This is a genomic window from Corynebacterium nasorum, from assembly GCF_022345765.1.
Classification (GTDB): Bacteria; Actinomycetota; Actinomycetes; order Mycobacteriales; family Mycobacteriaceae; genus Corynebacterium; species Corynebacterium kefirresidentii.
This window is the reverse complement of the sequence record NZ_JAKRDR010000004.1, coordinates 1-174790: the sequence shown is the minus strand read 5'-3', so window position 1 is coordinate 174790 and position 174790 is coordinate 1. Positions and strand designations below refer to the sequence as shown.

Annotated in this window: 169 protein-coding genes, 3 tRNA genes and 2 pseudogenes; 86 read left to right on the top strand and 88 right to left on the bottom strand. The window is 58.4% G+C overall.

The genetic code is table 11. The annotated features are described in order from the left end of the window. The first annotated feature begins 372 nt into the window (after positions 1-372). From MHK04_RS05185 to MHK04_RS05175, 3 genes are all read left to right on the top strand, one after another. Complete coding sequence (locus MHK04_RS05185; protein ID WP_239208046.1) at positions 373-1203, top strand: type IV toxin-antitoxin system AbiEi family antitoxin domain-containing protein; 831 nt, start codon at positions 373-375, stop codon at positions 1201-1203. 84 nt (positions 1204-1287) lie between these two features. Further along, a complete protein-coding gene (locus tag MHK04_RS05180) occupies positions 1288-1497 on the top strand; it encodes a helix-turn-helix transcriptional regulator (protein ID WP_023021845.1) in 210 nt (69 codons plus the stop codon). Continuing rightward, on the top strand, positions 1490-1972 hold the full coding sequence (locus MHK04_RS05175; RefSeq protein ID WP_200287779.1) for a transcriptional regulator: 483 nt from the start codon (positions 1490-1492) through the stop codon (positions 1970-1972). The genes MHK04_RS05180 and MHK04_RS05175 overlap by 8 nt, the downstream gene beginning before the upstream one ends. 188 nt (positions 1973-2160) lie before the next feature. Here MHK04_RS05175 and MHK04_RS05170 read toward each other — a convergent pair whose 3' ends face one another. From MHK04_RS05170 to MHK04_RS05140, 7 genes are read right to left on the bottom strand one after another with little or no spacing between them, the layout of a single operon-like run. Further along, positions 2161-2724 (bottom strand): GtrA family protein, encoded by a 564-nt coding sequence (locus MHK04_RS05170; RefSeq protein WP_200287781.1) that lies wholly within the window; start codon positions 2722-2724, stop codon positions 2161-2163. Between the two features lie 30 nt (positions 2725-2754). After that, the gene (locus tag MHK04_RS05165) at positions 2755-3594 is read right to left on the bottom strand and encodes a pseudouridine synthase (RefSeq protein WP_239208045.1); all 840 of its coding nucleotides are present in this window, start codon (positions 3592-3594) and stop codon (positions 2755-2757) included. Then, positions 3587-4675, bottom strand: a complete 1089-nt coding sequence (dapC, locus tag MHK04_RS05160; RefSeq protein WP_239208044.1) for a succinyldiaminopimelate transaminase — start codon at positions 4673-4675, stop codon at positions 3587-3589. The genes MHK04_RS05165 and dapC overlap by 8 nt, the downstream gene beginning before the upstream one ends. A gap of 3 nt (positions 4676-4678) precedes the next feature. Continuing rightward, complete coding sequence (gene fdxA / locus MHK04_RS05155) at positions 4679-5002, bottom strand: ferredoxin (RefSeq protein ID WP_005327491.1); 324 nt, start codon at positions 5000-5002, stop codon at positions 4679-4681. A gap of 53 nt (positions 5003-5055) precedes the next feature. After that, positions 5056-5433: a hypothetical protein gene (locus MHK04_RS05150; protein ID WP_049361462.1), complete on the bottom strand. Its 378-nt coding sequence runs from the start codon at positions 5431-5433 to the stop codon at positions 5056-5058. Continuing rightward, on the bottom strand, positions 5433-6302 hold the full coding sequence (locus MHK04_RS05145; protein WP_239208043.1) for a PIG-L family deacetylase: 870 nt from the start codon (positions 6300-6302) through the stop codon (positions 5433-5435). The genes MHK04_RS05150 and MHK04_RS05145 overlap by 1 nt, the downstream gene beginning before the upstream one ends. Then, the gene (locus MHK04_RS05140) at positions 6292-7923 is read right to left on the bottom strand and encodes an ABC transporter family substrate-binding protein (protein WP_239208042.1); all 1632 of its coding nucleotides are present in this window, start codon (positions 7921-7923) and stop codon (positions 6292-6294) included. The genes MHK04_RS05145 and MHK04_RS05140 overlap by 11 nt, the downstream gene beginning before the upstream one ends. Positions 7924-8012: 89 nt before the next feature. Here MHK04_RS05140 and MHK04_RS05135 point away from each other — a divergent pair, with 89 nt between their 5' ends. Next, a complete protein-coding gene (locus tag MHK04_RS05135; protein WP_239208041.1) occupies positions 8013-8675 on the top strand; it encodes a GOLPH3/VPS74 family protein in 663 nt (220 codons plus the stop codon). Between the two features lie 11 nt (positions 8676-8686). Here MHK04_RS05135 and typA read toward each other — a convergent pair whose 3' ends face one another. Next, entirely contained in the window at positions 8687-10597 is a 1911-nt protein-coding gene (typA, locus tag MHK04_RS05130) for a translational GTPase TypA (protein WP_086588097.1), read from the bottom strand. Between the two features lie 275 nt (positions 10598-10872). Here typA and MHK04_RS05125 point away from each other — a divergent pair, with 275 nt between their 5' ends. The 3 genes from MHK04_RS05125 to MHK04_RS05115 are packed head-to-tail and all read left to right on the top strand — an operon-like array spanning position 10873 to position 13089. Further along, on the top strand, positions 10873-11601 hold the full coding sequence (locus MHK04_RS05125; RefSeq protein ID WP_239208040.1) for an Rv1157c family protein: 729 nt from the start codon (positions 10873-10875) through the stop codon (positions 11599-11601). Then, a complete protein-coding gene (locus tag MHK04_RS05120; protein ID WP_239208039.1) occupies positions 11602-12138 on the top strand; it encodes a ribonuclease FAU-1 family protein in 537 nt (178 codons plus the stop codon). Positions 12139-12141: 3 nt separating this feature from the next. After that, a complete protein-coding gene (locus MHK04_RS05115; protein WP_239208038.1) occupies positions 12142-13089 on the top strand; it encodes a DUF808 domain-containing protein in 948 nt (315 codons plus the stop codon). Positions 13090-13110: 21 nt separating this feature from the next. Here the strand turns inward: MHK04_RS05115 and zupT are convergent, their stop codons facing one another. Together zupT and MHK04_RS05105 are read right to left on the bottom strand one after the other, a co-directional pair. Further along, complete coding sequence (zupT, locus tag MHK04_RS05110) at positions 13111-13908, bottom strand: zinc transporter ZupT (protein WP_239208037.1); 798 nt, start codon at positions 13906-13908, stop codon at positions 13111-13113. A 34-nt stretch (positions 13909-13942) separates the two neighbouring features. Next, complete coding sequence (locus MHK04_RS05105) at positions 13943-15880, bottom strand: BCCT family transporter (RefSeq protein WP_239208036.1); 1938 nt, start codon at positions 15878-15880, stop codon at positions 13943-13945. A gap of 192 nt (positions 15881-16072) precedes the next feature. Between MHK04_RS05105 and MHK04_RS05100 the strand changes: the two genes are divergently transcribed. Further along, on the top strand, positions 16073-17164 hold the full coding sequence (locus tag MHK04_RS05100; RefSeq protein WP_239208035.1) for a hypothetical protein: 1092 nt from the start codon (positions 16073-16075) through the stop codon (positions 17162-17164). Between the two features lie 26 nt (positions 17165-17190). Here MHK04_RS05100 and selB read toward each other — a convergent pair whose 3' ends face one another. The 3 genes from selB to MHK04_RS05085 all read right to left on the bottom strand — a co-directional run bounded on the left by selB (position 17191) and on the right by MHK04_RS05085 (position 20400). Next, positions 17191-18963, bottom strand: a complete 1773-nt coding sequence (gene selB / locus MHK04_RS05095; protein WP_239208034.1) for a selenocysteine-specific translation elongation factor — start codon at positions 18961-18963, stop codon at positions 17191-17193. Then, entirely contained in the window at positions 18964-20226 is a 1263-nt protein-coding gene (selA, locus tag MHK04_RS05090) for an L-seryl-tRNA(Sec) selenium transferase (RefSeq protein WP_239208057.1), read from the bottom strand. A 79-nt stretch (positions 20227-20305) separates the two neighbouring features. After that, a tRNA-Sec gene (locus tag MHK04_RS05085) sits at positions 20306-20400 on the bottom strand. A 178-nt stretch (positions 20401-20578) separates the two neighbouring features. Here MHK04_RS05085 and selD point away from each other — a divergent pair. Next, complete coding sequence (gene selD, locus MHK04_RS05080; protein ID WP_239208033.1) at positions 20579-21562, top strand: selenide, water dikinase SelD; 984 nt, start codon at positions 20579-20581, stop codon at positions 21560-21562. A 187-nt stretch (positions 21563-21749) separates the two neighbouring features. On the opposite strand, the gene nrfD is transcribed toward selD, so the two are convergent. Genes nrfD through pcp form a run of 4 tightly spaced genes read right to left on the bottom strand, consistent with a single transcriptional unit; the run spans position 21750 to position 27822 of the window. Further along, on the bottom strand, positions 21750-22865 hold the full coding sequence (gene nrfD, locus MHK04_RS05075) for an NrfD/PsrC family molybdoenzyme membrane anchor subunit (RefSeq protein WP_239208032.1): 1116 nt from the start codon (positions 22863-22865) through the stop codon (positions 21750-21752). After that, on the bottom strand, positions 22862-23920 hold the full coding sequence (locus MHK04_RS05070) for a 4Fe-4S dicluster domain-containing protein (RefSeq protein WP_239208031.1): 1059 nt from the start codon (positions 23918-23920) through the stop codon (positions 22862-22864). Before MHK04_RS05070 ends, nrfD begins: the two co-directional genes overlap by 4 nt. Beyond that, the gene (gene fdnG, locus MHK04_RS05065; protein ID WP_239208030.1) at positions 23921-27187 is read right to left on the bottom strand and encodes a formate dehydrogenase-N subunit alpha; all 3267 of its coding nucleotides are present in this window, start codon (positions 27185-27187) and stop codon (positions 23921-23923) included. It lies immediately after the preceding gene. 47 nt (positions 27188-27234) lie between these two features. Next, complete coding sequence (gene pcp, locus MHK04_RS05060) at positions 27235-27822, bottom strand: pyroglutamyl-peptidase I (RefSeq protein ID WP_239208029.1); 588 nt, start codon at positions 27820-27822, stop codon at positions 27235-27237. Positions 27823-28177: 355 nt separating this feature from the next. Between pcp and MHK04_RS05055 the strand changes: the two genes are divergently transcribed. Further along, the gene (locus MHK04_RS05055; protein WP_239208028.1) at positions 28178-29539 is read left to right on the top strand and encodes a dicarboxylate/amino acid:cation symporter; all 1362 of its coding nucleotides are present in this window, start codon (positions 28178-28180) and stop codon (positions 29537-29539) included. Positions 29540-29602: 63 nt separating this feature from the next. Here MHK04_RS05055 and MHK04_RS05050 read toward each other — a convergent pair whose 3' ends face one another. The 4 genes from MHK04_RS05050 to ychF form a co-directional block, all read right to left on the bottom strand. Then, a complete protein-coding gene (locus MHK04_RS05050) occupies positions 29603-30529 on the bottom strand; it encodes a PRC and DUF2382 domain-containing protein (RefSeq protein ID WP_239208027.1) in 927 nt (308 codons plus the stop codon). A gap of 512 nt (positions 30530-31041) precedes the next feature. Continuing rightward, positions 31042-31953: a cation diffusion facilitator family transporter gene (locus MHK04_RS05045; RefSeq protein WP_239208026.1), complete on the bottom strand. Its 912-nt coding sequence runs from the start codon at positions 31951-31953 to the stop codon at positions 31042-31044. 222 nt (positions 31954-32175) lie between these two features. Beyond that, positions 32176-32709, bottom strand: a complete 534-nt coding sequence (locus MHK04_RS05040) for a type 1 glutamine amidotransferase domain-containing protein (RefSeq protein WP_239208025.1) — start codon at positions 32707-32709, stop codon at positions 32176-32178. 128 nt (positions 32710-32837) lie between these two features. Next, positions 32838-33923 carry a redox-regulated ATPase YchF gene (gene ychF / locus MHK04_RS05035; protein WP_239208024.1) on the bottom strand — a complete coding sequence of 362 codons (1086 nt, stop codon included), beginning with the start codon at positions 33921-33923 and terminating at the stop codon, positions 32838-32840. Positions 33924-33970: 47 nt separating this feature from the next. Between ychF and MHK04_RS05030 the strand changes: the two genes are divergently transcribed. The 3 genes from MHK04_RS05030 to MHK04_RS05020 all read left to right on the top strand — a co-directional run bounded on the left by MHK04_RS05030 (position 33971) and on the right by MHK04_RS05020 (position 37413). Further along, positions 33971-35440: an AI-2E family transporter gene (locus MHK04_RS05030; RefSeq protein WP_023021873.1), complete on the top strand. Its 1470-nt coding sequence runs from the start codon at positions 33971-33973 to the stop codon at positions 35438-35440. Positions 35441-35476: 36 nt separating this feature from the next. Further along, positions 35477-36547 (top strand): DNA recombination protein RmuC, encoded by a 1071-nt coding sequence (locus MHK04_RS05025; protein WP_239208056.1) that lies wholly within the window; start codon positions 35477-35479, stop codon positions 36545-36547. 62 nt (positions 36548-36609) lie between these two features. Next, positions 36610-37413, top strand: a complete 804-nt coding sequence (locus MHK04_RS05020; protein ID WP_239208023.1) for a DUF6542 domain-containing protein — start codon at positions 36610-36612, stop codon at positions 37411-37413. A gap of 65 nt (positions 37414-37478) precedes the next feature. On the opposite strand, the gene MHK04_RS05015 is transcribed toward MHK04_RS05020, so the two are convergent. Then, positions 37479-38429, bottom strand: a complete 951-nt coding sequence (locus MHK04_RS05015) for a 4-hydroxy-3-methylbut-2-enyl diphosphate reductase (RefSeq protein WP_239208022.1) — start codon at positions 38427-38429, stop codon at positions 37479-37481. A 141-nt stretch (positions 38430-38570) separates the two neighbouring features. Here MHK04_RS05015 and xseA point away from each other — a divergent pair, with 141 nt between their 5' ends. From xseA to MHK04_RS05000, 3 genes are read left to right on the top strand one after another with little or no spacing between them, the layout of a single operon-like run. After that, positions 38571-39812: an exodeoxyribonuclease VII large subunit gene (gene xseA / locus MHK04_RS05010; protein ID WP_023021877.1), complete on the top strand. Its 1242-nt coding sequence runs from the start codon at positions 38571-38573 to the stop codon at positions 39810-39812. A 21-nt stretch (positions 39813-39833) separates the two neighbouring features. Further along, on the top strand, positions 39834-40103 hold the full coding sequence (locus MHK04_RS05005; RefSeq protein WP_023021878.1) for an exodeoxyribonuclease VII small subunit: 270 nt from the start codon (positions 39834-39836) through the stop codon (positions 40101-40103). Beyond that, on the top strand, positions 40103-40471 hold the full coding sequence (locus MHK04_RS05000; protein WP_023021879.1) for a hypothetical protein: 369 nt from the start codon (positions 40103-40105) through the stop codon (positions 40469-40471). Before MHK04_RS05005 ends, MHK04_RS05000 begins: the two co-directional genes overlap by 1 nt. Here MHK04_RS05000 and MHK04_RS04995 read toward each other — a convergent pair. Further along, a complete protein-coding gene (locus tag MHK04_RS04995) occupies positions 40455-41024 on the bottom strand; it encodes a DUF4245 domain-containing protein (RefSeq protein WP_034656435.1) in 570 nt (189 codons plus the stop codon). The genes MHK04_RS05000 and MHK04_RS04995 overlap by 17 nt on opposite strands. A 188-nt stretch (positions 41025-41212) precedes the next feature. On the opposite strand from MHK04_RS04995, the gene glpX reads away from it, so the two are divergent. The 5 genes from glpX (at position 41213) to MHK04_RS04970 (ending at position 46255) form a co-directional block, all read left to right on the top strand. After that, on the top strand, positions 41213-42226 hold the full coding sequence (glpX, locus tag MHK04_RS04990; RefSeq protein WP_023021881.1) for a class II fructose-bisphosphatase: 1014 nt from the start codon (positions 41213-41215) through the stop codon (positions 42224-42226). A gap of 85 nt (positions 42227-42311) precedes the next feature. Further along, positions 42312-43712 (top strand): class II fumarate hydratase, encoded by a 1401-nt coding sequence (locus tag MHK04_RS04985; protein ID WP_239208021.1) that lies wholly within the window; start codon positions 42312-42314, stop codon positions 43710-43712. 178 nt (positions 43713-43890) lie between these two features. Further along, entirely contained in the window at positions 43891-44514 is a 624-nt protein-coding gene (locus MHK04_RS04980) for a TetR/AcrR family transcriptional regulator (RefSeq protein ID WP_023021883.1), read from the top strand. Next, entirely contained in the window at positions 44508-46076 is a 1569-nt protein-coding gene (locus MHK04_RS04975) for an MDR family MFS transporter (RefSeq protein ID WP_023021884.1), read from the top strand. The genes MHK04_RS04980 and MHK04_RS04975 overlap by 7 nt, the downstream gene beginning before the upstream one ends. Beyond that, the gene (locus tag MHK04_RS04970) at positions 46076-46255 is read left to right on the top strand and encodes a DUF2316 family protein (protein ID WP_239208020.1); all 180 of its coding nucleotides are present in this window, start codon (positions 46076-46078) and stop codon (positions 46253-46255) included. Before MHK04_RS04975 ends, MHK04_RS04970 begins: the two co-directional genes overlap by 1 nt. Before the next feature lie 146 nt (positions 46256-46401). On the opposite strand, the gene MHK04_RS04965 is transcribed toward MHK04_RS04970, so the two are convergent. The 7 genes from MHK04_RS04965 to MHK04_RS04940 all read right to left on the bottom strand — a co-directional run bounded on the left by MHK04_RS04965 (position 46402) and on the right by MHK04_RS04940 (position 51219). Continuing rightward, complete coding sequence (locus MHK04_RS04965) at positions 46402-46869, bottom strand: hypothetical protein (protein ID WP_239208019.1); 468 nt, start codon at positions 46867-46869, stop codon at positions 46402-46404. Positions 46870-46923: 54 nt separating this feature from the next. Further along, a complete protein-coding gene (locus MHK04_RS12195) occupies positions 46924-47058 on the bottom strand; it encodes a hypothetical protein (protein WP_259824423.1) in 135 nt (44 codons plus the stop codon). Between the two features lie 48 nt (positions 47059-47106). Further along, a complete protein-coding gene (locus MHK04_RS04960) occupies positions 47107-47406 on the bottom strand; it encodes an SAUR-like auxin-responsive family protein (RefSeq protein WP_239205326.1) in 300 nt (99 codons plus the stop codon). Positions 47407-47577: 171 nt separating this feature from the next. Then, complete coding sequence (locus MHK04_RS04955) at positions 47578-48156, bottom strand: GNAT family N-acetyltransferase (protein WP_200287829.1); 579 nt, start codon at positions 48154-48156, stop codon at positions 47578-47580. A 69-nt stretch (positions 48157-48225) separates the two neighbouring features. After that, the gene (gene phoH2, locus MHK04_RS04950) at positions 48226-49590 is read right to left on the bottom strand and encodes an RNA 5'-3' helicase PhoH2 (protein ID WP_200287831.1); all 1365 of its coding nucleotides are present in this window, start codon (positions 49588-49590) and stop codon (positions 48226-48228) included. Between the two features lie 183 nt (positions 49591-49773). Beyond that, complete coding sequence (locus MHK04_RS04945) at positions 49774-50400, bottom strand: LGFP repeat-containing protein (protein ID WP_023021889.1); 627 nt, start codon at positions 50398-50400, stop codon at positions 49774-49776. Positions 50401-50544: 144 nt separating this feature from the next. Continuing rightward, a complete protein-coding gene (locus MHK04_RS04940; protein WP_239208018.1) occupies positions 50545-51219 on the bottom strand; it encodes a LysR family transcriptional regulator substrate-binding protein in 675 nt (224 codons plus the stop codon). A 71-nt stretch (positions 51220-51290) separates the two neighbouring features. Here MHK04_RS04940 and MHK04_RS04935 point away from each other — a divergent pair, with 71 nt between their 5' ends. Beyond that, on the top strand, positions 51291-51620 hold the full coding sequence (locus tag MHK04_RS04935) for a DUF5997 family protein (RefSeq protein WP_023021891.1): 330 nt from the start codon (positions 51291-51293) through the stop codon (positions 51618-51620). Here MHK04_RS04935 and glyA read toward each other — a convergent pair. Next, complete coding sequence (glyA, locus tag MHK04_RS04930; protein ID WP_023021892.1) at positions 51617-52900, bottom strand: serine hydroxymethyltransferase; 1284 nt, start codon at positions 52898-52900, stop codon at positions 51617-51619. The two genes, MHK04_RS04935 and glyA, sit on opposite strands and share 4 nt — an antisense overlap. A gap of 117 nt (positions 52901-53017) precedes the next feature. Here glyA and coaA point away from each other — a divergent pair, with 117 nt between their 5' ends. Continuing rightward, positions 53018-53944 (top strand): type I pantothenate kinase, encoded by a 927-nt coding sequence (gene coaA, locus MHK04_RS04925; RefSeq protein WP_023021893.1) that lies wholly within the window; start codon positions 53018-53020, stop codon positions 53942-53944. A 3-nt stretch (positions 53945-53947) separates the two neighbouring features. Here the strand turns inward: coaA and MHK04_RS04920 are convergent, their stop codons facing one another. The 3 genes from MHK04_RS04920 to mca are packed head-to-tail and all read right to left on the bottom strand — an operon-like array spanning position 53948 to position 55942. Further along, the gene (locus tag MHK04_RS04920) at positions 53948-54724 is read right to left on the bottom strand and encodes an isoprenyl transferase (RefSeq protein ID WP_239208017.1); all 777 of its coding nucleotides are present in this window, start codon (positions 54722-54724) and stop codon (positions 53948-53950) included. A gap of 12 nt (positions 54725-54736) precedes the next feature. After that, positions 54737-55048: a hypothetical protein gene (locus MHK04_RS04915; RefSeq protein WP_023021895.1), complete on the bottom strand. Its 312-nt coding sequence runs from the start codon at positions 55046-55048 to the stop codon at positions 54737-54739. Between the two features lie 3 nt (positions 55049-55051). Next, on the bottom strand, positions 55052-55942 hold the full coding sequence (gene mca, locus MHK04_RS04910) for a mycothiol conjugate amidase Mca (RefSeq protein ID WP_239208016.1): 891 nt from the start codon (positions 55940-55942) through the stop codon (positions 55052-55054). A gap of 95 nt (positions 55943-56037) precedes the next feature. On the opposite strand from mca, the gene MHK04_RS04905 reads away from it, so the two are divergent. The 3 genes from MHK04_RS04905 (at position 56038) to MHK04_RS04895 (ending at position 57470) form a co-directional block, all read left to right on the top strand. Continuing rightward, positions 56038-56508, top strand: coding sequence for a DUF4307 domain-containing protein (locus MHK04_RS04905; protein ID WP_239208015.1), 471 nt, complete (start codon positions 56038-56040; stop codon positions 56506-56508). A 120-nt stretch (positions 56509-56628) separates the two neighbouring features. Then, positions 56629-57150, top strand: a complete 522-nt coding sequence (gene greA, locus MHK04_RS04900; protein ID WP_023021898.1) for a transcription elongation factor GreA — start codon at positions 56629-56631, stop codon at positions 57148-57150. 41 nt (positions 57151-57191) lie between these two features. Beyond that, positions 57192-57470: a thiamine biosynthesis protein X gene (locus MHK04_RS04895; protein WP_239208014.1), complete on the top strand. Its 279-nt coding sequence runs from the start codon at positions 57192-57194 to the stop codon at positions 57468-57470. Positions 57471-57512: 42 nt separating this feature from the next. On the opposite strand, the gene MHK04_RS04890 is transcribed toward MHK04_RS04895, so the two are convergent. From MHK04_RS04890 to MHK04_RS04860, 7 genes are all read right to left on the bottom strand, one after another. Next, positions 57513-59156 (bottom strand): hypothetical protein, encoded by a 1644-nt coding sequence (locus MHK04_RS04890; RefSeq protein WP_239208013.1) that lies wholly within the window; start codon positions 59154-59156, stop codon positions 57513-57515. Between the two features lie 200 nt (positions 59157-59356). Continuing rightward, positions 59357-59977 carry a DUF3558 family protein gene (locus tag MHK04_RS04885; RefSeq protein WP_239208012.1) on the bottom strand — a complete coding sequence of 207 codons (621 nt, stop codon included), beginning with the start codon at positions 59975-59977 and terminating at the stop codon, positions 59357-59359. 467 nt (positions 59978-60444) lie between these two features. After that, positions 60445-61212, bottom strand: coding sequence for a Bax inhibitor-1/YccA family protein (locus tag MHK04_RS04880; RefSeq protein WP_023021902.1), 768 nt, complete (start codon positions 61210-61212; stop codon positions 60445-60447). A gap of 189 nt (positions 61213-61401) precedes the next feature. Beyond that, a tRNA-Leu gene (locus tag MHK04_RS04875) sits at positions 61402-61475 on the bottom strand. A 39-nt stretch (positions 61476-61514) separates the two neighbouring features. Then, on the bottom strand, positions 61515-62480 hold the full coding sequence (locus MHK04_RS04870) for a Ppx/GppA phosphatase family protein (protein ID WP_239205316.1): 966 nt from the start codon (positions 62478-62480) through the stop codon (positions 61515-61517). Between the two features lie 10 nt (positions 62481-62490). Next, complete coding sequence (locus tag MHK04_RS04865) at positions 62491-63039, bottom strand: DUF501 domain-containing protein (protein ID WP_239208011.1); 549 nt, start codon at positions 63037-63039, stop codon at positions 62491-62493. Between the two features lie 8 nt (positions 63040-63047). After that, positions 63048-63485 (bottom strand): septum formation initiator family protein, encoded by a 438-nt coding sequence (locus MHK04_RS04860; RefSeq protein WP_239208010.1) that lies wholly within the window; start codon positions 63483-63485, stop codon positions 63048-63050. A gap of 221 nt (positions 63486-63706) precedes the next feature. Here MHK04_RS04860 and MHK04_RS04855 point away from each other — a divergent pair, with 221 nt between their 5' ends. The 3 genes from MHK04_RS04855 to MHK04_RS04845 all read left to right on the top strand — a co-directional run bounded on the left by MHK04_RS04855 (position 63707) and on the right by MHK04_RS04845 (position 66151). Continuing rightward, positions 63707-64234 carry a hypothetical protein gene (locus MHK04_RS04855; RefSeq protein ID WP_023021906.1) on the top strand — a complete coding sequence of 176 codons (528 nt, stop codon included), beginning with the start codon at positions 63707-63709 and terminating at the stop codon, positions 64232-64234. A 268-nt stretch (positions 64235-64502) separates the two neighbouring features. Then, positions 64503-64856 carry a hypothetical protein gene (locus tag MHK04_RS04850; protein ID WP_239208009.1) on the top strand — a complete coding sequence of 118 codons (354 nt, stop codon included), beginning with the start codon at positions 64503-64505 and terminating at the stop codon, positions 64854-64856. 119 nt (positions 64857-64975) lie between these two features. Next, positions 64976-66151: an HNH endonuclease signature motif containing protein gene (locus tag MHK04_RS04845; RefSeq protein WP_239208008.1), complete on the top strand. Its 1176-nt coding sequence runs from the start codon at positions 64976-64978 to the stop codon at positions 66149-66151. Here MHK04_RS04845 and eno read toward each other — a convergent pair. The 3 genes from eno to MHK04_RS04830 form a co-directional block, all read right to left on the bottom strand. Beyond that, positions 66141-67418 (bottom strand): phosphopyruvate hydratase, encoded by a 1278-nt coding sequence (gene eno, locus MHK04_RS04840; protein ID WP_023021909.1) that lies wholly within the window; start codon positions 67416-67418, stop codon positions 66141-66143. The two genes, MHK04_RS04845 and eno, sit on opposite strands and share 11 nt — an antisense overlap. A 90-nt stretch (positions 67419-67508) precedes the next feature. Further along, entirely contained in the window at positions 67509-68270 is a 762-nt protein-coding gene (locus MHK04_RS04835; RefSeq protein WP_239205310.1) for a lytic transglycosylase domain-containing protein, read from the bottom strand. 11 nt (positions 68271-68281) lie between these two features. Continuing rightward, a complete protein-coding gene (locus MHK04_RS04830) occupies positions 68282-68869 on the bottom strand; it encodes a MazG nucleotide pyrophosphohydrolase domain-containing protein (protein WP_239208007.1) in 588 nt (195 codons plus the stop codon). 57 nt (positions 68870-68926) lie between these two features. Between MHK04_RS04830 and MHK04_RS04825 the strand changes: the two genes are divergently transcribed. Continuing rightward, on the top strand, positions 68927-70402 hold the full coding sequence (locus tag MHK04_RS04825) for an amino acid permease (RefSeq protein ID WP_239208006.1): 1476 nt from the start codon (positions 68927-68929) through the stop codon (positions 70400-70402). On the opposite strand, the gene mfd is transcribed toward MHK04_RS04825, so the two are convergent. The 3 genes from mfd to MHK04_RS04810 all read right to left on the bottom strand — a co-directional run bounded on the left by mfd (position 70403) and on the right by MHK04_RS04810 (position 75527). Next, positions 70403-74044: a transcription-repair coupling factor gene (gene mfd, locus MHK04_RS04820; RefSeq protein WP_239208005.1), complete on the bottom strand. Its 3642-nt coding sequence runs from the start codon at positions 74042-74044 to the stop codon at positions 70403-70405. Next, positions 74045-74650 carry a TetR/AcrR family transcriptional regulator gene (locus MHK04_RS04815; RefSeq protein ID WP_239208004.1) on the bottom strand — a complete coding sequence of 202 codons (606 nt, stop codon included), beginning with the start codon at positions 74648-74650 and terminating at the stop codon, positions 74045-74047. A gap of 160 nt (positions 74651-74810) precedes the next feature. After that, entirely contained in the window at positions 74811-75527 is a 717-nt protein-coding gene (locus tag MHK04_RS04810; protein ID WP_239208003.1) for a trimeric intracellular cation channel family protein, read from the bottom strand. Between the two features lie 122 nt (positions 75528-75649). On the opposite strand from MHK04_RS04810, the gene MHK04_RS04805 reads away from it, so the two are divergent. The 18 genes and pseudogenes from MHK04_RS04805 to MHK04_RS04730 all read left to right on the top strand — a co-directional run bounded on the left by MHK04_RS04805 (position 75650) and on the right by MHK04_RS04730 (position 91008). Beyond that, positions 75650-76846, top strand: a complete 1197-nt coding sequence (locus MHK04_RS04805; RefSeq protein ID WP_239208002.1) for an MFS transporter — start codon at positions 75650-75652, stop codon at positions 76844-76846. A gap of 69 nt (positions 76847-76915) precedes the next feature. After that, on the top strand, positions 76916-78361 hold the full coding sequence (glmU, locus tag MHK04_RS04800; protein ID WP_324291887.1) for a bifunctional UDP-N-acetylglucosamine diphosphorylase/glucosamine-1-phosphate N-acetyltransferase GlmU: 1446 nt from the start codon (positions 76916-76918) through the stop codon (positions 78359-78361). A gap of 15 nt (positions 78362-78376) precedes the next feature. Next, complete coding sequence (locus MHK04_RS04795; protein ID WP_005323655.1) at positions 78377-79351, top strand: ribose-phosphate diphosphokinase; 975 nt, start codon at positions 78377-78379, stop codon at positions 79349-79351. A 253-nt stretch (positions 79352-79604) separates the two neighbouring features. Beyond that, positions 79605-80258, top strand: coding sequence for a 50S ribosomal protein L25/general stress protein Ctc (locus tag MHK04_RS04790; RefSeq protein WP_200287862.1), 654 nt, complete (start codon positions 79605-79607; stop codon positions 80256-80258). Between the two features lie 93 nt (positions 80259-80351). After that, entirely contained in the window at positions 80352-80882 is a 531-nt protein-coding gene (gene pth, locus MHK04_RS04785; RefSeq protein ID WP_200287864.1) for an aminoacyl-tRNA hydrolase, read from the top strand. Positions 80883-80887: 5 nt separating this feature from the next. Further along, positions 80888-81748, top strand: coding sequence for a fumarylacetoacetate hydrolase family protein (locus tag MHK04_RS04780; protein ID WP_239208001.1), 861 nt, complete (start codon positions 80888-80890; stop codon positions 81746-81748). 76 nt (positions 81749-81824) lie between these two features. Then, positions 81825-82712: a polyphosphate kinase 2 gene (gene ppk2 / locus MHK04_RS04775; RefSeq protein ID WP_086588148.1), complete on the top strand. Its 888-nt coding sequence runs from the start codon at positions 81825-81827 to the stop codon at positions 82710-82712. Between the two features lie 29 nt (positions 82713-82741). Beyond that, positions 82742-83920, top strand: coding sequence for a sensor histidine kinase (locus MHK04_RS04770; RefSeq protein WP_200287868.1), 1179 nt, complete (start codon positions 82742-82744; stop codon positions 83918-83920). Next, entirely contained in the window at positions 83913-84572 is a 660-nt protein-coding gene (locus MHK04_RS04765) for a response regulator (protein WP_200287870.1), read from the top strand. Before MHK04_RS04770 ends, MHK04_RS04765 begins: the two co-directional genes overlap by 8 nt. An 87-nt stretch (positions 84573-84659) precedes the next feature. Continuing rightward, the gene (locus tag MHK04_RS04760; protein WP_200287872.1) at positions 84660-85373 is read left to right on the top strand and encodes an ATP-binding cassette domain-containing protein; all 714 of its coding nucleotides are present in this window, start codon (positions 84660-84662) and stop codon (positions 85371-85373) included. Positions 85374-85455: 82 nt separating this feature from the next. After that, positions 85456-86847 carry an ABC-2 family transporter permease gene (locus MHK04_RS04755; protein WP_234288111.1) on the top strand — a complete coding sequence of 464 codons (1392 nt, stop codon included), beginning with the start codon at positions 85456-85458 and terminating at the stop codon, positions 86845-86847. An 18-nt stretch (positions 86848-86865) separates the two neighbouring features. After that, positions 86866-86985: pseudogene (locus MHK04_RS12250) on the top strand (HNH endonuclease); the annotation flags it as partial. A gap of 4 nt (positions 86986-86989) precedes the next feature. Then, positions 86990-87550: an SMI1/KNR4 family protein gene (locus MHK04_RS04750; protein WP_200287878.1), complete on the top strand. Its 561-nt coding sequence runs from the start codon at positions 86990-86992 to the stop codon at positions 87548-87550. A 347-nt stretch (positions 87551-87897) separates the two neighbouring features. Further along, positions 87898-88170, top strand: a complete 273-nt coding sequence (locus MHK04_RS12335) for a NucA/NucB deoxyribonuclease domain-containing protein (protein ID WP_441303151.1) — start codon at positions 87898-87900, stop codon at positions 88168-88170. A gap of 10 nt (positions 88171-88180) precedes the next feature. Then, positions 88181-88621 (top strand): hypothetical protein, encoded by a 441-nt coding sequence (locus MHK04_RS04745; protein WP_200287880.1) that lies wholly within the window; start codon positions 88181-88183, stop codon positions 88619-88621. A gap of 177 nt (positions 88622-88798) precedes the next feature. Next, a pseudogene (locus tag MHK04_RS04740) lies at positions 88799-88966 on the top strand (RHS repeat-associated core domain-containing protein); the annotation flags it as partial. Further along, entirely contained in the window at positions 88967-89773 is an 807-nt protein-coding gene (locus MHK04_RS04735; RefSeq protein WP_239208000.1) for an HNH/ENDO VII family nuclease, read from the top strand. Positions 89774-90030: 257 nt separating this feature from the next. Then, complete coding sequence (locus tag MHK04_RS04730) at positions 90031-91008, top strand: Imm51 family immunity protein (protein WP_200287886.1); 978 nt, start codon at positions 90031-90033, stop codon at positions 91006-91008. Positions 91009-91391: 383 nt separating this feature from the next. Here the strand turns inward: MHK04_RS04730 and MHK04_RS04725 are convergent, their stop codons facing one another. Together MHK04_RS04725 and MHK04_RS04720 are read right to left on the bottom strand one after the other, a co-directional pair. Then, the gene (locus MHK04_RS04725; protein WP_375545473.1) at positions 91392-92846 is read right to left on the bottom strand and encodes a glyceraldehyde-3-phosphate dehydrogenase; all 1455 of its coding nucleotides are present in this window, start codon (positions 92844-92846) and stop codon (positions 91392-91394) included. 64 nt (positions 92847-92910) lie between these two features. Continuing rightward, positions 92911-93894 (bottom strand): nitronate monooxygenase, encoded by a 984-nt coding sequence (locus MHK04_RS04720; RefSeq protein ID WP_234288112.1) that lies wholly within the window; start codon positions 93892-93894, stop codon positions 92911-92913. Between the two features lie 35 nt (positions 93895-93929). On the opposite strand from MHK04_RS04720, the gene pth (MHK04_RS04715) reads away from it, so the two are divergent. After that, on the top strand, positions 93930-94577 hold the full coding sequence (pth, locus tag MHK04_RS04715) for an aminoacyl-tRNA hydrolase (RefSeq protein ID WP_239207999.1): 648 nt from the start codon (positions 93930-93932) through the stop codon (positions 94575-94577). A 9-nt stretch (positions 94578-94586) separates the two neighbouring features. Here pth (MHK04_RS04715) and MHK04_RS04710 read toward each other — a convergent pair whose 3' ends face one another. Next, entirely contained in the window at positions 94587-95279 is a 693-nt protein-coding gene (locus MHK04_RS04710; protein ID WP_023021931.1) for a potassium channel family protein, read from the bottom strand. After that, positions 95272-96624 carry a TrkH family potassium uptake protein gene (locus MHK04_RS04705; protein WP_023021932.1) on the bottom strand — a complete coding sequence of 451 codons (1353 nt, stop codon included), beginning with the start codon at positions 96622-96624 and terminating at the stop codon, positions 95272-95274. Before MHK04_RS04705 ends, MHK04_RS04710 begins: the two co-directional genes overlap by 8 nt. Before the next feature lie 80 nt (positions 96625-96704). Here MHK04_RS04705 and MHK04_RS04700 point away from each other — a divergent pair, with 80 nt between their 5' ends. Further along, positions 96705-97541, top strand: coding sequence for an SDR family NAD(P)-dependent oxidoreductase (locus MHK04_RS04700; RefSeq protein ID WP_239207998.1), 837 nt, complete (start codon positions 96705-96707; stop codon positions 97539-97541). Positions 97542-97565: 24 nt separating this feature from the next. Next, positions 97566-99200, top strand: a complete 1635-nt coding sequence (locus tag MHK04_RS04695) for a peptide chain release factor 3 (RefSeq protein WP_239207997.1) — start codon at positions 97566-97568, stop codon at positions 99198-99200. A gap of 82 nt (positions 99201-99282) precedes the next feature. On the opposite strand, the gene MHK04_RS04690 is transcribed toward MHK04_RS04695, so the two are convergent. Both MHK04_RS04690 and MHK04_RS04685 read right to left on the bottom strand, forming a co-directional pair. Further along, a complete protein-coding gene (locus tag MHK04_RS04690; RefSeq protein WP_239207996.1) occupies positions 99283-100848 on the bottom strand; it encodes an aspartate-alanine antiporter-like transporter in 1566 nt (521 codons plus the stop codon). A 152-nt stretch (positions 100849-101000) separates the two neighbouring features. Next, on the bottom strand, positions 101001-101870 hold the full coding sequence (locus tag MHK04_RS04685; RefSeq protein ID WP_239207995.1) for a patatin-like phospholipase family protein: 870 nt from the start codon (positions 101868-101870) through the stop codon (positions 101001-101003). A 25-nt stretch (positions 101871-101895) separates the two neighbouring features. On the opposite strand from MHK04_RS04685, the gene MHK04_RS04680 reads away from it, so the two are divergent. The 3 genes from MHK04_RS04680 to MHK04_RS04670 are packed head-to-tail and all read left to right on the top strand — an operon-like array spanning position 101896 to position 103186. Beyond that, complete coding sequence (locus tag MHK04_RS04680) at positions 101896-102237, top strand: hypothetical protein (RefSeq protein WP_234288113.1); 342 nt, start codon at positions 101896-101898, stop codon at positions 102235-102237. Positions 102238-102248: 11 nt separating this feature from the next. Then, positions 102249-102626 (top strand): hypothetical protein, encoded by a 378-nt coding sequence (locus MHK04_RS04675; RefSeq protein WP_200287902.1) that lies wholly within the window; start codon positions 102249-102251, stop codon positions 102624-102626. A 20-nt stretch (positions 102627-102646) separates the two neighbouring features. Next, on the top strand, positions 102647-103186 hold the full coding sequence (locus tag MHK04_RS04670; protein ID WP_200287904.1) for a gamma carbonic anhydrase family protein: 540 nt from the start codon (positions 102647-102649) through the stop codon (positions 103184-103186). On the opposite strand, the gene MHK04_RS04665 is transcribed toward MHK04_RS04670, so the two are convergent. Further along, on the bottom strand, positions 103183-103836 hold the full coding sequence (locus tag MHK04_RS04665; protein WP_200287906.1) for a hypothetical protein: 654 nt from the start codon (positions 103834-103836) through the stop codon (positions 103183-103185). The genes MHK04_RS04670 and MHK04_RS04665 overlap by 4 nt on opposite strands. 231 nt (positions 103837-104067) lie before the next feature. On the opposite strand from MHK04_RS04665, the gene MHK04_RS04660 reads away from it, so the two are divergent. Genes MHK04_RS04660 through MHK04_RS04650 form a run of 3 tightly spaced genes read left to right on the top strand, consistent with a single transcriptional unit; the run spans position 104068 to position 108256 of the window. Further along, the gene (locus MHK04_RS04660) at positions 104068-106446 is read left to right on the top strand and encodes an MMPL family transporter (protein WP_239207994.1); all 2379 of its coding nucleotides are present in this window, start codon (positions 104068-104070) and stop codon (positions 106444-106446) included. Further along, positions 106439-107038 (top strand): TetR/AcrR family transcriptional regulator, encoded by a 600-nt coding sequence (locus MHK04_RS04655; protein WP_239207993.1) that lies wholly within the window; start codon positions 106439-106441, stop codon positions 107036-107038. The genes MHK04_RS04660 and MHK04_RS04655 overlap by 8 nt, the downstream gene beginning before the upstream one ends. Positions 107039-107080: 42 nt before the next feature. After that, complete coding sequence (locus MHK04_RS04650; protein WP_239207992.1) at positions 107081-108256, top strand: DUF6882 domain-containing protein; 1176 nt, start codon at positions 107081-107083, stop codon at positions 108254-108256. Here the strand turns inward: MHK04_RS04650 and MHK04_RS04645 are convergent. Next, a complete protein-coding gene (locus MHK04_RS04645; protein WP_023021944.1) occupies positions 108233-109276 on the bottom strand; it encodes a 3-hydroxyisobutyryl-CoA hydrolase in 1044 nt (347 codons plus the stop codon). The genes MHK04_RS04650 and MHK04_RS04645 overlap by 24 nt on opposite strands. A 68-nt stretch (positions 109277-109344) precedes the next feature. Here MHK04_RS04645 and MHK04_RS04640 point away from each other — a divergent pair, with 68 nt between their 5' ends. Further along, the gene (locus tag MHK04_RS04640) at positions 109345-110142 is read left to right on the top strand and encodes a Cof-type HAD-IIB family hydrolase (protein WP_023021945.1); all 798 of its coding nucleotides are present in this window, start codon (positions 109345-109347) and stop codon (positions 110140-110142) included. Positions 110143-110262: 120 nt separating this feature from the next. Further along, positions 110263-113955: an acyltransferase family protein gene (locus MHK04_RS04635; protein WP_239207991.1), complete on the top strand. Its 3693-nt coding sequence runs from the start codon at positions 110263-110265 to the stop codon at positions 113953-113955. 185 nt (positions 113956-114140) lie between these two features. Here MHK04_RS04635 and MHK04_RS04630 read toward each other — a convergent pair whose 3' ends face one another. Further along, positions 114141-114464, bottom strand: a complete 324-nt coding sequence (locus MHK04_RS04630) for a putative quinol monooxygenase (protein WP_023021947.1) — start codon at positions 114462-114464, stop codon at positions 114141-114143. An 86-nt stretch (positions 114465-114550) separates the two neighbouring features. Beyond that, complete coding sequence (locus tag MHK04_RS04625) at positions 114551-115141, bottom strand: hypothetical protein (RefSeq protein ID WP_200287916.1); 591 nt, start codon at positions 115139-115141, stop codon at positions 114551-114553. 167 nt (positions 115142-115308) lie between these two features. Between MHK04_RS04625 and MHK04_RS04620 the strand changes: the two genes are divergently transcribed. Then, on the top strand, positions 115309-116223 hold the full coding sequence (locus tag MHK04_RS04620) for an AEC family transporter (protein WP_239207990.1): 915 nt from the start codon (positions 115309-115311) through the stop codon (positions 116221-116223). Between the two features lie 4 nt (positions 116224-116227). Here MHK04_RS04620 and MHK04_RS04615 read toward each other — a convergent pair whose 3' ends face one another. Both MHK04_RS04615 and MHK04_RS04610 read right to left on the bottom strand, forming a co-directional pair. After that, complete coding sequence (locus MHK04_RS04615) at positions 116228-117961, bottom strand: alpha/beta-hydrolase family protein (RefSeq protein WP_239207989.1); 1734 nt, start codon at positions 117959-117961, stop codon at positions 116228-116230. Then, entirely contained in the window at positions 117928-119736 is a 1809-nt protein-coding gene (locus MHK04_RS04610; protein WP_239207988.1) for an ABC-F family ATP-binding cassette domain-containing protein, read from the bottom strand. The genes MHK04_RS04615 and MHK04_RS04610 overlap by 34 nt, the downstream gene beginning before the upstream one ends. Positions 119737-120153: 417 nt before the next feature. On the opposite strand from MHK04_RS04610, the gene MHK04_RS04605 reads away from it, so the two are divergent. After that, a complete protein-coding gene (locus MHK04_RS04605) occupies positions 120154-121173 on the top strand; it encodes a hypothetical protein (protein ID WP_239207987.1) in 1020 nt (339 codons plus the stop codon). On the opposite strand, the gene MHK04_RS04600 is transcribed toward MHK04_RS04605, so the two are convergent. The 4 genes from MHK04_RS04600 to MHK04_RS04585 form a co-directional block, all read right to left on the bottom strand. Beyond that, complete coding sequence (locus MHK04_RS04600; RefSeq protein ID WP_239207986.1) at positions 121174-122154, bottom strand: 4-(cytidine 5'-diphospho)-2-C-methyl-D-erythritol kinase; 981 nt, start codon at positions 122152-122154, stop codon at positions 121174-121176. Then, on the bottom strand, positions 122154-123014 hold the full coding sequence (gene rsmA / locus MHK04_RS04595; protein WP_239207985.1) for a 16S rRNA (adenine(1518)-N(6)/adenine(1519)-N(6))-dimethyltransferase RsmA: 861 nt from the start codon (positions 123012-123014) through the stop codon (positions 122154-122156). Before rsmA ends, MHK04_RS04600 begins: the two co-directional genes overlap by 1 nt. A gap of 71 nt (positions 123015-123085) precedes the next feature. Beyond that, entirely contained in the window at positions 123086-124267 is a 1182-nt protein-coding gene (locus tag MHK04_RS04590) for a resuscitation-promoting factor (RefSeq protein ID WP_023021955.1), read from the bottom strand. Between the two features lie 285 nt (positions 124268-124552). Beyond that, on the bottom strand, positions 124553-125380 hold the full coding sequence (locus MHK04_RS04585) for a TatD family hydrolase (protein ID WP_239207984.1): 828 nt from the start codon (positions 125378-125380) through the stop codon (positions 124553-124555). Between the two features lie 25 nt (positions 125381-125405). Here MHK04_RS04585 and MHK04_RS04580 point away from each other — a divergent pair, with 25 nt between their 5' ends. Both MHK04_RS04580 and MHK04_RS04575 read left to right on the top strand, forming a co-directional pair. After that, the gene (locus tag MHK04_RS04580; RefSeq protein WP_239207983.1) at positions 125406-125900 is read left to right on the top strand and encodes a GNAT family N-acetyltransferase; all 495 of its coding nucleotides are present in this window, start codon (positions 125406-125408) and stop codon (positions 125898-125900) included. A 10-nt stretch (positions 125901-125910) separates the two neighbouring features. Continuing rightward, a complete protein-coding gene (locus MHK04_RS04575; RefSeq protein WP_023021958.1) occupies positions 125911-126411 on the top strand; it encodes a GNAT family N-acetyltransferase in 501 nt (166 codons plus the stop codon). Positions 126412-126524: 113 nt separating this feature from the next. Here the strand turns inward: MHK04_RS04575 and metG are convergent, their stop codons facing one another. The 3 genes from metG to rsmI all read right to left on the bottom strand — a co-directional run bounded on the left by metG (position 126525) and on the right by rsmI (position 131467). Beyond that, the gene (metG, locus tag MHK04_RS04570; protein ID WP_084279147.1) at positions 126525-128357 is read right to left on the bottom strand and encodes a methionine--tRNA ligase; all 1833 of its coding nucleotides are present in this window, start codon (positions 128355-128357) and stop codon (positions 126525-126527) included. A 151-nt stretch (positions 128358-128508) separates the two neighbouring features. Further along, complete coding sequence (locus MHK04_RS04565) at positions 128509-130365, bottom strand: BCCT family transporter (protein WP_023021960.1); 1857 nt, start codon at positions 130363-130365, stop codon at positions 128509-128511. 247 nt (positions 130366-130612) lie between these two features. After that, the gene (gene rsmI, locus MHK04_RS04560; RefSeq protein ID WP_239207982.1) at positions 130613-131467 is read right to left on the bottom strand and encodes a 16S rRNA (cytidine(1402)-2'-O)-methyltransferase; all 855 of its coding nucleotides are present in this window, start codon (positions 131465-131467) and stop codon (positions 130613-130615) included. A 24-nt stretch (positions 131468-131491) separates the two neighbouring features. On the opposite strand from rsmI, the gene pmt reads away from it, so the two are divergent. Next, a complete protein-coding gene (gene pmt / locus MHK04_RS04555; protein ID WP_023021962.1) occupies positions 131492-133111 on the top strand; it encodes a protein O-mannosyltransferase in 1620 nt (539 codons plus the stop codon). Between the two features lie 17 nt (positions 133112-133128). Here pmt and MHK04_RS04550 read toward each other — a convergent pair whose 3' ends face one another. Together MHK04_RS04550 and MHK04_RS04545 are read right to left on the bottom strand one after the other, a co-directional pair. After that, positions 133129-133830: a zf-HC2 domain-containing protein gene (locus tag MHK04_RS04550; protein WP_239207981.1), complete on the bottom strand. Its 702-nt coding sequence runs from the start codon at positions 133828-133830 to the stop codon at positions 133129-133131. Continuing rightward, a complete protein-coding gene (locus MHK04_RS04545) occupies positions 133817-134230 on the bottom strand; it encodes a DoxX family protein (protein ID WP_023021964.1) in 414 nt (137 codons plus the stop codon). Before MHK04_RS04545 ends, MHK04_RS04550 begins: the two co-directional genes overlap by 14 nt. Before the next feature lie 154 nt (positions 134231-134384). Here MHK04_RS04545 and MHK04_RS04540 point away from each other — a divergent pair, with 154 nt between their 5' ends. Further along, positions 134385-135101, top strand: a complete 717-nt coding sequence (locus tag MHK04_RS04540; protein ID WP_023021965.1) for a DNA-3-methyladenine glycosylase I — start codon at positions 134385-134387, stop codon at positions 135099-135101. 14 nt (positions 135102-135115) lie between these two features. On the opposite strand, the gene sepX is transcribed toward MHK04_RS04540, so the two are convergent. From sepX to MHK04_RS04520, 4 genes are all read right to left on the bottom strand, one after another. Then, a complete protein-coding gene (gene sepX / locus MHK04_RS04535; protein ID WP_239207980.1) occupies positions 135116-136513 on the bottom strand; it encodes a divisome protein SepX/GlpR in 1398 nt (465 codons plus the stop codon). A 143-nt stretch (positions 136514-136656) separates the two neighbouring features. Continuing rightward, entirely contained in the window at positions 136657-137367 is a 711-nt protein-coding gene (locus MHK04_RS04530) for a GNAT family N-acetyltransferase (RefSeq protein ID WP_023021967.1), read from the bottom strand. Beyond that, positions 137367-138677 carry a molybdotransferase-like divisome protein Glp gene (gene glp / locus MHK04_RS04525; RefSeq protein WP_023021968.1) on the bottom strand — a complete coding sequence of 437 codons (1311 nt, stop codon included), beginning with the start codon at positions 138675-138677 and terminating at the stop codon, positions 137367-137369. Before glp ends, MHK04_RS04530 begins: the two co-directional genes overlap by 1 nt. 56 nt (positions 138678-138733) lie before the next feature. Next, a complete protein-coding gene (locus MHK04_RS04520; protein ID WP_034656428.1) occupies positions 138734-139660 on the bottom strand; it encodes a UTP--glucose-1-phosphate uridylyltransferase in 927 nt (308 codons plus the stop codon). 67 nt (positions 139661-139727) lie between these two features. Between MHK04_RS04520 and MHK04_RS04515 the strand changes: the two genes are divergently transcribed. The 3 genes from MHK04_RS04515 to mscL all read left to right on the top strand — a co-directional run bounded on the left by MHK04_RS04515 (position 139728) and on the right by mscL (position 141638). Then, entirely contained in the window at positions 139728-140303 is a 576-nt protein-coding gene (locus MHK04_RS04515) for a 5-formyltetrahydrofolate cyclo-ligase (RefSeq protein WP_023021970.1), read from the top strand. Positions 140304-140351: 48 nt separating this feature from the next. Further along, entirely contained in the window at positions 140352-141032 is a 681-nt protein-coding gene (locus MHK04_RS04510; protein WP_239207979.1) for an SAF domain-containing protein, read from the top strand. 111 nt (positions 141033-141143) lie between these two features. After that, on the top strand, positions 141144-141638 hold the full coding sequence (gene mscL / locus MHK04_RS04505; RefSeq protein WP_023021972.1) for a large-conductance mechanosensitive channel protein MscL: 495 nt from the start codon (positions 141144-141146) through the stop codon (positions 141636-141638). A gap of 125 nt (positions 141639-141763) precedes the next feature. On the opposite strand, the gene MHK04_RS04500 is transcribed toward mscL, so the two are convergent. The 7 genes from MHK04_RS04500 to MHK04_RS04470 all read right to left on the bottom strand — a co-directional run bounded on the left by MHK04_RS04500 (position 141764) and on the right by MHK04_RS04470 (position 147111). Beyond that, positions 141764-141985, bottom strand: coding sequence for a hypothetical protein (locus MHK04_RS04500; protein WP_023021973.1), 222 nt, complete (start codon positions 141983-141985; stop codon positions 141764-141766). 16 nt (positions 141986-142001) lie between these two features. Next, a complete protein-coding gene (locus tag MHK04_RS04495; RefSeq protein WP_023021974.1) occupies positions 142002-142610 on the bottom strand; it encodes a MogA/MoaB family molybdenum cofactor biosynthesis protein in 609 nt (202 codons plus the stop codon). Between the two features lie 85 nt (positions 142611-142695). Further along, entirely contained in the window at positions 142696-144144 is a 1449-nt protein-coding gene (locus MHK04_RS04490; protein ID WP_200287938.1) for a S1C family serine protease, read from the bottom strand. 109 nt (positions 144145-144253) lie between these two features. Beyond that, positions 144254-145813 carry a HAMP domain-containing sensor histidine kinase gene (locus MHK04_RS04485; RefSeq protein ID WP_023021976.1) on the bottom strand — a complete coding sequence of 520 codons (1560 nt, stop codon included), beginning with the start codon at positions 145811-145813 and terminating at the stop codon, positions 144254-144256. After that, positions 145810-146508 (bottom strand): response regulator transcription factor, encoded by a 699-nt coding sequence (locus MHK04_RS04480; protein ID WP_023021977.1) that lies wholly within the window; start codon positions 146506-146508, stop codon positions 145810-145812. The genes MHK04_RS04485 and MHK04_RS04480 overlap by 4 nt, the downstream gene beginning before the upstream one ends. A gap of 144 nt (positions 146509-146652) precedes the next feature. Beyond that, on the bottom strand, positions 146653-146826 hold the full coding sequence (rpmF, locus tag MHK04_RS04475; protein WP_005279913.1) for a 50S ribosomal protein L32: 174 nt from the start codon (positions 146824-146826) through the stop codon (positions 146653-146655). A 15-nt stretch (positions 146827-146841) separates the two neighbouring features. Continuing rightward, positions 146842-147111, bottom strand: a complete 270-nt coding sequence (locus tag MHK04_RS04470; RefSeq protein ID WP_005323793.1) for a type B 50S ribosomal protein L31 — start codon at positions 147109-147111, stop codon at positions 146842-146844. 476 nt (positions 147112-147587) lie between these two features. Between MHK04_RS04470 and rpmB the strand changes: the two genes are divergently transcribed. From rpmB to MHK04_RS04440, 6 genes are all read left to right on the top strand, one after another. Beyond that, entirely contained in the window at positions 147588-147824 is a 237-nt protein-coding gene (rpmB, locus tag MHK04_RS04465) for a 50S ribosomal protein L28 (protein ID WP_005279911.1), read from the top strand. A 2-nt stretch (positions 147825-147826) separates the two neighbouring features. Next, positions 147827-147991, top strand: coding sequence for a 50S ribosomal protein L33 (rpmG, locus tag MHK04_RS04460; RefSeq protein ID WP_005279910.1), 165 nt, complete (start codon positions 147827-147829; stop codon positions 147989-147991). A gap of 3 nt (positions 147992-147994) precedes the next feature. After that, positions 147995-148300: a 30S ribosomal protein S14 gene (gene rpsN, locus MHK04_RS04455; protein WP_005279906.1), complete on the top strand. Its 306-nt coding sequence runs from the start codon at positions 147995-147997 to the stop codon at positions 148298-148300. A 15-nt stretch (positions 148301-148315) separates the two neighbouring features. Beyond that, positions 148316-148570 carry a 30S ribosomal protein S18 gene (rpsR, locus tag MHK04_RS04450; protein ID WP_005279904.1) on the top strand — a complete coding sequence of 85 codons (255 nt, stop codon included), beginning with the start codon at positions 148316-148318 and terminating at the stop codon, positions 148568-148570. 242 nt (positions 148571-148812) lie between these two features. Next, entirely contained in the window at positions 148813-149592 is a 780-nt protein-coding gene (locus tag MHK04_RS04445; protein ID WP_239207978.1) for a putative nucleotidyltransferase substrate binding domain-containing protein, read from the top strand. Positions 149593-149693: 101 nt separating this feature from the next. Continuing rightward, a complete protein-coding gene (locus tag MHK04_RS04440; RefSeq protein ID WP_239207977.1) occupies positions 149694-150413 on the top strand; it encodes a TetR/AcrR family transcriptional regulator in 720 nt (239 codons plus the stop codon). Positions 150414-150420: 7 nt separating this feature from the next. On the opposite strand, the gene MHK04_RS04435 is transcribed toward MHK04_RS04440, so the two are convergent. Genes MHK04_RS04435 through MHK04_RS04415 form a run of 5 tightly spaced genes read right to left on the bottom strand, consistent with a single transcriptional unit; the run spans position 150421 to position 155710 of the window. Further along, positions 150421-151053: a hypothetical protein gene (locus MHK04_RS04435; protein ID WP_239207976.1), complete on the bottom strand. Its 633-nt coding sequence runs from the start codon at positions 151051-151053 to the stop codon at positions 150421-150423. Positions 151054-151077: 24 nt separating this feature from the next. Beyond that, a complete protein-coding gene (locus tag MHK04_RS04430; RefSeq protein WP_239207975.1) occupies positions 151078-152025 on the bottom strand; it encodes a serine hydrolase in 948 nt (315 codons plus the stop codon). Positions 152026-152040: 15 nt separating this feature from the next. Beyond that, on the bottom strand, positions 152041-153573 hold the full coding sequence (gene purH, locus MHK04_RS04425) for a bifunctional phosphoribosylaminoimidazolecarboxamide formyltransferase/IMP cyclohydrolase (protein WP_239207974.1): 1533 nt from the start codon (positions 153571-153573) through the stop codon (positions 152041-152043). A 27-nt stretch (positions 153574-153600) separates the two neighbouring features. Continuing rightward, the gene (gene purN, locus MHK04_RS04420; protein WP_023021983.1) at positions 153601-154209 is read right to left on the bottom strand and encodes a phosphoribosylglycinamide formyltransferase; all 609 of its coding nucleotides are present in this window, start codon (positions 154207-154209) and stop codon (positions 153601-153603) included. 22 nt (positions 154210-154231) lie between these two features. Then, a complete protein-coding gene (locus MHK04_RS04415) occupies positions 154232-155710 on the bottom strand; it encodes a cell division protein PerM (protein ID WP_023027763.1) in 1479 nt (492 codons plus the stop codon). Positions 155711-155759: 49 nt separating this feature from the next. Here MHK04_RS04415 and MHK04_RS04410 point away from each other — a divergent pair, with 49 nt between their 5' ends. The 3 genes from MHK04_RS04410 to MHK04_RS04400 all read left to right on the top strand — a co-directional run bounded on the left by MHK04_RS04410 (position 155760) and on the right by MHK04_RS04400 (position 158499). After that, on the top strand, positions 155760-155984 hold the full coding sequence (locus MHK04_RS04410; RefSeq protein WP_167371308.1) for a hypothetical protein: 225 nt from the start codon (positions 155760-155762) through the stop codon (positions 155982-155984). Between the two features lie 373 nt (positions 155985-156357). Next, positions 156358-157107, top strand: coding sequence for a M23 family metallopeptidase (locus tag MHK04_RS04405; RefSeq protein ID WP_023021985.1), 750 nt, complete (start codon positions 156358-156360; stop codon positions 157105-157107). Between the two features lie 633 nt (positions 157108-157740). Continuing rightward, positions 157741-158499, top strand: coding sequence for a M23 family metallopeptidase (locus tag MHK04_RS04400; RefSeq protein ID WP_023021986.1), 759 nt, complete (start codon positions 157741-157743; stop codon positions 158497-158499). Here the strand turns inward: MHK04_RS04400 and pcrA are convergent. After that, positions 158496-161009, bottom strand: coding sequence for a DNA helicase PcrA (gene pcrA / locus MHK04_RS04395; protein WP_239207973.1), 2514 nt, complete (start codon positions 161007-161009; stop codon positions 158496-158498). The two genes, MHK04_RS04400 and pcrA, sit on opposite strands and share 4 nt — an antisense overlap. A 97-nt stretch (positions 161010-161106) precedes the next feature. Between pcrA and MHK04_RS04390 the strand changes: the two genes are divergently transcribed. From MHK04_RS04390 to pgi, 3 genes are all read left to right on the top strand, one after another. After that, positions 161107-161430 carry a chorismate mutase gene (locus tag MHK04_RS04390; RefSeq protein WP_239207972.1) on the top strand — a complete coding sequence of 108 codons (324 nt, stop codon included), beginning with the start codon at positions 161107-161109 and terminating at the stop codon, positions 161428-161430. Between the two features lie 47 nt (positions 161431-161477). Further along, positions 161478-162824 carry a Na+/H+ antiporter family protein gene (locus MHK04_RS04385; protein ID WP_239207971.1) on the top strand — a complete coding sequence of 449 codons (1347 nt, stop codon included), beginning with the start codon at positions 161478-161480 and terminating at the stop codon, positions 162822-162824. An 86-nt stretch (positions 162825-162910) separates the two neighbouring features. Beyond that, positions 162911-164548, top strand: a complete 1638-nt coding sequence (gene pgi / locus MHK04_RS04380; protein WP_239207970.1) for a glucose-6-phosphate isomerase — start codon at positions 162911-162913, stop codon at positions 164546-164548. 164 nt (positions 164549-164712) lie between these two features. On the opposite strand, the gene MHK04_RS04375 is transcribed toward pgi, so the two are convergent. The 3 genes from MHK04_RS04375 to MHK04_RS04365 are packed head-to-tail and all read right to left on the bottom strand — an operon-like array spanning position 164713 to position 170787. Beyond that, positions 164713-165126, bottom strand: coding sequence for a YccF domain-containing protein (locus MHK04_RS04375; protein ID WP_200287948.1), 414 nt, complete (start codon positions 165124-165126; stop codon positions 164713-164715). A gap of 24 nt (positions 165127-165150) precedes the next feature. Further along, positions 165151-165969 (bottom strand): DNA-formamidopyrimidine glycosylase family protein, encoded by an 819-nt coding sequence (locus tag MHK04_RS04370; RefSeq protein ID WP_200287950.1) that lies wholly within the window; start codon positions 165967-165969, stop codon positions 165151-165153. A gap of 18 nt (positions 165970-165987) precedes the next feature. Further along, positions 165988-170787, bottom strand: a complete 4800-nt coding sequence (locus MHK04_RS04365) for an ATP-dependent helicase (RefSeq protein ID WP_239207969.1) — start codon at positions 170785-170787, stop codon at positions 165988-165990. A gap of 35 nt (positions 170788-170822) precedes the next feature. On the opposite strand from MHK04_RS04365, the gene MHK04_RS04360 reads away from it, so the two are divergent. The 6 genes from MHK04_RS04360 to MHK04_RS04335 all read left to right on the top strand — a co-directional run bounded on the left by MHK04_RS04360 (position 170823) and on the right by MHK04_RS04335 (position 174049). After that, a complete protein-coding gene (locus MHK04_RS04360) occupies positions 170823-171581 on the top strand; it encodes a 3'(2'),5'-bisphosphate nucleotidase CysQ (protein ID WP_239207968.1) in 759 nt (252 codons plus the stop codon). A 10-nt stretch (positions 171582-171591) separates the two neighbouring features. Then, entirely contained in the window at positions 171592-172389 is a 798-nt protein-coding gene (locus tag MHK04_RS04355; protein ID WP_239194190.1) for a thymidylate synthase, read from the top strand. Further along, positions 172389-172919 carry a dihydrofolate reductase gene (locus MHK04_RS04350; protein ID WP_239207967.1) on the top strand — a complete coding sequence of 177 codons (531 nt, stop codon included), beginning with the start codon at positions 172389-172391 and terminating at the stop codon, positions 172917-172919. The genes MHK04_RS04355 and MHK04_RS04350 overlap by 1 nt, the downstream gene beginning before the upstream one ends. Continuing rightward, positions 172919-173200 carry a glutaredoxin domain-containing protein gene (locus MHK04_RS04345; RefSeq protein WP_023021997.1) on the top strand — a complete coding sequence of 94 codons (282 nt, stop codon included), beginning with the start codon at positions 172919-172921 and terminating at the stop codon, positions 173198-173200. The genes MHK04_RS04350 and MHK04_RS04345 overlap by 1 nt, the downstream gene beginning before the upstream one ends. A 70-nt stretch (positions 173201-173270) precedes the next feature. Then, a tRNA-Arg gene (locus MHK04_RS04340) sits at positions 173271-173346 on the top strand. Between the two features lie 109 nt (positions 173347-173455). Continuing rightward, positions 173456-174049 carry a Type 1 glutamine amidotransferase-like domain-containing protein gene (locus MHK04_RS04335; protein ID WP_239207966.1) on the top strand — a complete coding sequence of 198 codons (594 nt, stop codon included), beginning with the start codon at positions 173456-173458 and terminating at the stop codon, positions 174047-174049. Positions 174050-174790 lie beyond the last annotated feature (741 nt).

Genomic DNA, 174790 nt, shown 5'->3' with positions numbered 1-174790 from the left:
CTCCCCTCCTCTCCCCGCCTCTCTATGCCCTTCACGCTCACCGGCACGCGGAGGGGCTCCTCTTTTCGTCCCCCAGTGAGCGCGAGGGGGTGAGTTGCCCGATGCTCCGCCCGCCGCGCTCACGGGGAGCGGATGGAGGCGTCGGAAAGCGCTGCCGGTGAGTGCAAAGGGCGACGGCCTTTTCTACCGCTCCCGTCGCGCTCACCGTGAACACGGATCTCTGCCAAAGGGTGGCTGCCGGTGAGCGCGAGGGGCGGTTATCCACAGCGATCCAGGCCACGCGGCGGAAAATCGAGCCCCGTCCCTGAGTTATCCACAGGCTGCAGCGAGAAGCGTAGCCATCACGCACTGCGGCTGTTTACGTTTATTCCCATGGGGGAATGGACAACCGCGGAACTACGCGAGCAAGGTTTGAGCAAAGAGGCGATTCGCCGCAAGGTGCGTGAGGGCAAGCTGTACCGCGTACATCGGGGGATTTATACCGATACGTGGACGCCCCTGGCAGTAGCGCGGGCCTTGGCGCACGGGCTCAGCCGCATCCATTTCACTGGAAAGACCGCGCAGGAGATCTATCTGGGCCGGCCAATAACATTTCCGTTGGAAGCAGAGGGACCCCGCACGTTGAAGGGAAAATGCTTCCGCGTTTCGCACTCGCGCCTCCGGGCCACACACAAGGTCAACGGCCTACCGGTGGTGCAACCGCTATGGGCTGCGCGCAAAATTTCGCGTGCGTGCAGACCGCTATTGGAAGAGCACTACCGCGGAAAGCACGGGCCCGGCCGCCTCGAAGAGGACCGTCGGCGAATGAGGCGCGTTCCGAAGCCTCTTAAAGAGACGATACGACACGCTGCTATAGGCGCGGATAGCTCACCGGAACGCACGCTAAGCAGGCAGCTGCGCGCAGAAGGTATCTTCCCCAAGCACAATGTTCTCATCGCCGGCTATCGCTTTGACCTGAAAATTGGCAAGCTGCTGGTCGAAGTTGACGGCTGGGAATACCACAAGCACAGTGTGGCCTTTCAAGCTGACCGTACCAAGCAGAACGCGGCTGTAGCTCACGATTATACCGTTTTGCGTTTTACTGCCGATGACATCATCCACCACCTCAGCCAAGCCGTTTTGCTCGTCAAGGCCACGTTGGAAGTGCTAAAAGGCGGTAGTCCGCAGCTCCCTACCTCAGCCACTGTGCCCTATTGGCGGTGACATCTGTGCGTATAAACCTTGCCTTGGTGACAAATTTCCTTTACACTCGGTAATGCAAGAACGACAGCCCGTAAAGGAGAACAGGTGGCCGAGCACCCCAACATGGTCCGCAAATGGCGCCGCTGGCTCGAATTATCACAAGCTGAACTCGCCAGAAGAGTTGGCGTCTCCCGCCAAACCATCGCCAATATCGAACGCGGCAACTACTCGCCCTCCGTGCACCTCGCACTGGATATTTGCCACGAACTAGGAAAAACCGTCGAAGAAATTTTTGGAGCTGAACAACATGATTAACGCCATCGCCAATTACTCCCTCAAGGAAATCGATCGCGCGACTCGCGATGAATTCGAACGCGACACTCTTTACAAGGCCTGCGCAATCGGAATGACCCCAATCCCGTTCCTCGAACTCGTCGTCGCCGCAGTTCTCGCCTGGGTCCTTCCTGGCCAAATGTCCATGCTGTGCTTTCTCGCGCTCGTGCCGTCCATCGTGGGCAACTCCATCGGTTCTGCTTGGATGCGCCAGCGCGTGGCCACCCCAATTGTTAGCCGCAATTGGACGGCTATCGCTGTCTACCTCATCCCTCTTATAGTCATGTTCGCCGGCATTGCCTATAACGCCTATGCGCCAGCCGACGGCCACGACCCCGTCTCCTACCTCATCGGTACCGCAGTCGGCGCCATTACCGTGCTCGCCCTGACCCCCTTCATTCGTCGCCGCCAGCACCGCCGCGACCAAGCTCGCCTCGATGCCGAGTTAGAAGACTAGTTTCACTCCGGCACTTCAACCTGCCCTTCGCGCTCACCGCGGACGGCGGGGTTTCTCTGATTTCGTTCCCCGTGAGCGCGACGGGAGGTACTGTCCCCTTCGCGCTCACTGGGAGAAAGAAAAATCCCCGCCAACCTGCGCTGGTGAGCGCGAAGGGCGGCGGGGATGAAAATGAACACGGGACCTAGCTAGGCCGGCTCGGTTTCCTCGACAAGTTGAGGCGTCTTCGGCTGCGAGCGGAAGGTCCACAGCTTGTTCAAGATAAAGTTAATCGGCATAGCGACAATAATAGAAATGGCTGATGCCCAGTACACCTTTGTACGCAAACCGGTCGAATCATCCAGAATGTCTGTGGGCAAGTGCAGCGGCGAAGTCGGATTCATTAACAGTGTCGCCACAACTTGACTTACGATAAAAGCTCCAATTCCAGCGAGAAGGAATGGGAAGAAACCGCGCAGCCAAGACACCTTCGCCACCGATCGGAAAGTCCACATGCGATTCAGCTGGTAGTTCCAAGTGTTGGCGACCAAGAACGCAATGGTCAAAAACACATGGTACCAACGGATATGGAAAACAGAGCCGAAGAGATTGATGAAGGGATCATCCGCCTCGATGCCGCCAGACCACCAAGTAATCTTTCTGCACAAATAGACCACAAAGAGATTAACCGCGGTACCGGAGCCGCCAACAATGCCGAATTTGAGAAACTGCCCAAAATTGGACACAAAGCGCGCGACGCTGAGGTCTGCCATGGGCCGCCTTTCTAGCCAGTGATTTAATAACTACTCGATTGTAGTTCTTAAGTCCTGCGAACTGAAAAATTGACGCTCGGATTGTGATAGAGGATCTATAAAAGAGATAGCCTCATGGAGTAGGGCGAGCGGGGCGCGAAAATCATACAGGTCGAGCTTGCGCGGGGCGGGATACGTGTCGTCCCCGAGAAGCGGGTGCCCCAGATGATTGAGTAGCACGCGCAGTTGGTGCGTATGGCCGGTGCGCGGCCACATGGTCACCTCTCGGCCGGCGGCGCGCACATACGTAGAGGTGGGTGTGCCATCGGAAGCAACGAGCACCTGGCGCGAGCCGCGGGGCTTGTGCATGTGCAGGGTGATTTCCCGGTCCACATAAAGCGGCCGCTTGACGACGCCCCGATACCTCTTCACCGCACTCCCCTCCCCAAAGATGCGCTGGTAAGCGGCGCGAGTGGCGGGATTGCGAGAACAAAGCACAAGGCCGGCGGTCAGACGGTCTAGACGATGGAGAGGCACAATATCGTCTTCACCGAAGTCCACGCGCAGCCGGGTTTGCAGAGTTTCGCGTTGTAATCGGCCATTGGTGGTCGTGGGCAGAAAGTGCGGCTTATCGGCCACGATGAGGTCGCGGTCGGCGTAGATGACTGAGTAGTCGAAAGGAATGGGGCGCTCGGCAGGCACAGTGGGGTGATACCAGGCGGGCACGGGACGCGGCAGCTCGGCCCCAGCCGGCAGCAAAGCCCCAGGCGGATAGGGAGAATCGCCGGCACGGGCAGCGAAGTACTCCCCTTCCTCGGGCACGCGGCCGCGCAGAACCGTTTTGCGCGGCGAAATGCCCTCGCGGGCGGGAGGCCTGCCGGAATTAGGCACCGGCGAGGCGGTCTACTGCAGCATCGATGCGTTCATCGGTGCCGTTGAGACCAATGCGCACGTGCTTTTCGCCTGCTGGGCCATAGAAGTCACCGGGGGCGGCGAGGATGCCCCGATCGGCAAGCCAGTCGATGGTCTCCCGGCAGTTCTCTCCGCGAGTGGCCCAGAGGTACATGCCGGCATCGGAGTGGTCGATGGTAAAGCCGGCGTCGACAAGCGCGTGCATGAGCACCGCGCGACGGGAGGCGTAGCGGTTGCGCTGAAGCGTCTCGGTGTCGTCGTCGTTAAGCGCGGCGACCATGGCGGCCTGAATGGGCCCTGGAACGATGAGGCCGGCGTGCTTGCGCAGCAGTAGCAGCTCGTCGATGAGGTCGTTATCGCCCGCGAAGAAGCCGGCGCGGTAGGAAGCCATATTCGCGGTCTTGGATAGCGAATGCATGGCAATCAGCCCGGTGTTATCTCCATCGGTCACGCGCGGATCGAGGATGGACACCGGCGGATTATCGTCATTCCAGGCCAAGCTCATATAGCACTCATCGGAGGCGATGATGGCGCCGGTCTCGCGCGCCCACGCCACGATGCGACGCAGCTCCTCCACCCCGAGCACACGGCCCGTGGGATTGGAAGGCGAGTTCAAAAAGACTAAAGAGGCGTCTTGGAAATCAGAATCCGCGCGCAGCGGAGTCGCTCCGGCAAGCAGCGCGCCCACCTCGTAGGTGGGATAAGCCACCGAGGGGAAGGCGACGGTCTCGCCGCGCATGCCCAAAAGTGTGGGCAGCCAGGCGATGGCTTCCTTGGTACCAACCACCGGCAGTACGCGATCGACCTGCATATTGTAGCGGCGGGTCAGCGCGGCGGCGATGGCCTCGCGCAGCTCCGGGGTGCCGGCGGTCTGCGGGTAGCCGGAGGCCTGCGCGGCTGCGGTCAACGCAAGCTGCACGCCTGGGGCTACTGGGTCAACGGGGTTGCCCACCGAGAGGTCAACGATTCCACCTGGATGGGCCTGGGCCTTCTTCTTGGCGCCGGCCAGCGAATCCCAGGGGAAGTCTGGAAGCGTCTTTCCTAGCGGTGTGCGTGCCATGTCTTACTCCTGATTCTGTGGTGGAAGCGCGGCAATCATCGGGACGTCAAAGTCCTGTGGCCCAAGGGCCGCCGCTCCGCCTGGGGAGCCCAAGTCATCGAAGAAGGCTGCGTTGGCGTCGTTGTAGTCCAGCCACTCATCGGGAACGTCATCCTCGTAGAAGATGGCCTCGACCGGGCAAGCCGGCTCGCAGGCGCCGCAGTCCACGCACTCATCCGGGTGGATGTAGAGCATGCGCTTGCCCTCATAGATGCAATCAACAGGGCATTCCTCAACGCAGCCGCGGTCCATTACGTCAACGCAAGGCTGTGCGATTGTATAAGTCATGGAGATTCCTTGAAACTTCCTGATGTCTAGGATTTGGGGTGATTAATAGTATGTCACTTCTGCTTAAAAAATGGCCAAACGCCGCCGCCTATCCCCGCCAAAAGCAGGAGCAGACTGAGAATATTATTGGCCAAGAGCATGTCTCCAGTCATTGGCACCATCAACATGAAGGCGAAAAATCCTAAGCACCATACGATGAGCGGGATGGCGCTGACTACCGGCGTGCGGCTCCACAAGCGGGCGGTGCGGGTAAGCACGGAGTTGAACCACCACGCGATCACAATCGTAATGGGAAAGGCTACGCTCGCCCCATTGGATAGCGGGATGCGGGCGGTGAGATAAATGACCTCGAGAAATACCGAAAGCAACGCGCCAATAGCCAACCACACCAGGCCGGTTACCTGCTCGCCGCGGCTAAAATCCGTGCGCATCACAGCCCACCGAGCAAATCATCGGCCGGCTCGCCTTGACCCAGTTGGAAGTATTCGGCAGGCAGCAGCGGCATAACTAGCAGATTGGACAGGCCAAAGGCGCCGGGCACGCGCTCAGGTTCATGGAGCGCGGCCACAGCGGACGCGGGATTGGTGCGGGTGGTGGAGCCATCGGCCAACCAAATTTGGGAGGCGTGAGCGCGCATGGCGCGGCGCTTGGCGTCCAAGGCGGCGTCAGAAAGAGCGACAGTGACATCAGCACCCTCGTTGGTGAAATTGTCCAAGTACTCCTGGCTGGGCTTGGTCCATCCAGCTGGGGCATCGAGGGTTTCCAGGCCGCCGTAGTTAGCGGCGCGGTCAAAAATGCCGTACCAAATGCGCACGCTTGGCGACGCCGCCTTCATCACCACCTTATGCACCGCAATGTGATCCGGGTGGCCATATCCGCCATCGGGCCCGTAGGTCAAAATGGCGTGGGGGTCAATTGCTTCGAGCTCCTCACCGAGGAAATCGGCAGCCTCATCGATACGATTGACCAGCGCGCGCGAATCTTCGTGGGAGGGTGAGCCCGCCATGCCGGAGTCACGGAAGTGACCGAAGCCGCCGAGCTGGATTCCCTTTACTCCAAGAGCCTCCAGTGCGTTAGCCAATTCGCGAGCGCGAAAGCCGCCGAGCTGATCATGATCGGCCAGGCCCTGGTAGGGCTCACCAATAACCTCGCCGTCCTCGCCCACGGTGAGCGTAATAACGGTGACCTCGGCGCCGCGTGCAGCGAGGCTCGCCAGGGTACCGCCCATAAAAAGGGTTTCATCATCCGGGTGGGCGTGGACTGCCACCACGCGATAGCCGGTTAAATCCTTAGTCTTCATCTATCCTCCAGCGGGGCGCGGTGATAAGACCCCCGTCCCAATCATCAATGCTTTGGCCGGGGCCTACAATACCCTTCCCGAGCGCGTGGATACGCGTCTCATCCATCAACGGCACGTAGAGCGCTTCTTTAGAGTTCACTTCTCGAATGCGGCCGAGCGCCTCCTTCGGGCTCATGGCCCCGGACAAGATTTCCTTGCGAATCTCCTCCGCATTCTCCGGACAGATTCCGGACAAATCGCCTGCCAGTGGTTGTTTATTATCGCAGCTAAAGATATTTGCCGCGGCCAACGAGTTCAAGGAGATATCTTCCCAAGTGACCACAGCATCCACATCGCCTTCTGGCAAAAGCTTGGAGGTTATTGTGGTCAGGCGCTCGGAAACCACCTCGGCATCTATCCCGTGGGCTTCCAGGACATCGTAGAGGGTATTTGCCGCGGCCAAGGCAGTGGGGCTAGTAGGGTCTACCGCAAAGCGAACCGGTTTCTTACTGGCGCGTGCGCGCAACGCAGTAAGATCCGTGTCTTTGCTTATAGGGTTATTTCCGGGCTCCAGATTGGAAGCGCGGCCGGTGGCCAAGCGGGCGACCTGATCCGTATCAATCAGTGAGGCCAATCCGCGGCGCTCTGCCCTTTCTTCCAATGCGCCTTCTGCAGTAGACATGTGCAGGCGCAGTTGGCGTGGGCGGGTAAGTGCTTTTTCAGAAACATGCCCTAAAAGGCCCAACGCCTCCTCTGAGGTTTGGTCCGGAGTAAAGTCCGCGAATCCAATCTGTCCGGAGCGCAGCATATTCAGCGCCTGGGTGCTATCGCGTACCTCACTTAGCTGGATGACATCCACTTGGGCAGGATTAGCGCCCCAGAACCTATCGTTTCGGTTCAACGTAATGACTCCGCGTCCCCGGTCCACGCTATCGACAAGGAAGCGTCCGGCCGATGCCGGAATCTTATCCGCTAATGCGGAGCCGAAATTATCATCTTGCAATAAGTGCGAAGGCAGTAGGTTATGGAAGAGCAGGTGCCAGTCCTTAACCTTCTGGGAAAAATCCACCGTGACTACGCGACCACCATCAGAGGTATTCACGGCCGAGATGGCGTGGTAGCCAGCGGGATCTCGTACACCGGCGGTCGTGGTCATCTGCTTCCACAAGTAGCTAAAGTCCGCGCCAGAGATAGGCGTACCATCTGACCACTGCGCAGGTGAAGCAATAACGTAGCGCACTCGCTGCGCTACCCCCTTGGGGGCATTTACCTCGGCGGCGGATTCCAGGATATCGGCGTCCCTCTGACCGCCGTGGAAGGTTGAAGGCAACACCAGTTCCGCAATCTGGTCCACCAGCTCGGAATTATTGGCCACCAAGTGCGGGTTTAATCCCGCGCGCAAGGGATCTACGCCCACTGAGATAGTAGGACGCTTGGCGGAATCGGCGTCTTGGGGTAACTCTTCTTGCTGTTTTGCAGTGGTGGTGGCCTGATCCTCTTGCAGCGCGGAGGCATTATCCTCCACCACCGGTGGAGGGCCAGGGTTAGCCGCGCAAGCGCTTAAAAAAACAAGGCTAGCGGCGCTCAGCACCGCCGCCATTGCCGATGCCGCGCGCCTTGTTGAAGCCGGATTCTTTTTCATCGCGGACTACTTTAGTCCCTCTACCCCGCCGGAACGAAGATATTCGGCGCTAGACTCAGGCTCAGACCGCAACTTTGAGGGAGGCACCAATGCTGATTTGCCAAGAAATGTTCCTGCTATTAACCAAAGACAATGGCAAGAAAGAAGACTGGGTGTCCAATAATGAGGCCGCCCTACGCGCTACCGTCCTCGCGGACCTACTGCTGGGCGGACACGTCGAACTCGCGGAAAAGAAAAAGGTAGTAACTACCACCCAGCGCCCAAAGAACCCAGTTTTGGCCTGGGCATGGGAGGAGTTACAGCAGCACAAGACCGCCAGTACGAAGGAGCTCTTGGAAGCTTCTTGGTTTACCCCACGGGAAATCATCGCCTTGGATTTCCACGCGAATGGCCAGCTCGACATAGAAAAAGCCAAGTGGTGGCAATGGGGCGGCGACCGCTACATCATGACGGACTTGGAATTAGAGCACCAACTGCGCGAGCGGCTGGTCGCGGTGCTGGAAGCACAACGCCCAGCCGAGGTCAATGACGTCATCATCCTCGATATCCTCCGCGAAGTCTCCGGTGCCTATACTCTGCTCAAACACGATGCGGAGGGCATGAAGCGACGGGAAATGCGGGCACGCATTCAGGAGATCAAAAAGGAGGTGGAATATGACAAAACCGCCTCCTCAGCGGTTAAGGCCGTTGTTGAGGAGGCGGCAGCAGTAGCGGCGGTGATTGCAACTTCAGCGGCAATCACCACCACCTAAGGTGGTGCTGACTACTTATTCATCTGCTTCGCGCGAGCCGCAGCACGCTTGCGATCGGTAGCAGAAAGCTCTACCTTGCGCACGCGCAGGACGTCCGGGGCGACCTCGACGCACTCGTCGTTGCCACAGAATTCCAGTGCTTCTTCCAAGGAAAGGGTGTGTGCCTTGGCCAGGGTGACCGTGGCCTCCGCAGTAGCGGAGCGCATATTGGTCAGCTTCTTTTCCTTGGTGATGTTGATGTCAATATCCTCATCACGGTTATTGGCGCCAACGACCATGCCCTCATAAGCCTCGGCGCCCGGCTCGACGAAGAAGTTGCCGCGGTCAGCCAACTGCGTCAGCGCGTACTGGGTTATCTGGCCGGTGCGGTCAGCCACCAGGGAACCGGTCGGGCGGGACTTGATATCGCCGGCCCAGACATCCAGGCCGTCAGAGATGGAGTTAGCGATACCGGCACCGCGGGTCTCGGTCATGAACTGGGTGCGGAAGCCGATGAGGCCACGGGCAGGAACGCGGAAGATCATGCGTACCCAGTCGCCCTCGCGCACATCCATGGCCTGCATCTGGCCCTTGCGGGCGGCCAGCAGCTGGGTGATAGCACCTTGGTGCTCGGACGGGGAGTCAATGGTGAGGATCTCGTATGGCTCGTAGGTCTTGCCGTCGATTTCCTTGGTCACAACCTGCGGCTTGCCAATCGTCAGCTCGAAGCCTTCGCGGCGCATGGACTCAATCAGCACGGACAGCGCCATCTCGCCACGGCCCTGTACCTCCCAAGCGTCGGGGCGCTCGGTGGGCAGCACGCGCAGGGAAACGTTACCGATGAGCTCTTGCTCCAAGCGGGCCTTGACCATACGCGCGGTGAGCTTATCGCCGCCGCCCTGGCCTGCCATCGGGGAGGTGTTCACGCCGATGGTCATGGAGATGGCCGGCTCGTCTACGGTGATGCGCGGCAAAGCCTCAGGGTGCTCCGGATCGGCGATGGTGTCACCAATCATGACGTCAGAAATGCCGGAGATAGCCACGATGTCACCGGCGATGGCTTCCTCGGCCGGCTGACGCTCGAAGCCGACGGTGCGCAGCAGCTCGGCGACCTTCACGGTCTTGGTGTGCTGGTTGCCATCCTCGTCGTAGTGGATCCAGGCCACCTGCTGGCCCTTCTTAATGCGGCCGGCGTAGATACGCAGCAGCGCGATACGGCCTAGGAAGTCGGAGGCGTCCAGGTTGGTCACGTGCGCCTGCAGTGGGGCGTCGACGGTAGCGGAAGGCTCTGGGAGGACGTTATAGATGACGTCGAAAAGCGGCTGCAGATCCTCGCCCGCAGGGACGTTGCCATCGCCTGGGTTCTCGGTGGAGGCAACGCCGGCGCGGCCGGAAGCGTAGAGAACCGGCAGGTCCAGCAGCTCCTCGGCGGCGGCTGCAGCTTCCTCATCCTCCAGGCCGGCGGCGATTTCCAGCAGGAGGTCCTGGGACTCGGAGACAACCTCGTCGATGCGGGCATCCGGGCGGTCAGTCTTGTTCACGCAGATGATAACCGGCAGCTTGGCTTCCAGTGCCTTGGTGAGCACGAAGCGGGTCTGCGGCAGCGGTCCCTCGGAGGCATCGACGAGCAAGACGACGCCATCCACCATGGAAATACCGCGCTCGACCTCGCCACCGAAGTCGGCGTGGCCTGGGGTGTCGATAACGTTGATGATAAGGTCCTGGCCGTCCTTGCCTAGGCCCTTGCGGTGAATGGCCGTGTTCTTGGCCAGAATGGTAATGCCGCGCTCGCGCTCCTGATCATTGGAGTCCATGACGCGGTCCGTGTGTTCACCGTGGTCACCAAAGGCGCCGGACTGCTCCAGCATGCCGTTGACCAGGGTGGTCTTGCCATGGTCAACGTGCGCGACGATGGCAACATTACGGAACTCGGTATTACTCACTAGTGGGGTTCTCCTTCGGAGGATCTACAGCGCTTGCGCGCGCGAATTTGATCTTGAACGAGCTCCCACGATACCCCCTTAAAGGGCCAAGTGCAGCATTGGGGATGGCTTTACCCCGTAACGCACCGTATAGGGAGAGCGAGAATTCTTATAGATTGCCAAAATACTTGACACTGTCCTTGCCATCACTATCGTTACTGTAGGTAATATTGTTACAAATGTGACAACTGGGGTTTAACTCCCTTTCCCGAGACCGCACCCAAGGAATTGATAACGTGAGCCACGCCCGCACCACTTGGCGCCTGTCCGGCCGTACCGGTTATATCGCCGCTGCCACGGCCGCGCTCATCGGCCTCGCCTCTCCGCTCGTCGCCCCTGCGCAGGCATCCGCACCGGATCTTTCTTCCTTAGTGCAGCAGGCATCGACCCATAGCCCGCTGGACGAGCTCGGCCGCCCCAATCAGGAAACCCAGGACCGCATCCGCGCTTTTGCGGCACAACCTTGGATTCCCGAGGATGTTCGCAACGCTATTCTCTCGGGCCTCGCGTTCTTCGCCGGCGGCGGCGATGGCAAGGGCGGCGTGGCTATGCCGGAGGGCAATAACCCGAATTTCCGCCAGTTTTATTGGCCCACCGTCTCCGCACATTGCATCGGCGGCACCAGCGATGCCATGGGCTCGGCCATTGCCGTACCTGGCCCCACGGAAATGCCAGCACCTGGTGCACAACCCGGCGAGACCGTCTTCCTTTTTACCGCTCTTGGCACCCCTCCGGCCGCGCGCGAGCAGGGCGGAATGAATGTGCAGTGGTTCAATCTCGATACCCTGCGCAGCGGCATCACCCCGCTGAATAACAACGGCATCAACCAGGATGGCCCCACTACCTTGTCCGGCACCGCCCAGACCGGCAAAGGCACCGTTATCGCGCTTCTATCCGGCGGCGTTAATACCCAAGAGTCCCACTGCAAATTCGCCCCCACTGCCGCTTTCCTTGAGGTGAAGTAGATGGCGGTGGACCTCCATCCGGTCAAGCGCGAGACCTTTAATACCACCGATTACACCAATACCGACCCCAAAGGTTTCCTGCGCGAGGTCGATACCTACACCGAAACCGAGTTTGGTCTGTACATGGCCCGCGGCGCCGATCACCCACGCTTTGGTTACCTAGAATCGTGGCTGCTACCCGGCCTTAACCTGCGTGCCAATATCTTTCACTTCCGTCCGGGCGTAGACGTCCACCAAGATTTTTATATCGACGTTGCCGAAATCCAGCGCGATGGTGCGCTCTGGACCACCCGCGATCTTTATGTGGACCTTGTCGCAACGCGCGGCGAGCCCATTTCCGTCCTCGATATTGATGAGCTCTCTGCCGCCACCTCCGCTGGCTTGATTACTGCCGAGGAGGCAGAAAAAGCGATCGACACCACCCTAACCGCAGTGGAAGGCATTACTCGCAGCGGTGACGATGCGATGGCTTGGTTGGCACATCAAGGGATAAACTTGACGTGGTCCGATGACATTACCCTAACCCCAGAAGGATAATCTATGGCCGGTGGCCTATTTGCGCTGCTTGACGACGTCGCTTTGATCGCCCGCTCCGCAGCTTCCAGCGTTGACGATGTGGCCGCACTCGCGGGCAAGACCTCGGTGAAAGCCGCTGGTGTTGTAGTCGATGATGCCGCGGTAACCCCGCAATACGTCGAAGGTATTAAGCCGCAGCGCGAGCTGCCGATGATTTGGCGCATCACCAAGGGCTCACTTATCAATAAGCTCGTCATCATCTTGCCCATCGCGATGATCCTTTCTTGGATCGCCCCCTGGGCACTCACGCCTATCTTGATGTGCGGCGGTACCTACCTTTGCTTCGAGGGTGCCGAGAAAATCTTGCACCACCTTCTTCCCCACCGAGAAAAAGAAACCGAGTCAGTCCAGGAAAAGGGTGCAGACGCCGAAGATAGCTTGGTCAAGTCCGCGATTACCACTGACCTCATCTTGTCGTCTGAAATCATGGTCATTTCCTTGAACGAGGTCATCGACCAGCCGTTCTGGATGCGACTCGGGGCCCTCATTTTCGTCGGCATCTTATTGACCTTGGGTGTCTACGGCGCCGTGAGCCTATTGGTCAAGATGGACGATATTGGCATGGCTTTAAATGAGCGCCACAATGGCAAGTCCACGGTGGGCAACGCGCTTGTCAAAGGCATGCCCATTGTGCTCGATATTATCGGCATCATCGGCACCGCCGCGATGCTATGGGTCGGCGGCCATATCGTGGTCAAGGGCCTGCACGAATTCGGCATGAATCAGCCGCACGAATTCATCGCTTCCGTGACCGAAAAGATTTCTAATGGCGCCCTGGCTTGGCTGGCAGAGACCGGCATGTCTATGGTTTGCGGCCTGGTTCTCGGCACGGTCATCGCCACCATCGTCATGGCAGTCAAAGCTTCCTTTGGCAAGTCCTCGAGCACCTCTTCCACGCCGGCAGAGGCTTAGGCTTCAAGCACAGTAGGCCTGCTACATAAATAGCATCAGCGAAACCGCCATTACGGCCATGCCGGCGATCAGGCCATAAATGGCGTGGTGATGCTCGCCGGTTTCTTCGGCGGTGGGCAAAAGCTCATCCAGTGAGATAAAGACCATGATGCCGGCGATGGCGGCGAAGCTGATTCCCATTGTCGCCGGCCCAATCACCGGCATGAGAATGCCGAAACCAATGAGTGCGCCAATCGGCTCCGCCAGCCCAGACAAGGTGGCCCACCAAAAGGCCTTCGTGCGTGATCCGGTTGCCTCCCGCAGCGGGACGGCCACCGCGATGCCTTCCGGGATATTGTGAATGGCGATTGCCACCGCCACCGGCACCGCGATTTCCTTAGACTCTAGGCCGGATAAGAAGGTGGCGAATCCTTCCGGAAAATTGTGCAGCCCCAGCGCGCAGGCGGTAAATACGCCAGTTTTCATCAGCTTTTTGCGGCGGGCCTCTTCGGCCGTCGTAGCCGGCTCATGGGGATTGATCTCTTCCGGCACGAGCCGGTCAATGATGGCGATAACGGCAATGCCAGCAAAGAAGGCACCGACGGCGGCCCAGGTGCCAGGGGTTTCTCCCCCGAGGGCGTCGGAAAGCTGGGAGGTGCCCTCAGGGAGAATCTCCATGAAGGAGACGTAGAGCATCACACCGGCCGAAAGACCTAGAGCTGCAGCCATGAAAGCCGAGCCCGGCTGGCGCTTTCCCACCGCCAAGGCTCCGCCAATCGAGGTCGATAGCCCCGAAAGCAGCACCAAGGCGAAGGCGAAAACAAAGGTACTAAGAGTCATAGCTGGCACCCTACCTGATAATAATTATCAGGTATTAACCCTCATCTTTGTCCTCAGGCACAGGAGAGATAAATTCGCCATTCTTGATAGAAGGATCATTATCCACGTACTCGCCTGTCTCGTAGTCATAGCCCACAGCGTGGCCTTCCTCGTCCGTGCGCGCGTACCAATCGGTCACCTCTGCTGCAGTGGAGTTAAAGTGCGCGCCCGTTGCATAGTCCCCCTCCGTCGGTTCAATGGACAAGGCAAAATTATCGCCATAATCGCGCACGCCACGCACAATCGCATTAGAAACCGCCTCATCCTCGTAGAAGTGACGGATAGAGATTGGATCATGGCGCAGCTCGCGCACCAGCGCGATACACATAAGCACAATGATGACCGCAAATGGCAGAGAGGTAATCGTAATAAGATTCTGCAGGCCCTGCAGCGCATTGCGTCCGCCAGCGAGCAAAATGACCACGGCGATGCCGGCCATGCACACCACCCAAAAGACGGTAACAATAGGGTTTGGCTTGGGGTTACCCCGCTGCGTGAGCTGCGAGTTCACAATGGATGCGGAGTCCGCCGTGGTAATGAAGAAGACAACCAGCATGAGAATGACAATGGGTGCCATCCACTCCGCACCTGGGAAATGGTCCAGGACCTTAAAGAAGATATCTTCTGCCGCCGGCATAGAGTCAATAGTGCCGTCCGGGGCGATATCGCCATCGCGGCGCTGCAGCCAAATGGTGGTACCACCAAGAATGGTAAAGGCAGCAACAATGATGGCCGATGGAATAAACAGCACGCCAAGCACGAATTGGCGGATGGTACGCCCGCGAGAAATCTTGGCTACGAAAACACCCACAAACGGTGACCACGATACCCACCAAGCCCAGTAGAAGGTGGTCCATGAGGAGAGGAATGCCACCATATCTTCGCCCTCGCCCATATTGGCAGAGAGCATCTGCGGCATTTCATCGAGATACTCAATCACCACTGCCGGCAACATGTTGATCAAGAAAGCGGTGGGACCTACCACGAAAAAGAACAGCGCCAGCGCAAGCGCTAGCACCAGGTTGATATTTGAGAGCCAACGAATGCCCTTAGCCACGCCCGAAACGGCCGAAAAAATCGTGCCGATGGACAGCACCACGATAATGACCAGCGCCGCAGTATTGCCGGTGGTGGACCAGCCGCTAACCAATTCCACGCCGCGGCCGATCTGCAGCGCACCAATGCCCAAGGTCGCGGCGGTACCAAAGAGCGTGGCAATAATGGCCAGACCGTCGATGATGCGCGCCGGCAGGGAATCCGTAGAACGATTGCCAAAAAGCGGCATCAAAATGGAACTCATCAGGGGAACGCGGCCGCGGCGGAAAGACACATAGGCCACGCACAAGCCCACGATGGCATAGATTGCCCAAGCATTAAATCCCCAGTGCATTGCGGCCTGAGCCATTGCCCCAAGCACGGCTTTATCGCTAGCTGCCTCGTACGCGCCTGGCCGCGGCGAAAGGTAGTAGCTCAGCGGTTCGAAGGGGCCGAAGAAAATAATGCCGATACCAATGCCAGCACCAAAGAGCATCGCAGCCCAGCTCACCGTGGAAAACTCTGGCTTCTCCCCATCGAGCCCCAGTGGAATCTTTCCGTACTTGGAAAAGGCCAAGATGAGGAGCAAAAACATCAGGAACGTAGCCAAGGCAGTAAAAATCCAACCCAAGTTGCGCATTACCCAATCCAGCGCGGCCGAAGAGGCATCAAAGACTTGCTCGGGCGCAACCACACCCCAAATGACGAAGGCCATGACCAGGCCGCCGACCGCCACAAGGATCGGCTTATCCACTCCATATTTAACCTTCTGATCCTCAATGGAAACGCCCGGCACCAGCGCAGGGTGGATATTATGCGGGTACATAATGTCTTTGAGAATGCGCTTGGCGTTACGGGTGCGTTTTTTACTTTCTTCCGAGCTATTTACCCCGCGCACAGGGCGGGATGAAGAAGACGGTGAAGAAGAGATGGTTCTACTCCTATTCTATTTTCAGGCGTCACCTTGAAAGAGCTGTCTACACATTAATAAAAACTCGCTGGATATAAAGCTGGCATCAGCCTTACCCCCATATGCGTAAAATAGGTCCAGCATTGTTTACCGGCCTTTAAACCTTGGGAGTGACTTTCTATGGCGCTTTACCCGCTCGCGACTAGTTACTTCGGCGTGGAGCATGTCGCAGTCCTTGAGCACCCCGTGCTGGGCACCGCGTTGAGCATCCCCGGCGTGGCCGAGCACGCAGCGCTTGTCGATGTCTCCCTAGAGCCCGATACCTACACCAACGGCTGGCGCATCCGCTCAGACTTCGGCTTTTTAGGTTTTTTGGATGAGGTAGAAGCCGCGGAATATCCCGCCCTAGAGCGTTTGAAAAACTCGTTTGCCCAGCCACAGACTAGTGCCACAGTGGAAGTAGTAGACGGCAAGGTGGAGGTTGCCGTGTCCCTCGGCTTGTGGCCGTGGATGGTTCCGGTCAATGACCAGCCCCAAGGAACCGCGCTGCTAGCCGGTGGACGAGGCGTGCTTATCGACGTCGCCGCCGGCGACATTTCCTCCCCCCAGCTTCAGTGCATGGGTACGCAACAATTCTTCGTTACCCTGGAAGACCTTTCCGGCACGGCTGTAGCTACCTGCGACGATATGGTTCTCGGCCCCTGCGGCGATATCGCCTCGCTGCCTGGTCTGCGTGCCGCATTCGAGGCTGCTAGTGCCTCCGGAGCGGGGCTGTCCGCCCGTGCCTACACGAGCCACGGCATGCTTGCAGTCGATATCCCCGCTGATACGGCCACCACCGAGGAAATCTTCTCCCCCGCCGTCCCACCATTGCGCGTGCCTGCTCCCCAACCTGCAATTCCTGCCGCCGCACCTGCATCCATGCCCACACAGCCCGAAGTCTGGGATCACACAGTATCCGACGAGACCATCGTCACTGCACTTCCCACGGGCTCGCGTCGTCCGCAAGGACCGCACGCGCAGCCAGCCGCACCCGCTGCGCCTTCCCAGACGGCTTCGCCACAACAAACTGCTCACTCGGCCACGCCGCCTAAAGCCAGCGCCAAGCTTGCAGAATTGGTCTCCTCTGTCCCAGGCGAGCAGAGTTTTAGTTGGCGCGTGCTCCCGGTAGCCGAGGAACCAGGCCGTTATTCTTCCGAATCCGCGCGCGTGCGGGCTCGGCGCGTAGCACGCGAGACTTCCCACCACCGCGGAGGAAACCACCGCAAATAGCTACCGGCCCCGCCAAAGTGTCCTTGCTAGCGCAAGGTTCTGCAGCCTCCCTCCCCGCGGCGAGTAATCCGCTGGGCATCTAAATATTCCAGGAGCGGAATGGCTACCCGTCGCGTCGTCCCCAAGGCCCGGCGGGCAGCAGAAAGCGTGAAGGGCTGTTCCAGCTCGGCCAAGTACCGACGCGCTTCCTCTGGTGCCGAGGGCAAAAGCACGATGCTGTGCTGAAGACGCAACAGGCGCCCGGCGCGCTCAGCGGCAGCAAGCTCCTTGGTACCCAGACCCAGCTCCGCTAAATCATCTGCCTCTGGTGCCGCAAAGGGTGACGCTTTAAGTCTCTTCTCGATAACAGCAATGCCCTGCTCAGCCGCGCCGAGATCCACCCGTTGCCCAGGCAGACGAAGCACTCCCTCACTGCTTTCTGCCTTCGCAGCGGCGATCGCAAGCCCTAGCAATCCTTCGTCGCGCATGCCGAGGGCATCCATGGCCGCCTTGCGAGGCATTCCCGGCGCCAAGGGATGTGCGGCAGCGTGGGCATGCAGAGCATCGTTGAGTGCTTCCTTCCACCGTGTTACCTGGGAAGCGGCTATCCACCACTCGCGGAAGGCGATGATGCCTGCGGGTGGCGCGGCAGTATCGAAGCCATCGCGGGCGAGGTCATCCAAGCGGGCGTAGCCGACGCGCCACAGATAGGATGCAGGATCCCTAAATGACTCCTGCGCGCTGAGTTCTTCTGCGCGACGGCGAGCGGCACCGCGACGGATAAGCTCCGGCGGGCGGAGATCTACTGCTTCTACCCCGGCGACGACGTGGCGACCGCCGGGGCTGCGGACGACGAAGCGGTCGAGGAGCTGAAGGGGCAGCGGATGAGCCAAGCTAAGGCGCGCGAACTCGGGCGAAAGGGGCCGCAAGTGGCCCTCTACCCCGGCGGTGCCGGTATGGACGACGAGGTTATCCGGCAGCCCATCGAGCTCGGCGCCAAAGGTGCGGCGAATATCGAGGTGCTCCACCAGTCGCCATGCGCCTGGGCTCAGCACTACGTCGCCGCGATGAATCTCGGCGGCATCTACTCCCCGCAGGTTGACGGCCGCGCGGGTGACAGGGCCAAGGGATTCCTGTGCGCGATTCTCGCTGTGCAGTCCCCGAATCTCCACCGTCTTTTCGCCCTCAGCTGTCACCACCTGCAGGCTATCGCCTACGCGCAAGCTGCCCGCGGCGAGTGTTCCGGTGACCACGGTGCCCGCTCCCTTTACGCTAAACGCACGGTCGACCCACAGGCGCACTGGAGCCTTAGGATCGGGAGCAGGTACCTCGGCTAGCACATCATCCAGCGCCCGCAGCAGCTCTGCAATGCCTTCGCCGGTGGGGGCGGAGACGGGGATAATGGGGGCGTCGGCAAGCGGGGTATCTGCCAGCTCCGCACGGATCTCGGCGGTGCGATCTACGGTGGCGCGGTCGCTGCGGGTAAGAGCGATAATGCCATGCTCTACGCCCAGTGCCCGCAAGGCATCGCGATGATCGGTGGACTGGGCTTGCCACCCCTCATCAGCTGCCACCACGAAAAGGACCACTGGGGCTGGGCCCACGCCGGCAAGCATATTGCCCAAGAATTTTTCATGGCCGGGCACGTCCACGAAAGCCACATCTGCACCAGAGGGCAAGGTGGTCCAGGCAAATCCTAGGTCAATGGTGAGCCCGCGGCGCTTCTCTTCTTCCCACCGGTCCGGGTCCATCTCCGTAAGTGCGCGCACCAAGGTGGACTTGCCATGGTCTACATGGCCGGCGGTAGCAACGACGTACACCTAGCCCACCGCCTTAATCGCAGCAATGACCACGGCGTCTTGGTCTGCGGGAACACAGCGTATATCCACTAAGCAGTTGCCCTGATGCACCCGGGCTACCACCGGTGGTTCGTGGTGGCGAAGCGCGTCCGCAAAGTGTTCTGGCAGGCTAACTGCATAACCGGGTAGCGGGTATTCGGGCGCCCCGCCACCGCCTACGCGGCCATCGTGGGGCACTACGCGCGCACCGACTGCCTCCGCTATCGCTTCCGTGCGCGCGCGATGGGTCTCCCTGTCCAGATGCAATGCATCTTGCACCGCATTCGAAGGCGTGGAAATGGCAGCCTCCAAGGCGTTGAGGCGCAGCTTGTCTATACGCACGGCGCGCGCAAGTGGGTGCTTTTTCACCGCAGCAATCGCCTCCTTGGTACCGAGCAAAATTCCTGCCTGCGGGCCGCCGAGTAGCTTATCGCCGGAGGCAATGACGATATCGGCGCCGGCGCGCAGCTGGGCCTGAATATCTGGTTCCTCTGGCAGCGCGGGATCATGATTTAGTAAACCAGAACCCAGGTCCACAATGAGCCGCGTATGGTGCTGCGCTGCTAGGCGGTGCAGCTCATCCACGCCGACTGCGGAGGTAAAGCCCTCAATGCGGAAGTTAGAAGGGTGCACCTTCAAAATGGCGCCGGTATTTTCCCCCAGCGCGCGCTCATAATCGGCCAGATGCGTGCGATTAGTCGCGCCGACTTCCTTGAGGCGCGTGGCCGTAGACTCGATGAGCTCCGGCAAACGAAAGCCCGCACCGATCTCAATAAGTTCGCCGCGCGAAATGATGACGTCTTTGCCCGGGGCCAGTGCGGCAGTGGCCAAGAGCAAGGCACTGGCGCCGTTATTGACCACGAGGGCATCTTCTGCACCGGGACAGGCCGCAAGCAGCGCAGCCGTGGCGCCAGCTCCGCGGTTTTTCGAGCGCTTGCCAGAATCAAGGTCCATTTCCACGTCGGTATAAGAGGCGGCGTCATGAAGGGCCTCTACTGCGGCTCCCGGAAGAGGGGCGCGCCCTAAGTTGGTATGGATGATGACGCCGGAGGCGTTGATGACCGGCCGCAGGGAATGCACCCTCTGCTGCCCCAGGCGTTGCGCAATTTCTGTGGGGATATCGTTGATAGGCAGCTCGCCGCGGCGTGCTTGGGCAACTGTGCGCTGAACAATTGCACGAATGGTGTGCTCGGCAAGGCGCTGTCGCGCGGTTTCTACTTCTGGCAGCTGGATCAGCTCATCCATGCGGGGAATATTCCGACGGGGATCGGGGCTGGCTGCAGGGGTGGGCGTGGGCACTGTGGCATTCCTCCTTGCGCGCGAATGGCGGAGACGGACAGGAATCGAACCTGCCAGACCGAGATGCTCGGCCTCACCGGTTTTGAAGACCGGGGCGCCCACCAGGACACGTACGCCTCCGTGTGCTCACCTTACACGCGCATTCCCCGGCGCCAATACACCTGTCATCCCTACGTCCACCAAGCCCCTCGAAGGCGAAACCTCGGCGCCCTCTGTCCTATCGCCACACGCCGCCGCAAGCGGGTTCCCGCCCTAGCTTTGCAGCCAGATACTCTCTGGAGATGAGTAAAATGGCGCTATGACCGAAGAAATTAAGCTCACCTCTTTCGCCGCAGGCGGCGGTTGCGCCTGCAAGATTCCCGCTGGCCAGCTTGAGTCTGCCGTCGAGGGCCTGATAGGCAAGGCCGACCCTAATGTACTGGTGGGCCTAGATGATGGCGATGATGCTGCGGCAGTCAAAATCCAGGATGGTCTAGCAGTTATTTCCACCGCGGATTTTTTCACCCCGATGCTCAATGACCCCTACGATTGGGGGCGAGTGGCTGCGGCCAACGCGCTTTCTGATGTCTATGCCATGGGCGGCACCCCCGTTACCGCCATCAACCTCGTAGGCTGGCCCAATGAAAAGCTCGGACTGGACGTACTACGCGAGGTCCTGCGCGGCGGCATGGACGTAGCCACCGAAGCCGGCATCTCTGTTACCGGCGGCCATTCCATTACCGCCCCTGAACCACTCTATGGCATGGCCGCCACCGGTATCGTCGCGCCCGAAAAGCTCATGCGCAACGACGCCGCCGAGCCCGGCCTGCCCATTACCCTCACCAAGCCCATCGGCGTAGGCATCCTCAACAATAAACACAAGGCCACCGGCGAGGTATCCCAAGCCGCAGTCGATTCCATGACCACCGTGAATCGCGAGGCCGCCCGTGCCGCGGTGGAGGCAGGCGTGCGTGCGGCCACCGATGTCACCGGCTTCGGCCTGCTCGGCCACCTTTATAAGATGTGCCGCGCCTCTGGCATCGCCGCGGAGCTCGACTTTTCCGCCGTGCCCACCATCGACGGCGCGAAGGAGGCCTTGGCGGAAGGATTCATCCCCGGTGGCTCCCGCCGCAACCTCGACTGGGTACGCCCACACCTGGAAACCTCCTTGAGCGAGGAAGAGCTGGTGCTGCTTGCCGACGCCCAAACTTCCGGCGGACTCCTCCTCATCGGCGAGGTCCCCGGCTACCCCGTCATCGGCCACACCACCGAGCGCACGGGCGATGCTTATATCAAGGCCTAAAATTTTCTCCTCCCCAGCGCCCCTAGCCGCGCTGGGGTTGATGGGGTGTGCAACCGAGGGGGCATCGCCAAGCGCATGCTCCCCTCCCCTTCGGGTCCACCGACCGGCACTTTTATTGCTCCGCAGCCGAGCAACAACGCAGGGAAGATATCGGCGCGGAACTCGCTCCCGCCCTACAGGAGGTGGACTAGTCCGAGCTCACCACATCGTGATCGAGACCCTGCTCGCGCCGGCGCTTTTCCGCCCGGCGCTTTTGCGGGCCGATGGTAGTCTCCGGATTTTTCACTGCTTCTAGGCCGGCGTTGAGCACACCAAAGCGGGTGCACGCCGATCCTGCCAATAGCGATAGCCCCGCGGCCACCGATACCGCGCGGGACTTTGTGGCCGCAGCCAGCATGCTTCCCACGCCACCGGCCGCAATGAGGTATTCCGAAGCCTTCATCAGCGTGCCCGGCTTTCCCTCGTGCAGAGCCTGGCGCGGTTCAGGTTCCATGCCTTCTTCCAAGACCTTGGTCGCCGCTAGATCGCTGGCCGCGGCGGCCATGCCCGACACGCGGGCAGGACCTGCGTGCTCGACCGGGGTGGTCACCATAGCCATTCCTGATGACGCCGCCGCTGCCGAGGAAACGAAGACATACGGCAGGTGCTTTTTCATGTCATTCCACACCGGATTCGAGGTATTCGACAGCAATACCGCGGTATATCCCGCCAGCGGACCACCGAGCACTCCCGCGACTGCGCCTGCCGGTCCAGCAGCTTTCTGCAGCGCCGTGCGCACGAACTTAGGCAGGGGCAGCTTATGTCCAGTCGCTGCATCCACTTCCGCTGCGGCCGGCAGCGCGGCCGCGCTCGCAAAGCCCGACAGGATCCACGATCCCAGAGACATCGGCGAGGTCACCTTGAAGACGCGGAACATATTCAGCGCGCGCTCCGGGCGGCCCAAATCCAGAATCAAAAAGACTGATCCCGCGGCCGCCGCGCCAAAGGCAGAAAGGCGGGTGGTACGACGCAGCGGTGCATTGCCCACGGCCTGTGCGCCGGCGGCCAAAAGCCCTGATCCGCCACTGACGCCGCCCAAGAAGAGATACGCACCGATTGGCCATTCCCACGGCGGCGCCTTAACCACTGGCCGGCCGTAGTAGGACGAGAACTCGAAATCCTGCGCCATGCGCTCTTCTTTGGAACCATCCTGCGCGCCCGCGCCTGGGCGCTTGCGCTTCTTTTTAGGCTTGGTGCCATCAAATTTCCGGTAGCGGTTACGACGCTCCGGCTGCGGCGGGCGGTACTCATCAAAGTTCCTCATTTACGTCCCCCAATCAGGAAGGAACCGGCCACGGCCAGCGCCATACCGCCGATAGCCTTCACTGCGGTCTTATACATCTGCGGCAAATCCGCCGTCGGCACGCGTGGATCAGGCGGAAGCCCATAGACCTCTGGCGAATCCAAAAGCAAGAAGATGGATCCGGTTCCACCGACACCATCGTCTTGATTAGCACCATAAAGCCGGGCCTCGGTAATCCCCTGCTCGTGCAGTACCCGCACGCGTTCCTTGGCGGCTGCCACCATCTCCTCATAAGGGCCAAACTGGATGGAATCCGTCGGACAGGTCTTAGAACACGCTGGCTGCTCGCCCTGCTTCAGCCGGTCGTAGCACATAGTGCACTTTTGGGCCACGCCCAAGTTCTTGATCGGCATCGCCTCGCCCGGTGTATGGTCCGGGCCTTGCGGGGCAAGTTGCTTGAGCTTTTTCAACACGTTGACGCCGGCATGGGAATTATCCACGTGATCCACCGTGGCGGTCTTGTCATATTTCAGCGCCACACCGCCATCATCGCGGCGTTCAATGACACCGAACGGGCAACCGGCTACGCATGTCCCGCAGCCATTGCACACGTCATCTTGCACTACCACAGTGCCAAATTCGGTGCGAAACAGTGCGCCGGTAGGACAGACATCAAGGCAACCTGCATGCGTGCAGTGCTTGCAGACATCCGAGGACATCAGCCACCGGAAGGTATCGGTATCTGGCGGAGTGGTATCAACTTCTTGCGGCTGCGCCCCGACCGAAGGCATGCCCAAAGAAATGAGCTTCTTTCCCTCCTCGCGGGCGTGCTCGATACGGTCATTATTTTGTTCCACGAAGGCCACGTGCCGCCAAGTATTAGCGCCCAGCGCACCGGTGTTGTCATAGGAATCACCGGTGACGTCATAGCCTTCTACCGGATTGCGGTTCCACTCCTTGCACGCCACCTCGCAGGCCTTACAACCAATACAAATGGAGGTATCGGTAAAAAAGGCCATGCGGCGGTACTTATCGTAGCCGTGCCGGCTCGCGTTCTCGGTCAGTAGATTTGTCATTTACTTACCTTCTTCGCTTTCCTCGCCCTTCTCGCCGGGCGTGTCCGCATCCACGGGCTGCTGCGGCTCTGGGTTATAGGTGAAGGAATCATCCACGGTGAGTAGATCATTGCCGGAATCTAGGTTCAGGTGCGCACGCTTCTGGTATTCCTTGAGCATCTCCACACGGGCCTCACCACGAGGACGACGCCCCGGCTGGATATCGCAGGCACCGATCTTGGAATTCTGAATGAATACGTTCGGCTCTAGCGTGAGCCCCAGCAAATCATTGGCACCATCGCCAGCTACGGCTGTGGAATCGGACTCGCCATAGTGATACGGCAAACCAATTTGGTGGAACTCCTCACCATTGATCTTCATCATCTGCATGCGGTCAGTGACCAAGACCTGCGCCTCAATCACGCCGCGAGGCGAGACGATGGTGGCCCACTTTCCATTTTCTAGCCCACGCTTTTCTGCCAAGGCCTTATCAACCTCGCAGAATAGGCCTGGCTGCAGTTCCGCCAGATACGGCAAACGGCGTGACATCGCACCCGAGGTGTACATCTCCGTGAGGCGATACGTGGAAAAGACGAACGGGTAAACCTCCGCGCCCGGCTCGCCCGGCTCGGGGCGCGACAGGTTATCTGGACGCTTAATGGTCAGACGCGTCGGCGATTGCTGCTGCTTGTACAGCACATTGTGTACCGGGGACTCGTGCGGCTCATAGTGGGTGGGCAAAGGGCCGTCGGAAAGCCCGGTCGGCGCAAAGAGCCAACCGCGGCCATCAGCCTGCATGATGAAGGCATCGGTGCCGTCGAGGGCGTCCGGCCCCACGGCGTCGACCGGAGCCTTGTAGTCAGGGGCCTTAGTAACCGGGAAGTCCGGCACGTCATCGCCAACCCACTTCCCTTGGTCAGCATCCCACCACACATACTTCTTGCGCTCCGACCACGGAGTGCCATCCGGCTTCGCCGAAGCGCGGTTGTAGAGCAGGCGGCGGTTTGCCGGCCACACCCAGCCCCACTCCGGAGCAACCTCATTTTGCTCCGAACCAGGAACCTTGCGCGCGGACTGATTAATACCATCCTTGAACACGCCAGTGTAGATCCAGCAGCCACCCGAGGTGCTGCCATCATTTTTCATCTCCACGAAGGCAGGCAAAAGCTCGCCCTTCTTCGGGCCCTCAAGGTAATAGCCGTTGATTTCCTTGAGGACGTCTTCAGAATTCGGCTCGCCTTCCTCGGTTTCCACGTAATCCCAGGTGACCTTCTGCAAAGGCAGATCCCGCGGATCAGTGGAATCGCGCAGACGCTCCTTAATCTTCTTGCCCAATTGGTAGAAGAACCACAGGTCACTCTTGGCGTCACCTGGCGGCGGTGCCGCCTGGAAACGCCATTGCAACATGCGCTGGGTTTGGGTGAAGGTACCGGCCTTTTCCACGTGGGTTGCCGCCGGCATCAAGAAAACCTCGGTACCGATATCTTCGGTCTTGAGCTCGCCGTTTTTAATCTCCGGCGAATCCTTCCAGAATGAGGCAGTCTCAATCTCCTGGAAATCGCGCACAACCAGCCACTTTAGCGCCGCCAAACCACGGCGCTGCATGCCGCCATTAGACTGCGCCACTGCCGGATTCTGGCCGAAGACAAAATAGCCTTCCACCTGCTCATCCAGCATTGCCATGAGCGTTTCATAGGTCGAATGCGCACCAGAAATACGCGGCATGAGGTCATAACCCCACCCGTTTTCCTTGGTCGCTGCATCGCCCCAGTAGGACTTCATCAGCGAGACCGCATAGTTCTCTCCGATCTGCCAGAAGCCCTTCTGCGACTCATTGCGGATGCCATCTACATACTCAGGCCAGCTTTGCTTGTCGACGCCCGGCATAGGCAAATACCCCGGCAGCGAATGGAACAGCGTCGGAATATCGGTAGACCCCTGAATAGACGCGTGTCCACGCAACGCCATAATGCCCGAGCCTGGTCGGCCCACATTACCGGTCAGCAGCTGCAAAATTGCCGCGGTACGAATGAACTGCGCACCCAGAGTGTGCTGAGTAAAGCCCAAAGCATAAGCAAAGCACGTGGTGCGATCCGGCGTGGAATTCTGCGCAATCGACTCCGCAAGGTAGTAAAAGTCCTTTTGCGCAATACCGCAGGTCTCCTCCACTATCTCAGGCGTATAGCGTGCGTAATGGCGCTTGAGAATCTGGAAAACCGAATTGGGATGCTCCAGCGATTCATCGCGTTCCACATTCCACGACGCACCCTCGGGCTTCTGCACGTACTGCCACGAATCCGTGACGTATTTTCCGGTCTCTGGGTCATAGCCAGAGAACAAACCATCTAGATCCTCGGTGTCTTGGTAGTCCTCCGAGATAATCATCGGCGCATTGGTATACGCCACCACATAGTCATGGAAGTACAGCTCATTTTCCAGCAGATAATTAATCACTGCACCCAATAGCACTACATCCGTGCCGCCGCGAATACCAATATGGCGATTCGCAAACGCGGACGTACGCGTATAGCGCGGATCCACGTGAATAACGCGTGCACCACGCTTTTTGGCCTCCACTACCCACTGGAATCCCACTGGGTGGCACTCGGCCATATTAGAACCCTCAATGACGATGCAGTCCGCATTCGCCATATCCTGCAGCGGTTGGGTTGCGCCGCCGCGGCCAAACGACGTTCCTAGACTAGGAACGGTGGCGGAGTGTCATATGCGAGCCTGGTTCTCAAGCTGTATCGCACCGGCCGCGGTAAACAGCTTCTTAATGAGGTAATTTTCCTCATTATCCAAGGTCGCACCGCCCAAACCGGCGATGCCCATCGTGCGATTGAGGGTGCGGCCCTCATCGTCGACATCCTGCCAACCGTTGCGACGCGCCTCCAAGAAACGATCCGCAATCATCTCCATCGCGGTATCTTCATCAAGGTCCTGCCACTGCGAAGAATAAGGCGCGCGATATTTAATCTTGGTCAGGCGCGTAGCGGAGTTAATGAGCTGCTCCGACGCAGATCCCTTCGGGCACAAGCGCCCACGAGAAATGGGCGAATCCGGATCACCCTCTACCTGGATGACACGGTCATCTTTGACATACACGCGCTGCGAGCAACCGACCGCGCAGTACGGGCACACTGACTGCACCACGCGGTCCGCTTCCACGGTGCGTCCATGTTTATCCTTGCTCTTTTGAGACTGCGTATTGACGTCCCTGCCAAAGGGATCGCCGCTGCGCAGCTGGCGCACAACCGGCCAGTTGAGAGGGCTAAAGCGAGACATATCCATAAATCTATATTTCGCTGGTTCAAAAAGCCACAAAGGCTACCCTAACTAGCCTGCACCGCCCAGAGTGCCCGCTTTATCCCCTCGACTACCTCAGCTAGCGCCATCATGGGCTTATCCGCTTTGTTCTGCTCCTGAATATAGGGAACATGTACAAATCCCGCGCGCACCTCCGTCCCTGCGAAGTGATGCAGGAGACCATACAGGAGCTGATTGCACACGAAAGTCCCCGCCGTATTCGACACCCGCGCCGGACAATCATCCATCGCCGCGACCATTTCCTTTACCGGTAGCGTGGAAAAATACGCCGCTGGGCCACCCTCCACGACCGGTACATCCACTGGCTGATAACCCGCGTTATCAGGAATCTCGGCATCCATCACATTAATGGCGACTCGCTCCGGGGTGATATGTTTCCGGCCGCCTGCCTGTCCCAAGCACACAATTGCATCGACTGATGATTCCTCTGCGAGTGCAATTACTCGGCGCAGGGATTCCCCAAACTTGGTCGGAATCACCGTCTTGACAAGCTCCGCTCCCCCAACCTCCTCTGGTAATAGCTCCAGCGCTTGTTCTGTAGGGTTAATGCTTTCTCCGCCGAAGGCGTCAAATGCAGTCACGAGGATTTTCATGCCGCCAGTATTCCAGAAATCGCAGCCCCTCCTCGCTCTGCACCTCGCGCTCCGCCCTTCCCCCCTCCGCCCTTCGTGCTCACCAGCAGCGTAAAGGTGATGCTTCCACCCCGCTCTGGTGAGCGCCGAGGGCGCACACCGCAATTCCTCCTCCCCCTCGCGCTCAGTGGGAAAAGAACCCCAGGTATTAAGAAGCCACCCGGTGAGCGCGAAGGATGAGGTCGCAGCCACGGGAGAATCCCCACGTCTTGTGCCTAAAGACGTCGAGGGAATAAACTGAGCGAAGTTGAAGTTGAACAGGACAGTATCTGAAAACTAGTCCGATCTGTCCATTTTTATTTTCAAAGGAACCTTTATGTCTCAACAGGAATCTTCGCGCTCTAGGCTCCCAGGCTGGGCCACAGGATTCGGCGCGCAAGTTATTGCCGGCCTTATCATCGGCCTCATCTTGGGTTTCATCGCCTCCGGCATGGATACCGACCCAGACAATCCCGGTTGGTTGACCACCCTGCTCACGGGAGTCGGTAGCGCCTACGTCCAGCTGCTCAAGGTGATGATCCCGCCGCTGATCTTCGCCGCTGTTGTTACCTCTGTCGCCAATTTGCGCAAGGTGGCTAACGCGGCTTCCCTGGCGATTTCCACACTGGTGTGGTTCGCCATTACCGCATTCTTCTCTGTCTTGATGGGCATTTTCGTTGCCGTCATTATGAAGCCGGGCGTCGGCACGAGCGTCGATGCCGCCACTGCGCAGGATCCTTCCCACGTCGGCTCGTGGACCGCGTTCTTTGAGCAGCTTCTGCCACAGAACTTCGTAGGACTTTCTGCCTCGCTTTCCGACGGCGAAGTATCCCTCAGCTTCGGCGCGTTACAACTGCTTGTCATTTCCCTGGCCATTGGTATCGCCGCAGTCAAGACCGGAAAGTCCGCCGAGCCGTTTCTGCGCTTTACCGAGTCCTTCCTCAAGGTCATCCAGGTCATCTTGTGGTGGATCATCCGCCTTGCACCGATTGGCACCGCCGCCCTTATCGGTAAGGCAGTAGCAACCTACGGCTGGGACGCCTTGGGCTCGCTGGGCAAGTTTGTGCTGGCCATGTACGTGGGCCTTGGTCTGGTTTTTGTCGTGGTCTACCCCGCCGTACTGAAGTTCAACAAGATTCCAGTCATGGGCTTTTATAAGCGCGTTTGGCCGGTCACCTCGCTGGGCTTTGTTACCCGTTCTTCCATGGGTGTCATGCCAGCTACCGAGCGCTTTAGCGAAAAGGCCATGGGTGTTCCTTCTGAATACGCTTCCTTTGCCGTTCCGCTAGGAGCAACCACCAAGATGGACGGCTGCGCCTCCGTATACCCGGCCATCGCAGCCATCTTTGTTGCCCAGTTCTACGACATTAACCTCGACTTCACCCAATACCTGCTCATCATCTTTGTTTCCGTCATTGGTTCCGCTGCTACCGCAGGCACCACAGGCGCAACGGTTATGCTCACGCTGACGCTATCTACACTTGGCCTTCCGCTGGCTGGTGTCGGTCTCCTGCTGGCCATTGAGCCGATTATTGACATGGGACGCACTGCACTCAACGTCACCGGACAGGTACTGTGCGCCACCGTCGTTGCTAAACGTGCCGGCATCCAAGACAAGACAACCTGGGACGCAGCAGAAAGCGGCGTCAAAGACATTATGGATTCCGACTCGGCCGCAGCCATCGGTGCCAAGGCTTAAATAAGCCCTCAAACATAATAAACGCCCGCAAGGAAAACCTTGCGGGCGTTTAGCTATGCGCTTTTACTTCTTGAGGCCATCAACACCATCGGTGTCGATCTGCTCCTTGCGCAGCTCCTCGGTGTGAGTCTCGGTGTCGCGAACGGTGTCCTTCTTCAGGTTGATCTTCTCAACCGGAACGGTTTCCTTGTTCACGTTAACCTGCTCCTCGTGCAGGGTGACGGAAGCTTCCTCAGTGTCACCGGAGATGGTGCCGTTGTAGTTCTTGGCATCTTCAGCGCTGATCGGAGTGCGCTCAACGCTGACCTCTTCGCGCTCAACCGGAACCTCAACGGTCTCGGTGTCGGTTACAACGTACTTGCGCAGGCGAGCCTCGCCGGTAGCCACACGCTCCTTATTGACGTTCATCTGCTCCTCAGAACGGATGAGCTCGCCGTCATTGTTGGTGTGCGCAGCTGCGGTGTTCTTGGAAGCAGCGTTATCGGCAACGCCAGCCTTACGCTCAGCAGCCGCATCAGTGGTGTGGGTAGCTTCCTTCTTCTCGTTAGCGTGTGCACCAGCAACGCCTGCACCAGCGCCAGCAACGCCGGCACCTGCGGCCAAGTTGTGGTCCTTGTCAGCGCCAGCCTGAACGTCGCGCTTGGAGTCCAGGTTGGAGTCCTTGTAATCGGTAACGTCCTGTGCATTATCCAGGCCGTAGTGCTTGAAGATATCGGACTGTGCCTCTGGGGTCAGCGGCTTATCGGAATCGAAGTCTGGGGCGTCCTTGATGCGGTCCTTGGAGAAGCCCAGCTTCAGGTCATCGCCGGAGAAGTCGTGGCCGCGCAGCGGAACGAGGCTGGAGTTCATACCGAACAGGCCGTGGTTAACCTCAACGAAGGTAGGCTGGCCGGACTGGTCATCAACGAATACCTCGTTAACGTTGCCCAGCTTCTCGCCGTCCTTGTCGTATGCGGTTGCGTTAAACAGATCCTTGATGTTCTTACCCATTGTCAGTAAATCCTTTCTGCTATTGGTATAGCTCTCTTCAGCCAATCAAAAGGACATATTCTTGCCCCCACATGTGGAATGCGGGGGTGAGAATCGCTATTTGCTTGGTGTGACAACCACCATACGGAGAATTCAAAATTTTTCGACCGCCAGCAAGAAATTTTTGCCGTTTTACTCACCCAGAGAAGGCTTCATGCAGCTCAGAGCAATCAATAACATTTTCATAACGTTAAGAATTCTGCACCATAAATGGCCCGAATCTAAAAAATAGATGTCGTTTCACGACCCCGCAGCGCCGTAGTCAACACCCTCGACTTTCTCCAAATCATTCAAGACTTACCCCACCCCCAAAAGGCGGTGCCACTAAACCCACAGAGCCCTTTCAGAAGGGTGTATGCTTTCTGCGGAAAAGCACAGGTTATGTACAGTCCCTATTCACTCGAACGGGTCTACACACATGTCGGTCTAAAAATCAGCCACAGTGACCGCCCGAAAACTTAGAAAATTAAGGCCTAGCGAAATAGGTACGGGCGGCGGTTTTCCACGCCCGCCGGCTCCACGTGAATGAACGCACTGCAGCCTGGATACAGCTCATCTAGGGCGATTTCCACGACGTCAGCAACCTCGTGGGAATGCATAACGCTCCACTCTCCTGGCACCTCCATGGTCAGGTAGACCAAGCGCTGACGGCCGGAAGCGACAGTACGCCGGTCCGTGAAGGTAACCGATTGCTCCTTTTCCATCCGGGCCAGCAGCTGGCGAATCTGCTGGCGCTCATCCGCGGGAAGTGCTTCAGAAAGCAAACTGCTCACGGAATCGCGCAGGAGGGTGTAACCAGTCCACAAGATATTGATACCCACAGCGAGTGCTACGACAGGGTCTAGCCACATCCAGCCGGTTAGGTAAACGGCGGCGATACCGACAAGGACGCCGACGGAAGTCCAGACGTCGGTAAGCAGGTGATGCCCATCCGCATCCAAGGTGGCAGAACGGTAACGTTTGCCGGCGCGGATGAGCGCGATACCCACCACCAGGTTAAGCACGGACGAAAGCGTCGATAATGCCAATCCCCAGCCTGCCTCCGCAATCGGCTGCGGAATAAAGAAGCGCTGGATGGCCGTATAGATGATCATGCCGGCCGCAATGAAAATCATCGCGCCCTCCACCAAGGCGGAGACGTACTCCGCTTTGCCATGGCCAAACTGGTGGTTATCATCGGCCGGCTTGGCAGCAATCCGGAGGGCATAAAAACCGGCGACGGCCGCCACGAGGTTCACTACGGATTCCAGAGCATCAGATAGGAAGCCCACCGAGCCGGTAAGCCACGCTGCCAAAGCCTTGAGGACGATGGTGGCTAAGGCGGCAGCGATGGAAAGCTGCATAAAGCGCTCAAGAATGCGCTGTTCAGAGGTAATTGAAGACATAGTCTTTCCCTTCGGCGCGGTTGCTGACCGAAGGTCTCGTTCACGCCCGCGTAAATTGCGGACGCTGGCTGGCCGGGCTAAACGCCAGTATGTCGACCAGGCATCTCGGATCATCCGAGGGAACTACTCCCCTTCAGGAAACTAAAACCTTATAGGGGTAGGAACTCTGGCGCAAGATCAAAAAAGCCACGGGTGATACCCGTGGCGTGCAAGCGAGGAGCTTTAGTGCTGTCCCTCTGCAAACTCCTCAACCAGCTTGGCATTAAAGGCTGGCAGGTCATCGGGAGTACGGGAGGACACCAAGCCCTGATCGCAGTGGACTTCCTCATCTACCCACGTAGCGCCCGCATTGCGCAGGTCGGTCTGCAAGGAGGGGAAGGACGTCAAGGTACGACCCTTAAGAGCTTCAGCATCGGCCAAGATCCATGCACCGTGGCAGATAGCACCAAGCGGGAGATCCTTGCTCATGTGGTTGCGCACGATTTCTACTGCGGCCTTGTCCAAGCGCAACAGGTCGGCATTGTCGGTACCGCCAGGCAAGATAATGCCATCGAAAGACTCGCCGGTTGAGTCAGCGGTAACGGCGTCAACGGAAATCTCCGTGTCCTTCTTGCCGGTAATAGTACCGGCCTTAGGGGCGATGACGCGCACGGTAGCACCAGCGTTCTTCACGGCCTCCAACGGGGAAGTCAGCTCGGAGTCTTCGAAACCATCGGTAGCGATGATTGCAATGGTCTTGTTGTCTAGTTCAGCCATAATGTGACCTCCTATTGTTTGGGTACCTCGCCCACAATAACGCGGAAGATTCTCAATCGCTACAATTTCTCCGCCTGCGCGGGCAGTGCCTTCTCCGTTAGGAGGCCCATGACTTAGAAGACGCGGAATTAACCGCCGATCTTAAAATCGCACACGTCGCCGTCTTGCATGATGTAGTCCTTGCCTTCTTGGCGGACCTTGCCGTGCGCGCGAGCTTCGGCCATAGAGCCGGCGGCTACTAGGTCATCGTAGGAAACGATTTCGGCCTTGATGAACTTCTTTTCAAAGTCAGTGTGGATAACGCCGGCGGCTTGCGGGGCGGCAAAGCCCTGCTTGATGGTCCACGCGCGGGCTTCCTTCTCACCGGCGGTGAGATAAGTCTGCAGCCCCAGCGTGGCAAAACCCGCCTTGGCCAAAGTAGCCAACCCCGGCTCATCTTGGCCCACGGACTCAAGCAATTCGCGCGCTTCGTCTTCTTCCAGCTCAAGCAGCTCAGTTTCTGTCTGGGCGTCAAGGAACACGGCTTCGGCCGGGGCGACGAGCTGGCGAAGCTCTTCCTTCTTTGCGTCGTCGGTAAGCACGGCCTCGTCCGAGTTAAAGACATAGAGGAAAGGCTTTGCCGTCATCAGGTGCAGATCGCGCACGAGCGAGAGGTCAATCTCGCCCTCCTTAGCTGCTGCGAAGAGGGTGCGGTCATCTTCTAGAATCTCCTGCGCCTTCTTGGTGGCTTCCACCTCAGCAGCCAGGTCCTTATTCTTGCGCGCATCTTTTTCAAGGCGCGGCAGAGCCTTTTCGATGGTTTGGAGGTCCGCGAGGATGAGCTCGGTATTAATAACGGAGATGTCATTGCGCGGGTCAACTTTGCCATCAACGTGGATGACATTGTCATCGGAAAAAGCGCGCACCACCTGGCAGATGGCATCTGCCTCACGGATATTGGCTAGGAAGGCGTTACCCATGCCTTCACCCTGCGAAGCGCCAGAGACGATACCGGCAATATCCACGAAGGACACGGTAGCGGGCAGGATACGCTCCGAGTTAAACATTTCCGCCAGGTGGGTCAGGCGGGAGTCCGGCAGCTCCACCAGGCCCACGTTGGGCTCGATGGTGGCAAACGGGTAGTTCGCCGCGAGGATCTCGGAACGGGTCAGGGCATTAAACAATGTGGACTTGCCCACGTTGGGCAGGCCGACGATTCCTAGTGTAAGACTCACGGGGCCAATCCTAACTCACCCACCTTCTTTTAAGGCAAGATGGTGGGGTGAGTTCTGATAACCAACCGCTGCCCGAGGCTCCCAAGACGGGCCTGGGCGATAAGTTTGATGAAAGCTTCGATACCAGCAAGCTGGAGGATGTATCGCCACATCCGCCGGGCGATCAGGTAGATCGCTCTGTCATTGCCGGCGAGGTAGTTAAGTCTGCGTCCCTATGGGCGGTCCGCCTGCTCATCATCTGCGTTTTCCTCTACGCCCTCTACCGCTTGCTCGGCAATTTCTGGCAGGGCATCTTGCCAGTGCTTTTGGCCCTCATCATCTGCACCGTCCTAGCCCCAGTGGCTAAGAAGTTGCGCAGCATTGGCCTCCCCGCCGCGTTGGCGGCTGCCGTAACCATTTTGGTTTCTTTCACGGCAGTGGGTGGACTCATTTCCTTCGTTGCCCCGGACTTCATGCGCCAATCCCGCTCTTTGTACTTGCAGACGGTCTCCGGTATCCAAAGCCTGCAGCTCTGGGCACAGGGCCCACCCCTTAACCTCGATAGCGAGGATATGAGCAGCTACATCGATGAAGCGGCTTCCTGGCTACAACAGCGCGCTGGCGCCATCGCCGGTTCCGTCTTTACCGGTATCGGCACCGCTACCTCCATCTTGGTCACCCTCTTCATTGTGTTGGTGCTAACCTTCTTCTTCCTCAAGGACGGCGCCAAGTTCCTCCCCTGGCTGCGCGATGCCACGGGCAAACGCGCCGGCTGGCACCTTACTGAGCTACTCACCCGCGCATGGACCACGCTTGGAGGCTTTATTCGTGCGCAGGCAGTTGTCTCGCTTGTCGACGCCGTCTTTATCGGCATCGGCCTCGCCCTCATCGGCGTCCCCCTGGCCATGGCTTTGGCGATCATCACCTTCATCGCCGGCTTTATCCCCTTCGTCGGCGCAATTGTGGCCGGTGCCCTTTCCGTCACCATCGCATTGGTGTCCCTTGGCATTACCAAGGCCTTGCTCGTTCTTGGACTGGTCCTGCTGGTCCAACAGCTGGAGGGAAATGTCCTTTCCCCTTGGCTGCAGTCCAAGGCCATGGACCTGCACCCCGTCATCGTCTTGGTTTCTGTGACGGTAGGCTCTGCGCTATTTGGCCTGGTAGGAGGTTTCCTCGCGGTTCCGGCAGCCGCGATGTTCGCGGTGGCCTATCGCTACAGCCAAGATATGATGAAGCTCCAGTCGGGAGAAAAGACCGCCGCGGAGCTGGACTTTTCCACCGTAGCTGGCTACCTCATCGGCCGTTATACGGAGGAACAAGGGCGCTATAAGCGCGAGGCGTGGCTTAAAATGCCGGACTACGCAGCCCCAGAGGGCGCAGTGGCGGACGTAGCCGCGGACGGCAATTCCAATTCCCTCGACGCTGCCCTCAACGTGGAATCCACCCCGAAAGAGCATGAGAAGCCCGGCGTGCGCTCCAACCTGCGCCGTGCCCGCGATGCCTTCGAGGGCCTTTTGAACGGAGATTCGAAAAAATAGTGGGCTATGTCGGCTGCACGTGCCATGCTGGGTTCCATGACTTCCACATTGCCCGTGCTGCTACTTTTTATCGGCCTCATCCTCGGCGCGGTAATGGGTTGGTTAGCCCATTCCTACTCCGCTGCTCGTTCGGCGCCAAGTGCCGAACACCGCGCGCTGCAAGAATCGCAGCGTCGCCAAGCTGAGCTCCAGCCGCTGGAAAAGGCCATGGACCGCTTGGGGTTTCAGCTCCAAGAAATTGAGGAAGACCGCACCGCGCTGCTCGCTTCCCTTTCTAGCCAGGTCCAGGCGGTAACCCGTACCTCCTCTCGTCTGACTGAACGCACTGACAAACTTGTTAGTGCCTTGCGCTCGCCCAATACCCGCGGTCGTTGGGGCGAGGTGCAATTGGAGCGGGTGGTTGAAATAGGCGGCATGACCAAACATGTGGACTTTGACTGCCAGGTTTCTGCTCCGCTGGGTGGTCGCATCGTTCGCCCAGACATGGTTATCAAGTTGGCTGGTGGCCGCCATATCATTGTCGATGCCAAGGTGCCTTTTACTTCTTACCTCGACGCGCTGGAGACCGATGACCCAGAAGAACACGCCGGCTTCTTGCGCCGCCACGCACACTTGATGCGTGGCCACGTCCAAGCACTATCGCACAAAGACTATATTGAAGCGTTTCAACCTACACCCGAATTCGTCATCCTGTTTGTCCCTGCAGATCCTTTCCTCGATGCTGCATTGTCAGTGGACCCAGAACTCATCGAGTATGCCTTTGAACGCAATGTAGTAATTGCCACCCCCAGCTCGCTTTTTGCCCTCCTGCGCACGGTGGCTATGGGGTGGCACCAAGAAGACATCTCAGCCAAGGCAAAGGAGGTTCAGCGCCTAGGGCGCGAACTGTACACGCGCCTGAATACACTTTCTGATCACTATGGCAGGGTGGGCCACAACTTGGAAAAGGCAGTCGAAGCCTACAATGCCACACTGTCCTCGCTAGATTCCCGTGTCGGCGTCACCGCCCGCAAATTGCACGAGATGGATATCCCAGGCCGCACGGACCGCACGCCACGGGAGCCCATAGCCATCGATACGTGGCCGCGCGGGCATTCGCCACTATAAATCCGGCGACTTAGTGCGTGGAAATAGCCATGGGCAGGCACGAACCGGTAGGATCTTCCGACGTGTCACAAGCCAAGCAAAGAAAGTCTTCCGCCGCCCAAAGCTCTGGACTCCCCAGCATCACGCTGGGCACGGGCCTTGGGCTGCTCGCGGCAATTTTGCTCACCGGCGCGTTGATTTCCATCCTGATGGGTACCATCGGGTGGGCTTACCTCGCCTTCCTCGTCATCGGCTCGCTGCTGGTGGCGCTCATCGTAGAAGAACGCGGCCTCTTCCTCACGGTGGCTTCCATCCCCATCTTGTATGCCATCACGGTGGTACTGGCCGGATTCTTTATTACCAAGGCCAACTTGCCAGAGGGAGCAGCACCGTTTTCCAAGACGGCTACCGTAACCGCAGCTTTCCCCCTTGTCCAAAGCTTTCTCTGGCTCCTCATCGCTTTAGTAGGCGCAGGAATCATCGGCTGGTTGCGATGGGTCCGCTACCGTAAGACGGCACGTCGCACCGCTAAAATGGAAACTTCCTCCCGCCGTTCCGATGCTGAGCAAGACCGCCGCAATCGCGCTGAGCGTTTATCGGTCGCTGACTTGATGGCGCGCGATAGGCTGGCAAAGGAACCTACTAAAACTCCAGCCACTCCGCAGCGCGCCCGCGCTTCTCACACGTTAAAGAAGTCCCGCCCCACGCCCAAAGATCGCCTGCGTGGGCGCGACCGAGAGGAACGCCGCCGCCTCCAGCAAGAGGAACGCGCAAATCCAATGCGCCCGGATCCAACCCGGCGCGCCGGCGATTCAGTACCGGCGTCTAAGGAGCACAAGCAAGCGCCCAAGCAAGGTTGGGACGATAACCTCTATGACGAGGACTAAAACAAAAGAAAGGCCCGGAAACGGGCCTTTCTTTTGTTTTAGATGTAGTTTAAGCGCGCGCCTGTTTAAGTGCGTGCTGGGCGCAGGTCGCGCGGCAGGGCGAAGGTAATCGTCTCCGTAGAGGTAGTTACCTGCTCTACGTCGCTATAACCACGCGCATCGAGGAATTCCAATACCTCGCGTACAAGCAATTCTGGTACCGATGCACCACATGTGACTCCGACAGTGCGCACGCCTTCCAGCCAAGCATCGTCAATCTCCTTCGCAAAATCTACAAGGTGTGAAGCCTTAGCACCTGCTTCGAGCGCCACTTCGACCAGGCGCACCGAGTTAGAGGAGTTTTTAGACCCCACCACAACCATCAGGTCGCACTTGGGGGCAATGGCTTTGACGGATTCTTGGCGGTTTTGGGTGGCGTAGCAAATATCGTCTGAAGGCGGATTTTCCAGATGCGGAAAACGCTCGCGCAGTTTATTGACGATGGCGATCGTCTCATCCACCGAGAGCGTGGTTTGGGACAGCCAAATAAGCTTCTCGTCCTGCAGGAAATCCGGCAGCTTAGCAACGCCCTCGACGCCATCCACAAGGTGGGTAACCTCCGGTGCTTCGCCGGCGGTTCCTTCCACTTCCTCATGTCCTTCGTGGCCAACCAAGAGGATGTGATAGCCATCGCGCTGGAAACGCTGGGCTTCCTTATGCACCTTGGTTACCAATGGGCACGTGGCGTCCAACGTTAGTTGCTTGCGCTGCGTTGCCTCTGCCCGAACGGCCGGGGAAATACCATGGGCGGAAAAGACTAGGTGGGCACCTTCTGGGGCCTCAGAGGCCTCATCAACAAAAATGACGCCGCGTTCTGCCAAAGACTCTACGACGTAGCGGTTGTGCACGATTTGCTTGCGTACATAAATGGGCGCGCCGTACTTTTCCAGCGCCTTTTCTACGGTTTCAACCGCGCGATCCACGCCTGCGCAGTATCCGCGCGGTGCCGCGAGGAGAACATTTTTACCTTCAGTCATGGCTCCCAGAGTATCGAAACACCACGCAAAACAATAGTGGGGCCCACCGCTACCATTCTAGCTACCCCGAGCGGGGCAATCATCTGAGTTGGCCCCTAAACTAGGCGGAAGAACACGGCAGACTGAAGAAAGGGAGGCTGTGTGAATCAACCGGCAAATACTCCGGATACTCCCTGGCCCGTTGGTAAAGTCAATGACCAAGTCAAGGGCTGGATCGAGCGCCTGGGCTACCTGTGGGTAGAGGGTCAATTAACCCAAATTAATTTCAAACCCACCTGGAAGCTGTCCTATCTCACGCTGCGTGATGTACAGCAGGAAAAGTCCGTGCAGCTGACTTGCCCATCATCAATGTTGCAGTCATTGTCAGCACCGCTAAAGGACGGCGACCGCGTCATTGTCCATGGCAAGCCGGCTTTTTACGCCGGCCGCGGTTCTTTTTCACTGTGGACCACGGAGATTCGTCATGTGGGCATAGGTGATCTACTCGCGCGCATTGAGAAATTGCGCCAGCAGCTTTCGGCAGAGGGACTTTTTGATCCTGCTCGCAAGCGGCCACTGCCTTACCTACCGCACAAAATCGGGCTGATTACCGGCCGCGGTTCGGCCGCGGAGCGAGATGTGATGGCGGTAGCTCATGATCGCTGGCCAGCGGTACAATTCCGAGTTCTCAATACCGCGGTTCAAGGTGCGAATACCGTTCCAGAGGTTATCGATGCCCTCCAGCAGCTAGATGCGGATCCAGAGGTAGACGTCATCATCATCGCCCGCGGTGGTGGCTCTGTAGAAGACCTGCTTCCCTTCTCAGAAGAAGCGCTGCAACGCGCGGTCGCGGCTGCTGGCACTCCGGTGGTCTCCGCCATCGGCCATGAGCCGGATAGCCCGGTGCTCGATAACGTCGCGGATCTGCGCGCTGCCACGCCTACCGACGCCGCAAAGCGCGTCGTCCCCTCCGTGGCCGAGGAGCGTGCCGTTATCGCAGAGGCACGCTCCCGGATGGCTGCCGCCTTGCGCGGCTGGGTGGAAAGGGAGCGACGCGGCCTGGACAATATTCGTTCCCGGCCCGTCATGGCAGACCCCATGACCCCCATTCGTACGCGCCGCGAGGAAATAGAGCGGACTCGTGCCACCATGCGCCGGGAAATTGAGGTCATGGTAGAACGCGAGACCCGCCACGTGGAGTCGCTGCGTGCTCGCGTTTCAGCTTTGGGACCTTCAGCTACTCTCGCCCGCGGGTATTCCATCGTCCAAGTGGTACCCAAAGATGGCTCCGGCCCCGAAGTTGTCACCTCTTATGAGCAATCCCCTCCCGGCGCGCAACTGCGCATCCGCGTGGGCGATGGGTCTATTACCGCTGTTTCTATGGCCTCCCAGGCCGCCGATTAATCACCGAACAAGGAGAAAACAATGTCAGAGGACACCATTGGCACCGGTCAACCAGGCCAGGATGCTTTTACCCCAGTAGAAAAATTGAGTTATGAGCAAGCCCGAGACGAGCTCATTGAAACCGTAAAGATCTTAGAGCTCGGGCAGATGGGCTTGGATGAGTCATTGAAGTATTGGGAGCGCGGCGAGGCCCTTGCCCGAACGTGCGAGGCACATCTAGACGGCGCAGCAAAGCGCGTTGAAGCAGCGCTCGAGAGGGCCGAAAAAGCAGACGCAGAAGGAGACGAGTAGTGCAGATTTATGGGTATCCAGGTGAGCGGGTGGATTTTGTGTCGAGGTCTGCGGCCGCCGGTTCCATCATGGCGGGAGACTCCCGGGAATTCGTAGAGGAATTCTTTGGCCCAGCACATACCCGCGATGATGACGAGGTGAGCTATTTCTCCCAATCCGTGGTGCTGCGCTTTACAGGCGATAAGGTACGCGAAATCGCTATTTATCCGCAGCGTTCCCAGCGTGAGCGCATCGATGTTTTTGTAGGAAAGACGCGCCTTAGCGGCTTAGATGAGGAATCCCTCGCAGAGGTCATTGCCCAAGCCGGCGACGGTCTTAGCGCCACCGCTGCGGCAGAAGGATTGGGCGAGGTTATTTTTCGGCTATAGGTGCGGCGTCGATAAACGCAGCGGTAGCAGCCTCAAAATCGCTATCGTCTGCGGCACCGGAGATAATGAGGCGGGCGTCGCCCAAATCTGTCACCCACAGGCGGCGCACGGAGTCGTCATCACTTTCTAGTACCCGCACTTGGTGCCCTTTGACCTCACGGGCAGATTCGATGCCGCGGTAGTTGGCGTCGTATTCCTTACCCGCATCATCGGCCGCCACCTGTGTCTGAGTAGACTCCACAAACCCTTGGTCAGCGGTCACCCAGCTGACCACGGTGGCGTTTTCTCCTCCCATATCAACGCGGCGGGCAGCATTAGCCTCCCAGCCCTCTGGCATATCAGGATTGCGAATAGCGCCAATTCCTGCGCGAGCTTGGGTTTCAAGGAAGGTTTGTTCATCCACTTCCTGCACCGCTCCCTGTTGAGTTTCGGAATTGATCGAGCATAGGCCGGTCGCTCCTACGGCCAGCAGCATCATGATCACCACGACGGCGAGGGACAGGGAGATATCCTTCGCGCCTTCAAAAATCTTTGGTCTTTCTTCTGCAGCCACGCGCCTTAGTATCGCACGGTGTGCTTCCAAAAAGCCACACGGCCCATTCTCCCCCGAAAGTTTGATGAATCCCCCACAAATGGGGCGCAAAATCAGACCCATTAGAGCAAAAAAGTGCGAGAATGGAAAGGTAGAGCATCAAGGGGAACACCCCTCGATGAGAAAACTATGGAAGGCAACCACTACACATGTCCGAAAATACGTCTTATCTTCCTGACCGCAACCTGGCGATGGAACTGGTCCGTGTCACTGAGGCAGCAGCGCTCGCTTCCGGCCGTTGGGTAGGCCGCGGCCAGAAGAATGAGGGCGATGGCGCGGCGGTCGACGCCATGCGTAAGCTCATCAACTCCGTTGCAATGAACGGCGTCGTTGTCATTGGTGAGGGCGAAAAGGATGAGGCCCCTATGCTATTTAACGGCGAAGAGGTAGGCACCGGCGAGGGCGCCGCCATGGATATCGCCGTGGACCCCGTTGACGGAACTCGTTTGATGGCAGAAGGCCGCCCCAACGCTATCTCCGTCATCGCGGCCGCAGAGCGCGGAACCATGTATGACCCTTCCGCAGTCTTCTACATGGAAAAGATTGCTGTTGGCCCAGAAGCAGTCGGCGCTATCGACATCAACGAGTCAGTGGAGTGGAACATCAACTCCGTGGCCAAGGCGAAGAATATTCGCCCCGAAGATCTGACCGTGGTGGTCCTTGACCGTCCGCGCCACGAGCAGCTCATCTCGGAAATTCGCGCCGCCGGCGCAAAGGTACGCCTCATCATGGATGGCGACGTTGCAGGCGCCATCGCCACCTGCCAGGATTCCAACTCCATCGACATGATGATGGGCATCGGCGGCACCCCAGAAGGCATCATCACCGCCTGCGCTATGCGCTGCATGGGCGGCGAAATCCAAGGCAAGCTGTGGCCAAAGGATGAAGAGGAAGCAGAAAAGGCCCGCGCAGCCGGCCACGATTTGGACCGCGTCCTCAAGACCACTGACTTGGTCTCCTCCGAAAACTGCTACTTCGCTGCCACCGGCGTGACCAATGGTGACATGCTGCGCGGTGTTTCCTACCGCAATTCCGGCGCTACTACCCGCTCACTGGTTATGCGTTCCAAGTCCGGCACCATCCGCTACATCGACTCCATCCATAAGCTATCCAAGCTGCAGGAATATTCCGTAGTGGATTACACCACCCCGACCAAAAACTAGGGGGCACCCCCGAAGGCGGCCCTCCTGGTAGATCTCCGCCATACTGGAAAGCACACACTACCCAATTAACTGAGGTGATCTTCACATGACTGAATACCGCATCGAACATGACACCATGGGCGAAGTAAAGGTTCCTGCAGATGCCCTGTGGCGCGCACAGACCCAGCGCGCAGTGGACAACTTCCCTATCTCCGGCCGTGGCCTGGAAAATGCGCAGATTCGCGCTCTTGGCCTGCTCAAGGCAGCCTGCGCCCAGGTAAATAAGGATTCCGGCAAGTTGGACGCGGACAAGGCCGATGCCATTATCGCCGCCGCTACCGAAATCGCCGAGGGCAAGCACAATGATGCTTTCCCTATCGACGTTTTCCAGACTGGTTCGGGCACCTCGTCCAATATGAATACCAATGAGGTTATCGCCTCCTTGGCACACCAGAATGGCGTGGAGATTCACCCGAATGACCACGTGAATATGGGCCAGTCTTCCAATGACACCTTCCCCACCGCTACGCACCTGGCTGCTACGGAAGCTGCCGTTAATGACCTCATCCCGGGCCTGAAGGTCCTCCACGAATCCTTGAGCAAGAAGGCCAAGGAATTCGCCGACGTGGTCAAGGCCGGCCGCACCCACCTGATGGACGCCACCCCGGTTACCCTGGGCCAGGAATTCGGCGGCTACGCCCGCCAGATCGAGCTGGGCATCGAGCGGATCGAGGCCACCCTGCCACGCTTGGGCGAGCTGGCCATCGGCGGCACCGCCACCGGCACCGGCCTGAATACCTCTGCGGACTTTGGCGCTAAGGTCACCGAAGAGCTCAAGAAGCTCACCGGTGTTGCGGAACTAAAGGAAGCAGAGAACCACTTTGAGGCACAGGCCGCCCGCGATGGCTTGGTAGAGTTCTCCGGCGCCATGCGCGCGGTTGCTGTGTCCCTTAATAAGATTGCTAATGACCTCCGCATGATGGGCTCTGGCCCACTGACCGGCCTGGCAGAGATTCACCTGAAGGACCTGCAACCAGGTTCCTCCATCATGCCGGGTAAGGTCAACCCGGTCATTCCGGAGGCCGTCACCATGGTTGCCGGCCAGGTGGTGGGCAATGACGCCGCAGTCGCCTTCGGCGGTGCCCAGGGCCACTTCGAGCTCAATGTCTTCATCCCGATGATGGCGCGCAACGTGCTCGAGTCCGCTCGCCTGCTGTCCAATGCCTCCCGCGTCTTCGCTGATAAGTGCATCGATCACATCGAGGCCAACGAAGAGCGCATGAAGCACTTTGCGGAATCTTCCACGTCCATCGTGACCCCGCTCAACTCTGCTATTGGTTACGAGAACGCGGCCAAGGCCGCCAAGCACGCCTTGCATGAGAAGATCACTGTTCGCCAGGCCGTCATTGATTTGGGCTTTGTCGATGGCGAAAACCTCACCGAGGAAGAGCTGGATAAGCGCCTCGATGTGCTGAGCATGACTAACCGCGACCGCGATAACTTCTAAGTATCCGCCGCACCGCTACCCCGCCCGGGCAGGACCCGGGCGGGGTTTCGCATGCCTGGGGTAAGGGGGGGGGACGTCGGCAAGAACAATGGCACATCTCACATAAAGAAGGATGCACCTCTAAAATCACCCTTTTTGCACTTGGTGCAAGTTTGCACCGAGTGTAACGTTGCATGGCGTGCAAGAAGAACTATCACTACGCGAGCAGAAACGTCTCGAGACGCGCCTGCGCATAGAGGATGCCGCCACAAAACTGGTGGATGAACAGTCCTTTAGCGCAGTCACCATTGAGCGGATCTGCGAAGTAGCCGGTATTTCTCGGCGCACCTTCTTCAACTACTTCGATTCCAAGGAATCCGCCGTTTTGGGCGCTCCAAGCACCGAGTTTACGGAAGAGATGCGGGAACTCTTCCTTAATGAGCCAACGACCAGCATGGTAGACCTCGTCCTCCAGTTGGTCAGACGGCATATGGAAGGCCACCACATCAACCCGACTATCCGGGATCGCCGCAAACGCATCTCCAATGATCCAGATGCAGCTGCGGCGGCAATAAGCCGGAAGCGAGCAAAATCCATTGAGCTCATCGATCTCATTGAAGAGCGCCTTAACAAAGAACCGGAGCTTCGCGTCCTTGACAGCTGCTCTTCTAGCACCGAGGCGATGCTCATCGCCGGCCTCGTCCGTGAGGCACTTTGGTTGGCGATGGCATCCCCGGATGCAGATTGCAGCCTAGACCTCGGCGCGCGTCTCGATACTTCCCTCACGCTAATAACAGACTTTATGAAAGGAATGCGATGGTAGATACGGCTGCTAAGGCCCCCTCACAGGGCCAGTCCCGCGCCGATAACCTCGGGCTTATTTTCTCGGCCCTAATGCTCACCATGCTGATGAGCTCCTTGGGCCAAATGATCTTCTCTTCTGCTCTTCCAACCATCGTTGGTGAGCTCGGCGGCGTCGACCACATGAGTTGGGTCATCTCCGCCTTCCTTGTCACCATGACCATCGCCATGCCTATCTCCGGCAAGCTGGGTGACATGTTGGGCCGCAAGTGGCTCTACATTGGGGGTATCGCCACCTTCGTCGTGGGATCCACCCTCGGTGGCTTTGCCAACTCCATGTCGCTGCTGATTATCGCCCGCGCCGTGCAAGGCTTTGGCGCTGGATTCATGATGATCTCTTCGCAATCCATCATCGCCGAGGTCACCTCCTCCCGTGAGCGCGGCAAGTTCATGGGCATCATGGGCGGCGTCTTTGGCCTGTCTTCCGTCCTCGGCCCCGTCCTCGGCGGCTGGTTCACCGATGGCCCAGGTTGGCGCTGGGGCATGTGGATGAACATCCCGCTTGGCATCCTCGCCATCATCGTGTGCACCTTGGTGCTACACCTGCGCGTCGGTGAGGCCGACATGAAGCGCTTTGACTGGCTCGGCGCAACCTTCATCGCCATCACCACCGCTTCCCTTATTCTCATGACCACCTGGGGCGGCACCGAGTACGAGTGGGGCTCGTCCATGATCCTCACCTTAGGTGCCATCACCATCATTGGCGCCATCATCACCATCCTGGTGGAGCTGCGCGCCAAGGAACCGCTCATTCCAGTTCGCCTATTCAAAAACCGCAACATGGCCCTTACTACCCTGTCCGGCGTGGTACTGGGCCTGGCAATGTTCGGTGTTCTGGGCTACATGCCTACTTACTTGCAGATGGTGCACACCCTGACCCCAACCAAGGCGGGTCTGATGATGATCCCGATGATGGTGGGTCTTATCGGCACCTCCACTGGCGTGGGCTTCATCATTGCCCGCACCGGCCACTACAAGGTCTACCCCATCATCGGCCTAGCCATTACCGCTGGTGCATTGTTCTGGATGTCTCACCTGACCGTAGAGACTTCCCTGAAGCAGCTGGGCTGCGAGTTCTTGGTCTTCGGCATCGGCCTGGGCATGGTTATCCAGGTCCTCGTGCTCATCGTCCAGAACTCCTTCCCACTGTCCCAGGTGGGTACCGCTACCGCGGCGAATAACTTCTTCCGCCAAATCGGTTCCGCACTGGGTGCTTCCCTGGTTGGCTCCATGTTCATCCACAATATGAAGGATGAGATGGCCACCCGCATGCCAGAAGCCTTCCAAAAGATGGGCCCTGAGGGCGCCGCCTATGCAGAAAAGTTTGGCAATGCCGACGGCGGTGCCAATAGCCTCACCCCAGATTTGGTCGCGTCCTTCCCCAAGCCAATCGAGGAAGCAATCCTCAATTCCTATAATGACGGCCTGACCCCGGTTATCGCTCTGATGGTTCCGTTGGTCATCGTCGCGCTCCTTCTCCTCCTGCCTCTGCGCGAGGAGCGACTGAAGGAAACCATTGACTAATGTCGCTCACACCTGCAGAAACTGAGGCTACAAGCCAAGAGCTGCATGCCTTGCGCGATGCACTCCCGCTTGCCGACGCCCCCATTGAATCCGCCCTCGGCTATGCTCCTGGCGGCCTGCAGGCGGCGTTGGATGTTCATGCAACCCCATCGAGGTATGGCGCACTAGGGACTATCTAGTTTCCTTAGCCCGCGCACACGGTATCCCGATCCCGCGCTTTAGCCGCTTGAGCGATAACATGCGCTCATCGGCGCAGCGCTGGTTCGGCCCCTGGGACGTTCCTACGGTGTAGCGGCCCCCACACCCCGCCCTTGGCGGGGTGTTTTTATTGCCAGAAACCCATCTGCCGCAAAACTTGGGCCCCAATTCCCAAAATGGCAACGATGGCGGCAATGATGCCGATCGCCGCGCCGGCGCTCGATCCTCCGCCACTGCCGCTTATCGCTGGCTTTTTGGTGACCGCTACCGTCTGGTTCAGTGCTTCTCCAGCCGGGCGAGTTTCCTCGTTGCGCAGCAGGTATGGAGTAATACGCACCTCGGCCGTGCCTTCCTGCAAAACCTCATATGTGCCGTCAGAATGCACCGCAAGAACCTCCGGATCGGACGAGGTTAGCGATGACCCCGGCACCCCTAACCGGGCACCGTCCCATCCCGCAATGCTTACGCCAATGCTGCCGGAATCGCCCACATGGGTACCGCCGCTAAAACGTATAGCCGCGCTTGCCAGAGCGGCTTCCGGTACCGCAATGGGAAATGCGTGCCGTCCTTCGAGGCGCTCTGAGGCGCCCGACACCGCGTGCTCGGAATAATGGCCGGCCGTCGTGCTGCCAACCTGTGCCTGGGCAAATTAGTGGTTGGCTGGGTTAAGCAAGCTGTAAATATGCCCCGCACCGCCAGAATAGGAACCGTTAGAGCGAATGAGCTGATTCCACTCGCTGCCAGAACCGCCATCAGTAGACCAGTTAGCAATGGCGCGTTCCATCGGTGAAGAAGTGAGGTTTTCTGCGAAAAAGGCGCCGGACTTTACCGTTCACGGCTCCTCCCCGTCTCCACGGCGATGATCAAAATCGTAGTTTTCCTCCGCAGCGCGCTGCATCGCGGAGTGTTCCAATCCCCTGCTCCAGGATATGCCGTTGATATATGCGGTGCGGTCCGGTGCGACGTCGCGAAGCCTAGCACCAGCAAACGGAAGATTGGCATCCCAGGCCTTGGCGCGCAACTCATGCAACTGGCGGGTCACCGTCTCGATATGGGACTGTAGCTCAGGAGTGGCAAACACATAGGCCACACCACCATCAACCTGGGTGATGTCCAACTGGGCAACAGGCACCGAGCCTGCGGAGGGATAGGACAGCTCCCGCTGTAGGAACAGAAAGCGCCCCTGCCGTCATAGCCGCAACGGTGGACAAAGCAAGGGCACGAGTACGCACAGACATTTAAAAGCCTTAGAGAGATAGCGTACGAATACTCTCTTAACTTTATTCCTGTGCGCTGGGAAAAGCTAACGCTTCTTTTCCTCCGGCTTGGGCAAAAGCAGCTCGTATACATCAGTATCGCGCCACTGGCCCGCAAGCTCGCCGTAGGTCATCTTCGCCATGTGAGAGTAAGTGCCCACCTTCACGAATCCACGGGACTTATGCAGCCCCGCAGAACCGGCGTTTTCAGGGAAGATCCACGAGTGGATAGCCCACTTGTGCAGGTCCTTACATACCTCAATCAAGCGATCCAAAAGTGCGCCGCCGATGCCGCGGCCCTGCGCCTCGGAGCCCAAGTAAATAGAATCCTCCACTACTCCGTGGAAGACGGTGCGGGTAGATACCGGCGCCGCAGACACCCATCCCAAGACCTTCGAATCATCATCGGCTTCAACAGCCACATGCACCGAGGGCATGATTTTGCCGGCTTTGAATTCTTCAAAGGTCAGGGATCGGGTCTCGTAGGTGGCGTGCCCAGTATTGAGTCCCTGTTCATAGATCTCTCGCATCTGGGGATAGTCCGCCGCGGTAAAGGGGCGGATGCGGAAATCTTTCTTCTTTTCGTCCGAAGACGTCTGCTTGGCGTTCTCGCTCATATGCAACATTATTACTGGGCAATGCCCAGCTTCGCCACGCTGTACACATCACGATCGCCATACGCGAACATGCCTGGCCTAATCGCCGCCTTCCAGCAGGTCGGTGACGAGCTCTGCAATGGCGGAACGCTCAGAGCGCTGGAGCGTAATATGCGCAAAAAGCTCGTGCCCCTTGAGCTTTTCAATCACTGCCTGGACGCCATCGTGACGGCCCACGCGCAGGTTATCGCGCTGCGCTACGTCATGGGTGAGCACCACCCGCGAGCCCTTGCCCAGCCGAGAGAGCACGGTGAGCAAGACATTGCGCTCCAAGGACTGTGCCTCGTCCACAATGACGAAGGCATCATGCAGGGAGCGGCCGCGAATATGCGTCAAGGGCAAGACCTCAATCAGGCCGCGCTCATGGATTTCTTCCATGACGTTTTCAGACACCAAGCCTTCCAAGGTGTCATAGACTGCCTGCGCCCATGGGTTCATCTTGTCCGATTCGGTGCCCGGAAGGTATCCCAACGACTGCCCACCTACCGCATACATCGGGCGGAAGACTACGATACGGCGGTGTTCGCCGCGCTCGAGTACAGCTTCCAATCCGGCGCACAGGGCGAGTGCCGATTTACCAGTGCCGGCGCGTCCGCCAATGGAGACGATTCCGATATTTGGATCCATCAGCAAGTCCAAAGCTATGCGCTGCTCCGCGGAGCGTCCTTGCAGGCCGAAGGCATTGCTATCGCCGCGCACGAGCTCCACCACACCTTCCGCGGTGATGCGCCCCAGCGCGGACTGCGCTCCCGCTACTAGGGTAAGTCCGCAATGGACTGGTAGCTCCTCCACGGCAGTGCCCTTTTCAGTGTGAATGCCGTCTAGCATGACTTCCCCATCACGGTAGAGGGCGTCGATGACATCCGAGCTGGTTTGCACGGTTGCCATTCCGGTATAGCCGGTCAGAACCACATCCTGGGCGTGGTACTCATCCGCCTGTACACCCACTGCGCCGGCTTTCACGCGCAGTGGCACGTCCTTGGTGACTAGCACGGTATCTTTACCTTCGTGTGCAAGGTTGAGGGCGCAGGCCAAAATACGGTGGTCCCCCTCTGGGCCACGGAAGGCAGAGGGCAACAAGGATTGGTCTTGATGGTTCAATTCCACGCGCAGGGTGCCGCCATCTACGTTCACGGGGACCGGCTGGTCTAGCGCCTCATAGGTAGCGCGCAGTTCCTCCAAAAAGCGAAGAGCTTGGCGGGCGAACCAGCCAAGCTCTGGGTGATGACGTTTTCCTTCCAGTTCAGAGATAACCACAACGGGAAGGACCACATCGTGCTCTGCGAATTTGCGCAGAGCCCAAGGGTCAGAAAGCAAGACCGAGGTATCCACTACATAAGTCTTGGTAGCGACGGTGTTATCGGTTGTGGCAAGCGGAGTAGAAAGTACAGAGGGACGAGTCATGGTGGCAGGGTTCTCCCTTGAAATGCGGTAGATCAAACTTCTTCCGTATAGCCCCAAATTCCGGGGTTGCCACCCAACGTAGGCACCGAAGGTTGAAATTACATGGGTGCAAGATGAACTTTAAGAAAACGAAAAATCCCTCCGCAGCAGATGCTGCGAAGGGATTACCTCAAAAAGAGCTTTTTACTTCTCTACGGAAGAGGTGAACTTGCCGCTCTCATCCTGGAGCCAGGAGATAACGCCATTGTCGAACTGCTGGGTCCAGCCCTTGCCCTCAGTAGCCTTCTCCTCGGCAGCCTTAGGCAGGCCTACCTCTGCGTCCAGACCGCCCTGCTCCTTCCAGGTTTCAGCGATCTTGCCGACGATTGGCTGAGCCTCATCGCCATCCTTAGCCATAGCCAGCAGGTTGCCGCCATCGAAGGTTGCCAAAGAACCCTTATCGGAGGACTCTACGCTCTGTACGTCGCCCCACTCAGCCTTCTTCTCCTCGATGGCAGACGCCAGAGCTGCCGGAACCTCCTGGTCGCCATTGGCGGTGGAGACGGTCTTGGTGTCGCCGTCCTTGGAATCAGCATCCTCAGACTCGGAACCATCCGCATCCTCAGACTCGGAGGATTCCGCGTCCTTATCCTTTTCGGAGGTAGCTTCATCAACGGCGGAGCCAGCAGCGTCGGAAGCATCAGCTGCTACGGAACCGGCGGTGTCCTTAGCGTCGTTAGCTGCATCCTCGGCATCGGAGCAAGCTACGAGAGCAACGGACAGGGTTGCGGCAGCAAAGCCACCTACGATACGACGAGTCATCTTCTGCATTTCTGCATCATCCTTTCATCAAGAAAGTAAGTTAATTCTAATTTTTATTAAATCGCCCTTCATGACGAACGAAGCCCACCGTAATGACACCACCCAGCGGGCGCCACCCACACGGACAGGAAGCAGACAGCAAATACTAAAGTACTACCTCCGTTTGCGCTGCTTAAAAGCCTTCTTTTTATTTTGTAACGAATTGTTAACGTTTCTTCGCGCTTGCTTAGCCCTCGCCTTTTCCCTGGCGCTTCGCTTCGGTTTCTCCTGCCGTGAGGACCGTGCGGTGCGGCCCTTGGCGACGCCCACGAAGTCCTGAATTGCCTCTCCGTCGTCCTCCTTGCGCCATACCAGCGCAATCTCCGTCACCGGCACGGACTCATCCTTTAGCCCGAGTGGCACCACCTGTTTCTTGCTGAGCACCTTGAGCAGGGGGCGCGGTGCAATCGCGATTCCCACATTGGCTGCCACCACTTGGAGGGCATCGCGGACCGCGGGGACATCAACGAGCCCGGAATCGGCGAGGCGGTAGTTGAGGTGTTCATCTGCGACGTCGGCAAGCGTGAGTTCCTCGCCTACTTCGGCATAGACCGAGTCCTTCGGAACCGCAATTCCTGGAGTCTCTTTATAAAGGCGCACCACATGAAAGGAGTCATCCACGCGGGCATCCGGCAGACGCGCGAGGGCCACATCCACCTCTCCACCTAGCAGCGGAGCTAGCGCATCGTCTGCATCAACGGTGTATAAACCACCATGAGCAGTATTTTCTTCGAATCGGCGGAACCACTTTCCAGGCTCCGTACCGGTGGCAAAAGCTAAGCGCAGCATAGAGGACAGTCTACTGAAAGTGCTACGGTAATTACGTGACTGAAGAACATAAGCAACCATCCGGCACCGCCATGCGTGCCCAGACCGCAGCGAAGAAGCTTGGCATCTACCTGCCCGCTGCGCCGGACGAGTTTCAAAATAGTGCCATTAGCCACGAAGAGCTGCGCGAATTGCAGCATAACCCGCCCGAGTGGCTGCAAACCTTGCGTCGCGAGGGTCCTCACCCCCGCCCGGAAGTCGCCCATAAGCTAGGCATCTCTGTTACCGCGCTCAAGAAAAACGATATGGATAAGCCGCTAACCACAGCGGAAATCAATCAGCTCCTCCAAGAGCAACCAGAATGGCTCCAGCAGGCCCGCGCCACCATGGCGCAGGCCCGTGGACATGAGGTAAAGGACTAGACCAGCTTCCAGTCCTCGAGGCCCTCATACAGCGGGTAGTGCTGGGCAATCTTGTCCACGCGTGCGCGGAGGGCCTCCACATCGGCGTTCTTGCCCTGTACCAAGGCGGTGCCGATGATATCTGCGACCTCGGTAAAGGCCTCAGCATCCAAACCGCGGGTTGCCAGCGCAGAGGTACCAATGCGCAGGCCAGACGTGACCATCGGCGGACGAGGGTCATTCGGGACGGCATTGCGGTTAACAGTGATGCCTACTTCATGCAGCAAATCCTCCGCCTGCTGGCCATCCAACTCGGAATTTCGCAGGTCAGCCAAGACCAAGTGCACGTCGGTGCCGCCGGTGAGCACGTCCACGCCAGCCGCCTTAGCATCCTCCGCGGTAAGGCGCTCCGCCAGAATGCGAGCACCCTCCAAGGTGCGCTCTTGGCGCTCTTTAAACTCCTCGGTCGCGGCAATCTTCATGGCAATGGCCTTCGCAGCGACTACGTGCATCAGCGGTCCGCCCTGCTGCCCTGGGAAGACGTTGGAATTGATCTTCTTGGCATACTCCTGCTTGGCCAAAATCATGCCGGAGCGTGGGCCACCCAGGGTTTTGTGCACGGTGGTGGACACGATATCAGCGTGCGGCACCGGGCTCGGGTGCAGGCCGGCGGCCACGAGGCCAGCGAAGTGAGCCATATCTACCCATAGGTAAGCGCCGACCTCATCAGCAATTTCACGGAAGGCCGCAAAATCCATGGTGCGCGGGTAAGCAGACCAGCCACCAATAATAACCTTTGGCTTCTCTTTCAGCGCTTGCTCCCGCAGCTTATCCATGTCCACGCGCATGGTCTCTGGGTCCACCTCGTAGGCGGCAACATCATAAAGCTTGCCGGAGAAGTTCAACTTCATGCCGTGAGTCAGGTGACCGCCGTGAGCGAGGGACAAGCCCAAAATCTTGTCTCCTGGCTCAGCAATGGTGGACAGCACCGCAGCGTTCGCCTGCGCACCGGAGTGTGGCTGAACATTGGCGAATTCCGCGCCAAAAAGCTCCTTCGCGCGGTTACGAGCCAGGTCCTCCACGACGTCGACATGCTCGCAGCCTCCGTAGTAGCGGCGGCCTGGGTAGCCTTCAGCGTACTTATTGGTGAGCACGGAGCCCTGCGCCTGGAGCACGGCGCGAGGCACAAAGTTCTCAGAAGCGATCATTTCCAGAGTTTCGCGCTGACGGGAAATCTCTCCCTGGATAGCGCCGAATACGTCCGGGTCAAGGTCGCGGAGGTCAGAGGTAAAAGAAGCCATAAAGTGTGGTCCCCTTCTCAATATCAAGCGGTATGGGCTGCTGCATATCTTATCGTGCCCAGCACCCGAAGGGGGCATACTTTTACCCATGGATTAGGCAAGTGCGACAATAGAGCCATGGCGCGCACATTGGATTCGAGTCCCTACCTAGATTTTGACCGCGAGACCTGGCGTGGTTTGCGTAAATCCATGCCCCAGGTGCTCACGGAGACCGAGGTTGAAAAACTTCGCGGCCTAGGAGACCGCATTGACCTAGATGAGGTGGCTGATGTCTACCTCCCTCTCTCCCGCCTTATCCACATGCAGGTCACAGCGCGCCAGCAGCTCACCTCAGCTACTGAATCCTTCTTAGGAAATCCTCCAACGCACGTTCCGTTTGTCATCGGCGTGGCAGGTTCGGTAGCGGTAGGAAAATCCACCACTGCCCGTCTCCTACAGGTGCTTCTGCAGCGTTGGGATTCTCACCCCGAGGTCGCACTAGTTACTACCGACGGCTTCCTCTTCCCCACCAAGACCTTAAAAGAACGCGGTCTCATGCAGCGCAAGGGATTTCCGGAATCCTATGACCGGCGCGCATTGCTCCGCTTTGTCACCGACGTAAAATCAGGAAAGCCACTGGTCAAGGCTCCACTGTATTCGCATATCAGCTATGACATCGTGGACGGAAAATACCAGGAAGTCCATCAACCTGACATCCTGATCCTAGAGGGTCTCAATGTGTTGCAAACAAGCCCTACACTCACCGTGGCGGATCTCTTTGACTTTTCGGTCTACGTTGATGCCCGCACCGATGATATCGAGCAGTGGTATATTAATCGCTTCCTCACCCTGCGCCACACCGCTTTCCGCGAACCTAATGCCCACTTCTCTGCCTTTGCAGATATGGACGATGAGGAAGCGCGCGCCCAAGCCCGTGAAATTTGGCAGTCCATCAACCTGCCCAACCTCGTAGAAAATATCCTGCCCACCCGCATACGAGCCTCCCTCGTACTCAAAAAGGGCTCGCATCACTTGGTGGAACAAGTGCGGATGCGCAAGCTCTAGCGCTTATTTACCAAAGCGGCGCGAACGTTGGGAATAGTCCCGCAGGGCACGGAGAAAATCCACCTTGCGGAATGCCGGCCAGTAGGTATCTGTAAACCAGATCTCCGAGTACGCGGCCTGCCATAGGAGAAAGCCCGAAAGTCGTTGTTCACCAGAGGTACGGATAACCAGGTCTGGGTCCGGAAGCCCCTTAGTGTACAGGTGCTCACCAATAGATTCTGCGGTGACGCGATCCACCATCTCCGCAGCAGAGGTTCCTTTCTCGGCTTCCGCGCGCACCAAGTTCTGCACTGCGTCTACGATTTCTTGGCGTCCGCCATATCCCACTGCCACATTGACGATGACTCCGGTATTGTCCTTAGTTTCCGCTGCCGCCGCCACCATGCGCTGGCGAATATCATCCGGGAGCAGATCAAGGTGGCCGACAAGGCGGACTTGGCAACCGACATCGCTGTGGGATAGGTGCGTAACCACATCCGAGATGATGTCAAAGAGCAGCTCTACTTCTTGTTCGCTGCGCTTTAGATTCTCCGTGGACAGCAAATAGATGGTGACTACTTCGATATCGGTATCGCTGCACCATGAGATCATCTCTCCAATTTTCTTCGCGCCTTGGCGGTGACCGTGGCTGATATCGGTAAAACCAGCCTCGCGCGCCCACCGGCGATTGCCATCGGCCATGATGGCAATGTGTTTGGGCTGCGGCTTGCCTTTAATAAGGCGCGCCAGACGCGCTTCATAAGCCGGGTAAGCCAGCTGTTTGAGAGAACTCACGCTCATTAGTCTATCCGCCTAGAAAATGGACTTTTTGCGGTTATCGTAAATGCCAGCTTCTTTCATCGCCTCATCCACGGCTTCCTCATCAAATGGATCGATACCGTGGTCTTCCGCAAACATCATGCGGCGGCGGAAGCGTGAGTAACGGCGGTGAAAATTCCATCCCGCGATTAACACTGCAACTCCCATTAGGGCCAAGATCAGCAAGCCGATGGGCGAAGCTTTGCCAAATTCAGGACCCATTGGACCGCCTTCGGCGCCCTGGGTGCCTTGAGCAAGTACAAATGCATCATTTGCGGCTAGAACGAAAGAGCCATACACGCTCATGTCTTAAGCCTCCTCTTTTTCTTCGATGCCTGCAAAAAGGTTGGTTTCTGGCAAGGAGGTAGAAACGCGGGTTTTCGCCAGCTCAAACTCCTCGGTGGGCCACAGGCGTTGCTGTACCTCCACTGACGTCGCCAAGAAAGCACCAGCCGGATCAATCTGCGTGGCATGCGCACGCAGAGCCTCCTCGCGATTGCTGAAATAGTCTGCGCATTCCACCTGGGTCGTTACACGCGCCATGATATCTCCAAACGCGGTGTCCCAGCGCGCTAGCATCGGCCCATAGGGGCTAGTTTTGCCCTCCTCCAAGAGCAAATCATGGAATATCTTCATGCGCTGATAGACGAAGCCATGCGAGTAGTACAGCTTTAGCGGCGTCCACGCCTGACCCAACTCTGGGTGATACTCGGCATCGCCGGCCTTTTCCCACGCAATCATCGAGGCCCGATGCACCATCAAATGATCTGGGTGCGGATACCCGCCATTTTCGTCATAGGTGATGATGACGTGTGGGCGAAACTCGCGGATCACCTGGACAAATTCCTGCGCAACGGTGTCGTCTCCCTGCAACGCAAAGCAGCCCTCCGGTAGCAGCTCTTCCATAGACTTGCCTTCAACCGGATCCGGCAAACCGGAGTCGACGTAGCCCAGCCAGCGATGGTGCACGCCTAGCGCACGCGCAGCTTTAGCCATTTCTTCCCGACGAACCTCGCCCATATGTTCCTTGATCCCAGGGCGGTCCATGGCGGGGTTAATCACATCGCCGCGCTCGCCGCCGGTACAGGTCAGCACCAAAACCTCGTTGCCTTCTGCGGCATAGCGCGCGGTGGTTGCAGCCCCCTTGGAAGACTCATCGTCCGGGTGCGCGTGGATAGCTAGTAGGCGAAAATCGCTCACTGAAAATCCATCCCCTTATAAATCTAGGTTCTTTGAACAGATGATTATCCTAGTAGATAATTGGAAAACAGTGGTCCTCGGCTAGAGTGGGAAGCATGACTTCCGCCGGAAAATCTCGCTCAGCCGCCCGCTATGGCTCTCGGGGGCCTTCTGAAAAGAACTCAGGTAGCTGGACTAATAAGGCGCTGGTGCTGATCTTTATCGCCATTTTTATCGCGCTCATCTTCTTTGGCTTCCGGTACTTTCAACAAAAGGAGCGCGTGAACGCGCAGGTTTCCATCGTGACCCAAGAGGTATTGAGCGATGACACCACCCGCGTCTGGGTCGACGTCACCCGTAACCGCACCGATGAGGAGGCTTATTGCATTGTTCAAGCCTTTGATTATTCCAAGTCCGAAGTAGGCCGACGCGAGTTTCCTGTTCCCGCTGGCGGAAATGAAACCCAGCGTATCGCTGTTGACGTCCCGACCAACGCCCGCGCCGTCGCTGGCGGCGCTTATGGTTGCTCTGGCAATATCCCCGAATACTTGGATATGGATAACCCTGACTACGCGGAAAGCCGCTAGCCGCGTGTGCTAGGATTTGTAGCGCCTAGAACTGGGCATTTGCCTAGTTCCACTTTTACTTATGGCCCCAGGGACAACTAGGGGCTTTGACCACAATTCCTATCTACGGAAGGTTGCAGAATGGCTGAGCAGCAAAAGCAGTACATCACCCCAGAAACCAAGGCGAAGCTCGAGGCCGAGCTGCAGGAGCTTATCGATCATCGCCCAGTAGTCGCGGCTGAGATCAACGAGCGCCGTGAGGAAGGCGACCTCAAGGAGAACGCCGGTTACGATGCTGCTCGTGAAATGCAGGACCAGGAAGAGGCCCGCATCAAGCAGATCTCTGAGGTCCTCGCGAATGCCACCACCGAGCGCGGTGCTGTTCAGGAGGGTGTAGCCCACACTGGTTCCGTAGTTCACGTTTACTACAACGGTGACAAGGACGATAAGGAGACCTTCCTCATCGGTACCCGCGCCGCTGCTTCTGACAACAAGGATTTGGAAACCTATTCGGAGCAGTCGCCACTGGGCGCTGCCATCCTCGGCGCGCAGGAAGGTGAGACCCGCGAGTACACCGCTCCGAATGGCAAGACCATTTCGGTCACCATCGAATCCGCTGCGCCGTATGATTCTGCTAAGGCCGCTACTCCGCGCGAGTCCTAAACTTTAAGCCAATTACCACTTTGGAGAAAGAGCATATCCCCATGAAGAAGTTCTCCCGTTACGCTGCCGCTGGTCTCGTCTTCACCGCCGGCCTCTCCCTCGCTGCTTGCCACCCACCCAACCAGCAGGACTCTGATTCCAAGGTAGAAAATGCTTCTACCTTCACTGGTGAGGCCCCAATGCAAAAGGACGCTGACACCAGCTCTTCCGCACCTGAGTCCGTTGTTCAAGAGCAGCAGCCTGCAGTTGAGTCCGGTGTCCCTGAGGAGCCAGCACAGCCGCACCTGAATGGTACCGCCACCGAGCTGCCGCAGCAGTAAAAAGACGGAAGGGCCGAGGGTTTCCTCGGCCCTTTTTTCATGTTATTTTTCCACGTTTACTTCCCGCACCCAGTCCCCGATTACGCCGGGCACTACAGCGGGCGGCTCGCCTAATAGGTCGCGTTTATTGGGGTCCCTTTCGACCTGCGTAGTCACGGACTTTACGCGTTTTTTCTCACTATCCTTACCGCGCATCCCCATCATCGGGCCATAAGCCCGCGCCCCGCCAGTAGAACGACCGGCATTGCCCCCGCGCGTTGCCGCGCTGCTTTCGCCGCTTCCGGTTCCAAGACCAAGGCTGCCGCCCGCACCGGCACGCATACCGGGTCCTCCTACGGTTCCTGTACTGGCGCCAAGACCTGCGCGCGAACCAACTCCAGCGTAGGGAATTGCCGCGCCAGTTCCGCGTCCAAGGCTTTGGCCCAGTTGCGCACCTCTTCCGGCATGCCTTATATCGGCGCTACTGCTTAAGATTCCCGGGCCGGCTCCGAACCCACCACGCAGTGGCTGTTGCTTACCAAGAGCACCGCGACCGGCATCTGCAGGCCTTCCGGATGCCATCATCGGTGCCATACTCCCGCTCGCGGAGTGCGCATTAGCTGGTGGCGCAACCGGGCCGCTACCGTTGAGCGCCCCCGTGCTCACTCCAGCACCAACGGGATGTGCTGTGCCACTAGGAACCTGCCCCATCACCCCATTCGCTGCGACAGCCCCCGGCATCGATGCCCCTTGGGTGGATACTTCGTTGCCCCCAATGGTTACTTGTTCTCCCAGCCCCAGCCCTTCCAGCGCATTTCTGCCACTAGTATGCATCTGCTGGTGAAAATCGCTGATTTCCTGCGGGCTCATCCCCACAGCATCCAACCCGTTCACGTTTCCATTGACAACGTCAAAGTTTCCGGGGGCCAAATCGCCTCGCGCAATCGCCTCAGCAATCTTTTTCGGCCACACCACTGCTTCGGTAGTGTAGCGCTGACCATCACCTTCTACTCCGACGAGTCCCGCATCGACGCCTCCGCCTCCCGACGCCGGCGATTGCTCCATCAATGCATGCTGGTAAGGCATGGCCTCTATGGCGAATCGCTGCAGGTCTGGTTGCAGCATGGCCAATGCGGCCTTTTCCGCAACTTCGCGCTCCACTGGTTCTGGGATTGCCATCACTTCCATAGCCATAGCCATCGCCGCCGGCTGCATCCCCATGAGCTTGGCATGGAATCCGGTTAGCTTCTCCCCCATGACCTTTGCATTTGCCACAAAATGGCTTCCCGACGCCGCCACCTCCCGAATCTTCGCCGCAGCCCGCGACGTAGCCTCGCTGTCATTCTCGCTTTCCAAAGACCCGGCTGCTTCCTCTAAGCCGCTGACAATATCGTCGACTTCCGACGCCAATGAGCTCCACCGCGCATTTGCCTCCGACACATTCCAAATCTGTGTCGACATCAGGTCCGTCGCGAGCTTCACGATGTCTGTACCCACATTCACCACCGGCATAGAAAACCCGAAGGGACTGTACCCTGGCTCCGGCTGGTTCATAATCGGCATCGACTCTACGCCTATGTCCCCACCCGCATCCGCAATCTCCATTCCCCTACTATTCGCGTCCTCCTGCGCCTGAAAGCCCCGCGCTTCCCTCCCCAAAGAATCAAACAGCCACTCGACTTGCTCTGCATAGTTCAATAGCGACACCCTCGCTGATCCTGGATCACTATCCAACACTCGTTGGTGAATCCCACCAACGTGATCTATGCCAGACACTGATGAAAAGCTAGAATTTAACGGGCTATCGGCTTTACTCCTCAATTCCTGCGCTCTGCGAAAAAGATCCCCGATGCTGCTCGTCGTTCTGCGTACGTTTGAAACATTTACGTGCATAATTCCCCCAATTATCAACTAAGCTGCTTTATTAATGAAGCTGTAAGATTGCACCGGTCTTCAGTGGTTGACTGCAGGCCAATGTCATTTACGCTGACTATAAGTGTTCCCCGTTTAGTAGACACGTATCCATCACACTGAGTGTTTTCGAAAATTTCTGATCGATAAATCTGTATTGGATTCTCTTCCTCCCCACCACTTTGTTGCAGTAATTCTTCTTTCAGATTCAAAGCATCTATTGAATTTGAGTCACTGGCCAGCGAAACCAGAACACCGTCCGGTAGAGCTGTCCCATTTGATTCAAAGTTGCAGAACGTGCTCCCCGAATCTCTTCGATAATCAAGTGCCTTCGGTCTCAATCCAATATTTTCTATCTTGTCACCAGAGATCTCTGTACACGGATCGAAAAGTTCAAAGCTCGGATCAGTGGCATCAAATTCCCCCAGTGGCGGTAGGACACCGGATGATGCTCCCGGCCCCGTGGCGCCGGCCTCCCCCGGTTGGCCGGCGCCTTGCACATTTTCCTCGCCGTCGGTGCGTGCCGATTCCCCCCGATTGCTGTCCGCGTCATCCCCCAGGTCCCCGTTGGTTCCCCCTGCACCGTCGGCCGAACTAATGCCGCCAGTTTCGTCCACATTCGTGGTTTCCTCTGACGCGCTCCTCGTACCGATGTCCGCAACGCAGCTACCCAGCACAACGGAGCTACTGACCATCAACGTTGCTACGGTTACCTGACGCTTCACAACAATCCTTCGCGCACTCACTTTCTGACGAGAGGAACAAGATAGTGAAGAAGAGAACTCTTCACTTCGTTTTCCTGTTCCGGTACACAGCATGCACGGAACTCCACGAATTTTCTACGCAACCAAGAAGGTTAACGGCGATTTAACAAAATTATTCGCCCCATATGTCACATCCATAACGCCTAAAAGGCGAAGTTTCCTGCTTATTAGCTGTACTACTCCTGAGACCACCCTTCTAGACCAAATAAAGCCTAAACCCTCACTTTATCCCCCGAACTACCCCACTAATTACACGCTTGTAAGCGTTTTATGGCAGCAAAAAGGCCCGCATCTCAGTGCGGGCCTACGTGAAAAGTTGATTAGTCTCGCTGGAAATAGCTCAAGAGACGAAGAATCTCAGTGTAGAGCCAGACCAAGGTCACAGCGAGGCCGAGAGCTACGCCCCAAGCATTGCTAGCGGGAGCGCCGGCACGGATCATACGGTCAGCCTGATCAAAGTCAGTCAGGAAGGACAGCGCACCAAGAACGATGCAAACAAGCGAGAAGATAATGGCAATCGGGCCGCCATCACGCAAAGGGTTGAAGTCGAAGAAGATTGCGCCCAAGAAGTTAACCAACGCCATGACAGCAACTCCGGCGACCAAGCCGAAGAGGATCTTGGTGAACTTCGGGGTCACCTTAACTGCACCGGTCTTGTACACAATCAACATGCCGATGAATACACCAATGGTTCCAACGATTGCCTGGCCGATGATAGCCATTCCGCCTTCACCTTGGAAGTTCACATTGGCAAACATGAAGGAGAAGCCACCAACGAATAGGCCCTCAAATACGGCGTAAATCAGTGTGACCGCAGCAGAACCCCACTTCTTGCCAAAAGAGGCAACCAGCACAGTAATGAAGCCACCGATGCCACCGACCAGAGTCAAGGCCATGGCAATACCTGGATTTACCATTCCCAGCCCAAAATTGATGGCTGCGGCGACGATAATGACGCCGAGGGTGATGCCTGTCTTGGTGACGACGTCATCCACGGTCATTGGACGAGCAGCTTCGTCCCCGTATCCAGAATTTTGGCGGGTACTATTTTCGGTCAGAGAACTCATTACCGGATTGCTTGAACGCACGGTTGTCCTTTCTAAGAGAGGTGCAATTTAGCTATCTCATCCTGTTCAACGAGACACCGCCCTATAAAGTTCCGCAGTCTTTCCATGTAGCTAAAAGTTTTGCGAACAGTTTCCGCATAAAGGCTGTGGAGACTTACCAAAACAAAATCTCGAGACACCATAGGAACGATGTCTCGAGACTTCACACGGTGCCCCCAGTGGGACTCGAACCCACACTGAATCGATTTTAAGTCGACTGCCTCTGCCGATTGGGCTATGGGGGCAAGGCAAGGAATATTTTAGGCTACCTTCCCCCGCAAGAGTTAACGAGGGGTACCCTCTGCAGCGAGACCTGCAATAATGCCGTCGAGAATGTCCTTTTCACTAATGAAGAAACTACGCGCAGCGCAATTTCGCTCGATTAGTTGCATGATACCTTCCACGGCTACTGCCCCACCGCCGATGACATCGGCACGGCCGGGGTGAATGACGGGGTTGAGGGCGCGGACGTCGGAAGGCAGGGCAATAAGCTGCTGCAAGAGCACGCGCAGGGCACCGAAACGGAGCTCAGAGCCGTGAATGGCATCGGCATCGTAACGCTCGAGGCCTTGCGCCAGTGCGGACAGTGTGGTGAAAGTGCCCGCACAGCCGACGATGGTACGAGCCTTAGAAATAGGTACTATGTCCTCGACCTCGGCTGTTCGCTCACCGACGTACTCCGAAGCGATCTCGATCTCCGATTCGGTAGGTGGATCGGTGCGCATGATGCGCTCGGTCAGCCTGACGCACCCCATGCGCGCCGAATGAGTGCCCAAGATTTCGCCATCCGCCGTTCCTACAACGAACTCAGTCGAGCCGCCGCCCAGATCAATCACGCAAAATGGACCGCGGTCCGGCTCTAAATCGGCCACAGCGCCATTAAAGGACAACAGGGCCTCTTCCTCACCCGAAACAACTTCTGCCTGAGCACCTGGCTGGATTTGGCCGAGCAGATCAGCGGTCATATCGAAGAATTCCTGCTGATTCTTGGCATCGCGAGTAGCAGAGGTAGCGACCATCCGCACCCGGGAGACCTTTTCAAACTTCATTTGGCGAACATAGCCCTCCAGGGCCACGCGTGCACGGTCAAGAGCCGCAGGGGCGATTTCACCTGTGGCGTCCACGCCCTCTCCCAGACGGATGATTTCCATCGTACGAGTAATATCGCGGACCTTGCCATCATCTTGAACTTCAGAGATGAGCAGGCGAATCGAATTTGTTCCGCAATCAATCGCAGCAACGCGAGTCATAGCATTCCTCCTATTCCGCGTTAGAAAAATCGAACTGCGCTAGGTCAATTCCCAAATCTTCTACCGTGGGCCAATCCTGGGGGATAGCGCCTCCTCGAAGCTTGCCATGGTCGGCGGCCATAGCTACCGCTTCAGTTCCCAACCGGAAATGCTGCGGCCCCTCAGCCAGGGCGTAGGCAATGAGCACGTGCAGGCACTTCACGCGATCCGGCATACCTCCACCGGAGAAATCGGTGCCGAGATCTTCGATGTCATTGCGCTTGGACAAAAAGTATTCATGTGCACGCTGGTAATCAGCAGCCAAGTCCTCATCCTCACGCAGTCGGGATTCCATCCACTTCATGACGTGGGCAACTTCCAAGCGTGAAGCTTCGGCCGTAAGCCGTGGGTCAGTGAGGTAATAGAGGGTGGGGAATGGAGTGCCGTCGGCAAGCTTGGGCGCTGTCTTAATCACCGCAGGCCGGCCATCTGGCGTGCGATAAGAAACCTCCAGCACTCCGCGCGGAGTGCGGCCCAATTGCTCAGTTACTACAGCGATGTCTGCATCAGTGACGGTCATGCGGACAATTATCGCACATCCGCTTTCTCTTCCGGTGCCGGCTCAATCGGAAGATGATTTACCTGCTCGGATGGCGCTTCTTCTTTAGGGGGTTCAGCCACGGAATCCCACAAGACCTCATACCAGTCGCGGGAATCTTCTTCCTTCTGACCGTCTGTGGTGAGCTGGTCTTCCGGCTTAATCTGCGGGTCAATGATGCGATAGGCAGTTTCGCCCTCATCAACAACCCCGAATCGGCGCCGCGCCTCCTGCTTGATGTACTCATCGGATTTATATTTATCAATCTTTTCCAGCAAAGCAGCTTTTTCATCTTGCTTGGCAGCGATTGACTCATTCAAACGGGCAATTTCGGACCGGCCATGATAGTAATTGCGCAGGGGAACAGCGATAACCAGCAATACAACCAGCACGATAGCCACGATCACGCCCACTCCGGCAATACTCATCCGGTCTGGTTTTTGCTTCTGCTTTAGTTGTGCGCGTTGAGCTTTACGGACATCTGCAGCACGCGAGGCTACCGGAACCCTAGTGCGGCTCCGGTTTCGCTGCATCTTTCTTTCGCGTGCCATAGGTTTCCAATCCTAGCGTCGTCACTCCTGTAACAGAGACTTGGCACGCGCATTTTGGGTACACTAAAAGAAATTCTCCCTCCCAGTAAGGAATTTTTATGTCCCTCAAGCGCCTCTTACCTGTCCTTACCGCAAGCCTATTCCTCGCCAGCTGCAGCCCCTCCGCCCAAGATGGTGAATATCCCGTCTACGGCGACGATTACGATCTAAGCACCCAAGACGGCATGGCCGACTACCTTAAGGAATATAAGACCCTGCCAGATGATTACATCGACCACGATGCTAAGGAGCTAGACGGGAACGATAAGCCGGAGAGCTTTGAAGCCAACGCGGCGTCCGTCAAAAAGGCCGGCGAAGTTACCTGTAAGAATGACGAACTGCTGCAAATCGCAAAGGACTTCTTCCAAGGCGATACGGACAAGCTAGGTAAAGCTGTAACGTCAGCAGGCGGACCCGATGAAAAATATGGTGACGTTTTTGAGGCCCTCGACATCCCCGATGACGCACCTGATAATGACAAGTATATGGCCGCAGCGATGACCCCGCTGGGTGCTGTTATGTCCTGTGGCGATGAGTTCAGCGATGAAGAACTGGAAAAGGTCGCGGCGTCCATGCACACGAGCTAAAGGCTCGAATCATATTCCCCTCACTTAAGGAATAGACATGCCCCTCTAGCGCCTTCTTCTACTAGTAGCCGTCGGCACTCTACTGAGCGCCTGCAGCATTTCCGACCAAGAGGAAGAATCTACCGCCCAGACTAAATCCTCCACGCCCAACAGCACTACCAGCAGCGAGGTTCCCACCACCACAAGCAGAAGCTCCGATCTCAATACCAAGAGCGGCTTCATCTACCACATCAAAGAGCATGGGACGATTCCGGACTACTATTTGAATGTGTTCGCCTCCGGAGCTTCCGAGGCCGAAGAAGGCCCCACCAGCTACGAGGTCAATGCCACGACCCTGAAGAAGGCGGGTGCTGTTGCTTGCAACAATGATCAGATCCTGGACGACGCCAAGTATTTGCTAACCCATGGCGAAGGTGCACTTGCGGAGCTCGCCGCCAAGCCCGAAGAGTTTGATCAGAAATACGCCCCCGTCTACGAAGCGCTTGATATATCAGCCGATGCCCCTCCTGAAGACAGGCTATTCAGCCTATACATGGCCAGTGTTGGCTCTCTGGCAACATGCGGTGATAAATACACCGATAAAGAACTCGAAGCAGTCGCTGACGCTATCTTCAGCCTCTAGCCCTCCCCTGCAATTTCGCACACAATTTCGCTTTTGGCCTTGCAGGACTCGAATGAGTGTTTTAGACTAAGGGGCGTAAATTCGATTAGGTGTGCGATTTATTTCAGGGGGACTATTTTGTGATAGCTACCGACACACCGTCAAAGAAGGCCTATTTTTCCACCAATAACCTCGACGACACCGTCTGCCTCCTGGCCTTGCTCCAGCGCATTCAATCTTGGCAGTTGTACCAATCTGTGCTTCCACGATTAGAGGACGATGTCGAATGCACCACCGCCGCTCTATCTAAGCGTGTGGGTCTGAGTTACTGGCGAGTTCTATCCGCGCTCCGCTCCCACCTACGCATGCAGGAATTGCCATTGACCACAGCGGTGCAAACCGAACATTGGATCCTAGACCTCCCGCGGCTGCACGTAATTGATGCCGAACTTGCCCCGCTTGGCGACGACGCAGAAAGCATCCAACTAGTCGATGCCGCCCTCGCGGACTTCCTTACCCCAAAGGAACCTGCTCAGCATGTCCCCACAGAATCCGAAATCCGGAGGTTCTTGCGTGACTATATCGACGGGATACTCATGCCAGATATTGAAAAGGAAATCGAGCGACCCGTTTCCATCTCCTATTCCAAAGGCCAAGCCACCATCACATTAAAAACGGATAAAGCCACCGCCAGCGCTATATCCCGCCATATCGACAAAGCAGCGCGAAAGAAAAACATCACCAAACCAGAGGCTTTGGAGGCGTTAATCTTTAACCGAACCCAGACAAAGGTAGTAATTAATACTTATGCATCTGGCGATGATGCATCTCGGGTGTATATCCCTTCGGCGGGGTGGTGCGTACTTACGGAGCAATTAAATAGTTACTCCATGACTCGTGAGCTGTGCCCGCAAGAAACTTCTTCTTACGTTCCCACCGAACAAATCAGAACATGGGTCCACGGTCGCGATGCCACATGTCGCTGGCCAGGGTGCTCAATGCCAGCGCATTATTGCCAGCTCGATCATCGAGTGGAGTATGCCGACGGTGGACCGACGAGCGTCGATAATTTGGTAACGCTGTGTCAGCACCACCACAACGTGAAGACCGATGGAAGAGCGCAGTACATCATGGATCCGATCACTGGGGACGTCGTCTGGCTCTTTTCGGACGGCACCTTCGAGATTGACCGCGCCCAAGGACCTTTGGCACCGCGCACCGTGAACTGGAAGCAAACTTGGCAACAATATCTGGACATGCGAAAGCGCCCCCGCAGTAATACGAGGGCGCTACACAAGGAGGCGATTAAGCCTTAAAGCGTGGGAATGCGGAGCGGCCAGCGTAGACTGCACCGTCGCCCAGCTCCTGCTCGATGCGCAGCAGCTGGTTGTACTTAGCTACGCGCTCGGAGCGGGCTGGAGCACCGGTCTTGATCTGACCACAATTCAGTGCGACAGCCAGATCAGCGATGGTGGTGTCCTCGGTTTCACCGGAGCGGTGGGACATCATGGTGCGGTAGCCATTGCGGTGAGCCAGCTCGACAGCATCAAAGGTCTCGGTCAGGGTACCGATCTGGTTTACCTTCACCAGCAGTGCGTTGGCAGCCTTCTTCTCAATACCTTCCTGCAGACGGGCAGGGTTAGTAACGAAGAAGTCATCGCCAACAATCTGTACCTTTTCGCCAATGGCGGCGGTAAGGGCGGTGTAGCCGTCCCAATCGTCTTCTTGCAGAGGATCCTCGATGGAGACAATCGGGTACTCATCGATGAGTTCCTCATAAACCTTGGACATTTCTTCAGCGGTATGCTCGCCGCCTTCGAAGTGGTACTTACCGTCCTTGAAGAACTCGGAGGAAGCAACATCGAGCGCGAGGGCTACGTCCTTGCCCGGCTCGTAGCCAGCCTTCTTAATGGCGTCAACGATGACGTCCAGAGCAGCCTTGGTGGAATCAACGGAAGGAGCGAAGCCACCCTCGTCACCCAGACCAGTAGACAGGCCCTTGTCCTTCAGCACTGCCTTCAGTGCGTGGTAGACCTCGGCACCCATGCGCAGAGCTTCAGCGAAGGACTCAGCACCAATCGGGGCAATCATGAATTCCTGGACGTCAACGCCGGAGTCAGCGTGTGCGCCACCGTTGAGGATATTCATCATCGGCACTGGCAGTACGTGAGCATTGGGGCCACCGATGTAGCGGTACAGCGGCAGTGCAGCGGACTCTGCGGCGGCCTTGGCTACGGCGATGGAAACGCCCAGGATAGCGTTAGCGCCCAGCTCCGACTTGTTATCGGTACCGTCCAGCCTAATTAATGCTTGGTCAATGAGGCGCTGATCGTCAGCTTCGAAGCCAGCAATCTCATCGGAAATCTTCTCATTGATATTCTCAACAGCCTTCAAAACACCCTTGCCCAGGTAGCGCTCGCCGCCGTCGCGCAGCTCGTGGGCCTCGTGCACGCCGGTAGAGGCACCGGAAGGAACGCCTGCTACGCCGCGGGCGCCATCGTCAAGGAATACCTCTGCCTCAACGGTAGGGTTGCCACGGGAATCGAGAATCTCGCGGGCGAAAGTGTGGATGATATCAGCCATGCTGTTCTTCACTCCTCATCAAAATGTTCGCTCTGGACCAGCCGGCCCAGCCACGTTCTCAATTGTGGCAGAAAACGTAGCCGTGTGACACTACTTGGCACTTTGTGGAACTGAGTAAGCATTGGCGGCGTGCGCAACCTTATGCAAATAGTCGCTGGACTGATTGTAATTTAGGATTGCTTCCTTCCACTGATCTGGGTTAGAGAGATCTCTGTCACCGAAGCACAAAAGTCCGGCCGCCCCAACAGCGGCGTCATCGATTTGGTTGGGATCAGCCTTCCCATCACCATTGGCATCAGCGCCCACCGCTTCCCACGTGGTGGGGATAAATTGCATTGGGCCTACGGCGCGATCGTATTCGGAGTCTCCATCGATTTCGCCGTTATCGGTGTCTGGGGTGTGGGCCGTGTTGTTCAGGCCATCGAGGGCGATGCCGTTGATGGGGGGTTGGGGGTAGCCGGCGTCGTCAAGCTTGGAGTGCTTAAACCAATTGCCGTTATAGGTACCGTGGCGTGTTTCTATGTAGCCCAAGCCGGCAAGGGTATTCCAACGCAGGTGGCAATTGGGCCACTTTTGCTGAGCAATGAGCTCAGCATTGCCATAGGCGCGCAGGGCGGCCGGCGGGATACCAGTGCGATCAGCTAAGTCAGAGGCCCAGTAGGTGAGTTTATCTGCGGTGCGTCCGGGCGCATTGACGTCAATGTGCGCGACCTCTTTGCCTTCAACGGGCGGGATGTTTTCAGGTACGGGCTGCTGAGAAGTACCGTGCCCAGTCAATAGCCATGCTACTAGCGCGATGATCACGACTACGGCTACCCCGCAGCCCCCGAATATCTGCAGCAGCCTCTTCATGGGAAGCTATCCTACATCTCCTTGCCTGCGCGCCACAGCCGCTCTTGCGTGTCAACATCGACTATCTCAGTCGTGCCGTCAAATAGGTACGGGGCGCGGGCGCGCATTTTGGTGACGAAGCTCTGGGCGACGTCGTCAAGCGAAAAGGCAGAGATTTCCGCATGGAAAAGGACCTGCAGGAAGATATCGCCCAGTTCCTTGAGAATCTCGCTTTCCGGCTCACGATTGCGCACGGCCGCGGCGAATTCGGCGGATTCTTCCTCAAGGTAGGGCAAAAGGGAGGCATGGGTTTGCTCACGCTCCCATTCACCAATGCGCCGCGCAGTGGCCATAGTCTGGCGCGCCTGCATGACGGGATCCTCGAGGGATTCGGCCCGAATGACCGTCTCCCCAGTAGCTATGCGAGCACGCGTTTCAGGATCACATTCGTCGGTGCTGACCAAGGTTCCAATGGCATCCTCCCCTACGAGGAGATCGGAAAAATTCCACCGCACGGAAACCGGAACTTCACCGGTGAAGTAAACGGGGCCGCGTAGCTTCCCGTGTGCTTGCATGGGGATCATGGTGGGCCAGCGTTCATCGAGCAACAGCACAGTCATGTGCACAAAGTCTAGCCCGAGTTCCCATTATGGGGCTATTCAAGGTATTTTAGGCCAATGACCTCCAGCCAGAATAAATCCCACTCCGTGACGTTGTGGACCCTCGTCGCGCTCATTATCGGTTCCACCGTTGGCGCGGGTATTTTTTCGCTGCCGCAAAACATTGCCTCCGTTGCCGGCCCAGGCGCGATGCTCATTGGCTGGCTGGTAGCGGGCGTCGGCATGCTCTCTGTGGCTTTTGTGTTCCAGATTTTGGCCCGCCGCAAGCCGCACCTTGATTCTGGCGTCTATTCCTATGTGCGCGCCGGCCTCGGCGATTTTATTGGTTTTACCTCGGGCTGGGGATACTGGCTGGGCTCCGTTATGGCGCAGGTGGGATATGCCACCCTCTTTTTCAATACGCTGGGCCATTACCTGCCGCTTTTCGACGCCGACCATTACTGGTCCTCCGCCATCGCCGTCTCCCTTTTGTCGTGGGGAATTTTCGCGGTACTCGCCCGCGGCATTAAGCAGGCCGCCTTCATGAACCTCGTCACCACGATTGCCAAGATCGTGCCCATCTTGGCTTTCGTGGTGCTCATTGCTTTCCTCGGGTTCAGCTGGGATAAATTCACCGTGGATTTCTGGGGACGCGCTTCCGAGGCCAGCGTCTTCGAGCAAGTCCAAGGAATCATGCTCTTTACCGTGTGGGTCTTCATTGGCGTGGAGGGAGCATCCGTGTATTCCAAGCAAGCCTCCAAGCGCACCGATGTCGGCCGCGCGACCGTGATCGGCTTCTTTTCCGTGTTGGCACTGTTGGTCTCTGTGTCCACCTTGAGCTTTGGCGTCATGAGCAAGGAAGAATTGGCCGCGCTGCCAGATAATTCCATGGCCTCCGTGCTGACCGAAGTCACCGGCCCCTGGGGCGGCGCCCTCATCTCCATCGGACTGTGCTTGTCCGTTCTGGGCGCCTACGTGTCCTGGCAAATGTTGTGCGCCGAGCCCATCGTGATGATGGCCATCGACGGCCTCATTCCCCGGCGCATCGGCACCATCAACGTGGCGGGCGCGCCGTGGGTAGCGCAGCTGATTTCCACGATGTCTATCCAGCTGTTCATCATCGTCTTCTACCTCAACGAGGCGTCCTATAACGCCATGGTGCAGCTAGCGACCATCATGTATCTGCTGCCGTATATCTTTTCTTCCCTGTACCTATTGCTTCTGACGTTGCGTGGCAAGGGGCTGTCTCACCCGCAGGCGGGCATCAAGTTCGATCTTTCCGGACCAGAGGTAAGCCGTAAGGACAATCGCAAGCACTTGATGATCTCTTTGCTCGCGTTCATCTATTCCCTGTGGCTGATTTACGCGGCCGACCCCGTCTACGTCCTGCTCGGCGCGCTGGCCGTAGTACCCGGCCTTATCCCCTATGTCGGTACCCGTTTGTGGAAGAAGGAACGCATTTTTAACACGTTCGAGTGGTGCGTGGTGGCCATTGTCTTGGCCGGTGCCGCCGCCGCCATTTGGGGCTTGAGCACCGGCTGGCTCACGCTCTAGCTACTCCCCTACGCTCACCACGTTCGAGGAAGCGGGCTGGGCGCCGCTGACGTTGACGGGAGCGACGTCGAAAAGCGCGCTTAGGAAATCCGCCGCCCACTGAATGAGCTCGGTATCGCGCAGCTTCGGCGAGGTAACATTGCGCCCCGCCTTGGGGAATGGCACATTGATGGCCTTCGCCGCCGCGCGGAAGCTGGATCCTGGATACAAACGCTTGAGACGCACCTGCTTGGAATCCGGCAGCTCCACCGGGTGGAACTTGATACGGGTGCCCTGCACGGTGATATCCGATACACCGGCGCGGCGCGCTTGGTGACGCAGGCGGGCGACGGACAGTAAGCGTAAGACCTCCTGTGGCAGCGGGCCAAAGCGGTCTTCCATTTCCTCGATGACGGCCTTGAGATCATCGTTATCTTGCGAGGCTGCAAGCTTGCGGTAGACCTCCAGGCGCAGGCGCTCAGAATCGATATAAGCCTCCGGGATATGCGCGTCCACGGGGAGATCGATACGGATTTCTTTCGGTCCCTCATCCGTCACGGTAGGAGCTTCGCCGCGAGCGAGAGATTTGAAGGTTTCTACCGCCTCGCCAACAAGGCGGACGTAAAGGTCGAAGCCAACGCCGGCAATGTGGCCGGACTGCTGTGCACCGAGTACGTTTCCGGCACCGCGCATCTCCAAATCCTTCATGGCTACGGCCATGCCTGCGCCAAGGTCGTTGTTCTGGGCGATGGTGGCTAGGCGGTCATAAGAGGTTTCCGTAAGCGTAGCGCCCTTCGGATACAGGAAGTAGGCATAGCCGCGCTCACGGGAACGACCCACGCGCCCACGCAACTGGTGTAGCTGAGACAGTCCCATATGGTGGGCGTTTTCCACAATGAGGGTATTGGCGTTGGCGATATCCAAGCCGGTTTCCACGATGGTGGTACACACCAGAACGTCATACTCGCGGTCCCAAAAGCCCTGGACGGTCTGCTCCAGCACCTCCTCGTTCATCTGGCCGTGCGCGACGACGACGCGAGCCTCAGGTACCAAGTCACGCAGCTCGCGGGCCTTCTTTTCAATATCAGAGACCTTATTGTGGATGAAGAAGGTTTGACCATCGCGCAGCAGCTCGCGGCGGATGGCCGCGGCGACCTGCTTGTCTTCATAGGCACCGACGTAGGTCAGCACGGGGTGGCGGTCTTCCGGCGGGGTAAGGATGGTAGACATCTCGCGAATGCCCGCCATGGACATCTCCAAGGTGCGCGGAATAGGTGTAGCGGACATGGTGAGCACGTCCACGCTGGCTTTAAGAGCCTTGATATGTTCCTTGTGCTCCACACCAAAGCGCTGCTCCTCGTCTACGACGATGAGACCAAGGTTCTTCCAGTGCACACCGGTCTGCAGGAGGCGATGCGTGCCAACGACGATATCGACGCTGCCATCGGCCAATCCCTTAAAGATGTCTTTGGCTTCTTTCTTCGAGGTAAAGCGCGAGAGCACCTCGATCTTGACAGGGAAGCCGGTCATGCGCTCGCTGAAAGTATCAAAGTGCTGCTGCGCCAACAGCGTGGTAGGCACCAAAACGGCCACCTGCATGCCATCTTGTACGGCCTTGAAAGCAGCGCGGATGGCCACCTCGGTCTTGCCATAACCCACATCGCCGACGACGACGCGATCCATCGGCACCGTGGATTCCATGTCCTGTTTGACGGCGTCGATTGCAAGCATCTGGTCTTCGGTTTCGACGAAGGGGAAATTATCCTCCATCTCCGCCTGCCACGGATTGTCAGGGGCGAATTGGTGGCCGGGTGCTGCTTGTCGCTTGGCATAAAGCTCAACGAGTTCGCCCGCAATTTCGCGTACCGCGGCGCGCGCCTTCTTCTTGGTGTTCTTCCAATCGGAGCCGCCCATCTTAGACAGGTGGGGCGATTCGCCGCCGGTGTACTTGCTCAGCAAATCCAGAGAGTCCATGGGGACCCAGAGCTGGTCGGCGGGCTGGCCACGTTTCGATGGTGCGTATTCGAGCACGATATATTCGCGGCGGCTGGTCTCATCGCCGGACTGGATGGTGCGTTCGGCCATCTTTAAGAATTTGCCAATGCCGTGGGTTTCGTGCACCACAAAATCGCCCTGTTTTAGGGCAAGCGGATCGACCTTATTGCGGCGCTTGGCGGGGCGCCGCTTCGCTTCGGCGATATCGCCTACGCGGTTGCCGGTCAGATCGGTTTCGGTGACAACGACCAACGGGAGGGCCTCGGCGTCCTTGGGCTTTTTCACCTTGGGGAACACCAATCCAGCATGGCTTAGCGCCTGATAGAGGGTGACTTCTCCGGCGGTGGGCTCCCAGCCAGGGGTAGCAACCTTAGTGCGCATGCCCTTTTCCGCGAAGCGATCCACCATGCGCTTGATAGCGCCCTGTGCCGGAGCGATGAAGGCCGCGCGGCCGCCGGCGTTGGTATGCGCGAGGAGTTGGGCCATCATGGCATCGATTTCTTCGATATTGCCGCGCGGGGTGGGCCCTGGCTCGAATTCGAGTGGGAGGGTCTCTTCTTCTGGGGCGGCAAGCATTCCCGGTGGGGAGAAAGTCCACAGCGGCAGGTCGGACTCGCCGATGGAAACCTCGAGCGATTCATAGGAGCGGTAGCTCGAGGCCTCGGTATCGAGGCCTTCGGTGGCCAATGGGCCATCAGCACCCATGGCCGCGGCTTCCCAGCCAGCGGCGAGGAACTCAGCATCGGTCTTTTCTAAATCCGCGACGCGGCGGCGAATCTTCTCCGGGCCGACCATCACCACGTGAGTGGTGGGGCGGAGGAATTCGGGGAGGGTGATCATGGGGGCGTCGGAAAGCACGGGCAAAAGCGCCTCCATGCCTTCGGCCGGAATGTGCTCGCTCACCTTGGTCAAAAGCTCCACCAAGGCGGGATTACCGGGGTGCTTGACGGCAAGGTCGGCCGCGCGTTCAGCGATGGCATCCGTAATAGGAAGCTCGCGGGCCGGGAAAACATCTACGCGGCCGACCTCGATTTCCGGGATGGTGCGCTGGTCAGCTACGGAAAATTGGCGAATATCGGTAATCTCATCGCCCCAGAACTCAACGCGGACCGGATAGTCCAACGTAGTGGGGAAAATATCGATAATGCCGCCTCGGGTGGCGTACTCGCCGCGCTTGGCCACCATGTCTACGTGTTTATAGGCGCGGAACTCAAGCTCACGGACCACCTCATCGAAGTCATACTCATGGTCTTCTTCGAGGTGAATGGGAGCACGACCTTCCACTTCCTTGAGGATAGGCTGGGACAGCCCGCGGGCAGCGGTGACGATGACCTGCGCATTGTCCAAGTTGTGCAAAACCTGGGCGCGGCGGCCGATGATGTCGACGCCAGGGCTCAAACGCTCGTGCGGCAGTGTCTCCCATGCCGGAAACATGGCCACCTTTTCCCCCAGCATCGCCGTAAGCTCTGCGCTAAGGTCTTCCGCCTCGCGGCTGGTGGCGGTCACCACCAGCACCGGGGCGTGATGGGCCAAAGTTCCCAAGGCCCACGGCCGAGACTGATCCAAACCTGTGATGTGGAGGTCTTCCCCCACATGAGAAATCATGCCCTTAAGCTTGGGGTCCGAGGCTGCTACCTTGAGCAAGCCGGCCAGCATTGGGGTCGCCATCTATTTGCCTCCTAGCTTGGGCTTTAGTTCCATACCGGACAAACCATTCCAGCATAGATTGACAATATGCGTGGCGACGACTTCCTTGTCCGGGTTGCGCTCATCTAACCACCATTGCGCCGTGGTAGATACCATTCCTACCAGCGCTTGGCCATAAATATCCGCCAAATCCGGCTGGATACCACGGTGTTCAAACGCTTCTCGCAAAATATAAGACACCTGGCCTACCGCGGAATTTAACAGCGTGGAGAAACTGCGTTCATCGCCCGGCTTGGCATCGCGCACCAGAATGAGAAATCCATCGGTTTCTTCCTCAACATAGGTCAAGATGGCCATCACGGCCTGCTCGATGCGCTCGCGCCAGCTGCCGTTTTCCAAAGAATCAGTAATGACCTTTTCCAGTGCCAACATCTCGCGGTCAACAACGACCGCATAGAGGCCTTCCTTACCCCCAAAGTGCTCATAGACAACGGGCTTGGATACCCCGGCGCGAGCCGCGATCTCTTCGACACTGGCCCCTTCAACCCCTAGTTCCGCAAATGCGGTGCGTCCGATGGAAATGAGTTGTTCGCGCCGTTCTCGGCCGGTCATCCTTTGTCGAGCCATACCTTCTACCCTATCCCTCGCCCCGCAATTTGTGATTTACCCGGGTGCGTCAGGTACGCTATGCCTACAGCAATTTGCTGTGTTTCCCCATGGTGTAATCGGCAACACTACGGTTTTTGGTACCGTCATTCTAGGTTCGAGTCCTGGTGGGGAAGCTTTTTTAGTTTTTCTTCCTGCCGCGTCGAAAGCCTTTGAGCTCGGCTTTCTTCGCAATCGCCGCCACTTGGGCAGCGGTGTAGTTAACGGGGGCTACACCGGCGCGGGGCAACACCCAGCCGCGCCAATAGGACAAGATGGCCATGCCGCTTCCGACGATGGGGGAAATGATCATGCCGAGGGCAAATTGCCCGTTGTGGGCGAAGATCACCATAACGATGCCGGTCAGGATGGACGGCACGGCATAAAGAGGGCTGCCGCCGAAGATAGAGGGGATTAGCCCAGAAGCTACGTCGCGAACCATTCCGCCGCCCACCGCGGTAAGCACGCCAAGGAAAACGCAGGGAATAAGTGGCATGCCGTGCGTGAGTGCTTTGACGCAACCGGTAGTGGACCACACGCCGAGGATGATGGCATCACCATGTTCGCGGAAAAGCTCCCATGCCTTGCCCTTAAGATCGATAAGAAACGCAACGAGGGCTCCTCCACAGGCGAGTCCGAGGTACCACGGATCTGAAATCGCAGCCGCTGCCCCATCTGCGATGAGCATGTCACGAATCATGCCACCGGCCAGCCCAGAAAAGAGGGCGAGGAATACAAAACCCACGATGTCGAATTCGCGTCGGCGGGCAATGGTGCCACCAATGATGCCGTTCAGCACCACGCCAAGGAGGTCAAAGGCTTGATAGAGGGAATTGATGAGGGGATCAACATCATGCATGATTCTTAGGCCTCCTGCCCCACGGGTAGAATTTCGGCGTGACTGCGGCCGTGTTTTAGTCTCCGGCGTGTCAGCATGGCTTTAATTTAACCAACTCATTTCTCTGAAAGATCGAATTTCTCATGTCTCAATCCAATGCCCGGTATTTCATCTGGTCCAATGGCCTGCAAAATTTGGGCGATCAGATTGTGGCGGCCAAGACGGTGCTGCCAGCGCTTTTTAGTGCAGCCGGCGTGCCTGCCTTCTTCGCCGGTTTGCTCACCCCTATTCGCGAATCTGGTTCGATGCTGCCGCAGGCGGCACTGACCCCGTGGGTGACTACGCATAGGGCCCGTAAGCGCCTGTGGATTATCGGTTCGCTGGGCCAAGCGATATCCGCCGCGGTCATCGCGCTAGCAGCATTCTTCCTTCGTGGGACGGCACTGGGAGTAGTAACACTGGTGGCCCTAGCGGCGCTTTCGCTTTTCCGCGCACTGTGCTCGATTGCGGGCAAGGACGTACAGGCGCGCACGATTTCCAAAGGCGCGCGTGGCCGAGTAACCGGCAGCGCGGCAGCACTCGGAGGCGGCGCCACCCTGCTTACCGGAATTATCCTCTATTTTTTGGGTGAGCTCAGTATCCCCATGATGGGCACGGTCCTCGGCGTTGGCGCGGCCACGTGGGCCATTGCCGCGTGGGTATTTTCGGGCGTGGATGAGCCGGTGCCAGAGGAAACCGAAGGGGGCATCGATAAGCAGTGGTGGAAAGATACCTGGCAGCTTTTTACTAGCGACGGACAATTTCGTAACTTCGTCATCGTCCGCGCGCTTCTTTTGGTGTCGGCGCTTTCAACTTCTTTTATCGTGCTGCTCAGCAGCAACCTTTCCGGGCTGTACGGATTCGTGCTTGCCTCGGGCCTGGCCTCGTTGGTGGGCGGACGGATCTCCGGTGTGTATTCGGATAAATCCTCCAAAAACACCATGGCTGTAGGAGCGGCCGTGGCTTCCATCGTGCTGGTGCTCTTGGTCGCCAGCTCACATTGGGCCCCAGATGGGGTCAATGCCTGGGTCATGCCGATTGGTTTCTTCGCCGTGAATCTGGCGCACACGGCCATTCGAGTGGCGCGAAAGACCTACGTGGTGGATATGGCCGGTGGCGATAAGCGCACCCAGTATGTAGGTGCCGCCAATACGATGATGGGCATCATCTTGCTCATCGTCGGTGGCATTTCCTCCGTGGTGGCGCTGGCCGGGCCAGAGGCGGCCCTGCTATTCCTCGCCCTCATCGGCTTTCTCGGGGTGTGGCGCGCCCGCGGCCTGAAAGAGGTTTCTCACACATAAATCGCACTCGGGCTATAGGATGTAGTCCGGATAAGAATCAGACTCGACCCCCCAGGAGCTCAATAACCCGTGGTAGCAACAACCCCGTGTGCCGTAGTCGTCCTTGCGGCTGGTGCCGGCACCCGCATGAAATCCACCAAGCAAAAGACCTTGCACGAGATTGGCGGGCGCAGCTTGCTCGGCCACGCTCTGCATGCCGCGGCCGGGATTAATCCGGAACACATTGTCACGGTGGTAGGCCACCAACGCGACCAGGTCTCCCCCGCTGTGGATGCCATCTCCCAGGAGCTGGACTGCGAGGTGCTGCAGGCAGTACAGGAAGAACAGCTGGGCACCGGCCACGCAGTGGCCTGCGGCTTGGAGCCGATTCCGGAGTTTGAGGGCACCATCATCGTCACTAATGGCGACGTACCGCTACTTACCCCAGAGACCATCGAGGGCCTGCGCGCTACCCACACCGAGCAGGGCAATGCGGTAACGGTGCTATCCATGCGCTTAGAGGATCCCACCGGCTACGGCCGTATCATCCGCGCTGAGGACGGCAGCGTGTCCGCCATCGTCGAGCAAAAGGACGCCTCCGAAGAGCAGCGCCGAGTCGATGAGGTCAACTCCGGCGTCTTCGCTTTTGACGGCCGCGTGCTTGCCGACGCCCTCCAGAAGCTCGACTCCAATAACGCCCAAGGCGAGCTATACATCACCGATGTGCTCGAGATCGCCCGCACCGCTGGACACGGCGTCGGCGCGCATGTGGCAGCGGATCCGGCCGAACTGGCGGGCGTCAATGACCGCGTGCAGCTCGCCGCTGCCGGCCGCGAGCTCAACCGACGCATGGTGGAAAAGGCGATGCGCGGCGGAGCCACCATCGTAGATCCGGAGACCACCTGGATTGGTGTCAATGTCACCGTGGGCTCCGATGTCATCATTCACCCCGGCACCCAGCTGTGGGGAGCGACCAGCATCGCCGATAATGCCGAGATTGGCCCCGATACCACCCTGACCAATATGCAAGTGGGCGAAGGTGCTTCCGTCGTGCGCACTCATGGCAGCGATTCTGTCATCGGCACCAACGCTAAGGTCGGCCCGTTTACCTATATCCGCCCGAAGACCGTGGTGGGCGAGGACGGAAAGCTCGGCGGCTTCGTAGAGGCAAAGAATGCGCAAATTGGTCGCGGCTCCAAGGTGCCGCACCTGACCTATATCGGCGATGCCACCGTGGGCGAGCAGTCCAATATTGGCGCCTCTTCCGTCTTTGTAAACTACGACGGAGTAAACAAGCACCACACCACCATCGGCAGCCACGTGCGCACCGGTTCTGACACAATGTTTATCGCTCCGGTCAATGTCGGTGATGGCGCGTACTCCGGTGCGGGTACAGTAATTAAGGACGATGTTCCTGCGGGAGCACTCGCAGTCTCCGGTGGCAAACAGCGCAACATCGAGGGCTGGGTTCAAAAGAAGCGTCCGGGTACTCCCGCGGCTGAGGCCGCAGCCCGTGCGCAGGACAACGAAAAGTAAGGGGCATATTCTCCCATGACTGGCAAGGTAACTGGTAGCAGCAAAAACATGAAGCTCTTCTCTGGGCGTGCACACCCAGAGCTGGCGGAGGCTGTGGCTAAGGAGCTGAAGACGGATCTGGTTCCTACTACCGCCCGCGATTTCGCTAACGGCGAAATCTTCATCCGCTTTGAAGAGTCCGTGCGTGGTGCAGACTGTTTCGTAATGCAGTCGCACACTCAGCCGCTCAATAAGTGGCTGGTGGAGCAGCTCATCATGATTGACGCTCTCAAGCGCGGCTCCGCGAAGCGCATCACTGCCATCCTGCCCTTCTACCCATATGCACGCCAGGATAAGAAGCACTTGGGCCGCGAGCCGATTTCCGCTCGCCTAGTGGCAGACCTACTGCAGGCAGCCGGCGCGGACCGCATCGTCTCCGTGGACCTGCACACCGATCAGATTCAGGGCTTCTTCGATGGCCCGGTTGATCACATGCATGCTCAGCCCATCCTGACCGATTACATCAAGTCCAAGTACGCCACCGATAACATCACGGTTGTCTCCCCGGATGCCGGCCGCGTAAAGGTTGCGGAAAAGTGGGCCCATGACTTGGGCGATGCCCCGCTGGCCTTCGTGCACAAGACCCGCTCCAATACCGAGGCCAATAAGACGGTATCCAACCGCGTGGTAGGCGATGTTGAGGGCAAGGACTGCGTGCTTCTCGACGACATGATTGATACCGGCGGCACCATTGCTGGCGCCGTGCGCGTGCTGAAGGACGCCGGCGCCAAGAAGGTCATCATTGCCTGCACCCACGGCGTCTTTTCCGATCCCGCCCGCGAGCGTCTGTCTGAATGCGGTGCGGAGGAAGTTATCACCACCGATACCCTGCCGCAGTCCACCGAGGGCTGGTCCAACCTCACGGTGCTGTCCATCGCACCGCTTTTGGCACAGACCATCCACGAGATCTTCGAGAATGGTTCTGTCACCACCTTGTTTGACCGCGCCTAAACATGATCTACTATCACTAGCCGCCGAGAATTTACTTCGGCGGCTTTTGATTTGCTAACGGTACGCGTGCTAATCTAACCCAGTCTCGGCGAGGGCGACCTCAGGATGAGGAAGCCGTTATCGACGCGATTGAAGTTAGAGCACGTTGCTTTTATATACGCCTGCGATGACTCGTCCAAGACGTCCATCGGCAGGCTTTCGTCGTTTTATCGCGTTGGCCGCGCCGCACTACTTTGACTAAGGAGAATGAAGCATGGCACAGCGCCCAGTAATCAAGGCTGAAGCACGTACCGAGTTTGGCAAGGGTGTCGCACGCCGCCTGCGCCGCGACTGGAAGGTCCCAGGCGTCATCTACGGTGCCCACCAGGAGCCGGTTCACTTCGCAGTTCCGCTGCTGGACATCCAGTCCCTCGTCCGCAACAACGGTGTCAACGCCGTTTTGGAGCTGGAGATCGACGGCGAGCAGTACCTGACCATGGTTAAGCACGTTGACCAGAACGTCCTGACCTTCGACATCGACCACGTTGACCTGCTTGCTATTAAGCGTGGCGAGAAGGTTGAGGTTGAGGTTCCGGTTACCCTGACCGGCGAGCCGGCCCCAGGCACCATGCACATCCAGGATGCTGACGTACTGCTGGTTGAGGCAGACGTACTGAACATTCCGGAGGAGCTCGAGGTTTCCATCGAGGGTCTCGAGGAGGGCGCGGTTATCACCGCCGCCGATGTCACCATGCCGGAAGACACCACCCTGGTGGCAGAGGAAGACACCGTTATCGTCTCCATCTCCCTGCCTGAGGTTGATGAGGAGCTCGAGGAAGCAGCCGAGGCTGCTGAGGAAGGCGGCGCTGACGCTGGCGCCGAGTCCGCAGAGGAGAGCGAAGAGTCCTCCGACTCCGACGAGGAGTAATCCCCCTCCCCCTCCTGCACGTAAGCCGCCGTGAGAAGTGCATCTCGCGGCGGTTTCGTCGTTTTTCCTTCGCTGTATGAGACAATTGAGCGCGTGACTCCACTTCTCGTAGTAGGCCTTGGTAACCCTGGCCCCAGGTACGCAGGAACCCGCCACAATATCGGCTTCGATGTAGCTGTAGAACTCGCTGGCGAGCTCAAGAGCAGCTTTTCGGTGCACAAGAAGACCAATACCGAGGTCGCCGAGGGCATGACAGGTGGCCGCAAGATTATCTGTGCTAAGCCACGGTCTTTCATGAACCTCTCCGGCGGGCCGATCAAAGCCCTAAGCCAATATTTTCATCTCTCCGCCGCCGATATCATCGTCGTCCACGATGAACTGGAGCTCGATTTTGGCACCATTAAACTCCGCGACGGCGGCGGCGACCACGGCCATAATGGTTTGCGCTCCACCACCAAGTCCCTGGGAACAAAGGACTATCAACGCCTCTCTATAGGAATTGGGCGCCCACCGGGCCGTATGGATCCGGCATCGTTTGTGCTCAAGCCTTGGGCCAAGCAGGAACGGGCAGAAATCCCCATCATCTGCGCCAACGCGGTGGATGAGATCCTGCGCGTAGGATAGTCGCCATGAAACTGGCTACTCTACGCACTGGCTTTGGCACCTCCGCTATCCGCATTGATGGGGACAATGTGGGTGTCGAACTGGATTATGAAGATGTGGGCCAGCTGCTGTGCAGCGAAGATTGGCATAAGGCCGCGCAGCTTTCCGGCGAACCCGTGGTCTTCGACCACGCCGACTTGGAGGCCGTAGTCCCGAATCCCGGCAAGATTATCTGCGTTGGGCTCAATTACGCCAAGCACATACGCGAAATGGGACGCGAATTCCCCGAACACCCCACCTTGTTCATCAAGTTCGCCGATGCCCTCACCGGCCCCTATGATGATGTCTTCATTCCAGAATTTGCCACACAGAAGCTGGATTATGAAGGCGAGCTGGCGGTCATCATCGGCGAGCGCGCCCACCGCGTGAACCGGAATGAGGCGCTCGACTATGTCGCCGGCTATGCCATCATGAATGACTACACGCTGCGCGATTTCCAGCGTCAGACGAGCCAGTTCCATGCCGGTAAGTCCTTCTATCGCACCGCAGGCTTCGGCCCGTGGCTCACCACCGCGGAGGAATGGGCACCTGGTTCTGGTGCTTTACTTACTACTACCGTGGGCGGCGAAGAAAGGCAGCGCGATAACACCGATGACCTTATCTTTTCAGTTGCTGAGCTGATCGAGTTTTGCTCGCAGCTTTACCCGCTCAATCCGGGAGACGTCATCATTACCGGTACCCCAGAGGGCGTTGGATTTGCACGGGAGCCGCAGCAGTTTATTCAAGATGGTCAAAATGTCACCATTGCTATTGAGGGCTTGGGGCTTATTTCCAATACAACTTTTTTCGGCGAACCAGGCTGCGGTCCAGGCTGTACCTGCTCTTAGACTGTGCCCAGATTCTCACTCCAACGAGGGCGTTGCCGTTTTCTCCCCTGCTATCAACGACAGTTAAGCTGGGGTAATGAGCACAAAGAGCAGTAAAGCCCCTAAGAAACTCAACAAGAAGGCCTACGAGAAGGAACTCGAGCGCCTTCAGGCAGAACTCGTGGACATGCAGCAGTGGGTCGTTGAAACCGGGGCCCGCGTCGTCATCATCATGGAAGGCCGCGACGCCGCCGGCAAAGGCTCTGCTATCAAGCGCATCACCCAGTACCTCAACCCACGTACGTGCCGCGTCGAGGCGCTGCCCGCCCCGAACTCCCGTGAGCAGGGCCAGTGGTACTTCCAGCGCTATGTGGAAAAGCTGCCAACGAAGGGCGAAATTGTCATCTTTGACCGCTCCTGGTACAACCGCGCCGGCGTCGAACGCGTCATGGGCTTTTGCACCGATCAGGAATACGTCCGCTTCCTCCACCAGGCACCTACCTTTGAGCAGATGCTGGTAGAAGACGGCATCATGCTGCGCAAGTACTGGTTCTCTGTCTCCGATGAGGAGCAGATTAAGCGCTTTGAGTCCCGCCGCAATGATCCGCTACGCCGCTGGAAGCTCTCCCCTATGGACCTGCAATCCATTACCCGCTGGGAGGACTATTCCCGCGCGAAGGATGCCATGTTCATTCACACCGATACCCCAACCGCCCCGTGGTACACCGTGGAATCGGAAGACAAGAAGCGCTCGCGTATCAATGTCATCTCGCACCTTCTCAGCACCATTCCCTACGAGAAGATCGAGCGCAAGATGCCTGAAATCCCGCAGCGCCCTGAATCTGATGGCGAGACCTACGAGCGCCCCGCCCGCGAAGAGTTCCGCTATGTGCCTGATGTAGCAGCCAAGCTGGAGCGCAAGTCCGAGCAGAAGACGGCGAAGAAAACCTCAAAGAAGGGCAAGAAGAAGGATAAGAAGAAGTAGCAGCACCGGCCGTATTACTATCTTCAATCATGAGCACTGACACCGTCGCGGAAGCGCGTTTAGGAGATAAAATCCTCACTGCGGTGGCGGTGCTCATTGCGCTATTTTATGTCATTTCTGCCGCGAAGAATCCCAGCATAATTGAGATTATTCAGGCAGGTCTATCGTTACTATTCCTGCCATTTATGTGGGTCTGGCGGAGCCGTCCCGTGCTCAGCGCCACGGGCTTTATCGTGCTTCTCGCGGCTTGGGCGATGGCTTGGATGAGCCAGCTTCCCACTAACCTGGGAATTACCCCGTGGGCGCTTACTGCACCCATGGCGGTGTATGCCACCTCCCGCTATGTCACGCGCCGCGCCATTCCCCGCACGGTACTGGCTCTAACGATTCTTGGCTCCTTCATTTCGCCATTCATGTGGCGCATAGATCCGGAGTCTTTCTTTTTGCATTACCAACTGGACCGCCGCTACTTGGCCATGTTGGTCGTGCACTGGGCGGTTCTAGGCAGCACATATTTTATAGCTGCGCGCTACTTCGATTTAGCACGCCAGCGCGAGCAGCTAGCGCAAGAGCGATTTCGCCAAGCCCAAGAAGAAGAACGCCTGCTCATCGCACGGGAGCTGCATGATGTACTCGCTCATTCCCTCACGTTGATCAAGGTTCAGGCAAACGCCGGGATCATTGCCGCTCGTGCAAACACTGAGGCTGCCCACGATGCGCTGGCCAGTATTCGTGATGGCGCGGATTCTGCTTTGGAAGAGGTCCGCGGCATCGTCACTGCACTGCGAAGCACCGGACCTACCTCACTGGAGCCCACCACGCAGCTAGAGCACATCGAGGGCATTATCGATGGCTTCCGAGCGGCAGGCTTGGACATTAACGCGCATATACCTGAGGCCTACGAGGCTCCAGCACTTACGCAATTGGCGTTGGTGCGCATCATTTCTGAGGGTTTGACCAACGCGTTGCGCCACCAAGGCCCAGGAACCCAGGTGGATGTGGAGCTTGCGCTTGCCGACGTCGCCCGACTCACCCTAATTTCTTCCACGCCCTCCCCGACTCCCAGCGAAGTCCCAGGTAGCGGCGTGGGCCTGATCGGTGTGGAAGAACGTGCCAACGCATTGGGTGGAAAGCTAGAGAGCTGGGGCGATGCCACAAAATTCACCCTGCTCGCCGAACTTCCGTTGCAGAAGGAAAACCGTGTCTAAGATTCGTGTACTGCTTGCCGATGACCAAGCGCTGCTCGTCGCGGCTTTGTCCACGATCCTCAATGCTCAGGAGGATATTGAGGTCGTTACCACCGCGCACACCGGCAACGAAGCCGTTACCGCGGCGATAAGCCACCGCATTGACGTCGCGATTCTAGATATCCGAATGCCCGGAATGGACGGCATTGCCGCGACTCAAGCCATCCTTTCTCGGGTGCCTGACTGCCGAATCATCATGCTCACTACATTTAATGAAGATGATTTGGTGGCTCAATCTATCGCCGCTGGCGCGCATGGGTTTCTCCTCAAAGACGCCGACCCAGATGTACTGGTGGGGGCTGTGCGGGACGTCGCCAAGGGCGAATCGGTCCTAGCTGCTAAGGTAACCGGCCCAGTCTTGCAGACCTACCGCGCCGCAATTGCGCGCGGACAGCTGAGCGCGCGAGAGCGCCAAGGCTTAAGCCTTGTCACCCGTCGCGAACGAGAAGTCTTAGCCCTCATCGCCCGCGGTGCCACCAACGCGGAAATTGCCCGTGAAATGGTCATCGCGGATACGACTGTCAAGACACATATTTCCTCTCTGCTTTCCAAACTGGCTGCACGCGACCGCGTAGCTCTAGTGCTCTTGGCGCAAAAGGCTGGCATCGCCTAAGCCTCCTACCGTGGTAGGAGAACTTCGCGCTAAGGTCCATAGCCTAGGCGGAGGTTATTGCGGCGCTCTGCCGCGAGACTGGGCGGTATGAGTTTTGAGATCTCCTTTGAACACGTCACCAAATCCTTTGGTTCCCACGCGGTGCTGCGGGATGTGGACTTTCGCATTGCCCCTGGCCGCGTCCACGCCTTGCTTGGACGCAACGGGGCCGGAAAATCCACTCTCTTTTCCATCTTCCTTGGCCTGCTGCCGGCAGATTCCGGAATAGTACGCGTGGCTGGTGCCCCGTGGTCACGTGAAGTACTCGACCATGTGGGGGCATCCGTGAATGGACCCGCCTTCTACGGGCATCTTTCCGCCGCTGCCAACCTGCGCGTACATACCCGCTTGCTAGGTCTGCCGGAGTCTGAGGTAGAGCGTGTTTTAGCCATTGCGGGGCTCACCGAGGTCGGTTCCAAGAAGGCCAAGTCCTTTTCCACTGGTATGAAGGCCCGCTTGGCATTGGCGCAGGCTTTGCTAGGTGATCCGGAAATCTTGTTACTGGATGAACCTCAAAATGGTCTTGATCCACAGGGCATAGTGGAGCTGCGTACTTTGCTGCGAGACTTGGCAGCAGCCGGCCACACTGTTGTGGTCAGCTCTCATCAGCTTGGCGAGGTCCTTCATTTGGCCGACGACATCACCATTTTGTCTCAGGGCACCATTCGCTACTCCGGGTCCTTGCAGGAGCTTGCCCCCAGCGGACAATTGGAGTCCGAGTTCTTCCGCCTCACCTCTCCGGGTGGTGAGGCCGATGTTTAAGCGCTACCTTTCGGCAGAGCTGATACGCAGCCGCGGCAGCGCTGTGCAGTGGCTACCTCTTCTCGCCTTACCGCTTGCGCTAATGACCATAGTCTTTTCTGCTTTCGCTTCCCCGGCTAAGGATGCTACCGGTGTTCTCGGCTGGCAATCTATGTTTGTCACCGGCATGTACGCGCCGCTCATTGCGGTATTTGCCGCAGTTACAGAGCGCCGAGAGGTTCTCGCCCGTGGCGGCGGCACCTGGTGGCGCCGCCTCACTACTCGCTACGAACACACTGCACGCTTGGTGGTAGTGCTCGCCAGCTTAGCCGCGTTCCATCTCCTCAACTTTGGGGTGTCCTGGGCAGTAGTGTTCGCACAAGGCCGCGAACAGCACCACCTTGTGGCACTCGCCGGGCTCTATTCTTTCCTCGGTGCTATTGGCATTGCTGGCCTTGCCTCTGCCTGCTCGCGGCGCTATGGCCTTGGCGCGACACTAATACTCAGCGTTATCTGGCAGGTTTTAAGCGTGACTTCCAAGGTCGTCGAAGGCCCTACGTGGTGGGTTTTTCCACCAGCTTGGCCCATGCGGCTCTTGCTTCATTCACTGCATATTCATCAAAATTCCGTGCCCTTGGATCCAGGCGATCCGCTCCTGCAAGAAAGTCCGCTGCCGGCCCTCGCTCTGACGCTACTTCTCGCAGTAATGGGCATCTATGCGGCCATCGTCACTTCGCGCCGCCTGCGCCGCCTCGCCTTACCTCGCCGCGGCCAGACGACCCCTGCCTTTAGCGGCGCCACTGCCACGTGGCGCCCAGCCACAGCACCGCGTGCCACCGCCCGCCCCCGCTTTGCAGGCGCGCTAGTTGGTCTCCACCGGGCGGCGTGCAGCCCAGCGGTTATCGCCTGCGTGGCGTTAAGTGCCTTGGCATTGCTATTTCTTGCCCTTTTCTATCCTCCGACTTATGTCCAGGGTTTCTTTATTTTTCTGCTTCTCCCTGTAGGGGCAGGTGTGCTACCGGTTGTGGTGTGGCCATTACTCGCGCCGGTATGGCCGCTCAGCCACATGGAATCCCGCCATTGTTCCAGCGCCCTCCTCTGGTGGTTTTTCGGGATAGTATCCGCAGTATGCATGGGCGCTTCGCTCGCGCTTAGTGCTTCTGGCAGCCCGGCTTCAACGACGATCATCCAACTGCCTCTAGCCATTGGGGTGGGGTATGTGATTTCGGTATTCTCTCTTCTCATCGTGATTCGTCTGGGCATCATGAGTGGCCTGGCACTGTGCATCGTCTGCACTATCGTCTCCGTGACCCTGGGCGGAGACATCCTCGCTAGAACCCCGCTGTGGTTGATCGCCTTCCCCGCATGGCCCATGAACGCGGATTCCCCTGCCCGCTATTTTCTTGCGGTGGTGCTGACAGGAATCTTCGCCACGGCTGGTACGTGGATGGTCATCCGGCTGCTTAAAACTAAAGCGCTGCGGCCGGCAAACTAAGCCTCGCAAGAGTATCGCTCTGCTGACGGGTTGACCTGGCACCACCATCAGGAGACTGGAAGAATGCAGCTAGTTGAAAAAGGCGCACACAGAGCATCTCACAAAGGTGGATTTAGGCTTTGGGGCAAGAAAGGATAAATAAATGAAACTTCCGTCAGACTTTTTCTCAATTAATGGCGATCCGTTTACTGAGGAGGAAATTTCAGAATTAAAGCGAACCGTAGATTCATCTCTGCCTGAAGACTATCTAGAATTTTTATCCCTTCATGGAGGTGGAGTCATTTCCGAGACCTACTCACATGTACAGCTCAGGACAAACGACTCAACTGCTCTCGAAGTTGAAGCAACCATGATTTTTGGAAACGCGACACCAATCGACATATGGGAAAATGCCATTCAACTGGACCCTACTTGGCTCCATGACTGGGGATTTTACTTTTGCGAAGCAAGCAATCCCCCCGAGGACAAGTTTTTAATTAACCTCTCCAATGAAGAGTTTTCAATCGGAAGCATACTATATGAAGACGAAGGGAAAGTTTTCCAAGTATCAAAAGATTTTACATCCTTCATATCGCTTCTAATCAATAGCCGAGGGAAGGCACCCAAGGCACCGCAAAGGCGATCAGAGAAGTTTGGAAAATTCTTTTTTCCAAGCAAGACTGTCAAAAATATAGAATTTTCAAATGCCAATCTAGAACATTAAAAGTAGTCGCAGCAACTCTATTTCCTATCGATTAATTCCACTAATACATCTTGATCGATACCCTACTTGAAAGAGCGCTTACCGAACCTTTTATCTAGATGCTTATATTGCAACAATAAAGCCTTTTTTAAATCGCAAGAAATTCATCAATTCCCCCAATCTTTCCTACTAGATCGTCTATTTTATCGCATAAGCAGTAGAATTAACCATCAATAGGGCTACCGCCAGGGGCACAACTGCTTTGGGTCCTGACCCCGGAAAGTGGACACGCCAGGGGTTAGGCTCAAGCATCTGAAGTGGCCGGTGCACGAGCCCCCGTTGTTCGCCGGCCAGTATCGGGATACTGAATCCGAGCGGGATTACAACCGCCTCCGTTACTACAACCCCACGCTGGGCGCCTAGAACGCTCAAGACCCACTCGGGCTCGCCCTACGCCTCGCATCAGCACAATGAAGCGCCCCGATGAATTTCCGTACGCACCAAGTAGACAGGGAGGTGCAAGAGCAACCGTAAAAGGAGTGTCACGTTCTGTGCAGAGAAGTAGAGGATCATCGTCCAGTTTCTACCGTTCTAACAAAAATGGCGACGGTGGCTGTTTTAGAGAAAAATTAACTGATTAGGAGTATACGATTGAAATCCTTTCTCATTAAGATCGAGCCAACAAACTACATTTTTGAAGTGTTTGGCGACGAATCTACTGGAACCGAACTTCATTGGTCGGATAATCCGCCGGTCGGTAGAGCCAAGGGCGCATTTGCAGTAGCGCTTCCAGATCTAGAGATAGGCGAGAGATTTTCAGCCACTGTTTGCTTTACCGATACACCCATCGAAGAGCAAAACGCTTTCTCCAAGCATGTCATTGATACTTTTGATGGGAAAATAGAAATATCAGATGTAGTTGAAAGCCAGGTTGCAGGCTCGGAGGGATTTGTCGGAGCTCTTTACTCCTTACCATGGTCCGGCTCCACAGAAATCGCATTAAGTGCCCCGAAAGGTTTCACGAAAAATAGTGAGGGCGAGTTAGTGCCGCTTAGTTTGCACTTAACATTTAGCCCCGCATCAGAGACTTAAGTCTAGTGAGTTTCTAGCAGAGTCAGCGACCGAAGCCTCTTCCTTTCCTACACCTACGACGGACTCGTCCGACGCGTGGCCCAAAGCACCATCAACACCACCACTGGAGTCTTAGAGGTACACACCACCCAAACCCTCTACGGCACACGCACATGATCTGGTCGGTGCACCAGTCCCCTGCTGTTTGCCAGCCAATATGAAGATGCTGAATCAGACTGGGCGTACAACCGGTTCCGCTACTACAGTCCCACCTTGGGTACCTATAACGCCCAAGACCCACTCGGACTTGCACCACGGCTCGCCTCCGCACAGGGGTATGTCGACCACGCAGCACACTGGGTCGACGTGCTGGGACTGCACGGCTGTTGGGCGGCCAAGGAAGTTCAAGGGAAGGTTGTATATCAACAGACTGGTAGACAGGTATTCAATCCGCACAAAGAGGTGTACCTTCCTCGGGAAATTGGTAGTGGAATTGGCACCAATGTCGATTTAATGAGGCATGGGCGCGCCCCAATAGGGGTAGATGGAAACACAGTGAATTTGCACCATATCGGACAAGATGATCGATCAGCCGTGGTAGAAATTACAAAACAGATACACACAGAAAACGCTAAATTTCTCCATATATTCCACGGAATGAATAGGAGCGAGTTTCCAACAGATGTCCCCCTGTCTACCGCGCATTCTTTAGGGAGTGGAGACACACATACTGGAAAGAAAAGGCATTGGACTATTTATGACCGGTCAGAAAAACTCTCAGATAAGCTACTCTCATACTTGTACGGCCACGGTCTAAGTAAAAGTGAACTGTCTCAGCTGAAATCGGTGGCTCCATCTTGGATTCCCGAACAATACTTCCAATTCTGGAAGCATTACACGGCCTTTTCTCCGCCATCGTTAAATTTCTTCACACCTGCCCCATATGGAGTCTATGAAAACGCCTTCGAAGGGTTTCTAGAGGATTTCCGGTCAGCCGATCTTGTCGATTCAAAACGCTTCTTCCCAGTAGCCTATGATGACGGTTTTGTCTGGGGCGTCTTCGAACAGAAGCCCAATGGGTCGGTTATATGTGGAATGTACGATTTTCAAGAAAAGGACTACGTTGAAGGCCCCTTCAAGACATTCGAGCAGTGGGTGTATAGCTACGGATAAACAGGCGGACCTGACCCCTGTTTGGTAGACACCTGATATCCAGCCCGGTTGGGTTGGGAAGAAAGGTAATCTACCAAACAGGGGTCAGGACCCAAACAACTTGACACGCTCGGTGCATGCGCTACAACACGCGCAGACGACACTCCTGATGCAACCTTCTAGCTCCCGATGACTTCGAAGCACTCACATCAGCTATGCTGATCCAAGCAGCATAGCTAACCCCGACGTGTCTACTTTCCGGAGGTCAGGCCCCCTAGATGCTAAAATTCTCTTTAGACAGCCCTAAAGGCAGCCGCCCTAAAGCGGGACAGCTCTACCTGATGAAAACCACCCTCGGTTACATCCCTGTTGGCGTCGCCTCCACCGAAGCATTCTTTGGTGCGGCCGCAATGCTCCACCCTTATCGCGCGCTCATCAGCGATCCATCAGATACAACCTGGTTTCCACTCGTCGAAAAGAACGAACTGCTTATTCCGCCAATTCAGATCGTCAAGAGTGACTTCAGAAAAGGCGGACCTTTTCAGAGAATCCCAGCGAAAAGCCATCCTAATACCATCCCTTTTGACAACTACTTCCACTACACACTCGCGGACTTATGGTCACCAGAGGAGCAAGCATTCGTCCCCACAACAAAAGAAGATGAATGGATGCCAAAGGAAAGACGGATCATCAACTACACGATCCACGACACAAACCCGCCGCAAGGCGGCACCACGGATGAAGCCCCAGAAGGCACCTACTTTATGACCGATGTCCTAGGCGGGCACCGCGAAATCGAATATGCCCTTGAAGACGCACTAGCTTACTACGGTCTAATCGATACCCCGCGCCCCACGCGCCCCGACTTCATTGAAAGCCAGGAACACGACACTATGCAAACCGACTCACAGCAGGAAGACCAGCCACTCTTCCACCTCGCAGAAATCGACGGTATGACCACCCTGTTCGCCGCCATGGACACCATGCCAGAAGAAGCAGCCGGCGTCATAGAACAAGCAGGGCACACACCCAACGGCTACTTCCTCGACAACCTCGCCAAGTACCTACTCCGACAAGCAAACGTAACCACCAACGGCATCGAATTCGACAGCGAAGCAGGCATGTTCAGCCTCATTGGCACCACCAAGATCCTGCAACCACTCCACGACCAACTCACAGAACTCTTCAACAACACAAACGACCTACAACAAAGGCTCAAGCAAGCCGAAGCAGCAGGAATAGACTTCGACGACTAAAAAGAAGCTTTATCCTGACACGTTAAAAACTAGTCAGCTGGCTGGAATGGTGCTGCGCATTATTACTGGTATACCTACGACAGACTTGGCCGACATATAGCCAAAGACACCATCAATACCGGGCCTGACCCCTAGCAGAATCGTTGAATACCACCCTCAAGCGTGGAGTCTTGCGCAATAGGAAAGTCTTTGACAATCCGATCGCCTGAAGGCGGTGAAACCGAGACTTCAGCTACACCGGCTAGGGGTGCCCCAACCATTCAATCAGCATCCAAGAAGGTCAAATCTAGCCCCACCAACACGCCGAGTCACAAACGTATAAGCCCTTAGCCCTTAAAACGACTATAGCCCGCGGGTAACCGCGGGCTTAAAATCATTGAGCCTTAAAGCTCAGCAGGAGAAACGCGCTTCGGCAGAACAACCGGGCGGGTACCCGCCAGCTCTTCTACGATGCGTACTACCTGGTTGGAGTAACCGAACTCGTTGTCGTACCACACATAAAGCACGAGGTGCTTGCCGGAGGCGATGGTGGCAACACCGTCGACAATGCCAGCGTGGGTATTGCCGATGAAGTCAGAGGAAACAACCTCTGGGGAGGCGATATAGGAAATCTGCTGACGCAAGTCAGAGTGCAGCGAAACGTTGCGCAGGAAGTCGTTGACCTCTTCGCGGTCTACTTCCTTTTCCAGTTCAAGGTTAAGCACGGCCATAGACACGTCCGGGGTAGGAACGCGGATGGCGTTGCCGGTGAGCTTGCCTTCGAACTCCGGCAGGGCCTTAGACACAGCCTTAGCTGCACCGGTGGCGGTAAGCACCATGTTCAGGCCCGCGGCGCGGCCACGGCGATCACCCTTGTGGTAGTTATCGATGAGGTTCTGGTCATTGGTAAACGAGTGCGCCGTTTCCACGTGGCCGTGGGTTACGCCGTAGCGGTCATTGATGACCTTGAGTACTGGGGTGATGCCGTTGGTGGTGCAGGACGCGGCGGAGAGGATCTGATCCTCATCGGTGATCTTTTCGTTATTGATGCCGTAGACGATGTTCTTGATATCGCCCTTGCCCGGTGCAGTCAAAAGCACACGAGAGATGCCCTTGGCCTTGAGGTGCTGGGACAAGCCCTCGCGGTCGCGCCACGCGCCAGTGTTATCTACCAAGATGGCATCGTTGATGCCATAAGAGGTGTAGTCAATCTCGGAGGGATCGTTAGCGTAGATCATCTGGATCTTGGTGCCGTTGGCCCAGATGACCTCGTTTTCCTCATCCACGGAGATGGTGCCGTTGAAGGCGCCGTGGACGGAATCGCGGCGCAGCAAGGAGGCGCGCTTGAGGATGTCCCCATCGCCCTTCTTGCGCAGGACGATGCCGCGCAGGCGGACTCCACCATAGGCTGCCTCGCGGGCGACGAGCAGGCGGGCAAGCAGTCGGCCAATGCGACCAAAGCCATAGAGGACGACGTCGGTGGTTTCCAAATCCACGCCTGCACCGACGATCTCGCATAGCTCGCCTTCCAGGTACATGCGGAGGTTTTCCTCGTTGGACTCCTCCCAGCCCAGTACCAAGCGGCCGAGGTCAACGCTGGCGGCGCCTAGGTTCATGTCCGCCAATTCCACCAGGATTGGCAGGGTCTCCGCCGTGGACAGGTGGCGCTGCGCAATGCGGCGGCCGTAGCGGTGGGACTTGATGATGTCGATATCCGTCTGGCCCACCAGCGGGCGGCCGAAGATGGTGGTGACAACGTTATTGTTGCGGTGCAGCTGGTGGATGAGTGGAATCATCTGCTGCGCCAGCTCGAGGCGCTCGTTCCAATCATCATGGCCAACATGTGCGTTCGCAGTCACGAAATTCATTCCTTTTCTGTCACGGGGGTGGCATTAAATCTTCAAACCTAAATATTAGCGCCTACTAGTGTGGGTTTTGGCATAGTCGGTTAAGGATGTCGGCCACAGTACCCCCGTTTATTTTGCCTACCTCTGTACCTACGAGGCAGTAGGATACGGCATCATCGTGCTGCGCACGGCGTTTCTTTAGGACCGGATTCAAAAGTGGGTAGACCGGGGGCAAGTCAGGGTGTCTCCGGGTGTACTCGGTCTCCAAACCGCGGGCGAAGCGGCCTGAGAATGCACGGGTGGACACGGTTTTCCCACCACGGCGAAGAAGCTGCCGGTTATAGTCGCTCGTGCCAGCCTCGGCAGCGAGCAAAAAGGCGGACCCGCAAGAGCAGGCGGCAACTCCGCTCCAGGACATAGCGTTGGCTACATCAGCCGCGGTGCGCAGGCCACCGGCTGCGATAAGGGGAAGTTCTGGAGAAGCGGCGCGCACATCGGCTACTAGCTCTTCTAAGTCCCGGGAATCCGGGGTTGCGGAAAGCTCCCATGTTCCACGGTGTCCACCAGCCGCCGGACCTTGGACGCAGAGCACGTCGACGCCGCCACGTGCGGCCGCAATTGCCTCCGTAGGGGTGGTAACGGTGGTCCACGCCTCTGCGCCCGCAGCGTGGATTCGCTCTATCTGTTCGGGTGTGAAGGTTCCAAACATGGACCACACCACCCGGGCGCCGCCGCGCAGGGCTAGCTCCAGCTTTTCTTCATAGCCAAAGGAATAGTCGGGCTCGGGTAGCGGCTGGTTTTCTGCTTGAGCCAGCTCGCGTGCGGCTGCCAAGTACGGCTCGGTAAGTGGTTCCTGTGGGCAAAAGAGATTCACCCCGAACGGAATTCCGGCGCACTGTTCTATCTGTGTGCGAGCAGAGTCGATGCTGGCAGAGCCCAAACCTAGGGTGCCGAAAGACCCAGCCGCATAAGCTGCGTGCACCAGTTCCGGGGTGGTGGGGCCACCGGCCATTGGCGCGGGAATTACGCTACGGGAAAGGGAGCTAATAACCTGACTCATACCACCCCACCCTACCGAGAGAGGAAGCTAGCGCAGTGGCAGCTTTAGGAGATTTTTTCGCGCGGATCTTTGGCTCGAAGGATAAGCCGCAACTAGGACTCACACCGTCCGAGCTTGAGGCAGACTGGCTTATCGTGGGCTTGGGCAACCCCGGCGCGAAGTATGCCGCTACCCGCCACAATGTGGGCTATATGGCCATCGACGATCTACTGGCTGCAGGCGGAGATGTCCTCGAACCGGTGCGCGGGCTAGATCTGCAGGTAGCTTCACTTAATTGGGAGGGCCACAAAGTACTTGCCGTGCGTTCGGGCACCTTTATGAACCTGTCGGGGGATCCTGTGGCACCGCTAGCGCAGCAATTAGGAATCGCTCCAGACCATGTGATTGTCCTCCACGATGAGCTCGATCTGCCGGCCAATAAGGTCCGGCTCAAGCAGGGTGGCAATGAAAACGGGCACAACGGGCTAAAGTCCCTCACCGAGCGCTTAGGCACGCGCGACTACTTGCGTGTACGAATTGGCATTGCACGGCCGCCCAAGGGCTCGTCGATTCCAGACTATGTATTAGGCCCGGTGGATACCGGCGCGGACTTTGACGACGCCATTGCCACTGCAGCTAAGGCGGCTCGGCTCATCGTGACCGAAGGGCTAAGCAAAGCCCAAAACCAGATCCACTCGCGTTAACCACTCGCGCTAGCACTGGGAGAATTTCTCTAGGGCCTGCGGGCTGCCGGCGGCGACGATGAAATCGGTGGGGGCAAGTTCGGTGGCGTCGGCAAGCGGGGCCCACTGCCCTTCCGCACAACGCACCGAAACCAATTGCACGCGGTGGGTGCGCCAGATGGCGGAAAGGTCGAGCGGTCGGCCCACCAATGAGCTAGGAACGGCCATTTGGGTCACGCCATAGTCGGTGGCAATCTCCGCAAAATCCCGGAAACGCCCGCCCAAAAGGTAGGCCACGCGGCGGCCCGTATCTCGCTCTGGCCGGATGACGTGGTGGGTGCCAATCTGGCTCAAAATGCGCGCATGCGCCTCTGAATCTGCCTTGGCCCAGATATCTTTCACCCCCAGCTCCACCAGGTTAGATGCGGTAAGAATGGAGTCTTCTAGGTGGGAGCCGATAGCAACGATGACGCGCTCGACTTCCTCCACGCCCAGCTGACGTAAGGCTTCCGGGTCAGTAGTATCTGCTGCAATGGTCTCAGTGAGGTAAGGCGCTTCCTCGCGCACGCGCTTTTCGCTGGAGTCGATGCCAAGGACCTCAACGCCATTGGCCATCAACTCATGGGCTAGCGAGGAGCCAAAGCGTCCCAAGCCGATGACGACGACGGGTGGAATATCGATGCCGGCGCGGGTGCGGCCCAGCGCCTTGAGAATATTAGCCAAGGAACGGCCTTTCTTCGGGATAGCTAAAACGCCGACTTACGGTTTTTGCCGCCAGCGCCGCTACCAAGGTGGTTGGGCCAACACGGCCCAGGTACATGATGAGGCACAGCACTATCTGCGAGGGTGCAGATAGGCTGGCGGTAATTCCGGTGGACAAACCCACCGTAGCGAATGCGGAGAGTACTTCGAAAGAGACTTGGTCACCACTGAATTCCGGATCAAAAAAGCGCAGGGCCGCCACGCCGAGTGTGACCACCATGACTCCGGCAAAGCTCAAAGCCAGGGCCTGGCGGGTTACCGAGCGCGGAAGGCTGCGGTGCCCGATGGTCGTGGTTTCGCGCCCAGTGAACTCAGCCGCCATCGCCGCCAAGAGCACGCACGCGGTGGTGACCTTGATGCCGCCGGCGGTACCGGCAGACCCGCCGCCGATGAACATCAAAATATCGGTGCCCATCAGGGTAATGGGGTGAGCCTGCCCGTAATCGATGGCATTAAAGCCGGCCGTGCGCGGAGATGCACTGGCAAAGAAAGAGTTGAGCAATTTTTCTCCCAGCGACATGGACGACAACAGTCCGGTCCATTCCATGCAGGCGAAAAAGACCGCACCCGCTACCAAGAGCACGGTCGTAGCAACCAGAGTCATGCGCGCGGTAATGGAGATGCGGTGGACCACGTAACGGTTGCGGCGCACGAGGCGCACCAGCTCCGCCCATACCGGAAATCCCAAGCCGCCACCGATCAGTGCGGCGGCTAAGGGCAGCAGAATCCAGGCATCTGCAACAAAGGGCACTAGGTTATCGCTGTTGGTGCTAAATCCCGCGTTATTGAATGCAGAAATGGCGTGAAAGATGCCTTCCCATACCGCGCGCGGAAAGGAATGACCATAGCCAATCATCAACCGCGCAGCCACGATGAGAGCGATGATGATCTCTGCCACGGCGGTAAAGGCAAAGGTAAAAATCAGCGTCTTGCGAATTCCGCCAGGAGCAATGGGGCGCCCCTCATAGGCGCCCGTTTTGCGTGCTTTGAAGCTAATCCGGCCGGTAAAAAGCAGGCCGGATAGCGAGGCCAGGGACATGATGCCCAAGCCACCCAGTTGGATGAGTGCCAAGATGATCACTTGGCCGGCCGGGCTCCAAAAACTACCGGTATCCACCACGATAAGTCCGGTTAGCGATACCGCAGACGTAGCGGTAAAAAGCGCAGACAGAAAAGAAGCGCGGGCGGTGCCGGCCTCGGCGAACGGTAGCATGAGCAAAACCGTTCCCAGCAAAATGAGCAAAAGAAAGCCGGCGGCGGTTAAGCGCGCCGGTCCCCACTGCCGTATGGAAAGCAGATGTTTCACGAGCGGAAGTATAGACCTGCTTGGGGTGCAAGGAAACTGCTAGCAGGCACCACCCCCGCCGCGAAGTTAAGATTGGGGCTATGACTTCGCCACATAGCACTGCCAAGACGATTGTGATTACGGGCGCATCGGGCGGGCTGGGCGCCGCGGCCGCACGCCAGTTGCACCGCACCCGCCCGCAAGACAACCTGGTTATTATTGGCCGCAACCCGGAAAAGACTCGCGCGGTGGCACAGGAAGTGGGCGGCCAGTACTTCCTTGCCGATTTCGAGTCTTTGGGGCAGGTGCGCCGCCTGGCTGGAGAGTTGAGCGAGCTGGAGCATATCCATGCGCTAGGCAATAATGCTGGCGGCATTTTCGATGGCCCCTCCACCACTGCTGATGGATTTGAGCGCACCTGGCAGGTCAACGTGGTTGCGCCTTTCCTGTTGACCTCTTTGCTGCGCGAGAAGCTGCGCGCAGATTCTGCCAACGTGGTGCAGACCGCTTCGCTGGCCAATTTTCTCATGTCCTACTTTGAGCCAAACTATCCCGATACTGTGGAGCGCTTTAGCCCCGAGCGTGCTTATGGCAACGCGAAGTTGGGGGATATCCTGCTTACCCGCTATTTCGATGCCCACGGGCTTAATGCAGTCTCTTTCCACCCGGGCGTGCTGGCCACGGACTTCTCCAAGTCCTCGACTGGCATGATGTCCAAAATATATTCCGGACTGATCGGCAAAACCTTTGGCAAGCCTGCCGAAGGCGGCGATAACCTCGCTTACTACCTGACCGGCACGGAAGGCATCCACTTCGAATCCGGCGAATACTACAACGACAAGCGCAAACCCGGCCTGCAGCGTCCCATTGCGAAGAAGCTATCGGTAGCCCGCCGCGTCTTTGATGATTTGGGGCGCCGCCTCAATGTGGAGTGGTAGCGCAAACCCACTAGACTATGCCGCATGAGTTCTGTCGTTTCTGAGGCCTCGCGCCGCCGCACGTTTGCCGTCATCGCCCACCCGGATGCTGGTAAGTCCACGCTGACGGAGGCGCTGGCGCTACACGCACACGTTATTAACGAGGCCGGCGCGGTCCACGGCAAGGGCAACCGCAAGTCCACCGTGTCTGACTGGATGGACATGGAGAAGGACCGCGGTATTTCCGTGGCTTCCTCAGCGCTGCAGTTCGAGTATGCGCCCGAGGGACACGAGGGCGAGCCCTACATGATCAACCTGGTTGATACCCCAGGCCACGCGGACTTTTCGGAAGACACCTACCGCGTGCTCACCGCGGTAGATGCGGCAGTCATGCTTATCGACGCCGCCAAGGGCCTCGAGCCCCAGACCCTCAAGCTCTTCCGCGTCTGCAAGGCCCGCGGCTTGCCCATCGTCACCGTGATCAATAAGTGGGACCGTGTAGGCCGCGAGCCCTTGGAGCTCGTCGATGAGATCGTCAACGAAATCCAGCTGCAGCCCACTCCGCTGTACTGGCCGGTGGGCATAGCCGGTGATTTCCGCGGTCTGGCGCATATCAATGACGACGGCGAGGCCGATGAGTATATCCATTTTATCCGCACCGCTGGCGGTTCCACCATTGCTCCAGAAGAGCACTTCGATCCGGATGCCGCCGGTGAGAAGGAAGCAGATGTATGGGAAACCGCGGTCGAAGAGGCCGAGCTCCTCGCCGCCGATGGTGCCCTGCATGATCAGGAGCTTTTTGAGCAATGCGTGACTTCCCCACTCATTTTTGCCTCTGCGATGCTGAACTTTGGTGTGCACCAAATCCTGGATACGCTGTGTGCCATTGCCCCGGCCCCGCACTCGCGCGAATCTGATCCTAAAGCGGTTGAGGCTGCCACCAGTGCTATCGATGAGGTCCGCGAAGTAAGCGATGATTTCTCCGGCGTCGTCTTTAAGGTTCAGGCAGGCATGGACCAAAAGCACCGCGATAATTTGGCCTTCATGCGCGTGGTCTCCGGCGAGTTTGAGCGCGGCATGCAGGTGCACCACGCCCAGTCTGGCCGCAGCTTTTCCACCAAGTATGCCCTGACCGTCTTCGGCCGCACACGCGATACCGTGGACACCGCCTATCCCGGCGATATCGTGGGTCTGGTCAACGCCGGCTCACTCGCCCCTGGTGACACCATCTATTCCGGCAAAAAGGTCCAGTTCAAGCCGATGCCACAATTCGCCCCGGAGGCTTTCCAGATTCTGCGCGCGAAGTCGCTGGGCAAGTACAAGGCCTTCCGCAAGGGCCTGGATCAGCTAGCAGCCGAGGGCGTGGTTCAGATTCTCAAGAACGAAGCCCGTGGCGATGCCTCGCCGGTCATGGCGGCGGTCGGCCCCATGCAGTTCGAGGTTATGCAGGCCCGCATGGAGTTCGAATACAACGTGGAAACCGTCACCGAGCCTATCCCCTATTCCGTAGCTCGCCGCACCGATGCCGAATCCGCCCCAGAGCTTGGCCGTCAGCGTGGCGTGGAAATTTTCACCCGCCAAGACGGCGAGCTCATCGCGCTCTTTGGTGACAAGTGGAAGCTCGCCTTCATTGAGAAAGAACACCCAGAGCTGACCATGGAAACGCTGGTGGCGGATTAAAGCAGCACTGCTTTCTTTTCTCTACAAGACAAGCAAAAGGCCGCTTCCCATTCTTGGGAAGCGGCCTTGTTCGGTTGCCCGGTTAAAGCATCAACATCACTGGGACAACGGCGATTTTGACCACCTGTGCCACCACAATCGTGGCGGCGTAGCCGATCATAATACGTGAGTCGGAGCTAAGCCCCGTGGCGTAATTGACTACGGCTGGCTGGGCAAAAATGCCGGAGAGTCCGCCGACGGTGCGAGTTTCAGATTGCCCCATGAAGCGATTCGCCACGGCGAAAAACACAGCAGCCACCGAGGTAACAATGGCAGCAAGGATCATGCACTTCAGCCCCATCCAGGAGAATGCGGTGGACAGGAATGCCTCACCAGAAGATAGGCCCACGGATGCCAAGAAGATGACGAGGCCCCACTGCTGGAAGGCGGTATTAATGGAGGCCGGAACCTGCCACGGGATGCGGCGGGTGCGGTGCAGCGCGCCGAGGATCAGGCCGGTAATCAGCGGTCCGAGTGCAAAGCCCAGTTCGAAGGAAGCGCCTCCCGGCATCGGTACTACGACCTGGCCGAGCAGGTAGCCCAAGAAAAGACCGCCGCCTAGTGCCACCCAGTTCAACTCGGAGTAGGACTTAACGGAGTCACCGAAGTAATCCCGGATATCGCCCAAACGGTCAAACTTCACGATGAGCTCCAGCGTATCGCCAGAGGCCAAGTGGGTTTCATTATTGGCTAGGAACTCCTCGTCGCCACGCTGTACGCGCACGATGCGGCCGCCATAGCGAGAAAACAGGTTCAACTCCTCTACGGTGCGACCGGCAATATCCTGGTTAGATACCGCCACGGTTTCGATGACCAGGCGCTTATCCACGAACGGAGTCTGCGGCTGGCGCTTGCCCAGCATTTGGGTGAGCTCACGGGCCTTAGCCTTGGTGACCATCACGCGCAGGATATCGCCCTTGTGCAATTCGGGGCGATCGCCGGCAACCCGGACCTTATTACCGCGGCGAATGGTAGCGATAACAAAGTGATCCTTGAACTGTTCTTCCAAATCATCGTAGTTCACGTCTTTGGTAACGCGAATGGTGCGGGAACGGAAGATCTTGGAGGCAGAATTGTCCTTATCGTGCTTGGCGGGCCAATTCTGCTTGAGCAGGAATGCCACGACCAAAATGGCCACCGCCACGCCCACGGGATAGCCCAGCGAGTAGCCCACGGCGGGTAGCTCTTCACCGGTTTGTTGCTGGGCAACTGCCAGCGACGGCGTCGAGGTCGTGGCGCCGGCAAATACACCAACGGAAGCCAAGGTATCCAGCCCCAGCATGCCACCAAAGAGGAGGGCTGCGCCCGCAGCCACCACAATCGCAATGGCCGCCGTGAGCATGTGCTTCATCTGCTTGGAAAGGCCCTTGAAGAAGCGCTCACCAGCGGAGAGCCCCTGCATATAAATAAAGAGTCCCAAGCCCAGCTCTTGCAGGGAGCTTAGGATGTCTTTGTCCAGGTCAATAAACGAGCCGAGGGCCAAACCCACAAAAAGCGTGCCGGCCGCGCCAAAGCGCAGCGGCCCGAAAGGAATCATGCCAAATAACGTGCCGAGCAGCACTATGAAAAAGATGCTCAGCCATATATTTCCATCAAAAATTGCTAACACGCTGGAATAGTTTAGGCATTTTCCAGCAAAGTGCCACGTGAAAGACACTTTCTTCAAAGCCTGCACTCGGCATCGCTACTGCTTAGACCAGTTTCACCGTCGACCGACCACCCCCAGCAGCGGTACATCTCACAGCAACTATCCAAAGTGAACTAGTCGAGGAGGAATTCCTTCCACCGCGGCCACTCCGTATAGGTCTGGGCTTTGCCCGCCTGATAATTCACGCTCAGCTTGTGCACATTGCGCTCGGTAGAGACGACCTGCATGTCCTCCGGAAAAAATAGCTGGGCCTTGCCTTGGCGTTCCAATTCCACAAGGCGGTCCTTGGCGGCATTGTAGATAGCGGGGCGGGCTATCAGGGCGTCGGCAATAGCGGGGTACCTGCGGAAGATGCGGCGGATTAAGGCCGGGCGCGCCACCTCAGGACGTACATACCCACGCGGCTTAGTACCGATGAAAAGGAACTTCTCGTAGCCGGCCTCCTCCGCTTGCGCGATGGTAATGCCGCCGGAAGAGCCTAAAGCGCCGTCGACATAGGGAGCGCCGTCAATAAAACGCATCGGCATAATCAGCGGGAGCGTGGAAGAGGCTCGCACCCGCACAAAAAGATCCTCTGGGGTGTGGACATCCTCGCGAGTCCAATAAACGGACTCGCCGGTATCCGCCCGCGCTGCCGCCAGCACCATATCGGCCGGGTGCTCGCGGTAAGCCGTCCAATCAAAAGGCAGGTCCTTATCCGCGGCGCGCTCGTAGATATATTCCGCATTAAAATAGCCCGTTCCACGCACCAGCGACCCCACACCGCCAAAACTAGGATTCTTGGCAAAGTCCGTAAACGACTCTTCCGCACGCCGAGCATCGCGCGATAAATAATTAACGGTGTGGGATGCCCCGGCTGAAACACCGCCTACCCAACCAAAGTCCACGCCTTCTTCGATGAGCTTAACCATGCAGGCGGCGGTATAGGAATTGCGCATGCCGCCGCCTTCGATAACGAGTGCGGTGTTCTTAGCGTCAATCATGATGCCCCATACTACGCTGGACCCAATGAAGCGCATTTTCCGGCAATTACTCGCGGACGAGGAAGGCACCTTCGATATCGAAACCGGCCAGCAACCCCGCACCGGGTTTGCCTACGCCCCTACCGCAACGGCGCTACTGAAAGCAGATGAGCCCACTCCGGACGCGATACGCACAGCCCTCGCACGAGCCAGGCGAGAGGGCGCACGCTATTTCAGTACCTGGCGCCACCCAGGCGGCCCTTTAGTATTTTTTGCTACGTCGGTTACCCAAGACGAATCTCTCGCTCGCGAGCACGTTGCCGCCACGGGACAACGCACCTACTTCGATCTAGAGCGCGGCCACACCGTTACCGTGCGCGCTCACTAGGCTAGAGGCTTATGGGATTAAAAGATGCACTTGCTCGGCTCACCGGCACGCAGTCCCCGCGCTTAGCGCACCCCGATTCCACTGCCCCCACTGCCCAGGTGGAAAGGCTGGAAATCCACACCGCCGGCTCATTGATCATAGTGGTCACCAATCAGCCCGGCGCGGAGGTTCTGCGCGAGATAGCCCGCTCCCGCGAGTCGGCCACCCTGGTTTCTCCCACCGCAACGGTTCATTTCCCGGCTGCGAAGAAGGATGCCCTGCCCATCAAGGATCCCCGGCGCGGCTGGGTTATTCCGCTTACGCCCGCGCTTGCCGACGCCCTCTTAGACCACCTTCCCCGCCCCGGCGAATATGAGCTCTCCCCCGCCTTGGCTTTAGTAGTCGAATAACTTTTGAAAGGAATCCGCACATGCTCCTGTTGCCCTTTGCTGGAAAGAAGCCACGCATCCATCGCAGCGCGTGGATTGCCCCTAATGCCACCATCATTGGAGACGTTGAAATCGGCCCGGAATCCTCCGTGTTTTATGGCAGCGTGCTGCGCGGTGATGTTGGGGAAATTCGGATCGGTGCGCGGTGCAATATTCAGGACAACTGTGTCTTCCACGTGGAAGAAGATACCCCCTGCGTACTGGAAGATGATGTCACGGTGGGGCACATGGCAATGGTCCACGCCGCACACGTGGAGGTAGGTTCTTTAGTTGGGATGTCCTCCTCGCTACTTTCGCGCTGCACTATAGGTGCGGGCTCGCTTATCGCCGCCGGTGCCGTGGTACTGGAGGGCACAGAAATCCCGCCGCGCAGCCTCGCCGTCGGCGTGCCGGCCAAGGTCCGCCGCGAACTCAGCCCAGAGGAGTCGGAAGCTTTCATCCCACATGCGGCGCGCTACGTGGAGTGCGCCCAGCGCCAATCTAATGAGGCATTAAGCCTGGATGAAGTCCTCTTTGATTAGAGCGACAATACGCCCATGAGGATAAGAAAGATCGCCACGAGGTAACCACCAAAGAGCGCCACTTGGGTGCTATTGGCACGGGCAGCGGCAAAAAGCCTGCCCGCCGCCGAATCGGGATGTGCGCGCACCACAGCGATAAATAGGCCGCAGATGGTAGGCAAGGATAGAGCTAGGCTGGCATACCACACTAGGCCTCCATATTGTGCTGCTGGAGAGATATCTTCTGTGGCCAAGTGCATGAGCCCGTAATAAAAAGGCACCGAGGTCAGTGATTGCACCACACCCATCACAAAGCCGATGAGTGCCGTAATCAGCGACGGCGTGCGGAGCGGCTCTAGTAGCCGGTTGACCAAGGCGTTGGGTTTCCCTTTGGAGCGCCACGAGCCGATAGCCACGGCGATGCCAACTGCGACCAGCACCCAGCCGGCAATGGGCGAGCTCAAAATGGCCTCAATTTGATCTTTTACCCCAAGCAGCAAAAACATGACCACGGCCGCTGCAACGAGCACCCCGACCCAATCTCCTACCACCACCAATGCGGCGATGCGCCGGTACTTACCGCGGGGCAAGATGATGCCGATGGCCACAAGGATGCCAATAAGCAAGGCATTAACGGAATCCAAAAGGGCGAAACTAACGGCATGGAGCATGCCGGATAGTCTACCGCTCCACGCCGAAATCTCCGACGCTGCAGAGATTGAATGTTTTATCTCTCGAGAGCGTCAATTTATGATGCACCACACGTACCTTTGCGTACACTCAGTAATTTTGCATAGACTGTGCAATGTTTCTTATGAAATGCAATCTTTGCTCGCGGATCGCATATCCGCGCTTATCCGCGCGCATAACATTGCCCGTTCACTCGACTAGAAAGCACGCATATGTCTAAATTTCTCTACCGACTAGGAAGTTGGTCATACCGCAAGGTATGGCCCTTCCTGGCCTTTTGGCTTATCGTCTTGGTGGCCATGGTGGGCCTAACCGCCGGCTTTGCCAAGTCGCCGAACCCCAACTTCTCCATGCCGGAGATGGATTCGACCACCACCCAAGACAAGATGATGGAACGCTTTGGCCAAGACACCGATGCCATGAGCGCTCCCGAGGGCACAGTGGTTATCCAAGCACCGGAGGGCAAAGACCTCACCGATAAGCAGGTGGCCGGCGAGGTGGATAACCTCCTCGGTGACCTCAAGGACACCGGTGCGCTCAAGGACCAAGACAAGCTGGTCAGCCCGGTTATGGCCGCCGCTGGCATGGAAAAGCAAATGGGCGAAAAAATGAAGGCCCAGCACATGCCGGAGGAGCAGGTGAAGAAGAACCTGCAACAGCTCTCCCCTCTCAGCGAGGATAAAACTACCGGTACCGTCACTATTACCTTCAACTCCGACAATGTCATGGACATCCCGGAAGAGGATATGACTGCGGTAACGGATGTGTTGAACAAGTACGACGAGGGCGAGCTCACGGTCAAGTACCAGGGCAATGCTTTTAACTCCGCTGGTCAAGAGATGGGTGGCAGCGCCGAAATTATCGGCCTTATCGTTGCCGCAATCGTGCTGCTGATTACCTTCGGTTCCTTCGTCGCCGCCGGCATGCCGCTTATTTCCGCCATCATCGGTGTGGGCATCGGCATCCTTGGCGTGCAGGTTTCCACCGTATTCACGGATACCATTTCCGATATGACCCCGACCTTGGCCTCCATGATCGGCTTGGCGGTCGGCATCGATTACGCACTATTTATTGTTAACCGTTTCCGCAATGAGCTCATTACCTCCTCTGGCCTCAATGATCTTTCGCCTAAGGAACTAGCCGCAGAGCTCAAGAAGATGGATAAGGCCACCCGTGCTCACGCCATGGGCATGGCGCTGGGTACCGCGGGCGGTTCCGTCGTCTTCGCCGGCACCACCGTGGTCATTGCCTTGGCCGCTCTGACCATCATCGGCATTCCGTTCCTGGGCACCATGGCGATCGCCGCGGCAGCAACGGTCATCATCGCAGTGCTCGTTGCCAATACCTTTATCCCTGCCCTGCTGGGACTTTTGGGCACCAAGATTTTTGCCGGCCGCGTCCCCGGCCCCAAGGTGCCGGACCCAGAGGACGAAAAGCCCACCATGGGTCTGCGTTGGGTGCGCCGTGTGCGCGCCCATCCGTGGCTGCATCTTATCGCCGGCGTCGTCTTGCTGGGCATCCTGGCTGTACCATTCGCCCAGCTGCGCTTGGCCATGCCCACCGATGGCACCGCGAAGCCGGGTACCCCGCAGCGCGAGGCCTATGAGATTACGGCAGATGCCTTTGGCCCAGGCCGCAATGCGCCAATGATCGCCTTCGTTGACGTAGCTAACGTGTCCGAACAGGATCGCATGCCGGCGTTCCAAAACCTGCTGCAGGAATTCAATAGCACTTCGGGTGTAGAAAACGCCCAGATCGTGCAGACCACTGACAACGGTGATGCTGCACAGATCATGATCACGCCAACCACTGGCGCCACCGATGAAGAAACCACCGAGACCCTCAACCACCTGCGCGATTACCAGGGTGAGTTTGAAAAGACCGGCGGCTCTTATGGCATCACCGGCATCACCCCCATCTTCGATGACATTTCTGAGCGCCTCAATAACGTGCTCATTCCTTATGTAGCCATCGTGCTGGGCTTGGCCTTCATCGTCTTGATGCTGGTCTTCCGCTCCATCTGGGTACCGCTTATCGCCGCAGCCGGCTTCGCTTTGTCGATGGCCGCGACCTTCGGCATCACCGTAGCCATTTGGCAGGAGGGTATGTTCGGCATCGTCGATGACCCGCAGCCGCTTCTTTCCTTCCTGCCCATCATGCTCATCGGCCTTACCTTCGGCCTGGCCATGGACTATCAGGTTTTCTTGGTCACCCGCATGCGCGAGGGATTTGTCAATGGCAAAACGGCTGGCAACGCTACCTCCAATGGCTTTAAGCACGGCGCCCGCGTGGTAACCGCTGCGGCCCTGATTATGATTTCGGTCTTCGCCGCCTTCATTTTGATGGACGAGCCGTTTATTAAGACCATGGGCTTTGCCCTGGCTGCTGGCGTGCTTATCGACGCCTTCGTGGTCCGCATGATGATCATCCCAGCCACCATGTTCGTGCTGGATAAGAAGGCATGGTGGTTCCCGCGTTGGTTGGATAAGATCACCCCAAACATGGATATTGAGGGAGAGGCTTTGCACTCAGAGCGCGAGGAGCTCTTGCGCACCCAACGAGAAAAGGTAGGCGAAACACACCGTGACTAGTCTGCGCGAAGAAAAGAAGCGAGCTACTCGTCAGGCCATGGCCGATGCGGCAGCGCGCCTCGTCCTCGAGGGTGGCGCTGAAGCTGCCACGGTTTCAGGCATAACTGCCGCCGTCGGGGTTTCCCCGCGCACCTTCCATAACTACTTCTCCTCGGTTTCTGATGCGTTGTTGTCCTTTGGCACCAATGTGCTTGCCGAGTTTTCTAAGGAAGTGCCCACCGTCTTTCCTAACTCATCCATTTCTGAATTCTTCGAACAGGTAACGCTCGATGCCACCGAAAATGAAGGAAAAGAGTTGCATTCCATCACCTCTCTTTTCACTATCGGCGAGGCTTTAGAAAACTTGAGCCATACCACCGAAGAGCGCCAACAATTCCAGGTCGTATCCGAGCAGGTTTTGGAAGCTTTCCACCAACGCGTTCCGGATAAATCGCGCTTTGAGGTCGCGGTCATCCTCCAGGCCTGTGCGGGCGCCGCCGCGGTGAGCATGAAAGAAATCCACCGCCGCTCCCAGGCCGAAGAATCACTGAGTGCTCACGCCAAGCATGAGATAGTACGCACGGCCTTTGCTGCCGTGCGCGCCATCGACTAGCTAGCCTAATGGGCGCTTTAATCCGTATGCTCGGCAGTAGTTATGGATAAGAAAGCCCCTATATCGAGCACCGCGCATAACGCCCGCTTCATTCAGGCGGGCGTTAATGCCGCATTTCAAGACCGCATTGGGAAGGCGACCGACGTGGAATTTAATTTCCTCGGCCCCTCCACGGATGGTAAAGGCGATTTTGTCACCGATCAGCTAGTGGAGGCGAGGATAAGTTCCACGCAGCAGGTTTCTGATTTCCGTGGCGTGCGGCTAGCCGTCATTTCTGCCGACACCTGGCACTGGACCACCACGGCCACCGAGAATTGTGCTGATTTGCCACAGAGTATCTCGATGACGAGAGACCCTGAAAGCATGATTGCTTTAGCTTCCCTCATCGTGGGCAATATGCCGATACTTCGGGCCCAGCAGGGTGAGCACGTGGCTATCGTTGCGGTAGATTTTCACCCTCGCCTGGAGTTTCGCCAGGCCCTGCTGCACGGCCTGCGGCACAGCAGAGCGGACGAGGATGAAAAGGCCCCTACCCTCACCCTTGCTCGTTACTTGGACATGGACTCCACCGAGGAAGAGCCGTACGTGCATTTTTCCGATGGCACCACGGTGTGTTTCGAACCAGCCGACCACGGCGTGCACAAGATTTCCAGCATCACCCCGGGTTTTAGCGCCACCAGCATCCTCGAGGATGCCTTTTATCTCGGTGTGGAGAACCAACTCTATTTCCAGGGCCGTTTCCCCGCCGCCACAATTGACCTCGATGTAGACAAGGCCACCGCTACCGTGTCCTATCGCGGTGGGCAGTTTGCGGCGAAGGCGGTGCTTATAGCCACCATATCCGCTGAGGAATTCACCTGGGCTTGGGCCGATCCTTCGCTTAAGGACTCTGCGGCCGCCCGGTGGGCAGGCAGTTTGGCACGCTTTGGCATGAACGAGGTCGTCCCCGAGTTGGTTCGCCCACACCTTCCGCTCCAGCTGGCGCGCAGGCAACAACTGCCCCACCTGGCTTTGCCTATCCTTGGCATCTGGACGCTGGCTGGCACTACGCTTTCCGACGGCCGCGTGGGCCTCGTCCTCCTCGATGCGCCGGAGCTGCACTTGCCCAAGCCTACGCCCACCGCCACAGCGGCAACGTTAGAAGTTAGCCCTCCCGATTGGCTCGATGCAGATCGTGCCCGCGCCGCCTACGCGTCATTTCGCGGGGTGGACGTGTAGGGCGCTGCGGATGGCGTCCACGTCGACGTCGTCAAGCGCAGCTGGCTCAAACGCTGCATCGTTGGTTTTGTCTACCAAAACCGCACGCACTCCCTCGGCGAAGTCCGCCCGCCGATACATAAAGGCGCCCAGATTGGTTTCCATGTCCAGCGCCTCCCGCACGCTGCTGCACTCCTGCTCGGCGCGGAATAGCTCCATGGCTGCGACGATAGAGGTGGGGCAGGCCTGCGCAGTCAGCTCCCCTACCAGCTGCTTGAGCTCTGGGTGACTATCCAAGGCCGCGGTGATATCCTGCCAGGTCTCGTGGGAGAAGGCGTCTTCGATGGAATCAATAAGCTCAATCAAAGCGGGCTCACCCGCGGGTTCGGTGGCGTGCTGGGTTAGCGCTGCGGCCATGCCCTGCTCAATTACCGCGTGAGCAAAAGCCTCTGCGTCTGCCACGTAGTGAGTGGCCAACCCACTCCACAGGAGGTCTGCGGCGTACATGCGATACCCGGTAATACCCCAGAACTTCGCTAGCTCGGGCGAGGCCTTTCCGCGCGTTCCCACCGCGCGCTGGGCGGCATAGGCCATGCCTACGTCGGTGACGTAGCCGATATTCATCTCTGGCATAGAAGCAAAGGTCTTATCCGTAACTACTCGATGGGATCCATGGGCGGAGATACCCAGGCCACCTCCCATAGCGATGCCATCGATGAGCGCGATAACTGGCTTGGGATACTCCGCGATATCGCCGTTTAAGGTGTATTCATCCGCAAAGAACGTGTCGACTTCGCCTAATTTTCCTTCCAGGACCCTTTCGCGGGCATAGCGGACGTCACCACCGGCGCAATATGCCTTTGGGCTGGCCGAGAGAAAAAGCACCTGCTCCACCTCATCGTTTTCACGCCACTGCGCTAGCGACGCCGCGATGAGTTCTACCATCTCCGGGGTGAGGGAATTGAGAGCCTTGGGACGGTTGAGTTCAATCACTCCGGTATGGTTACGGATTGAGGACACGATGGGTGAAGCGTTGGTCATACCCCCTAGTGTGACACACAGCTCACCCCCTTAGCCACCATTGATTGATTCACAGATAGGTTCGGATTTTGCTCCCACAGCTCATCGCCCTGGATATGGACGGCACCCTACTGGACGGCAACGGCCAACTTCCACCAGATTTTTCCGCGATCAGCACCCGCGCCCGCCAGCTCGGCGTCACCCTTGTCCCTGCCTCGGGCCGCCAGCTTGCCACCCTGCAAGAAATGTTTCCGCATGAAGATACCTTCATTGCAGAAAATGGCTCCGTCGTCGTGCACGATAATCGGGTCATTAGCGCTACTACCCTGCCCACCGCGGCAGTCCGCGCTGCCGTTGCCGCTCTCCGCACTGTCGACGCCGCGCATACCGTCGTGCTGTGTACCCCAGATACCGCTTTTGTCCACAAGGGCGCCGATGAGCAGGCCCGCGCAGAAATTTCCAAGTACTACAGGTCAGTGGAATGGGTAGATGACCTCGGTGCCCTTCTCGACGCGGACATCATCAAAATCGCGGCTTACTGCGCCGACGGCAGCGAAAAGCACCTCCACCAGCCTCTCCTCGCGGCCGTTCCGGAGCACAATATCGCCATTTCCGGCGCCGTCTGGCTCGACGTCATGGCCGCGGGCGTCAATAAAGGCGAAGCGCTACACACCATGGCCGAGCTCCTCGCGGTTCCCATGTCTCGCACCGCCGCCTTCGGCGATTTCCTGAATGACTACGAGCTCCTCCGCGAGGCCGGCACTGCTATCGCAATGGAAAATGCGCACCCAAAATTGAAAGAAATCGCCGATCTCATAGCCCCACCCAATACCGAATTTGGTGTCATGACAGTCCTGCGTCAGCTTTTTGACAGCGAAGAGTCCTAGAATCGAATTTTCGTCTCCGGCCCGCGTGCCGCTTCTTTACTTCACCCTCATGGGAGAATACCTCGTACGCAGGCTAAAATAGTCCGTTTAGAAAATATACGTAGTGCTTTGGGAGTTTTTGTGAAGCAGATTTTGCGCTCACTGCTGGGCAAGAAGAAACCTGGGCGTTCAGATGAACCACGCCCATCGGTCTATCAGGCAGTAAAGCCCAAAGCTGGCTCCACCAGTACATCTCGCCCTTCTGAGAACAAGGCCTCCGCGCCCCAAAAATCAGACAACACCGAGTCCACCACCGGTGCAAAGCCCACGACGCCGCAAGGCAAGTCCAAGGACCAAGCCAAGGAGAAGCCTACAAAGGCCCCCGAGGCCAAACCCGCGGCTGAGGGCACCCCCCGCCCCAGCACCGCGAAACCGCACGCTTCTCAGACCAATTCCGCTCAACCGCAACAGGTTAAGCGGTCCGCGCAGACACCTGCAGCCAAGGAGCCAAAGGCCAAGCCTGCCACTCAAAAGTCTGCGCCTAAGCCTGCCGGCGCCAAGCAAGACGCGCCAGGGGTTTCTCCTAAAGCAGCTACAAAGAAGCAGGCAGAATCGCGCGCGCCGGAAAAGAAGCCACAGCGCAACGCACATGAGCCGGTTCAGCGTCCACGCCGCGGTGCGAATTTTAGTACCCCGCCTACCCAGGCCGCCTCAAAAGACGACTCTGCCCGTGGTGCTTCCCCTAAACCTGCCGCAAAGCCTTCTCGGCAAGAGACCGGAAGGCCCTCACAGCAGGCTCGGCCTGCCACGCAAAAGCCAGCGCAGCCTCCCAAGCCATCCACTCCGCCTAGCGCAAAAAAGGCTTCCCAGAAAGCGGCGGCACCGCGCTCGTCCGCAACTGAAGCAAAGACGGTTTCTAAACCGGCCGCACAACAAAAATCCCATCCGCAACAGCCCAAGCCTGCCACCACCAAACCGTCCCCAAGTAAACAGCAAACGCACAAGCCAGGCCCACAGAAACGCGTACAGACACACCCGACAAAGGAACAGTCCAAGCCACAGCCATCATCACCTAAGAAGAAGGCTCAGCCTTCTAATCGTTCCCAGCCATCTCAAGGCAAAAGTTCATCGCGCACGCCTACGGCACCACAGCAGAAGTCTGCCCCAGCAGCATCATCGAACGCCCCAGCGCCGAAGAAGGGCACCACTGCCCCAAAGCCACAGGAAAACACCCCAAAGGGCGCAGCGAACGCTCCCCAAAAGCAAACTAAGCCGGCTCAGAATAAATCCGCCGCCAAGGAGGAGAAGGCAGCGCCAGCAAAGCCTCAGCAAGGCAGCCCTTCACAAACCAACCTCCACAAGCAGCAGCCGCAGGGACAGCAGCCACGGCCCAAGGAGTCTATGCCACAGGGCAAGGCCAAGAAGGCTACAAAGCTGCGTCCACAGGTAAAGCCAAACGATATCAGCCGCGGATTGGCCCGAAAGTCACAACAGGTAGGCACTCCCACCCCGGCTCAGCAAAATCCAGCACGCGCTGCCCAGAAGTCAAAGGATAAGCAACAGCCTGAACAGCCTCAGCCGAAGCAGGTAAAGCCCCAAGCTGCTTCTAAGGGAGCATCTGCCAAGGCAGGCAAGTCCGCGGCTGAGGGTGCCATCGCGGGCTCGGGTGCGGTAGCCGCTACCGCCGCAGAGAAGAAGCGCGAAAACGCGCAGTCGCCCCAGTCACAGCAACCAGCGTCCGATAAGAAAAAGGCCCAAGCTGTGGCGACGCAGGCACCAGCGGCTGCGAATAAACCTGCACCTCAGAAGGCTCCGGCTGGGCAGTCAGAAGGCAAGTCCAAATATCCGCTTCAAAAACAGACCAAGGACCCTGAGGCGCTGGCGACACCGCCGGAGAGCAAGGTAGTCAAGAAGAAGCGCCATGCCCGCCTCCGCCAGGTCAAGGGGCTTGACGGACTGCGCGGCCTCGCGGTCATTGCCGTGGTGCTCTATCACTTCTTCCCTGCCCTCCTTCCCGGAGGTTACTTGGGCGTTGACCTCTTTTTCGTCCTTTCCGGATTCCTCATCACCTCGTTGCTGGTGCGTGAATTCCGTACCTCCGGCAGGATTAGCTTGAAGGACTTCTGGGTGCGACGATTCCGGCGTATCCTCCCAGCCGCAGTATCAGTTCTCGTCATGTGCACCGCACTGGTGGCATGGATCGGCGGGGACTTAGCGGTGGGCTTGCGCCAACAGTTCTTGGGCACTTTGTTCTTTGTCAATAACTGGACACAGATTGCGACCTCCCAGTCCTACTTCGCGGACAATGAGATTCAGGTCTTTGCCCACTATTGGTCGCTGGCCGTGGAAGAGCAGTTCTATGTAATTTGGCCGCTCCTTATCACGGGCATTTTCCTCATTTCTCGCCATAAGCCGCGCCGACTTCCTATCCTCGTGTCCACGCTTTTAGCCCTCGGATCCGCCGTGGCCATGGCGCTTATCTTCGTGCCCGGTGAGGACCCGACGCGTGTCTACTACGGCACAGACACCCACGCTTTTGGCCTGCTCACTGGCGCCGTGCTGTCTCTCCTGATGACTTCTACCCAATCGAATCCACAGGCCGATTCTTGGGCCGCGGCGGGCAAGGCTGAATCCCGCATCGCTGGAGTCATCGGCACTTTGGCTCTCATCGGCTACGGTGCGCAGCTATTCCTCATGCCGGATGACGCGGAGTTCACCTACCGCGGTGGGCTCTTCCTCACCAGCGTGCTCGGTGTCCTTATGGTGTGGGGCGTGGTCCGCGAATACGGTCCTATGACCCCGCTATTTAGGACCAAGGTCATGCGCTGGTTTGGTCAGCGGTCCTTTTCGCTATATCTCTGGCATTGGCCGGTCATCATGATGCTCAAGGCGCTTTTCGAGGGCAACCAGAATTCCGATAAATCGTGGATTCTGGGCCTGGTGGCCGTACCTATTTCGCTGCTACTGTCCGAGATTTCCTACCAGTTCATTGAGAATCCTTTCCGCCGCGGCGGCTATAAGAAGACATGGAACACCTACTGGTCGTCCCGCCCAGGTTTTAGCGAATTGCGCGACGGATTTGGCAAAACCATGTGGCCGGTAATCCCGTTCCTCGTCATCGCCTCGGTGGCCGGGGTAGTCTACGGCGTAATTAACTCCAGCGATAAGACCGAGTTGGAGCAGCAATTAGAGCAGCTTCAGCAGCAGAACCAGAGCAGCAACAATGCTCCGGCTCAACCTAATGATGCTGCCCCGCAGCCGCCTGTCGCGGGCGACGCCGACAAGGATGACTCGAAGAATACGAAGACCCGCCCCATGCCGCAGGGCAAGGACATTACCGCCATCGGTGACTCAGTGATGCTGGCTTCTAGCGGCGCCCTCAAACAACGCTTCCCGCAGATTTACGTCGACGCAGACGTATCCCGCCACTACACTGCAGGCATTCAGATTCTGCAGCAGCTCAAGGATTCCGGAAAGCTGCGCGATACCGTCTTCCTCGGGTTCGGTACCAATGGCCCTGCCTTCCCGGATCAGATCAAGGAAGCTCTCGATATCATCGGCAAAGACCGCACCGTTGTCATGGCTGTACCCTATGGTGACCGTGAATGGATGTCCCAGTCCCAGCAGGATGTCCTCGACGCAGCCAAAGAATACGACAATGTATACGTCGCTGACTGGTGCGGACACGCTCAGAGCGACCCCGCAATCCTCTATTCCGATGGTGTTCACCCAATGCCAGAGCGCACCGGCGAGTACTCGGACGCATTCTACGATGCTCTGCAGCAGTACTCGAAATACGACAAGACCGTGTCCTCGCAGTGCGTGCCGCAGTAAGGCAAAGGCAATATGGGGAGGTAACGGCGTCGGCAAGCGCCTAGCCCCTCCCCCGCCCTTCGCGCTCACGGAGGGCTCGTGCTCCACGGATAGCAACGACCACAGTGAGCGCGAAGGGTAGTGAGCTAAAGAGAAAAGGCTCGTCTTCTACCACGTGGTAGAGGACGAGCCTTTTCTCTTTAGGATTAGTCGACGGAAAATTCGCCCATCTTGTCCCAGCCGGTGCGGCCGTCAATATGGACGTTAATGATGTCTGGGGTTTCCACGAGGTACTTCGGGAACTCCTCGGTCGAGCGCTGGAAGTGCTCGCTCTGGACGTGCTCGACATCCTTGCCGTCGGCGTAGGACTCCAGAAGCAAGAAACGCTGACGATCTTCTGGATCGCGGAACCACTTGAAGTCGATGCAGCCCGGCTCTGCATTGCAGGCCTCGGTGTACCAGTTGATTTCATCGAGGAAGGTCTCTGCGTATTCGGGCTTGACGTGGAACTGTACGTTGATCAAAATCATGCCCCGATTCTACCGGCGCCGTGCGGCTTCGTCATCGTTGCAGATGAATGCTAAGAACGCGGCGGAATCGAGGCTTGGGGAAAAGTTTAGTTGAGGAAGAACTCCGCAACATAGATGTAGGTCCCGTCGTAGGCGGTTGCCACGCCAAAGCCGTGCTGGGGAGCAGCGTTGACCGGGACATCGCGGTTGAACCAGTTCAGGCGATCTTGCGCCTGCTGTTCGCTAAGGCGACGAACTGTGCCCTGGCCCTCGTCCTTGTGATTCAAACCGTGAGCAATGCCGCCCTTGTACTCAAGCTTGCCGGCAGCACCTTGATTGGCCCATTCCTGGGCGATAGCCGCTGCACGCGCATCTTTATGGTGCCCAGCCTTTTCGAGGTGGGCGGTGGTGGCGGCGCCTAGCTGGCCGGCAACCTTGGGCGCCTGGCCCACCGGTTTGGCGAGGAATTCTGGCAGCGGGATATTGTACTTCTCAGCCAGCTCATAGGCCTGCGGCGGCAGGGTGAGGCGGAAATCTTCTAAAGCGGCGAAAGGATCAGAAGAAAGCTGCTGAGCCTGCGAAGAAGCCTGCTGGATCTGTGGCGGCAAGGCCGGCTGAGCAGAGGCCACGGTGGAAGTACCGGTGACGACAAGAGCGGTGGATACGGTGGCTACGATTGCGCGGTGAGAAAGCTTCATGCCCTCCACCGTGCCATAAAGCACAAGCAGTGTGGAAGGCGTTTCCGTGGTGCTCAGGCATTTCGATACAACTTTGTTATGGTCCCCCGTGTCTTATGACCGACAGAGATAATGGGACAATTGCCCACAGCGAATTTTTCTTTAGTACTGCGAAAGGTTGTTGACTGTTGCTGGACGTATTGACCGGTTTTGCAATCATTTTCGTAGTCATCGGTGTGGGATTTGTGCTGGCGCACAGGGGCGTTATTGGCAAAGGCGAGGCACGATTGCAATTCAATCGAACGGCCTTTTGGGCGGCCACGCCGGCACTCATTTTCTCCAGCGTGGCTAAATCCGATACCTCTGCCTTCGTGTCCCCAGTGGTGGCTGTTATAGCTGCTGCATCCATCGCCACCATTGCGTTGTATTGGCTGTGTAGCCAGCTATTCTTTTCCCGCAGCGGTGCCGAAACCATGGCCGGTGCCGCAGCGGCAAGCTATTACAACTCAGTCAATATCGGTCTGCCCATCGCTACCTATGTCATTGGTGATGCCACGTATGCTATCCCGGCCTTAGTTCTGCAAATGGCGGTGCTTTCTCCGTTTATCATCGCGGGGCTCAATGCGCAGGGTACAAGCCTGCAATCTATATGGCGCTCCGTAGTCTCAGGGGTTACCGCGCCCGTAGTGTTGGCAGCGGTGGCGGGATTCATAGTCTCCGCGGCAAGGTGGCAGGTACCGGAAGTAATAATGAAGCCACTGGAGATTCTGGGCGGCGCCTCTATCCCCATGATTCTCATGAGCTTTGGTGCCTCTTTAAAGGGCGACGCGCTGCTGGAGGAAGACCGCCTGCCCACCATTACCGCGACGGTATTGAAGTTGGTGGGAATGCCCGCTATCGCGCTGGCCGTTGGTGCAGCGCTAGGTCTTGACGGCGCGGAGTTGTATGCTGCGTTAATTCTGGCTGCCTTGCCCACGGCACAGAACGTGTACAACTATGCCGCCACCTATGAGGTAGGAGAAACCGTAGCCCGGGATACGGTTTTTCTCACGACCTTCCTCTCGCTGCCGGCGATGTTGGCGATCGCGGCCCTGTTTGGCTAAACACCTAGTAAACGCCGACGTCGAGCGCGGCGAATTCGTGCTGTAGCTCATCGGGGTCGATGGCTCCTGCCACGTCTGGACCTGCGATGGCGGCAAAGCCATCAAGTACCGATGCTCCATAGTTGTGACCGTGCCCATCGGAAACGTCTTTTGCACCGGGCAGATCGGCCGCCACTTGGAGAGAGGAGATGATGGGCATCCATCGCATCACGCGCTCGGCAGAATACGGCGTCCGTTCGCGCATCCAATCCGGCTCTTTGAAAGCCATCTGTGGAGACCACCAGGCCACTGGGTCCGAGGGATGTTGGATATAGAGCATGCGGGTGCGTCCCCACTCTTCTTCCGGCACCGGTCCCCACTGGCGTACCTGCGCGTCATCGTTAGCAAAACGCACCACGAGGCCCCCGGCGTATTCGGGGGAAATTTCGGAGGATCCGGGATCACGCCTTTCCACAAATTGCGTGCGCAGGCGATTGAAGTGCGGCGGGCCGGTAAGGAGGATTCCGTCCACAGAATTGGCAATATCACGCACTCCAGAAAACGCTGCTTCGATGCCCGTAGTACCCAAGGATTCGCCGTATAAGTAGAGCTTCGGGCGCTTGCGTTCTGGCAGACCGTTCCACCAGTCCACGATGGGGTTGATGAACTCTTCCCCGGCGCGCTCTACCTGGCCACCGCCCGATAGGAAGTGCAGGGCGGAAGGCATAGCGGAGTATTGGGCAGCCGCAATGGCGGTATCGCCACCGTAGAGTAGTTCGAAGGCTTGAGCAGAATAGGAAGACACCCAGCCCGTACCGGTGGTCATAATGAGAAGCAGGGCTTTGCGGTCTTGGGCGTGGGTGCGCTCGAGTTCGTCGATGAGCAGCTGCGCTCGCTCCTCATTCGAGTCACGATTGCCCAATCCGGCATAGGCGCGGATGGGTTCCTTGGCAGGCTTTCCGCTTACCTTCTCCAATTCCGCGCGGTGCGCACCGGAAGAAAGGAAACGCGAGCCCTGCAGGCCCACGCCGTTCCAGTCCACACGGGACTGCGGGGAACCACTGCGCTCTGCGGACATAGGCCGCTTCATGGCGGGATCGGGGTCGGCGTTTTGAGCGGTAAAGATCCTCTCGCCCACGCCAACGATGGCGCCAGGGATGAGGTTTTCCACGGTATACGTGCCCACTAGGGCAACGATGAGCACCGCACCCACGACGCGGTAGGCGGCGCGAAAGCGGTGGGGAAAGTGGCTGGAGAGCCAACGCACGCAAAAGCGCAGCACGCGCAGAATAAAAAGGAAAGCAGTGAATACTGCAAGAGCGAGCGGAACCACAAGAAGATAGCTGGCAATGGTCGGCGCTGGGGCGGCTAGGGCATCTGCAAGTTGACGCTGCCAGCGCACGGCGAAGACCGCAAAGCCCACCATCCACAGCACAAAAACTCCGGTGGCGATGCGAGAAGCAAGGCGGTAGCGCCGGGGCGGCCACGTGGTGGCATCGAGCCAGGAATACCGTGGTGCCGCATAACGCACTACGAGGCGGTACCACACGTGTTTGAGGGCAACACCCAGCGTATAACCAAGTCCTGCGGCAATGCCGGAGACCAGCCCTTGGTAGAGCCAGTCACGCGGCAGGAGGGATGGGGTAAGGCCTAGGGTAAAAAGCGCCGCAGCGCCGATAATGCCCCACAGGTCAAGGTGGCCGACGATATCGGCGATGCGGGCTTCTACCCTTCGAGCTTCTCCCCCAACTCTAGCCATTCCATCTCCAGTTCCTCGTAGGCGCTACGGTTGTCCTTTAGTTCTCCGTCTAGCTCGGTCAAGGCTTGAGTGTCGACCTTTTCCGCGGCAGTCGCCATCTTCTCATTAATCTGCGCGGCCGCCTTCTCGAGCTTGTGCATCTTGCGCTCCAGCGCGTTCATTTTCTTGGTGATTTCACGTTCTTGCTGGGAAGAGAGCTTCTTTTCCGGCTTAGGAGCAGAGCTGTCTGGCTTCCTTTCGCCCAAGTTGAGCACGCCGGAGTTGTGTTGCGCCTCAAGTGCGGCGCGCTTGCGCAGGTACTCATCGATGCCGCCGGGAAGGTTGGTGAGTTTGCCATCACCAAAGAGCGCATAGGTATTGTCCGCGATGCGCTCAATGAGGTAGCGATCGTGCGAGATAACCACCATCGTGCCCGGCCAAGAGTCAAGGAGAGACTCCAGTTCCTGTAGGGTATCGATGTCGAGGTCGTTGGTGGGCTCATCGAGCAACAGCACATTGGGCTCGGCCATCAGTACGCGGGTGAGCTGCAAGCGGCGGCGCTCGCCGCCGGAGAGATCCCCCACCGGGGTGCGCTGGCGCTTGGCGGAAAACCCTAGGCGCTCAGCAAGTTGGGAGGCAGAAAGTTCCTTTTTGCCGAGCTGGACATAGGTGGCAACGTCCTCGACGGCGTCGATAAGCCGACGCTGCGGATCCAAGTCATCGAGCTCTTGGCGCAACCAGCCAAGGCGCACGGTTTGGCCCTCGATGCGCTTGCCGGCCGCCAGCTCGTATTCGCCGGCCAGGGTGCGCAGCAGCGTGGTCTTACCGGAGCCATTGACGCCTACCAAACCAATGCGCTCGCCGGGGGCTAGGCGCCAGGTAAGGTGATCCGCCAAGGTGCGATCGTCTGGGGACTTCACGGTGGCATCCTCAAGCTCGATGACCACGCGACCTTGGCGCTGCTTAGAAAAGGCCATGAGCTCGACCTTATTGCGCGGCTCCGGCACGTCTGCGATGAGCGCCTCGGCAGCTTCAATCCGGTAGCGCGGCTTGGACGTGCGGGCAGGCGCGCCACGACGCAACCATGCCAGCTCTTTGCGGGCGAGGTTCTTGCGTCGCTGTTCCATGGCATCGGCCTGGCGGGCGCGCTCGGCGCGGGCGAAGGTCCAATCGTTGTAGCCGCCCTCGTAGGTATCAACCACGCCATCGTGGACTTCCCAGGTCCACGTGGCTACGGTGTCGAGGAACCAGCGATCGTGGGTGACCACGACTACGGCCAAGTTGCGCTTAAGGAGGTGATCTGCGAGCCACTGCACTCCCTCCACGTCAAGGTGGTTGGTGGGCTCATCGAGCACCACGAGATCCAAGTCCTGTACCAGCGCGGCGGCTAGGTTCACGCGGCGGCGCTCGCCACCGGAGAGTGAGCCAACTGGGGTATCCAATCCCAAATCCACAATGCCCAGGCCGCCCAAGACATCGCGCACCTTGGCATTGGATGCCCACTCATAGGTTTCCAGTTCGAGGGGTTCGATAATGACTTGGGCGATGGTCAGTTCATCGGGTAGATCGAAGCGCTGGGTGACCACGGCCATGCGTAGATCAGAGGTATGGGATACGCGGCCGGCATCGGGTGGTTCGATGCCGGTAAGTACCTCCAGCAAGGTGGTTTTGCCACCGCCATTAACGCCGACGATGCCGATGCGATCGCCGCTTTGCACACCTAGGGACACCCCGTCTAAAAGGGTTTTTAATCCATAAGTTTTGCTGACTTGCTCGAGGTTAATCAGGTTTGCCATAACGAGTGTCCATCTTAATACCTCCCTGCCTGTACCCCCGCATTTCTGCAACCTATTGCTATTGATTTTCAAGTCCAATACTCTGCCAATGTATGAAACGCTACACACTTTCTCTCTGCGCCGTGCTTTCCACTGCGGCGATAGCCATCGCTTCCTGCTCTGCCCCCCACCGAGGAAGAAAAGGACTCACTGCACTCCCACGACCACGCACATAGCGAAGCCGAGCATGCCCATGAACACGACCATGACCATGACCACGAGCACGGCCATGACCACGCCGGACACTCACACGAAGGCTTTGAAGCCGAAGAGGGAGAAACCGAGGTAGCCCAGCTGCCCACCCGCATCGTTATCTCCCATGCGGATGGTCTAACCGCCTATGACGCCAAAACGGGCAAAGTAATCGGCGAGGACAAGATGAATGCCTTCCTTCGTCTCAGCGATGCCGGCGATAATCGCCACGTCATGGTCACTAAGGGCGATAGCTTCCTCACCTACGACACTGGGCGCATCACCAAGGGCCATGGCGATCACAACCACTACTACACCGCTGAGCCCGCGCTTGGCGACGCCCCCAATAAGGCACCGCATGCCGGCCACGTGGTCCACCACGATGGCTTTACCGCACTATTTTCCGATGGTGATGGCGTGGCAAAGATTTATAAGACCGAAGACATTGGCAAAAAGGACGCCCAGCCAGTCAATACCGTTGGCACCGGGGCCGCACACCACGGCGTGGCCGTACCGCTGAAGGATGGCTCGGTGGTCATCACTAAGGGCACCGAGGACGAGCGCCACACCATCCAGCATCTGGATAAGGAGGGCAAAGTTCTTACTGAGACCACCAAATGCCCTGGTATCCACGGCGAGGCTGCCGCTGGAAACGGCAATATTTTCTTTGGCTGCGAAGACGGCCCGGTGGTCTTTGATGGCAAGGAGTTCCACAAGGTAGACGCCTCTGCTTATGCCGGTGCAGGCGGCTACCAGCGCTCTGGCAATGCCGCCGGTTCGGAGGAATCCGATGTCATCCTGGCCGATAATAAGACCGACAAAGACGCAGAGCTCGAACGCCCTACCTCCGTAACCTTGGTAGATACCAAGGATTTTTCGGCCAAGAAGGTAGACCTCGATGCTTCTTATTGGTTCCGCTCCCTAGCCCGCGGCCCGCTGGGCGAGGCACTTGTGCTGACCACCGACGGCAAACTCAACGTCATCGACCCAGATTCCGGTGAAATCACCAAGCAGATTGATGCCATCTCCCGGTGGAAGGAAAACAAGGAATGGCAGCAACCAGGACCTATCCTTCAGGCTGCCGATGGCTATGCCTTTATCACTGACGCCCAGAAGAAGCAGCTCGTAGTCATTGACCTCCTGCAGGAAAAGGAAGTCAACCGCTTCGACCTCGACATCGAGCCCACCGAAATGACGGTGCTCTAGCTACAGCACCACGGCGCCGCTAGCTGGCCCCTGGGTAGCCACTCCCTTGGTTCCGGGAATCTCCACCGTCACTTGGGACACTACTTCCTGAGCTTCTTCTGCCCCAGCGCAAAGGAAGGCACAGGTCGGACCACTGCCGGAGACAATCCCTGCTAGGGCTCCGGCGGCCACACCGGCCTCCAAGGTCTTGCGCAGGTCTGGGCGCAACGACAGCGCTGCCGGCTGCAAATCGTTATGCAAGTGCTGCGCCACTCGGTGCGGATCGCCCGAGATGAGCGCCTGCGATACCGCTGCGGTGTCCAGGTGTGGCTCACCGCCGCGACCCTTTTCCCGCATCTCATCGAGCTTATGAAAGACCTGCGGGGTAGAAAGCCCACGGTCCGAGGCGATGAGCGCCCAATCGTAGGTACCGCGCGTCATCATCGGGGTCAGCTGCTCGCCGCGCCCCGTGCCGAGCGCGGTGCCTCCCAGCAAGGTGAAGGGAACATCCGAGCCCAATGCCGCGCCCAGCGCGTCTAGGATTGGCTCCCCCACCGAATCGATGCCGTAATAGCCGCCATAGCAGCGCTCGGCCAATCGCAGCGCGGCCGCCGCATCCGCCGAACCACCTGCCATGCCACCGGCGGTAGGAATGGCTTTGTGGATTTCCAGCGCTACCTCCGGCAGCGCCTTCGGCCCATGGGTGCTGTACAGGTACTGCATGATACGGTTTACCGCGGTCCACGCTAGGTTCGTATAGTCTTCTGGCACGCCCTGCGCGTGAGGGCCTGTAACCTTCAGGCCCTGAATGCGTGGCTTATCTACCTCGGGGTTCCCCAAGTCAGTCAGCGTTACTGTGTCATGTAGCTCTAAGGACTGAAAAACACTGGCAAGCTCATGAAACCCATCCTCTCGCGGTTCCTCCACTCCCAGGTGAATATTGACCTTGGAGTGAGCCCGCGCCGTGTAGACGAATGGTTCGTTATCGATGGGGGCGGTCATTAGATTCCTGCCAATCGTACGAAGTCCTCCACGGCGAGCTTTTCGCCGCGTTGCTTCGGATCGATGTCCGCAGCTCGCAATGCTTCCTCGGCGGCTGCTCCCGAACCAAAGTGACCCGACAATGCCGCACGCAGGGTCTTGCGGCGTTGGGCAAAGGCGGCGTCGATAACCGGCCAGACCTTAGCACGCGACTCGTCAGTGACGGGCCACGGAGCAGAGTCGAAGACGTCAATACGCACCAACCCAGACTCAATATTGGGCGCAGGCCAAAAGACGTTCTTACCAATAGTGCCCGCCTTGGAGACCTTGCCATAAAATCCCGCTTTGACCGAAGGCACGCCGTACACCTTGCTGCCCGGCTGCGCAGCTAGGCGGTCCGCCACCTCTAGCTGGACCATAACCAGCACGCGACAAATGGAAGGAAAAGTCTCCAATAGGTGCAGCAGCACCGGGACGGCCACGTTATACGGCAAGTTGGCTACCAGAGCGGTCGGCTCAGTGACGTCAGCTTCTGTTACCCGCAGTGCGTCCTTTTCCACCACCTGAAGACGCTGGGCATATTCCGGGGCGCGCTCAGCCACGGTATCGGGCAGCTGTGCAGCCAGGCGCGAGTCGATTTCTACCGCGGTAACTTTTTCCACAGCCTCTACCAGGCCGAGGGTTAGCGAGCCCAAGCCCGGCCCCACCTCGAGGACGCGGTCTGCGGGATCCAACTCGGCCGCAGCGACGATGCGCCGAATGGTATTCGGATCATGCAGAAAGTTCTGCCCTAGCTTCTTCGTGGGCACAATGTTGAGCTTCTCCGCGAGGGCGCGGATCTCTACGGGGCCCAAAAGCGCGGCGCCGGTGGAATCAGTCATGCCTTCTAACTTAGTAGAAGAGATGAAAAAGCCGCACACCACTTAGGTGTGCGGCGATAAAGCGCTTCAGTCTAGCGCAGGCCCAGCTTGGAAGTACATGCCGGCCAAGCGCCCCAACCCTGCGCCGCCTGCACCTTCTGTGCCACGGCAATCTGTTGCTCGCGGGAAGCCTGCCATGCCTCCGGTGCGTACTCGGTGCCACCGAATGCGGCCCAAGTGGATGGAGTGAACTGCAGGCCACCGGAGAAGCCATTGCCGGTATTGATAGCCCAGTTACCGGTAGCCTCGCACTGTGCGATGGAATCCCAGACGGAGCCATCGGCGACAGCCGGAGCAGCAGCACCAGAGTTACCGCCCTCCTCTGGCTTTTCTTCTTCGGCCTTCTTGGTGCCGCGGGCGATGGTGGCAGCCTTAGGCTCTACGGTCACCTTTTCTTTGATGACGTCATTAGATTCCTTGGCGCCGTCCTTCATCACCAGCTTGCGAGTGATAACGCGCTTGCCCTTAACGCCTTCCTCGCGGACCTCTTCGGTGCCCTCTTCCAGCTCCGGGTCATCAACAAAGTTAGGCTCGGCTTCGAACTCTTCCTCAGAGTCATAGGTCGTAGTGGAAACCTGATCCACCTTGATGGACATGCCATCGGTAACCTTGGTGTCCTTGGACGGGAAGACACGATCATCGTCATCAACGTCGATATTGCGCGCCTTAAGAACGTCCTCGACGGTCTTAGCAGCAATCTTGGTATAAGTTACCTTGCCACCATCATTAATCTTGACGATCTTCGGGGAAACGACCTCTAGGTCCATGCCCTCTTCCAGCTGGGCATCCTGGTCCACGTCAGCGTCACCGGACTTGACGGAAGCGCCCTTGGCCACGCCGCTCAAGTTACCCAATAGGTCAGAAACGGTGAGGTCGGTGGTGGACAACTGCTGCTGCACGCCGTCGATAGTCACGGCCACCGGCTTGGCGGTGCGAACGGAGATCTCATCGCCATCGCCCACAGACTCGGACGGTGCCGGGTAGACGATGTCTTCCTCGCTCACCTGAACGCCAGCTGCCTCCAGCGCGCCGTCAACGTCTTTGGCAAAGGTAGCCAGTTCCACCTTGTCGCCGTTAACGTCGACGGTGACATCCTTTTGTGCCGCAACGGCAACGACGCCGCCCACGGCCAAGGTACCCAAGACGCCACCCGTTGCCAGACGCAGTGGCAGCGAGCGGGAGTTATTGATGCGCTTGATTTGATGAGGTGACATGCTGAATGAATCTCCGATAGTGCAGGTTTCAACAATTATTAGAGTTTAGGCCAGCAAGAATTTCCGCGCAGGCAATTGCATTGCTCAGATCTGCTGCTGCCGCACCGTGGGCGGCGCTGCGGATCCCTAAAACCTAAACGAACGATTAATAACAATACGATAACAGCAACATAAAGTCGAGAACCAATCCGCCACATGCCTCACTGAGCACACAACCGCCACACCAAACACCCACGCCACCCCTGGCCAGCGGGTTTTGAAATTGTGAAAACCATCACCCAGGAGTTAGCCCAGGCCGTAGACGCGGTCAAAGGTTTCGTTAACCTCCGCCGCTAGCGCCTGCACCGTCTGGTGGCGTACACGGGCGATGCATTCATATGTGTGCCCGATAAGAGCCGGTTCATTGCGTTGGCCGCGGAAGGGTTCTGGCGTCATATACGGTGCATCAGTTTCCACCAGCAGCTCGCCGGCCGGCGCCTTGGCAGCCGCCCGCCGCAGCTCGGCGTTGCGCTTAAAGGTTACGTTGCCGGCAAAGGACAACACGTAGCCGCGCTCCAAGGCCTCCTCTGCTACCTTCAGCGGCGAGGAGAAGCAGTGCAGCATGACGGTGTGGGGAGCGGGGGCGTCGGCAAGGATGCGCAGCAAGTCCGCATCCGCTTCGCGGTTGTGGATCATCAGCGTCTTGCCATGGCGCACTGCAAGGTCAATATGCCACCGCAGGGATTCCTCTTGCTGGGCCATGGTCGCGGTGGTCTCTGGCTCATGCTGCACCCAGTACGCATCCAGTCCTGTCTCCCCCACCGCGACGCAGCGCGGATCCGCCACCATCTCTTCCAGCGCTGCCTTGGTCGGCGCATCCAACTCATTAGCGCGCACTGGGTGGATGGCACAGGCAGCATAAACATCCGGGAAGGCATGTGCAGTCGCCAGAGCCGCTGCCGATTCGCGGCGGTCATCACCAACCGTCACCATGCGGCTGATACCGGCGGTGCGTGCGCGATTCACCAGCACTTCATCGGTGTCCTTGTGCGAGAAAAGATGCGTGTGCGCATCAATAAGGCCACTGAGGCCCGGTGCCGGAACGGGAGTGGGTCGTCGCTTCTTTTTAGCCATGCACGCAATTGTAATATTGGCTGCCATGTTGATCAGACCCGCCGGCCTTGCGGATGTGCCCGCCATGACCGAAACCCTCAACTGGGCCATCGCACACACCGACGCCATCTTCCGCGCTACCCCGGCCAGCATCGCAGAGCGCGAAGACTACCTACGCAAGCTGTGGGAAAAGGACTGCCCATGCCTCGTCGCGGAGTCCGATTCTGGCGACTACCTGGGGTGGGCGCTCTACCACCCCTACCGCGATCCGCAGGTATGGACAGGCTGTTATGAAACCACCATCTATCTTTCCCCCACCGCTCAGGGCCAAGGCGTAGGCACTGCTTTACTTGGCGCCTTGGTAAAGGCGGCGCGCGCCGATAAAAAGGTTCATTCGCTGCTCGCCCTCATCGTCTCCACCAATGCGGCATCACTTAAGTTGCATGAAAAGTTTGGGTTTGAAAACGTGGGTATTCTTAAAGAGGTTTGCTACAAGTTCGATCGTTGGCTGAGCCTCACCCACCTACAACTTCTGGTGTAAAGGAATTTCTATGCATATCCGCCCTGCCGAGCTTGCCGACGCCCCCGCGCTCACCGCCATCTACAACGCCGGCTCCGCAGCGAAACCCGCCGCCAACTTGGTCACCTGGCAAGAAGATGTGGCTGACCGTGAAAAGTGGCTCAAGGAGATGTTTGAGGCCGGCTCCCCGGTCTTCGTAGCCGTACACGATGATGAAATCATTGGTTGGGCCGCCTATTTCCAGTTCGTGACCCCTGCCATCTATTACGGCACCGTCGAAGATTCCGTCTACATTGCTCCCTCCGCCCAGGGCAAGGGCGTAGGCTCCGAGCTTCTCGACGCCCTCATGGACTACGCCGCTGATGACAGCTACGTACAGACGATGATCACCTATATCGTCGATACCAACGAAGGCTCTATCGCCTTGCATAAAAAGTTCGGCTTTACCGAGACCGGCCGTATGCCGAATATCCATACCAAAGACGGCGTCCGCCTCGGCCTGGTACACCTCCAGCGCGATTTCCAGCGCTAACCGCCAGGTTTTTCCCCGCCGCTCCGCGCCCCTCAGCACTGGAGCACACAAATAGCCGCGTTATGCCCTTAACTTCCTAAAAATCGGGCGATAACGCGGCTATTTATATGGTGTTACTTGGAGACAGGCGCCCACTCTGGACCGGTTTCACCCAGCTCTGGGTCCAGCTTGGAGACGAGCGGCTTAGGCTTTGTCAAAGCGGTGCCCGGCTCTACTTGGATGCGCTCCCACTTCGCCTGCTGCTGGGTGTAGTCACCCATGATAATCGGATATTCGTGGCCCTCTGGCGGTAAACCAGCGCCCACGAGTTCTACCGGAATATCGTCCTTGACGTCGTGTACCTCCGGCTGGGCGGCCCACACGCCGCTGCGGCCCAAGGTTTCGTGCACCTTCTGCGCGGTAAACGGCAGGTAGGGCGTGAGCATGACATTGCAGTCAGAAACGACTTGGAGGGCGGTCCACAGCACGGTGGCTAGACGCTCGCGCTGAGACTCATCCTTGGCTAGTTTCCATGGCTCCTGGTCTGCAATATAGGCATTGGCCTCGCCGACGACGTGCATGATAGCGGTAATCGCCTGCTTAAATTTGGACTGCTCCAGCAAACCACCGGCAGTGTCGAAGGTCTCCTCCGCCAGCTGCAGGATTTCTTTGTCCTTTTCTTCTAATGCTGCTGGTGCGGGAACCTCTCCGAAGTTCTTAAAGGCCATAGATACGGTGCGGTTGACCAAGTTACCCCAGCCATTTGCCAGCTCATTATTGATACGGCGAACGAACTCATCCCAGGTAAAGTCCGTGTCATTGTTTTCAGGGCCAGCCACGGCAATGAAGTAGCGCAGGGCGTCAGGGCCGAACTCCGCCAAGAAGTCCTTGACATAGATGACAACACCCTTGGACGAGGAGAACTTGGATCCAGACATGGTCAAGTACTCGGAGGAGACGATTTCCGTAGGCAAGTTGAGCTCGCCGTACTTGTGGAGTTCCCCGCCCTTGTTGCCCTTACCGGCATAGCCCAATAGCTCGGCCGGCCAGATCTGGGAGTGGAAGGTGATATTGTCCTTGCCTTGGAAGTAATAGTGGCGGGCGTCTGGGTTCTGCCAAAAGTCCTTCCAGGCCTCGGGCTGACCGGTGCGGTACGCCCATTCGATGGAGGAAGACAGATAGCCGATGACCGCATCGAACCACACGTAGAGTTTCTTGGCGTTATTGTCCTGCCAGCCCTCGACGGGGATAGGAATTCCCCAGTCAATATCGCGCGTCATGGTGCGCGGGCGCATATCTTCAAGCAGGTTCAGGGAAAACTTCAGTACGTTCGGGCGCCAATCTTCGCGGGTAGAAAGCCACTTTTGCAGCTCATCCTTGATGGCTGGCAGATCCAGTAGGAAGTGTTCGGTTTCGATGAATTTCGGGGTCTCACCGTTGATCTTAGATACGGGGTTGATAAGGTCCACGGGGTCGAGCTGATTGCCGCACTCATCGCATTGGTCACCGCGGGCGCCATCCGCACCGCAAATTGGGCAGGTGCCCTCGATATAGCGGTCCGGCAGGGTACGTCCGGTAGACGGCGAAATAGCGCCCTTGGTGGTCTCTTTGAGCATGTAACCGTTGGCATACAGGCCTTTGAACAGCTCCTGCACCACGGAGTAGTGGTTACGGGTGGTGGTGCGAGTAAAGAGATCATAGGACAGGCCAAGGTTGGACAAGTCAGTAACGATCTGACGGTTATAGCGGTCTGCGAGCTCACGAACGGAAACGCCCTCTTTATCCGCCTGTACCAATAGCGGAGTGCCGTGCTCATCCGTACCCGAGACCATGAGTACGTTGCGGCCACGCATTCGCTGGAAACGTGCAAAGACGTCGGAAGGAACACCAAAACCGGCCACGTGTCCGATGTGGCGCGGGCCGTTGGCGTAGGGCCAAGCAACATTAACTACTACAGACTCAGTCATGGGTTCTACTTTATCGAAGCCGACTCCTATACACACGATTAGGGCAGACATTTCTCCCGCAGGTGAACTGCATTTTCAGCAGAAAGCGCCCACCGCTTCCCTACCACTAAGGAAACAATGGGCGCTTTAGAGCAGCCGCGAAGAAAGCGATTTACTTCCGCTTCATCGGGTGCTTCAGGCGTTCGTTGCGGCGCTTCTTCAGAACCTGCGTGCGCTGGTACTCGCGGTGCAGGCGGCGCTCGCGGGCCATCTTGCGCTGGAACTGCTGTGCCTCGCGGTATTCGAGGTAGATAACATCCTCGCTCAACGCCTTGTAGATGGCGAACATCAGTCCAACCACGATGAACAGGAATGGCAGTGCAGCAACGATGGTGACGTTCTGCAGGTTAGACAGTGCATCCTCATTGGCCAAGAGCAGGGTCAGGCCTACCAAGGCAGTCAATCCACCCCACGCGGCGGAAAGCCACGGCTTAGCAGTAGCGGCACCATTTTGGGACATGGAGCCCATCACCGTGGACGCGGAGTCTGCCGAGGTAACGAAGAAGGTAGCCAACAGGATTGCTGCAACGATGCCGGCAACGAAACCGCCAGGCATGGACTGCAGGAGGTTAAACAGCTCTTCCTCGGCAGATTCGCCGGTGATGGATTCGCCGTTTTGCTCCATGTGGATGGCGGTGCCACCGAAGATAGCGAACCACAGGGTGGATACGCCGGCTGGGATGAGCAGGACGCCCAAGCAGAATTCGCGGACGGAACGGCCGCGGGAAATACGAGCCAGGAACATGCCCACGAACGGGGACCAGGAAACCCACCAAGCCCAGTAGAAGATCGTGTAACCGGAAAGCCACTCAGCGGCGGCGCCGTTTTCGGACTCGGCGGTGCGGCCGATCATCTCGGTGAAGTAGTTGAGGTAGTTACCAATGGAGCCAGGAATCTGGTTCAGGATGGTAACGGTCGGGCCCAAGATGAACACGAAGATCGCCAACACTGCGGCGAGGACCATATTCGCATTGGAGATATACTGAATGCCCTTGCCCACGCCGGACATCGCAGACAGGATGAACGCGAGGGTCAGAACCAACACAATGCCGATAACCACGGAGTTGGTGGGATTATCGATGATTCCGGATGCCTTCAGTCCGGCCTGAATCTGCAGGGCACCCAGGCCCAGGGAGCAGGCGGTGCCGAAGACGGTGGCGAAGATAGACAGGATGTCAATGAGCTTGCCCACTGCACCATTAGCATTACGCTCGCCAATCAGCGGCACGAAAGCCTGGCTCAACAACTGCTTACGGCCGATGCGGAAGGTGGAGTATGCAATGGCCAAGCCAACGATGGCATAGACCGCCCAAGGGTGCAGCGTCCAGTGGAACATTGCATAGGCCATGGAAGATCCAACGTTGCCGGTGCCCTCACCTGGGGTGCCGTCACGGTAGTTAGCTAGCGGCTCGGAGGCACCATAGAACATCAGGCCGATGCCCATACCGGCGGCAAACATCATGGCGATCCATGAGGGCGTGGAAAATTCCGGCTCCTCATTAATGCGGCCCAGCTTGATGGAGCCGAACTTGGAGGCGGCAATGAAGACAACGAACACCACAAAGACGGTGCCGAAGAGAATGTATGCCCAACCAAAGTTGTCGACTACCCAGGTCAGGGCCGAAGCGGAGAAGTTGGCAAAGTTATCCGGGGCAGCCAAACCCCAGACGACGATCGCGGCAACAAGCACGCCGGCGATGCCGACGATGGACCAATCGATTGGCATATTGTCACGATCGGCCGCAATTTCTACCTCAGGATCGTCGTAGCGCTCCGGGTGGAAACCGTCGGAGTGAATCATATCCTGCAGCTGGCCGGTGGCAGATTGTGCGTCCAGCTGTTCGTCTACAGTCTGATAATTCTCAATAGGCTGCTCGCTCGAAGAAGCCGAAGCCGGCTGCGCATGTGCGCCGACCGGTTCCTTTCCTTCTTCTGGCACGCCTGTGCCCATATTTTCCGAGTTTGTCATGAACTATACAGTGGTGCGGAACTACTCAATTATCAAACGAAGCACGCATAAACTTCGCTGCTCAACGCCGTTTGCCAGGGATTTTCCACGAAAATCTGAGGGGTTTTTACGCTTCATTTCCCCATGTAGATAGCGCTTTAAGTCGCTCACACGCCCAAAAACTATAACAATTCAGTTACAAAGGGGTCATTAGTGAGGCTGTCTACCGGTGCTACAAGGTGTGTCGTAGTCGAAAAGACACTGCCGGTTAAGACTTGCGGACTTGCAAAGCGGCGTCGTAAAGCTCGCGGTTGGAAACCTCGGTGCCTTTCGCTACCTGCTTACACGCATCCTTAAGCCGCATTCCCCCTGCCGCCAATTCGAGCGCTTGGAAAACCAAATCTGCGGCGGTGGCAGCCGCGGCAGTACCGCCTTCAATTACCACGGTGATCTCTCCCCGGGCTCCTTCTGCCGCCCACTCGGCCAGCTCACCCAAGCTGCCACGGCGAACTTCCTCATAGGTTTTAGTAAGCTCCCTGCACACCGCGGCTGGGCGCTCGGCGCCGAGAACCTCCGCGGCCTCTGCCAGTGTTTCGGCCACGCGGTGAGGCGATTCGAAGAAGACAATGGCGCGCTTTTCATTCTGCAATGACTCCAGCCAGGCTCTGCGGGGGCCGGGCTTGCGGGGAGGAAAGGCGTCGAAGAGGAAATGCCCTACGCCTAGGCCAGACAGTGCCAGGGCTGTCGGCACGGCAGAAGGCCCGGGAAAGCAGGTCACGGGGATATCGCGCTCGGCCGCCGCAGCCACAATGGACAAGCCCGGATCAGAAATAATCGGCATACCGGCATCGGTGACAACAAGGACGGTGCCGGCCGCGGCGGCGTCGATAAGCTGCTGGGCGCGGTCTTTTTCATTGTGATCAAAGTTGGACACCACCCGCCCAGAAATCTCGATGCCCAAAGCTTGCGCCAAGTTCCGCACGCGCCGCGTATCCTCGGCCGCAATGACGTCCGCATGCTGCAAGGCATGCATTAAACGCGCGGAGGCATCTCCCACGTTTCCCAGCGGCGTGGCGGCGAGGATGACCCCGCGCGGTAGTGGATCCAGACCTGAAACAGACATATCTCTAGCATTCCATACTCTCTAATGCGCGGGCGCGGTGCCTTGTCGCCTAGACTCAACCAAGTGACTATTGCTACCGCTGCCCCATCGCGCACCACGCACGACACTGTGGCCCCGCCAGCGCCCCGCACCTATCAGTGGGGCAAGGCTGACTGGATAAGCACTAGCGTCGTTGGCGTACTCGCGCTCATTACCCGCTTTGCCGGATTGACCGCGCCCGTATCAAAGGGCACTCCTGTCTTTGATGAAAAGCACTACGTTCCGCAAGCCTGGGACATGGTGCGAAGCTGGGATAACCTCTTCATCGGAGGTATAGAATCCAACCCCGGTTATGGCCTGGTGGTTCACCCACCGCTGGGCAAGCAGATTGTGGCGCTGTCCGAATGGGTCGCTGGCTATTCCCCACTGGGCTGGCGTTTTATGACTGCCCTCTTCGGCGCAGCCACCGTGCTCTTGACGATGTCCCTGGCCCGCCGCGTCTCTTTATCCTGGCAGGTAGCAACCCTGGCTGGCCTCATCGCCGTCTTTGATGGTGTGCTTTTGGTCTCTTCCAAGTTCGGCATGTTGGACATTTTCCAGGTCTTCTTTGTTGTCTCGGCCGCCTGGGCACTTGCTCGCGATCATAATCAGATGCGCGAGCGCCTCCACAGCGCTTTCCTTAAAAATCGTTTGGGCTCCTCCGCCTTCGGACCACGCTTTGGATTCCGCTGGTGGCGACTCCTCGCGGGCGTCTGTCTTGGCCTTTCCCTGGGGGTGAAGTGGTCCGGCCTGTACTTCATCATGTTCTTTGGCCTCATGTCCGTCTTTAGCGATCTTGCCCTGCGCAAGCGCTATGGCGTACGCCGCTACATAGTGGGCACCCTCGTGCGCGATACTCCTGCTGCCCTAGCCTCCCTCGTACTGGTGCCGGTGCTGCTCTACGCCTGGACCTGGCGAGCGTGGTTTTCCTCCGAAACCGCCGTGTACCGCCACGCCAAAGTAGATGGAACGATCGAGGATGGATCGTGGCTGATGCACCTGCCTGAATCCCTGGCAGGCTGGTTCTACTACCATTCCTCTGTCCTAGAATTCCACGCCAGCCTGACTTCCTCCGGTGGCCACCACCACCCGTGGGATTCTAAGCCTTGGGCGTGGCTGGTAGCCGCCCGGCCCATCTTGTACTACTCCTCCACCGACCTGCAATGCGGTGATGGCAGCAACGAGTGCCGCAAGATGCTCTACCTTTTTGGCACGCCGGCTATCTGGTGGCTGGTCATCCCGGCCGTCCTGTGGGGACTGTGGTCACTTATCATTCGTCGCAATCGCAGCTTCCTCATCCCCTTGGTGGGCTTTGGGGCAGGTTTCTTGCCCTGGCTTGCAGCCTTTGACCGCCAGATGTACTTCTTTTATGCCACTGCGTTTATCCCCTTTGTCATCGTGCTCATTGCCTTAGCACTCGGCCAGCTCATCGGCCATGGCAGGCCAGTGCAGTGGGGATGGCTCAAGAGTTTGGCAGGCGGCCCTGTACGCTGGGGAACAATCGCCGCCGTGTTCTACCTAGCCCTGGTAGTGGCGATGTTCTTCTATTTCTCTCCCATTTTGTACGGCTACAAGATTCCAGATTCTTGGTACCACTCCATGATGTGGCTGCCTAGCTGGACCTAGCCGCACGAAAGCGGGGCTTATTGAGGTTGTGCGTTGAGGGACTTCCACCAGGCGCGCACCAAGTAGCCCTTTTCTGCCGCCCAAGCCCACGCCAAGCTGAAGATCGCCAGCGCGGTAGCGATAAGAAAATATACCTGTTCGATGGTTACGGTGCCCAGCGCAATATCGCGCATGCCGAACCCGAAGAGGAAAGCAAACATCGTGGCCGAGACCGGGAGCAGGCCGGTAAGCGCTGCGGGGCGCCAGGCACTAAAAAATAGGCCACAGGCCATGCCAAAGCGTACGGCTGCGCCTTCCATCAACAGGTTGGCTCGTTCCGGATCCGCCGTGGGATCTAAAACCTTTCCTTCCTCACCCAACGGTACGAGCCCGGAGGAATGGACGATGAGCGCTACTGCCCAGAGTGCAAAGATGGCGCCCATGAGCACCATGGCGGCACGCGCAACCGTCAGGTTGGCCTGGCGAGCGCTCGAGGTGCGCCGCCATTCCGGCTCCACACCGGCCAAAATGACTTCGGAGAGATCCGTTGGCGGCGCCATACCGGATTCCGCAGGCTCCACAAAACGCAATGATCGCGAAAGCGCGGCCGCCTTATCGCGAAAGGCGCGGCATTCGGCGCAGCTTTCCAAGTGTGCATCGATTACGTCCTCTGCCAGATCTGAGTGCTCACCGTCCAGCTGCGCAGAAATCGCCGCTTGGACTTGGCTATGCGTCAACATTGCTGAGCACCCCGTCCATGCTGGCTCGACCGGAGCCAAAAATCACGATCATCAATAAGGACATCAGCAATACCAGTGGGTATTCGATTCCGCCTTCGGCAGCAAAAAGACCATGTCCCAAATGCACAAAGTACAGTGCGCACCCCATCAGCAGGGCAAGCGCGCCGGCCACAAAAGTGGTGAGCAAACCGACGACGAGGAAGGCGCCCCCAACCATCTCCCCGATGGCGGCGATATAGCCGGAAAGCTGTGGCTGCGGCACCCCAAGGGCGGAAAATTGCCCCACGGTTTCGTCCATGCCGGTCATAAACATCTTGTCCACGCCGTGTGCGATAAAGATTAATCCGAGGACCGCTCGAAAAATAAGCAAAGCGGCATCGCGTACGGCAGGTCTATTCATGCTGAACAGATTACCCTGAACCCCTCACCCGATGCGAAGGCAATGGCCTACGCCCATACTGCTGGGAATTTCGCCCTTTGCCGGGGAAGGAACGGCATATAGTCACGCGGACTGTTTCAATGGGAACCAGGCAGAAAGATTAAAGGAGAACACCATGAGCAAACCAGCTACGCAGTCCGCAGAGCGCACCGCCTTAGTCTATGACGATGATGGACTTGGCCGCCCGCCTTGGGCAATGTCCTCGCCGATGTTGAAGGAGTATTACGACACCGAATGGGGCCTGCCTATTTTTGATGAAGCAGCTCTTTACGAGCGTTTGAGCCTCGAGTCTTTCCAGTCCGGGCTTTCCTGGGCGGTGGTTTTGAAAAAGCGCGAGGCCTTCCGTGCGGCTTTTTGCGACTTCGATCCTGAAAAAGTCGCTCAATTTACCGAACCGGATGTTGAGCGATTGCTTGGCGACGCCTCCATTATTCGCAACGAGACCAAAATCCGCGCCGCCATCACAAACGCCAAAGCCACCATCGCCCTACGCGAAGAGGGCGGGCTGGCGGAGTTCATTTGGTCCTTCCAACCGCCGGAGAACCTCTACCCCACCGCAATGGAAGATATTCCGAAAAAGAGCTACGAATCCAAGTTGATGTCACGCGAACTCAAGAAGAAGGGCTTCCGCTTTGTCGGCCCCGTCACCTGTTTCGCACTCATGGAGGCGATCGGCATGATTGATACCCATCTCATCGGCTCTCACCGCCGCGGAACCTCCGGGGTATGGCACGACAGCGGTGTGCCGCATTATGGCCTAGCGCAGGAATACAACGCGCTCACGAACCCGCGGTCAGCGCCTTCCACTGAACTCCGGAACGCGGCCTGCTAAGTCGGCACCAGTTCCTATCCAGCGCGACGGGCTGCTAGGTCATCGCGCCGGCTATAGCCGTCGGGCCCGGCGTGGGGGCCATCAAAATCGCCGTCTTCCCCATCGTTATAGCGCAGCGGAAGGTGCACAAAGTCAGGGCTTTCGTCATCGATCTCCACGATCACAGCGCCTGGGCGGCGCAAGTTGCGCGGAATCTTCAAAGCTTCATCCTCTGCGTTGCGCACGCCCAAACGGGCGCGGCGCAAGTGGCGCACACGGCGGCGCATCAGGGCTCGCTCCTGACGGACCTGAGCGCGAAGAGCCATCAGATAGACAACGGTGAGCGCACCGGCCACCGCAGCCAACCACCAGGTCCAGCCGCCGGCCACGATCCCCAGGGCCACCGTGAGTACCACGGCCACGGCTAGGCCCAGCAGGGTGCGCTGACGGCGCTGGTAACGAGTAACAGACTTTTCCTTTTCTGCTACCGGGTCCCAGCCGCCACGGCCCATGCGACGCTGCGCGAATTCCACCTCATCCTCGGACAGGTTGGTATCCATACCGGCGTCGTCTGCTGCAGCGGTTTCCATGAGTTCCCCAGAGTCCTCGGCCTCTGCCTTGTCCACGGATACCGGCTCAGCGTCAGCCGCAACTTCCGAATCGGCAGAATCCTTCTCAGCGACCTCGGCCTTATCTACGGCACCGGGGTACATAAGGTCCACCGGCGAGGTATAAGTCTCGTCGTAGTCATAGGCATCACTCGCCACGGTAGAGACTGCGGGAGCGCTAAAGACCTCTGACTCGGCGGCAGCAATATCGGTAGAGTCATCTTTTGCGGCCTGGTCTGCGGCGTCTTCCTCGTCCTCAAGAAGTACGTCATCGGCATCATCGAATTCGGTGTCGTCACCAACTGCCGCCGTATCAGCCTGCTGGGAGGCTGGGACCGCGACTGCTTGGGGCTGAACTGCAGAATCGTCGCCTTCTACAGTCGCTTCCTCGACCAGTTCGCCGTCGATAGTATCTGCTTCTGGCTGAGTGTCCTCACCAGCTGCGGAGGAAGACGCCGCAGAAAACGCACGGCTGCCGGTACCGAAAGGCTGGGACTTAGCGCGGCGGGCAGCACCGGCAATAGTCACGGAGCGCGAAGAGGGCTTAGTAGCCTCGGCATCCGACTCATCCACGCCGGTGTCTGCGGCCTCTACTACTTCATAGTCCGCCTCGTCCTGGTCCTCGCGGCGGTGCACATCATCGGCACGCAGGCGTGGACGCCGGCGGCCAGCGACCTTGCCAGAATCTCCTTCAAAAAGGACGCGAGTATCTTCAAAGGCCTCACCAGTATGGCTCATTGGGCGGTTATTCCTACCCAGAATCCATGGTGCGAGGACGAAGAGCCACACCACGATGATCGCGATAACCGGCACAGCTGTCGACACGAAAAGGACCTTCCCCTTGAATACAGATGATTACTCCACTCTAAACGGTGAAACCGCACCATAGCACCCCAAATTCCCACAAATTACAATGTTGTGACTTCTGTGAAAATTGAGGTCGAAATCCCAGCAACTGTGGAGATATTTCACGCCAACCGGCCAGCCTGGCGCAGGCGCTCGACAGCCGTGGAGGCATAGTCTTCTTTAACTAAAGCCACGTAATGGTGGTCCTGCCAGGCACCGTCTATATGCAAATTGCGACGCAAGTATCCCTCGTGTCGAAAGCCATTGGCGGCTAAGACGCGACCAGAGGCAGGATTGCTCTCTAGATAGGTAGCGGTCACCCGGTGTAGGCCCACCCGTCCAAAGGCGTGGTCCACGCCTAAGGCGGTGGCAGCCGTAGCCACCCCGGCGCCGTGGATAGCGGAATAAACCCAGTAACCAATCCAGCAATCGCGAATGCTGCCATGCTGAATATTCCCCAAGGTGATTTGGCCTACGAATTGGCCCTCCACTTCAATGACAAGTGGGACCACCAGTGCCTCACGGGCGGCGGTACGCAGGTACATCAGATGATTCCACCACGCCTGCTGGCTATGCGCCGCCGCCCAAGGTGCCGCTTGGGTCGGCTCGACTGAGCGGAGGAAGCTTTCATCTTCGATACGTTGGCGCCGCCACTCATGCCCATCAGATCGCAGCAGCGGCCGCAGGCGCATCCGCGCCCCCGAAGGGAAGACAGCGGAAGCGGGAAGCCTAACAAAAGGAGTAGATTCCGGCCATCCCGGATGCATGTCATCCGTGGGGCCGGTAGCGGGAAGGCGGAACCTATCCGCCGCAGTGCCGAAGGGATCGAGCATTAGCTACGCTGGGTCAAAAACAACACATCGACCACATCGCCCGGGCGGATTTCCGTTACCTCTTCCGGCACGCGAATCATGGCATTGGCCTCCGAAAGACCGGCCAATAGGTGCGCTGGGGCACCCGCGGCACCGCCCAGCCCTTCCACCAGATAATCCGCGGTTTCCGCATCGCGCATCAAACGAGCGCGGATGAAGCCGCGCCGGCCGGGGCGGGAATCGATGTGGTTCAGCGCGCGGGCACGCACCACACGGCGGTGCGCATTGCGTTTACCCAGTGCCAAGCGAATGAGCGGGCGGATATATACCTCGAAGACCACGAGCGCGGATACTGGATTAGACGGCAGCAAGAAGGTAGGAATGCGTTCCTCGCCCACCAGACCAAACCCCTGGACGGAGCCGGGATGCATGGCAACACGAGAGGTATCGATATCACCGAGGTCATCAAGAATCTCACGGATGGCCTCGGCGCCGGCTCCACCAACCGCACCGGAGATGACCAGGACCTCGCTGCGAGCGATGTGCTTTTCCAGCGCTTCGCGGATGCGGCGCGGCTCCCCCTCGGCAATGCCAACGCGATGCACCTCTGCCCCAGCCTCGCGAGCCGCGGCGGCGAGGGAATAAGAGTTGACGTCAAAGACTTGGCCCAGTGCCGGTTCTTGGTCCAAATCAACCAGTTCGCGGCCAAAGGAGATGATGGTGATGCGCGGGCGCGGATAGACCAATACCTTAGAGCGGCCAACTGCGGCCAGCAGGCCGATCTGGGCGGGGCCCAAAACCGTGCCGGAAGATACAGCCACATCGCCAGGTTGGATATCGTCGCCTACCCGGCGAACAAAGTCACCGGAGCGCACCGGGCGATGGGCGGTGACGCGCTTGCGGCCGCGGTCGGTCCACTCGAGGGGAAGGACGGCGTCGGCAAGCGTGGGCAAAGGCGCACCCGTATACACACGCACGGCTTGCTTGGGCTGCAGGCGCAACGGCTGCTTGGAGCCGGCCGGAACCTCGCCCACCACAGGCAAGGAACGCTCGACCTCCGGTTGCTGGGGTGCCTTCTCTTCTTCCCCCTCCGCAGCCTGCTCCTCCTGCTCCTTGGGACGGCGGAGCCTTAGGCCGCGCTCGCCTCCAATATCAACGGCGCGCACCGCATAGCCGTCGATGGCTGCCTGCGGAAAGCCCGGCAGGGGCTGGTTTGCTTGCACCTCCTCGGCGCACATTAACCCCAACGCGTTGGAAATACCGATGCGCACCGGCTCCGGCGTGTTCGCCGCATCCGTTACCAGCGCCAACTGGTCATCAACTGAACGCATAAGGTCTATGCCAGCCCTTTCTTCGCTTTCATGTCCTCTGCCCTTGGGAAATCTCCCTAGTTTAGGCCGTGCTCATCCTCATACTCGGCCACAATCTGCTTAATCGCTTTATACAGCGTGGGGCCATACTTTTCATCGCGCAGACCAAAATCCACATTGGCGGGGATATACCCACCGGGATTTCCCAAATCATGACGCTTTCCTTGGTGGACTACCACGTGCACGGGCTCGCCTTCCTCGATGAGGAGCTCGATGGCGTCGGTAAGCTGCAGCTCGCCGCCCTTGCCTGGCTTAATACGGCGGAGGGCATCAAAAATCTTGCGATCCAATAGGTAGCGACCGGTGGCCACGAGATTAGACGGGGCATCTTCCACCGCCGGCTTTTCCACCATGCCCACGACCTTCTTAACGCCGGGGGCATTGGTATCTTCTACGTCGAAGACGCCGTAGTTATAGGTCTGCTCGCGCGGGACCTCGAAGGCGCACAGCACGCTACCGCCCAAAGCCGCGCGCACGCGAGCCATGTCTGCCATGACGGTGGCAGGCAGCACGATGTCATCTGGAAGCATGACGGCAAAAGAATCCTCATCTTCGCCGAGTACCTCTTCTGCCAGGCCCACCGCGTGGCCCAAGCCCAGTGGCTTTTCCTGCTCCACCGCAACAGGGTGAATGAGCTGATTAGCGCGCTTAACCTTGGCAACCTGCTCGTCCTTGCCGCGGGATTCAAGGGTGTCTACCAGTTCTGGGAAAGCTTCGAAGTGGCGCATGACTTCTTGCTTATCGGGCGCGGTAATCACCGCAAGGCGGCGGGCGCCTACAGAGGCCGCCTCCTCTGCGATGAGTTCAATGCCGGGAGTATCAACAACGGGAAGCAGTTCTTTGGGAACCGTCTTGGTGGCGGGCAAAAATCGGGTGCCCATACCTGCCGCTGGAACTACAACCGTGGTGATTCCGCGGGCGGAATCTTCGCGTTCTATAGCCATGCGTAATAGCGTACAACGCCACATTATTTTCCCGTGCACCGCTACGCCGCGGGGTTATGATTAATTTATGACCTCTTCCATGACTGCTAAAAACGAGCTGCGGGCCCGCTTGGTCCAGGCCCGCCGCGAACTTTCCGCCGAAGACCACGACGCCTTTACTGCTGGCGTGCGTAAGCATCTCGAGTCCGAACTCACCGAGTCCATGACCGTGGCTGCCTACTGGCCTTTGGGTTCGGAGCCGGGCGGCGCCGATTTTGTGCCGTGGCTCAAGGAGCATGTCTCCCGCGTCCTCTTGCCAATTTCCGGCGAGAATGGCACGTTGACCTTTGCTGAATACCGCGGCAAAGAAGCAATGCACGAAAGCGCGATGGGTTTGAATGAGCCCCAAGGCCCAAGCTTTGATAGCAGCGTCCTGGCCGAGTGCGATCTGGTACTCGCCCCAGCCATGGCCGTAGACGCCAAGGGCAACCGCATGGGCAAAGGCGGCGGATACTATGACCGCGCACTAGAGCCACTTCCCCACGGCAAGCCACCGGTCTTCGCCATGGTCTACCCCACCGAGCTGCTAGATGAGCTACCTACCGAGGACCACGACCGCAAGGTCGATGCCGTCGTCACCGCCCACGGCATCACTCGCTTCTAGTTTCCGGGGTACGGGAACCATGAGCGGTTTTGGACAGTCTAAAAAAGTATGCCCACTTCTCATTTTCCCCGCCTCGTTGATACCCTCCGCACCCCTGGCCACCGCCGCGGCGTACTAGTGCGCCGCGCCATTGCGGTGGCCCTCCTTATTGCCGCGCTAGCCTCGGCCCTTTCGGCGGCCAAGGAGCTACCGCGCGTTCCCGTTTTTAGCCGCGATCTGCCGGCGGGAGCAGAGCTTGCGCTTGCCGACGTCGACCTAGCCCGGCTTCCTGCCTCCTCTATCCCCGATTCTACGCTAACGGAAAAGCCAGAAGAACTAAGTGGCCGCGTTATTACCGCCGCCGCCAACAAGGGCGAAGTGATTACCGGTGCTCGCCTTCTAGGAGAAGATCTTGTCTCCAGCTTGGTGGGTGGCACAGGGGCCGAGGCCGGGCGGATGATTCCGGTCAAACTTGCCGCGCCCGATATCATCCCCCATTTGCATCACGGCGACACCGTGGACGTGGTGACCGCAGTTGAGGCGGGGGCGGCCGCCGCAACCCCTACCGCACGCGTTATCGCCTCAGGCGGACGCGTGGTGTCTACCTCCAGCCCGGAAGGCGAGGCTTCCTCGTCGACCGTTTTACTCGCATTGCCCCAAGATCACGCTAATGATGTTGCCGCGGCGTCGTTAAGCCAGCCGCTCACGGTGGTCATAGTTGGTGATCGCGCTCACCCGCAGCAACACTAGACCTTTTCAGCCACAACAGTTGTGGTCGGTTACCGGCTCCATTAAGGTTTCGCAGTGTCCATGGTTTTTACCTACCGTTAGTTATTCCCAGAAAGGTTGGTGCTTATCACCATGCTCAAGGGCTTCAAAGACTTCATCATGCGTGGCAACGTCATCGAACTTGCCACCGCAGTCATCATCGGTTCTGCCTTTACCGCAATCGTCAAATCCATTACGGATTCTATTATCCAGCCGATCATTAACTCCCTCGGCTCCGCCGAGGTTGGGGCCGTTGGCTTCCAGATCACGGAGGCGAAAAACACCTTTGTGGACTTCGGCGCCGTCATCTCCGCGGCGATCAACTTCCTCATTATCGCCGCAGTAGTCTACTTCCTCATCGTGATGCCGATTAATAAGCTCACCGAGGCCGCTAAGCGCCGCCACGGTGTCGACCCTGAGGCTCCCGCCCCAACCTCCGAGGAGCTCCTGGCAGAAATCCGCGATCTGCTCGAAGCCCAGAATGTCTCCGATACGGACATCCCGGGAACCGGCACTAGCCGTTCCTCCCACGCCGCAGAGGACGCAGACTACGGTTCCACCGGCGGCGGCCGCCACCAGGCCAAGTAGCCTTTCGCTATACGCCTGTCGCTGTTCGCAGCACAAAGCCCGCGGTTTCGCTTCCGAGGAAGTAGGAACCGCGGGCTTTTATCTATCCCTTTACTGAGTGCGTGATTGCACTCTTCTCCTTCGCACTAGCCGCCATAGTGTGGGGGCTGGTTCTCGCGGTAGAACTGCTCATCGCGCTGACCAGACTCCCCTTCTGCTGCGGTGGCCGATTCCGCGTCATCAACGTTAACAATTCGATCCTCATCGACCCCGTGGGCAGCCGATGTGCCGGGCTTATCAGCACTACGGTCATAATCGGCAGCTTCCGATTGACGGAAGACTCTCCGACGATTTTTCCGGAACGTCATAGACTATGCCTTGTGATTACTGAACGCTGGATTGTTGCAGCTGCTCAATGAGGTGGTGCACCAGCGGTGCCAAGGTAGCCATGCCATCGCGAACCGCAGCGCGCGACGAGGCAAGGTTGACCACTACAGTCGAACCAGAAACGCCCGACAAGCCGCGGGACGTGCAAGCATCCACCGCGCCACAGGCTTGACCGGAAGAACGCAGCGCCTGGGCCACGCCCGGAACCATCTTGTCAATGACGGAGCGGGTAGCCTCCGGGGTCTTGTCGCGCGGGCCTACACCGGTGCCGCCTACGGTCAGCACCAAATCCACGCCACCGACCACGGCGGTCTCAATGGCCTGGCGAATCTTGGACTTCTTGGAACGCACCACGATGGCGCCATCGACACGGAAGTTAGCTTCCGCGAGCAACTCACTGACCAACTGAGAGGTGCTATCGGATTGCTCCCCAGGGTGATCAGTGACAATAACGATGAGAGCACGGCGTGGCGCGGCTAGGCTATCCTCCTGCTCGCTCGCTAGCAGGAAGGCATCATCGGGTTCGGCAACATCCATCAAGGAATCGTGCTTGCCTTCGCCTTCCGGTTGCGCGGAGTCGGTCAAGTCCTGCTGCAAATCTGGCATTATTCTCCTTAATTTAAGGCAGTAGGGCCTTTCGGCGGTGTGAGGTACGGTGCATTCAGCACCTAATGAGGTCTTGCACAGTAATTTACTCGCCTGAGAGGGTTACCTCTACCTGACGAGACTCATCCGAGTCTTCGCGTGTAACCTCCAAGGTCACTGTCGCGCCAAAATCTTGCGACCGCGCCGCCGCAATCAGGGCATCGGCATTCTCGATCAAGCGATCATTGACGCGGGTGACGATGTCACCTTCCTTCAGGCCCGCCTTATCTGCTGGGCCACCTGGCTCAACCCCGGCGATACGGGCACCATTGCCGTCGTCACGCGCCAGCACCTTCACGCCTAGGGTCGGGTGAGTGACCTTGCCATCATTAATGAGCTCGTCCGCCATGCGCTTGGCAAAGTTCGACGGGATGGCGAAGCCCAGTCCGATGGATCCGCCCTCCCCGGTGGAATTACTGGACAGCGAAGCAATCATGGAGTTCATGCCCACGATATTTCCGTCCCGGTCCACCAGTGGACCGCCGGAGTTGCCCGGGTTGACCGCGGCATCAGTCTGAATGGCGTCAATCAAGGAAGACTCGCCGCCTTCTTGGGAGGCGCGCACTGGGCGGTTTTTGGCAGAAACGATACCGGAAGTCACGGTCGCATTAAGGCCCAGAGGAGAGCCCACGGCCACAACCTCCTGTCCCACGGCGACGGAATCAGAATCACCGAACTGCAAGAACGGCAGGTCTTTGACATCCTTTATCTTCACAATGGCCACGTCAGTATTCGCATCGGAAGCCACCACGTCAGCATCATGCTTGCTGCCGTCGTTCATGGTCACCTGCATCATGCCGCCGTGCTCAGCGCCTGCAACCACGTGGTAATTGGTCAGCACGTAGCCGTCCGGGGAGATAACGGAACCGGAGCCTTCTGCCCCGCCCGTCCGGGTCATCGTCTGGATAGAAACCACCGCCGGCAAAACCTTGGAGGCTACCTCTTCAACGGAGCCCTTTTCTGGTTCTTTGCCGGTGCTGTTATTGGCCGGCTGGGCCTTGAGCGCCTCATTGACCACTGACGTATCGTTGTTGCCTCCCCCAGAATTCATACCGACCACGGCTCCAGCGATTGAACCCGCGGCGATTGCGGCTACGGCAGCCAAGGCAGTTGCGGCGCCGAGGCCAATCTTTTTCTTTTGTTCCGGTTGCGGGGGCAGCGGGGTGACCATCGGACCTTCCTGGCCCTGAGTATTAAAGCTTTGGGTCTGCGGGCCCTGCGGGTACGGCGCCTGTGAACCTAGCGCGCTGGGATCAGCTCCTTCTGCACCGCCGCGTGGTTGATTCCAGCCTTGTGAATACGAGCCAGTCCCATATTCCTGCGCGTCGGCGTCGCTGCTATAGGGGCCGGCGGTGCCAGCGTTTGGGTTTGGCTGCCCGATGTCTCCAAAGTTCGGACCACCGTGTACCGGCTCGGCCTTACCCGGCCCTTCTTGGGACGCTCCCTCCGGGAAGGAACCATCAAAGCCGCGGTAATCGTCATTCCTCATGTTCATGAGAAAACTATGCCTCACTTCGCTTAGTCAAGACTGTTACTGATCTGCCAACCTACTAGGAATTCCTGAAAGGTAGCTGTATGCGATCACCAGTATAAAAGGCCGCAGCCTACCCTTGGTTAAACCAGCGTTGAGCAAAGATTTCACCGCGATCGCTGGAATCTTCATTGCCGCCCGGCTGCCCCTCATGCGGTTCTGCCAAACCATCGACAAAGATTTCTCCGGACACGGGCTTGCCCGGCAGGACTACTTCCATGCGCGTGCCACCATCATTAGACTCACGGATCTTAATCGTGCCGTCGTGGCGCTCAATCACCGATTTCACGATAGCCAGGCCCAAACCAGAGCCAGGCATAGAACGCGCCTCTGCCGAACGGTAGAAGCGCTCGAAAACCTTCTCCCGCTCCTCCGGCGCAATGCCCGGACCGGAGTCATCAAAGCGCAAGCGCACCTCGTGGGAAGATAGCTGTTCCATGGACACGCGTACCGTGCCAGTAGCCGGCGACCACTTAGCCGCATTGTCCATCAGATTCAACGTAGCGCGGCCCAATGCGAAGGGGTCACCATCCAGCTCCCACGGGATAAAGCGCACCAGAAATTCCACGTCCGGGCGGCGGCGACGGGCACGCTCTAAGGAAGACATCATGACCTCGCACAGGTCCACCGGTTCCGGTTCTCGTTCGTTGCCATCCTCACGCGCCAAGTCAACGAGGTCACCAATCAAGGTGGAGAGTTCGTTCATCTGGGACATGACGTCATCTTCAAGGTCCTTGCGGTCCTCATCGCTCATGCCAAAGCCGCCACCGGCGCGATTAAGCATCATCAAAAGCTCAATATTGGTACGCATTGAGGTCAACGGCGTCTTCAGCTCGTGCCCGGCATCGGCGACGAACTGGGCCTGCTGCGACCGAGACTCTTGCAGAGCTTCCAGCATCTGGTTAAAGGATGTGGTCAGCTGAGCCATCTCGTCATTATTGGATACTTCGATGGGGCGCAGATCATTGGTCTGCGTCACGTAATCCACTGCGCGTTTCAAGCGCGCAATGGGTTGCATGCCGGTTTTGGACACGATGAGACCAGCAAAGATGGCGAGCAAAATGCCAAGCGCAACAATAATCAGCAAAACTGTGCCGAGGATGGCGATGAATTCTTGGGTCGGAGCCAGAGATTGCGCAACGATAACGGTAGAGCCTAGATCGTGGCGTTTGGCCAGAACACGTTCGCCGCCGACCGTACGCACGGAGGTGTCTGTATAGTCTTCCGTCCGATGGAAGTCTCCACCGAGGGGAATAGTATCGCCATAGGACAAGCTCGTTGAGGGCGGCGATAAGGAAACGCGCGTATCAGGGTTATAGGACTTAAATTCTTCAATTTCCTGATCCACGTTGTCGATAAACCGCGGGTCCTGGCTCTTGCGCAACAAGGCATCCGCTTTGGCCTCCAAGCGGTCATCTACGGAGGCAGTCAGGGACATAGATACTACCCAGTACGTTGCCAAGGTCATTACGGCAACGGCTACGGCCACCACAAGGCCAGTAACAGTAGCAAGGCGCCACCGCAGTGGCGCCCGTGAAGCCCAGCTCCCTTGACTTTCAGAGAACTCAGTAAGAGGTGTGGGCTGTGCTTTCCCGGAAGCCACTGCAGGGGAAGCGGGCTTCCTTAAGATCACGGATGAGACTCCCTCAAGACATAACCAACGCCACGGACAGTGTGGATAAGACGCGAGTCGCCGTCTCCCTCCGTCTTCTTACGTAGGTAGCCAATATAGACCTCGAGCGCATTGCCAGAGGTAGGGAAATCATAGCCCCATACCTCCTCCAGAATCTTGCTACGAGAAAGCACCTTGCGGGGATTTTCCATAAGGAGCTGCAGTAGGGAAAATTCGGTACGCGTCAAAGAAATTGAGCGGCCACCGCGGCTTACTTCACGAGTATCAGCGTCGAGTTCTAGGTCTTCGAAGCTAAGCTTGCTCTCCACCGGAGCCTCAGCAGCGATGGAATCTGCGGAAGCGCGGCGAACCAAGGAACGCACGCGCGCCAAGAGCTCTTCCAGTGCGAATGGCTTTGGCAAGTAATCATCGGCGCCAGCATCGAGACCAGCTACGCGGTCCGATACGCCATCGCGCGCGGTCAGCACGAGAATCGGACGGTCCCAGCCTTCGCTACGCAGGGTGCGGCACACCTCAAGTCCATCCATGTTTGGCATCATGACGTCCAGAATCAGCAATTCTGGATTCTCAGAGCGCACCGCCTCCACTGCCTCTAAGCCGTCGCTAGCAGTCAGCACATCGTAGCCGTTGAAACGTAGGGAACGGCGTAGCGATTCACGGACGGGTTGTTCATCATCCACCACAAGGATTTTCATGATCCTAATTATTACTGATGAAACGCAACTTCATGAAGTTATGAGAAATATTTACCCCCATAGCCCCCCAAATAATACTTAAGGTAGCAAAAATCCCCGCTCAACCCTCCTACAGAGAGCGAACGGGGAAAGTGCGAAACGAGCTTAGAACTGCTCTACGTCAACCAGGCCCAGCTTGGCAGCCTTGACCAAGCGGCGCGGGATGCGGACGGTCTGTCCGTCGATGGTGACTTCCTGGAGGGCCACGTTGTCAGCCTTCCACTGGGAACGACGTGCGTGGGTGTTCGCACGGGACTTCTTAAACTTAGGAGTTGCCATTTTCTATTCTCCTCCTTACGCGTTCTTCTTCTTACGGCGAGCCATGCCACCGAAGCGCTGGTTGAAGCGCTCGACGCGGCCGGCGGTATCCATAACGCGCTGTGCACCAGTCCAGAACGGGTGGGACTCAGCGGTAACGTCAACAACGATCAGTGGGTACTCGTTGCCATCTTCCCACTCCACGGTGCGGTCGGAGGAAGCGGTGGACTTAGTCAAAAAGGAGTGACCGGTACCAGCATCACGGAAGACTACCGGGTGGTAATCCGGGTGAATATCTTTCTTCATATATATTCCCTCAGGGTTGGACTACGGGTCGGTTCCACCCACTTATGGAGCGGATCGTGCCCGAGTTGGGACGTACAAATTTCACTCTGCTAACCGCGTGCCGTGCGGCACGGGTCAACAACCTGAATTATCCTACAGTCAACTACCCCAGATGCGAAATCCCCTCCCCGCTCCGACCACTCACTTCACACCAGTTTCTTGTATTACGCATGGCGGCACACCACAGCCAAATGCCACCCCACAACCACTAACAGCCCCACTAACCACAGCAAGGTAGCGATTAGGTAATTCGCGCCCAAGGCTGTAAGATTTTCCCTTGCTGTTGTCAAAATATACGTTTTACGCCCCGTCTACTGGCGTTCGACGATGGCGCCGCACCCGCTCACACCTCACTTTTGAGCACTGCCACCCTCACTCGGCAGTCGGCGTTTCATTGTCCATAGCCATGATGTGGGCGGCTAGGAGAAAGAAGACCCATGTCGGCTATTTGCCAGGTAACGGGCCGCAAGCCGGAATTCGGCAAGCAGGTCTCGCACTCGCACCGCCGCACTTCGCGCCGTTGGAACCCCAACGTGCAGCGTCGTCGCTACTACCTGCCCTCTGAGGGCCGTACCATCACCCTGAATGTTTCCACCAAGGGCATGAAGATCATCGACCGCGATGGCATCGAGTCCGTTGTGGCTAAGATTCGCGCACGTGGGGAGAAGATTTAAGTATGGCACGTAACGATATCCGCCCAATCATTAAGCTGAAGTCCACTGCGGGCACCGGTTACACCTACGTGACCCGTAAGAACAAGCGCAACAACCCGGATCGCATCACCTTGAAGAAGTTCGATCCGATTGCCCGCAAGCACGTCGAATTCCGCGAGGAGCGATAATCAATGGCTAAGAAGTCCAAGATCGCTAAGAACGAGCAGCGCAAGGAAATCGTCGCCCGCTATGCGGAGCGTCGCGCTGAACTCAAGAAGATCATCAAGAACCCGAACACCCCGGATGAGGAGCGCTTGGAGGCTCAGTTCGAGCTGAACCGCCAGCCTCGTGACGCTTCCCCAGCCCGCGTACGTAACCGTGACGCTGCCGATGGCCGCCCACGCGGTTACCTCCGCAAGTTCGGCCTGTCCCGTGTCCGTATGCGCGGCATGGCTCACCGTGGTGAGCTGCCGGGCGTTCGTAAGTCCAGCTGGTAAAGGGGTAATTGCACAATGGCTAATAAGCGCAATAACCAAAAGAAGTTCCGTATGGAGCAGAGCCGTCGCCCGAAGAAGAACCCTTTGAAGGCTGAGGGCATCGAGAAGGTGGACTACAAGGACACCAAGACTCTGCGTCTGTTCATCTCGGATCGTCACAAGATCCGTTCCCGTCGCGTCACCGGTCTGACCCCGCAGCAGCAGCGTCAGGTTGCTACCGCAGTCAAGAACGCACGCGAAATGGCTCTCCTGCCGTTCACCACCCGCTAAACAGTAGCTGGGTATCAACAGCGCACTTTTGCCGCTGGCAAGTGTGACACGGTAAAAGATCCATAGACTTTCGCCGCCTCCCTCCTCGAGGGCAGGCGGCGATAGTCGTTTTCTCCCTCTTACTCCCGCCTTTACACCCACATATTCAGCCCACGCGGCCAAGGTGTTAGATTTAAAGCATTCGTGCGCCCCGCAGCCGCTGGGGGAAGCACCGGCTTCGCACTAGTGAAAGGCAGTGAGCAATGGCCCTACACCAATCCCTACTCGATCTCTCCGAGCTTGCCCCGCACTGCCAGTCCCGCGCTACAGCCCGCGGGCTGCTCGCAGAGGCCCAAGATATCTTGCGCAATGCGGTCGCTCACCAAGACAATGAGATTGAATTGTCTCACTGGTATTCCCACTTGTTGGTAGATATCGTTCGCTCCCCTGGGGTCAACTCACCGGTACGCCTTACCGGTGCTGCCGCTCGGGGCGACCAGCTGCCATCTATGCCCGTGGAGTGGATTGGCCAGGATTCCGATCTCCAGGAAGTCTTTTCTGATGTCGGCCTCCAGGCTCACGAGGCCGCCGATTCGATTGCCGCGCGCGTCGATGCCGGCCTTCCCTTGGGAAACGGCGGAGAACAAGCACTCCTGGAAGAAGCTTTGACCAAGCGCCCGCCTACTCTGAAAATGGTGGACGGCCTGCCGGACCGAGATGCTGCTGTGGACATCAAGGCGACACTGCTCTCCCCCATTGCAGCTATCGCTCGCTGGGCGGCGCCGGGGCCTCGCCCGACGGTAGATCGCCTGGCGATTGGCGTTGAGCGCGCTGTCCTCACCGCCACCGACGCAGAGTCTTTGGATCTAGCGTGGCGTACCGGCTATGCATTAGAGTTGCGCCGTTGGTACGAGCGCGTCAGCGACCGTCCAGCCACGCTGCGGGATCTTCCACCGTTGGACCGCACTGCTTATGGCTCGGCATGCCGTATTGTCTCGGCCGTGTTTGAGTCCATTACCCAGCAGACAGAAGAATATAAATAGTCCCTAAGGTGCGGATTCGGAAGCAGTACCTAGTCGGGCATAAGATTGTACAGTTGGTAATTAAAAGCAATTTCTTTTTGTGAAAGGAGGCGTCCCACCGCATGGCAGGCACCGTCGGTAGGCCGCGTAAACACAGCCCGCGGCGCAGGGGAAATAGCGCCCGAGAGGAGATCTTGGACGCCTCCTCCGAGCTTTTCACTACTCAAGGGTTTGCTACCACATCCACGCACCAGATTGCAGATGCGGTTGGCATCCGCCAGGCCTCTTTGTACTACCACTTTCCGTCCAAGACGGAGATTTTCCTTACGCTGCTCAATTCCACCATCGAGCCTTCCTTGGAGTTGGCCGATGAGCTGGCCGGCACCGATGCGGATCCGGCTCAGCGCCTGTGGTCTTTGGTCGCCGCGGAATCACGTCTACTGCTCACCAGCGGCTGGAACGTGGGACGCCTATATCAGCTGCCGGTGGCTAATTCTCCGGAGTTTTCCGAATACCACGAATCACGCGACCGCCTGCAGAATCATTTCCGCTCTACCGCCGCCGCCATTGTGGGCGAGGAGGATCCCCGCGTGGAGCTTCCCTTCCACATTGCGCTATCCGTCATCGAAATGCGGACCAATAACGGCACCCCGCCGTTCGATGCTTCCCAATCGGTGCCGAAGACGGCCGCTATGCTTGCCGACGCCGCCTTAGCCGTCCTCGGTGCCTCCGTTCCCGATAACGCCGAGGAAACTACCCTCGAGCTATTGAAGAATCGCAACGACTCCATCTCCGCAGCCGCCGCCGCAGCGGCCGACCGCAAAAAGAAGAAGTCGCGCTAACCCCTCATCAGCGCTGCCACGACTCCGTGAACTCTCCCGTGGCGGCCAATCCGCCTCCCTCGCGCACGCTGACGCCACTCGGGGTCACCACGATAATCGAGGGATCCGCATTGACGTAGTAGTTATTCCCGTCCTGGGTAACGTCGTCCGTTTGGAACTGACCATCAAACATCGACGAGCGATAGACCTTGTAGCCGCCGCCGGTTTCACAAATGATGGCCCTGCCGTCGGGACCAGAGCCGGCGAATAAGGCACGCTCAAAGCGCTGACAGTTGGCGTAACCGCCATCCAGCCATCCGTACTCGTTGAAGTTGGAAATATAGTTACCCACACCACTCTTCTGACCTCCGCCGGAAGAGGATGGTGATTCCTGCTTTTCTGTCTGCGTGACCGTAACTACCGGTGGCTCCTCGGGGGTTTCCTCATCTTTCGTTGCGGTCTCTTGCGCAGCCGTGGTTTCCTCGCCACTCTTGTCTTCTTTATCGGCGTTGTCGACCGTGGTCATTCCACTACCCTGGCCTTTAAAGCTAGGGGCAGCTTCATCCTTGGCGTTGCTGCAGCCGCTGAGCGCGAGGCTGGCGGCCACGAGTGGGACGAACCCCGCGGCGATAAGCAGGCGGAGGCGAGAGCGATAAGGCATAAGCTTTCCTTTCTAATGACAGGCCTAGCAGGCGGGGCTGGGCCACTGCGTATCGGCTTGAGCTAGTTCCTCGACCATAGAGGTAAGAACCGCTTGGGTGGAGGCGTACTGCCCATCAGGGGACGAGGCAATTAATGCTACGGCGACGTCATGCCCGCCCAACCGGACGATACCCATCTGGCGCACATCGTAGGAACCGGCAGGGTTCGGTCCCCAGCCGCCCTTCATCAAGGCGCCCGGCTGGGTGCGTAGGCCATAGCTTTGTGCAGGATCGGCGACTCCCATGGCGTCTATAATCGGCTGAGCTCCGTCCACGCAGCGCAACCCAGCCATAAACTTAGCCTGGTTGCCCACGCTCCACATGGTTTGACCAAAGGCCGTAAATTCCGGGCGGGTGACCCGGGATTGGACTTGGGTGGCGGTATCGCCTGCCTCCGCAATAACGCTTTGGGCGGCCTGTGCGGCCACGGTCGGCTCGCCTAATGCTGCCCATGCGGCCTTGGCGGCCTCGTTATCGGAGTAAGTAATTGCAGAGGACACCAGCTGACTATCGGCAACACCGGTACGATGCGCCGCAATAAGCACGGGCACCTTGGAGGTTGACCACGCGGCTTCGGGAGCGGTGCGCCCAGCCTCGACAGTAGAGGTGCCATCGGAGACCGCAATGCCCACATTTCCATGCTGCGCCACAATGCGGTCAAGCACGGCTTGAACGTCATCGGCAGGGGCTGCGGCCGGAGGTTCCGTGGAGTCGGACGGGGCGCGCTCGGCATCAGGGGCTGTGGATGAGGCCGCAGTCGTTGCAGCCGTGGTCTCCCCGTAGAGGGGATCGGCTGTGCCGCGTGCCTCGGTATTGACAAAGGTAGGGGAATTATCCGCCGCATGCTCAGCGCCTGCGCACGCGCCCAGGGAGAGTGCGCAGGCGCTGAGGGCAACTGCCGGACCCCAGGCCCGGCGGATAGGGAACGTCATGAAACCTAGCTTAGGCTAGTGGGCGAAGTGGCGGGTGCCAGTCAGGTACAGCGTAACGCCGGCTTCCTTGGCCGCTGCAATGACTTCCTCGTCACGGATGGAGCCGCCGGGCTGGACTACGGCCTTCACGCCGGCGTCGAGAAGCACCTGCAAACCATCGGCGAATGGGAAGAAGGCGTCGGAAGCTGCGAAGGAGCCCTTGGTGCGGTTGGCACCATCGGCCAGGGTATTGGCACGCTCGACGGCGAGCTTGGCAGAGTCAACGCGGTTGACCTGGCCCATACCCACGCCCACGGTGGCATTGTCCTTAGCCAGCAAGATCGCATTGGATTTCACCGCGCGCACGGTGCGCCATGCGAACTCGAGCTCGGCCATATCGGACTCGTTGAGGGCCTCACCTGCGGCCAGGGTCCAGTTTGCTGGGTCATCGCCCTCGGCCTGGTAGCTATCTGGCTCTTGAGTGAGCACGCCGCCGGAGATGTACTTGCGCTCTTCGTGCTGGTCTTCGTGTTCTGCTTGCAGCACGCGCAGGTTCTTCTTGGCCTTGAGGACCTCGATGGCGCCGTCCTCGTAGGAAGGAGCGACGATGACCTCGGTAAAGATTTCCTTGACCTGCTCGGCCATCTCCACGGTGACCTCGCGGTTGACGGCGATGACGCCGCCGAAGGCGGACATCGGGTCACACGCATGCGCTGCGCGATGGGCGGCGGCGATGGAGTCTTCAGAAACGGCAATGCCACAAGGATTGGTGTGCTTAATAATTGCAACGCAGGGGCGCTCGTGGTCCCAAGCGGCGCGCCAGGCGGCATCCGCATCCTGGTAGTTGTTGTAGCTCATCTCCTTGCCGTTGAACTGGGTGGCATTGGCAAGGCCCGTAGAACCGATGCGGGTGATGGTGGCCTTTTGGTGGGAGTTTTCGCCATAGCGCAGCGGGGTGGTTTGGCCTTCCTCGCTCAGCTGGTCCACAAACCAGGCGGAGACGGCCGCATCATAATCCGCGGTATGCAGGAAGGCGTCGCGGGCCAAGCCGCGGCGCTGCTCTAGAGTAAAGCCCCCGTTGTTGATGGCCTCCACAGCCTCGTCATAACGGGAGGGATCTACTACCACGGCAACAGACGGGTGATTCTTAGCGGCCGCGCGCACCATAGACGGGCCGCCGATATCGATCTGTTCCACGCAGCCATCGAAGTCCGCGCCAGAAGCGACGGTCTCGCGGAAGGGGTACAGGTTGACCACGACGAGCTGGAAAGGCTCTACCTCGAGCTCGGCGAGCTGGTTGAGGTGTTCTTCCTTGCGGGTATCGGCCAGGATGCCGGCGTGAACGCGCGGGTGCAGCGTCTTGACGCGGCCTTCCAAGCACTCTGGGAAGCCGGTGAGCTTTTCTACCGGAGTGACCTCGATGCCTAGGTCCGCGATCTTCTTCGCGGTGGAGCCGGTGGAGACGATTTCTACGCCTGCCTTATCGAGGGCGCGGGCCAGATCCTCCAGCCCGGTCTTGTCGTACACGCTGATAAGAGCGCGCTTTACCTGCTTGCGGTCTTCGCTCATGAGGAGGATTAAGCCTTTCGAAAAGTCTTAGTCTGCGAGTTGAATAATAAGTTCCTCATTGTGGACGTCTGCTGCGCGCAGCACCTCCACGATGAGATCGCGCTCTACTTGTTTGATGCGCTCGTGGAGAGTGGACTCATCATCGTCCGCCATGATGGCTACGGATCGCTGCGCGATGATGGGTCCGGTATCCACTCCCGAATCCACAAAATGGACGGTAGAGCCGGTGATCTTCACGCCATAGTCTAGGGCGTCGCGCACGGCGTGCGCTCCCTTGAAAGCTGGCAGCAGCGCCGGGTGGGTATTGATGGTGCGGCCTTCGAAGCGGTCAAGAAATTCCTTTCCCAGGATCTTCATAAAGCCCGCAGAAACAACAACGTCTGGCTGCGCAGCATCTACTGCGTCAACCAGACGTTGATTCCATTCGGCGCGATCGGCACCTAGCGCCACGACCTCGGTATCGATCCCGTGGTCCTGTGCGCGCGAAATACCGTGGCATTCCTTATCCGCCACCACCTTCACCACTTGGTAGTGCCCTGCTTGGGCATCCACGATGGCTTGCAGCAGTGAACCCGTTCCAGAAACGAGCACCACCACTCGGAGGCGTTCAGGGTCAGCGGTATAGCGCGGAGGCATCGGTGAAGTCACGCGCTATAGCCTAGTCTCTCTCCCCTTCCGCGGAGGAATTTTCGCTCGAGGAAGCCTGCTCGCTCTCCCCCATTTGGTCCTTGAGCTGTTGGCTAACCGGCTTGGCGACGCCCCTTTTCTTCTCCTCAGCGTCCTCAGGTTCGTCCGATTCCTCGTGTTTCTCAGATTCCTCCGGTTCCTCCTGCTGCTTCGCCGCATCCTCAGCTGGGGTGCCTTCTTCCCCATCCGCGGCTGCGTCAGGGGCGGAGTCATCGGGCTCGTTCTCAACTACTTCGGCGTCAACGATCTCTGGATCGGTGATGGGCTCGCGCTCCGGTTCAACTGGGGTCTCGTCGGTTTCAGCGGCGGCCTCAGGGGCGTCGTCTTCAGCGGCATCCGAATCGGGAGTATCAGGGGCCGTGACACGTGCCGTGCGCGCCGCGCGCCATGCCACAAAGGCAAAACCTGCGGCAACGGCGCTGCCGACAACGGCCATCCACAGGGCGGTTAGGCCTGCGGCGGTCCACAGAATCGGACCGGTGGCGCCGTAGTAGCCAAGGTCGCCGCTGACAAGGTAGCAGGCAATAAACATCACTACCGCGGAGGCCACCGTAGCTACTAGTACGTCCTGGAAGCTTGGCCGCTTTTTATATAGGGCGTAGATTGCGGCGCCGAGCGGGACAACTAGAAGCACTACGGCCCAGCTAGGCGCGGAGGCCGGGATTCCACCGGTAATCGGCAGCGGTGGCAACGGCACGAGGTGGGCACTAAAGAGGCTGACCGAACCTTCGCCGATGGAAAACTCTGAGCCCACCACCACCGCAGCGGTGCTGACGATGGCATTGGGAATGTATAGCAGGCTCACTAGCACTAGTCCGGCCACACCTAGACCGGAGACCGTGGGATATTCATCCATCATCTCGCCCTGGCGAGAAATATTGAGGAGGAAAACCACCGCAAAGACTACGGCGGCACCAATGGCTAGGTAGCCGAGGTAGCGAAGGGCGATCTGAGTGGCGTCGACAATCTGGCGCGGCACCCCATAACGCTTGGCCAATGCCCGCCACAAGCGCGAGCCCATGCCGGCTGCCATAGCAGCAAGATGTAGAACAATAACCCGCAGCAAAGCCTGTGCCAGGTTTGGCGGGGAGACATCATAGACCTTGCCCGCGTCCCACAGCATCAGCCAGGCGATGATGGTAAATACCACTGGCACGCCAAGGACGCAGCTAAGAAGAATAAGCAAGTCTTTGACGCTGACCTTGTGCTTAACCGCGTTACGCACGCGGACTGCCACGACCGCAGCCAAGATGAGCGCGGGTAAGGCGGGCAAGAAAGACATGTGCACTTCGGCCGCCGAGACTGGCGCGAGGTTAAAGACCATCCATGACTCCGCCACGATGGTGTACCACCACGCCATGGGTGAGCCGGCCAGCATAAGACCACCGAGGGCAATGGCCATAATGATAAGGACAATGACCACGTTGGGCACTGCCGCCGTGATAAGCATGCGTCGGATGCGGCCGGCCCTAGTCAGCGGCGCAGGAGTACGGCGCGCTTTGGCTTTAGATCCGGCCTTTCGGGCGACACGTTGCGCCGATCCAGAGGGCTGGCGGGCCCCGCTGGGATGGGGCGCGCGTGGGGTGCGCTCCGTGCGCACCGTCCTGCCCCGCGCCTGGCTACGCGGGCGGGGCGTTGACCGAGAATGGGGGCTGGTGTTTTTGTTCATCGGCGTCCACTTTGCCACTTTCCGGCAGCAGATCTGGGGTGGCGCGACGAGGTAGCCATAAAATCACCGGCGACACCCCTGCACCTTGACCACACATATATATTAGGAGTATAAAATCTACCCCGGTTTCACACCTTTAACTCTGGCTACAGTAACATGAATGGAAAGTTATCGGTTTTATACGACCCACACGCAGCCCGAGTGGAATCTTGGTCGCAGTAATAATATGCCATTCGGATTATGTTGCCTGCTCGTGGGCAATTCCCTCGAGCAACGCCTAAAAATTTCTTAATTTGGGTTGCTGTTATCTTTTCGAGACGCTACTGTTACATCTCGTTGGTAACAAGAAGGTCACAATCTCGTAACTAACTCGGTGGGGACGTAACACTCAGATTGCGCAGATTGTGAAAAAGACGAAAGAAGACCTAATGCGAAGCAAAGTTCAGCGTGGCGCCGGTCGCCATCGCAAGATTGTCACCTCGCAGACCGCGAAGGGCCGCATCGCCGTAATGACGGTTGCGGCAGGTGCCGTATCCACCGCCGGCGTAGGTGGCGCAGCCGCTGCAAACATCCAGTCTGATGACGCGGCCACTACCAAGACGCAGTCCGTTGACTTCGAGCTCGCTTCTGATTCCACCCAGGTTGAGGACGCTGCTGAGGCCCCCGTTGATACCACTCCGCAGATCCTCAATGTAGCTGAAGCAAAGCCGGTTGCAGATCTATCCGATCAGCTCAACAAGGCCATCCAGGCTTCCGAGGAGCGCGCCGCCGCTGACGAAGCCGCTCGCGCACCGTCCGTAGCCCGCCCAGCCGAGGGTGCATTCACATCCCCATTCGCTATGCGCTGGGGCACCTTCCACAAGGGCGTCGACATCGCCAACTCTCCCGGCACCCCCATCCTTGCCGTCATGGATGGTACGGTCATCGACTCCGGTCCAGCTTCCGGCTTTGGCCAGTGGATCCGCATCATGCACGACGACGGCACCATGACCGTTTATGGTCACATGCAGACCCTTGACGTGGCCGTTGGCGAGCACGTGCATGCCGGCCAGAAGATCGCCGGCATGGGCTCGATGGGCTTTTCCACCGGCTCCCACCTCCACTTCGAAGTTCACCCGAACGGTGGCGAGGCAATCGATCCGCAGCCTTGGCTGGCTGAGCGAGGCATCGACCTCTAAGGCTCCCACCCAAACACCTTCTTGTTAAGCGCCGCAGTGGCTTTCCTGCGGCGCTTTTTCATGTCCACAATTGCCCCTAAAGACACCAGCGCCGGCTCCCGACCACCGCGGCTGCAGCCAACCTTCCCCAAGACGACTCAAGTGCGTCGCAGCCTTCCCATTGCGCCTCCAACAAATGGCAAGCCCCGTCGAGACAAGCGCTCCACCACCGGACCTAGACACAAATTGCGCCGCACAGGCAAGTCCAGCGCTCAGCCTTGTCGCAGGTAAATACACATTTTCCGCTAATCACTGGGTTTGAACGCAACACGCCATTTCCAGAGCGGCATACCCACCCCCAAAGTCTACCCCCAGTCCCTAAACCAACGCTTCACACACGCCACTCTAGTCACATTCGTAACACGCGCAACAAGCTGGCATGTTCGAATAATTTCGAATTTTTTCCGCCGCTACCAGCGTTTTTTAAGATTGCGCGGGCCGTTCAGGCGGGCTAACTTTTAACTCGTTGCCACGAGCGATTTCGAACGCAAGCATTTCAGCTTTCGGCGTGTCGCGGTTGGCAGTTGCAAGACGCCGCCCTCACTAGGGCGCAAGCGTCCCGAGACCATGCAAGCCATGAAAAGGACTTAAGATATGAAGCGCATGAACCGCGCACGCAAGAACGTGGCGCTGAGCATCGTTACGCTCGGTACCGTACTTGCTACCGGCACCACCGCTTTTGCTGCAGAGCCAGTGGCTAGCGTGGACGTATCGGACGGCTCTTCCGAGCCCACCGCTACGAACGTAGATGACGCCGGTGTGGTCGACGCCCTCGTGGGCTTGGCCACCACTACCGTAGGCGTTCTCAACGGCGAGGCTACCCCGCAGGTAGATGGAAACGAATCCGGCGGAGTAAATATCGTCTTGGATCCGGGTTCTGTACCGGGATTGAAAGAAGCATTCGCTCCCCAGGGAAATCACTCTGGACTCACCACGAAGCGCGGCAAGGACTCCGCGGGCAATACAGTGGTCTTTCCTACCTCCGGCACCCTTACCTCCGGCTTCGGCCAGCGCTGGGGCACCATGCACAACGGCATCGACGTAGCAAACTCCGTGGGCACCCCGATTGTGGCGGTCATGGACGGCACCGTCATCAACTCCGGGCCAGCACAGGGCTTTGGCAACTGGATCCGCATCCAGCACGATGACGGCACCATCTCCGTCTACGGCCACATGTCGGCAGACCAGCTCAAGGTAAATGTGGGCGACCACGTGACCGCGGGTCAAGAGATCGCCGGCATTGGCAACGAGGGCCACTCCACGGGCCCGCACCTCCACTTTGAGATTCACCCAGGTGGTGGAGCACCCGTTGACCCAGTCTCCTGGTTCAACGAGCGCGGCATTTCGGTCTAGAGCTTTTCCATCGGCACTCCGCCGATGAGCATCAGCCGGACCTTACCGGAAGAACCAAAGTCCACGGTGACCGTGGCACGCTTACCGGAGCCCGACGTCTCAATAACGGTACCGAGCCCGTACTTAGCGTGATTGACACGGTCACCCACGGCCAGGTTGAAGTTATTGTTCTTAGGCATTGAGGTTGCCGCCGGCTTGCTAGTGCGTTGCGATGGGGAAGACGCAGCGCACTGGCCACCGCGGGCCCCACCTCTGCCCCACCCAGACCAGTCGCGGCCGTAGGAACGACCATATTGGTAATCGTCCTCACCCCACGCACCGGTTAGGGAACTATCGGAGTCTTCGCGCTGCCAGTTGATGAGGTCTGCAGGGACCTCGCCGAGGAAGCGGCTGGCAGGATTAGTCACCGGGTTGCCCCAAGCCGAGCGCAAGATGGCACGGGTGAGATACAACTGTTCACGGGCACGAGTAATGCCCACATAGGCTAAGCGGCGCTCCTCGCTCAACTCCTTCGGGTCACCGAGAGAGCGCATATGCGGGAATTGGCCATCCTCCCAGCCGGTCAAAAAGACCACGGGGAACTCGAGGCCCTTTGCGGTGTGCAGAGTCATCATGGTGACCACGCCAGTCTCCGAGTCAGGAATCTGATCAGCATCAGCCACCAGCGACACCTTTTCCAAGAAGGCCTGCAGCGAGCCCGGCGCGGCCTCACCCTCCTCCACTAACTCGGAAGGATCCACTGCATCTGCACCCGAAGCAGCCAGCTGGTTCGCGGCCTCTGAGGTAAATTCGCGTGCCACCGATACCAACTCATTCAAGTTATCGAGGCGCGCGCCATCTTGCGGATCGTTCGAGTTTTCCAATTCCGCCTTGTATCCCGTGGCATCCAAAATGGCGGTGAGCAGCTCACCCAAATCCGGCTGGCCAGTAACCTCATCGCGCATGGAAGGGATCTGATTGCGGATGCCCTCCATCATCTCGTTGAATTTGGTGACCGCGTTAATGGCCCGGGTGGCTAGGCCAGGCACTTCGCCACGAGGGACATCGGCAAGCGCCTTGCCAAAGCTAATGCCGTGGTTTTCTGCATGGAGGGCAATGTGCCCTTGTGCTTTATCCCCAATGGCGCGCTTGGGCACATTGATAATGCGGCGCAGGCTCACCGTATCATCCGGGTTATCCAGGATGCGCAGGTAGGCCACCATATCGCGGATTTCACGCCGCTCATAAAAGCGCGTTCCACCGACCACCTTGTAGGGAATTCCGGAGCGGATGAAGATATCTTCCAGCGCACGGGAGGCATTATTGGTGCGGTACATGACCGCGATATCGGAATAGCTGCGCCCCTTATCCGCCAAGGAATCAATCTCGGAGGCGATGAACCGCGCCTCATCGTGCTCGTTATCGGCAACGTAGCCCACGATCTGCTCGCCTTCACCGTGGGCCGTCCACAGGTTCTTCTCGCGTCGGTTCTCATTTTTAGCAATAACGGCGTTGGCCGCATTGAGAATGGTCTGGGTAGAGCGATAATTCTGCTCCAACAGGATGGTATGTGCTTGCGGGTAGTCGCGCTCGAATTCCTGGATATTGCGGATGGTCGCACCACGGAAGGCATAAATGGACTGGTCGGAGTCGCCCACCACGCACAGCTCGGGCGCGTCAGGGCCGAGCTCTCCCCTGCCCACGAGCGCAGCAACCAGCGCATACTGGGCGTGGTTGGTGTCCTGGTACTCGTCAATAAGCACGTGCTTAAAGCGCCGCCGATAAAATTCCACCACCTGCTGGTGCTGGGTGAAGATCCGCACCACCTCACCGATGAGATCATCAAAGTCCACGGCATTGGCCGCGCGCAAGCGGCGCTGGTATTCGGCATAGACCTGGGCCACGGTGGTATCAAAAGGATTCTTGGTCTGTTGCGCCGCCTCCAGCGCGGATTCGGGGCCAATGAGCTCGTTTTTGTGGTTTGAAATCTGATTGGCCAGCACCCGCGGGGTGTATTTTTTCAGATCCAGCTGCATGTCCTTGGCAATCATGGACAAAAGCCGGCGGGCATCATCGCCATCGTAGATGGTGAAGTTGGTATTAAGGCCTGGGACGAGCTGCGCATTTTGACGCAGGATGCGCACGCAGATGGAGTGGAAGGTAGATACCCACATGCGCTCGGCCACAGGGCCAACTAGCCCGCCCACGCGCTCCTTCATTTCCGCGGCGGCCTTATTGGTAAAGGTAATGGCGAGGATCTCCCACGGATTTACCCCACGGTGGCGCATGAGATAAGCAATACGCCGGGTAAGCACGGCGGTCTTACCGGAACCGGCGCCGGCCACAATGAGCAGCGGGCTTCCAGAGTGGGTTACGGCCTCAAGCTGCTGTGGGTTAAGGCCCTCGGTCAAAGCATCAGAGGATTCGGGTTGCGGGCTCGCCCCGCGCGGTGCGCCGAAGCCACCGAAGGGGCTTGGGGCGGGCGCACCACCGCTAGACGGGGAAGGACTAAAAGGAGAGTTTTCGTTCATAATGCCTACCAACCTACTAGCCCCCTCGGACACGTCCCGTATCCGCCGTGCGAGCTGCTATTTCCTTTTGCACGAACGGGTGGCACAATATGGTTTTATGACCGCAGAAGATAATAAGGACATCGTCAATAATGGCTTGGACATCCGCACGCCCTCGGGCACGGATGATCCCCTTTCTGATGCGGAGATCCAACAATATCGCGAAGAAATCAACCGCATGGACCGCATCATTTTGGATGCTGCCAAGCGCCGCACGGAAGTCTCCCAGGCCATCGGCCGCACCCGCATGAGCTCCGGCGGCACCCGTCTCGTTCACACGCGCGAGATTGCAATTTTGAATCAGTTCCGCGATGAACTCGGCGAGGAAGGCCCCACTATTGCCTCGGCGCTGCTGCGCATGGGCCGCGGGCGGTTGGGCTAGCCGAATAATTACTGGCCAGCCGATACTATGCAGTATCCTGGCTAAGCATGAATGCAGTTCTCATCGCCGTCATAGTCATGCTCGTGCTCGCCCTTTTGCGCGTGCATGTGGTGGTGGCTCTCTTCTTGGGTGCCATCGTCGGCGGGCTCATGTCCGGCATGGGACTCGATGCCACCATGGTTGCCTTCCAAGATGGCTTGGGCGGCGGCGCCAAGATTGCGCTGAGCTATGCCCTCTTGGGCGCTTTTGCGATGGGCGTGGCCTCAGCCGGGCTGCCGCAAATCCTGGCGAACTTCCTCATTCGCAAGCTCGGCGGCAGCGGCGAAGCGGATCCCAAGGCGGCCCTAGCCACCAAGTGGATGCTCATCCTCGGCCTCATCGCCATGTCCGTGATGAGCCAAAACCTCATCCCGGTTCACATTGCTTTCATTCCACTTATCGTTCCGCCGCTGCTTAAGGTGATGAATAAGCTGCGCCTAGACCGCCGGCTCATTACCACCTGCCTGACCTTTGGCCTTATTACCACCTACATGTTCATCCCGGTGGGCTTTGGCTCCATCTACTTAAACGACATCCTGTTATTTAATATCCAGCAGGCAGGGTTGGATACCTCGGATATCAATATCATGCAGGTTATGGGTGTGCCGGCGCTCGGTATGCTCGCAGGCCTGCTCATCGCTATTTTCTTTAGCTACCGCAAGCCGCGTAACTATAAGGACCTACCCATCGCCGCTGCGGAGCACCAAGAGACCCCTTCTACCTATAAGGTCTGGGTTTCCGTCGTGGCCATCATTGCCACCTTTGCGGTGCAGATTGTCATGCAGGCGCTCGACTTCGAATCCGATGGCCTCATGGTCGGCGCACTGACCGGCCTGGGTATTTTGCTACTGACCGGCGCGGTGGATTGGAAGCATGCCGATGACGTTTTCACCAATGGCATGAAGATGATGGCACTCATCGGCTTCATCATGATCACCGCCCAGGGCTTTGCCTCGGTCATGACGGCCACCAATGAGGTCGGCCCACTGGTGGATGCCACCGCTAACCTCTTTGGCACCAATAAGGTCCTTTCCGCCGGTGCCATGCTGGTGGTGGGCTTGGTAGTCACCATGGGCATCGGCTCGTCGTTTTCCACGCTGCCCATTATTTCCGTTATCTACGTTCCGCTGTGCATGTCGCTGGACTTTAGTCCCGCGGCCACCGTTGCGCTCATTGGCACTGCAGGCGCGCTTGGCGACGCCGGCTCTCCCGCCTCCGATTCCACCCTCGGCCCCACCGCGGGCCTCGGCGCGGACGGCCAGCACGACCACATCCGCGACTCGGTCATACCCACCTTTATCCACTTCAATATTCCGCTGCTCATCGCCGGCTGGGCAGGCGCACTCATCCTCTAGAAGGGCCCGACGCGGTTGCCCTTTCTGGACTACGGTGGGAGAGGTAAATGTTGCCAATGCGCTAGTTGCCAGAAAGGCCAACCATCATGGATATCACCGCATCTGCCCAGTGGAGCGAGCTCGCGAAGGCATATGAGGACAAAAAGGACCTCAACCTCCGCGAGCTTTTTGCCGCCGATGCAGACCGCGCCCGCAACTTCACTTTCGACGCCGCCGGATTGCACGTTGATCTGTCGAAGAACCTGATCGACGGGGACGTCGTCAAGCAGCTGGTGGAAGTAGCCAAGGCCGCCGACCTTGAGGCCCGCCGCGATGCCATGTTCGCCGGCGAGCACATCAATAACACCGAAGACCGCGCTGTATTGCATACCGCGCTGCGCGTCCCGGTCGAAGATGACTTGACTGTTGACGGCCAGGACGTTGCCGCCGATGTCCACGAGGTCTTAGGCCGCATGCGCGACTTCGCCACCGCGCTGCGCTCCGGCTCCTGGCTGGGACACACCGGCCACACCATCAAAAAGGTAGTCAATATCGGCATCGGCGGCTCCGACCTTGGTCCGGCCATGGCAGCTAAGGCATTGCGCTCCTACGAGGTCGCTGGCATCTCCGCAGAGTTCGTTTCCAACGTGGACCCCGCCGATATGGCCGCCACCCTCGATGGCCTGGATGCAGAATCCACCCTATTTATCATCGCCTCCAAGACCTTCACTACCCAAGAGACGCTGACCAACGCACACGCCGCGCGCCGCTGGCTCATCGAGCAATTCGATGGCGATGAATCCGCCGTAGCAAAGCACTTTGTCGCCGTATCCACCAATGCGGAAAAGGTAGCCGAATTCGGCATCGATACCGAGAATATGTTCCCGTTTTGGAATTGGGTTGGCGGCCGCTACTCCGTGGATTGTGCCATTGGCTTATCCCTTATGTGCACCATTGGTCCGATGGACTTCATGCGCTTCCTCGAGGGCTTCCACGCCATGGACGAGCACTTCCGCACTACCCCACTGGAAGAAAACGTCCCCGCACTTATGGGTCTCCTCGGTGTCTGGTACACCAACTTCTTCGGCGCCCAAACTCACGCCGTGCTGCCCTATTCGCAGGACCTCGGCCGTTTCCCGGCCTACCTGCAGCAGCTGACCATGGAATCTAATGGCAAGTCCGTACGCCGCGACGGCACCGCGGTCACCGTCCCGTCTACCGGCGAAATCTACTGGGGCGAGCCAGGCACCAATGGCCAGCACGCTTTCTTCCAGCTCATGCACCAAGGCACCCGCCTCATCCCGGCGGACTTTATTGGGTTTGCCCGCCCGAAGCAGGACTTCCCCACCGCCGATGGCTCCGGCTCCATGCATGATCTGCTCATGGGCAACTTCTTTGCCCAGACCAAGGTCCTGGCCTTTGGCAAAACCGCGGAAGAAATCGCGGCGGAGGGCGTCGATGAGGCCATCGTGCCGCACAAGGTCATGCCAGGCAACCGCCCGACCACCACCATCCTGGCCGAGGAGCTGACCCCCGCCGTTCTGGGCGCGCTCATCGCCCTCTACGAGCACATCGTGTTTACCCAGGGCGTTATCTGGGATATCAACTCCTTCGACCAGTGGGGCGTAGAGCTGGGCAAGCAGCAGGCCAATAACCTGGCACCGGCAGTCTCCGGCAAGGAAGAAGCCGCATCCGGCGACCAATCCACCGACGAGCTCATCGGTTGGTATCGCTCCAACCGCTAACGCCCACTTTGAGCCGCCTTATCCCCTCCCACCCACTCGGCGGAACGGATAACGCGGCTGCTTTATGGCCTCGCTCGCCCCACGGAGATGTAAAACAAGCACGTTCTGCCCTAAATCAGCGCGAAATTGGGCAGAACGTGCTTGTTTTGTCAGCGGAATGCGGTTTAGAGCTTGACCATCGGCTCCCAGCCGAAGGGAATGTCCTCCGAGTTCACAATTCGGCGGCCAAATGGGAAGCAGGTCACCGGGATCATCTTCAGGTTGGCCAGCGCGGCCGGAATGCCCACGATGGTCACTACCTGCGCCGCTGCGGTAGTGACGTGGCCAATGGCCAGCCACAGGCCGGCGACTACGAACCACACGACATTGGAGAAGGTGGACATGGAGCCGCTGCCCTTCACCGGCTGCACCACCGAGCGGCCAAATGGCCACAGGGCGAAGTTAGCCATGCGGAACGACGCCACGCCCGCGGGGATGGTGACGATGAAGATGCAGGCAATGATGCCAAAGAGGAAATAGGCAAGGGCTAGGAGGAACCCGCCGGTGATAAACCAAACGATGTTAAGAAAGGTACGCATGTCCCCCACACTAGCGCGGGAGTCTTAGTGCGCGGGGTGAAGTGGCTGACAATGTGGGCACCACCAGATGATGCGCTCGAGTTCGCCTTCATCGCCGCCGGCATCCACACCGCCGAGTGCGCCCTTGGTAATGAAGGTGCCGCAGCGGCGGCAGCGCTTGCGATTGCGCCCGAAGACATAGGTGGTCTCCCCGGCGCGGCGCACGCCGGTGGTCACGCGCACCGGGGAGGTGCGGTTGGCCCACATGATGCGCCGAGAGATGTCGAGGATGCGGGCGGTATCCACCTCGGATACTGGTGTGGCCGGGTGCACCCCTGCTAGGAAACAGGCCTCGGCGCGGTATTCATTGCCGATGCCAGCGACGACCTTTTGGTCGAGCAGCGCCGCGCCAATGGCGCGTTGGGGACGGTTATTGAGCCGCCGCAGGGCTTCTTCGCGGTCCCAGTCGGGGTCGAGAATATCCGGTCCGAGGTGGGCGATGCGTTGGTGGTATTGGTCGGCGGGATAGATATCCACGAAGCCTAGCTGGTGACCAACGACCTCAATATCGCGCGGGGCGTTGGCTAGCTGCAGGACGATGCGCGCGGTATGTCCGGGCTTGCGCCAGCGATCGCCTGCGTAGTGGATGGCCCAGGTACCTTCCATCTTGAGGTGGGTGTGCACGATGGTCTGGTCGAATTGCATGAACAGGTGCTTGCCGTAGGGCCAGACGCGCTCGCACACCATGCCGTCTAGGTGCGCGGTGGCGTAGCGCGGCACGCGTACGGAACAGCCGGTGACCTCGCGGCCGGCCATGAACTGCAGGCGGTTGGATAGCTGCAGGACGGAATCGCCTTCGGGCATAACACCTCCAGTGGATCTTTAGCGACGGTACCCGCCGCGCGGGCGGAAGCCACCATTATTGCGCGGAGCGGGTGGTGGGTCATCAAAACTGAGTTCTTCGATGGCCTCGCTCGCGCGGCGTCCTGCACGTGGGGTGCGCGGGGCGGCGGCGCGGGCAGAGATGCGCACGCCCTTAGGCGTTATGCCGGCGCCGGCGTCGCGCAGGTGGGCCGCCGCATCGGTTTTATGAATGGGGCTGCCATTGCACTTTTCGATAACCAACGGGGACAGCACTCCCCTTGCAACCATATCCGTGAGCGCGCCTACCAGGCGGGGATATACCTCCGCCGGGTCGATGCCTCCCGGCAGCGATTCCAGGAAGGTGGTGAGGGTTTTCCCGCCGCGGGTGAGGTGGGCGATGGGTAGGCCGTCGATAAGCACTACCAGCGCGCCGGCCGCACGGGTAGGCCCGCCGGCGGCTTTGCCGTCGGCATCGTCGCGCTGCGGCCACGGCAGGGCCGCACCGTAGGGATTGGCCGGGTCGCAGGCGGCGAGGACAAAGGTTTCGGGCTCGGTGGTTCCAGACGGCCAGCCGGTAACATCCGGGGAATCGGCCAGGCCGCGCAGGCGGTCGATGATGGCGGGGGTAGAAAATTGGGCGGCGCCCAGCCCATCGATGACATAGCCGCGCATGGCCTTGCCGGATTCTTCGAAGCCGGAGAGCACCTTATAGGCCAGCGCAAAGCCACCGAGCACGTCTTCGGCCACGACGGAGCCGCGGGTGAGCACGCCGTAGCGGTCGAGCCAAGCCTCGCCGTGTGCCACAGACCGCGAGGTGGCATCGGTAGCGGCAGACACAGCCAGCGACCATCGGCCCATGACATCGGGCGGGGTCTGCGCGGCCGCAGCATTGTGTGCTTGGGCAAAAGAGGTGCGCCCCATGCGCAGGCGAGAGCGGGTGGGCCGCCGCTTTGAGCGATGCGCGGTGCGGCCTGAGCGCGAACCGCCGGAAGACAACCGGGTACGCAACGGCGCGAAGGAATCGGGGCTTACCAAGCCCATCTCCACCAAACCCCAGAGGGCCTCACGGGTTTCCTCGGTAGTGCCGGGGACCTCGGCGGCGATATCGGCAAAGAGGAAGCCGCCGCCGCGGCCCAAGACATCAAGGATGGCGCGCTGCAGCATGCTCACGCCCTCGCCATCGGTTTCCGGGGCTAGCTGGGCCGCGTAGTCAGAAGGCAGCAGCATGATCCAGGGGTCTGCCGCACCGGCCTTGCCGGCGCCGAGGATGAGCACCTCGCCATTGGAAGTGAGCTCATCGAGCATGGTGGGCGAATAATCTCCCACCCGCGCGGGCAGGATGAGCGATTCCCACGCGGAGGCCGGCAGGCGCACCCCGGCTAGCTGCTCGATGACGGAAAAGACGCCATCGGCCCCGCGCAGGGCCGGGCGCTTTCCGGCCGGTGCGATGCTATGCCACTCCGGCAAAAAGCGGGCAAAAGTGGCACCTGATACCGGCTCGGTAGCAGCACGCGCGGCGGCGAGCGAACGCGAGCGGATGGTCTTGAGCACCGCTGCGGCGCAGTATTCCTGCTCGTCGACGCCCTGGCGGTAGCGGCCTTCTACTACCCCATCAAGCGCGCCGAGGACGGTATGCGCGGCAGAGACGGAAATGCCGAAGGCCGCGGTGAGATCGCGCAACACGAAGGGCCCACGGGTGCGCGCCCAGCGCGAGACCAGCTGCGGCAAGGCATCAGAAATGGTTGCCACTTGGGCGGGGATGCCGGGAGGAATGGGGATACCGAGGGCGTCGCGAAGCAGGGGTGCATCCTGGGACTGGGCCAAGTGCTCGCGCCCGCCAATGCGCACGCGCATAATCCGCGTGCCCAGCTGGTCCAGTGCGGATAGCGGCACGTCGGTGTGCTCGCCCAGCTCGTCTACGGGAATCGGCCCGAGCACGCGCAGCAGGTCCGCCACCTCCTCGGTGGTACGAGCTCGGCGCGAGGGATCGGTGCGTTGGAGCTGGGCGTGGACCTCGGCGATAATCTCTGGATCGAGCAACTCGCGCAGCTCCACCGTGCCGAGCAATTTGGCCAATAGCGCAGGGTCGAGGGCCAGGGCGGCCGCGCGCTTTTCTGCTAATGGGGAATCGCCCTCGTACATGAACGCGCCGGTGTAGTTAAACAGCAGCGAAGAGGCAAATGGCGAGGGCTGTTCGGTGGTGACCTCCGCAATACGGATGCGGCGGTGGCCCAGCTCCCGCATGACTTCCGTAAGAGCTGGGACATCGTAGACGTCCTGGACGCACTCGCGCACCGTCTCCAAGATGATGGGAAAGGACGGGTACTTGCGCGCAACGTCCAAAAGCTGTTCGGCGCGCTGGCGCTGCTGCCACAACGGCGCGCGCTTGCCGGGATTGCGCCGAGGCAATAACAGCGCACGCGCCGCACACTCGCGGAAGCGGGAGGCAAAGAGCGCGGAGTTGCCCACTTGCTCGGCCACGATATCCGCTATCTCATCGGCATCGAAGGCGAAGATGGCCCCATCGGGCTCGGATTCTGCCTCCGGCAGGCGCAGCACGATGCCATCATCGCCAGCCACGGCCTGCGGATCCATGCCGGTGCGTTCGCCCACCCGGGCGCCTACTGCTAGCGCCCATGCGGAGTTGACCGGCCGGCCAAACGGGGTATGCAGCACCACGCGCCAATCGCCCAACTCATCGCGGAAGCGCTCGAGCACCAACGTCCTTTCATCCGGGATGACACCGGTTGCTTCATTTTGCTCCTGCAGATAGGCCACGATATTGGAGCGCGCATTATCATCGGCATCCGCAATGATATCCGGCGAGGAAAAGACCTCGCGGCGATACTCACCTAGCGCCTTGCCCAATTCATAGGGGCGGCCCGTGCCATCGCCATTCCAAAACGGCAGGCGCCCGGTATGCCCCGGCGCGGGCGTGACCAATACCTGGTCGCGCGTAATGTCCTCGATGCGCCAACTGGTAGCGCCCAAGGTAAATACATCACCTACCCGGGACTCATAAACCATCTCCTCGTCCAGCTCGCCTACTCGGCGCGGAGCGCCACCGGAGCCCTCACCCGAACCGGTATAGAGGAATACTCCAAACATGCCCCTATCCGGAATCGTGCCGCCGCTGGTCACGGCCACCCGCTGAGCACCAGGCCGCGCGGTCATCACTCCCGTCACTCGGTCATAGACCACGCGGGGTTTAAGTTCCGCAAAGTCCGTGGACGGATACACACCGCTTACCAGGTCCAGTACGGAGTCATAGACCTCCCGCGCCAGATCGCGGTAGGGCCAAGCGCGGCGGACCATCTCGTACCACTCATCGGCATCGAGCCCGTCCTCGCCGGCCGCAGCCACGGCCGCCACCGTCTGCTGTGCTAGCACATCCAACGGGTTGCGCGGGGTATGCATTTCCTCAATGAGCCCGGCGCGCATCCGCGATACCGTCAGCGTGGACTGCACCAGATCCGCGCGGTGCTTGGGATAGAAGGACCCGTGCGAGACCGCGCCCACAAAGTGCCCGGCGCGGCCCACGCGCTGCAAGCCGGAGGCCACGGAAGGCGGCGATTCCACCTGCACGACTAGCTCCACTGCACCCATATCGATGCCCAGTTCCAACGAGCTCGTGGCCACCACGGCCTTGAGCGTGCCTTCTTTCAGCATGGTTTCAGTCATCGCGCGCTCATCCTTAGACACCGAGCCGTGGTGGGCGCGGGCGATAACCGCCGGGGCCTTGCCGGCGACGTCGACCTGCTTCATCAGCTGGGCTGGGTCCCGGCGGGTTTCGGGCGACAGCGAATCCGGATCATGCTCTTGCGCATAGAGCTCATTGAGCCGGCTGGTCAGCCGCTCGGCCGTGCGCCGAGAGTTGACAAATACCAGTGTGGAGCGATGCGCCATGATTTCCGCATAGAGGTCATCTTCAATAAACGGCCAGATGGACTTGGCCGTGGGCAGCGCGGACTCATCCACGGAAGGAGAGCTGATGCCAATCGCATCATCCACCGTCATCTCCCCGATGGTGGAGCCTTGCTCCGGTGTGGGCAAATCGGACATATCCTCTACCGGCACATGCACGTCCAGCTGCCACTTCTTCTCCGCGGCCGGCGCGACAATTTCTACTGGGCGGTTGCCGCCTAAGAAATTCGATACCGCAGACAGCGGACGCACGGTGGCGGAAAGTCCAATGCGCTGGAAGTCCCCTGCCACCTGCTGTAGGCGCTCCAAGGTCAGCGCCAGGTGCACGCCGCGCTTGGTGCCAGCCAGGGCATGAATCTCATCGATAATGACGGTATCCACCGTCTTTAAAATCCCCGCTGCCTTAGAGGTAAGCATCAAATAGGCTGACTCCGGGGTGGTAATCAAGATATCCGGCGGCTTGCGCACCTGCCGCGCACGCTCCGCGGAGGGCGTATCGCCCGAGCGCACGCCCACCGAAATATCCGGGACATCCAGGCCTAGGTTCTCCGCGGTGCGCGCGATACCTGTCAGCGGGGCGCGCAGGTTATTTTCCACGTCCACACCCAGCGCCTTAAGCGGGGAAATATACAGCACCTTCACTCCAGCGGCGGATCCCGATGCACCAGAGCCCACCGGCAGCGCCAGCTGGCCTTCGCGCTCAACCAAATTATTCAGCGCCCACAAGAACGCAGCGAGCGTCTTACCGGAACCGGTAGGGGCCACTACAAGGGCGTGCTCACCGCGGGAAATCTTCTCCCAGGCCTGCGCCTGCACGGCGGTGGGGGCGGCAAATACATCCCGAAACCACTGCGCTACTTGGGGCCGGAAGCGGTCGAGGATGTTTTCTGGCATGCCCACACTCTAGTCCGCGTTGTAATGTGGGCACCATGACCGTCGAGATTTCTGATTCCCGCCTGACCAATTCCCTCGCCCAGGGCTGCGGTGAGATCCTTAAAGGCGTGCGCAACGGGGGCCTGCTACGGGGCCTTTCGCTTGGCGACGCCGGCGATGAAGCCGCCCAAGAATGGATCGCCCGCGTGCTTGAACAGCACCGCCCCCAGGACGGCATGCTCTCTGAGGAAGCCTCCGATGACCTCACTCGCCTCAAGAAGGACCGCGTGTGGATCGTGGATCCGCTCGACGGCACTAAGGAATTTGCCACCGGCCGCCAAGACTGGGCCGTGCACATCGCCCTGGTAGAAAATGGTATTCCTATCCACGCGGCGGTGGGCCTGCCGGATCTCGGCGTTACCTTCAAGTCCTCGGACGTTCGGGCGGTCACCGGCCCGCTATCTAAGAAGTTCGTCGTCTCCCGCAATCGCCCGCCCAAGGTAGCCGACTATATTGCGGAGAAAATGGGCTATGAAATCGTGGGCGTCGGCTCCGCGGGTGCCAAGGCCATGCACGTGCTGCTCGGCGATTATGACGGTTATATCCACGCCGGTGGCCAGTACGAGTGGGATCAGGCCGCCCCGGTGGGCGTCGCACAAGCTTCCGGTCTGCACTGCTGCCGCCTCGACGGCTCCGAAATCCGGTTCAATAATGAGGACACCTTCATCCCGGATATCCTCATCTGCCGCCCCGAGCTCAAGGATGAAATCCTGGAGCACGCCCAGGCCTTTGCCGAGGAGCACGGCGGATTCTAAACTAGTGCGCATGATTGAGACCCCGTATGAGGATCTGCTGAAGAAGGTCCTAGAGACCGGCACGCCCAAAGGCGACCGCACCGGCACCGGCACGCGCTCCATCTTTGGCGCGCAGCTGCGTTATAACCTGGCCGAGTCTTTCCCGCTGCTGACCACCAAGAAGGTCTATTTCCACGCGGTATTGGGCGAGCTTTTGTGGTTCCTCAAAGGCGAATCCAATATCAAGTTCCTGCAGGACAATAAGGTCCGCATCTGGAATGAGTGGGCGGATGACAATGGCGAGCTAGGGCCGGTCTACGGCGTGCAGTGGCGCTCCTGGCCTACCCCGGATGGCCAGCACATTGACCAGATCCAGCAAGCGCTGGATACCCTCAAGAACAACCCGGACTCGCGCCGCAACTTGGTCTCCGCGTGGAACGTCGCGGAGCTAGACAAGATGGCGCTGATGCCCTGCCACCTGCTCTTCCAGCTCTACGTGGCCGATGGCACCTTGTCCATGCAGGTCTACCAGCGCTCGGCCGATATGTTCTTAGGTGTTCCGTTCAATATCGCCTCCTACGCGGCGCTGACCCACATGTTTGCCCAGCAGGCCGGTCTCAAGGTGGGCGAGCTCATCTGGACCGGCGGCGATTGCCATATCTATAACGACCACGTGGAGCAGGTCAAAGAGCAGCTCTCCCGCGAGCCGCGCCCGTACCCGCAGCTCAACCTGCACAAGGCGGAAGACATGTTCTCCTATGACTTCGCCGACTTTGAGATTGAGGGCTATGACCCCCACCCCACCATCAAGGCGCAGGTATCCGTTTAATGTTGGGCGCAATCTGGGCACAGTCCCTCGATGGAATCATTGGCGATGGCGCACAAATGCCCTGGCACGTGCCGGAAGACCTCAAGCACTTTAAGGACGTGACCATGGGCGCGCCGGTCATCATGGGGCGGAAGACCTGGGAGTCGCTCAATCCTAAATTCCGCCCCCTTCCTGGCCGGGAGAATTACGTGCTCTCCTCCCGCACGCCCGGCCAGTGGTCCGCCGGCGCCCAGGTCATCACCGCTATGCCCCCACTTTCCGACGCCTGGGTCATCGGCGGCGGCCAAATCTACACCGCCACCCTGGATCAGGTTGACCGCATTGAGGTCACCCTCATGGGCGTCAATATCGGGGATGCTTATGGCGATAGGTCCATCTACGCCCCCGAAATCCCCGAGGAATTCGGCCTCGCCCACAGCACCGACTGGCTCACCTCCGACAACGGTCACCTAGAGCTTCCGGACCAAGAGGCCAGCGATCTCCCCATCAAATACCGCTTTTTAACCTACGACCGAAAGGATGCAGCCTAATGTCTGTTACTACCCCAGAAACCAACTCCGACGTCACCATCTTCTACGCCGACTGGTGCCCCTTCTGCGCCAAGCTCATCAAAAACCTAGACCGCACCGAAACCCCGTACGAGCTTGTCGACGTCGAGGCCGACAACACCGAGGACATCAACGCCTGGATTGAATCCGTCAACGACGGCAACCGCATCATTCCCACCGTCCTTTACTCCGACGGCACCCACGAAACCAACCCACCAGCTTCCTCCGTGCGCAATAAGCAGAAGGAATTGGCCGAGAGCTAAGCCAAGCCCCAGCCATTTCGGGGCACCCCTGCCCCACTGCTATGATTAGCCAAGTTGCACACGCAACCCCGCCCCAGTAGCTCAGGGGATAGAGCACGGCTCTCCTAAAGCCGGTGTCGGTGGTTCGAATCCACTCTGGGGCACCATGTGAAGTCTCGAGACATCGTTCCGATCGGCGTCTCGAGACTTTTCCGATTATTCAATACTCCGATATTGCTGCCCCAAGCATATAAGGCGCTCACGTAGACTAAACCTATGCACTTACTCCTCGCCTCATACCTACACCCAGAAATCAGCAAATACATTTCGGGGCGAGTGCTGTACATCGATGATGCTGCCGCGGGAATGAGCCAAACCCCGTTCGCCCAAACAGAGTTGACAACCATTCGCAATGCGGCAGAGGAACTAATCCCCTTAACCGTGGCGCAGGCGCAACCGAGCGACATACGCAATGAAATCAACTTAGCCGACTGCATCTATGTTGCGAGCGGCGAGGCATTCCGTCTCCTTGATGCGCTGAGACTCACTGGTACCGACCACCTGCTAGTTGAAGCGGTCCAGAACGGCACGCTTTACGCTGGAAGTTCTGCCGGCGCAATGGTTGCAGGACCTTCAATCGAACCGGCATCAATCATGGACGATCCGCGGACGGCACCGCAGCTCACCGACCACACAGGACTAAATCTCACTCCGTATGTCATTATTCCCCACGCCCAAGGAACAACTGGTCCTTATTCTATAAACGTCATCAGTGAAACTGTTGCGCAGTACGGACAAGATTGGAATCTCCTACTGCTGAGGGATGGGCAAGCCCTCGTAGTTGAAGGTGGAAAAACTATGCTCATCTAATCCGCCCAGGAAAACAACAGACTTACACTAACTTTCTGGCAATAAATCAGTTCGGTTGCTCCATGAAACTGCTTTCGTTCGCAGCATGGCGAACCCGCATCGCACTAATAAAGCCCAGCACCAGGAATGCCGTTGCAGCAAGAATCGAGTATCGAACGGCTTCGGTCATGCCATCGCTAAGCGCCTGCACCACAACGCTGGTCTGCTCGCCAAAGGGGGGCTATGCCCACCTTGAGCGCGCAGTCCTGCAATAGCGGAACCGGCTGATGGACGCGTTGGTTCTGCTATGCCATCGTCCCCCCAGCCCCATGATGCCGGCCGACTCGAGCGTCTTCGGCAACGTTAACCCAAGGGCCCTGAAATATACCGACCCAGAAACCGCGGTACCCAGCGCGGAACCGACCTGGTGGACCGTACTCTGGGTAGCCGAAGCCTGACCGGAACTTTTCACCGGAGTCTCGCTGAGCAGCGTGCCCGTTAACTGCACAGGCACAAAGCCCAAGCCGTAGAGCGTCAATGGCAAGGCAATGATCCAACCGCAGCCACGCCAGAAATGAACGTTTGCGACCCCAGCTATCGGTAATCTTTCCTGAGGCCTACAACAGCGCTGCAGGCAGGACGGCGGAATCAAGCGGTGGATGCGCCACGCTTGAATAGTTCGTTAAGTATTTCACGTGGGGTTGCGCCGCCGAGGATTTGTCGGGGTGTTTCGTTGAGCTCATTTTGCACCCACGCGACATG

Coding starts and splice junctions, on each gene's coding strand:
- MHK04_RS05185 (WP_239208046.1), top strand. CDS start 373: ATGGGGGAATGGACAACCGCGGAACTACGCGAGCAAGGTTTGAGCAAA.
- MHK04_RS05175 (WP_200287779.1), top strand. CDS start 1,490: ATGATTAACGCCATCGCCAATTACTCCCTCAAGGAAATCGATCGCGCG.
- MHK04_RS05170 (WP_200287781.1), bottom strand. CDS start 2,724: ATGGCAGACCTCAGCGTCGCGCGCTTTGTGTCCAATTTTGGGCAGTTT.
- dapC (WP_239208044.1), bottom strand. CDS start 4,675: ATGGCACGCACACCGCTAGGAAAGACGCTTCCAGACTTCCCCTGGGAT.
- fdxA (WP_005327491.1), bottom strand. CDS start 5,002: ATGACTTATACAATCGCACAGCCTTGCGTTGACGTAATGGACCGCGGC.
- MHK04_RS05150 (WP_049361462.1), bottom strand. CDS start 5,433: ATGCGCACGGATTTTAGCCGCGGCGAGCAGGTAACCGGCCTGGTGTGG.
- MHK04_RS05145 (WP_239208043.1), bottom strand. CDS start 6,302: ATGAAGACTAAGGATTTAACCGGCTATCGCGTGGTGGCAGTCCACGCC.
- MHK04_RS05140 (WP_239208042.1), bottom strand. CDS start 7,923: ATGAAAAAGAATCCGGCTTCAACAAGGCGCGCGGCATCGGCAATGGCG.
- MHK04_RS05135 (WP_239208041.1), top strand. CDS start 8,013: ATGCTGATTTGCCAAGAAATGTTCCTGCTATTAACCAAAGACAATGGC.
- MHK04_RS05120 (WP_239208039.1), top strand. CDS start 11,602: ATGGCGGTGGACCTCCATCCGGTCAAGCGCGAGACCTTTAATACCACC.
- MHK04_RS05115 (WP_239208038.1), top strand. CDS start 12,142: ATGGCCGGTGGCCTATTTGCGCTGCTTGACGACGTCGCTTTGATCGCC.
- zupT (WP_239208037.1), bottom strand. CDS start 13,908: ATGACTCTTAGTACCTTTGTTTTCGCCTTCGCCTTGGTGCTGCTTTCG.
- MHK04_RS05100 (WP_239208035.1), top strand. CDS start 16,073: ATGGCGCTTTACCCGCTCGCGACTAGTTACTTCGGCGTGGAGCATGTC.
- selA (WP_239208057.1), bottom strand. CDS start 20,226: ATGGATGAGCTGATCCAGCTGCCAGAAGTAGAAACCGCGCGACAGCGC.
- selD (WP_239208033.1), top strand. CDS start 20,579: ATGACCGAAGAAATTAAGCTCACCTCTTTCGCCGCAGGCGGCGGTTGC.
- nrfD (WP_239208032.1), bottom strand. CDS start 22,865: ATGAGGAACTTTGATGAGTACCGCCCGCCGCAGCCGGAGCGTCGTAAC.
- MHK04_RS05070 (WP_239208031.1), bottom strand. CDS start 23,920: ATGACAAATCTACTGACCGAGAACGCGAGCCGGCACGGCTACGATAAG.
- pcp (WP_239208029.1), bottom strand. CDS start 27,822: ATGAAAATCCTCGTGACTGCATTTGACGCCTTCGGCGGAGAAAGCATT.
- MHK04_RS05055 (WP_239208028.1), top strand. CDS start 28,178: ATGTCTCAACAGGAATCTTCGCGCTCTAGGCTCCCAGGCTGGGCCACA.
- MHK04_RS05050 (WP_239208027.1), bottom strand. CDS start 30,529: ATGGGTAAGAACATCAAGGATCTGTTTAACGCAACCGCATACGACAAG.
- MHK04_RS05045 (WP_239208026.1), bottom strand. CDS start 31,953: ATGTCTTCAATTACCTCTGAACAGCGCATTCTTGAGCGCTTTATGCAG.
- MHK04_RS05040 (WP_239208025.1), bottom strand. CDS start 32,709: ATGGCTGAACTAGACAACAAGACCATTGCAATCATCGCTACCGATGGT.
- MHK04_RS05025 (WP_239208056.1), top strand. CDS start 35,477: ATGACTTCCACATTGCCCGTGCTGCTACTTTTTATCGGCCTCATCCTC.
- MHK04_RS05015 (WP_239208022.1), bottom strand. CDS start 38,429: ATGACTGAAGGTAAAAATGTTCTCCTCGCGGCACCGCGCGGATACTGC.
- MHK04_RS05005 (WP_023021878.1), top strand. CDS start 39,834: ATGTCAGAGGACACCATTGGCACCGGTCAACCAGGCCAGGATGCTTTT.
- glpX (WP_023021881.1), top strand. CDS start 41,213: ATGTCCGAAAATACGTCTTATCTTCCTGACCGCAACCTGGCGATGGAA.
- MHK04_RS04985 (WP_239208021.1), top strand. CDS start 42,312: ATGACTGAATACCGCATCGAACATGACACCATGGGCGAAGTAAAGGTT.
- MHK04_RS04975 (WP_023021884.1), top strand. CDS start 44,508: ATGGTAGATACGGCTGCTAAGGCCCCCTCACAGGGCCAGTCCCGCGCC.
- MHK04_RS04970 (WP_239208020.1), top strand. CDS start 46,076: ATGTCGCTCACACCTGCAGAAACTGAGGCTACAAGCCAAGAGCTGCAT.
- MHK04_RS12195 (WP_259824423.1), bottom strand. CDS start 47,058: ATGGAACGCGCCATTGCTAACTGGTCTACTGATGGCGGTTCTGGCAGC.
- MHK04_RS04955 (WP_200287829.1), bottom strand. CDS start 48,156: ATGTTGCATATGAGCGAGAACGCCAAGCAGACGTCTTCGGACGAAAAG.
- phoH2 (WP_200287831.1), bottom strand. CDS start 49,590: ATGACTCGTCCCTCTGTACTTTCTACTCCGCTTGCCACAACCGATAAC.
- MHK04_RS04945 (WP_023021889.1), bottom strand. CDS start 50,400: ATGCAGAAGATGACTCGTCGTATCGTAGGTGGCTTTGCTGCCGCAACC.
- MHK04_RS04940 (WP_239208018.1), bottom strand. CDS start 51,219: ATGCTGCGCTTAGCTTTTGCCACCGGTACGGAGCCTGGAAAGTGGTTC.
- MHK04_RS04935 (WP_023021891.1), top strand. CDS start 51,291: ATGCGTGCCCAGACCGCAGCGAAGAAGCTTGGCATCTACCTGCCCGCT.
- glyA (WP_023021892.1), bottom strand. CDS start 52,900: ATGGCTTCTTTTACCTCTGACCTCCGCGACCTTGACCCGGACGTATTC.
- coaA (WP_023021893.1), top strand. CDS start 53,018: ATGGCGCGCACATTGGATTCGAGTCCCTACCTAGATTTTGACCGCGAG.
- MHK04_RS04920 (WP_239208017.1), bottom strand. CDS start 54,724: ATGAGCGTGAGTTCTCTCAAACAGCTGGCTTACCCGGCTTATGAAGCG.
- MHK04_RS04915 (WP_023021895.1), bottom strand. CDS start 55,048: ATGAGCGTGTATGGCTCTTTCGTTCTAGCCGCAAATGATGCATTTGTA.
- MHK04_RS04905 (WP_239208015.1), top strand. CDS start 56,038: ATGACTTCCGCCGGAAAATCTCGCTCAGCCGCCCGCTATGGCTCTCGG.
- greA (WP_023021898.1), top strand. CDS start 56,629: ATGGCTGAGCAGCAAAAGCAGTACATCACCCCAGAAACCAAGGCGAAG.
- MHK04_RS04895 (WP_239208014.1), top strand. CDS start 57,192: ATGAAGAAGTTCTCCCGTTACGCTGCCGCTGGTCTCGTCTTCACCGCC.
- MHK04_RS04870 (WP_239205316.1), bottom strand. CDS start 62,480: ATGACTCGCGTTGCTGCGATTGATTGCGGAACAAATTCGATTCGCCTG.
- MHK04_RS04865 (WP_239208011.1), bottom strand. CDS start 63,039: ATGACCGTCACTGATGCAGACATCGCTGTAGTAACTGAGCAATTGGGC.
- MHK04_RS04860 (WP_239208010.1), bottom strand. CDS start 63,485: ATGAGTATTGCCGGAGTGGGCGTGATCGTGGCTATCGTGCTGGTTGTA.
- MHK04_RS04855 (WP_023021906.1), top strand. CDS start 63,707: ATGTCCCTCAAGCGCCTCTTACCTGTCCTTACCGCAAGCCTATTCCTC.
- eno (WP_023021909.1), bottom strand. CDS start 67,418: ATGGCTGATATCATCCACACTTTCGCCCGCGAGATTCTCGATTCCCGT.
- MHK04_RS04835 (WP_239205310.1), bottom strand. CDS start 68,270: ATGAAGAGGCTGCTGCAGATATTCGGGGGCTGCGGGGTAGCCGTAGTC.
- MHK04_RS04830 (WP_239208007.1), bottom strand. CDS start 68,869: ATGACTGTGCTGTTGCTCGATGAACGCTGGCCCACCATGATCCCCATG.
- MHK04_RS04825 (WP_239208006.1), top strand. CDS start 68,927: ATGACCTCCAGCCAGAATAAATCCCACTCCGTGACGTTGTGGACCCTC.
- mfd (WP_239208005.1), bottom strand. CDS start 74,044: ATGGCGACCCCAATGCTGGCCGGCTTGCTCAAGGTAGCAGCCTCGGAC.
- MHK04_RS04815 (WP_239208004.1), bottom strand. CDS start 74,650: ATGGCTCGACAAAGGATGACCGGCCGAGAACGGCGCGAACAACTCATT.
- MHK04_RS04810 (WP_239208003.1), bottom strand. CDS start 75,527: ATGCATGATGTTGATCCCCTCATCAATTCCCTCTATCAAGCCTTTGAC.
- MHK04_RS04805 (WP_239208002.1), top strand. CDS start 75,650: ATGTCTCAATCCAATGCCCGGTATTTCATCTGGTCCAATGGCCTGCAA.
- MHK04_RS04795 (WP_005323655.1), top strand. CDS start 78,377: ATGACTGGCAAGGTAACTGGTAGCAGCAAAAACATGAAGCTCTTCTCT.
- MHK04_RS04790 (WP_200287862.1), top strand. CDS start 79,605: ATGGCACAGCGCCCAGTAATCAAGGCTGAAGCACGTACCGAGTTTGGC.
- MHK04_RS04780 (WP_239208001.1), top strand. CDS start 80,888: ATGAAACTGGCTACTCTACGCACTGGCTTTGGCACCTCCGCTATCCGC.
- ppk2 (WP_086588148.1), top strand. CDS start 81,825: ATGAGCACAAAGAGCAGTAAAGCCCCTAAGAAACTCAACAAGAAGGCC.
- MHK04_RS04770 (WP_200287868.1), top strand. CDS start 82,742: ATGAGCACTGACACCGTCGCGGAAGCGCGTTTAGGAGATAAAATCCTC.
- MHK04_RS04760 (WP_200287872.1), top strand. CDS start 84,660: ATGAGTTTTGAGATCTCCTTTGAACACGTCACCAAATCCTTTGGTTCC.
- MHK04_RS04755 (WP_234288111.1), top strand. CDS start 85,456: ATGACCATAGTCTTTTCTGCTTTCGCTTCCCCGGCTAAGGATGCTACC.
- MHK04_RS04750 (WP_200287878.1), top strand. CDS start 86,990: ATGAAACTTCCGTCAGACTTTTTCTCAATTAATGGCGATCCGTTTACT.
- MHK04_RS04730 (WP_200287886.1), top strand. CDS start 90,031: ATGCTAAAATTCTCTTTAGACAGCCCTAAAGGCAGCCGCCCTAAAGCG.
- MHK04_RS04720 (WP_234288112.1), bottom strand. CDS start 93,894: ATGAGTCAGGTTATTAGCTCCCTTTCCCGTAGCGTAATTCCCGCGCCA.
- MHK04_RS04700 (WP_239207998.1), top strand. CDS start 96,705: ATGACTTCGCCACATAGCACTGCCAAGACGATTGTGATTACGGGCGCA.
- MHK04_RS04695 (WP_239207997.1), top strand. CDS start 97,566: ATGAGTTCTGTCGTTTCTGAGGCCTCGCGCCGCCGCACGTTTGCCGTC.
- MHK04_RS04685 (WP_239207995.1), bottom strand. CDS start 101,870: ATGATTGACGCTAAGAACACCGCACTCGTTATCGAAGGCGGCGGCATG.
- MHK04_RS04680 (WP_234288113.1), top strand. CDS start 101,896: ATGAAGCGCATTTTCCGGCAATTACTCGCGGACGAGGAAGGCACCTTC.
- MHK04_RS04675 (WP_200287902.1), top strand. CDS start 102,249: ATGGGATTAAAAGATGCACTTGCTCGGCTCACCGGCACGCAGTCCCCG.
- MHK04_RS04670 (WP_200287904.1), top strand. CDS start 102,647: ATGCTCCTGTTGCCCTTTGCTGGAAAGAAGCCACGCATCCATCGCAGC.
- MHK04_RS04665 (WP_200287906.1), bottom strand. CDS start 103,836: ATGCTCCATGCCGTTAGTTTCGCCCTTTTGGATTCCGTTAATGCCTTG.
- MHK04_RS04660 (WP_239207994.1), top strand. CDS start 104,068: ATGTCTAAATTTCTCTACCGACTAGGAAGTTGGTCATACCGCAAGGTA.
- MHK04_RS04650 (WP_239207992.1), top strand. CDS start 107,081: ATGGATAAGAAAGCCCCTATATCGAGCACCGCGCATAACGCCCGCTTC.
- MHK04_RS04645 (WP_023021944.1), bottom strand. CDS start 109,276: ATGACCAACGCTTCACCCATCGTGTCCTCAATCCGTAACCATACCGGA.
- MHK04_RS04630 (WP_023021947.1), bottom strand. CDS start 114,464: ATGATTTTGATCAACGTACAGTTCCACGTCAAGCCCGAATACGCAGAG.
- MHK04_RS04625 (WP_200287916.1), bottom strand. CDS start 115,141: ATGAAGCTTTCTCACCGCGCAATCGTAGCCACCGTATCCACCGCTCTT.
- MHK04_RS04615 (WP_239207989.1), bottom strand. CDS start 117,961: ATGGCTAGAGTTGGGGGAGAAGCTCGAAGGGTAGAAGCCCGCATCGCC.
- MHK04_RS04610 (WP_239207988.1), bottom strand. CDS start 119,736: ATGGCAAACCTGATTAACCTCGAGCAAGTCAGCAAAACTTATGGATTA.
- MHK04_RS04605 (WP_239207987.1), top strand. CDS start 120,154: ATGAATGCCTTCCTTCGTCTCAGCGATGCCGGCGATAATCGCCACGTC.
- MHK04_RS04600 (WP_239207986.1), bottom strand. CDS start 122,154: ATGACCGCCCCCATCGATAACGAACCATTCGTCTACACGGCGCGGGCT.
- rsmA (WP_239207985.1), bottom strand. CDS start 123,014: ATGACTGATTCCACCGGCGCCGCGCTTTTGGGCCCCGTAGAGATCCGC.
- MHK04_RS04590 (WP_023021955.1), bottom strand. CDS start 124,267: ATGTCACCTCATCAAATCAAGCGCATCAATAACTCCCGCTCGCTGCCA.
- MHK04_RS04585 (WP_239207984.1), bottom strand. CDS start 125,380: ATGGCTAAAAAGAAGCGACGACCCACTCCCGTTCCGGCACCGGGCCTC.
- MHK04_RS04580 (WP_239207983.1), top strand. CDS start 125,406: ATGTTGATCAGACCCGCCGGCCTTGCGGATGTGCCCGCCATGACCGAA.
- MHK04_RS04575 (WP_023021958.1), top strand. CDS start 125,911: ATGCATATCCGCCCTGCCGAGCTTGCCGACGCCCCCGCGCTCACCGCC.
- metG (WP_084279147.1), bottom strand. CDS start 128,357: ATGACTGAGTCTGTAGTAGTTAATGTTGCTTGGCCCTACGCCAACGGC.
- MHK04_RS04565 (WP_023021960.1), bottom strand. CDS start 130,365: ATGACAAACTCGGAAAATATGGGCACAGGCGTGCCAGAAGAAGGAAAG.
- rsmI (WP_239207982.1), bottom strand. CDS start 131,467: ATGTCTGTTTCAGGTCTGGATCCACTACCGCGCGGGGTCATCCTCGCC.
- pmt (WP_023021962.1), top strand. CDS start 131,492: ATGCGCGGGCGCGGTGCCTTGTCGCCTAGACTCAACCAAGTGACTATT.
- MHK04_RS04550 (WP_239207981.1), bottom strand. CDS start 133,830: ATGTTGACGCATAGCCAAGTCCAAGCGGCGATTTCTGCGCAGCTGGAC.
- MHK04_RS04545 (WP_023021964.1), bottom strand. CDS start 134,230: ATGAATAGACCTGCCGTACGCGATGCCGCTTTGCTTATTTTTCGAGCG.
- MHK04_RS04540 (WP_023021965.1), top strand. CDS start 134,385: ATGAGCAAACCAGCTACGCAGTCCGCAGAGCGCACCGCCTTAGTCTAT.
- MHK04_RS04530 (WP_023021967.1), bottom strand. CDS start 137,367: ATGCTCGATCCCTTCGGCACTGCGGCGGATAGGTTCCGCCTTCCCGCT.
- glp (WP_023021968.1), bottom strand. CDS start 138,677: ATGCGTTCAGTTGATGACCAGTTGGCGCTGGTAACGGATGCGGCGAAC.
- MHK04_RS04520 (WP_034656428.1), bottom strand. CDS start 139,660: ATGGCTATAGAACGCGAAGATTCCGCCCGCGGAATCACCACGGTTGTA.
- MHK04_RS04515 (WP_023021970.1), top strand. CDS start 139,728: ATGACCTCTTCCATGACTGCTAAAAACGAGCTGCGGGCCCGCTTGGTC.
- MHK04_RS04510 (WP_239207979.1), top strand. CDS start 140,352: ATGCCCACTTCTCATTTTCCCCGCCTCGTTGATACCCTCCGCACCCCT.
- mscL (WP_023021972.1), top strand. CDS start 141,144: ATGCTCAAGGGCTTCAAAGACTTCATCATGCGTGGCAACGTCATCGAA.
- MHK04_RS04500 (WP_023021973.1), bottom strand. CDS start 141,985: ATGACGTTCCGGAAAAATCGTCGGAGAGTCTTCCGTCAATCGGAAGCT.
- MHK04_RS04495 (WP_023021974.1), bottom strand. CDS start 142,610: ATGCCAGATTTGCAGCAGGACTTGACCGACTCCGCGCAACCGGAAGGC.
- MHK04_RS04490 (WP_200287938.1), bottom strand. CDS start 144,144: ATGAACATGAGGAATGACGATTACCGCGGCTTTGATGGTTCCTTCCCG.
- MHK04_RS04480 (WP_023021977.1), bottom strand. CDS start 146,508: ATGAAAATCCTTGTGGTGGATGATGAACAACCCGTCCGTGAATCGCTA.
- rpmF (WP_005279913.1), bottom strand. CDS start 146,826: ATGGCAACTCCTAAGTTTAAGAAGTCCCGTGCGAACACCCACGCACGT.
- MHK04_RS04470 (WP_005323793.1), bottom strand. CDS start 147,111: ATGAAGAAAGATATTCACCCGGATTACCACCCGGTAGTCTTCCGTGAT.
- rpmB (WP_005279911.1), top strand. CDS start 147,588: ATGTCGGCTATTTGCCAGGTAACGGGCCGCAAGCCGGAATTCGGCAAG.
- rpmG (WP_005279910.1), top strand. CDS start 147,827: ATGGCACGTAACGATATCCGCCCAATCATTAAGCTGAAGTCCACTGCG.
- rpsN (WP_005279906.1), top strand. CDS start 147,995: ATGGCTAAGAAGTCCAAGATCGCTAAGAACGAGCAGCGCAAGGAAATC.
- rpsR (WP_005279904.1), top strand. CDS start 148,316: ATGGCTAATAAGCGCAATAACCAAAAGAAGTTCCGTATGGAGCAGAGC.
- MHK04_RS04445 (WP_239207978.1), top strand. CDS start 148,813: ATGGCCCTACACCAATCCCTACTCGATCTCTCCGAGCTTGCCCCGCAC.
- MHK04_RS04440 (WP_239207977.1), top strand. CDS start 149,694: ATGGCAGGCACCGTCGGTAGGCCGCGTAAACACAGCCCGCGGCGCAGG.
- MHK04_RS04435 (WP_239207976.1), bottom strand. CDS start 151,053: ATGCCTTATCGCTCTCGCCTCCGCCTGCTTATCGCCGCGGGGTTCGTC.
- MHK04_RS04430 (WP_239207975.1), bottom strand. CDS start 152,025: ATGACGTTCCCTATCCGCCGGGCCTGGGGTCCGGCAGTTGCCCTCAGC.
- purH (WP_239207974.1), bottom strand. CDS start 153,573: ATGAGCGAAGACCGCAAGCAGGTAAAGCGCGCTCTTATCAGCGTGTAC.
- purN (WP_023021983.1), bottom strand. CDS start 154,209: ATGCCTCCGCGCTATACCGCTGACCCTGAACGCCTCCGAGTGGTGGTG.
- MHK04_RS04415 (WP_023027763.1), bottom strand. CDS start 155,710: ATGCTTATCACGGCGGCAGTGCCCAACGTGGTCATTGTCCTTATCATT.
- MHK04_RS04405 (WP_023021985.1), top strand. CDS start 156,358: ATGCGAAGCAAAGTTCAGCGTGGCGCCGGTCGCCATCGCAAGATTGTC.
- MHK04_RS04400 (WP_023021986.1), top strand. CDS start 157,741: ATGAAGCGCATGAACCGCGCACGCAAGAACGTGGCGCTGAGCATCGTT.
- pcrA (WP_239207973.1), bottom strand. CDS start 161,009: ATGAACGAAAACTCTCCTTTTAGTCCTTCCCCGTCTAGCGGTGGTGCG.
- MHK04_RS04390 (WP_239207972.1), top strand. CDS start 161,107: ATGACCGCAGAAGATAATAAGGACATCGTCAATAATGGCTTGGACATC.
- MHK04_RS04385 (WP_239207971.1), top strand. CDS start 161,478: ATGAATGCAGTTCTCATCGCCGTCATAGTCATGCTCGTGCTCGCCCTT.
- pgi (WP_239207970.1), top strand. CDS start 162,911: ATGGATATCACCGCATCTGCCCAGTGGAGCGAGCTCGCGAAGGCATAT.
- MHK04_RS04375 (WP_200287948.1), bottom strand. CDS start 165,126: ATGCGTACCTTTCTTAACATCGTTTGGTTTATCACCGGCGGGTTCCTC.
- MHK04_RS04370 (WP_200287950.1), bottom strand. CDS start 165,969: ATGCCCGAAGGCGATTCCGTCCTGCAGCTATCCAACCGCCTGCAGTTC.
- MHK04_RS04365 (WP_239207969.1), bottom strand. CDS start 170,787: ATGCCAGAAAACATCCTCGACCGCTTCCGGCCCCAAGTAGCGCAGTGG.
- MHK04_RS04360 (WP_239207968.1), top strand. CDS start 170,823: ATGACCGTCGAGATTTCTGATTCCCGCCTGACCAATTCCCTCGCCCAG.
- MHK04_RS04355 (WP_239194190.1), top strand. CDS start 171,592: ATGATTGAGACCCCGTATGAGGATCTGCTGAAGAAGGTCCTAGAGACC.
- MHK04_RS04350 (WP_239207967.1), top strand. CDS start 172,389: ATGTTGGGCGCAATCTGGGCACAGTCCCTCGATGGAATCATTGGCGAT.
- MHK04_RS04345 (WP_023021997.1), top strand. CDS start 172,919: ATGTCTGTTACTACCCCAGAAACCAACTCCGACGTCACCATCTTCTAC.
- MHK04_RS04335 (WP_239207966.1), top strand. CDS start 173,456: ATGCACTTACTCCTCGCCTCATACCTACACCCAGAAATCAGCAAATAC.